Source organism: Comamonas koreensis, from assembly GCF_021026195.1.
In the GTDB taxonomy this organism is placed as follows: domain Bacteria; phylum Pseudomonadota; class Gammaproteobacteria; order Burkholderiales; family Burkholderiaceae_C; genus Comamonas; species Comamonas koreensis.
This window is the reverse complement of sequence record NZ_JAJNCT010000020.1, coordinates 202,985-399,228: the sequence shown is the minus strand read 5'-3', so window position 1 is coordinate 399,228 and position 196,244 is coordinate 202,985. Positions and strand designations below refer to the sequence as shown.

The 196,244-nt window shown below is 63.6% G+C and carries 183 protein-coding genes and 3 tRNA genes (1 of these 186 cut by a window edge); 82 read left to right on the top strand and 104 right to left on the bottom strand.

Annotation, left to right across the window (positions count from 1 at the left end):
• From LPW39_RS16040 to LPW39_RS16025, 4 genes are all read right to left on the bottom strand, one after another.
• Positions 1-347, bottom strand: a 347-nt coding sequence (locus LPW39_RS16040; protein WP_230777288.1) for a transposase, incomplete at its 3' end; no start/stop codon positions are given.
• 97 nt (positions 348-444) lie between these two features.
• Positions 445-1,182 carry an acetoacetyl-CoA reductase gene (gene phbB, locus LPW39_RS16035; protein ID WP_230777286.1) on the bottom strand — a complete coding sequence of 246 codons (738 nt, stop codon included), beginning with the start codon at positions 1,180-1,182 and terminating at the stop codon, positions 445-447.
• 361 nt (positions 1,183-1,543) lie between these two features.
• Positions 1,544-2,725 (bottom strand): acetyl-CoA C-acetyltransferase, encoded by a 1,182-nt coding sequence (locus LPW39_RS16030; RefSeq protein ID WP_230777284.1) that lies wholly within the window; start codon positions 2,723-2,725, stop codon positions 1,544-1,546.
• A gap of 133 nt (positions 2,726-2,858) precedes the next feature.
• Positions 2,859-4,625: a PHA/PHB synthase family protein gene (locus tag LPW39_RS16025; protein ID WP_230777282.1), complete on the bottom strand. Its 1,767-nt coding sequence runs from the start codon at positions 4,623-4,625 to the stop codon at positions 2,859-2,861.
• 62 nt (positions 4,626-4,687) lie between these two features.
• On the opposite strand from LPW39_RS16025, the gene LPW39_RS16020 reads away from it, so the two are divergent.
• A complete protein-coding gene (locus tag LPW39_RS16020; protein WP_230777273.1) occupies positions 4,688-4,969 on the top strand; it encodes a hypothetical protein in 282 nt (93 codons plus the stop codon).
• Between the two features lie 6 nt (positions 4,970-4,975).
• Here LPW39_RS16020 and LPW39_RS16015 read toward each other — a convergent pair whose 3' ends face one another.
• From LPW39_RS16015 to maiA, 7 genes are all read right to left on the bottom strand, one after another.
• On the bottom strand, positions 4,976-6,397 hold the full coding sequence (locus LPW39_RS16015; protein WP_230777272.1) for an MFS transporter: 1,422 nt from the start codon (positions 6,395-6,397) through the stop codon (positions 4,976-4,978).
• A 33-nt stretch (positions 6,398-6,430) separates the two neighbouring features.
• Positions 6,431-6,934: a GNAT family N-acetyltransferase gene (locus tag LPW39_RS16010; RefSeq protein ID WP_230777270.1), complete on the bottom strand. Its 504-nt coding sequence runs from the start codon at positions 6,932-6,934 to the stop codon at positions 6,431-6,433.
• 83 nt (positions 6,935-7,017) lie between these two features.
• Complete coding sequence (locus LPW39_RS16005) at positions 7,018-7,446, bottom strand: PaaI family thioesterase (RefSeq protein WP_230777262.1); 429 nt, start codon at positions 7,444-7,446, stop codon at positions 7,018-7,020.
• Positions 7,447-7,558: 112 nt separating this feature from the next.
• Complete coding sequence (locus LPW39_RS16000) at positions 7,559-8,872, bottom strand: type II toxin-antitoxin system HipA family toxin (RefSeq protein WP_230777259.1); 1,314 nt, start codon at positions 8,870-8,872, stop codon at positions 7,559-7,561.
• Between the two features lie 29 nt (positions 8,873-8,901).
• A complete protein-coding gene (locus tag LPW39_RS15995; protein ID WP_230777257.1) occupies positions 8,902-9,213 on the bottom strand; it encodes a helix-turn-helix transcriptional regulator in 312 nt (103 codons plus the stop codon).
• A 132-nt stretch (positions 9,214-9,345) separates the two neighbouring features.
• A complete protein-coding gene (locus tag LPW39_RS15990) occupies positions 9,346-10,227 on the bottom strand; it encodes a polyphenol oxidase family protein (protein ID WP_230777255.1) in 882 nt (293 codons plus the stop codon).
• The gene (gene maiA / locus LPW39_RS15985; protein WP_230777252.1) at positions 10,224-10,895 is read right to left on the bottom strand and encodes a maleylacetoacetate isomerase; all 672 of its coding nucleotides are present in this window, start codon (positions 10,893-10,895) and stop codon (positions 10,224-10,226) included. Before maiA ends, LPW39_RS15990 begins: the two co-directional genes overlap by 4 nt.
• 191 nt (positions 10,896-11,086) lie before the next feature.
• On the opposite strand from maiA, the gene LPW39_RS15980 reads away from it, so the two are divergent.
• From LPW39_RS15980 to LPW39_RS15970, 3 genes are all read left to right on the top strand, one after another.
• Positions 11,087-11,785, top strand: a complete 699-nt coding sequence (locus LPW39_RS15980; protein WP_230777250.1) for a fumarylacetoacetate hydrolase family protein — start codon at positions 11,087-11,089, stop codon at positions 11,783-11,785.
• Between the two features lie 86 nt (positions 11,786-11,871).
• The gene (locus tag LPW39_RS15975; protein ID WP_230777248.1) at positions 11,872-12,483 is read left to right on the top strand and encodes an NUDIX hydrolase; all 612 of its coding nucleotides are present in this window, start codon (positions 11,872-11,874) and stop codon (positions 12,481-12,483) included.
• Between the two features lie 14 nt (positions 12,484-12,497).
• Positions 12,498-13,043, top strand: coding sequence for a hypothetical protein (locus LPW39_RS15970; RefSeq protein ID WP_230777246.1), 546 nt, complete (start codon positions 12,498-12,500; stop codon positions 13,041-13,043).
• Positions 13,044-13,147: 104 nt separating this feature from the next.
• Here LPW39_RS15970 and LPW39_RS15965 read toward each other — a convergent pair whose 3' ends face one another.
• The 4 genes from LPW39_RS15965 to smc form a co-directional block, all read right to left on the bottom strand.
• A complete protein-coding gene (locus LPW39_RS15965) occupies positions 13,148-13,912 on the bottom strand; it encodes a hypothetical protein (RefSeq protein ID WP_230777244.1) in 765 nt (254 codons plus the stop codon).
• Positions 13,913-14,073: 161 nt separating this feature from the next.
• Positions 14,074-16,167 (bottom strand): NAD-dependent DNA ligase LigA, encoded by a 2,094-nt coding sequence (gene ligA / locus LPW39_RS15960; protein WP_230777242.1) that lies wholly within the window; start codon positions 16,165-16,167, stop codon positions 14,074-14,076.
• Between the two features lie 153 nt (positions 16,168-16,320).
• On the bottom strand, positions 16,321-17,454 hold the full coding sequence (locus LPW39_RS15955) for a cell division protein ZipA C-terminal FtsZ-binding domain-containing protein (RefSeq protein ID WP_230777239.1): 1,134 nt from the start codon (positions 17,452-17,454) through the stop codon (positions 16,321-16,323).
• Positions 17,455-17,476: 22 nt separating this feature from the next.
• Positions 17,477-21,004, bottom strand: coding sequence for a chromosome segregation protein SMC (smc, locus tag LPW39_RS15950; protein ID WP_230777237.1), 3,528 nt, complete (start codon positions 21,002-21,004; stop codon positions 17,477-17,479).
• Positions 21,005-21,344: 340 nt separating this feature from the next.
• Between smc and LPW39_RS15945 the strand changes: the two genes are divergently transcribed.
• The 6 genes from LPW39_RS15945 to gloA all read left to right on the top strand — a co-directional run bounded on the left by LPW39_RS15945 (position 21,345) and on the right by gloA (position 25,869).
• On the top strand, positions 21,345-22,883 hold the full coding sequence (locus LPW39_RS15945; protein WP_230777227.1) for a protein adenylyltransferase SelO: 1,539 nt from the start codon (positions 21,345-21,347) through the stop codon (positions 22,881-22,883).
• Positions 22,880-23,290: a peptide-methionine (R)-S-oxide reductase MsrB gene (msrB, locus tag LPW39_RS15940; RefSeq protein ID WP_133856128.1), complete on the top strand. Its 411-nt coding sequence runs from the start codon at positions 22,880-22,882 to the stop codon at positions 23,288-23,290. The genes LPW39_RS15945 and msrB overlap by 4 nt, the downstream gene beginning before the upstream one ends.
• Positions 23,291-23,546: 256 nt before the next feature.
• Entirely contained in the window at positions 23,547-24,092 is a 546-nt protein-coding gene (locus LPW39_RS15935) for a septation protein A (RefSeq protein ID WP_230777225.1), read from the top strand.
• A gap of 67 nt (positions 24,093-24,159) precedes the next feature.
• Complete coding sequence (locus tag LPW39_RS15930) at positions 24,160-24,444, top strand: BolA family protein (protein WP_230777223.1); 285 nt, start codon at positions 24,160-24,162, stop codon at positions 24,442-24,444.
• 47 nt (positions 24,445-24,491) lie between these two features.
• The gene (locus tag LPW39_RS15925) at positions 24,492-25,277 is read left to right on the top strand and encodes a peptidylprolyl isomerase (protein ID WP_116925724.1); all 786 of its coding nucleotides are present in this window, start codon (positions 24,492-24,494) and stop codon (positions 25,275-25,277) included.
• Between the two features lie 178 nt (positions 25,278-25,455).
• Positions 25,456-25,869, top strand: coding sequence for a lactoylglutathione lyase (gene gloA, locus LPW39_RS15920; RefSeq protein ID WP_133856124.1), 414 nt, complete (start codon positions 25,456-25,458; stop codon positions 25,867-25,869).
• Between the two features lie 91 nt (positions 25,870-25,960).
• On the opposite strand, the gene LPW39_RS15915 is transcribed toward gloA, so the two are convergent.
• Positions 25,961-27,685, bottom strand: a complete 1,725-nt coding sequence (locus LPW39_RS15915; protein WP_230777221.1) for a diguanylate cyclase domain-containing protein — start codon at positions 27,683-27,685, stop codon at positions 25,961-25,963.
• A gap of 567 nt (positions 27,686-28,252) precedes the next feature.
• On the opposite strand from LPW39_RS15915, the gene LPW39_RS15910 reads away from it, so the two are divergent.
• Entirely contained in the window at positions 28,253-28,522 is a 270-nt protein-coding gene (locus LPW39_RS15910) for a DNA-directed RNA polymerase subunit alpha C-terminal domain-containing protein (RefSeq protein WP_230777208.1), read from the top strand.
• A 264-nt stretch (positions 28,523-28,786) separates the two neighbouring features.
• On the opposite strand, the gene eda is transcribed toward LPW39_RS15910, so the two are convergent.
• The 3 genes from eda to LPW39_RS15895 all read right to left on the bottom strand — a co-directional run bounded on the left by eda (position 28,787) and on the right by LPW39_RS15895 (position 31,917).
• Positions 28,787-29,428 carry a bifunctional 4-hydroxy-2-oxoglutarate aldolase/2-dehydro-3-deoxy-phosphogluconate aldolase gene (gene eda, locus LPW39_RS15905; protein ID WP_230777206.1) on the bottom strand — a complete coding sequence of 214 codons (642 nt, stop codon included), beginning with the start codon at positions 29,426-29,428 and terminating at the stop codon, positions 28,787-28,789.
• Entirely contained in the window at positions 29,413-31,260 is a 1,848-nt protein-coding gene (gene edd / locus LPW39_RS15900; protein WP_230777333.1) for a phosphogluconate dehydratase, read from the bottom strand. The genes eda and edd overlap by 16 nt, the downstream gene beginning before the upstream one ends.
• 117 nt (positions 31,261-31,377) lie before the next feature.
• Positions 31,378-31,917, bottom strand: a complete 540-nt coding sequence (locus LPW39_RS15895) for a gluconokinase (protein WP_230777204.1) — start codon at positions 31,915-31,917, stop codon at positions 31,378-31,380.
• A 189-nt stretch (positions 31,918-32,106) separates the two neighbouring features.
• Between LPW39_RS15895 and gntR the strand changes: the two genes are divergently transcribed.
• On the top strand, positions 32,107-33,174 hold the full coding sequence (gene gntR, locus LPW39_RS15890) for an HTH-type transcriptional regulator GntR (protein ID WP_230777324.1): 1,068 nt from the start codon (positions 32,107-32,109) through the stop codon (positions 33,172-33,174).
• A gap of 25 nt (positions 33,175-33,199) precedes the next feature.
• On the opposite strand, the gene LPW39_RS15885 is transcribed toward gntR, so the two are convergent.
• From LPW39_RS15885 to scpA, 9 genes are all read right to left on the bottom strand, one after another.
• Positions 33,200-33,970, bottom strand: a complete 771-nt coding sequence (locus tag LPW39_RS15885; protein WP_230777202.1) for a YdcF family protein — start codon at positions 33,968-33,970, stop codon at positions 33,200-33,202.
• Between the two features lie 84 nt (positions 33,971-34,054).
• Entirely contained in the window at positions 34,055-36,103 is a 2,049-nt protein-coding gene (gene accC, locus LPW39_RS15880; RefSeq protein ID WP_230777200.1) for an acetyl-CoA carboxylase biotin carboxylase subunit, read from the bottom strand.
• Between the two features lie 50 nt (positions 36,104-36,153).
• Positions 36,154-37,359, bottom strand: coding sequence for a hypothetical protein (locus LPW39_RS15875; protein ID WP_230777198.1), 1,206 nt, complete (start codon positions 37,357-37,359; stop codon positions 36,154-36,156).
• A gap of 15 nt (positions 37,360-37,374) precedes the next feature.
• On the bottom strand, positions 37,375-38,907 hold the full coding sequence (locus LPW39_RS15870) for an acyl-CoA carboxylase subunit beta (protein ID WP_230777196.1): 1,533 nt from the start codon (positions 38,905-38,907) through the stop codon (positions 37,375-37,377).
• 60 nt (positions 38,908-38,967) lie between these two features.
• Positions 38,968-40,005, bottom strand: coding sequence for a methylmalonyl Co-A mutase-associated GTPase MeaB (gene meaB, locus LPW39_RS15865; RefSeq protein WP_230777194.1), 1,038 nt, complete (start codon positions 40,003-40,005; stop codon positions 38,968-38,970).
• A 91-nt stretch (positions 40,006-40,096) separates the two neighbouring features.
• The gene (locus LPW39_RS15860) at positions 40,097-40,555 is read right to left on the bottom strand and encodes a GNAT family N-acetyltransferase (protein ID WP_230777192.1); all 459 of its coding nucleotides are present in this window, start codon (positions 40,553-40,555) and stop codon (positions 40,097-40,099) included.
• Positions 40,552-40,968, bottom strand: coding sequence for a PIN domain-containing protein (locus LPW39_RS15855; protein ID WP_230777190.1), 417 nt, complete (start codon positions 40,966-40,968; stop codon positions 40,552-40,554). The genes LPW39_RS15860 and LPW39_RS15855 overlap by 4 nt, the downstream gene beginning before the upstream one ends.
• A 23-nt stretch (positions 40,969-40,991) precedes the next feature.
• Positions 40,992-41,249, bottom strand: coding sequence for an antitoxin (locus LPW39_RS15850; protein WP_230777181.1), 258 nt, complete (start codon positions 41,247-41,249; stop codon positions 40,992-40,994).
• Positions 41,250-41,295: 46 nt separating this feature from the next.
• A complete protein-coding gene (scpA, locus tag LPW39_RS15845; protein ID WP_230777172.1) occupies positions 41,296-43,470 on the bottom strand; it encodes a methylmalonyl-CoA mutase in 2,175 nt (724 codons plus the stop codon).
• A gap of 131 nt (positions 43,471-43,601) precedes the next feature.
• On the opposite strand from scpA, the gene LPW39_RS15840 reads away from it, so the two are divergent.
• Positions 43,602-44,237 carry a GntR family transcriptional regulator gene (locus LPW39_RS15840; protein ID WP_133856111.1) on the top strand — a complete coding sequence of 212 codons (636 nt, stop codon included), beginning with the start codon at positions 43,602-43,604 and terminating at the stop codon, positions 44,235-44,237.
• Between the two features lie 30 nt (positions 44,238-44,267).
• On the opposite strand, the gene LPW39_RS15835 is transcribed toward LPW39_RS15840, so the two are convergent.
• Positions 44,268-45,560, bottom strand: coding sequence for a TIGR03862 family flavoprotein (locus LPW39_RS15835; protein WP_230777164.1), 1,293 nt, complete (start codon positions 45,558-45,560; stop codon positions 44,268-44,270).
• Positions 45,561-45,765: 205 nt separating this feature from the next.
• Between LPW39_RS15835 and moaA the strand changes: the two genes are divergently transcribed.
• From moaA to LPW39_RS15820, 3 genes are all read left to right on the top strand, one after another.
• A complete protein-coding gene (gene moaA / locus LPW39_RS15830; protein ID WP_407928858.1) occupies positions 45,766-46,851 on the top strand; it encodes a GTP 3',8-cyclase MoaA in 1,086 nt (361 codons plus the stop codon).
• A 69-nt stretch (positions 46,852-46,920) separates the two neighbouring features.
• Entirely contained in the window at positions 46,921-47,574 is a 654-nt protein-coding gene (mobA, locus tag LPW39_RS15825; protein ID WP_230777160.1) for a molybdenum cofactor guanylyltransferase MobA, read from the top strand.
• Positions 47,575-47,647: 73 nt separating this feature from the next.
• Positions 47,648-47,977 (top strand): thioredoxin family protein, encoded by a 330-nt coding sequence (locus LPW39_RS15820; RefSeq protein WP_230777158.1) that lies wholly within the window; start codon positions 47,648-47,650, stop codon positions 47,975-47,977.
• A 55-nt stretch (positions 47,978-48,032) separates the two neighbouring features.
• Here LPW39_RS15820 and LPW39_RS15815 read toward each other — a convergent pair whose 3' ends face one another.
• From LPW39_RS15815 to LPW39_RS15805, 3 genes are all read right to left on the bottom strand, one after another.
• Entirely contained in the window at positions 48,033-48,938 is a 906-nt protein-coding gene (locus LPW39_RS15815) for an adenylate/guanylate cyclase domain-containing protein (protein ID WP_230777156.1), read from the bottom strand.
• Between the two features lie 243 nt (positions 48,939-49,181).
• Positions 49,182-50,195: an LD-carboxypeptidase gene (locus LPW39_RS15810; protein ID WP_230777147.1), complete on the bottom strand. Its 1,014-nt coding sequence runs from the start codon at positions 50,193-50,195 to the stop codon at positions 49,182-49,184.
• 183 nt (positions 50,196-50,378) lie between these two features.
• Complete coding sequence (locus LPW39_RS15805; RefSeq protein WP_230777137.1) at positions 50,379-50,822, bottom strand: BON domain-containing protein; 444 nt, start codon at positions 50,820-50,822, stop codon at positions 50,379-50,381.
• 246 nt (positions 50,823-51,068) lie between these two features.
• On the opposite strand from LPW39_RS15805, the gene LPW39_RS15800 reads away from it, so the two are divergent.
• Entirely contained in the window at positions 51,069-52,763 is a 1,695-nt protein-coding gene (locus LPW39_RS15800) for a SulP family inorganic anion transporter (protein WP_230777136.1), read from the top strand.
• Positions 52,764-52,887: 124 nt separating this feature from the next.
• Positions 52,888-53,637, top strand: a complete 750-nt coding sequence (locus tag LPW39_RS15795) for a sulfurtransferase (protein ID WP_230777133.1) — start codon at positions 52,888-52,890, stop codon at positions 53,635-53,637.
• 35 nt (positions 53,638-53,672) lie between these two features.
• Here LPW39_RS15795 and LPW39_RS15790 read toward each other — a convergent pair whose 3' ends face one another.
• Both LPW39_RS15790 and LPW39_RS15785 read right to left on the bottom strand, forming a co-directional pair.
• A complete protein-coding gene (locus LPW39_RS15790) occupies positions 53,673-54,083 on the bottom strand; it encodes a DoxX family protein (RefSeq protein WP_230777131.1) in 411 nt (136 codons plus the stop codon).
• A 91-nt stretch (positions 54,084-54,174) separates the two neighbouring features.
• Positions 54,175-54,876 carry a pirin family protein gene (locus LPW39_RS15785; RefSeq protein ID WP_230777129.1) on the bottom strand — a complete coding sequence of 234 codons (702 nt, stop codon included), beginning with the start codon at positions 54,874-54,876 and terminating at the stop codon, positions 54,175-54,177.
• A gap of 238 nt (positions 54,877-55,114) precedes the next feature.
• Here LPW39_RS15785 and LPW39_RS15780 point away from each other — a divergent pair, with 238 nt between their 5' ends.
• The 3 genes from LPW39_RS15780 (at position 55,115) to gluQRS (ending at position 58,516) form a co-directional block, all read left to right on the top strand.
• Entirely contained in the window at positions 55,115-56,047 is a 933-nt protein-coding gene (locus LPW39_RS15780; protein WP_230777322.1) for a LysR family transcriptional regulator, read from the top strand.
• A gap of 112 nt (positions 56,048-56,159) precedes the next feature.
• A complete protein-coding gene (locus tag LPW39_RS15775; protein ID WP_230777127.1) occupies positions 56,160-57,275 on the top strand; it encodes an NAD(P)/FAD-dependent oxidoreductase in 1,116 nt (371 codons plus the stop codon).
• 266 nt (positions 57,276-57,541) lie between these two features.
• Complete coding sequence (gluQRS, locus tag LPW39_RS15770) at positions 57,542-58,516, top strand: tRNA glutamyl-Q(34) synthetase GluQRS (protein WP_230777119.1); 975 nt, start codon at positions 57,542-57,544, stop codon at positions 58,514-58,516.
• On the opposite strand, the gene LPW39_RS15765 is transcribed toward gluQRS, so the two are convergent.
• From LPW39_RS15765 to LPW39_RS15755, 3 genes are read right to left on the bottom strand one after another with little or no spacing between them, the layout of a single operon-like run.
• On the bottom strand, positions 58,509-59,774 hold the full coding sequence (locus tag LPW39_RS15765) for a ferritin-like domain-containing protein (protein ID WP_230777118.1): 1,266 nt from the start codon (positions 59,772-59,774) through the stop codon (positions 58,509-58,511). The two genes, gluQRS and LPW39_RS15765, sit on opposite strands and share 8 nt — an antisense overlap.
• Before the next feature lie 5 nt (positions 59,775-59,779).
• Positions 59,780-60,646 (bottom strand): phosphate/phosphite/phosphonate ABC transporter substrate-binding protein, encoded by an 867-nt coding sequence (locus tag LPW39_RS15760; RefSeq protein WP_230777117.1) that lies wholly within the window; start codon positions 60,644-60,646, stop codon positions 59,780-59,782.
• A gap of 37 nt (positions 60,647-60,683) precedes the next feature.
• Positions 60,684-61,796, bottom strand: a complete 1,113-nt coding sequence (locus LPW39_RS15755; protein WP_230777115.1) for an acyl-CoA dehydrogenase family protein — start codon at positions 61,794-61,796, stop codon at positions 60,684-60,686.
• A 319-nt stretch (positions 61,797-62,115) separates the two neighbouring features.
• Here LPW39_RS15755 and trmB point away from each other — a divergent pair, with 319 nt between their 5' ends.
• Together trmB and LPW39_RS15745 are read left to right on the top strand one after the other, a co-directional pair.
• Positions 62,116-62,889 (top strand): tRNA (guanosine(46)-N7)-methyltransferase TrmB, encoded by a 774-nt coding sequence (gene trmB, locus LPW39_RS15750; RefSeq protein ID WP_373450271.1) that lies wholly within the window; start codon positions 62,116-62,118, stop codon positions 62,887-62,889.
• A 322-nt stretch (positions 62,890-63,211) separates the two neighbouring features.
• Positions 63,212-64,186, top strand: a complete 975-nt coding sequence (locus LPW39_RS15745; RefSeq protein WP_230777104.1) for a succinylglutamate desuccinylase/aspartoacylase family protein — start codon at positions 63,212-63,214, stop codon at positions 64,184-64,186.
• A gap of 63 nt (positions 64,187-64,249) precedes the next feature.
• Here LPW39_RS15745 and LPW39_RS15740 read toward each other — a convergent pair whose 3' ends face one another.
• Together LPW39_RS15740 and LPW39_RS15735 are read right to left on the bottom strand one after the other, a co-directional pair.
• Positions 64,250-65,041 carry an SDR family oxidoreductase gene (locus LPW39_RS15740; protein ID WP_230777095.1) on the bottom strand — a complete coding sequence of 264 codons (792 nt, stop codon included), beginning with the start codon at positions 65,039-65,041 and terminating at the stop codon, positions 64,250-64,252.
• Between the two features lie 47 nt (positions 65,042-65,088).
• On the bottom strand, positions 65,089-66,729 hold the full coding sequence (locus LPW39_RS15735) for a 3-(methylthio)propionyl-CoA ligase (RefSeq protein WP_230777093.1): 1,641 nt from the start codon (positions 66,727-66,729) through the stop codon (positions 65,089-65,091).
• Between the two features lie 267 nt (positions 66,730-66,996).
• On the opposite strand from LPW39_RS15735, the gene LPW39_RS15730 reads away from it, so the two are divergent.
• Entirely contained in the window at positions 66,997-67,698 is a 702-nt protein-coding gene (locus tag LPW39_RS15730; protein ID WP_230777091.1) for a pseudouridine synthase, read from the top strand.
• A 27-nt stretch (positions 67,699-67,725) separates the two neighbouring features.
• Here LPW39_RS15730 and LPW39_RS15725 read toward each other — a convergent pair whose 3' ends face one another.
• Positions 67,726-68,430, bottom strand: a complete 705-nt coding sequence (locus tag LPW39_RS15725; protein WP_230777083.1) for an SDR family oxidoreductase — start codon at positions 68,428-68,430, stop codon at positions 67,726-67,728.
• Positions 68,431-68,669: 239 nt separating this feature from the next.
• Here LPW39_RS15725 and LPW39_RS15720 point away from each other — a divergent pair, with 239 nt between their 5' ends.
• Together LPW39_RS15720 and bktB are read left to right on the top strand one after the other, a co-directional pair.
• Complete coding sequence (locus tag LPW39_RS15720; protein WP_230777081.1) at positions 68,670-69,428, top strand: SDR family NAD(P)-dependent oxidoreductase; 759 nt, start codon at positions 68,670-68,672, stop codon at positions 69,426-69,428.
• 152 nt (positions 69,429-69,580) lie between these two features.
• A complete protein-coding gene (gene bktB / locus LPW39_RS15715; protein WP_230777072.1) occupies positions 69,581-70,765 on the top strand; it encodes a beta-ketothiolase BktB in 1,185 nt (394 codons plus the stop codon).
• Between the two features lie 3 nt (positions 70,766-70,768).
• On the opposite strand, the gene pepE is transcribed toward bktB, so the two are convergent.
• From pepE to LPW39_RS15695, 4 genes are all read right to left on the bottom strand, one after another.
• Positions 70,769-71,470, bottom strand: a complete 702-nt coding sequence (gene pepE, locus LPW39_RS15710) for a dipeptidase PepE (protein ID WP_230777070.1) — start codon at positions 71,468-71,470, stop codon at positions 70,769-70,771.
• Between the two features lie 152 nt (positions 71,471-71,622).
• Entirely contained in the window at positions 71,623-72,387 is a 765-nt protein-coding gene (gene loiP / locus LPW39_RS15705) for a metalloprotease LoiP (protein ID WP_230777068.1), read from the bottom strand.
• A gap of 112 nt (positions 72,388-72,499) precedes the next feature.
• Positions 72,500-73,480 (bottom strand): CysB family HTH-type transcriptional regulator, encoded by a 981-nt coding sequence (locus tag LPW39_RS15700; RefSeq protein ID WP_133856088.1) that lies wholly within the window; start codon positions 73,478-73,480, stop codon positions 72,500-72,502.
• A 62-nt stretch (positions 73,481-73,542) separates the two neighbouring features.
• Complete coding sequence (locus LPW39_RS15695) at positions 73,543-74,589, bottom strand: sulfate ABC transporter substrate-binding protein (RefSeq protein WP_330166617.1); 1,047 nt, start codon at positions 74,587-74,589, stop codon at positions 73,543-73,545.
• 304 nt (positions 74,590-74,893) lie between these two features.
• On the opposite strand from LPW39_RS15695, the gene LPW39_RS15690 reads away from it, so the two are divergent.
• Entirely contained in the window at positions 74,894-75,169 is a 276-nt protein-coding gene (locus LPW39_RS15690; protein ID WP_133856086.1) for an oxidative damage protection protein, read from the top strand.
• Between the two features lie 144 nt (positions 75,170-75,313).
• Here LPW39_RS15690 and LPW39_RS15685 read toward each other — a convergent pair whose 3' ends face one another.
• Complete coding sequence (locus LPW39_RS15685; protein WP_230777062.1) at positions 75,314-75,736, bottom strand: cupin domain-containing protein; 423 nt, start codon at positions 75,734-75,736, stop codon at positions 75,314-75,316.
• Between the two features lie 167 nt (positions 75,737-75,903).
• Here LPW39_RS15685 and LPW39_RS15680 point away from each other — a divergent pair, with 167 nt between their 5' ends.
• The 3 genes from LPW39_RS15680 (at position 75,904) to LPW39_RS15670 (ending at position 79,063) form a co-directional block, all read left to right on the top strand.
• Positions 75,904-76,860: a GlxA family transcriptional regulator gene (locus tag LPW39_RS15680; protein ID WP_230777059.1), complete on the top strand. Its 957-nt coding sequence runs from the start codon at positions 75,904-75,906 to the stop codon at positions 76,858-76,860.
• A 123-nt stretch (positions 76,861-76,983) separates the two neighbouring features.
• Positions 76,984-77,598: a hypothetical protein gene (locus tag LPW39_RS15675; protein WP_230777049.1), complete on the top strand. Its 615-nt coding sequence runs from the start codon at positions 76,984-76,986 to the stop codon at positions 77,596-77,598.
• A 283-nt stretch (positions 77,599-77,881) separates the two neighbouring features.
• Positions 77,882-79,063 carry a glycoside hydrolase family 5 protein gene (locus tag LPW39_RS15670; RefSeq protein WP_230777047.1) on the top strand — a complete coding sequence of 394 codons (1,182 nt, stop codon included), beginning with the start codon at positions 77,882-77,884 and terminating at the stop codon, positions 79,061-79,063.
• Positions 79,064-79,073: 10 nt separating this feature from the next.
• On the opposite strand, the gene LPW39_RS15665 is transcribed toward LPW39_RS15670, so the two are convergent.
• The 10 genes from LPW39_RS15665 to ppa form a co-directional block, all read right to left on the bottom strand.
• A complete protein-coding gene (locus tag LPW39_RS15665; protein ID WP_230777046.1) occupies positions 79,074-80,351 on the bottom strand; it encodes an amidohydrolase family protein in 1,278 nt (425 codons plus the stop codon).
• 53 nt (positions 80,352-80,404) lie between these two features.
• A complete protein-coding gene (locus tag LPW39_RS15660; protein ID WP_230777044.1) occupies positions 80,405-81,328 on the bottom strand; it encodes an ABC transporter permease in 924 nt (307 codons plus the stop codon).
• Between the two features lie 49 nt (positions 81,329-81,377).
• Positions 81,378-82,439 carry an ABC transporter permease gene (locus tag LPW39_RS15655; protein WP_133856076.1) on the bottom strand — a complete coding sequence of 354 codons (1,062 nt, stop codon included), beginning with the start codon at positions 82,437-82,439 and terminating at the stop codon, positions 81,378-81,380.
• A gap of 9 nt (positions 82,440-82,448) precedes the next feature.
• Positions 82,449-84,023: an ABC transporter ATP-binding protein gene (locus tag LPW39_RS15650; protein ID WP_230777042.1), complete on the bottom strand. Its 1,575-nt coding sequence runs from the start codon at positions 84,021-84,023 to the stop codon at positions 82,449-82,451.
• A gap of 137 nt (positions 84,024-84,160) precedes the next feature.
• Positions 84,161-85,165, bottom strand: coding sequence for a BMP family protein (locus LPW39_RS15645; RefSeq protein ID WP_230777040.1), 1,005 nt, complete (start codon positions 85,163-85,165; stop codon positions 84,161-84,163).
• Between the two features lie 412 nt (positions 85,166-85,577).
• Positions 85,578-85,919, bottom strand: a complete 342-nt coding sequence (locus tag LPW39_RS15640) for a hypothetical protein (RefSeq protein WP_230777039.1) — start codon at positions 85,917-85,919, stop codon at positions 85,578-85,580.
• Positions 85,920-85,936: 17 nt separating this feature from the next.
• Positions 85,937-86,335, bottom strand: coding sequence for a phage holin family protein (locus LPW39_RS15635; protein ID WP_133856072.1), 399 nt, complete (start codon positions 86,333-86,335; stop codon positions 85,937-85,939).
• Between the two features lie 108 nt (positions 86,336-86,443).
• On the bottom strand, positions 86,444-86,761 hold the full coding sequence (locus LPW39_RS15630) for a DUF883 family protein (protein ID WP_133856071.1): 318 nt from the start codon (positions 86,759-86,761) through the stop codon (positions 86,444-86,446).
• Positions 86,762-86,995: 234 nt separating this feature from the next.
• Entirely contained in the window at positions 86,996-88,108 is a 1,113-nt protein-coding gene (locus LPW39_RS15625) for an NAD(P)/FAD-dependent oxidoreductase (RefSeq protein WP_230777036.1), read from the bottom strand.
• 137 nt (positions 88,109-88,245) lie between these two features.
• Positions 88,246-88,773 carry an inorganic diphosphatase gene (gene ppa / locus LPW39_RS15620; RefSeq protein WP_230777034.1) on the bottom strand — a complete coding sequence of 176 codons (528 nt, stop codon included), beginning with the start codon at positions 88,771-88,773 and terminating at the stop codon, positions 88,246-88,248.
• 262 nt (positions 88,774-89,035) lie between these two features.
• Here ppa and LPW39_RS15615 point away from each other — a divergent pair, with 262 nt between their 5' ends.
• The 5 genes from LPW39_RS15615 (at position 89,036) to LPW39_RS15595 (ending at position 94,664) form a co-directional block, all read left to right on the top strand.
• On the top strand, positions 89,036-90,469 hold the full coding sequence (locus LPW39_RS15615; protein WP_230777026.1) for an aldehyde dehydrogenase family protein: 1,434 nt from the start codon (positions 89,036-89,038) through the stop codon (positions 90,467-90,469).
• Between the two features lie 251 nt (positions 90,470-90,720).
• On the top strand, positions 90,721-91,350 hold the full coding sequence (locus tag LPW39_RS15610; RefSeq protein ID WP_230777024.1) for a DUF2889 domain-containing protein: 630 nt from the start codon (positions 90,721-90,723) through the stop codon (positions 91,348-91,350).
• A 444-nt stretch (positions 91,351-91,794) separates the two neighbouring features.
• Positions 91,795-92,778: a TRAP transporter substrate-binding protein gene (locus tag LPW39_RS15605; RefSeq protein WP_230777022.1), complete on the top strand. Its 984-nt coding sequence runs from the start codon at positions 91,795-91,797 to the stop codon at positions 92,776-92,778.
• 91 nt (positions 92,779-92,869) lie between these two features.
• A complete protein-coding gene (locus LPW39_RS15600; protein ID WP_230777020.1) occupies positions 92,870-93,376 on the top strand; it encodes a TRAP transporter small permease in 507 nt (168 codons plus the stop codon).
• A complete protein-coding gene (locus LPW39_RS15595) occupies positions 93,369-94,664 on the top strand; it encodes a TRAP transporter large permease (protein ID WP_230777011.1) in 1,296 nt (431 codons plus the stop codon). Before LPW39_RS15600 ends, LPW39_RS15595 begins: the two co-directional genes overlap by 8 nt.
• 64 nt (positions 94,665-94,728) lie before the next feature.
• On the opposite strand, the gene LPW39_RS15590 is transcribed toward LPW39_RS15595, so the two are convergent.
• From LPW39_RS15590 to LPW39_RS15580, 3 genes are all read right to left on the bottom strand, one after another.
• Entirely contained in the window at positions 94,729-95,619 is an 891-nt protein-coding gene (locus LPW39_RS15590) for a LysR family transcriptional regulator (RefSeq protein WP_021025105.1), read from the bottom strand.
• An 82-nt stretch (positions 95,620-95,701) separates the two neighbouring features.
• Positions 95,702-97,105 carry a D-serine/D-alanine/glycine transporter gene (gene cycA, locus LPW39_RS15585; RefSeq protein ID WP_230777010.1) on the bottom strand — a complete coding sequence of 468 codons (1,404 nt, stop codon included), beginning with the start codon at positions 97,103-97,105 and terminating at the stop codon, positions 95,702-95,704.
• Between the two features lie 132 nt (positions 97,106-97,237).
• Positions 97,238-97,849 (bottom strand): DUF6630 family protein, encoded by a 612-nt coding sequence (locus tag LPW39_RS15580; RefSeq protein ID WP_230777008.1) that lies wholly within the window; start codon positions 97,847-97,849, stop codon positions 97,238-97,240.
• Between the two features lie 196 nt (positions 97,850-98,045).
• Here LPW39_RS15580 and LPW39_RS15575 point away from each other — a divergent pair, with 196 nt between their 5' ends.
• The 6 genes from LPW39_RS15575 to mmsB all read left to right on the top strand — a co-directional run bounded on the left by LPW39_RS15575 (position 98,046) and on the right by mmsB (position 103,251).
• Positions 98,046-99,569, top strand: a complete 1,524-nt coding sequence (locus LPW39_RS15575; protein ID WP_133856063.1) for a CoA-acylating methylmalonate-semialdehyde dehydrogenase — start codon at positions 98,046-98,048, stop codon at positions 99,567-99,569.
• Positions 99,570-99,637: 68 nt separating this feature from the next.
• On the top strand, positions 99,638-100,063 hold the full coding sequence (locus tag LPW39_RS15570) for a lysozyme inhibitor LprI family protein (protein WP_230777006.1): 426 nt from the start codon (positions 99,638-99,640) through the stop codon (positions 100,061-100,063).
• Between the two features lie 79 nt (positions 100,064-100,142).
• Positions 100,143-101,309 (top strand): acyl-CoA dehydrogenase family protein, encoded by a 1,167-nt coding sequence (locus LPW39_RS15565; RefSeq protein ID WP_230777004.1) that lies wholly within the window; start codon positions 100,143-100,145, stop codon positions 101,307-101,309.
• Positions 101,310-101,351: 42 nt separating this feature from the next.
• A complete protein-coding gene (locus LPW39_RS15560; protein WP_230776997.1) occupies positions 101,352-101,843 on the top strand; it encodes a TfoX/Sxy family protein in 492 nt (163 codons plus the stop codon).
• A gap of 31 nt (positions 101,844-101,874) precedes the next feature.
• Positions 101,875-102,294: a DUF488 domain-containing protein gene (locus tag LPW39_RS15555; RefSeq protein WP_230776995.1), complete on the top strand. Its 420-nt coding sequence runs from the start codon at positions 101,875-101,877 to the stop codon at positions 102,292-102,294.
• Positions 102,295-103,251: a 3-hydroxyisobutyrate dehydrogenase gene (mmsB, locus tag LPW39_RS15550; RefSeq protein ID WP_330166618.1), complete on the top strand. Its 957-nt coding sequence runs from the start codon at positions 102,295-102,297 to the stop codon at positions 103,249-103,251.
• A gap of 21 nt (positions 103,252-103,272) precedes the next feature.
• On the opposite strand, the gene LPW39_RS15545 is transcribed toward mmsB, so the two are convergent.
• Positions 103,273-104,574, bottom strand: a complete 1,302-nt coding sequence (locus LPW39_RS15545; RefSeq protein ID WP_230776992.1) for a glutamate carboxypeptidase — start codon at positions 104,572-104,574, stop codon at positions 103,273-103,275.
• A gap of 126 nt (positions 104,575-104,700) precedes the next feature.
• On the opposite strand from LPW39_RS15545, the gene mnmC reads away from it, so the two are divergent.
• The 8 genes from mnmC (at position 104,701) to LPW39_RS15505 (ending at position 113,050) form a co-directional block, all read left to right on the top strand.
• Positions 104,701-106,719 carry an FAD-dependent 5-carboxymethylaminomethyl-2-thiouridine(34) oxidoreductase MnmC gene (gene mnmC / locus LPW39_RS15540; protein ID WP_230776982.1) on the top strand — a complete coding sequence of 673 codons (2,019 nt, stop codon included), beginning with the start codon at positions 104,701-104,703 and terminating at the stop codon, positions 106,717-106,719.
• A gap of 253 nt (positions 106,720-106,972) precedes the next feature.
• Positions 106,973-108,760, top strand: a complete 1,788-nt coding sequence (locus LPW39_RS15535) for a nitrite/sulfite reductase (RefSeq protein ID WP_230776973.1) — start codon at positions 106,973-106,975, stop codon at positions 108,758-108,760.
• An 18-nt stretch (positions 108,761-108,778) separates the two neighbouring features.
• Positions 108,779-109,180, top strand: a complete 402-nt coding sequence (locus LPW39_RS15530) for a DUF934 domain-containing protein (RefSeq protein WP_230776971.1) — start codon at positions 108,779-108,781, stop codon at positions 109,178-109,180.
• The gene (locus LPW39_RS15525) at positions 109,177-109,815 is read left to right on the top strand and encodes a phosphoadenosine phosphosulfate reductase domain-containing protein (protein ID WP_230776969.1); all 639 of its coding nucleotides are present in this window, start codon (positions 109,177-109,179) and stop codon (positions 109,813-109,815) included. The genes LPW39_RS15530 and LPW39_RS15525 overlap by 4 nt, the downstream gene beginning before the upstream one ends.
• A 37-nt stretch (positions 109,816-109,852) precedes the next feature.
• A complete protein-coding gene (gene cysD / locus LPW39_RS15520) occupies positions 109,853-110,785 on the top strand; it encodes a sulfate adenylyltransferase subunit CysD (RefSeq protein WP_133856053.1) in 933 nt (310 codons plus the stop codon).
• Positions 110,785-112,146 carry a sulfate adenylyltransferase subunit 1 gene (locus tag LPW39_RS15515; RefSeq protein ID WP_230776960.1) on the top strand — a complete coding sequence of 454 codons (1,362 nt, stop codon included), beginning with the start codon at positions 110,785-110,787 and terminating at the stop codon, positions 112,144-112,146. The genes cysD and LPW39_RS15515 overlap by 1 nt, the downstream gene beginning before the upstream one ends.
• Before the next feature lie 117 nt (positions 112,147-112,263).
• Complete coding sequence (gene fdxA, locus LPW39_RS15510; RefSeq protein WP_230776950.1) at positions 112,264-112,593, top strand: ferredoxin FdxA; 330 nt, start codon at positions 112,264-112,266, stop codon at positions 112,591-112,593.
• A gap of 157 nt (positions 112,594-112,750) precedes the next feature.
• Positions 112,751-113,050 (top strand): antibiotic biosynthesis monooxygenase family protein, encoded by a 300-nt coding sequence (locus LPW39_RS15505; protein WP_230777318.1) that lies wholly within the window; start codon positions 112,751-112,753, stop codon positions 113,048-113,050.
• A 66-nt stretch (positions 113,051-113,116) separates the two neighbouring features.
• On the opposite strand, the gene LPW39_RS15500 is transcribed toward LPW39_RS15505, so the two are convergent.
• Entirely contained in the window at positions 113,117-113,617 is a 501-nt protein-coding gene (locus tag LPW39_RS15500) for a pyridoxamine 5'-phosphate oxidase family protein (protein WP_230776948.1), read from the bottom strand.
• A 239-nt stretch (positions 113,618-113,856) separates the two neighbouring features.
• On the bottom strand, positions 113,857-115,761 hold the full coding sequence (locus tag LPW39_RS15495; protein WP_230776946.1) for a propionate--CoA ligase: 1,905 nt from the start codon (positions 115,759-115,761) through the stop codon (positions 113,857-113,859).
• Positions 115,762-116,015: 254 nt separating this feature from the next.
• On the opposite strand from LPW39_RS15495, the gene LPW39_RS15490 reads away from it, so the two are divergent.
• Positions 116,016-117,245, top strand: coding sequence for a nucleoside recognition domain-containing protein (locus LPW39_RS15490; RefSeq protein WP_230776934.1), 1,230 nt, complete (start codon positions 116,016-116,018; stop codon positions 117,243-117,245).
• A 60-nt stretch (positions 117,246-117,305) separates the two neighbouring features.
• Here LPW39_RS15490 and sbcB read toward each other — a convergent pair whose 3' ends face one another.
• The 5 genes from sbcB to dnaE all read right to left on the bottom strand — a co-directional run bounded on the left by sbcB (position 117,306) and on the right by dnaE (position 126,822).
• Positions 117,306-118,763 carry an exodeoxyribonuclease I gene (gene sbcB, locus LPW39_RS15485; RefSeq protein ID WP_230776932.1) on the bottom strand — a complete coding sequence of 486 codons (1,458 nt, stop codon included), beginning with the start codon at positions 118,761-118,763 and terminating at the stop codon, positions 117,306-117,308.
• A 53-nt stretch (positions 118,764-118,816) separates the two neighbouring features.
• The gene (gene cls, locus LPW39_RS15480; protein WP_230776930.1) at positions 118,817-120,271 is read right to left on the bottom strand and encodes a cardiolipin synthase; all 1,455 of its coding nucleotides are present in this window, start codon (positions 120,269-120,271) and stop codon (positions 118,817-118,819) included.
• Positions 120,272-120,382: 111 nt separating this feature from the next.
• Positions 120,383-122,725: an ATP-dependent Clp protease ATP-binding subunit ClpA gene (clpA, locus tag LPW39_RS15475; RefSeq protein ID WP_230776928.1), complete on the bottom strand. Its 2,343-nt coding sequence runs from the start codon at positions 122,723-122,725 to the stop codon at positions 120,383-120,385.
• A gap of 63 nt (positions 122,726-122,788) precedes the next feature.
• Positions 122,789-123,163, bottom strand: a complete 375-nt coding sequence (clpS, locus tag LPW39_RS15470; RefSeq protein ID WP_021025816.1) for an ATP-dependent Clp protease adapter ClpS — start codon at positions 123,161-123,163, stop codon at positions 122,789-122,791.
• A 113-nt stretch (positions 123,164-123,276) separates the two neighbouring features.
• Entirely contained in the window at positions 123,277-126,822 is a 3,546-nt protein-coding gene (gene dnaE / locus LPW39_RS15465; RefSeq protein WP_230776926.1) for a DNA polymerase III subunit alpha, read from the bottom strand.
• A 228-nt stretch (positions 126,823-127,050) separates the two neighbouring features.
• On the opposite strand from dnaE, the gene LPW39_RS15460 reads away from it, so the two are divergent.
• Positions 127,051-127,860 carry an outer membrane protein assembly factor BamD gene (locus LPW39_RS15460; RefSeq protein ID WP_230777316.1) on the top strand — a complete coding sequence of 270 codons (810 nt, stop codon included), beginning with the start codon at positions 127,051-127,053 and terminating at the stop codon, positions 127,858-127,860.
• 75 nt (positions 127,861-127,935) lie between these two features.
• Here LPW39_RS15460 and LPW39_RS15455 read toward each other — a convergent pair whose 3' ends face one another.
• Positions 127,936-129,984, bottom strand: coding sequence for an ATP-dependent DNA helicase (locus LPW39_RS15455; protein WP_230776917.1), 2,049 nt, complete (start codon positions 129,982-129,984; stop codon positions 127,936-127,938).
• 198 nt (positions 129,985-130,182) lie between these two features.
• On the opposite strand from LPW39_RS15455, the gene LPW39_RS15450 reads away from it, so the two are divergent.
• Positions 130,183-131,007: a PP2C family protein-serine/threonine phosphatase gene (locus LPW39_RS15450; protein ID WP_230776915.1), complete on the top strand. Its 825-nt coding sequence runs from the start codon at positions 130,183-130,185 to the stop codon at positions 131,005-131,007.
• Positions 131,008-131,089: 82 nt separating this feature from the next.
• Here LPW39_RS15450 and LPW39_RS15445 read toward each other — a convergent pair whose 3' ends face one another.
• From LPW39_RS15445 to LPW39_RS15415, 7 genes are all read right to left on the bottom strand, one after another.
• Positions 131,090-131,887 (bottom strand): MetQ/NlpA family ABC transporter substrate-binding protein, encoded by a 798-nt coding sequence (locus LPW39_RS15445; RefSeq protein ID WP_230776906.1) that lies wholly within the window; start codon positions 131,885-131,887, stop codon positions 131,090-131,092.
• Between the two features lie 111 nt (positions 131,888-131,998).
• On the bottom strand, positions 131,999-133,117 hold the full coding sequence (locus LPW39_RS15440; RefSeq protein WP_230776904.1) for a DUF6817 domain-containing protein: 1,119 nt from the start codon (positions 133,115-133,117) through the stop codon (positions 131,999-132,001).
• Between the two features lie 142 nt (positions 133,118-133,259).
• Positions 133,260-133,925: a methionine ABC transporter permease gene (locus tag LPW39_RS15435; protein ID WP_021025822.1), complete on the bottom strand. Its 666-nt coding sequence runs from the start codon at positions 133,923-133,925 to the stop codon at positions 133,260-133,262.
• A gap of 20 nt (positions 133,926-133,945) precedes the next feature.
• Positions 133,946-134,998, bottom strand: coding sequence for a methionine ABC transporter ATP-binding protein (locus LPW39_RS15430; protein WP_230776902.1), 1,053 nt, complete (start codon positions 134,996-134,998; stop codon positions 133,946-133,948).
• Positions 134,999-135,177: 179 nt separating this feature from the next.
• A complete protein-coding gene (locus LPW39_RS15425) occupies positions 135,178-135,897 on the bottom strand; it encodes a hypothetical protein (protein ID WP_230776893.1) in 720 nt (239 codons plus the stop codon).
• A gap of 3 nt (positions 135,898-135,900) precedes the next feature.
• Positions 135,901-136,353 carry a DNA polymerase III subunit chi gene (locus LPW39_RS15420; protein ID WP_230776891.1) on the bottom strand — a complete coding sequence of 151 codons (453 nt, stop codon included), beginning with the start codon at positions 136,351-136,353 and terminating at the stop codon, positions 135,901-135,903.
• 14 nt (positions 136,354-136,367) lie between these two features.
• Positions 136,368-137,942: a leucyl aminopeptidase gene (locus LPW39_RS15415; protein ID WP_230776889.1), complete on the bottom strand. Its 1,575-nt coding sequence runs from the start codon at positions 137,940-137,942 to the stop codon at positions 136,368-136,370.
• A gap of 23 nt (positions 137,943-137,965) precedes the next feature.
• Here LPW39_RS15415 and lptF point away from each other — a divergent pair, with 23 nt between their 5' ends.
• On the top strand, positions 137,966-139,066 hold the full coding sequence (lptF, locus tag LPW39_RS15410) for an LPS export ABC transporter permease LptF (protein WP_230776887.1): 1,101 nt from the start codon (positions 137,966-137,968) through the stop codon (positions 139,064-139,066).
• Positions 139,063-140,157, top strand: a complete 1,095-nt coding sequence (gene lptG / locus LPW39_RS15405; protein ID WP_230776885.1) for an LPS export ABC transporter permease LptG — start codon at positions 139,063-139,065, stop codon at positions 140,155-140,157. Before lptF ends, lptG begins: the two co-directional genes overlap by 4 nt.
• 156 nt (positions 140,158-140,313) lie before the next feature.
• On the opposite strand, the gene LPW39_RS15400 is transcribed toward lptG, so the two are convergent.
• Complete coding sequence (locus LPW39_RS15400; protein WP_230776883.1) at positions 140,314-141,510, bottom strand: HPP family protein; 1,197 nt, start codon at positions 141,508-141,510, stop codon at positions 140,314-140,316.
• A gap of 230 nt (positions 141,511-141,740) precedes the next feature.
• On the opposite strand from LPW39_RS15400, the gene asd reads away from it, so the two are divergent.
• Entirely contained in the window at positions 141,741-142,589 is an 849-nt protein-coding gene (gene asd, locus LPW39_RS15395) for an archaetidylserine decarboxylase (protein ID WP_230776881.1), read from the top strand.
• Between the two features lie 53 nt (positions 142,590-142,642).
• On the opposite strand, the gene LPW39_RS15390 is transcribed toward asd, so the two are convergent.
• On the bottom strand, positions 142,643-143,554 hold the full coding sequence (locus LPW39_RS15390; protein WP_230776872.1) for a pseudouridine synthase: 912 nt from the start codon (positions 143,552-143,554) through the stop codon (positions 142,643-142,645).
• Positions 143,555-143,674: 120 nt separating this feature from the next.
• Between LPW39_RS15390 and LPW39_RS15385 the strand changes: the two genes are divergently transcribed.
• Positions 143,675-144,943 carry a purine-cytosine permease family protein gene (locus tag LPW39_RS15385; RefSeq protein ID WP_230776862.1) on the top strand — a complete coding sequence of 423 codons (1,269 nt, stop codon included), beginning with the start codon at positions 143,675-143,677 and terminating at the stop codon, positions 144,941-144,943.
• Between the two features lie 7 nt (positions 144,944-144,950).
• Here LPW39_RS15385 and LPW39_RS15380 read toward each other — a convergent pair whose 3' ends face one another.
• Together LPW39_RS15380 and LPW39_RS15375 are read right to left on the bottom strand one after the other, a co-directional pair.
• The gene (locus tag LPW39_RS15380; protein ID WP_230776855.1) at positions 144,951-146,300 is read right to left on the bottom strand and encodes a 3-deoxy-D-manno-octulosonic acid transferase; all 1,350 of its coding nucleotides are present in this window, start codon (positions 146,298-146,300) and stop codon (positions 144,951-144,953) included.
• A 15-nt stretch (positions 146,301-146,315) separates the two neighbouring features.
• The gene (locus LPW39_RS15375) at positions 146,316-147,704 is read right to left on the bottom strand and encodes a phosphomannomutase/phosphoglucomutase (RefSeq protein WP_230776853.1); all 1,389 of its coding nucleotides are present in this window, start codon (positions 147,702-147,704) and stop codon (positions 146,316-146,318) included.
• A 298-nt stretch (positions 147,705-148,002) separates the two neighbouring features.
• Here LPW39_RS15375 and LPW39_RS15370 point away from each other — a divergent pair, with 298 nt between their 5' ends.
• Positions 148,003-148,953 (top strand): DMT family transporter, encoded by a 951-nt coding sequence (locus LPW39_RS15370; protein ID WP_230776851.1) that lies wholly within the window; start codon positions 148,003-148,005, stop codon positions 148,951-148,953.
• Positions 148,954-148,955: 2 nt separating this feature from the next.
• Here the strand turns inward: LPW39_RS15370 and LPW39_RS15365 are convergent, their stop codons facing one another.
• Positions 148,956-149,453, bottom strand: a complete 498-nt coding sequence (locus LPW39_RS15365) for a Fur family transcriptional regulator (protein ID WP_230776849.1) — start codon at positions 149,451-149,453, stop codon at positions 148,956-148,958.
• 76 nt (positions 149,454-149,529) lie between these two features.
• A complete protein-coding gene (gene msrA, locus LPW39_RS15360; RefSeq protein WP_230776847.1) occupies positions 149,530-150,081 on the bottom strand; it encodes a peptide-methionine (S)-S-oxide reductase MsrA in 552 nt (183 codons plus the stop codon).
• 201 nt (positions 150,082-150,282) lie between these two features.
• Between msrA and LPW39_RS15355 the strand changes: the two genes are divergently transcribed.
• The 6 genes from LPW39_RS15355 to LPW39_RS15330 all read left to right on the top strand — a co-directional run bounded on the left by LPW39_RS15355 (position 150,283) and on the right by LPW39_RS15330 (position 157,992).
• A complete protein-coding gene (locus LPW39_RS15355; RefSeq protein WP_230776837.1) occupies positions 150,283-150,957 on the top strand; it encodes a TetR/AcrR family transcriptional regulator in 675 nt (224 codons plus the stop codon).
• Positions 150,954-152,159, top strand: a complete 1,206-nt coding sequence (locus LPW39_RS15350; protein WP_230776835.1) for an efflux RND transporter periplasmic adaptor subunit — start codon at positions 150,954-150,956, stop codon at positions 152,157-152,159. Before LPW39_RS15355 ends, LPW39_RS15350 begins: the two co-directional genes overlap by 4 nt.
• A 3-nt stretch (positions 152,160-152,162) precedes the next feature.
• The gene (locus LPW39_RS15345) at positions 152,163-155,327 is read left to right on the top strand and encodes an efflux RND transporter permease subunit (RefSeq protein WP_230776833.1); all 3,165 of its coding nucleotides are present in this window, start codon (positions 152,163-152,165) and stop codon (positions 155,325-155,327) included.
• 59 nt (positions 155,328-155,386) lie between these two features.
• On the top strand, positions 155,387-156,100 hold the full coding sequence (locus LPW39_RS15340) for a protein-L-isoaspartate O-methyltransferase family protein (protein WP_230776831.1): 714 nt from the start codon (positions 155,387-155,389) through the stop codon (positions 156,098-156,100).
• Between the two features lie 54 nt (positions 156,101-156,154).
• Positions 156,155-156,490: a rhodanese-like domain-containing protein gene (locus tag LPW39_RS15335; protein WP_230776829.1), complete on the top strand. Its 336-nt coding sequence runs from the start codon at positions 156,155-156,157 to the stop codon at positions 156,488-156,490.
• An 80-nt stretch (positions 156,491-156,570) separates the two neighbouring features.
• On the top strand, positions 156,571-157,992 hold the full coding sequence (locus LPW39_RS15330; RefSeq protein ID WP_230776827.1) for a TolC family outer membrane protein: 1,422 nt from the start codon (positions 156,571-156,573) through the stop codon (positions 157,990-157,992).
• Positions 157,993-158,033: 41 nt separating this feature from the next.
• On the opposite strand, the gene LPW39_RS15325 is transcribed toward LPW39_RS15330, so the two are convergent.
• The 13 genes from LPW39_RS15325 to uvrB all read right to left on the bottom strand — a co-directional run bounded on the left by LPW39_RS15325 (position 158,034) and on the right by uvrB (position 168,490).
• Positions 158,034-159,176 (bottom strand): hypothetical protein, encoded by a 1,143-nt coding sequence (locus tag LPW39_RS15325; protein ID WP_230776824.1) that lies wholly within the window; start codon positions 159,174-159,176, stop codon positions 158,034-158,036.
• A 193-nt stretch (positions 159,177-159,369) separates the two neighbouring features.
• Positions 159,370-159,444 (bottom strand) — tRNA-Val (locus LPW39_RS15320).
• 37 nt (positions 159,445-159,481) lie between these two features.
• Positions 159,482-159,556 (bottom strand) — tRNA-Val (locus tag LPW39_RS15315).
• Between the two features lie 38 nt (positions 159,557-159,594).
• Positions 159,595-159,669: transfer RNA gene (locus LPW39_RS15310), tRNA-Val, on the bottom strand.
• A gap of 58 nt (positions 159,670-159,727) precedes the next feature.
• Entirely contained in the window at positions 159,728-160,444 is a 717-nt protein-coding gene (gene dnaQ / locus LPW39_RS15305) for a DNA polymerase III subunit epsilon (RefSeq protein ID WP_230776822.1), read from the bottom strand.
• Between the two features lie 72 nt (positions 160,445-160,516).
• Positions 160,517-160,855 carry an ISC system 2Fe-2S type ferredoxin gene (fdx, locus tag LPW39_RS15300; protein ID WP_021025845.1) on the bottom strand — a complete coding sequence of 113 codons (339 nt, stop codon included), beginning with the start codon at positions 160,853-160,855 and terminating at the stop codon, positions 160,517-160,519.
• 28 nt (positions 160,856-160,883) lie between these two features.
• Entirely contained in the window at positions 160,884-162,749 is a 1,866-nt protein-coding gene (hscA, locus tag LPW39_RS15295) for a Fe-S protein assembly chaperone HscA (RefSeq protein ID WP_230776820.1), read from the bottom strand.
• Positions 162,750-162,873: 124 nt separating this feature from the next.
• Positions 162,874-163,392: a Fe-S protein assembly co-chaperone HscB gene (gene hscB / locus LPW39_RS15290; protein ID WP_230777314.1), complete on the bottom strand. Its 519-nt coding sequence runs from the start codon at positions 163,390-163,392 to the stop codon at positions 162,874-162,876.
• 115 nt (positions 163,393-163,507) lie between these two features.
• Complete coding sequence (iscA, locus tag LPW39_RS15285; RefSeq protein ID WP_133856013.1) at positions 163,508-163,831, bottom strand: iron-sulfur cluster assembly protein IscA; 324 nt, start codon at positions 163,829-163,831, stop codon at positions 163,508-163,510.
• A 6-nt stretch (positions 163,832-163,837) separates the two neighbouring features.
• Positions 163,838-164,236: a Fe-S cluster assembly scaffold IscU gene (gene iscU, locus LPW39_RS15280; RefSeq protein WP_021025849.1), complete on the bottom strand. Its 399-nt coding sequence runs from the start codon at positions 164,234-164,236 to the stop codon at positions 163,838-163,840.
• Between the two features lie 36 nt (positions 164,237-164,272).
• On the bottom strand, positions 164,273-165,493 hold the full coding sequence (locus LPW39_RS15275) for an IscS subfamily cysteine desulfurase (protein WP_230776813.1): 1,221 nt from the start codon (positions 165,491-165,493) through the stop codon (positions 164,273-164,275).
• A gap of 147 nt (positions 165,494-165,640) precedes the next feature.
• On the bottom strand, positions 165,641-166,177 hold the full coding sequence (gene iscR / locus LPW39_RS15270) for a Fe-S cluster assembly transcriptional regulator IscR (RefSeq protein ID WP_021025851.1): 537 nt from the start codon (positions 166,175-166,177) through the stop codon (positions 165,641-165,643).
• Positions 166,178-166,396: 219 nt separating this feature from the next.
• Positions 166,397-168,490 carry an excinuclease ABC subunit UvrB gene (uvrB, locus tag LPW39_RS15265; protein WP_230776811.1) on the bottom strand — a complete coding sequence of 698 codons (2,094 nt, stop codon included), beginning with the start codon at positions 168,488-168,490 and terminating at the stop codon, positions 166,397-166,399.
• 144 nt (positions 168,491-168,634) lie between these two features.
• Here uvrB and LPW39_RS15260 point away from each other — a divergent pair, with 144 nt between their 5' ends.
• From LPW39_RS15260 to LPW39_RS15245, 4 genes are all read left to right on the top strand, one after another.
• Positions 168,635-169,834 carry an amino acid aminotransferase gene (locus LPW39_RS15260; protein ID WP_230776809.1) on the top strand — a complete coding sequence of 400 codons (1,200 nt, stop codon included), beginning with the start codon at positions 168,635-168,637 and terminating at the stop codon, positions 169,832-169,834.
• 247 nt (positions 169,835-170,081) lie between these two features.
• Positions 170,082-170,327, top strand: a complete 246-nt coding sequence (locus LPW39_RS15255) for a GlsB/YeaQ/YmgE family stress response membrane protein (RefSeq protein WP_230776807.1) — start codon at positions 170,082-170,084, stop codon at positions 170,325-170,327.
• Positions 170,328-170,405: 78 nt separating this feature from the next.
• Positions 170,406-170,957 (top strand): YcjF family protein, encoded by a 552-nt coding sequence (locus LPW39_RS15250; RefSeq protein ID WP_230776805.1) that lies wholly within the window; start codon positions 170,406-170,408, stop codon positions 170,955-170,957.
• Positions 170,958-171,074: 117 nt separating this feature from the next.
• Positions 171,075-171,677, top strand: coding sequence for an isochorismatase family protein (locus LPW39_RS15245; RefSeq protein WP_230776803.1), 603 nt, complete (start codon positions 171,075-171,077; stop codon positions 171,675-171,677).
• 220 nt (positions 171,678-171,897) lie between these two features.
• Here LPW39_RS15245 and LPW39_RS15240 read toward each other — a convergent pair whose 3' ends face one another.
• A complete protein-coding gene (locus LPW39_RS15240; RefSeq protein ID WP_230776801.1) occupies positions 171,898-172,536 on the bottom strand; it encodes a C40 family peptidase in 639 nt (212 codons plus the stop codon).
• Positions 172,537-172,909: 373 nt separating this feature from the next.
• Between LPW39_RS15240 and LPW39_RS15235 the strand changes: the two genes are divergently transcribed.
• Genes LPW39_RS15235 through LPW39_RS15220 form a run of 4 tightly spaced genes read left to right on the top strand, consistent with a single transcriptional unit; the run spans position 172,910 to position 174,939 of the window.
• Positions 172,910-173,341 (top strand): GFA family protein, encoded by a 432-nt coding sequence (locus tag LPW39_RS15235; RefSeq protein WP_230776799.1) that lies wholly within the window; start codon positions 172,910-172,912, stop codon positions 173,339-173,341.
• Positions 173,338-173,781: a hypothetical protein gene (locus LPW39_RS15230; protein ID WP_230776797.1), complete on the top strand. Its 444-nt coding sequence runs from the start codon at positions 173,338-173,340 to the stop codon at positions 173,779-173,781. Before LPW39_RS15235 ends, LPW39_RS15230 begins: the two co-directional genes overlap by 4 nt.
• Positions 173,775-174,281, top strand: a complete 507-nt coding sequence (locus LPW39_RS15225) for a DUF523 domain-containing protein (protein ID WP_230776794.1) — start codon at positions 173,775-173,777, stop codon at positions 174,279-174,281. The genes LPW39_RS15230 and LPW39_RS15225 overlap by 7 nt, the downstream gene beginning before the upstream one ends.
• Entirely contained in the window at positions 174,271-174,939 is a 669-nt protein-coding gene (locus LPW39_RS15220) for a DUF1294 domain-containing protein (RefSeq protein WP_230776792.1), read from the top strand. Before LPW39_RS15225 ends, LPW39_RS15220 begins: the two co-directional genes overlap by 11 nt.
• Before the next feature lie 19 nt (positions 174,940-174,958).
• Here LPW39_RS15220 and mnmH read toward each other — a convergent pair whose 3' ends face one another.
• The 5 genes from mnmH to LPW39_RS15195 form a co-directional block, all read right to left on the bottom strand.
• Positions 174,959-176,017 (bottom strand): tRNA 2-selenouridine(34) synthase MnmH, encoded by a 1,059-nt coding sequence (mnmH, locus tag LPW39_RS15215; RefSeq protein WP_230776790.1) that lies wholly within the window; start codon positions 176,015-176,017, stop codon positions 174,959-174,961.
• Positions 176,018-176,200: 183 nt separating this feature from the next.
• Positions 176,201-176,731, bottom strand: coding sequence for a GNAT family N-acetyltransferase (locus tag LPW39_RS15210; RefSeq protein ID WP_230776788.1), 531 nt, complete (start codon positions 176,729-176,731; stop codon positions 176,201-176,203).
• Positions 176,732-176,984: 253 nt separating this feature from the next.
• Positions 176,985-177,731 (bottom strand): aldolase, encoded by a 747-nt coding sequence (locus tag LPW39_RS15205; RefSeq protein ID WP_269075844.1) that lies wholly within the window; start codon positions 177,729-177,731, stop codon positions 176,985-176,987.
• Between the two features lie 163 nt (positions 177,732-177,894).
• Complete coding sequence (locus LPW39_RS15200) at positions 177,895-178,533, bottom strand: 3-oxoacid CoA-transferase subunit B (RefSeq protein WP_230776786.1); 639 nt, start codon at positions 178,531-178,533, stop codon at positions 177,895-177,897.
• 10 nt (positions 178,534-178,543) lie between these two features.
• Positions 178,544-179,245, bottom strand: a complete 702-nt coding sequence (locus tag LPW39_RS15195) for a CoA transferase subunit A (RefSeq protein ID WP_133855995.1) — start codon at positions 179,243-179,245, stop codon at positions 178,544-178,546.
• A 91-nt stretch (positions 179,246-179,336) separates the two neighbouring features.
• Here LPW39_RS15195 and LPW39_RS15190 point away from each other — a divergent pair, with 91 nt between their 5' ends.
• The gene (locus LPW39_RS15190; protein WP_230776784.1) at positions 179,337-179,927 is read left to right on the top strand and encodes a PAS and helix-turn-helix domain-containing protein; all 591 of its coding nucleotides are present in this window, start codon (positions 179,337-179,339) and stop codon (positions 179,925-179,927) included.
• 43 nt (positions 179,928-179,970) lie between these two features.
• Here LPW39_RS15190 and LPW39_RS15185 read toward each other — a convergent pair whose 3' ends face one another.
• Positions 179,971-181,251: an NAD(P)/FAD-dependent oxidoreductase gene (locus LPW39_RS15185; RefSeq protein WP_230776782.1), complete on the bottom strand. Its 1,281-nt coding sequence runs from the start codon at positions 181,249-181,251 to the stop codon at positions 179,971-179,973.
• A gap of 117 nt (positions 181,252-181,368) precedes the next feature.
• Between LPW39_RS15185 and LPW39_RS15180 the strand changes: the two genes are divergently transcribed.
• Positions 181,369-182,058 carry a DUF4336 domain-containing protein gene (locus LPW39_RS15180; protein ID WP_230776780.1) on the top strand — a complete coding sequence of 230 codons (690 nt, stop codon included), beginning with the start codon at positions 181,369-181,371 and terminating at the stop codon, positions 182,056-182,058.
• A gap of 9 nt (positions 182,059-182,067) precedes the next feature.
• On the opposite strand, the gene LPW39_RS15175 is transcribed toward LPW39_RS15180, so the two are convergent.
• Positions 182,068-182,493 (bottom strand): Lrp/AsnC family transcriptional regulator, encoded by a 426-nt coding sequence (locus LPW39_RS15175; protein ID WP_116924455.1) that lies wholly within the window; start codon positions 182,491-182,493, stop codon positions 182,068-182,070.
• Positions 182,494-182,659: 166 nt separating this feature from the next.
• Between LPW39_RS15175 and LPW39_RS15170 the strand changes: the two genes are divergently transcribed.
• The 3 genes from LPW39_RS15170 to katG all read left to right on the top strand — a co-directional run bounded on the left by LPW39_RS15170 (position 182,660) and on the right by katG (position 187,257).
• Positions 182,660-183,754, top strand: a complete 1,095-nt coding sequence (locus LPW39_RS15170; RefSeq protein WP_230776778.1) for an ornithine cyclodeaminase — start codon at positions 182,660-182,662, stop codon at positions 183,752-183,754.
• Positions 183,738-184,715 (top strand): arginase, encoded by a 978-nt coding sequence (gene rocF / locus LPW39_RS15165; protein WP_230776776.1) that lies wholly within the window; start codon positions 183,738-183,740, stop codon positions 184,713-184,715. The genes LPW39_RS15170 and rocF overlap by 17 nt, the downstream gene beginning before the upstream one ends.
• A gap of 334 nt (positions 184,716-185,049) precedes the next feature.
• Positions 185,050-187,257 carry a catalase/peroxidase HPI gene (katG, locus tag LPW39_RS15160; protein WP_230776767.1) on the top strand — a complete coding sequence of 736 codons (2,208 nt, stop codon included), beginning with the start codon at positions 185,050-185,052 and terminating at the stop codon, positions 187,255-187,257.
• Positions 187,258-187,319: 62 nt separating this feature from the next.
• On the opposite strand, the gene LPW39_RS15155 is transcribed toward katG, so the two are convergent.
• Positions 187,320-188,276, bottom strand: a complete 957-nt coding sequence (locus LPW39_RS15155) for a LysR family transcriptional regulator (protein WP_133855988.1) — start codon at positions 188,274-188,276, stop codon at positions 187,320-187,322.
• Between the two features lie 108 nt (positions 188,277-188,384).
• On the opposite strand from LPW39_RS15155, the gene LPW39_RS15150 reads away from it, so the two are divergent.
• The 6 genes from LPW39_RS15150 to LPW39_RS15125 all read left to right on the top strand — a co-directional run bounded on the left by LPW39_RS15150 (position 188,385) and on the right by LPW39_RS15125 (position 194,845).
• The gene (locus LPW39_RS15150; RefSeq protein WP_021025876.1) at positions 188,385-188,918 is read left to right on the top strand and encodes a thiamine pyrophosphate-binding protein; all 534 of its coding nucleotides are present in this window, start codon (positions 188,385-188,387) and stop codon (positions 188,916-188,918) included.
• On the top strand, positions 188,918-189,514 hold the full coding sequence (locus LPW39_RS15145; RefSeq protein ID WP_230776759.1) for a thiamine pyrophosphate-dependent enzyme: 597 nt from the start codon (positions 188,918-188,920) through the stop codon (positions 189,512-189,514). Before LPW39_RS15150 ends, LPW39_RS15145 begins: the two co-directional genes overlap by 1 nt.
• Before the next feature lie 98 nt (positions 189,515-189,612).
• Positions 189,613-191,091 (top strand): aldehyde dehydrogenase, encoded by a 1,479-nt coding sequence (locus LPW39_RS15140; RefSeq protein WP_230776749.1) that lies wholly within the window; start codon positions 189,613-189,615, stop codon positions 191,089-191,091.
• A gap of 68 nt (positions 191,092-191,159) precedes the next feature.
• Positions 191,160-192,371, top strand: a complete 1,212-nt coding sequence (locus LPW39_RS15135; protein ID WP_230776747.1) for an ABC transporter substrate-binding protein — start codon at positions 191,160-191,162, stop codon at positions 192,369-192,371.
• Positions 192,372-192,452: 81 nt separating this feature from the next.
• Positions 192,453-193,877 carry an aldehyde dehydrogenase family protein gene (locus LPW39_RS15130; RefSeq protein ID WP_230776745.1) on the top strand — a complete coding sequence of 475 codons (1,425 nt, stop codon included), beginning with the start codon at positions 192,453-192,455 and terminating at the stop codon, positions 193,875-193,877.
• A gap of 53 nt (positions 193,878-193,930) precedes the next feature.
• Positions 193,931-194,845 carry an NAD(P)-dependent oxidoreductase gene (locus LPW39_RS15125; RefSeq protein ID WP_230776743.1) on the top strand — a complete coding sequence of 305 codons (915 nt, stop codon included), beginning with the start codon at positions 193,931-193,933 and terminating at the stop codon, positions 194,843-194,845.
• Positions 194,846-194,915: 70 nt separating this feature from the next.
• Here the strand turns inward: LPW39_RS15125 and LPW39_RS15120 are convergent, their stop codons facing one another.
• Both LPW39_RS15120 and LPW39_RS15115 read right to left on the bottom strand, forming a co-directional pair.
• On the bottom strand, positions 194,916-195,815 hold the full coding sequence (locus LPW39_RS15120; protein ID WP_230776740.1) for an NAD(P)/FAD-dependent oxidoreductase: 900 nt from the start codon (positions 195,813-195,815) through the stop codon (positions 194,916-194,918).
• A protein-coding gene (locus tag LPW39_RS15115; RefSeq protein WP_230776738.1) for an Rrf2 family transcriptional regulator crosses the window boundary here: on the bottom strand, positions 195,799-196,244 show its 3' portion. 40 nt of this gene lie beyond the right edge of the window; only the last 446 of its 486 coding nucleotides appear in the window; the start codon falls outside the window, past its right edge; it ends in the stop codon at positions 195,799-195,801. The genes LPW39_RS15120 and LPW39_RS15115 overlap by 17 nt, the downstream gene beginning before the upstream one ends.

The following is a 196,244-nucleotide window of genomic DNA, read 5'->3' as shown; positions in this document are numbered from 1 at the left end:
GCGAAGCGGCGTCTGCGGTTCTGACTGATGGTGGAGGCGTCGGGCACTTTGTCCGTCAAGCGCAGTCCCAAGAACCAGCGGTAAGCCACATTGACTTGCACCTCGCGCATGAGCTGGCGTTCACTGCGAATGCCAAAGAGGTAACCGAGCAGCAGCAGCTTGAACAGCATCACTGGATCAATCGCGGGGCGGCCATTGTTGGCGCAGTACAGGTGCGCAACCCGCTCGCGGATGAACGACAGGTCAATGGCCTTGTCTATCTTGCGCACCAGGTGTTCGGCGGGTACCAGCGATTCAAGTGTCACCATCTCCAGCTCATGCTGGTAGGCGCTTGGTTCTTTAAGCATCGCCCATTATGAACAAACCCACCGTTTTATGGGTGGGTTTGTCAGCAGTCTGACGCGCCTCGAAAGGCGCGTTTTTCATGGGTAGCTGCTGCGGCGATCAGTGGGTGTGCAAACCACCATTGACCGAGAACTCAGCGCCGGTCGCATAACCGCCATCTTCCGATGCCAGCCAGGCAATGATCGCAGCGATCTCGGTTGGTTCACCCAGGCGCTTCATCGGGATGGTGCCGACGATCTTCTCCAGCACATCGGGGCGGATGGCCTTGACCATGTCGGTGCCGATATAGCCAGGGCTGACCGTGTTGACGGTGACACCCTTGCCTGCCAACTCCTGGGCCAAGGCCATCGAGAAGCCGTGCATGCCCGCCTTGGCGGCCGAGTAATTGGTCTGGCCCGCCTGGCCCTTGGCGCCGTTGACGGAGCTGATGTTGACAATGCGGCCCCAGCCTTTTTCCACCATGTCGGCAACGACCTGCTTGGTCACGTTGAACATGGAGTTCAGGTTGGTTTCGATCACCGCTTGCCAGTCCTCGGGCGTCATCTTGATGAACATGCGGTCGCGGGTGATGCCGGCGTTGTTCACCAGCACATCGATGCTGCCATGCTCAGCCTTGGTCTTGCTGAAGGCTTCTACCGTGGATTCCCAATTACCGACATTGCCAACAGAGGCGTGGAACTCATAGCCCAGCGCCTTTTGTTCGCCGAGCCATTTTTGGAAATCGCGTGTGGGTCCGCAGCCCGCAATCACCTTGAATCCATCTTTGTGCAAGCGCTGGCAAATGGCCGTCCCAATGCCTCCCATACCGCCGGTTACGTAGGCCACTTTTTGACTCATTCACATCTCCTTGGTTCTGCTTGACATGCTTGTGCACTAGCACTGTAACCAAGAAACTGTGCGCAGAAACGCTCGTTTACGCCAAGCGAACAAATTCTTGCAGTACCTATAAATTTCGGTGATTTCCAAAGAGGATTGCAACAGAAACGCGCCCAATCTCTGCGCGGTTTTGCGCGTTTGCGCGCCCCATCATCGGAAACCCTATCACGAAGTACACCGCCATAGTCAGGTATTCGGGAGCGTTGGCTTCATCGGCTCCGAACGCGCAGGGTGAGTATTGCGCCACGCGGATCGGCATCGCCTTAAGGCAAAGAAAAACCGCCTCGCGAGGCGGCTGCTCATGACGCGCAGGGGCTAAAGGTCAGGCGCGTTCGACTGCCAATGCCACGCCCATGCCGCCACCAATACACAAGCCAGCGATGCCGCGCTTGGAGCCACGGCGCTTCATCTCGTGCAGCAAGGTCACCAGGATGCGCGCACCGGATGCACCGATGGGGTGGCCGATGGCGATCGCGCCGCCGTTGACATTGACCTTCGTGGTATCGAGACCCAGCTCCTGGTTCACCGCGCAGGCCTGGGCTGCAAAGGCCTCATTGAGTTCGAACAGATCGACCTCTTCGGCCTTCCAGCCGGTCTTGGCCAGCACCTTGCGCACGGCATGCATGGGGCCCATGCCCATGATCTTGGGGTCCAGGCCCACGGTGGCAAAGCCAGCGATACGAGCCAGCGGCTCGGCACCCAGCTCTTTGGCCTTCTTGCCGCTGGCAATCACCAGCGCGGCAGCACCATCGTTGAGGCCAGAGGCATTACCGGCCGTGACCGAGCCGGCCTTGTCAAAAGCGGGCTTCAGACTGGCCAGGGCCTCGCCATTGGTCTTGCGGTTGATGTACTCATCGGCCTTGAAGGCCACCGGGTCGCCCTTGCGCTGCGGAATCTGCACGGTGACGATTTCTTCATCGAACTTGCCCGCGTCCTGCGCGGCCGCTGCCTTTTGCTGGCTGGCCAGTGCAAAGGCATCCTGCTTGTCGCGGTCGATATGGAATTCCTTGGCGACGTTCTCGGCGGTGATGCCCATGTGGTATTGGTTGTACACGTCCCAGAGGCCGTCGACAATCATCGTGTCGCTCATCTTCCAGTCGCCCATGCGCTGGCCGTCACGCGAGCCGTTGAGCACGTGAGGTGAGAGGCTCATGTTTTCCTGGCCACCGGCCACGACGACCTCGGCATCACCCTGGCCAATGGCCTGTGCCGCCAGCATCACCGACTTCAGGCCCGAGCCGCAGACCGCGTTGATGGTTAGCGCCGGGGTCTTTTTATCCACACCGGCCTTGATCATCGCCTGGCGTGCGGGGTTCTGGCCCACACCAGCGGCCAGCACCTGGCCCATGATGACTTCATCGACCTGGTCCGCTGCCACGTTGGCGCGTGCCAGTGCTTCCTGGATAACGGTGGCCCCCAAGTCCGTCGCCGGCACTTTGGCCAGCGAGCCACCAAACTTACCCACTGCCGTGCGCACGGCGGAAATGATGACGATGTCTTCCATGATTCTTCCTTTTCAAAATGGCACGGATGCCGTTGTCTCAGACGGCCCTGCGGTGCTGATTATTGCACTGCAGCATTTGAATGACCACCCCCGCAATGACAATCGGGCGGTGAGCGCCGGGAGCCCTGATTGCTCAGGCTTTGGCTTGCACATAGCTTCCGGGTGCAGGCTCCAGTTCGCGGTACTCGGTGCGCGCGCGGCCATAGCTTTTGGGCGCCGCCACTTTCTTGCCGCCGTGCTGGGCCAGCCACTGGCTCCAGTCCGTCCACCAGCTGCCGGGCAGTTCGTCAGCGCCATCGATCCAGGCGTCGATATCGGCAGGCAACTGGCCATCGTCGCGCAGCCAGTGGCTGCGCTTGTTCTTGGCCGGCGGGTTGATGACACCGGCGATATGGCCCGACGCGCCCATGACAAAGCGCTTGTCGCCCCCGAGCACCTGGGTGGATGCGTAGGCCGCGCCAATCGGCACGATATGGTCTTCGCGCGAACCATAGATGTAGATCGGCATGTCGATCTTGCCAACATCGAGCTTTTCGCCGCAGACACTGAGCGCGCCGGGCTGCACCAGCTTGTTTTCCAGGTAGAAATTGCGCAGATACCAGGCGTAGTACGGCCCAGGCAGGTTAGTGCAATCGCTGTTCCAGTACAGCAGATCAAAGGGCGGCGGCGTCTCGCCCTTGAGGTAGTTGCCCACCACGTAGTTCCAGACCAGGTCCACCGGGCGCAGAAAGCTGAAGGTCGAGGCCAGTTCCTGGCCGGGCATCAGGCCGTTCTGGCCCATGGTCAGCTCACGGAACTTGACGAAGTTCTCGTCGATGAACACATCGAGAATGCCGGTGTCCTTGAAATCCACCAAGGTGGTGAGCAAGGTGGCACTGGCCACCGAGTCATCGCCGCGCGCAGCCAGCACCGCCAGCGCGTTGACCAGCATGGTGCCGCCCACGCAAAAGCCCAGCGCGTTGATCTGGGGCTTGCCGGAGATGGCCTTGACCACCTCGATCGCTTCCAGCACGGCGCTGCCGATGTAGTCGTCCCAGCCCTTGTCGCCCAGGCTGGCATCCGGGTTGCGCCAACTGACCACAAACGTACGGTGGCCCTGGGCCACGCTGTAGCGGATCAGCGAGTTGTCGGGCTGCAGATCGAGGATGTAGTACTTGTTGATGCAGGGCGGCACAAACAGCATTGGCCGCTCATAGACCTGGGTGGTGAGCGGCTTGTATTCGATGAGCTGGAACAGCTCGTTCTGGAAGACCACCGCGCCTTCGCTGGTGGCCACATTGCGGCCCACCTCGAACAGCGACTCGTCGGTCATCGAGACATGGCCCTGGCGTATATCGGCCAGCATGTTCTGCAGGCCCTGGGCAATGCTCTGGCCCTGGGTATCCAGCGCCTTTTTCTGCGCTTCGGCGTTGAAGGCCAGGAAGTTGCTGGGCGCCGTGGCCGCCAGCCACTGCTCCACCCCAAAGCGGACTCGGGCCCGGGTTTTCTCGTCGCCTTGGACCGCATCGACCATGTCCATCATGGTTTTGGCATGCAGCGCATAGCTGGCGGCGGTGAAGCTGGAGACCGGATTTTGCTGCCAGGCCTCGCCAGCAAAGCGCCGGTCCTTGGGCAGGGCCACCTCGCCTTTGGCGCCTTCGGTCCACAGCGCCAAGGCCGCTTGTGCGTACTGTGCCTGGATGGACTGGAGCTTTTCCATGTCAAAGCTGATCGGTGGCGTGCCGCCTGGCAAGGCCCCCAGCCCCGGCAGCCCGGCACTGAGGCCCTTGGGTGCGCCTACGGCATTGAAGGGAGATGCCATGGTCTGCAAGGACTGCATGCGCTCCATCCATTGCTGGGTCATCTGGCTGAGTTGCTGGAGCTGGTCACTGCCCAGTCCCCAATACGGTTGCTGCGTCATCGTCGTCTCCCTAAACAGGCTCCATGCATGGCACGGGCTTGTGCGCATCTTAGGCGCAAAAAATGGCAGCCGTGTGCTGGTGGGCAGCAAGTTCGGGTAAATTCCAGGGCATGTACCTGATTGCGATAGCCTGGCTTTATGTGGTGGTGCTGATGGCGGTGGTCGAGGCGGCCAGCCCGCAGAGCAGCCTGCTGGGTGCTGTTTTCACCTTGCTGCTGTACGGCGCGCTGCCGCTGGGTTTGCTGCTGTTCATCGCCGGCACGCCCGCGCGGCGCCGCATGCGCCACCGGGCGGAAGCCGAGGCGCAACAGGCCCCTGCCCCACCGCCGCCCAATGCGCCCTGAAGCCCCTTAATGCGCTGAATGCCGCAGGCGCAAGCTGCTGAACACGCCCGACATCGCCGCAAAGCCGGCTGCCAGGTACAGCGCCACCGTCGTGCCATGGCCGCTGGCCACCGGCCACAAGGTGAAGATGATGGCCACCAGCACAGCACCCAGCGATTGCCCGGTCAGCCGCGCCGTGCCCAGCATGCCGCTGGCAGCGCCGGCACGGGCCAGCGGTGCGGAGGTCACGATGGTGTGGTTGTTGGGCGACTGGAACAGCCCAAAGCCCAGGCCACACAAGGCCATGCGCCAACCGATGTTCAGATCACTCGGGTCGACCGGCAGCAGCGCCAGGCTGAGCAGGCCCAGCGCCAAAATCGCCATGCCGATGCCACCCAGCAGACCGTCTTCCACCCGGCCAATCAGCCGGCCAGCCAGCGGAGCCACCATCACGATGGCGACCGACCAGGCCGTCATCAGCATGCCCGCCGCAAAGTGGCTGCGCTGCAGTGCGTCCAGCAGCAAGAAAGGTAGCGCGATAAAGGACAGCATCTGTGCAGCAAAGGCGCCGATGGATGCCCCCATCGACAGTGCAAAAACCGGAATACGCAGCAGATCCAGCGGCAGCAAAGGCAGGCTCAGCTTGCGCTGGCGCAGCACATACCAGGCCCCCAGCAGCAAGCCCAGGCCCAGCATGAACCAGCCCGATGCGGCAGAGCCACCCGCCTGCATGTCATGGCGCGCGCCAATGCGTTCGGCGCCCAGAAACACCAGCGAGAACATTGCAAAATTCAGCACCACATCGATGGGAGTCAGCTTGGCATGTGGGGCATCCAGCAACTGCTGCGGGTTGCGGGGCAAGGCCTTGCGGCCCAGCCACAAGGTCAGAATGCCCAGAGGCACATTGATGGCAAACAGCCAGGGCCAGCTGGCTACCGACAGAATCAGCGCCGCAACGCCTGGACCGGCCACCGATGAAATCGCGACCACCAGCGAGTTGAGCGCCATGCCCTTGCCCAGCTTGGCAGCTGGGTAGGTCAAGCGCACCAGTGCGGCATTGACGGCCATCACCCCCGCCGCACCCATGCCTTGCAGTCCCCGCGCCGCAATCAGCAGCCACAGCGATTGGGCCAGCATGGCAACGGCCGACGCCAGGGTAAAACAGACAAGGCCTACCAGGTAGACCTTGCGGTAGCCAATGCGCTCACCCAACGCAGCCAAGGGCAGAAGCAGGCCCAGGGTGCCCAGCTGGTAGGCATTGATGATCCAGATCGACTCGGCGGGCGATGCCTGCAGCTGTTTGGCGACCGTGGGCAGTGCCAGGTTCATGATGCTGCCATCGAGCACGGCCACAATCAGGCCCAGCACGATAACCAGCATTGCAAGACGGCGCTCGGGCATGGGCAGGCCCTGGTTCAGCGAGGCCGGTTGCATGCCGGCCTCAGCCATGGCGGACCACCCGCATTTTGGGGTGTTTGCTGGTCATACAGTCGCGCTTTCCACGGCCTGGGCTTTGCCCGGGTAGAGCATCGTCAGATGAGGAATGCCATCTTCCAGATAGGGCTCGGAGACGACGTTGAACCCGCAGCCTTCGTAGAACTTCTGCAAATAGGCCTGCGCGCCAATACGGATGGCCGAACCGGGCCAGAGCCGGTCCGTCTCCGCCATCGCGTGGCGCATCAACTCCCAGCCAGCACCAGTGCCGCGCATGGCCTGCATGACGGCTACACGGCCAATCGAGGGTTCTGCATAGGCCAGGCCCGGAGGCAGCACCCGCACGTAGGCCTGCAGCACGCCTTGCGCATCACGCCCCAGCAGGTGCCAGGCATCCTGGTCTTTGTAGTCCAGGTCCTGGAAGGCGACCTGCTCGGCGATAAAGACCTGGCAGCGCACATGCAGCAGGTCATACAGCTGCTGCAGATTGAGCGCCGTGAAGGGCAGGAAGGACCAGCTCAGCTGGTCTACCGTTGAAGAAGGCTTTGGCATGTTCTGTCCATCTATTCGAGGGCCTGGGGACAGTGGCCACAGGCCCAGCTGCGCGCTAGCGCAGCATTGCGCAAGCGCGAGAATCAGTCCGTCTTGATCTGCTTTTTGGCCGCCTGCAAAGACTGCACGACCTCAGGCATCACGTATTTGAAGGTACCCGTGGCATGGCTGCACAAGGCGCCCTGCTCGTCATACAGCCAGGCCTCACAAAAGGCCATACGGCTGCTGCGTGAGAGCAGCTTGCCCTTGGCCACCAACGCGCCTTTGGCCGGCGCCATGAAGCTGGTCTTCATCTCGATAGTGACTGCGCCACTCCCGGGGATGGCACTGCGGGCCGCATGGGCCATCGTCACATCGAGCAAAGTCATCGAGGCCCCGCCATGCGTCACCTCATAGCTGTTGAGGTGTTCGGGCCGGGCCCGGTAATGCAGTTCCGCCTCGCCGTCTTCCCAGCGGTGCAAGCTAAAGCCCAGGTGACTGACAAAGGGAATTTCAACTTCAAAAGGCAGCACAGCACAGGCTCCAGCAACAGGCAAGCGTGGAGCATACCGCTTTTGGCCGCTGCCCTGGGGCAAACCCTGACATACAAGCGACAGGCAGTCGGGCAATACGCCCGCTGCCGGATTACAGCGCGGCGATAGCGACCCCGCCGCGCAAACGCTGCTGCACCACGGTGGCCATGCCCGCAGGGGCCTGGGCCAGCAAGGCGGGCCAGCTGCTCTGCGCCTGCCGCACCATCTCCTTGAGCAGGCTGATATGGCGCGGCACACGCAGCAGGCCGGCGCTCTTCAGCAAGGCGGCCACATCATCCCAGCGCAGCGCGCGCATGGTACTGTCAATGGCTTTGTTGACGGCGTACTGCTGCGGGGCGGAGCCATCAAAAAAGGCGGCGACGCAGACACAGTCATAAACCGGCGCCAGACGCGGCTGCCGCCCATCGGGATAGACCAGCGCCCAGTTCTTCAGGTGGGCATCGGTATTGCCCATCAGGATGGCCGCTACCGTGCGGGCCAGGAACTCGCGGGTGTCGGCCACCGGCTGGGCACTCAGGCGATCGAGCACGCGCAGCATCGTCGGCCAGTCCTGCTGCAGGCCCTTGCCATATTTGTGGCGGGGTGCGTAACCCAGGGCCTGGTTGAACTCTTCCATGTGCACGCGGGTGCCGTCGGGCAGGTGGTCAAAGCGCTGCACGGCCAAGATCTCGTCAAACGGCAGGTGCTCGGGCAGATCGGCCTGGGCGCGGCTGATGATCTGCGCATCGGCCGTCGTCAACCCCAAGGCCTGGCACAGCTGGTAGCAGCTGTGTTCGTTGGCGACCAGATCGGGATGCTGGGTGCTGGGGAGTTTCAGGATCACGCTGCCGGCCGCGCCACGGCGGCGCACCGTGTAGCGCCGTCCGTCTTGCACCGCGCTGAACTTGGTGACGATGCCCGGCAGCGATGCGGCATCGGCAACCGGAAACTCGACAAATCCGGGCTCGAGCACATCCAGGCCTTGCGAGGTGTGCCAGTGGCGCACCACGTCGGGAATAGCCTCATCGCGCGGCACCGGCTCCACTTCCAGCGCGCCCATCAGGTCGTGGCCGGCAGCGGCCAGCAGTTCAAACTCATCATCGGGCGAGCAGCCCCGCTCAGCGGCCAGGCGCTGGCGGTTATGGCCCTCGGGCAGCAGGTTCTGAAAGTAGACCGGCCAGCGCCCATCGGTGCGCACTAGGCGGGCATCGCGCGCGGCATGCAGGATGCGCTGGGTGTCGGCTTCGCTGGCGCCCTGGTAGCTCAGCGACAGCAGCGGACGCTGGGGATCGTTGATATAGCTGTCTTCGAACGAAACCCGCAAGATATCGCCGTACTGCGACAGGTAGCCAATCGCCCGCCGCCCGCCGCCCATGCTGCCGGGCAGGTGCATATAGAGACGCAGGTAGCGGATGGAGGTGCTCATTCAGTGCCCCGCTTGCGATCCGCCATGCCTCAGGGCTTGCGGCCCGCCAGGCTGTCTACTACCGAAGGAGGTGCTTCCGCACCGGTAGGCTGGCCCAAGAACTTGCCGCCTGACTGGATAAAGGCCTGCAGCGCAGGCAGCAAATCAGCCGGTACTGCCACCAGCTGCATGCCCAGCACCCGGGCCATCTCAGCCACGGTCGAGTAGCGCGGGTCCACATCGCCCGTTTCGGTGCGCTGCACCGCCATGCGCGAAAGGCCTGCCTGCTCGGCCAGTTGGGCCTGGGTCAGTTGCTGGGCTTTGCGGGCTGCCACCAAGGTGGCCATCAAAGGGGTAGTCATGCTGCATATTCTACTCTTTATTGAATAAATGAGTAGATTGAATAGCATAAACATCTTCATTTAAGATGCATAAAGTACTCATATTTATAGAAATGAGTACTTTATGAATCAATATTCGCAAATGTTAGCGATCTAGGCTACCCAAATGCAAGCGGCAAAACGCCCGGTGCCTCCGGTGGGCGATCCATCGCGGCGGTGCGAGAAGAAACGCTCCGGATTGGCTACCGTGCACCAGTCCTGGCTGCCATCGTTGCCAAACAACTGGGCAAGCCCCAAGCGCTGCAGCCGATGACGGGCCAGTCCGCTCAGGTTTGCAAAAAACTTGCCTGGCTTGCCGGCTGCAAACAGCGGCGCGCAATCCGGGTCCGGCTCGACAAAGGCGGCCTGCACCTCGGCACCCACCTCAAACGCAGGCTGGCTGATGCAAGGGCCCAGCCAAGCCATGGTCTGAGCAGCAATATCCGCATCGCTCAGGCCCGCCTGACCCGCTTGCAACCGCACACGATCAGCGTATGCCGCAAAGCAGTTCTCCAGCACCCCTACGCCGCCCTGCCCCAATAAGCCGCGCCACCCGGCATGGGCGGCACCCACCACGGGCAGCTGTTGGTGGCAGAACAATACGGGTAGGCAATCGGCGGCCATCACGGTGCAGCCCAGGCCGGGCACATCGCTGACACTGGCATCGGCCGGTTGCTCAGCGCCGCCGCCCTCGCCCAGCACCTGCACATGGGTGCCATGCACCTGGCGCACAAACACCGGCTGGCGTGGGCTCGCCTGGTCTGCGCATGGGCTGGCTTGGGACTCCAGGGCCTGCATGGCCTGGGCCAATAGCTCCCGGTTGCTTTGCACATGGGCGGGTACATCGCCCACGTTAAAACTCAGATTGGTGGTGCCAAACAGGCCTTCGCTGGCACCGCCGCCACGGGTGGTACAAAACGCAAACACGCCCGGTGGTGCGGGCCACTGGGGCAGCAGCCATTCAGCGGGAAAGCGCGGTGGTGTGGCGGCACTCATGGCTGGGCATCCGGGCAGGCGGTGGGCTGGGCCTTTTGCACGGCATCGGTCGCAAAGGCTGCTTCATAGGCGGCCATCGTCAGCGGCAGGCCGTCAAGATCGACCTTGAAGCGCTGGGCATTGAAGATCTGCGGCACCAGCGCGCAGTCGGCCAGGGTCAGGCTGTCGCCCCAGCAAAAACGCGATGGGGCCAGGCCCTGCGCCTGGCGCTCGGCGGCCAGCAACACCAGTTGGCGCTCAAAGGCCTCCAGCCCGGTGCGGCACCAGTGCTGGTACCACTGGGTTTTTTCGGCATCGCTGTGGCCCAGCTCGCCGGTCAGGTAGGCCAGCACGCGCAGGTTGTTGATCGGATGGATCTCACAAGCCACCTGCAAGGCCAGCGCCCGGATGCGGGCACGCGCCAGCGCATCGCCTGGCAGCATGGACGGCGTCTGCGGGTAGGCCTCGTCCAGCCACTCGATCACGGCCAGCGACTGGTTCAGCCACAAGCCGTCATCGGTCTCCAGGGCCGGCACCAGGGCATCGCCCACATGGCTGGCAAAGGCGGGCTCGCGGTGCTCAGCCTTGACCAGGTGCACCGGCAGGTAGTCATAGGCCAGGCCCTTGGCCTGCATCGCAATGCGCACCCGGTAGGAGGCAGAGGAGCGGAAATAATTGTGCAGCTTCATGGCGACCGAGCATAACGCAGGGCGCTGCGGCCGCGAATGAGCCAGTCGCCGGCATGACAGCTGTCGCCGTCTCGCATGCCAAGACCAGCAACAGCCCGTGCGGAGAGCCTGCAGAGCAATGTGTTTTGCCGCATAATTTTTGGCACCGCTTCAACCGGGCGGTATTTCTCCGCCTCCAACCAAAGTCCAGCATGAGCCAATACGTCATTCCCCCAGCCGCGCCAACGAGCGTGCCTGTCCAAGGCAGCGACCAGCTGTTCCCCGTGCGCCGCGTCTACTGCGTGGGCCGCAACTATGAAGATCATGCCAAGGAAATGGGCTTTACCGGCCGTGAGGCGCCCTTCTTCTTCATGAAGCCCGCCGATGCGGTGGTGCCTGTCGCCACCGGCAGCACCGGCCAGATCGCCTACCCAACGCTCACCAGCAACCTGCACCACGAGATCGAGCTGGTGGTAGCCATCGGCAAGGGCGGCAAGAACATTGCTGCAGCCGATGCGGCTGCGCATATCTGGGGCTATGGCGTCGGACTGGACATGACCCGCCGCGACCTGCAAAACGAGATGAAGAAGCAAGGCCGTCCTTGGGAAATCGGCAAGGCCTTTGAAGGCAGCGCGCCCATCGCAGCCCTGGTGCCCGCCGCCCAGGCGGGCGATGTCAACCATGCCGAGATCTGGCTCAAGGTCAACGGCGTTGAACGCCAGCACAGCAATGTGCAAAAGCTGATCTGGAACATTGCCGAGACCATTGAAGTGATCTCGCAAGCCTGGGAGCTGCAAGCCGGCGACCTGATCTTCACCGGCACGCCAGAAGGCGTGGCTGCCGTCGTCAAGGGCGATGTGCTGGAAGGCGGCGTGACCGGCCTGCCCTCGCTGAAGATCGAACTGGTGTAATACCAGGACAACGCGCCACCCGCTGCGGTGGCGCTTTTTTTCGCCCCTTGCCGCGAGCAACGCAGGCTTGACGCACAATAGACCGCATGACCTCACGCGCCCCCGTTGATTTTTGCCGCCGCTGCGGCACCCAGGTTGAGCACCGCCTGCCCGATGACGGCGACACCAAGATCCGCGCGATCTGCCCGGCCTGCCATACCGTGCACTATGAGAACCCTCTGAACGTGGTGGGTACCGTCCCCTATATGGACGACAAGGTGCTGCTCTGTCTGCGCAATATCGAACCGCGCAAAGGCTACTGGACCTTGCCAGCCGGCTTTATGGAGCTGGACGAAACTACTGGCCAGGGCGCCGAGCGCGAGACGGATGAGGAAGCCGGCGCAGACATCACAATGGGCCCGCTGTTCTCGCTCGTCAATGTGCCATATGTCGGCCAGGTGCACCTGTTCTACCTGGCGCAGCTGCAAAGCACAGAATTCAACCCCGGCTGGGAGACCATCGAAGCCCGGCTCTTCAGCGAAGCCGAGATTCCCTGGGACCAGATCGCCTTCCGCACTGTCAAAGTCACCTTGCAGCGCTATTTTGAAGACCGCAAGCGCGGTGCATTCGGCATCCATGTAATTGATCTGGAGACGCCAGCTGGCCCTCTAGTGCCGCCCCAGCCTGCCGAAGCCTCCACGGCCTCGACTGCTTCCTGAATAGACTGCAAGCCATGACTTCTACCTTTACCCGCACCTCCTCAGTCCGCCGCCGTCTGCTCGGCGGCATGGCATTGCCCGCCGTAGCTGCTGCCAGTGCATGGCTACCTGGCCTCGCCCACGCCGCCAAGCTGCAAGACCTGGCGCTGGCCCTGGTCGAGAAATACAAGCTCGGCCACAGCCTGCCGCAAGTGGGCCTGCAGATTGCCGCCAAGTCGCCCGAGTACCAGGCCTTGATCGACAAGATGGGCCAGCAGCAAGCCGGCCAGGCAATGATTGCCGCCACGCGCTCGGTCGCGGCCGACTACCAAAAGCGCTGGGATACCCAGCTGGCTGCCGCCTATGCGCAGAGCTTCAATGAGGTGCAACTACAGTCGTTGCTGGACCAAGGCCCCCAATCGCCGCATGCGCAGCTGATGCAAAGCAAGCAGGCCGATATCAATCGTGTGATGCAGCAGTCGAGCTCCGGCCTGCTGCGCGAGATGATGAGCAAGGCCTACGCCAAGGCACAGCAGCCAGCGGCGGCCCCAAGCCCAGCCGCCAAGAAGCCGAAACCTTGAGCCCAAGGCGGAGGATGTCCATCCAGCAGCTGAATCACCGCTGAGATCGTCGACAAAAAGCCGTACCCGACGCGAGGTGGGTACGGCTTTTCTTTGCGCTCGGGTCAGCGGCTGTCGCGCTTGGCCTGCGCCGCTCGTGTTCTGGACTGGCTGCTGGCCTGGATCTTCTTGTTCACGGGCTTGGCCTTGATGGGATTGCCCCGGCTGGCTGCTGCTGGTTGTGTGGTGGGCACAGCCCCTTGTGCTGCAGCCGTTGCGTTGCCGGCCACTTTCGGGGTGTTCGCTGCGGTCTTTGACGCTTTGGCCGGAGCCGCAGACGACGAGGCGGTTTTCTTCACAGCGGCCTTGGAGGCAGCCTTGCGAGCGCCGCTGGCTTTCTTCACTGCAGCAGCTTTGACCGCCTTGGCAGGGGATGCCTTGGTGATGGACTTGGCCGCTTTCTTGCGTGGAGCAGCTGCTGCGGTTGTCTTGGCCGCAGCAGCGGGCTTTTTGGCCGCGCTCTTTGCGGGCGCGGGCTTGCTACTTTTCACGGCGGCGGTCTTGGCAGCCGCTTTCGTGGCATCGGCCTGTACCTTGGCAAGGCGCTCTTCGAAACGGCCCAGCACCTCTTGCATGACGTCGGCCTTCACTTCGGTGCGGTTGTTGTCATTGCCAGCGGGCCGACGCGCAGCCGCTGGCCCTTTCTGGGTTTTCACCGTCTGGCGCTGATAGAGGTCGCGGTACTTGGCGCGCAAGGTACGGGTGCGGGTGATTTTGCTGCTGAGCTGACGCTCGGTCAGCTCCTTGATTGCATTGGCACGGCTGGCTTGGAACAGCTCCAGTTCCGGCTTGGTCAGCAAGGTCTGAACTTGTCTCAGGGTATAGCTCACGGCATCTCCTCTGCATAAAAAAAAGCAGGGCCGCCGGATGGCAGCCACTGGCGTTTTTCATCGTATTGACATCTGCGGCCTGCCGATGTCAGAGAAAGCCCCTATCCCGAAGGCTGCAGCAACTGCTATGCAGCGCAGCCCATTGAACCATGCATGCCAGATCAAGGCGTACCGTTTTGCAGGAGCCGCAGCATCGCAGCCTCATCAAGCACCGCCACGCCAAGCTCCTGGGCCTTGGCCAACTTGCTGCCCGCATCAGCGCCGGCCACCAGGTAATGGGTCTTCTTGCTGACAGAGCCAGAGACCTTGGCGCCCGCAGCTTCGAGCAAGTCCTTGGCTTCATCACGGCCCATGGTGGGCAAGGTGCCGGTTAGCACCACCGTCATGCCGGCCAGAATCTGCGCGGGTTTTTCTGCAGGCGCCGCTTCGTCCCAGTGCACGCCCGCAGCGCGCAGCTGCTCGACCACTTCGCGGTTGTGTGGCTGCGCAAAAAAGGTGTGCAGGCTGTTGGCCACCACCGGGCCCACGTCATTCACCTGCAGCAAGTCTTCGACCGAGGCATCCATGATCGCGTCCAGCACACCAAAGTGCTTGGCCAGGTCCTTGGCCGTGGATTCGCCCACATGGCGAATGCCCAAGCCAAACACAAAGCGGGCCAGCGTGGTTTTCTTGGAAGACTCGAGCGCTGCCAGCACATTCTGTGCGGACTTCTCCGCCATGCGCTCCAGGCCGGACAAGGTCGCAATACCCAGCTTGTAGAGGTCCGGCAGGCTGCGAATCACACCGCTGTCGACCAACTGGTCCACCAGCTTGTCTCCCAGGCCTTCAATGTCCATCGCGCGGCGGTGCGCATAGTGCAGGATGGCTTCCTTGCGCTGGGCCACGCAGAAAAGCCCACCGGTGCAGCGGTGGTTGGCTTCGCCTTTTTCGCGCACCACATCGCTGCCGCAGACCGGGCATTGGCTGGGCATCGAGAAGTTGGGCACATACTTGGGCCGCACGCCAGGCACCCTGCCGGCAACCTCGGGGATCACATCGCCAGCCCGGCGCACGATGACATCGTCACCAACACGCACACCCTTTTTGCGAATGTCGAACACATTGGACAGGGTGGCATTGGTGACGGTGACACCACCGACAAACACCGGTGCCAAACGGGCCACTGGCGTGAGCTTGCCAGTGCGGCCCACTTGCACCTCAATGCCTTCAAGGCGGGTCACCATTTCCTGCGCCGGGTACTTGTGGGCCACGGCCCAGCGCGGCTCACGGCTGACAAAGCCCAGCTCCTGCTGCAGCGCGCGGCTGTTGACCTTGTAGACCACGCCATCGATCTCGTAGCCCAGGTTGGCACGCTCGGCGCCCATGCGCTGGTGAAAAGCCACCAGCTCATCGGCACCCTTGGCCACACAGACCTGCGGCGCGACCGGAAAGCCCCAGGCGCGCAGCTGCATCAGCATCGCGTAGTGGCTGTCCCACTGCATGCCGCCTTGAGCCACCGGGGTGACCTCGCCCAGCCCATAGGCAAAAAAGGACAGCGGGCGCTGGGCGGTGATGTTCGAATCGAGTTGGCGCACGGCCCCGGCTGCCGCATTGCGCGGGTTGACAAAGGTCTTGCCGCCAGCGGCCTCCTGCTTGCGGTTGAGGGCATCAAAATCATCGCGGCGCATATAGACTTCGCCGCGCACTTCCAGCACCGGTGGCACGGCGGCATCCTGGCGCAACTGCAGCGGTATCTGGCGGATGGTGCGGATATTGTGGGTGACGTCCTCGCCCACTTCACCATCACCGCGCGTGGTGGCCTGCACCAGGCGTCCCGCCTCGTAGCGCAGGTTCATCGCCAGGCCATCAAACTTGGGCTCGGCCACATACTCGACCGGCGGGTCACCGGGATCCAGGCCAAGCTCCTTGCGAATGCGCGCATCAAAGGCCTGCGCGCCACTGGCTTCGTTGTCGGTTTCGGTGCGGATGCTCAGCATCGGCACGGCATGGCGCACGGGGGTCAAGCCCTCCAGAATCGCGCCAATCACGCGCTGGGTGGGCGAGTCCGGGCTGAGCAGCTCGGGGTGGGCTTTTTCCAGCGCTTCAAGCCGCTGGTAGACGCGGTCGTACTCGCCATCGGGCACCGTGGGCGCATCCTGCACATAGTATTCATGCGCCCACTGCACCAGTTGCGCACGCAAGGCCTGTACCTCGGCGGCGGCATCCTGCGGGGCGTCACCAGCGGGCGACGCGAAAAGATCAATATTCTCAGCCATGCGGCTTGACTCCGAAAATCTGGCAAAGCACGGGGCTCTGCGTGGTCTGATGCCTGCGACTATACGGCCAAAGCCGCAGCTGCACTGCCTAATCAGCGGCAGCCAGAACGCAAAAAAGGCTGCACAGGCAGCCTTTTGCGAAACGCTGGCGGTTTAGCTGAACAGGCGCCGTGCAGCCAGCGAGCCCGCTGCCAGATCGCGCTGCTCGAGCTGGTCGTAGAGGTTTTCCAGATCCTGGGCGATGGGGTCCACCACCATGATCGGCAAGGGCGTGCCGTTCTGGTCGCAGATGACACCGTCCATCTCGGCGCAAAGCGCTTCGGCAGCCGTGCGCATCTTGTCGAAAGGCTTTTCGCTGCGGGCCACATGTGGCACATCCAGGCTCAGCAACACATCGCGCAAGGCGCTGGCTTCCGGGTCGTCGGCCAGTGCCGCCTGCGCATCATAGGTCAGCGCCAGAATGGGAGGCATCTGCTCGATGCCCGAGGGCATCACCATGCGGCCAGGGCCTGCCGGCACAAAGCCATGCTTGGCCGCCACCTGGGCCACATAGCCGGGGCTCCAGGAGGCGCGCTTGGCGCGCAGCATGAAGGCCAGCTGCGCATCATGCTCGCTGGCAAAAGCGTCGAGCTCGCGGGCCCGAGCCACTTCCTGCAGCATGTCGGGCGTGTCCTGCGCGGCACCAATGGTGTCGGCAAACTGCTGGACCTTGGTGACGAACTCGGAAAACTCGATCTCGTTCATCGGGCCATGGCGGTTGGCCAGTTGCACGCCGGCCTGGAAGCCGGTGTAGCGGGCACCTGCGCGTGGCAGCTCCCAGGTCTGGCTGGTTTCGTTCAGGCCTTCGATGTTGAAGGCCTTGTTGCCAGCGCGAAAGCTGCTGGGCATGGCCGCAATGGCGGCATTGCCGGAGACGATGCCATCGGTGTGGATGGTGGCGATCGCATCGGTGAGTGGGTCGAGGATTTGCTGGCGGTCGCCCAGGTAGGTGCCGGGGTTGCCGCTGCGCGCCACGGCGCCTGCGCCAAAAGCCTCAGCGCTGTGGCCGCTCAGGCGGGGGCCTTGGCCGCCCAGCTGCGCATCCAGCACCGGGTCGCCGGTGGCCGACGACGCTGCGCGGCCATCAAAGCCGGGCTCGTAGCGCAGCTCGGAATCGCCGCTCTGGCCGGGCTCCTCGGGCCGGGGTTTCTTGGGCTCATTGCGGCGTGCCGACCAGGTGTTGTAGGCGATGTACAAAACCAGAATGACCCCAAAGGTGATCACCAACGCCAGTTGAAAATTACTCATACGTTTTCGTTCTAAAAATCTATCACGCCGAATCCGCCATCGACAAGGCAGATTCCATATCCACGGCCACAATGCGCGAGACGCCCTGCTCCTGCATTGTCACACCAATCAGCTGCTGGGCGATCTCCATCGCGATCTTGTTGTGGCTGATGAAGAGGAACTGCGTGCTGCGGCTCATCGAGGCCACCAGCTTGGCATAGCGCTCGGTGTTGGCATCGTCGAGCGGCGCGTCCACCTCATCGAGCAGACAGAAAGGCGCCGGGTTCAGCTGGAAGATCGCAAACACCAGCGCAATCGCGGTCAGTGCTTTCTCACCGCCCGACAGCAAATGGATGGTCTGGTTCTTCTTGCCAGGCGGCTGGGCCATCACCTGCACGCCCGAGTCCAGAATCTCGTCACCAGTGATGATCAGCTTGGCCTGGCCGCCGCCAAACAGCTCGGGGAACATGCGGCCAAAATGGCTGTTGACGGTGTCGAAGGTGCCCGAGAGCAGCTGCCGGGTTTCGGCATCGATCTTCTTGATGGCGTCTTCCAGGGTCGTCATGGCCTGGGTCAGGTCTTCCATCTGCGAGTCGAGAAAGGTCTTGCGCTCACGGGCATGGTTCAACTCATCCAGGGCCGCCAGATTGACGGCGCCCAGCGCTTCAATCTCGCGGTGCAGGCGGTCGATTTCGCCTTGCAGACCAGTCAGGCGCACCTGGCCATCCTTGACCGACGCGGCAATGACCTCCAGATCCGCCTGAGCTTCCTGCAGCAAGGTCGTGTACTGCTCCAGGCCCAGTTGCGCGGCCTGCTCCTTGAGCTTGAACTCGGTGATGCGGTCGCGCAGCGGCTGCAGCTCGCGCTCAAACTGCTGACGGCGCTCATCGCTGCTGCGCAGCCGGGCCGTCAGGTCGTCGTACTCGCTGCGGCGTGCGGCCAGGTCCTTCTCGCGCTCCATCTTCAGGTTCAGCGCATCTTGCAGGCCACCCTGGGCTGCCGCGTCGTTGAGTCGCTTTTGCTCCTCTTGCGCACGCAATTGCTCTTCGCCCAGAGCCTTGGCCTGCTGCATCGCCGTTTCCATCGTGCGGTTGAGCTCGGCGCGGCGCGCCTCCATGCTGCGCTGGCCAAACACCGCTTCCTGTGACTGGCGCTCCAGCGCGCGCAACTGCTCACGGGCGCTGGCCAGCTTGCGCTCGGACTCGTAGACGGTTTCGTCGAGCTGAGCGTGGCGCTCCTGGCTGTCGGCCAGCTGCATGTCCAGCTCTTCAAACCGGGCCTCGGCCGCAATCCGGCGCTCCTGGATCTCTTCGAGCTGCTGCACCACCTCGCCCAGGTCGGTGTCGATCTGGGCCGCACGGGCACGGGCCTGCTCGGCCAGCTGGGTCAGGCGCAAGGTCTCCACCTGCAGCTCATGGGCGCGGTTGCGGGTTTGTGCGGCCTCGGCGCGCACGGCCACCAGGCGCTGAGAGGCATCGGCATAGGCGCTCTCGGCACGCACCAGCGCATTGCGCGCCTCTTCGCCGATCAGCGATTGGGCGCGCAGTTCTTTTTCCAGATGTTCAATTTCCTGGGCCCGGGCGAGCATGCCGGACTGCTCGGAGTCCTGCGCATAAAAGCTCACGCTGTGCAGGCTGACGGAATGGCCGGTCGGCACAAAAATGGTGTCGCCGGCCTGCAGCCGGCTGCGCTGGGCCAGCGCCTCGTCCAGGCTCGGGCAGGTGTAGCAGCCGCAGAGCCAGTCCACCAGCACGGCGCGTAAGCCGGCATCATGCACGCGCAGCAAGTCGGACAGCTGCGCGAGTTTGCCCGCAGGAGCCACGGCCGGTGCTTGGGGGACGCTGTAAAAAGCCAGGCGGGCCGGTGGTGCATCCTGGGCACCGGCGCCCAAAAAGCCGCGCACCATGTCCAGGCGGCTGACTTCCAAGGCGGCCAGACGCTCGCGCAGTGCGGCTTCGAGCGCGTTTTCCCAACCGGGTTCGACCTGGATGCGGCTCCACAGGCCCTGCAGGCCGTCGAGCCCGTGCTTGGCCAGCCAGGGCTGCAGCTTGCCATCGGTCTTGACCTTTTCTTGCAACGCCTTGAGGGCTTCCAGGCGCGCCGACAGATCGGCCTGCTTGGCGCCTTCCTGGTTCACTTGCTGCTGCTTGCTGCGCCGCGCTTCATCGAGCTGGGGGACGCTGTCCTGCAGTTCCAGCAGCCGCCCTTCGGCAATCTCGGCGGCCTCGGCCGCTTTCTCGTTTTGCTGCTGCAGGTTGAGCAGGCGGGTCTCGTCCGGCGCAGCCATCGCGTTGCGGTCGCTGCGCAAACGCTCGCTGCGCACCTCCAGCCCACGGCTTTGTTCGTTCAGGCTGCGCTGCTCTGCTGCCAGCACCTGGATCTGCTGCTGCACCTGGGTGACGGAGCTGCGCTGCTCGTTGGCGCGCTGCTGGGCCAGGCGCAGCGCTTCTTCCATATCGGGCAGCTGCAGGTTTTGCTCTTCGAGCTGGGCGGCCAGCATCTCGGCGCGCTCCTCGGCATCCATGCCCTGGCCGGCCAGGTTTTCCAGCTCGGCCTCGGATTCGTCCTTGCGAATGGTCCATTGCGCAATCTGTTCGGCCAGCTGCACCAGGCGGTTCTCCACGCGCTGGCGGCCTTCGACGACATAGCGGATTTCGGCTTCGAGCCGGCCGACTTCGGCGGTGGCTTCATAGAGCTTGCCCTGCGCCTGGTTCACGGTGTCGCCGGCAGCATAGTGCGACTGGCGGATGGTTTCCAGGTCGGCCTCGACATGGCGCAGATCGGCCATGCGCGATTCCAGGTCATTGACCGCCTTGAGGCCTTCGATGCGTACCTTCTCCTGCTCTTGCTCGGCATCGCTGCGCTTCAGGAACCACAGCTGGTGCTGCTTCAGGGTGGCGCTGGCGTTGAGCGCGTTGTACTTGGCGGCTACCTCGGCCTGCTTTTCCAGCTTGTCGAGGTTGGCATTGAGCTCACGCAGAATGTCTTCGACGCGGGTCAGGTTTTCGCGCGTGTCGTTGAGGCGGTTTTCGGTCTCGCGGCGGCGCTCCTTGTACTTGGAGACGCCTGCGGCCTCTTCCAGGAACAGGCGCAGCTCCTCAGGGCGCGACTCGATGATGCGGCTGATGGTGCCCTGGCCGATGATGGCGTAGGCACGCGGGCCCAGGCCGGTGCCCAGGAACACGTCCTGCACATCGCGCCGGCGCACCGGCATGTTGTTGATGAAATAGCTGCTGCTGCCGTCGCGCGTGAGCACCCGCTTGACGGCGATCTCGGTGTACTGGCTCCATTGGCCGCCGGCGCGGTGGTCGCTGTTGTCAAACACCAGCTCCACGCTGGAGCGGCTGGCCGGCTTGCGGTGCGTGGTGCCGTTGAAGATCACATCCTGCATGGACTCGCCTCGCAGCTCACTCGCCTTGGACTCGCCCAGCACCCAGCGCACCGCATCCATGATGTTGGACTTGCCGCAGCCATTGGGGCCGACCACGCCCACCAGTTGCCCTGGCAGCATGAAATTGGTGGGCTCCGCAAACGATTTGAAGCCAGCAAGCTTGATGGAATTGAGGCGCACAGTGCTCGTTTTCTCTTGGATGGGCGGCGATCACCTGCCTTGCGCTGTCACAAACCGGTCGGCCCGCGCAAAACGGGGCCAACCCGGCTTGCCGGGCAGGTGCCAATTGGCCCAGGGATCTTTTCTGATGAACAAAGCGGTAGAACTCAGGCCGACATAATACCGTGCCCTCCTGGCCCACCAGAGACAAAAGCGCCTGCGGCTGCGGTTTTGCGCCCGGGGCAGGGTCAAATAGTGTTGCGCACCCGCACTGGTGCGGCACGCGCAGCCCAGACTGGCTATATACACAGGCCCATGCGGGAAAAGCCGCAAGGCAGACAATGGCTGCATGGATTCAAGCATGTCTACACGCCCGGCTGCTGCTGCCACCGCATCCACCCCCAGCGCTGCAGTGCCGGCACTGCAGCCTGGTGCCCAATGGCACAACGGCTTTGCCAGTCTGCCGCCAGTCTTCTACACCCGCCTGCAACCGACGCCGATGCCGGAGCTGGCCATGCATGCCCGCAATGAGGCACTGGCCCAGGACATGGGTCTGCGCCCCGAATGGCTTGCCAGCAGCGAGGCCACCCAGGTGCTGGGCGGCAATGCGCTGCTGCCGGGCATGGATGCGCTGGCCAGCGTTTACAGCGGCCACCAGTTTGGCCACTGGGCCGGGCAACTGGGTGACGGACGGGCAATTCTGCTGGGCGAGATCCGCTCGGCGACCGCCCCCCAAGGCCTGGAGCTGCAGCTCAAAGGCGCAGGCAAGACGCCCTATTCCCGCATGGGCGACGGGCGCGCGGTGCTGCGCTCCTCCATCCGTGAATACCTCTGCAGTGAAGCGATGCACGGGCTGGGCGTGCCGACCACACGTGCGCTGTCGCTGGTCACCTCCCCACAGCCGATTTACCGCGAAACGGTGGAGACCGCTGCCGTAGTGGCCCGCGTGGCGCCCAGCTTCGTACGCTTTGGCCATTTTGAGCATTTTGCGGCCCGCGATGACCAGGACAGCCTGCGCAAGCTGGCGGACTATGTCGTGGAGCGCTACCTGCCGGAGGTCGCCCAACACGCCAGTGGCAGCAGCGAGCGCTATGCCGCGTTTTTGGCTGAGGTGGCCGAGCGCACCGCACGCATGATTGCGCTGTGGCAGGCCCATGGCTTTTGCCATGGCGTGATGAACACCGACAACATGAGCATCCTGGGCCTGACGATCGACTACGGCCCGTTCCAGTTTCTGGACCACTACGACGCCAACCATATCTGCAACCACAGCGATACTGGTGGCCGCTATGCCTTTGCCCGCCAGCCGCAGGTGGCCTACTGGAACCTGTTCTGCCTGGGCCAGGCGCTGCTGCCCTTGATCGACGACGAGGCCACCACCCTGGCCGCTTTGGAGCGCTACAAAACCGCACTGGAGCCGGCGATGCAGCGGGCGCTGGGCGCCAAGCTGGGCCTCGATCCCGCCCGCAGCACCGCGCCCGAAGCCGTGGCCAGCGTGGTCAACCCCTTGCTGGCCTTGATGCAGCAGCACCGCACGGATTACAGCCTGTTCTGGCGTGCGCTGTCGCAAGCGGTGGCCGATGACCGCCTACCGGCGCTCGCACATTGGTTCAATGGTGATGCGGCCTTTGAGACCTGGTGCGAGCAGTACCAGGCACTGCTGCAACCCGGCGATGCAGCCGCCACCGCTGCGCGCATGTTTGCCGCCAACCCGCGCTATGTGCTGCGCAACCACCTGGGCCAGGAGGCCATCACTGCTGCGCAGCAAGGCAATTGGACACCGTTCCAGCGCTTGCAAACTGTGCTGGCGACACCATATGCAGAGCATCCCGGCTGCGAAGACCTGGCCGCCCTCCCGCCCGACTGGGCGCAACACATAGAAATCAGCTGTTCATCATGAGCTTTCCCGTCCAAAAATCGGATGCCCAATGGCAGGCCGAACTCGCATCCAAACAAGCCGAATCGGTGGCCTTCCAGGTCACCCGGCATGCCGCCACAGAACGCCCTTTTACCGGCAAGTACGAGGCCCACTGGGCCGATGGCAGCTACCACTGCATTTGCTGCGGTGCCAAGCTGTTTGACAGCGACACCAAGTTTGACGCTGGCTGCGGCTGGCCCAGCTTCTCCGAAGCCATCCCTGGTGCGATCCAGGAAAACGTGGACCGCAGCCATGGCATGGTGCGGGTGGAGACCGTCTGCGCCCAGTGCGGTGCCCACCTGGGCCATGTGTTCCCGGACGGCCCCCAGCCCACCGGCCTGCGCTACTGCATGAACTCGGCGGCGCTGGACTTTGAAAAGCAGGATTAAGCCCGTGCCGGGACTGGAGCCGGCGGCTCCAGCTCACGCTGTGTGGAACTTTGGCAGCGTCCCTTGCTCTGACAACGCTGCCAACCGTAGCTTTGGCTTCAGCCCAGCTTAAGTTAGAGGCAAAACAGCTCGCGTATCATTGACGGCTAGCCTGCAGACGCCTTATTCAACCAAACACAAGCACCCAAAGCCCTGCTCTCCTGTCCGCACCGTGCTCCGCATTGAGCGGCGCCGTGCACAGCCCGCATCGCCTGTTATGAAATTTTTGATTGATTTTTTCCCCATCCTGCTGTTTTTCGCAGCGTTCAAGGTCTGGGGCGTGTTTGTGGCCACCGGGGTGGCCATCGTGGCGACCATTGCGCAAATCGCCTACCTGCGCTTCAAGGTTGGCAAGGTGGAGCCCATGCAATGGATCAGCCTGGGCGTGATCGTGGTGTTTGGCGGTGCAACACTGCTGTTCCACGACGAATCTTTCATCAAGTGGAAGCCCACTGTGCTGTACTGGGTGATGGCGGCCGTGCTGCTGGGCGGCCAGTGGTTTTTCAACAAGAACCTGATGCAAAAGCTGATGTCGGCGCAAGTGCAGCTGCCGCAGCGGGTCTGGAACACGGTCAATTACAGCTGGGCCATCTTTTTTACCATCATGGGCATCGTCAACATCTGGGTGGCCTACCAGTTTGACCTGGACACCTGGGTCACCTTCAAGATGTTTGGCGGTCTGGGCCTGATGCTGGTCTTTGTGCTGGGCCAGGCCATGTACCTGAGCCGCCACATCCAGCAAAACCCGGAAGACCAACCCTGATCTGCGGCCTGAGCCTGCTGCATCTCAGCAGGTCTCTCCGCCAGCCCGCGCTACTCCCCTTTTTTCTATGCAAGCCCAGGACATTACCGCCACCGCCATTGAAGCGGTGCTGCGCGACAAGCTCTCCCCCACCCAGTTGGAAGTGATCGATGAAAGCGGCCTGCACGCCGGCCATGCCGGTGCCAATGGCAGTGGTTTTGGCACCCATTTTCGGCTGCGCATCGCTTCACCCTTATTTACTGGCACATCACGCATCGCCCAGCATCGGCTTGTGTATGATGCGCTCCAAGCATTCATTGACGCGGGTTTACATGCCCTTGCCATTGAAGTCCTGAATACACCAAAACAATGAAATCACTGGTGTATATTTCCTTCACAGATAAACAATTTGGATTTCGCATGAAAAAACAGCTCTTGTCCGGTCTGGTTGCAGCTGCCCTGCTTGGTTCAGCCGCGCTGCCCGCAGTGGCCCAAAACATTGGCATCGTCAATGGCAAGCCAGTGCCTTCGTCCTTGCTGCAGACCTTCAAGGAACAAATGGAGCGCAGCGGCCGCCCTGTGAGCGCCGAGCAAGAAGGCCAGATCAAGGAAGCCATCATCGAGCGCGAAATCTATGCCCAGGCTGCCAAGGCCCAAGGCCTGGATGCGACCGAGTCCTTCAAGGGACAGGTCGAGCTGGCTCGCCAAGGCATCCTGACCCAGGAGTTGTTCGCCGCTTACGAAAAGGCGCACCCCATTTCTGACGCTGCCGCCAAGGCCGAGTACGACAAGTTTGTCGCCACCAACCAAGGCAAGGAATACCATGCCTTCCACATCCTGGTGGACAGCGAAGACAAGGCCAAGGCGCTGATCGCCCAAATCAAGAAGGGTGCCAAGTTCGAAGACCTGGCCAAGAAGGAATCCAAGGATCCTGGATCGGGCCAGCGCGGTGGCGATCTGGACTGGGGCAATGCAGCCAACTACGTGCCTGAGTTCTCCGAAGCCATGACCAAGCTGAAGAAGGGCCAGATGACGGACACCCCCGTCAAGACCCAGTTCGGCTACCACATCATCCGCGTGGACGATGTACGTGAAGCACAGCTGCCCAAGTTCGAGGAAGTCAAGCCCCAGATCGAGCAGCAACTGCGCCAGCAACAAATCCAGAAGTACCAGCAAGAGCTGCGTGAAAAGGCCAAGGTCGAGTAATTCTCGCCACCTCACTTTTGCTTCCAACCCCTGCCCCGTGCAGGGGTTGTGCTTTATGGGCTGCAGCTCGCTGCATTGCAGCGCTACACTCAGATGGTTCTGGCCAGACCTAGCTAGGTCGATCCTCGTCCTTGCGGCGGCCAAGCGCTGCCGCTGCCTTTACAAGAAAGAAAACCCCATGCGTCTTTTGCACACCATGCTGCGCGTTGGCAATCTCCAGCGCTCCATCGATTTCTACACCCAGGTGCTGGGCATGCGCCTGCTGCGCACCTCGGAAAACCCCGAATACAAATACTCGCTGGCCTTTGTGGGCTACGAAGACGGCAACCCCGGCCAGGCCGAGATTGAGCTGACCTACAACTGGGGCACAGAGAGCTATGACCTGGGCACGGCCTATGGCCACATTGCCCTCGGCGTGCCAGATGCTTACGCCGCTTGCGAAAAGATCAAGGCCAATGGCGGCAATGTCACCCGTGAAGCCGGCCCTGTGAAAGGCGGCACTACAGTGATCGCGTTTGTGACCGATCCTGATGGCTATAAGATTGAACTCATCCAGCGCGATGAAGGTGGCGCAGGTGGTGGTCTGCGCTAAGGCCAGCCCGGGCGTTTGTCAGTAAGGCCCGCTACAACCCACGGGCCAGGCACTTGCCTGGCTTTTTGCATCCCAGACGCAATCAGGCCGATCAGCGGCCATCACCGTTGTGCTGCTTGTTCCTGTACATGTCCAGGTCAGCATGCTTGAGCAGGCTTTGCGGATCCGCACCGTCCTTCGGGAAGATGGCCTGGCCGATAGCGGCACCAAGGTGCACCAGCTCCCCCTCAGGCAACCCTTTGAGCGTCTGCAACGCAGGGGCGAGCACCTCCAGAACCTTGGCTTTCACCACCTTGAGTTGGTCATCGCTGTGGATACCCTGCAACACTGCAACAAACTCATCCCCACCCAGGCGGATCAGCACGTCGTTGCTACGCAGCACCTCCTTGAGCCGCTGCACCACCTCGATCAAGGCCAAGTCACCATTCTCATGGCCCCAGCGGTCATTGAGCGGCTTGAACTGGTTGAGGTCGATAAAGAGAATCGCAAACACCGCAGGCTTGCCACTGCCCGGCCGGGTCAGGGTTTCCAGGATATGGTTCAGCGCGCTCCGGTTGGCAGCGCCAGTGAGGGCATCGGTGAACAGGCGGTGCCGCATATGGTGCACATTGTTGGCCAACTCGCCAATCTCGTCATTGCGCTCCACGCCGATGGGCACATCGATCTCTCCCTGCCCCACCCGGCGCACCGCATAGGTGAGCGAGCGCATGTCCTTGGCCAAGCCTCCAAAGATGCGCAAACCCAACGCCAGTGCGATGCCCAAGGCAAGCAAGCCCAGGGCCACCACCAGCACCACATGGGCACGGATGCCAGCCAGCATCTGCTGGTGCGGCACAGCAACCACGGCCAACCAGTTCAGACCCGCTTCATCTGTCACGCGGCGGTAGGCCACTTCAATCGCATGGTCCTCGGCATCAAAGATAAGCGCTGTCCGCGCGACCTCGTTGGACTGCGAAAACTCATTGAGCAGCTGCCGGTACACCACTTTCAGCATGGGGTTGCCGGCACGGGCGGCATTGACCCGGCTGGGAGGCTGCTCGCCGTTCTCACGGATATTGTCCATACCGGTACCAGCGATCAGGTCGCCATTAGGCTCCAGGATGAATGCCTGAGCCCCTTCGGACAAATGCAGACCATCGACAAACAGCCGCAGCTCCTTGAGCGAGACATCGGTAGCCACCACACCACTGGGCTGCCCGTCCCGGCCAAAAACCTGGCGTGCCCGCGTCATCACCAGGTCCTTGGCATTGAAATCGATGTAGACCGGCGTCCAGATATGGCCGGCCACGCCCTGCGCTAGGCGGTACCAGGGGCGGCTGCGTGGGTCGAACAGATTTGACTCTTTGGACAGAAAGATCGGCTCTGCCTGGATGCCTGTCAGCAGGTAGATGCTGCGCACATCCTGCGCATGCAGCTTGATACGCAGTTCGGCCTGGGTTTCCTTGCTACGCAGCAAACCAATCCCCTGCCCATGGCGGTTACCGTAGAAGACATAGTCGCCCTGGTGCTGTGTCAGCGAGGTGGCCGCCCACAGGCGGGTGCGTAGCGCCACCATGTCGTCCTCGATCCGATCCGGGGCCTGCAGCCCGGCCGGAAAGCTCGCTTCAATGATTGAGCCGGAGCTGAAGATGTGCCGGTCCACCGCCTGGCTGATGCGCTCGGCCATCTCCACCATCAGCTGTTTCGACAGCATCGAAACCGTCTTGCTGCCGGTCCAGTACCACAGCACGCCCAGCACCCCAGTCAACAATGCAATCAGCATCACAAAGGGCAAAATCAGGGTGATCGTCAGCGAAGAGGCTTTACGGACGGGCATAACCAGGCAATGAGAAGGCTTTGACGGCGCGGCGGGAAGGTATTGGCAGTGATACGGACAGTTAATTCTTACTTTAACCGTTTTTATGAATTACATAGGCCGATAGACCTTCGTAATAACTCCACTTGCATGCTCCATGCTTGCCACCGCAAGCCCGGGCTGGGCTCTGGTTTTGAACGGAGGACCCACAACGGGTGCTGCCATTACCCCTAGCCAAGTCAAAAGATAGTTGCTCTGGAGATTCTTTTTTTAGGAGGAGAATAGCCGAGCGGAAAAAGCAGCCCACACCTTAGTGGAAGCGCACCAGTATAACCAGCCAACTACATTTGATTACATTAATTCAGAATAAATCAAGCCCCATCCGCGGAAATAGCTCATCACTGAGTTACATATTAGCTATAAGCTGATAGAATTGATGAATAACAAAATGCGATTCAGCATGATTTGTATCCGCCCCTGCCCTCGCTAGGCGCAGCTTTGGCATGGCAATTCCCGCGGAATGGGGGCTAGCCTCAGCCTTCACGTCAGCGACGGACATTGCCGCTTTGTTTATAGATTGATGAACCCATGGCTACTGAACTGCTTCTGAACAAAAGGCTCTCCCGCAGAACCCTTAACAGCTTGGGGCGACATGCCATCACTACCGTGGATCAGGTGGTTGAAGCGTATCCCGAGCGGTTGCTCAAGCTCAATGGTGTGGGGATGACGGTGCTGCGCGATATCGAGCGGACGCTGTTCCCGGGACAGCAGTTCCAGCCCCATTCCGGCCGCTACAAGGCCTGGACAGAAGACGCTGCCAACCAGACGCATGGAGAGCAGGCCCAGGCCAAGGAGTAGAGGCGCTTTATCGGGGAGGCCAAGCTCAGCTGCAACGGCCCGTTTTCAGCCATGGCAACGCAAACGTGCGATCCCCGTCCTGCCACTGCGCCAGACTAATTTGTCTAGGCGCGGGGCAGTTACAGAAGGATGGAACACTGTGATTGCCTGGGTCTTGTCAGTGGCCGCAGCCCTCTGAAAAAATGCAGCAGGCCTGCTGGCCATGCTGCGGGGATGAACCCTATTCCTGATACCAGGCGGGTCGAAGCGCCTGTATACAACTTATCAGGCCTTGCGTGGCAGGGCTGCGGCCTCGCGCGCCAGCAAGGTGATGTGTTCCCAGTCGCCGCGCTCCAAGGTGTCGGTCGGCACCAACCAGGAGCCACCTACGCAGACCACATTCTTCAGTGCCAGAAACTCGGGCGCATTGGCAGGCGTGATGCCGCCGGTGGGGCAAAAACGCACTTCGGCGAAGGGACCCTGCCAGGCCTTGAGCATGTTGATGCCACCGGCTTGCAGCGCGGGGAAGAACTTCAGCTCGTTGAAGCCATCTTGCTGTGCCTGCATGATCTCGCTGCTGGTGGACACGCCGGGCAGCAGCGGTAAACGCGCTTCGCGGCAGGCTTCGCCAACGCTGGAGGTGTAGCCCGGGCTGACCGCAAAGCGGGCCCCTGCTGCCGCAGCCGCACGTGCATCGGCGGCATTGCGCACAGTACCTGCGCCGACTATCGCCTCAGGCACGGACTTGGCAATCGCCTCGATCGCGCCCAAGCCCTGGGGCGTGCGCAAGGTCACTTCCAGCACGCGGATACCGCCAGCGACCAGGGCCTTGGCCATGGACACGGCGTGGTTGACATCGCGCAGCACGATCACCGGGATCACCGGTGCGTCTTGCATGATCGATAAGGCGGTCAGTTGCTCAGCCATGTGCAGGCTCCTTCTTCTGCGCTCAGCGCATTGCGCCGGAATCCGGCAAACAGTTCTCGGCCCAGACCACGGCCATTGGCGCGCAGCTGCTCGGCCGGTATCGTGGCAAGCGGGCGTGCCTCCCAGACGGCGGCATCCACTTCGGCCTGCATGATACCGGTTTCAGCATCCAGCAGCACCATATCACCGCTCTCAATTTTCGCCAGGGGGCCGCCGGCCAGTGCTTCAGGCGACACATGGATGGCAGCAGGCACCTTGCCCGAGGCACCGCTCATGCGGCCATCGGTCACCAAGGCCACCTGGTAGCCCTTGCCTTGCAGCACGGCCAAGGGCGGCGTGAGCTTGTGCAGCTCGGGCATGCCATTGGCCTGCGGGCCCTGCCAGCGCACCACGCAGACCACGCCGTTGTGGCCATTGGTCTGGCAGGCCTCTTCCAGCGCCCCCGATTTGAAGGCGGCCTGCAGCGCATCCTGCGAATCAAACACCCAGGCCGGTGCGCGCAGCACATGGCGATCGAGCGGCACGGCGCTCACCTTGATCACGCTGCGGCCCAGGTTGCCAGTCAGCAGCTTGAGGCCACCAGTGGGACTGAAAGGCGCACTGACGGGGCGCAGCACGCTGTCGTCACCCGATTCGGTGGCCGCTTGCCAGACCAGCTGACCCGCTTCCACGCGCGGCACCGTGGCGTAGGCCGCCAGGCCCTCGGGGCGCACCGTCAGCACATCGCCATGCATCAGGCCTGCAGCCAGCAGCTGGCCAATCACATAGCCTGGGCCGCCTGCCGCCTGGAACTGGTTCACATCGGCCGCCCCATTGGGGTAGACGCGTGCCAGCAAGGGCACGACCGACGACAGCTGCTCAAAATCATTCCAGTCGATGACGATGCCCGCAGCGCGCGCCACCGCCACCCAGTGGATCAGGTGGTTGGTCGAGCCACCCGTGGCCAGCAAGGCCACCATCGCGTTGACAATGCAGCGCTCGTCAACCACGCGGCCAATCGGCGCAAAGCGCTTGCCGGCGGTGATGTTCAGCACGGTGCGCATGGCCTCTCGGGTCAATAGTTCACGCGCACCATCTTCGGGGTTGATAAAGGCATTGCCGGGCACATGCAGGCCCATGGCCTCCAGCAGCATCTGGTTGCTGTTGGCGGTGCCGTAGAAGGTGCAGGTGCCCGCATCATGGTAGGCGGCCATTTCGGCTTCGAGCAGCTTTTCGCGGCCCACCAGGCCCTGGGCGGCCAGCTCGCGCACCTTGGCCTTGTCGTTGTTGGACAGGCCCGAGGTCATCGGCCCCGCCGGCACAAACACCATTGGCAGATGGCCAAAATGCAGCGCGCCGATCAGCAAACCAGGAACAATCTTGTCGCAGACACCGAGCATCAGCGCCGCATCAAAGGTGTCATGGGTCAGCGCCACCGCCGTGCCCATCGCAATCGCATCGCGGCTGAACAGGCTCAGTTCCATACCCGGCATTCCCTGGGTCACGCCATCACACATGGCAGGCACGCCACCTGCCACCTGGGCAGTGGCGCCGTGCTTGCGCGCCTCGTCCTTCAGGATATCGGGGTAGCGCTGCAGCGGCGCATGGGCTGACAGCACATCGTTGTAGGCCGTGACAATGCCCACATTCGGGCCCTTGACCTCGACAATGCGCAGCTTGTCATTGACTGGCACACCGGCTACCGCATGCGCCACATTGGCGCAGCCCATGGAGCGCATCTGCGGCGGCCGCTGGGCCATGGCATCCAGCTGCGCCAGATAGTCGCTGCGCGTGGCAGCGCTCTTGGCGCGGATGCGGTCGGTGACCGCCTGAAGAACGGGGTGGATCTGCATCATGGGGAATCCTTTGCATGAGAGGGACGCACAACCTGAGCCGCAGCATCCCCTTATTTATGTAATTTTTATAGCACAGCAGCCGCATGCGGCGCTGGCACTAGGCTTTGTCAGCGCCTAAGGCTGCTGCGCATCCAGCCACTGCTGCACTTGCTGGGCAATGCGGTCCAGCGGCGTGTCGGCATCCACGGTCAACACCTGCACCTCGTCACGCGGGTCTTCCAAGGTGGCAAATTGGTTGGCCACCAGTTCGGGCGAGAAAAAATGCCCCGCACGCTGCTGCACCCGCGCCAGGGCCGTGTCGTAGCTGAGATCCAGAAACACAAAGCCCAGCCGCGCCTGGGACGCACGCAACAACGCGCGGTACTGGCGTTTGAGCGCCGAGCAGGTCAGCACCACACCTTGGCCATCATCCGCCTCGGCCAGCAACTGCGCCAGGCGCTGCAGCCAGCCAGCGCGGTCGGCATCGGTCAATGCAATGCCCGCCTGCATCTTGGCCACACTTTCGGGCGCATGGTAGCTGTCGCCTTCCACCAGACGCCAACCCAGCTGCGTGGCAATAGCCTCACCGGCGCTAGATTTGCCGCATCCCGACACCCCCATCACCACCAGAGCTACAGGACGCCGACGCGAAGAATCACTAGAGGAGATGGTCATTGGGTTAGCGCTATCCAATACAGGTAAAAAACAAACACTGCCTTTGGATGACGCCATTGAACAAGCCGATTCAAGCCATCAGCCCGGTTCTTGCGACGCCCGCAGGCACTGCTTTCCTTCCCAATTACGCTGGGATAGCGCTATCATACCGGATATTGCTTGCTGAACCGACCGGAGAATTGCTTGCCCCTGCCCCCATCCACCCCATTGCCCGAGCCAGTTGCCGAGCCCCCTGGCCGCCGCTCGCGTGCCAGCGGGCGGGTGACCTTGCAGGATGTGGCGGATGCCGCAGGGGTCAGCCCGATGACGGTGTCGCGCGCGCTGCGCGGCGAACGCCGGGTGGCAGCGGCGCTGGCTGACAAGGTGCGTGAGGTGGCTTTGCGCTTGGGTTATGTGCCCGACCCGGCCGCGCGCGCGCTGGCATCGCAGAAAAGCAAGCAGGTGCTGGTCATCGTGCCCCTGCTCAGCAATACCTTGTTTGTGGATTTGATCGAGGCGGCGCACAAGGTGCTGTTTGCCGCCGGCTACCACCTGCTGATTGGGGTATCGCACTACAGCGCCGCTGAAGAAGAGCAGCTGCTGCGCGCCTACCTGCCGATGCGCCCTGCCGGCCTGATGCTGACCGGTTATGAGCGCAGCGCCGGCAGTGCCCAGCTGCTGGCCGCCAGCGGCACGGCCTGTGTGCATTTGATGGAGCTGCACCCGGCCAGCGCTGCCGCTGGCATGCACAGCGTGGGTTTCTCACAGGTGGATGCCGGGGTGACGATGACCGAGCACCTGCTGGCCCAGGGTTACCGCCGTATCGCCTTTTGCGGCGCCCAGCTGGACGCCCGCGTGATGCAGCGCCTGCAGGGCTATCGCCAGGCCTTGCAGCAGACGGGTCTGGCCGACCCGGGTCTGGAGATTCTGAGCCCAGAGCGCTCCTCGCTGGCCCTGGGTGCGCAGCTGCTGGAGCAGGTACTGCAACTTGGTGGTGGCGTGGATGCCGTATTTTTCTGCAACGATGACCTGGCCCAGGGCGCGCTGCTGGCGGCCAACCGTCTGGGGCTGGCCGTGCCCACGCAAATCGCGATTGCCGGTTTCAACGACCTGCCTGGCAGCGCGCAGATGGTGCCGCCGCTGACCACCATCCACACACCCCGTGGCGCCATTGGCGCCGAGGCCGCCACCATGCTGCTGCAGCTGCTGCAAGGCCAGCCGGCGGCACAACACCGGCTGGATCTGGGCTACCACTTGGTGCGGCGCGCCAGCACCTAAGAACCTGTTCAAAGGGCTTATACCTCTACCACTCACCCAAGGCCCAGCTGCTGGCCACCGCAAAATACTCGCGCAGCCAGACGTTGAACCGGGTCAGCAACGGTGTGGGGGCCGCCACGCCAATCGGATGGCTAAAGCCCTGGCTGCGGGCAATCTGCAGCGCGCGCCAGAGGTGGAAATCGCTGCTGACAATCGCAATCGGCTGCGCCAGATCCACGCCGCGCTGCTGCAGTATCGGGCCGGTCCACTCCAGGTTGAGCACGGTGCTGGTGCTGCGCTCTTCCACCACCATCGTGGCCGGGTCCAGTCCATGGGTCTGGGCCAGGTAGCGCGCCATGATGGCGCCCTCGCTCTCTTCCTGCCCAAAATCCACCCCACCGGTCACCGCCAGCACCGCCTTCGGCTGCAAGGCCGCCAGCTGCGCAGCGGTATCGAGCCGCATGGCCAACGCCGGGCGCGGCTTGCCGTCTTGCGTGCCACTGCCCAGCACCACGATCGCCGCCACCGGCGCTGTGGTCGCCGGCGTCTGCCCCAAGCCGGCAATATGCTGCCAGAGCCAGCCCACGCTGAGCACCCACAAGGCCAAGCCCAACCAGGCTGCACGCCATAGTGCGCGGCGCCAAGGCGCTGCGGCGCACCAGGCCAGCACCACCGACCAGCGCCAGACCAGATAAGCACCGGCCAGGCCCAGCCCTACCGGCACCAGCACCCCCAGGTGAAAGTGCCCGGCAGCCAGAGGCACGATACCCAGCCCCAGCAGCACCAGCGCAGCCAAAGCCAACAAAGCTCGTTGCATTCCCATCCTCTCGTACACGCTTCGCTCCTGCACAAAAAAACCCGCTGCGGGGCAGCGGGTCTGCATCATCGCGAAGCCGTCAGATCATTCAAATTCCAGAATGATATCGTCCACAGCCAAGGAATTGCCCTTGGCAGCGCTCACCTTGCTGACCACGCCGTCCTGCGTCGCAAACAGGATGTTCTCCATCTTCATCGCCTCGATGACCGCCAGCTTCTCGCCGGCCTGCACCTTCTGGCCCGGCTGCACTGCCACATCGACCAGCAGGCCGGGCATGGGCGAGAGCAGGAACTTGGACAGATCCGGTGGCGCCTTGTAGGGCATCAGCTGGTACAGTTCGGCGCCGCGCTCGGACAGCACCAGAATGTCGCGCTGCGTGCCATTGTGGATCACGCGCAGCGCGAGCGGGTTCTTGGCCGTGCCGCGCTCGATCTGGGCGGTAAAGGGCTGGCCGTTGCAGGTGCCGTGGGTGACGACATCGCGCAGCACCGCTTCGCTGCTGAACTGGTAGGTCTTGTCGCCAATGCTGACCTTGCAGACGCGGGCTTCGTCGTCAAAATCGGTCACCTCGGCCGAGACAAAGCGGTGCTGGCCTTCGGCACCCAGCACCACCGCCGTGTAGCTGTGGCCCACCCGCACCTGGTGGCCCAGCATCTGGCCGCTGATGGTGGATGCGCGCGCGCGGTAGCGGCGGTTGCGGAACATCGCCAACGCCACCAGAAAATCGGTGTCCTCATGGGGCACGTCCTCGGCATGGAAGCCATGGCCGTAGTGCTCGGCGATAAAGCCAGTGTTGAACTGGCCCGAGACAAACTTGGGGTGCGCCAGCAGCGCTGCCTGGAAAGGAATGTTCGAGCTGATGCCCCGGATCGCAAAGCCGTTGAGCGCCTCGCGCATCTTGGCAATCGCCTCGTTGCGGTCCTTGCCATGCACGATCAGCTTGGCAATCATCGAGTCGTAGTACATCGGGATCTCGCCGCCCTCGTACACACCGGTATCCACGCGCACACCTTGCAAATGGGCGGTATCGGCCTGCCACATGGTCTGCTTGGGCGGCTCAAAGCGCACCAGGCGGCCGGTGGATGGCAGGAAGTTGCGGAACGGGTCTTCCGCATTGATACGGCATTCGATGGCCCAGCCATCGCGCTTCACATCGGCCTGGCTGAAGGACAGCTTCTCGCCCGCCGCCACGCGGATCATCTGCTCGACCAGATCGAGACCAGTGATGCACTCGGTCACCGGGTGCTCCACCTGCAGGCGGGTGTTCATTTCCAGAAAGTAGAAGTCCTGGTCCTTGCCGACGACAAACTCCACCGTGCCGGCGCTCTGGTACTGCACGGCCTTGGCCAGCGCCACCGCCTGCTCGCCCATGGCCTTGCGGGTGGCATCGCTGATGAAGGGCGATGGCGCCTCTTCAATCACCTTCTGGTGGCGGCGCTGGATCGAGCATTCGCGCTCGTTCAGGTAGACCACATTGCCATGGCTGTCGCCCAGGATCTGGATCTCGATATGGCGCGGCTCCTGCACGAACTTCTCGATAAAGATCCGGTCATCGCCAAAGCTGTTGCGGGCCTCGTTCTGGCAGGCGGTAAAACCTTCCAGCGCTTCCTTGTCGTTGTAGGCCACGCGCAAGCCCTTGCCGCCGCCGCCTGCCGATGCCTTGATCATCACCGGGTAGCCAATGCCCTGCGCAATGCCCACCGCCTTCTCTGCGTTCTCAATGGCATCGTTGTAGCCGGGGATGGTGTTCACCTGGGCTTCGTTGGCCAGCTTCTTGGAGGCGATCTTGTCGCCCATCGCCGCAATCGAATGCGCCTTGGGGCCGATAAAGGCAATGCCTTCGTCTTCGCAGCGCTTGGCAAAGGCCTCGTTCTCCGACAGGAAACCATAGCCCGGGTGGATGGCCTGTGCGCCGGTCTTGCGGGCCGCATCGATGATGCGGTCGGCCAGCAGGTAGGACTCGCGGCTGGGCGCTGCGCCAATATGCACCGCCTCGTCGGCCAGCTTCACATGGCGTGCGTCCTTGTCCGCATCGGAGTAGACCGCAACGGTCTGGATGCCCATGGTTCGGGCCGTGGCGATCACGCGGCATGCAATCTCGCCGCGATTGGCAATCAGGATTTTGCTGAACATGGTTGTCGTCTCTTTGTTGAATCTCTCGGTTGGCCACCATGCTGCCGTGCTTACGGCAGCGCCTTGTCATGCGCCCATTGCCCGCCGGGCATGAGCAAATAGTCTTCGCAATCGATCTCGCTGCAGCGTACGCTTCCCAGCAGTTGCAGCATCACCTGGTCCTGCGTGCGCACATCGGTGGAGCGCCCCTGCACCTTGACGGCCAGCAGGCGGCTGTCCTTGCCCCAGCGGGCAATCTCCTGGCCTTCGACCACCGCTGCCGTGCTGTCCCAGCCATCGCGGTGGGCCGTGCGCACCGTCGCCAACCTGCGCGACAGGATGCGTTCGGGCCGCACGCCCACCAGCACTACCTGGCCGCGCAAGCTGGCCAGGTTCTTGTCCAAGGTGGGCAAGTCCACCACGCGGCGGGCCTGGTACTGGCGCACCATCGCCTGCAGCCGCTGGGCATTGGCGCTGTACTCGCGCTGCTGCTCGGGCTTGCCGGCGTTGTGCTGCTGCTGCGCCGCTGCGTTGTTGCTGTACTGCTGGAACAGCAGCTCGCGCCCCTGCAGCGAGGCCGTGGCCCGCACCACCGGCGCGGGCAGATGGCCATCGGCATCGGCCGCCAGCTCAAAGCCTTGGTACAGCATCAGCCGCACCAGGTTCTGCGCTGCACCCGGGCAGGCACGCTGCCAGTGCTGCAACGCCGCCTGCAGCCATTGCCGCGCCACCTGCTCGGAGCCCAGTGGTGAATGGATGTCCACCAGCACATGCAGCGCCATCGGTGCGCAGGCATCGGCCGGCGTATTGCCATCCAATGCCGCCTGCACCCACAGGCGCCCGCCCTTGCCTTCGCTGTCCGCCAACGGCCCCAGGTCGAGCAGCACCTGGCTGTCGGCCAGGGGCCGGGCAGCGCGCGCTGCCGGGCGGCCGAGGAAAATCCCCCGGTCAAAGCGGCCCTGCCAGACAATCGGCGCCGCGCCGGCATCGCTGCGCGGCAGCCACTGCGCCCGGCCCTCGCCCTGGGCCAGGCCGTTTTCACAGCCGCCCTCGTACGAGAACACGTATTGCCAGGACTGGGCCAGCGGCGCGCCACTGCGGGCCACGCAGCTGCTGCTTGGTGGTGCCGGCATGCCGGGCTGGGTTTGCGCCCCCGCCGCCACACCCATGCCGACCATGGCTGCGCACAGCAGGCGCTGCGCCAGTAAGCACTGCGCCCGCAAGCGCTGCGCCCGCCGTCTTGCGGCCGTGCGAGCTGGGGCAAAGGTGGAGCGCATTCGGGCCTGCAGCGTTTAGAGCGGGATGTTGCCGTGCTTGCGCCAGGGGTTCTCAAGCTGCTTGTTCTTGAGCATCTCCAGGCTGCGGCAGATGCGCTTGCGCGTCTCGTGCGGCAGGATCACATCGTCGATAAAGCCCCGGGCGCCAGCGACAAAGGGATTGGCAAAGCGGCTCTTGTACTCGGCCTCGCGCTTGGAGAGCTTGTCCGGGTCGTTCTTGTCTTCGCGGAAGATGATCTCGACGGCGCCCTTGGCACCCATCACCGCAATCTCCGCCTGCGGCCAGGCCAGGTTCACATCACCGCGCAGGTGCTTGGAGGCCATCACGTCATAGGCACCGCCGTAGGCCTTGCGGGTGATGACGGTGATTTTCGGCACCGTGCATTCGGCGTACGCATACAGCAGCTTGGCACCGTGCTTGATGATGCCGCCGTATTCCTGGCTGGTGCCGGGCATGAAGCCGGGCACATCGACAAAGGTGACCACCGGGATGTTGAAGGCATCGCAAAAGCGCACAAAGCGGGCGGCCTTGATGGAGCTCTTGATATCCAGGCAGCCGGCCAGCACCAGCGGCTGGTTGGCCACAATGCCGACGGTCTGGCCGGCCATGCGGGCAAAGCCGATCAGGATGTTCTTCGCGTACTCGGGCTGCAGCTCAAAGAAATCGCCATCATCAACGGTCTTGGCGATCAGCTCCTTCATGTCATAGGGCTTGTTGGGGTTCTCGGGCACCAGGGTGTCGAGCGACATGTCGGCACGGCTGACCGGATCGGTGGTTGCGCGCACCGGTGCCTTTTCGCGGTTGTTCAGCGGCAGGTAGTTGTAGAGGCGGCGCAGCATCATCAGCGCTTCGACATCGTTGTCAAAGGCCATGTCGGCCACACCGCTCTTGCTGGTGTGGGTCAGCGCGCCCCCCAGCTCCTCAGCAGTCACCTGCTCATGCGTCACGGTCTTGACCACTTCGGGGCCGGTGACAAACATGTAGCTGGAGTCCTTGACCATGAAGATGAAGTCGGTCATCGCGGGCGAATAGACCGCGCCACCGGCGCATGGGCCCATGATCATCGAGATCTGTGGCACCACGCCCGAGGCCAGCACATTCTTCTGGAACACGTCGGCATAGCCGCCCAGCGACGCCACGCCTTCCTGGATACGGGCGCCGCCCGAATCGTTGAGGCCAATGACCGGTGCGCCGACCTTCATCGCCTGGTCCATCACCTTGCAGATCTTCTCGGCATGGGTCTCGGACAGCGCGCCGCCAAACACGGTGAAATCCTGGCTGAAGACAAAGACCAAGCGGCCATTGATCATGCCGTAGCCGGTGACCACGCCATCGCCCGGGATCTTGGTCTCTTCCATGCCAAAGTCGGTGCAGCGGTGCTCGACAAACATGTCCCACTCTTCGAAGGTACCGTCATCAAGCAGCAGCTCGATGCGTTCGCGCGCGGTGAGCTTGCCCTTCTTGTGCTGTGCGTCGATGCGCTTTTGCCCGCCGCCGAGGCGGGCGAGTTCACGCTTTTTCTCCAGTTGTTCCAAGATATCTTGCATGTTCCATCCTTGAAGCTTGCTAGGTTGTCTCTCTGTCTTGATCTGGGGTCGCCGCCCGGGTCAATCCGCTTTGTGAATCATCGCTGCACTGCTTTGCGCCTGCAGCAGGTTTCTGGCCGCCGTCGATGCCGCCAACTGGCCCGATGCGACTTGCTGCTGCACAGCAGGCAGCATATCGCGCACGCCAGGGTGGCTGCGAAACGCCAGCTTCAGCCCATGGTCAATGCGCTCCCACATCCAGGCCAGCGATTGCTTTTCGCGCCGCATCGCCAGGCAGCCATTGCTGGTCTGCATCTGGCGGTAGCTGCTGACGGCCTCCCAGAAGGCCTCCACACCATGGCCGAGCAGCGCGCTGATCTGTATCACCCGGGGCTGCCACAGTGCACCACGCGCCGCCTGGTCATGGCTGCCATGCATGCCCAGCAAACGCAGGCTGGAGGTGATCTGCGCCTGGGCACGGGTGGCGGCGTTCGGATCGATGTCGGCCTTGTTGATGACCACCAGGTCCGCCAGCTCCATCACGCCTTTTTTGATGGCCTGCAGGTCATCGCCGGCATTGGGCAACTGCAGCACGCAGAACATGTCGGTCATGCCATGCACCGCAATCTCGCTTTGGCCGACGCCGACGGTCTCGACCATCACCACGTCATAGCCCGCCGCTTCGCAGACCAGCACGGCCTCGCGCGTCTTCTCTGCTACGCCACCCAAGGTGCCGCTCGATGGACTGGGGCGGATATAGGCTTCGGTACGCATGGAGAGCTGCTCCATACGCGTCTTGTCGCCCAGGATGGAGCCGCCCGACACGGTGGACGATGGGTCAATCGCCAGCACCGCAACACGCAGACCCTTGCCAATCAGATAGAGGCCCAGGGTTTCAATAAAAGTGGATTTGCCGACACCAGGCACACCGCTGATGCCCAGGCGAAAGGATTGGCCGGTATGCGGCAACAGCGCCGTCAGAAGCGCATCACCCAAGGCACGGTGGTCTGCACGGGTGGATTCCAGCAAGGTGATGGCCTTGGCCATCGCGCGCCGCTGCAGCGCCGGGTTGTCCCCTTGCGTAATGGCGGCAACGCGCTCGGCGACCTCGGTACTCATGCCGCCGCCCGATCACCACGTTGCTGCCACATCCCTGCGCCAGAAGCGCATGCAGCCATCATTTGTTTCGCCAACACCATATCCACTACCTCTACGCCGGGGTCCACTGGTACAACAGGTCAATCGGATCGCCGCCCGTCTGCACAAAGCCATGGCGCTCATAAAACCGGATCGCATCGCTCTGGTTGAGCACCTCCAACCACACCGCGCGGCCTTGCAGGCGCGCTTGGGTTTGCACATGCTGCAGGGCCCAGTCGCCAATGCGGCGGTTATGCCAGGCCGGCAACAGGTACAGGTGCTGCAGTTTCAGGCGGCCATCGTCATAGGGCACCAGGGTCAGCAGCCCTGCGCGCTGCGGGCCCTCACCTGCCCCCTCATCCACGCAGATGTGCTGCATGTACTGCGGCTCAAACTGGCCCAGAAAACGCTTGCGGGCATGGTTCATGTTGAAGATGCCCAGCCGCTCCAGGCTGGGGCGCATGGCGGCTACACGCAAGGCAAACAGCGCTTCGAAATCGCTGGCATCCACTGGGGCAAAAGAAAGCTTCATAGCGCTGCCTCCATCCAGTCTTCCATCCGCAAACCTTCGATCCGCTTAAATTCGCGGACGTTATGCGTGACCAAAACGCCATCGGGGTCCGCAAGTGCCTGGCAGCCAATCATCAAGTCAATGGCCCCAATGGGGGTGCCGGCCTTGCGCAAGCGGGCAGATTGCTCACCGTAATGCCAGATGGCATCACCACCCCAGGGCTCAATGCAAAACAGCGACAAGGCTTCTTCCATCAGCGCACGGTTGCGCTCCGGGTGTGCACTGCGCATGGCGCCACTGGCCAACTCAGCCGCCACCAGTGCTGGTATCACCATGCGGGTATGGTCCACCGTCCGCATACGGGCCAGCACCGCCGCATGCTGGCGATGCCAGGCATAAATGCAGATGTTGGTGTCGAGGTAATAGCGAGGCATAGGTCAGCAGGTCGCAGTCCGGGTCAGTCAAAGCCGATGTCACGCGGAGGCGTCTTGTCGCGCTCGATCTCATCAGGCATGCCCTCAAAGCGCCCCACCAGACGGTCGAGCCGCGCCAGCCATGCGGCATGCGCATCCACAGGCACAGGGCGCAAGACCACCGAACCATCGGCCAGCCGCTCTACCGTCACCTCGTCGGTGTCGAAGCGGAACTCCTTGGGGAGGCGAACGGCCTGGCTGCGGCCGTTCATGAAGATTTTGGCGATGGCAAGGTCAGACATGCGGCGCTTTCAGGATGCGGTATATATCAATGGTATATACCTCGTTTCAAGCCGTCAAGCTGGCCCTGATCTGCTCCAGCACATCCTTGGCGCTGGCCGGAATCGGCGTGCCGGGGCCGTACACGCCTTTGACGCCGGCGTTGTAGAGGTAGTCGTAATCCTGCGCAGGAATGACGCCGCCGACAAAGACGATGATGTCGTCGGCGCCCTGTTTTTTAAGCTCTTCGATGATGGCGGGCACCAGAGTCTTGTGGCCGGCGGCCAGGGTGGAGACGCCGACGGCATGCACGTCGTTCTCGATGGCCTGGCGGGCGCATTCCTCGGGGGTCTGGAACAGCGGGCCCATGTCCACGTCATAGCCCAGGTCGGCAAAGGCGGTGGCAACCACCTTGGCACCCCGGTCGTGGCCGTCCTGGCCCAGTTTGGCGATCATCACGCGGGGGCGGCGGCCTTGCTCTTCGGCAAAGGCAGCGATTTCGCCCTTGAGGTTTTCCCAGCCTTCGGCCGAGTCATAGGCGGCGGCGTAAACGCCGGTCACCTTTTGCGTATCGGCGCGGTGGCGGCCAAAGGATTTTTCCAGCGCGTCGGAGACTTCGCCCACGGTGGCGCGCAGCCGCACGGCCTGGATGCACAGATCAAGCAGGTTGCCCTCGCCCGACTCGGCAGCATCGCTCAGCGCCTGCAAGGCCTTGTCAACGGCAGCAGCATCGCGTGTGGCCTTGATCTGGTTCAGGCGTGCAATCTGGCTGTCGCGCACCTTGACGTTGTCCACTTCAAGAATATCGACCGGATCTTCCTTGGCCAGCTTGTACTTGTTGACGCCGACAATCACTTCCTTGCCCGAGTCGATGCGCGCCTGCTTCTCGGCCGCAGCAGCCTCGATCTTGAGCTTGGCCCAGCCGCTGTCCACGGCCTGGGTCATGCCCCCCATGGCATCGACCTCTTCAATGATCTTCCAGGCGGCATCGGCCATGTCCTGGGTCAGCTTTTCCATCATGTAGCTGCCGGCCCAGGGGTCGATCACGTTGGTGATGTGGGTTTCTTCCTGGATGATGAGCTGGGTGTTGCGTGCAATGCGGGCGCTGAACTCGGTGGGCAGCGCGATCGCTTCGTCGAGCGCATTGGTGTGCAGCGATTGCGTGCCGCCAAACACGGCAGCCATGGCCTCGATGGTGGTGCGCACCACATTGTTGTAGGGGTCCTGCTCGGTCAGGCTCCAGCCGCTGGTCTGGCTATGGGTGCGCAGCATCAGGCTCTTGGGGTTCTTGGCCTCGAAACCGGTCATGATGCGGCACCACAGCAGGCGGGCGGCACGCATCTTGGCGATTTCCAGGTAGAAGTTCATGCCCACCGCCCAGAAGAAGGACAGGCGCCCGGCAAAGGCATCCACATCCATGCCCTTGGCGATGGCGGTTTTCACATATTCCTTGCCGTCCGCCAGGGTGAAGGCCAGCTCCAGCGCCTGGTTGGCACCGGCTTCCTGCATGTGGTAGCCGCTGATCGAGATCGAGTTGAACTTGGGCATGTTCTGGCTCGTGTACTCGATGATGTCGCCGATGATGCGCATGCTCGGCTTGGGCGGGTAGATGTAGGTGTTGCGCACCATGAACTCTTTGAGAATGTCGTTCTGAATGGTGCCCGAGAGCTGATCCTGCGCAACGCCCTGCTCTTCTGCCGCCACCACATAGCCGGCCAGCACCGGCAACACCGCGCCATTCATCGTCATCGACACCGAGACTTTGTCCAGCGGAATGCTGTTGAAAAGGATCTTCATGTCCTCGACCGAGTCGATCGCGACACCGGCCTTGCCAACGTCACCGGTCACACGCGGGTGGTCGCTGTCATAACCACGGTGGGTGGCCAGGTCAAAAGCAACCGACACGCCTTGGCCGCCAGCGGCCAGCGCCTTGCGGTAGAAGGCATTGGATTCTTCGGCGGTGGAAAAGCCGGCGTACTGGCGGATGGTCCAGGGCCGCACCGCATACATGGTGGCCTGAGGACCCCGCAGATAGGGGGCGAAACCCGGCAAGGTATCGGCGAAAGGCAAGTCGGCGGTATCGGCAGCGGTATAGAGCGGCTTGACGGTGATTCCATCGGGCGTCAGCCAGTCCAGGCTTCCGACATCGCCACCGGGGGCGGATTTGCTGGCGGCCTTGTCCCAGGCGGCGCGGTCGGCCTTGGGAAACTCGGATGCAGTGTTGTGCTTCGCGGAATCAGTCATGTCTCAAGCTCGGAATACGTTATAGACAATGCATATTGGCCTACCCACGGCCGCCAGGCAAGTGTACATTATTCATAATTATGAATGCAGAATTTTGAATTTCAGTCGCCTTCTGTACAATGGCGCCACCGATGAGCCTCCCCAATTTTGCGCCGCGCGCGCTGTACCAGGACGTTGCCGAGCTACTGCGGCAACGTATTTTTGCGCACCAACTGCCGCCTGGCAGCTGGATCGATGAGTTGAAGATTGCCGAAGAAATAGGCATCAGCCGCACGCCATTGCGTGAGGCTTTGAAGGTTTTGGCGACCGAAGGCCTGGTCACTATGAAGCTGCGCCGTGGCGCCTATGTGACTGAGGTGTCGCAAAAAGACCTGCTCCAGGTCTACCACCTGCTGGCTTTGCTGGAGAGCGATGCCTCCGCCGAGCTAGCCCGCTGCGCCAGCGCTGAACAGATTGCCGAGCTACAAGGCCTGCATGACGTGCTGGAAGCCGCCGTCCATGAGCGCGATGCCTTTTTCATCGCCAATGAGCAGTTTCACATGCGCGTGCTGGAGATGCTGGACAACAAATGGCTCAGCCAGATGGTGGCCGACCTGCGTAAGGTGATGAAGCTCAACCGCCACAACTCGCTGTTCAAGTCCGGCCGCATCGAGGAATCGCTGCAGGAGCACCGCGCCTTGATGCGGGCGCTGGCTGCGCAGGACAGCAGCGCAGCACGCGCCTGCGTGATGCTGCACTTTAAAAACGGCTTGGCAGCCGCGTCCTAGTCTTGATGACGCTTGGCTGCCCGGCCTTCATCAGCCCTTGAGAAAATGCGCAGCGCCCTGCGCTGCCCGCACGCCGCTCGACAAGGCCGCTGTCAGCAGATAGCCGCCGGTCGGCGCTTCCCAGTCCAGCATCTCACCGGCGCAGAACAGGCCGGGACGGGCATTGCACATCAGATCATGCGAGAGCGCAGTAAAGGCCACGCCACCGGCGGTGCTGATGGCCTCGTCGATGGGGCGCGTGGCGACCACGGTGATGGGAGCCGCCTTGATGGTGCGCGCCAGCAGCTCGGCATTCTGCATGCCCTCCTTGCCCAACACTTCAAACAGCAAGGCGGCCTTGATGCCATCCAGGCCCAACCGGCTCTTCAGGTGGCTGGCCAGGCTGCGCGAACCGCGCGGGTGGCGCACTTCGGCCAGCACGCGCTCAGCGCTGTGGTCGGGCAGCAGATCAACAAAGAAGGTGGCACTGCCCTGGGCCTTGATGGCATCCCGCAGCGGGGCAGACACCGCATAGACCAAGCTGCCTTCCACGCCAGCGTCGGTCGCAACAAACTCGCCTCGGCGTGCAAAGCCCGCCTCGCTGCCGTCGTCAAACCGGATCGCCACGGATTTGAAAGGCTGGCCGGCAAACTTGCTGGCAAAAAACGGCGACCAGCCGGGAACTGTCTCGCCATCGGCGGCCGGCAGCATGCGCACATCAAAGCCACAGTTTGCAGGCTCCAGCGGCACGGTACCCACACCCGCCTGCGCCAGCAGCGGCATCCAGGCGCCGTCCGAGCCCAGGCGCGCCCAGCTGCCACCGCCCAGCGCCAGCACCGTGGCGCGGGCTTGCACGCTGCTCTCGCCATCGGGCGCCGCAAAGCGCAGTGCGCCTGCTTCGTTCCAGCCCAGCCAACGGTGGCGCATCGCAAAACGCACACCCGCTGCCCGCATGGCCACCAGCCAGGCACGCAGCAACGGCGCGGCCTTCATGTCCTTGGGAAACACCCGGCCCGAGGTGCCCACAAAGGTCTCGATGCCCAGATCCTGCGCCCAGGCCTGCACCTCGGCAGCGCCAAAATACTGCAGCCAGGATGCGACCACTGCCTGCTGGCGGCCATAGCGCCCGACAAACGGCGCCATTGGCTCGGAATGGGTGAGGTTGAGCCCGCCACGCCCGGCGAGCAGGAACTTGCGGCCTACCGATGGCATGGCGTCATACACCGTCACCTGCAAACCGGCCTGCGCCAGGCGGTGTGCTGCCATCAGGCCAGCCGGGCCGCCGCCAATGACTGCAACATCCACGGTGGCAGGCGAAGAAGAGGATTGGCTGGGCAAGGTCATGGCAAAAGCAAAGCAAAAGAGAACAAGGGGGCGAACCATACACCAAGTCCGGCCCCTGGCAGACAAGGATTGCTACTTTTCGCAAACTGCTGATGCAGCGCATACCCGCAACAGCACATCGGAAGGCGGCCTCTAGTACCATTCCGCTATGGATCGTCCCGTCATTTCCCTGGTTGACCTGCGTCGTTATGACGCCCGTCTGGCCATGCCCACGCCTGCTGGTGCCACGCTGTCGCATGGCAGTGCGGTGCGTGACCAGCGCCAACGGCCGCTGCGGGATCTGCGCATCAGTGTGACGGACCGCTGCAACTTCCGCTGTAGCTACTGCATGCCCAAGGATGTGTTCGACAAGGACCACCAATACCTGCCGCACCGTGATTTGCTCAGCTTTGAGGAAATCACCCGCACTGCCCGGCTGTTTGCGCAGCTCGGCGTCGGCAAGCTGCGCATCACCGGTGGCGAGCCGCTGCTGCGCAAGAACCTGGAAGCGCTGATCGCCCAGCTGGCCCAGATTGACACCCTGGACGGCAGCCCCATGGATCTGACCCTGACGACCAATGGCTCCATTCTGGCACGCAAGGCCCAGGCCCTCAAAGACGCCGGGCTCAAACGCCTGACGGTCAGCCTTGACAGCCTGAGCGATCCGCTGTTCCGCCAGATGAACGACATGGATTTCCCGGTCGCCACGGTGCTGGAGGGCATCGAGACCGCGCAAGCCGTGGGCTTTGCCAATATCAAGGTGAACATGGTCGTCAAGCGCGGCGTCAATGACCATGAGGTGATCGCGATGGCGCGCCACTTCCGTGGCAGCGGCGTGACCTTGCGCTTTATTGAATTCATGGACGTGGGAGCCACCAATGGCTGGCGGCTGGAAGAAGTGCTGCCCTCGGATGCCGTGCTGGAGCGCCTGCAGTCGGCCTTTGCGCTCACCCCCTTGTCGGCCACCGCGCCCGGAGAGACGGCGGTGCGCTGGGGCTATGTCGGCGCCAACGGCCAGCATGACCCGAGCCTGGGTGAGATTGGCCTGATCAGCAGCGTCACGCACGCCTTCTGCCAGGACTGCAACCGCGCACGCCTGTCGACCGAAGGCAAGCTGTTTTTGTGCCTGTTTGCCAGCGAAGGCTGGGACCTGCGCGCCATGCTGCGCAATGGCGCCAGCGACAGCGACCTGCGCCAGGCCATTGCCCAGGTCTGGGGCCAGCGCAGCGACAACTACAGCGAGCAGCGCAGCCAGCACCCCGAGATCGCGCTGCAGCGCCAGCGGGTCGAGATGAGCTATATCGGCGGCTGATAGCGGCTTTGCCCTCTGCTGATGGCTGCCACAATCAGAGGGTCTGAAACCCTGCTGCCTTTGCCGACCATGCCCTCTTCCGCACCCGCCATTCCCCCTGAACACATCACCGGCCTGGTACTGGCGGGCGGCCAGGGCACGCGCATGGGCGGGGTTGACAAAGGCCTGCAGCTACTCAGCGGCCAGCCGCTGGCATGGCACTGCGCCCAACGGCTGCAGCCCCAGGTGGGGCCCGTGCTCATCAATGCCAACCGCCATCTGGATACCTACCGCGCGCTGGGCTACCCGGTGGTGGCAGACCTGAACCTGCCGGACACCGAAGCATACGCAGGCCCGCTGGCAGGCTTTGCCGCCGGCTTGGCGGCCTGCCAAACGCCCTGGCTGTTGACGGTGGCCTGCGACACGCCGCAGTTCCCGCAGGACCTGGCCCAGCGCCTGGCGCAGGCAGCGGCTGCCCAGGATTGCCCCATCGCAATGGCCTGCACCCCGCCTGAGGGGCCCGGCAGTGAGCGCCCGGTGTTGCAACCCACCTTCTGCCTGATCCATGCCAGCCTGGCAGATAGCGTGCGCCAATTTGTGGCCGGCGGCGGGCGCAAACTGCGGCAGTGGGCGGCACAGCATGGCCATTGCCTGGTGCAGTTTGACGATGGCCAGGCCTTTTACAACGCCAATACGCCCGACGAGCTGGCCCGGCTGCAGGACATGCCACCGCCACACAAGTGACTGGCGCTGACGGACGCGGGCTGTGCCGGTGCTATAACGAATCAGATCTGCATTACCACCTTGGAGCCGCCTTTTGACCTACTCGGCACAGCACCTCAGCCAGGAGCCCCAGCGCTCCGACATCGATACCCAGCCCGGTTTGACCGTGCTGGAATTTGGCACGCCCTGGTGCCCGCATTGCCTGGGCGCACAAAGCCTCATCGAGCAAGCGCTGGGCCCGCGCGCCGATATCCGGCATCTGAAAGTGGAAGATGGCCCTGGCAAGCCACTGGGCCGCAGCTACCGCATCAAGCTATGGCCGACTCTGGTGATGCTGCGCGATGGCCAGGAAGTGGCCCGTGTGGTGCGCCCGACCGATGCGGCCAGCATCAACACCGCACTGGCAGCGCTGCAAACGCCATAAGTTGAAGAATATTGAAGCTGGCTCGGCGCATTCAAGCCGCGCCTGCCATGTGTGCCTAGACCGGGGTCACCGAAAACGCTGTGCTTGGCGCGGTCGGGTCTTCAGGTGATACACCAAAGTACATCACGCCCACGCCATGCAACTGCACCGATTCACGGCGCACGGCGGTCGCGGGGTTGGCGCCAAAGCTCACCCAGGTGCCATAGCGGCTCAGGTCGGTGTAGATCACATTGCCGCTGCGCCAGTCGATGCGGCCATGCTGGCGGGAGACGCGCCGGTCCAGCACAACCCATTCCGAATCGGAGGATCGGCCCACAAACAGCGGCATCTCCTGCGTGCTGAAAAACCGCTCCACCCCACCAGATGCCAGCCGCAGGCGCATCTGCACCACTGCCTCAGGCCTCATCGGCAAGACGGAGTCGTAGGCGGTGACGATCTCCTGGGCCTCAGGCTCAATCCACTGCACCTGGTAGAGCATTTGCTGCTCGGCCTTGCCGCGCACATCCATCCAGCCCATCGGAACAAACACCGTGTCTGCGCGGGCGCCGGACTCCATCGTCGACGAGGCAGCCCAGATCTCGCGGTGACCGGCTTTTTCGCACAGGCGGGCGGCCAGGTTGACCGAGTCGCCATAGCAGTCACCCTCCATCAGCACTACTTCACCGGTGCTCATGCCTACACGTACATGGAATTTTTGCGAAGCTGGCAGGGATTCCCACTGCCCATAGTGGCGGCGCATCAGCATGGTCATGGCGCTCACGGCCAGCGCACTGCTGTTGAAAATGGCGAGCACCCCATCGCCCAGGGTCTTGACCACCCGCCCCCCCGCTTGCACGACGACTTGCTTGAAAGCATCCGTCATGCCCGCGACCGCTCGTGCAGCACGTTCATTGCCCAAGGTTTCGAACAATGCGGTACTGCCCGAGATATCGATAAATACCACGGTGGCGACAGTTGTCATGGATTTTCTAGTTACTGCTGGTGCTACCTCCTCCCCAGGAGCAACGCCAGCTTATGCATCAATTGCGACCATGCATATTACACTGCAAACCAGGGTCTGCGGCCAGCCCGAGCCCGCTGTCGAACTTACGAATTGTTTAGATTCCAACAACCAGGGTAAGCCAGGGTTTTGACAAAACCCGATTCAAGTCCGCTTGCCACATGGCAAAGCGGTTATCGGTTAGTTACCGCTTGGCGCATTTATTTATTGATGGCCCCAATAAATCAGCGCGTCCCGGCCTTCAACACTCAGCGACACCTGGGCGCCCACCGGCAGCAGCACCTTGGTTGGCACATGGCCGAAAGGCAGGTTGGTGAACACTGGCGCCTCGATCTGCGTGCGCAGCCACTGCACCACGCTGGCCAGCTTGAATCCCTTGTCATGCGCGTTCAGCTGGTAATCACTGAACTGGCCAAACACCACGGCCTTTTGCTGGGCCAGCACGCCGGCATGCAGCAAGGTGGTCAGCATGCGCTCCACCTTGTAGGGCGTCTCGCCCACATCTTCGATAAACAGCACCCCGCCTTTGACCTTGGGCAGGTAAGGCGTGCCCACCAGTGAGGCAATCATCGCCAGGTTGCCGCCCCAGAGTGTGGCCTTGGGGATGTAGATATCGTCCGAGGCCGAAGCGCCTGTCACCGTGCCGGCCTTCTCAGGTGCCAGGCGCCAGCCCGCGCCTTCGCCCGCGCCGCTCAGCAGGTCTTCAAAGCAGTCCTGCATGATGTCATCCACGCCGTCTTCAGCGCCAAAATCGCCCACCAGTGCCGGGCCAGCCCAGGTCACGGCACGGGTCCTGGCATACAGGGCCAATTGGAACGCGGTGAAATCGCTCAGGCCGACAAAGCGCGTGCCCGAGGCCACGGCCTTGGCGATCTGTTCATAGTCCAGGCGGTGCAAGAGGCGCGAGAGCCCGTAGCCACCCCGGCTGATCATCGCAACATCGGCGCCGCTTTGGCAGGCGCGGTCAATGGCTGCCAGACGGGTCTCGTCATCACCGGCAAAACGGGTGCTGGAGGCCAGCGCGTCCTGGTCCACCTCCACCTGGTGCCCCATGACCTCCAGGCGCTTTACCGCCCGCTTGAACGCTTTTTTGTCACGCACCGCGCCCGAGGGCGAGTACACATAAATATGCTTGGGGCCGTGGGCATGGTGGTGCTGGCAGTGCTCGTGGTCGCAGTGACCATGGTCATGGTCATGGGAGTGGTCGTGCTGGTGCATGGCGGCGAACGCAGGTAGAGAAAGGCAGGCCCGAGGCCGCCCAATAAGAAGAGCAGTGCCCGGCTCTGCATGCAAAACCGGCACCTTCGGTGTTGGGCGGCATTATGCGGCCAAGCGCCTAGCTGCGGCGCAAACGGGGACTAATGCCATGGACGGGACAGGGACTGCCTTGAATGAATTTGCTCAACTCGGCGCATCCGCACGCCCCTGGATCTGGATCAGGCTGAAAACGCCATGCACTCCGGGCGTGCTGTTCGCAAGCGCCACCGCACGGTCCAGCAGCGGTCTGGACGAGACCGTACCGCGCACGGTGACCATTGCATGCGAGGTCTCCACCTGCAGGGCCACCAGCTCCTGGCTTTGCGAGGCGGCCAGCGCATCCATCACCTGCGACGAGATGGCGTCATCTTCGGCACGGCGGCGATTGGCCTGAGCGGCGCGCTCCACCGCCTGGCTGGCTCGTTGGCCCGAGGCATCCAGCGTCTGCCCCACACCCTGGCTCCAATGCCAGGCCTGCTGCAGCGCCCCGCCCTGCCACAGGGCCGCCAGGCCAGCGCCCATCAGGGCAAGCGCCAGCGCAGCGATGGCTAAGGTTTTGACAACGGAGGAGCGACGGATCAAGTGCATGGGAAGCGGGAGCCAAGGCAGGCACAGGAAAGGGGCTGGACCTCGCCAGCACGGCGCTGTCGGTGCTCCTCATTGTGGCGGCGACCTGGCCAGCTGCCTAGGCCTTGCGACAAGAAACTGCAAGCTATACCCGCAAGATACCTGGCCGTGGCAATTCTTCACAGTCCGGGCTTCACACCGCCGCCGCAGTCACCCTTGCGCAAGCGCCACGCTGCATGTCTAGGCCGATGCGGCGACAATGCTGGCATGCAGTCCTCGCTGATCTACCGAATTTTCCCCTTCCTGCGCTGGCCCAAACCAAGCAAAGCACTATTGCAGGGCGAATTCATGGCGGGGATGACGGTGGGCCTGATGCTGGTTCCGCAGGGCGTGGCCTATGCGCATCTGGCCGGCATGCCGCTGATCACCGGTATCTATGCCTCGATCATTCCAGCGGCCGTGGCCATTCTCTTCAGCCCCTCGCCACGGCTGGGAGTCGGGCCCACCGCCCTCAGTGCTTTGCTGATTGGCGCATCGCTGACCGGCATGGCCGAGCCCGGCTCGGCCCAGTGGGTGGTGCTGGCGGCCTGGATGGCCATCATGGCCGGCCTGGTGCAGCTGAGCCTGGGCCTGGTGCGTGCCGGCTGGCTGCTGAACCTGGTGACCTCGCCGGTACTGGCTGGTTTCACCCAGGCTGCCGCACTGCTGATTCTGGCCTCACAGCTGCCCAGCCTGCTGGGCATGCGCAGCGACTGGGCCACCGTCTGGGACAACCCCTCTTTGGGGCTGTTTGACTGGCGCTCCATCGTGCTGGGTCTGGTCAGCATCGCCATCCTGGTTCTGTGCAAGAAGTGGCGCCCGGCTTTCCCGTCGGCGGTTTTTGTGATCGCCGGCACTGGGCTGGTCAGTTGGCTGACTGACTTTGCCGACAAGGGCGGCGCCGTGGTCGGCCACCTGCCGACCGGCCTGCCACACCTGGTCTGGCCCGGCATGCTGGACTGGTCGCAGTTTGGCCTGCTGGTCATGCCGGTGCTGGTGATCTCGCTGGTCAGTGCATTGGAGACGGCTTCCAGCGCCCAGGTCGAGCACCAACAGGCAGGCACGCGCTGGGACAGCAGCCAGGAGCTGGTGGCCCAGGGCCTGTCCAAGATGAGCGCCGGCCTGTTCGGCAGCTTTGCCACCAGCGCCTCGTTCTCGCGCTCTGCCGTCAATCTGCTGGCAGGTGCCAAGACCGGATACGCCAATGTGTTCTCGATTTTGCTGGTCGTCAGCGTGGTGCTGTGGTTCATCCCCGCGCTCTACCATGTGCCGCAGGCGGCACTGGCCGCGATTGTGATGACGGCCGTCGCCAACCTGGTCAAGCCGCGCGCCCTGCTCTATCTGTTCAAGATCTCGCGCGTTGAAGGATGTATTGCGGTCGCCACTTTCGGGATCACCTTGCTGACGGCGCCGCGCATCTACTGGGGCGTGCTCTCGGGCATCCTGCTCAGCTCCTGCTACTTTCTCTACAACCGCCTGCACCCGCGCATTGTTGAAGTGGGCCTGCACCCGGATGGCAGCCTGCGCGACCGCCATCTCTGGCAGCTGCCACCGCTGGCCCCGGATTTGCTGGCTTTGCGCATGGATTCGGAGCTGGACTTTGCCTCAGCAGCTGCACTGGAAGAGCGCGCTGCCAATGTCTGGGCCCAGCATGGGCACTACCGCCAGCTGGCGCTGCTGGCCCAGCCGATGAACCAGATCGACATCACCGGCGTCGAAGCCTTTGTGCGGCTGGAGCGCATGGCCGCCAAGCGCGGCGGCATGCTGCATATCGTCGGCATGAAGCTGCCCGTCGAAGCCCGCCTCAAACGCGCCGGCCTGCTGCAGGACAACCCGCATCTGCGCATGTACCGCACCGATGCCGAGTTTCTGCAGGCGATGAACCGCGCGCACAGCGATGACGGCATCGAGTATTCGATCTAGCGATTCGGGCCCTGCCGCATGGGCCTGAGCGGCGGCCCGTGCTTCCCTGGCTAAAATAGCCGCCCGCCCTGCGCTCCGGCACCGGCGGCTATTTCCATCCCCCGAAGCTTTGCCAGATACCACCGTGTCCTCGATTCTCAACATCTCCTGCTACAAGTTCGTCAGCCTGCCTGACTGTGAGGCGCTGCGCGAGCTGCTGGCCCAGCGCGCGGCCGATCTGGCGCTCAAGGGCACGGTATTGTTGGCCGAGGAAGGCATCAATTTCTTTCTGGCTGGCCCCGCCGAGGCGGTACATGCCTGGGTGGATGCGCTGCGCCAGGACCCACGTTTTGCGGATGTAGAGCCCAAGGAGAGCTGGTCGCAGACCGTGCCGTTTCGCAAGATGCTGGTCAAGGTCAAGCCGGAGATCATCCGCATGGACCACCCTGCGATCCGCCCCGCCAATGGCCGCGCACCTTCGGTCAGCCCCCGTGATCTGCAGCGCTGGCTGCAGCAAGGCCATGATGACCAGGGCCGCCCGGTGGTCACCCTGGACACCCGCAATGACTACGAGGTGGACGAAGGCGCCTTTGTTGGCGCGATTGATTGGCGGCTGTGCAAGTTCACCGAGTTCCCTGCACAGCTGCGGGCGCACAGAGAGGACCTGGCCGGCAAGACCGTGGTGAGCTACTGCACCGGTGGCATCCGCTGCGAAAAGGCCGCCATCCTGATGCAGGAAGAAGGCCTGACGCATGTCTACCAGCTGGAAGGCGGCATCCTCAAGTACTTTGAGGAAACCGATGGCAGCGGCTACCAGGGCAGCTGCTTTGTGTTTGACGAGCGCCGCGCCGTCGATGACGACTTGCGCAAGACGGCGCTCAAGACCGAGCCTTGACAGTTAAGCTGCCCGGCTCGGCATGCTGCGAGCGATCAAGCAGCGTGGCGCTTGGCGTCCAGGCTCCAGGCACCGGCGCCAAAGGCGGCAAAGGCCAGCAGACCGCCAACGATGGCGATGTTCTTGTTGAACAGCAGCTTGGTCACCATCACGGCCTCGGCGGGAACCGACCAGTAGGCATGGAAGATCACCGTCGCGGCCAAGGTAAAGATCGCCAGAATGGCGGCGGCATAGCGCGTGCCAAAGCCCAGCAGCAAGGCCAGACCACCCAGAATCTCAATTGCCAGGCCCACGGCCACGCCCACCTCGGGCATCGGCATGCCTGCCGATTGGGCATAGCCTACGGCGCCGGCAAAGCCGGTCAACTTGCCCCAGCCTGGAATGATAAAGAACCAGGCAATCAGGATACGGCCCAGCAGGGCCAAAGGATTTTGCAAAGCATTCATATTTTTCTCCTTGAAATAACACCACCACTACTACCAACACCCACACCTGCGCCACACGGGGGCGGCCCTCCATGGCAGCGCCCCCTGTGCATCAGGCAGCCAGATCAAATACCAGCACTTCGGCATCGCGGGCCTGCGCCAGGCGCAGCGATGTCTCCTGGTCCAGATAGGCCGCATCCCCGGTGTGCAGCGCCGTGTCGTTCACCGACACATCGCCCCGCACCACATAGACATAGGACTTGCGTCCGGGCTCCAGGCGCAGGCTGGCCTCTTCATCGCCGTCAAGCAATCCGGCATACATGCGCGCATCGGCGTTCATCGTCAGCGAGCCGTCGGCCCCATCGGGCGACACCACCAGGCGCAGCTGGCCGCGCTTGTCCGCATCCGCAAACGTCTTTTGTGCATAGCTGGGCGCAATGCCCTTGCGATCGGGCTCGATCCAGATCTGCAGAAAATGCGTTTCCTGGCCGCTGGCATGGTTGAACTCGCTGTGCTGCACGCCGGTGCCGGCGCTCATGCGCTGCACATCGCCCGGTGGCAGGCCTTCGATGTGGCCCATGCTGTCCTTGTGGGCCAGGTTGCCTTCCAGCACATAGCTGATGATTTCCATGTCGCGGTGGCCATGGGTGCCAAAGCCCTTGCCCGGTGCCACCCGGTCTTCATTGATCACGCGCAGATTGCCCCAGCCCATGAAGCGGGGGTCGTAGTAGCCGGCAAACGAGAAACTGTGGTTGGAGCGCAGCCAGCCATGGTCAGCATGGCCACGATCGGCAGATTTACGAACCATCAACATTTTTGATCTCCTGTCTGGCTAACGGCGCACATTGCGCTGTTCATCACCATGTCCAAGACTGTAAAACCGCAGCATCCGCCTGCCGGGCAGCGGTTTTGATGGCATCATTCAAAAAATCTGATGGGCTTTTTCCAGAACGTATCCACGATCTCGTCAAGCCTGAATCAAGCCGGCCTCAGCAGCGAAGATTTACCGATCTGCCCAGGGCTGCATGTAGGAAAGAACCGTCAAAATGGCCTTGTTGCGTGACCGCGATGTCCTCACCCCCGATACCCTGGCCTTGCTCCAGCTGGTGGCGGACTCCGGCAGCTTTGCCGCTGCAGCACGCCAGCTGGGTCTGGTGCCCAGCGCGCTCACCTACCGTATCCGCCAGGTCGAGGATGCCCTGGATGTGCTGCTGTTTGACCGCAGCGCGCGCCAGGCCAGGCCCACCGAGGCTGGCCAGGAGCTGCTGCGCGAAGGCGCGCGCCTGCTGTCGGAAGTGGATGCCGTTGCCAACCGCGTACGCCGCGTCGCTACCGGCTGGGAGCCCGAGCTGCGCATTGCCGTCGACGGGGTGATATCGCGCACCACCCTGCTGGAGTTGATCGAGGCCTTCTACACGATCGCGCCGCCCACCAGGCTCAAGATCACTGACTCCATACTGGCCGGTACCTTGGAAGCCCTCAGCTCGGGCCGCGCCGATCTGGCCATCGGCATTGCCGTCGATGCATCGCACGTGGCGGGCCTGCAGCAGCTGGACCTGGGCGAGATTACCTTCCGCTATGTCGTCGCCCCCCACCACCGCCTCGCTGACGAGTTGCAACCCATCAGCGACGAGGTGCTGCGCCAGCACCGCATCATTGCGGTCGCCGATTCCTCGCGCAGCGGAAATGGCCAGACCATCGGCGTGATCAACGGCCAGGATGTGCTGACGGTGGACACTATGCAGGCCAAGCTCCAGGCGCAGCTGCGCGGGATTGGTGGCGGCTTTCTGCCCGACAACATGACCATGCCCTATCTGCGCAGCGGCCAGTTGGTGGAGCGCGAGTTGATGCGGCCACCGCGCAAGATCAAGCTGCGCTACGCCTGGCGCGGCACCAATCCGGGCAAGGCTTTGCAGTGGTGGCTGGACCAGTTGCAGTCCGAGGCCACACGCACTTCTTTGCTGAGCAATCACTATGTGGGATAAATCCTGAGCAAAATGGGCATGCACACCGTGTAGAGTGGTTCTCCAGATGCTGCTGCACCTGCAGCCATCTGTGATGCCTTATCGTTTGTCGAAACAGTACAGAAAGTCTTTCATGTCTTCTCGCATTCCCCCCAAACCCAAACGATCAGCCTCCTCTTCCCATATTGTTCTGGCCACCCGCAAGCACTATGTGGTGGTAGGCGCCGGCATGGCGGGCGTCGTCTGCGCCCGCACCTTGCAGCAAGCGGGCCACCAGGTCACCGTGATCGAAGCACAACCCCAGGTGGGTGGCCGCATGGCCAGCCGCCACAGCGCGCACGGCAGCTTCGATGTCGGCGCCCAGTTCTTCACGGTGCGCGACCCGCGCTTCCAGTTGGCGCTGGACACCACGCCCAACGTCACCCGCCATTGGAGCGTCAACGCCATCCGCACCCTGGATGCCACCGGCAAGGTCGCCGTGACCACGCAGCGCGGCATGGAAGCCCATCTGGTGGGCGTCCCCACGATGGACAGCCTGCTCGCCTCCTGGGCCGCGCCGCTGACCGTTCGCCTTAACGAATACGCGCTGGCTTTTGAGCGCGATGCACTCAACCCCCAGCAGTGGCAGTTGCGTACCGAAGACGTCGACGGCGGCGTGCATGTCTACGCCGGCCTCGATGGCATCGTGCTGGCCATCCCTTCGCCCGAAGCCCAGGAGCTGCTGGCCGACAGCGAAACCCATGTGCCCGCCGACTGGCAGCTGTCCGATGTCTATATCGCTCCAAGCTGGACCCTGCTTCTGACCTTTGCCCACGCGGTCGACCCCAGCATCACCAATATGGGCCCGCAGTGGAATGCCGCCCGCACCGAACACCCCCGCATCACCTGGCTCTCGCGCGAGTCGTCCAAGCCCGGCCGTGGCAAGGTCGAGCGCTGGACCGTGCAGGCCAGCCCCGACTGGGCGCGCAAGCATGAGAACGACGAGCCCCAGCGCGTCGCCGCCAAGATGCTGCAGGCCTTCTCCGAGCTGACCCGCATCCGCGCCACCCCCAGCGACATCCGCGTTGTGCAATGGGGCTATGCCAAGACCATCAACCCCCTGCCCAAGGATGCCAAGGGCCAAGCCCGTAGCCATCTGTGGAACGCCAAGAGCGCCATTGGCCTGTGCGGCGACTGGTGCCTGGGCTACCGGGTTGAAGACGCCTTTGTATCTGGCCTGGAACTCGCGCTGGCCGTGCTCGGCGAATAAGAGGCGCTAACACAACCCTTGATACGTCGTTACCTGGCCGGCCGCACCAAGCCTTGTCGTACGTCTGTACTGCCTGCGGCTTGGCGCCTAGTCGGGGGCGCCCAGCCTCAACCGCAAACCTTCGGTTTGCTGGCTCGTGTTAGCGACTCTAAGCGCAGCGCGCCCGGCAGCCTGCCGGGCGCTTTTCCGTTCTCTCCATCCTCAGCCGTTGCCGATACTGGGCAACGGCTTTTCGCGCTGGCCAGCGGCATTACACTTGCTGTCCCATGAGCTCTCGCGTTTATACCGGCCGTTTTGCCCCCTCGCCCACCGGGCCGCTGCATGCGGGCTCGCTGGTGTCGGCCCTGGCGTCCTGGCTGGATGCCCGCGCCCATGGCGGCACCTGGTTGCTGCGTATCGAAGACATCGACCCGCCCCGCTGCCCGCCCGGCATGGACCAGGAGATCCTGCGCCAGCTCCATGCGCTGCAACTGATCCCTGATGCGCCACCACAGTGGCAATCCGCCCGTCATGGCCTTTATGCCCAGGCCCTGGCGCAGCTGCAGGCAGCCGGCTGGGCCTACCCTTGCGCCTGTACGCGCCGCGACATGGATGCCGCGCTCGCCGCCCAAGGCCATGTGCACGAGCGCCACGGCGAGCGCCCCTACCCGGGCACCTGCCGCGATGGCCTGCATGGCAAGACCGGCCGCAGTTGGCGCTTTCATACCCTGCGCTACCAGCAGCATGCCAGCGCAATCGCGGCCGAAGATGACTTGTTGCCCACGCCCGAGCACCCGGTGCTGCACAGCGACCAGCAGCTGCTGTGGCAAGACCGCTGGCTGGGCCCGCTGCAGCAGGATGTGGCCGCCAGCGTCGGCGATTTTCTGGTGCAGCGCGCCGATGGCCTCTGGGCCTACCAGCTGGCCGTGGTGGTCGATGACGCCGCGCAAGGCATCAGCGATGTGGTGCGTGGCGCCGACCTGGCCGACAACACGCCGCGCCAGTTGCTGCTGCAGCGCGCGCTGGGCCTGCCAGCGCCGCGCTATATGCACACGCCCTTGGTACTGCAGGCCGATGGCGAAAAGCTCTCTAAACAATATGGCGCGCCGGCCGTCGTGGTGGACAGTGCCGAGCAGCGCATCGCCGTGCTGCGCCAGTCGGCCCAGCATCTGGGGCTGGAGGCCGGCCAGGCCAGCAGCATCCCCGATGCGCTGGCCGGCTGGACGGCGCAATGGGCGCGCCGCCACCTGGCCACTACATGAAATTGCGCGTGTGCAAGGAGGCCAGTTCCTGCGCATGGCCACGTTCAAAACCCAGCCGCACCAGCTTGGTATAGCGGCCATCGGCCATGTCCTGCATCAGCTGCTGCACGCGCTGGCTGCCCAGCGCCAGCGCATCGGCGGACAAGGCCCCGGCGCCCACCAGGATGAGCGCATCGAACACCTCTTCATTCAAGCCTGATGTGCCAGCCAAGGCATCGTGGCGCGCCTCCACCGCCTGGGCCAGCCGGTGGCGAAAGTCCGGCTCTAGCTTCAGGCGGTGCAGCAGGTGCGACATGCCCAGCGCCACATGGCGTGCCTCATCGCGGGCTGCCAGGCGGCAGATCTGCCGGGTCAGCGGATCGGGCGCATAGGTCTGCAAAAACTGCAGCAGGTTGACAAAGCTGCCCTCACCCAGCACCGACAGCAAAAAGCCCGCCACTGAAAAATCCTTTTCCGCCAGCAAGCTTTGCAGCGATGCCTGGCCGCCTGCGGTGGAGAGCGCCGGTTCACGCCCATGGCGGCGAATGCGGCGGGTGAACACATCGATATGGCGGGCCTCGTCGGCCACCTGGATCGCCAGCGCCGCCTGCAGCTCGCGGTAATGCGGGTGCAGCTCGCCCAAGAACCGCGCCGGCACAATCAGCGCCGCATTCTCGTTCTCGACCATATAGGTCATCACCTGGACGATGGCGTCCTCGATCACCGCTGCTGGCTCAGGTGCTTGTGCCCAGTCGATGTCCGTGTCGGCATTCCACTGCGCAGCCACGGCCTGGGCATACAGGTCCCCAGCCTGGTCGGTCCAGAACTCGGCCTTTTCCTGCAGGCGAAAGGCAAAGGCCGGTGCCCCGGCCTCCACTGCGGCACCACGCGCTGCCAAGCCCCAGGCCGGGTCGGCCTGTGCCGCCACGGCACCGGGCTGGCTGGCATCGCTATGGCCTGCCACCGCCGCATGGCGCCAGCGGCCGGCTTGCGCACTGCCACGCCGCACCAGCAAGGCCGGCTGCCGCAGCCAGCCGGTCGGTGTTTGCAGCGCATGGCCCTGGGCCTGGCACCAGGCGGCCAACTGCGCCTGCCAGCCCGGCGCCTGGCCGCTGACCCGGATGGACTCGCCCACAGCCACGGCCGCCAGGCCATGCTTGACCAGCAGGTGCGCTCCAGCATCAAAGCCCAGCCGGCCCAGATCCACCAGTGGCAGGCGGGCGGGCTCGGCCTGGCCTGGGCTGCCAGAGCTGCTGGGGGCTGCGGGCGGTTTTTCCATGGGTGTCAATACCGGTAGTCGGCCGCCAGGATGCGGCCCGCGTCATCGTAGAAGCGCTCATCGCGCACCGCACGGGCCAAGGGCACATAGCCCGAAGCCCGGCCAGGGTGCCAGACCTTGAGGCCTTCCAACTCCAGCAAGGGGCGGATCAGCGGGTCGTCCCAGGACATGGCCAGCAGGATCTCGGTAAAGCGCGCCGCATCGGCAGCGCTGATGCTGGGCCCGGCGGTCATATTGCAGTGGTCAAAAGGCTGCGAGGTGTCGAGCACGCGTGTGGCGCCTGCGGGCAAGGTGCCTTCGGCGGCAAAGGCCAGGTAGTTCTTGGCAACCATCCAGGATGCCGCAATGTCTCCCGCCACCATGGCCTTGGCCGCCAGGCGCTCGCCACCGATATGGTCGCCATGCTTGCCGCCCAGCACATCAAAGCGGCGCGCCTGAAAATCCCGGCCGGCCAGCATGCCCTGTTGGCGCAGGTGGTCCAGCGGGATCAGCGTGGCCTGGGGCGAATCTATTGCGCCAAAGCCCAGGGTCTGGCCACGCAGGTCGGCCAGGGTCTGGGCCGGGCTGTCTGCGCGCACCACCAGCAGCGACTGCACATCCATGTCGGTGTCGCGCATTGCGATGGACCGCACCTGCTGGCCGGCGGCTCGCGCCATCAACTCGGCGCGCACAAAGGCCAGCGGCGAGTTCCAGGCCAGTTGCACCGTGCCATCCATCAGCGCCTCGGTCAGCGACTCGTAGTTGGAATACAGCACATAGTCAAAGTACAGGCCTTGCTCGATGAAGTGGGCCTTGAAGCCCTCCCAGATGGTGATGACCTTGGGCGCATAGGCCACGGCGCCCATCTTGAGGGTGGTGTAGGAAGCGGTCATGGGTGCATGTCTCTCCGGTTGGGTTGGTTACGGTGGCTCAGGCTGCAGCGTCGCACAGCGCCTTGCCCAGCAGGTCATAGATCACATCGGTGGTGGGGGCCATCACCGAGGCCGCGCGGGCATCGCGGAACAGCCGCTCAATGCCCAGGTCCTTGCGGAAGGCGGCGCCACCGCAGACACGCATGGCCGTATCGCTCACCTCCAGCGCCGCCTCGGCCGCAGCGGCCTTGCATTGCAGCAGCCGGGTCTTGGCATCGGGGCGCCCGGCCAGCACCGCCTGCACGGCGTCATCGCGCAGCAGGCGGGCCTGGTCGGCCTTGAGCTGGGCCTTGGCCAGGTAGGCGCGGATGGTGGGCAGGTCGGCCAGGCCGCTGCCGTTTTCGGCAAAGCGGGTGTGGGCCACATGCTGCAGCGCGCGGCGCAGCACGCCTTGCATCAGGCCAACCGACGTGGTGGCGATCAAGGTCGGAAAATACGGCATCAGGTAGCGGGCTTTGACGTCTTCGCCCTGGCCATCCTCGCCCAAACGGCAGGACAGCGGCACAGCCACATCCTGGGCGATGATCGGAGACGAGGCATTGCCGCGCAGCCCCATGCCATCAAAGCGCGCGGGAATCTGCAGCCCGGGCAGGCAGCTGTCCACCAGCCACAGCGTATTGCCCTCACCGGTGCTCGCCCGCGAGATCCAGACATAGGAATCGGCCTCCCCGGCCGAGGTAATCATGCTTTTGTGGGCATTGAGCAGCACCGCGCTCGGGCCCTGCGCTGCGGCAGTACCCGTTGGCGCCCAGATATGGCTGCGCGAGCCGGTCTCCGACACCGCCAGGGTGGTGATGTGACGGCCCTGTGCAATGGCGCGGCGGGTGTCTTCGGCAGCAAAAGGCTCGATCAGGGCCACACCGCAGTAGTGCATGGTCAGCACCATGGCCGTGCAGGGGCAGTCCTGGGCAATGCGCTCCACAACCTGTACCGCTTCGGGCAGGCCTGCGCCCATGCCGCCCACATCAGCGGCGCTGATCAGGCCCAGCAGCCCCTGGCTGCCCAAGGCCTGCAGCGCCTGGCGCGGATAGACCGCCTGGCTATCGGTATGCGCGGCAGCCGGCGCGATGAGGTCGCGCACGATCGGCTCCAACGACGAAAGAATGTCCATGCTGCTCCGGATGCTGGCGCAACTGGCAGGCCCATACCGGAACCCATGGGGCGAGCATGGCCGCATAGTGCAAGCCACGAGCCGCCACCAGAGTTTCCTGTCGCATACAGACCTGCAATCACGACAGACTTGAGATTGAAAAGGGCATTATAGGCAGCGACTTTGCCGCTAGCGGGCAGCCAGCACGCACAGCGATTGCCCAATGTTTTGCAACTGCGAACCGGAAAAATCTACAATAGCCCCTTTTTTGACGCGGCCGAGCGCCCCTTGCCGGGCAAGCGCCACCCTGCCGCTTGTGCTGAGCGGCACCTCCATGACCATGCAATCTTCTTCGACGCCTGCTGCCGGCCCCGTGCCCGAGCCCATCATCACCAACGCACGCGATGCCAGCAGTGCCCCCGGCCATGCGCCTGCGGATGTCGCCCATCCCAAGACCATCCGCTCCTATGTGCGCCGTGCGGGCCGCACCACCACCGGCCAGGCCAAGGCCTTTGAAACGCTGGGCACCCGCTATGTGCTGCCCTACACCGGTGAGGCTTTCAATGCCGAAGCGGCGTTTGGCCGCCAGGCCAAGGTGATTCTGGAAATCGGCTTTGGCATGGGCGAGGCCACGGCGCACATCGCCCGCGTTCGCCCGGAAGACAATTTCCTGTGCTGCGAAGTGCATGAGCCGGGCGTGGGCGCACTGCTCAAGCGTATTGGCGAGCAGGACATCACCAATATCCGCATCTTCCAGCACGATGCCGTGGAAGTGCTGGAGAACATGCTGCAGCCAGGCTCGCTGGACGGCATCCATGTGTTCTTCCCCGATCCCTGGCACAAGAAAAAGCACAACAAGCGCCGCCTGATCCAGTCGCCCTTTGTGGCCCAGCTGGTGGCCCACTTGAAGCCCGGTGGCTATATCCACTGCGCGACCGACTGGCAGCCCTATGCCGAGCAGATGCTCGAAGTGCTGTCGGCCAACCCCGACCTGAAGAACACCGCCGACGGCTACGCGCCGCAGCCCGAGTACCGTCCACTGACCAAGTTCGAAAACCGGGGACTGCGTCTGGGCCATGGTGTCTGGGATCTGGTGTTCACCCGCGCCGCATAAGCGTGCTGGGCTAAATGGCCCACATTCCCGCAAAGGCTGCCTCGGCAGCCTTTCTCGTTTTTGGCTGCCCCGGGCACAGAGCCGGCCAGGTAACAGTTGCTTAGCGTATCAAAATTGATAGCAGAATCGGCTGCCTGCAGCGCCCGATGCGGTAGTATGGCTGCTGGCACCTGCTAGCAGGTGCCAATGGCACACGCCGCCCCCTGCCCCACAGTTGTGGGTATAAACCTTGCGCCCTGCTCTGGTGCGACAGTCCCCGGCGGGATGCAAGGCTTGTGATGCAGTGGCCCGGGCTGGCATGCCATCACACCGGAAAACTGCAATGACTGTCTCTCGCTTCCACATCCCCCAACTGGACCACAGCCCCTCTGCCGATCAGCCTGCCGCGTTGCGCAGCTACGGCTGGGCATCGGCTGTGCCGGGCCCGTCCCTGTTGATCTTTGGCGCCGTGCATGGCAATGAGCAAAGCGGCACGCATGCGATCCACCGCTGGATCGAGCGCTTTGAATCGGGTCAGGTGCGCCTCAAGCGCGGGCGCCTGACGATGGTGCCCGTGGCCAACCCCAAGGCCTTTATCAAGAACGAGCGCGAAGGCGACCGCAACCTGAACCGCAACTTTGTGCCCCAGGCCCAGCCGCAGAACTTTGAAGACCACATGGTCAATGCGCTGGCTCCGTTGCTGGAGAGCCATGATGCGCTGCTCGATCTGCACTCCTACAGCGGCGAAGGCCGGGCCTTTGCGATGACCGGCCCGCTCAACAACACCGGCACGCTGGAGCCTTTTGCGCGCCAGCAAGAGGAAGAGGCCTTTGCCAAGGCTGTGGGCCTGCCCGTCATCGTGCAAGGCTGGCTGGAGGTCTATGAGCAAGCCGTGAAGGCGAGCGGCGGCGCGCTTCGCCCCGAGCATGGCATCGGCACCAATGAGTTCATGCGCAGCCGGGGCGGCTATGCGATCACCGTGGAATCGGGCTCGCACGAAGAGCCGCAGGCCATCGAGGTCGCCGACCGCTGCATCGCCGGCGTGCTGAACCTGCTGGAGATGGCCGATGTGACCGTCGAGCCGGTTGCCCAGTACACCACGCACCATATGCGGCAGGTGTTCATGCGCGAAAGCGCCGACGACCGCATGCAACAGGACTGGCAGAACTTTGACCCATTCCGCAAGGGCGACCTGCTGGCCACGCGCGCCGATGGCAGCCAGATTCTGGCGCCGTTCGATGGCTGCGTGATCTTCCCGCAGGCCGATGCCGCCGTGAACCGCGAGTGGTTCTACCTGGCGCAGACGGACCACAGCTGATCGAGCGAAGGCGGGCTGCCTTGTGCAGGCAGCCCGTCAATCTACCCGCTCTGCCAACCTGAATCAGCCAGCGGTGACGATGCTGACCCCGCCATCGACGGCCAGGCACTGGCCGGTGATGTGCTTGCCGGCGTCGCTGGCCAGCAGCACCGCAGCACCCTTCAAATCATCATCCCCGCCCAGGCGCCCCAGCGGCACGCCGGCGGTCATCGCATCCTCGCCGATCTGGTCGATCAGGCCATTGGCCATCTTGGTGCGGAAAAAACCCGGCGCCAGCGCATTGACCCGGATGCCGTAATGCCCCCATTCGGCCGCCAGCGCCCGGGTGAAGTTGATGACGGCGCCCTTGCTGGTGTTGTAGGCAATGGTCTTCATCGCTGCCGGGTTGCCGCCCAGCCCGGCAATCGAGGCCAGGTTGATGATGGCGCCCTGGCGGCGCGGGATCATGCTGCGCTTGGCCAGCTGCTGCGAGAGCAGAAAATAGCCGCGCACATTCAGGTTCATCACCTTGTCCCAGGCGGCAGCCGGGTGGTCTTCGGCGGGCGCGCCCCAGCTGGCACCAGCATTGTTGACCAAGATGTCGACATCGCCCTCACGCGACAGCACCTCTTGCGCCAGGCGCTCGATTTCGCTGTCCACCGCGCAGTCGGCGGCGATCCAGCGCGCATCAATGGCTGCGCCCGCCAGCTCTGCCACCGCTGCTTCCAGCTCGCTGGCCTTGCGGCTGGTCACGACCACCTTGGCACCGGCCTCGCCCAGCGCATGGGCCAGTTGCAGCCCCAGGCCGCGCGAGCCACCGGTGATCAGTGCCGTCTTGCCGGTCAAATCAAATAATTGCCCAATCTTGCGCGTCATGCAAAGGCCTCCTGGTATGCCTGAAGAAATGGATCAAATGGAGGCCATCAGGCCGGCAGCGCATAGTCCTTGAACTGCTCGCGCAGCCGGGTCTTGAGCATCTTGCCGGTCGCGCCCAGCGGGATCGCATCGACAAACAGCACCGCATCGGGAATCTGCCACTTGGCCATTTTTCCCTGGTAGAAGGCCAGCAACTCTGCTTCGCTGACGGTGGCATCCTTCTTGAGCGCAACAAACACCACTGGCCGCTCGTCCCACTTGGGGTGGGGCATGCCCACGCAGGCGGCCATGGCGACTGCCGGGTGGGCCATCGCAATGTTCTCGATATCGATGGAGCTGATCCATTCACCGCCGGACTTGATCACGTCCTTGCTGCGGTCGGTGATCTGCATGAAGCCATCGGCATCGATGGTGGCCACATCACCGGTAGGGAACCAGTCGCGGCCATGCGCATCGGTCACCAGCGGCGACGCGCCCTCGCTGCGGTAGTAGTCGGCCACCACCCAGGGGCCTCGCACCAGCAGGTCGCCATAGGTCTTGCCGTCCCAGGGCTGGTCCAGGCCATCGTCGCCGACGATCTTCATGTCCACGCCAAAGATGACCCGGCCCTGCTTGGCCAGCAGCTGCGCCTGGGTGTCAGCCGGCAGCGCCAGGTGCTTGTGCTTCAAGGTGCACACGGTTCCCAGCGGGCTGAGCTCGGTCATCCCCCAGGCATGCAGCACGGTGACGCCATAGTCGTCCTGGAAGGTCTTGATCATCGCCGGCGGGCAGGCCGAACCGCCAATGATGGTGCGCTGCAGGCTGCCAAAGCGCAGGCCCTGGCTTTGCACATGGCTCAACAGCATCTGCCAGACAGTGGGCACGCCGGCGGCAAACGTCACCTTCTCCGCCTCCATCAGCGCATAGACCGAGGGGCCATCCAGCGCCGGGCCGGGAAACACCAGCTTGGCACCGTTGAGCGGCCCGGAAAAAGGCAGGCCCCAGGCGTTGACGTGGAACATCGGCACGACGGGCAGCACCACATCGCGCGAGGATATATCCATCACATCAGGCAGCGAAGCGCCATAGGCGTGCAATACGGTGCTGCGGTGCGAGTACAGCACGGCCTTGGGGTTGCCCGTGGTGCCGCTGGTGTAGCACATGCCGCAGGCGGTGTTTTCGTCAAACTCGGGCCACTGGTAGGCGCCATCGGCGCCGCCAATCCAGGCCTCGTAGGCGACCAGGCCCGGGATGCCGGCATCGGCGGGTAACTTGTCGGCATCGCACAGCGCCACCCATTGGCGCACCGTCGGGCAGCGCGCGTGGATGGCCTGCACGATCGGCAGAAAGCAGCTGTCAAAGCACAGCACCTCGTCCTCGGCATGGTTGACGATCCAAACCACCTGGTCCGGGTGCAAGCGGGGGTTCAAAGTATGGATGACCCGGCCCGAGCCGCCCACGCCGTAGTACAGCTCCATATGGCGGTAGCCATTCCAGGCCAGGCTCGCCACGCGCGTGCCTGCGGCCAGGCCCATGCCATCCAGGGTCTGGGCCAGTTGCCGCGAGCGCTGCGCAAAGTCGGCATAGGTGTAGCGGTGGATGTCACCTTCGACACGGCGGGAGACGATTTCGGTATCGCGGTGGTAACGCTCCGCAAACTCCAGCAGGTTGGAAGTCAGCAGTTGCTGCTTTTGCATCAGGCCTAGCATTGGGTCTCCTTGTGATATGGCCAGTGGCCGCACGCAGGCGATGCTGCGCATGGCACCACCGGCATGCATCCGTTTTTATAGCGCTTGTGCGCGGCAAAGGGCATCGTAGCAACCCGCACTGCGCGCGGGCTGCATGAGCAAATGCCTGCAGCTTATGACGAGGCATACAGTACAGGCTGCGGCGCGCAACGCGCACTGCGCGCTGTCACCTAGGCTGCAGCCCTTAAAATCTGGCGCATTTCCCTGCTGCCTTTTTGCGCTGTTGCCATGCTGATCCCCGACTACATCGACGAGCACCTGCTGGTGCTGAACAAGCCATCGGGCCTGTTGTGCGTGCCCGGCCGGGGAGACGACAAACAGGACTGCCTGAGCGCCCGGGCCCAGCTGCAATGGCCGGATGCGCTGGTGGTGCACCGGCTGGACCAGCCCACCTCGGGCCTGGTGGTGATGGCGCGCAGCCTGGCCGTGCAGCGCGCGCTGGGCGATGCCTTTGCAGCCCGCACGGTACGCAAGCGCTATACCGCCGTGGTCTGCGGCACTCCAGCTGCCCAGCCTCTGGCGCCCGGCCATGCGCTGCACGCCGCGATGCCGCAGGATGGCCACGCCTGGAGCCTGGTGGACCTGCCACTGATCACTGACTGGGAGCGCCGCCCCTTGCAACGTGTCGATTGGGAGATCGGCAAGCCCAGCCAGACCTGGTGGCGGGCGATGAGCGCAGACGAGGCAGCCGCGCTGCCAACCATGCCCGCCGGCTGCACCCGCCTGTGGCTGGAGCCACTGACCGGCCGCACCCACCAGCTGCGCCTGCATATGCAGGCCATCGGCCATGCAATACTGGGCGACGGCCTGTATGCCAGCGCCGCAGTGCAGGCCATGGCACCGCGCCTGCTGCTGCAGGCGCAGCAGCTGGGCTTTGCCCACCCGGTGACCGGCCAATGGCTGGACTGCCGGCTGGCGGCAGATTTCTGAAGGCCGGGCTGGAACGGCCTGGCCGTCTTAGACGTGGCGCATCAGGCCGCCATCCACGCGGATGTTCTGGCCGGTGATATAGGCCGCACCGTCGGAGGCCAGAAAGGCCACGGTGGCGCCAATCTCATCAGCCTTGCCGTAGCGCTGCAGTGGCACGGCCGCCTGGCGCTCGTCCTTCTTGGGCAGGCTGTCGATCCAGCCGGGCAGCACATTGTTCATGCGGATGTTGTGCTGGCCGTATTCGTCGCAGAAGATCTTCGTGAAGGCCGCCAGCCCGGAGCGCGCCATGGCCGAGGTCGGGAACAGCGCTGCCGGCTCGAACGCCCAGGCCGACGAGATATTGATGATCGCGCCACCGCCCTGCTTTTGCATGATGGGTGCGACCAGGCGCGTGGCGCGCACCACGTTCAGAAAGTACACCTCCAGACCCTTGATCCAGTCCTCATCGCTGATCGACAGCAGATCGCCCTTGGGGCCGTGGCCAGCGCCGTTGACCAGCACATCGATGCGGCCGTAGCGCGCCATCACGGCGTCCACTAGTTTTTGCATGTCGGCCACATTCTGGTTGGACCCCGTCACCCCTACACCGCCCAGCTCCTGGGCCAGCGCCTCACCCTTGCCCGAGGACGACATAATCCCCAGCGCATAGCCGGCCTGGTGCAACTGGCGTGCCGCCGCTGCGCCCATCCCGGATCCACCGGCGATCACGATGGCTACTTTGGATTGGTTCATGCTGTGCTTCCTTTGTCTTTGTCGTTCCAAAGCTGTCGATCCTAACCAAGCCGCCGCGCCTGTGCAGGCATCCGGGAAAAACGCAGCTGTTGGAAGCTGTTTGCCATCTTGGCGCAGCCGCGTTGGAGTGCAATCGGGATGAGTTCGAAGGGTTGGTTCGCAGCTTGCACTAAGGTGCAAGCAAGAGCCAGCGCGAAGAAATCGCCCGATTTCACTCCAACCCGTTACGATAGCTGGTTATGACCACCAAACACCTCTCCATTTTGACCGGCGGCTCCCGCGGCATGGGCCTGGCCATGGGCCAGCAACTTCTGGCCAAGGGCCATACCGTGCTCAGCATCGCGCGCCGCAGCTCCAGCGCGCTGGCCGCTGCCGCTCCAACGCCTGACCAGCTCATCCAGTGGGAGCAGGACCTGGGCGATACCGATGCCGCCGCCCAGCGCCTGGGCGACTGGCTGCGCAGCCTCCAGCCCGCCGACTGGGCCAGCATCACGCTGATCAACAACGCTGGCGTGATTCCGCAGATCGCCCCGCTGTCTGACCTGGCCACGCCCGACCTGCGCAATGCACTGCGCGTGGGCCTGGAGGCGCCGATGGCGCTGACGGGCGTGTTCCTGGGTGCGACCGACAGCTGGACCGTGCCCAAGAAGGTGCTGAATGTGTCCTCCGGCCTGGGCCGCCGCCCTATGGCATCGCAGGCCGCCTACTGCACCGCCAAGGCCGGCATGGATGCCTATGCCCGCTGCGTGGCACTGGAAGAGGCCCACAAGCCCCATGGCGCCAAGATCGTCTCGCTCGCGCCCGGCGTGATCGATACCGACATGCAGGTGCAGCTGCGCAGTGCCGATGCGGGCGCCTTCCCTGATGTAGGCAACTTCAAGGGCCTGCATGAAGGCGGCAAACTCAGCAGTCCTGAACAAGCCGCTGCCAAGGTGCTGGGCTGGCTGGACCGCGCCGATTTTGGCCAGAATGTGATCGCCGACGTCCGCGAGCCTTGAACGACGAAGCGCACTGAACGCTCCCAGCCCGTCGTGACTGTCACCAAGGTGCGTGCTCGCCCTCTGTGGTTGACACAGCGGCGGTCTGGCTGGCAATAATGCTGCAAGGCAACATTTGCATGCCCATTCCAACTTAAACAGGAGACCGTTCCATGTCCCGTGAAGTACTTGTCTGCAGCGCCGTGCGCACTGCCATCGGCACCTTTGGCGGCAGCCTCAAGGATGTTCCACCGACCGAGCTGGGTGCGCTGGTCGTCAAGGAGTCGCTGGCCCGCGCCGGCATTGAAGGCAAGGATGTGGGCCATGTGGTCTTCGGCCACGTGGTCAACACGGAACCCAAGGACATGTACCTGAGCCGCGTGGCCGCCATCCAGGGCGGCTGCCCGCAGGAAACGCCGGCCATGAACGTCAACCGCCTCTGCGGCTCGGGCCTGCAGGCGATTGTGACGGCCAGCCAGGGCATTCTGCTGGGCGACTACGACGTGGCCATTGGTGCCGGCGCCGAAAACATGAGCCGCGCACCCTATGCCAGCACCACCAGCCGCTGGGGCGCACGCATGGGCGATTTCAAGATGATCGACATGATGACCGGCGCGCTGCACGACCCCTTCCACAACATCCACATGGGTGTGACCGCTGAGAACGTGGCCAAGGAATTTGGTGTCAGCCGCGACGACCAGGACCAACTGGCCCTGAGCAGCCACCAGCGCGCCGAGCAGGCCTGGGCAGAGAACCGCTTTGCCGGCCAGATCGTGCCGGTCATCCTCAAAAGCAAGAAGGGTGACATCCGCTTTGACAAGGACGAGCACTTCCGCGCCGGCGCCAAGATTGAAGACTTTCAGAAGATGAAGCCCGTCTTCATCAAGGAAGACGGCACCGTCACCGCCGCCAATGCCTCCGGCATCAATGACGCCGCAGCCGCCGTGGTGCTGATGGAAGCAGCCGCCGCCCAAACGCGTGGCGCCAAGCCGCTGGCCCGTCTGGTGGGCTATGCCCATGCCGGTGTCGACCCCAAGATCATGGGCATTGGCCCGGTGCCAGCGTCCAAGGCCGTGCTGGCCAAGACCGGCCTCAAGCTCGACCAGATGGATGTGATCGAAGCCAATGAAGCCTTTGCCGCGCAAGCCTGCGCAGTGACCAAGGGCCTGAGCGCCGACCCGGCCAAGGTCAACCCCAATGGTTCGGGCATTTCGCTGGGCCACCCGATTGGAGCGACGGGCGCAATCATCACCGTCAAGGCTATCCATGAGCTGCACCGCACCGGTGGCCGCTATGCGCTGGTCACCATGTGCATTGGTGGCGGCCAGGGCATTGCCGCCATCTTTGAGCGCGTCTAAGTACTAGACGTACAGCGCAGTTCCTACGGGCAGGTCCTCGACCGGTTTGCCCGCTGCAAAGCGCTTGGCTGCGAACTGCCCCGCCACCTGGGCCTGGCCGCCCTGCACGCGCAGCCAGCTGCCTTCGGGCAACGCAATCACCTGCTTGTCCGGGTTGGCGATCAGGAACTCCGCCAGACGCTGGTCGCGCGTTTCGCCCTGGTGGCCGGGCGGCAGGCTGTTGTTGTAGTGCGGGTTGATGCAGAACGGCACCAGGCCCAGCGCGCCAAAACCTTGGGGGTCGACGATGGGCATGTCATTGGTGGTGTTGATCGTCAGCCCCGCCAGATTGGCGCCCGCGCTCCAGCCGGTGTACGACATGCGGCCCGAGCGCACCGCATCGTCGATGCGTACCAGCCAGCCCCGTTTGCGGCATTCCGCCAGCAGCTGGAAGGTATTGCCGCCGCCGACGATCACCGCTTGAATATCCCCAGCCAGAAACTGGCCCAGGGCGTCATCCCGGTGCGCGCCCACCAGCTGAACGCCGGTAGGTGCAATGGCGTCCTGCACCTGCGCAGCGTAATCATCCCAGCTGAGGCTGACCCCGGCAAAGGGCACGAACAATGCTTTTTGCACGCCCTGCATCTGGGCTGCCAGCGCATCGCGGCAAAAGGTCAGGTAGCCGCCATCCGGGGCACGGGAGTTGCTCAACAACAGTAACTGCATAACATCTCTTGGAGTTGGGCTGCCAGCATAGCAGCCCGCGCTGTACCGTGCGATCGCGAAGGCACCGGCTGCAGGCCCCTCTGCGATGCGGAGACGCAAAAAAGGACTGGTCAGCTGCCTTGCAGCCTGCCAGTCCTTTGCGTTACGGAGATTTACTTGCCGCTGTCCAGTCGTGCCTGCATCGCCTTGGCGCGGGCTTCCGATGGGGGGTGCGAATCCATCAGAGAGCCGCCGCCACCGCCGCTCAGCTTGGCCAGTTTCTGGAAGGCCGTGACAAGGCCTTTGCGTTCCATCTTTTGCTTGGTGAGCAGGTCAAAGGAGTAGTTATCGGCGGCAGACTCGTTGGACTGCGAGAACTGCGCATGGATGAACTTTTCACCCAGCTCGCCCGCTTGCGAGCTCGACAGCGATGCCAAGGTGGCATTGCCGCTGTTGGCGGCAATCTGGCGTGCGGCCGATGTGGCATACGCCGTCTGCATGCGGCGCTTGCTGTGTCCCAGCGCCACATGGCCGATTTCATGGCCGATCACGCCACGCAGTTCGTCGTCGTTCATCAGGTCCATCAGACCGCTGTAGACGCGGATGCAGCCATTGGCCATCGCCCAGGCATTCACATCGCTGGTCAGGTAGACCTTGTAGTCGGCCTTCTTGCCTTCCACCTCTTGGGGCATGTTGGCCACGACCTTGGCCAGGCGCTGGCTGTATTTGTTGTTCGCGGGTGCGACCTTGTTTTGCTGGTCCAGCGCGGCGCAGGATTCATTGGACAAAGCCACGACATCGCCATCGGTCAATGTCATGGCCTTCATCGCGGTGGAGCCGGAATCCATCAGACCACTCAGGTTGCCCGCGTCCATGGTTTTGCAGCCGGCCAGGGCCATGGCTGCGACCAGACCCGTGAGCATCAAAGTTTTGCGCATTCGCTATCTCCTCATCTACACGTTAAAAACGTGCATCATAGCCTGCGCTTATTGAAAACTTTGTTTCTATTCTTGTCAGCCTGGATCCAGTCGCAGTGTCAGTGCCAGCCGCTCAAGCGGCTTTCTGCGCTGTAGCAGCGGCTGCCGGCTCGTCGGGCGCCGTGGCAGAGACGGCCTGCAACACCACCTCGCGCTTCAAGGTTGGCACAAAGCTTTCGATGAACTGCAGCGCATAGGCGCGCAGCCACACCCCCTTGCGCAGTGCAATGCGGGTGGTGTTGACCTTGAACAAATGCCCCGCATCGATGGCGCGCAGGTTGCGGTCGCGCTCCTCGTCAAAGGCGATCGAGGCCACGATGCCAATGCCCATGCCCAGCTCGACATAGGTCTTGATCACGTCGGCGTCCATCGCAGTCAGCACCACATTGGGCGTCACCTCGGCCGCAGCAAAGGATTCATCGATGTGCGAACGGCCGGTGTAGCCCTGTTCGTAGGTGATGATCGGAAAACGCACCAGCGACTGCAGGGTCAGCGGGCGGCCGGATTCCTGCTGGGCCAGCAAGGGGTGGCCAGGCGGCACGACGACCGAGTGGGTCCAGCGGTAGCCCGGCAAGGTGGCCAGGCTCGCATAGCCGGTCAAGGCCTCGGTGGCCACGCCGATATCGGCCGCGCCGCTCAGCAGCATCTCGGCCACCTGGCGCGGTGAGCCCTGGTGCAGGTGCAGGGCCACGTCGGGAAACTGCTCGCGAAAATCGCGCACCACCAGCGGCAGTGCATAGCGCGCCTGCGAGTGGGTGGCGGCAATGCTCAGCTGGCCGCTGCGGCTGGCATGGAAATCGGCACCGGCACGGCGCAGGTTTTCAGACTCCAGCAGCAAGCGGTCCACGATCGGCAAAATGGCTTCGCCCGGCGGGGTCAGCCCGGTCAGGCGCTTGCCGGCGCGGATGAAGATGTCCACGCCCAGCTCGTCTTCCAGTTCGCGGATCTGGCGGCTCACGCCTGGCTGCGAGGTGTAGAGCACATGTGCCACCTCGGTCAGGTTGTAGCCATTGCGGGCGGCCTCACGCACGGCCCGCAGTTGCTGAAAATTCATAACATTCACCTTTTTGGACCAAGCCACCAGGGGGTACCCGGCGGCTTGTTCAGCGTCCTTGCTTATTTCTTGGTGTAGATCTGGTCAAAGCTGCCGCCGTCGGCAAAGTGCGCAGCATCTGCCTTGGTCCAGCCGCCGAAAGCGTCATCGATGGTGAAAAGCTTCAGGTTGGCGAACTGGCTGGCGTATTTGGCCTTGGCCGCTTCGGCCGTGGGGCGGTAGAAGTTGCGGCCGGCAATGTCCTGGCCTTCATCCGAGTACAGGTACTGCAGGTAGGCATCGGCGATCTTGCGGGTGCCGCGCTTGTCCACGACCTTGTCCACCACGGTCACCGTGGGCTCTGCGAGGATCGACAGCGAAGGCGTCACGATCTCGAACTTCTCGGGACCAAACTCCTTCAATGCCAGGTAGGCTTCGTTTTCCCAGGCCAGCAACACGTCGCCCTGGCCGCGTTGCACAAAGGTCACCGTCGAGCCGCGCGCGCCGGTGTCGAGAATCGGCACATTCTTGAACAGCTTGGTGATGTAGTCCTTGGCACCGGCCTCGCCGCCATAGTTGCGCTTGCCAAACTCCCAGGCAGCCAGGTAGTTCCAGCGCGCGCCGCCACTGGTCTTGGGGTTGGGGGTGATCACCTTCACATCGGGCTTGATCAGATCGCCCCAGTCCTTGATGCCCTTGGGGTTGCCCTTCTTGACCAGGAACACAATGGTCGAGGTGTAAGGCGCGCTGTTCAGCGGCAAGCGCTTTTGCCAATCGGCGGGCACCAGCTGGCCATATTTGTGCAGTGCGTCGATGTCGCCAGCCAACGCCAGCGTTGCCACGTCGGCCTCGATGCCGTCAATGATCGCGCGCCCTTGCTTGCCGGAGCCGCCATGCGACTGCTTGATGGTCACGGTCTGGCCGGTCGTCTCCTTCCAGTGCTTGGCAAAAGCCTGGTTGAACTGGTTGTACAGCTCACGGGTCGGATCGTAAGAGACATTGAGCAAGGTCACCGGTGCAGGTGCCTGGGCATGGGCTGCGCCGCTAAAAACGGCCGGTGCTAGCGCCATCAGAGACGCGACTGCGGCTGCGGCTATCGGAAACTTGATAAAGTGGCGGCGTTGTTGCATGGAACACTTTCAGAATGGCAAAAGTCGTAGGGCTTGAGGCCTGAACGCATTCTGAAATGCCTCCATAAAAACTCAAACTACTATTAATTCAGTTTTTTATGACTGAAACTTATTAACAAGACGCGGAAGCGCATCTGCCGGGAACGGTTTCGGTTCTGGCAAGGCAGGAGGCACGCCAGCACTCCAACCCTGGGCGGGTGCGGGCAAAGCAGGCATAGCTTGGCAATCGCCAGCAGATTGCGGCAGCACCGGGCGAGCACCCTGCCAGTGCAACAGCGTCAACCCAACGAAGGAAGCATCTCCCATGGCACGTATGGTCAACTGCGTCAAACTGCACAAAGAAGCCGAGGGCCTCGACTTTCCCCCCTACCCTGGTGAGCTGGGCAAGCGCCTCTGGGAAAACGTCAGCAAGGAAGCCTGGGCTGGCTGGCTCAAGCACCAGACCATGCTGGTCAATGAAAACCGCCTGAACCTGGCCGACCAGCGCGCCCGCCAGTACCTGGCGCGTCAGATGGAAAACCATTTCTTCGGCGAAGGCGCCGATGCCGCCGCCGGCTACGTGCCGCCTACGGCGGATTGATTCCAGACCTATAAAAGTACAAGCCCGGGACAAGCCCTAGGCACAAAAAAATGGCAGCCTAGGCTGCCATTTTTTATGGATGGATGGTTGGGAACTAAAACCTCAAACGCTCCATACATCCAACCATTAATCTAAGCAATCAGATTATTTGGTCACAAAATCAAAACCGCTGCTCTGGTATTGGAACAGCAAGCAATCCATGCCCGCCACACAACCACTCTCATGGGTCTTGCCGGCAGGAAGATCATAGAAAGAACCTGCAGGGTATTCGGTGCGCTTGCCGTCGATAACAGCATAAAACGTTCCCTGGATGACAACCGTGGGCAGCGACTTGCTGTGGTGGTGGGTGGGGTTGTCGCGGCCAGCGGGGAACAGCACAAAGGCTTCATAAGGGTTCTGGCCCGTCAGATCGCCCCGCACATTGGCGTACTTGATGCCACCCGAGCCGGCCAACTCGGTCCACTTGAGCTGGGACACAGGAACAGAGACCAGACCATCCGCAGCGCCAGCGGCGCATGCAATCAGCGAAGAGGTGGCCAGAACGGCGGCAGCAACGGATAACTTCATCATTAACTCCTAGTATCAAACGATTGAATAAGCTTTTCGATTCCGACTAGTAATGGCTTTCTGTTTGCCTGAATCGATGGCTCTATTCTGTTGATCTGCAGAAAATGCAAAAGTAGCCAAATAGACAAGATGCGATAAGATCCGGCCAAATCCACCTTTTGAATGCCATGCACACGATTGCTGTGATTGCCTACGACGGGATCAGCCCCTTCCATTTGTCCGTCCCCTGCATCGTGTTCGGGGACGATTTGCTGCGTCTGGGCGCACCGCGCTATGCGCTCCAGGTCTGCGCTGAGCGCCCTGGCGCTGTGTCCACCCTGTCCGGATTCGCGATTCAAGTTGAGCACGACCTGGCAGCGTTGGAGCAGGCTGATACGGTCATCATTCCGTCCTGGAGTTCACCGGATGCGCAGCCCTCCGCCGCTATGCTGGCCGCGCTGCAGCAAGCCCATGCGCGTGGCGCGCGGGTCGTAGGTCTGTGTCTGGGCACCTTTGTGCTGGCCCAAGCCGGGCTGCTGCAAGGCCGCTCGGCCTCCACACACTGGGCCTGGGCCGATGATTTCGCCAAGGACCACCCCGACGTCAAGCTCGACCGCCATGCGCTCTACACCGACGACGGCAATATCACCACCTCGGCCGGCACGGCTGCCGCCATTGACTGCTGCCTGCACCTGATCCGGCTGGACCATGGCGCAGAAATCGCCAACCGTGTGGCGCGCCGCCTGGTCGTTGCGCCCCACCGCCACGGCAACCAGTCGCAGTACATCGAGATGCCGTTGTCCGAAACCGAGCGCCCGGATGCCGTCTCTGCCGCGCTGGACTGGGCCATGGCCCATCTGAACGAGCCCATCAATGTCGAGCAATTGGCCCAGAAAGCCCATATGAGCCCGCGCAACTTCAGCCGCCATTTCAAACGCAAGACCGGCGCCACCATCGTGCAATGGCTGCTGCACCAACGCCTGGCCGTCGCCCAGCGCCTGCTGGAGCGCGGCGATGGCTCCATCGACCAGGTGGCAGAGACGGCAGGCTTTGGCTCCACCGTGTCATTTCGCCTGCAGTTCACACGGATGTTTTCGATTTCGCCGGCCAGCTATAGAAAGCAGTTTTTGCACCGGGAGGGGTAGGCTTTAGACCCCAGACTTCTTGGACAGGGAATGCGCATAGACCAAGAAGTCGGAAGTTGGCTGTCCAGATATGGCGACTAAACAGCATTCCTACATCAAAGCCAGAATACGGATTTTTTACCTATGCCCGAAAATTTGCTGCCACCGATTGCTGATCTCCAACGCACCGCGCAGTCGCTCGCTATGCTGGATGCAATCCTCAGCCCTGATTGGGAATATCGGAACTTCAGCTTCAACAGCGGCTGGGCTAGCGGCCAAAAGATGGCGTCCATGCGCGATGGCAGCGGCGACGAGTGGTTTATCTTGTTCGATGACGCGGGTGCTGCCATGAAAGGGTTCGCGCATGAACTGGCGGGCGATTCGTCGTTTCTCTCAGAAATTCAGCGACAGGTCCCGAGAGATTTCTCCGAATTTTTGAATGAACCTGCGTTCTCCATGCAGCACGCGACATTTTGTCTGTGGCGCACGCACCATGACAAAACCTGGAACAAGGTGGCAGGCTTTTCCGGTGACGACGGCGCGACCCAGATGGTGTTGCAGCTTACCCATGGAGCGCCAGGGTACAAGGAATGGGCGGAGGGCTACTACGATATTCCCGTGAACCTGGAGGCAGTGTCAGCGATCTTTGCCCATCAGACTTTGTCACCGCAGCTTGTATTTTTGCTCGACCAACAGGCTGATCTCCATGCAGTTCGCGCAGATGCCGATGAAATCGGATATCCGCACACGCTGACCTAGCTAGGCGCTTACATCAGGTTCAGCTGCGAGTTAAACCCATTGCAAGGCCTCAACGCTGGTCCATGCCAGCGACTAAAGCTGGCAAGCTTTGCTCCCGCTTTTTCACCACCAACGAGATTGCTAACCATTTGTGTGAGCAAGCGCAAGGTAATGGCTGGTGCCGGATGTCTCGGAAAGCGGGTAAAAGCGGTGCCATATCCAGTTGCAAACAGAAATCAATCACGCCGAAACCAGTGATAGTATCGCCGCACCTCAAGTTGACTGTCTTGACCGCCCTATCTCAATGTTGAAGCTCTCTGTCATCAGCCTCGCTCTGGCCCTGTCTGCACCCGTGCAAGCGGCCGACCTGGCAACCTTTTGGACCCACACCCAACGGGGTGGCAACAGCTTCAACCGCCTGCCGCCGGATGCCAGCTACTACGAAGCGCTGCGCAGCTATGGCGCCAGCTGGGTGCGGCTGTCGTATGACAAATGGAAGCCCGAGCAGCGTGACTTCCTGATGGGCAATGCCGATGATTACCAGCGCCTGTCCGCCGTGGATCTGGCCACCTTGAAAGCCTCGGTGGCCAAGGCCGATGCGGCTGGTTTGAAGGTGGTGATTGCGCCGCTGTCGCTGCCGCTGTCGCGCTGGTCGCAAAACAACCAGGGGAAGTTTGACGACCGCATCTGGCAGGACAAGGCGCACTGGAAGGCGGCAGGCCAGTTTTGGCAAGACCTCGCCCGCGCCTTGAAAGACACGCCCGGCATAGCGGCCTATAACCTGATCAACGAACCCGCACCCGAGAAACAAGGCGGCCTGCCCGAGCACGCCAGCCAAGCGGAAATGCAGGCCTGGTATGCCAAGGCCAAGGGCGGTCCGCGCGACCTGCCGGCTTTCTACCGCTACCTGGTGGCCCAGATCCGTGCGGTCGACCCGGATATGCCCATCATGGTGGATGCCGGCTGGTATGGCGCGGCCGATGCCTTTGCCTACTGGCCTGAAGCGCTAGAAGACAAACGGGTGCTGTACAGCTTTCACATGTACGAGCCTTACCAGGCCACCAGCGGCCCCAACCTGAAGCGCAAGCAGCCCTACCGCTACCCGGGCGAGGTGCCTTTTGCCGGCAATACCCAGACCTGGAACAATGAGCGCGTGGCCCAGTACCTGGATGCCGTCAACAGCTGGGCGCGCGCCTTGTCGATCCCGCCGGAGCAGATCGTCATGGGCGAGTTTGGCTGCGTGCGCATGCTCGACAGCTGCAGCCAGTACCTGGACGATGTACTGTCCTACGCCGAGGACAAGCGCTACCACTGGGCCTTCTACAGCTTTCGCGAAGATGCCTGGGATGCGATGGATTACGAACTGGGCCAGGCCAAGGTGCATTGGCGCTACTGGGATGCGATGGAAAAAGGCCAGCCCGACCCGGTGAAGCGCAGCGCGACACCGGAGTTCGAACCCATCCGCAAGCGCTTGCAACAGCGCTGAAAGGCGGTGCTTAACGGGCGCTCAACAGCGTGGTGCTGCCCGGGCGCCCTGGCACATTCAACGTGGCCACCGGTGCCGGCGTGCTGGCAATGCGCTGGCCACGGCGCCATACGCCCAGGCGCGTGGCCTTCAGGCGCAAGGCCTCCACCGGGTCCTTGGCATGCAGCAACACAAAGTCGGCATGGGCGCCCTTTTCAATGCCATAGCCTTGCAGGCCCAGCAAGCGCGCGGGGTTCAGGGTGATGGCATCAAAGCATTGCTGCATGCCGGCGCGGCTGGTCATCTGCGCCACATGCAGCCCCATGTTCGCCACCTCCAGCGCATCGCCCGATCCCAGGCTGTACCAGGGGTCCATCACGCAGTCATGGCCAAAGGCAACGGTCAGGCCAGCGGCCATCAGCTCGGGCACGCGCGTCATGCCACGGCGCTTGGGGTAGCTGTCATGGCGGCCCTGGATCGTGATGTTGATCAAGGGGTTGCTGACAACGCCCAGCTGCGCCTCGGCCATCAAGGCCATCAGCTTGCTGACGTAGTAGTTGTCCATGCTGTGCATAGAGGTCAGGTGCGAGCCGGTCACGCGGCCATGCAGGCCCAGGCGCTGCGTGTGGTAGGCCAGCGTCTCGACATGGCGCGACATCGGGTCATCCGACTCGTCGCAGTGCATGTCCACCAACTTGCCGCGCTCGGCCGCCAGCTCGCAGAGAATGCGCACGCTCTCGGCGCCATCGGCCATGGTGCGCTCAAAGTGCGGAATGCCGCCGACGACATCGACGCCCAGGTCCAGCGCGCGCTTGAGGTTGTCAAGCCCGCCCGGCGTCCGCAGCACGCCATCTTGCGGAAAGGCCACCAGCTGCAGATCGATATACGGTGCCACGCGCTTTTGCACATCGAGCATGGCTTCGACCGGCAGCAGGCTGGGGTCGCTGGTATCCACATGGCTGCGGATGGCCAGCAGGCCGCGCGCCACCGCCCAGTCACAGTAGGCCAAGGCACGCTCGACCAGCGCCTCATGCGTCAGCTGGGGTTTGAGTTCGCCCCAGAGCGCAATGCCTTCGAGCAAGGTGCCGCTTTCGTTAACACGCGGCATGCCGTAGCTCAGGGTGGCATCCATGTGGAAATGCGGGTCCACAAAGGGCGGGCTCAGCAGCAGGCCCTCGGCATCCACCACCTCGGCAGCGGGCGCCTGCAGGCCCTCGCTCACCTCGGCGATCTTGCCGTCCTGCACAGCCACCGACATGTTCTTGCGGCCATCGGGCAGGCTGGCATTGTGAATCAATAAATCAAGCATTTTTTATCCTTGTAGGCAGACCAGGGTCTGCATCGTGGGGCGCGAAGCGCGGCTCAGCGCTCGCCTTTGCGGTAGGGTTTCATCAAGGCCTGCGGATAGGCGGCTTTGCGGGCCACCAGCACCAGCGCCAGAATCGACAGCAGGTACGGCAGCATCAGATAGAACTGGTAAGGCACGAGGCCATCGCCCGACTGCTGCAGCCGCAGCTGCAGCGCATCGAAGAACGCAAACAGCAGCGCGCCCAGAAGGGCCTTGCCCGGCCGCCAGGAGGCAAACACCACCAGCGCCACGCAGATCCAGCCCCGGCCGTTGACCATGTTGAAGAAAAAGGCGTTGAAGGCCGACAAGGTCAAGAAGGCACCAGCCACGCCCATCAGCGCCGAGCCCGCAATGATGGCACCACTGCGCACCGCCATCACGGCCACGCCCTGCCCTTCTGCGGCCTGCGGATTCTCGCCGACCATGCGCACGGCCAGACCGAGGGGCGTGCGAAACAGCACCCAGGCGAGCAAAGGCACCAGCAGCAGCGCCAGCAAGGTCAAGGCGGTCTGGTCGCCCAGAATCGGGATCGGCAGCCAGTCCATGGCCTCAAACGGGGTGATCGTGGGCGGCGTGTTCACCTTGGGAAAGCTCACCCGGTAGCCGTAGTACGACAAGGCGGTCGCCAGCATGGTGATGCCCAGGCCCGATACGTGCTGCGACAGCGCCAGCCCCACCGTCAGCCAGGCATGCAGGCTGCCCAGCACCGCGCCGGTGAGCGCGGCCACCAGCACACCCGTCCACAGGCCGTGGCCGGTGTACACGGTCAGCCAGCCGGTAAAGGCACCGGCCACCATGATGCCTTCGATGCCCAGATTCAGCACCCCGGCGCGCTCGCACAGCAGCACCCCCAGCGTGCCCAGCAGCAGCGGCGTGGCCGTACGCAGCACGGCCACCCAGAAAGAGGCATTGGCCAAAATATCCATCACGTCGCTCATAGGGTACCTCGCGCTGCGCTTTGTTCTTGGGGTTTCAACATCGCAGCTCTCACTTTCTGCGCAAGCGGTATTGGGTCATCAGGCTGGCCACCAGCACCGACAGCAGCGAGGCCGCCACGATCACATCGGCAATCGCATTGGGCACACCCACAGCGCGGCTCATGCTGTCGGCCCCCACCAGCATGCCGGCCACAAAAACGGCCGAGGCCACCACACCCAGCGGGTGCAGGCCCGCCAGCATCGCAATCACGATGCCGCTGTAGCCATAGCCGGGCGACATGTCCAGGGTCAGGTAGCTGGTGCGGCCTGCCACCTCGATGGCGCCGGCCAGCCCTGCGAGCCCGCCCGACAGCAGCGCCACCAGCACCACGGTGCGGGTCACCGGCACACCGGCAAAGGCCGCCGCGCGGGGGTTGGCACCTGCCGCGCGGATGTCAAAACCCGGCACGGCCCGCTGCAGCAGCAGCCACAGCGCCACGGCCAGGCCCACGGCGATCAGCAGGCCATTGTGCAAGCGGGTCTGCGCAATCAGCTTGCCCAGCTCCAGGTCGCCCTGCAGCGCCACGCTCTGCGGCCAGCCCATCGCCATCGGGTCTTTCATCGGGCCATCGAGCAGATAGGACACTGCCAGCAGCATGACAAAGTTCAGCAGCAAGGTGGTCACCACCTCGTCCACGCCCAGCTTGGTCTTCATCAACGCAGGGCCCAGCAGCAAGGCCGCGCCGGCCAGGGCGGCGGCCAGCAGCATCAGCGGAAACAGCAGATAAATGGGCAACTCAAAACCCGTGCCCCCATGCATGCCGCCCACGGCCACAGCCGCTACCGCGCCCGCATACAGCTGGCCTTCGGCACCAATGTTGAACAGCCGCGCCCGGAAAGCCACTGCTGCGGCCAGACCGGTCAGGATCAGCGGCACAGCGCGCGTCAAGGTCTCGGACAGGGCAAACAGCGAGCCAAAAGCCCCTTTGAACAGCGCCACATAGGTAGCACCAACGGGCGCACCCGCCCATAGCACCAGCAAGCCGCTGATGGCCAAGGTAAATACCACGGCACCCAAGGGCGCAGCCACCATGGCCAGCTTCGAGGGGGTTGCTCTTTTTTCTATACGCATGGCAGTCTCTCAGCCCTGGCCCACAGGCGCTGTCATAGGGGATCCGGCCATGGCCAGACCGATGGTCTCGCGGCTCCAGTCCGCAAAAGGCAGCACGGGCGACAGATGCCCCTCATGCATCACACCGATGCGGTCACCCAGCGCCAGCACCTCATCGAGGTCGTCCGAGATCAGCAGCACCGCAGCGCCCGCATCGCGGGCCGCCAGCAGCTGCTGGTGCACAAAGCGCACCGCGCCAATGTCCAGGCCCCAGGTGGGTTGGTGCGCCACAATCAAGCGCGGCGCCATGCCCTCGGCGCCCTGGGGTGCCAACAGCGCCCGGCCCAGGATCAGCTTTTGCATATTGCCGCCCGACAGCGAACGGGCCGGCGCATCCAGCCCGCCACCGCGCACATCGAACTGCTGGGACACATGCTGTGCCTGGCTGCGTGCCTGCGCACGGCGCACCCAGCCCCAGCGCGAAAACCAGGGGCTGCGCAGCCGCTCGGACACCGCGTTTTCCCAGACCGGCAAATCACCGACCACGCCGGTGCCATGGCGGTCTTCCGGAATGCGCGCCACACCCTGGGCGACCAGGGCCACGGCCGACGCCGGCATGGGCGCGCCCAGGTACTGCACTGTGCCCTGGCCCGGGCGGCGCATGCCGCAGAGCATATCGGCCAAAGCCACCTGGCCATTGCCCGAGACACCGGCAATCGCCACCATCTCACCGGCCCTGAGCACCAGCGATACATCGACCAGGCGATCGCGCGCGGTGGATTTGGCCGAGGCCGTGGTATGCACATTGCGCAGGCTGCAGACCTCGCCGCCCACCTTGGCGGCAGGTTGGCGCTCGGGCAGGCTCACCGCCTCGCCCACCATCCACTGCGCCAGCTGTGCCTGGGTGCTGCCAGCAGTGGGCGCCTCAGCCACCAGCTTGCCGTGCCGCAGCACAGCCACGCGGTCGGCCACACGCAGCACTTCACCCAGCTTGTGGCTGATGAAGATGATCGACAGGCCTTGCGCCACCATCTGGGACAGGGTCGCAAACAGCGCCTCGCTCTCCTGCGGGGTCAGCACGGCGGTCGGCTCATCCAGAATCAAGATCTTGGCGCCCCGGTACAGCGCCTTGAGGATTTCCACCCGTTGGCGCTCGCCCACCGACAGGCTGCCCACGCGTGCATCCGGATCGACCACCAGGCCAAACTGGTGCGCGACCTCGACCAGCTTGGCACGGGCCTGACGCTTGGCCGACTGCAGGCGCAGCAGCGATTCGCTGCCCACCATGATGTTGTCCAGCACGCTCAGGTTGTCGGCCAGCGCAAAGTGCTGGTGCACCATGCCGATGCCGGCGGCCAGCGAGGCACGCGGCTGGCCCGGCGGCAGCGGCTGGCCCATCACCATGATCTCCCCCTCGTCGGCCACATAGTGGCCAAACAGGATCGACATCAACGTGGACTTGCCCGCACCGTTCTCGCCCAGAAGGGCCACGATCTCACCCCGGTGCAGTGTCAGCGAAATGGAATCATTGGCCACCAGGGGACCAAAGCGTTTGGTGATGCCATGCAGCTGGAGCACGACAGGAGAGGAGCTTGGAGGAGACATGGGCAAAGGGGCCGCTGGGTTCGCTGGGCAGGCGGAGCGGCCTGACAGCTGGCACAAAAACAGCCCCGGCAAGTGCCGGAGCTAGAAGTGGAGGCGCCATGCCAGTGGGCACAGCGCCTCTGCAATCCAAGCCCGGCTTACTTGGCCGTGGACTTGGGTTGCGAGTCGTCGACCTTCACGGTGAACTTGCCCGACAGGATGTCGGCCTGCTTGGCCTGCACCTTGGCGATCAAGTCTGCGGGCAGCTTCTTCTCGAAGGTGCCAAACGGTGCCAGCGACGAGCCCTTGTACTTCATCATCGAGTACGGGCCGTAGTCCTCAGCCTTGTAGCTGCCGTCCTTCACCGCCTTGATCGCGCGCTCCACGCTGGGCTCCATGTGCCACAGCGCCGAAGCCACCACGGTATCGGGGTATTGTGCCTGGGTGTTGATCACGTTGCCGATCGCCAGCTTGCCCTTCTCCTTGGCCGCATCGCTCACACCAAAACGCTCGGCATAGAGCACGTCCGCACCCTTGTCGATCATCGCAAAGGTCGCTTCCTTGGCCTTGGGCGGGTCAAACCAGCTGTTGATGAAGCTGACGGTGAACTCCACCTTGGGGTTTACTTCCTTGGCGCCCGCCATGAAGGCGTGCATCAGGCGGTTGACTTCGGGGATGGGGAAACCGCCGACCATGCCGATCTTGCTGGTCTTGGTCATGCCACCGGCAACCATGCCCGACAGGTAGGCAGGCTCCTGGATGTAGTTGTCGAACACGCTGAAGTTGGGCGCCTGGATCTTGCCGGACGAGCCCATCACAAAGGCAGTCTTGGGGAAGTCCTTGGCGACCTTGCGCGCCGCCGCTTCCACACCAAACACCTCACCAAACATCAGCTGCGCGCCGCCGGTGGCGTACTCGCGCATCACGCGCTCGTAGTCGGCATTGGCCACATTCTCGCTGGACTTGTACTCGATCTCGCCACGTGCCTCGGCAGCCTTTAGCGCCTCGTGAATGCGGCTGACCCATTGCTGTTCATACGGCACGGTGTAGACCGCCGCGACCTTCACCTTGGTCTGCGCCCAGGCCGGTGCAGCCGACAGGCCGGCCAGCGCAAGGGGAAGCGCAGCCAGGCAGGTTTGAACAATACGACGCCGTGTAGTCATCAAGAAACTCCTTAGGGGTGAGATCCACTTGCGATCAAGTGGGCGGGCGAGAGAAGCAAGTTCTGTACCGTGTCTTGCACCCACATGCTGCATCTGCTTGCCATCGCTCCGTTTTTGAGAGCAACCGTGTTTGGCTGGCCCATGCACAACGCAGGTTGGCACAACCAACAACACGCACAAAGCAGGTGAAACACGCAATGCGTATATACACAGCGCGCCGCGCATTCTAACCAGATAAGCGGGGCTTGAAACCGTATTTTCACTATGCGTCAACCAGCGACAAGCGGGCTGTCCCTATGGCCGGGACTGCGCAGCTGGCGATAGCGCATGAAAAAACCGCCATGCGTTGCGGCATGGCGGTCGGTAGATCCGGGTGTCAATCGCGGCGCATGGGCACCGTGGGCACCGCGGCTCAGTGGTTGCGGCGCAGCTTCATCACAATCGGCATCGCAATCGTGGCCATGCGGATCAGCTTGCGCGGCCCGAGCAGCAGGCCGGCGCCGACGAGCCCGGCGCAGACGACGGGATGCTCACGGCCAAAGTTGATCAGGCGCTCGACCAAGGTGCCATAGGCCATCGGGTTGTGCTGCGGGGCGCCGCCGGCATCACGGCGCAAGGCCAGCGCCTGCTGGCGCGCCAAGCGGCGGCCATCGAGGCGCTCGCGCTGGTTCTGGATGCGCAGCAGCACTTCGCGCGCCTCAGGATCCGTGACCTGCAGCAGTTGCAGATCAGCGTCTTTGCTCGGGTTGATCATTGCTTGGGTCCCCCGCATTACTTGAGACGGCCCTTGACCGCTTGCCAGTCCTGGCGCAGCACGGTCTTGGTCAGCTGGAAAGGGTTGGCCGCCTTCTTCGTGGTCAGGTAGATGAAGGCCAGCACACCCAGCCACAACACCAGCCAAACACCTGCCACCAGCCAGGTAGCCAGCATGCGGTTGGGCGTATCCCAGAAGGAAATGATGATGGCGCCCGAGAGCACCGTCAGGGCCACAATGGTCAGACCTGCGACCACCAAACCCATCAGGACCAGCCAGATCAGGTTCTTTTTCTGCTCCTGCCATTCAATGGCCAGCAGATCCATTCGGTCTTCAGCCGCTATGGCGCTTTCAGACAGCAAGGCGCGAAAACGTGCCAGCATGTCATCGACGCCCAGCACAGACAACCAGTTCATGGACTCTCCTCGTGCTTATGGGGCACTTGGTACCCCTTGTTCTAGGTCTTGGCCCGGCGGGCCAGGCCAGTGCCGCAATCGTGCAGGCAACTGGCCATCGGGCTCAGCTTAGCGGCGCGAGAAGATAAAACCGATCAGTGCGCCCACGGCCAGTGCTGCGCCCGCAACGCGCCATGGTTCGTCGTGGGCATAGCGGTCTGCGGCCAGTGCGGCCTCCTTGGCCTGGCGGGCAGCTTCCTGGGCCGCACGCACTGCGCCTTCACGGGCATCACCAGCGGTATCTTCCAGGCGCTGGCGCAGTTGCTTGATGTCCGGCACGCCGTCCAGGTCCTTGCTCGACAGCACGCCGCGCAGATCGCTCACCAGCTTTTCCAGATCAGCCTGGGCATTCTCAACGGTATCGCTCAGCAAATTGGATTTACGCATGTTCATCATCCTTTTCTTGGTCAGGCTACAGGAAAGTTCCGGCTAAGCATGGGCAGCACAAGGAAGGCTGCTACAACGCGTTAGCTCCGTTACATGTTAACGGAGAAACATACAGTTCCGGGTTCCGATATGCACCCTCGCCTGTCAGAAGATTCCGACTATCGCCGTCAAACAGCGGCTTTTGTCGCATTTATGAGCGTATCGCGGAGCCGGCGCACATCGCCGCACCTTGCATCAGCCCGCATCCTGAGCCACGGCTTGGTTCACCGCCTTGGCAATCGCCAAGCAGCTGGTGAGGCCCGGCGACTCGATGCCCAGCAGGTGGAACAGTCCCGGCGCACCATGCACCTCTGGGCCTTGCAGCACGAAGTCGGCATCAGGGTCACCAGGGCCGCTGATCTTGGGCCGGATCCCGGCATAGCCTGCGGCCAACGCTCCATCCTGCAGATCGGGCCAGTAGCGGCGCACCGCGGCATAAAAGGCATCGCCGCGCGCGGGATCCACCACCAGATCGTCAGCACTGGCCACCCACTGCACATCCGGGCCAAACTTGGCCTGGCCGCCCAGGTCAAGAGTCAGATGCACACCCAGGCCGCCCTCCTCGGGGACCGGGTAGATGAGCTGCTTGAACGGCGCGCGGCCGCTCAAGGTGAAGTAGTTGCCCTTGGCATAGTGAGCCGTGGGCAACTGCGACCGATCAGCGCCTTCAAAATTGCGCGCCAGATCGGGCGCCCACAGACCTGCGGCATTGACCACGGTCCTGGCCTGCAGCTCGGTGCCATCTTCGGTGCGCAGCAGGATGTGATCACCCTCGCAGCGCGCGGCAGCCAGCGGGCTGTTGAACACCACCATGCCACCGGCGTTTTCCAGGTCGCCCTGCAGACTCAGCATCAGGCCATGGCTGTCCACAATGCCAGTGCTGGGCGAATGCAAGGCGGCCACGCATTCCAGCGCGGGCTCCATCGCCCTCGCCTCGTCGCGGCTCAGCGGCACCAGGTCATCGACGCCATTGGCGGCCGCATGGCGGGCAATGTCCTGCAGCCTGGCGCGTTGCGCCTCCGAGGTCGCCACGATCAGCTTGCCGCAGCGCTGGTGGTCAATACCGCGCTCCTGGCAGTAGGCATACAGCAAGGCTTTGCCCTCCACACACCAGCGCGCCTTGCGTGAGCCTTGGGCGTAGTAGATGCCGGCATGGATCACCTCGCTGTTGCGCGAGCTCGTGCCCGTGCCAATGGCATCCTGCGCCTCCAGCACCAGCACCTCACGGCCCGCCAAGGCCAGCTCACGGGCAACCGCCAGCCCCACCACCCCTGCACCAATCACCACGCAATCGACGACATCAGCCACTTGCTCGCTCCTTCGCTTTTTTGTATGCCTGCCAGCTTAGCGCCTGGCGCATCGCCCAAAAGCAAAAAGCCGGTAAAAACCGGCTTTTGTCAGCATGGCCTGGCGAGGGCCGCAAGGCCCCAGCAGGCGACGCCTGCTTACTTCTTGCAGTTGGCGATGCCGTCGAGGATTTCCTTGTGCGCTTCGTCCACGCCCTTCCAGCCCAGCACCTTCACCCACTTGCCCTTTTCCAGGTCCTTGTAGTGCTCGAAGAAGTGCGAGATCTGTTGCAGCACCAGGTCATGGATGTCGCTCAGGTGGTTGATCTTGTCATAGGAAGGCAGCAGCTTCTGGGTGGGCACGGCCAGCACCTTGCCGTCCACGCCGGACTCGTCTTCCATGTGCAGGATGCCGATCGCGCGGCAAGGCACCACCACGCCGGTAGGCAGTGGGAAAGGCGTCATCACCAGCACGTCCACCGGGTCGCCGTCACCCGACAGGGTTTGGGGCACATAGCCGTAGTTCACGGGGTAGTGCATGGCGGTGCCCAGGAAGCGGTCCACGAACACGCAACCCGAATCCTTGTCCACTTCGTACTTCACAGGAGCGGAGTTGGCCGAGATTTCGATCACAACGTTGAAGACATCAGGGGCCTTGGAGCCAGGGGACAGTTTTTCGAAGGACATGCGATTCCTATGAGGTCAATTGAATGGAGGGCCGGCAGCGCGCGAGCGGCCCGCCAGCGGCAAAACCCCGTGATTTTAGGTGCATTGGCCAGACATTGCCCAAAAAATGCCTGCAGCCGGGGCAAATCGGCTGGTCAAACCCGTGACAACTGCGGGCTCATCCCGGTAGGCGCTGGCCCAATCCTGCGCTATCGTGGTGGCCGTTTCGGGCCTGCCATCTGGCAGACTCCGCCGCCTATTGCACCCAGAACGGATCAACGCCATGCAATTGCATTACATCGCCAACGCCTCTGTGCCCTCGCTGTCGGGCAAGACCATCTCCGTCATCGACCCATCCGACGGCCAACCCTTTGATGAAATCCAGCGCGGCAATGCGGAAGACGTGGACCACGCGGTGCAAGCCGCGCGCCTGTGCTACGACAACGTATGGCGCAAGACCAGCCCAGCTGAGCGCAGCCGCCTGATGATGCGCCTGTCGGCCAAGGTGCTGGAGCATGCCGATGAGCTCGCCGCCATCGAGCAGCGTGATTGCGGCAAGCCCACCAAGCAGGCCAAGGCCGACGCTTTGGCGTTGGGCCGCTATTTCGAGTTCTACGCCGGTGCGGCTGACAAGCTCCATGGCGAAACGATTCCCTACCCCAGTGATTTCAGCGTGCTGACCTGGCGCGAACCCCATGGCGTAACCGGCCATATCGTGCCCTGGAACTACCCGATGCAGATCTTTGGCCGCTGCGTGGGCGCCGCGCTGGCAGCAGGCAATGTTTGCGTCGTCAAGCCCTCTGAAGATGCCTGCCTGAGCCTCATCCGCGTGGCGCAGCTGGCGGCCGATGTGGGCTTTCCTGCCGGCGCGATCAATATCGTCACCGGTTTTGGCCATGAAGTGGGCGACGCGCTGGCCCGCCACCCCGATGTGGACCATATCAGCTTTACCGGCAGCCCCCGCATCGGCACCTTGATCGAGCAGGCAGCTGCCGAACGCCACTGCCCTTGCACGTTGGAGCTCGGTGGCAAGAGCCCACAGATCGTGTTTGCCGATGCAGATCTGGATGCCGCCATCCCGACCATCATCAACGCCATCATCCAGAACTCCGGCCAGACCTGCTCGGCAGGCTCGCGTCTGCTGGTCGAACGCAGCATCTATGAAACCCTGCTGGCACGCCTGGGCAGCGCCTTCGAAGCACTGCGCGTTGGCCCCGCCAGCCTGGACCTGGACCTGGGCCCGCTGATCCGCCAGACCCAGCAGCAACGCGTCTGGGATTTTCTGAGCGATGCGCACAACGACGGCATCTCCGTCGTCGCCCAAGGCCAGATCATCGACGAGGCGCCAGAAGGCGGCTATTACCAGGCCCCCACCCTGCTGCGTGATGTGCCGGTGGACCACCGCCTGGCCCAGGAAGAGATCTTTGGCCCGGTCCTCAGCGCCATGGCCTTCGACAGCGAAGAAGAGGCCATCAAGATGGCCAATGCCACCCAGTTCGGCCTGGTGGCGGGTGTCTGGACGCGTGATGGCGGCCGCCAGTTCCGCGTGGCCAAGCGCCTGCGCAGCGGCCAGGTTTTCATCAACAACTACGGAGCCGGCGGCGGCGTGGAGCTGCCCTTTGGCGGCACCAAGGCCAGCGGCCATGGCCGCGAAAAGGGCTTTGAAGCGCTGTACGGCTTTACCACGCTGAAGACCGTCGCCATCCGCCACGGTTGATACCGGGTTTGCGGGCACTTCAGGTGCCCTACCCGCCCAGCGCCGCCCCTGCTCTGCAGTGGCGGCGCGTTTGTTTTTACAATAGAGGGCTCTGCGCAGCGGGCAGTCCGCCTGTCGCCTGCTGCACAGACAGCCCGCAGCAACAGCCGCATAGTGATCAACACTGTTGGCATGGCAGCGCAGCGATACCGCGCCGTCTGCACCAAACCGGGTCATTCATAAAAAACAATCCCACCGCGACACCCTCTCCCATGCCTTTGTCCCCCGTCCCCAACCGCGTCCCCAAACATTTGCGCGATGTGCGCTACCGCAGCTTCGAGCGCGCCGATGGGCTCTGGGATGTCGAGGGGGAGCTGGTGGATACCAAAGCCTATGACCTGGTGCTCTCCGGCGAACGCAAACGCAAGGCCGGAGAACCCATTCACCATATGTGGATTCGCTGTACCATTGATACAACACTTACAGTGGTTGCGATCGAGGTGGCGATGGACGCCCACCCGTTGGGCGAGTGCCCGCTGGCCCTGCCTGCGATGCAAAAGATGGTGGGCTGCTGCATGGCCCGGGGTTGGCGCAAGGCCATCGAGGCCAACCTTGGCAGCATTGAAGGCTGCACCCACATGCGTGAGCTGCTGTTCAACATGGCGACTGCCGCCTTCCAGAGCGTGAACCAGGCCTTTGCGCGCCCCCAATCGGACCAGCCACCCCGCCATCTGGGGCAGTGCAAAGGCTGGGATTTCAATGGCAAAGGGGTCGCCACCATGTACCCCCAATTCATCGGCTGGCAAGCGCCCAAGCCAGGCAGCACCGGCACTACAGCGGTGGCAACCACTAGCGCCAACCCCGCCGACAAGCCTGCCGACGACAGCGCCAACAAGGTCTGAACCGCCGCCCTGCTGCACTGCTGCCTCACCCCAGCCACCACCGCGCTCCAGCCGCCGTGGTGGCTTTTTTGCGCCTGCATTTCCAGGCTTTAGAGGGCTCTTAAGACTGCCTTAAGGTCATGCGTTGGCGTCCCATGGGCTTTCTGATTTCTCAGCAAACCTAGTATTAACCCTATGACACTATGACGGCAAAAATAATGGACGTGTTCCATAGAAATCAAAAATCGTTGAACAATTTTTAATACCACATCCCACAAAAGAAATTTTGAAACCTACAAGAACCGACGATTGTTGAAACCCCGTATAGCGTTATTTTGCAATAACTGTTAATTTTGGCAAACAATTCACCAGCATAGCAGTTGTTTCTGGCGCTGCCGTGGCTGGTGATCGTATTCATCCCGGGCAGCATCTGCTGCGCCCTATTTATCTCTATAAGGATCCGTCATGAAGCGTCGCGTTTTTTGTGCCACCGCCACTTTGGTTGCCAGCGTCGGGTTTGCCACCGCAGCCGTTGCCCAAACCAAATGGGATTTCGCCACGGCGTATGCGCCCTTTAACTTCCACTCCAAGAACAACGAACAGTTCGTCAAGGACGTGGACGCAGCGACCAGCGGCAAAGTCAAAATCACTCCCCATTTTGGTGCATCGCTTTTCAAAATGCCCGAAATCAAGCGCGCCGTGCAAACCGGTAATGCGCAGATGGGAGAGTTCTTTCTGGTGAGCTTCCAGAATGAATCGCAGATCTTCGGCGTTGACGGCCTGCCTTTCCTGGTGAACAGCTACGACGAAGCCTTCAAGCTCTACCAGGCCCAGAAGCCAGCGCTGCAAAAGCTGCTGGACAAGCAAGGCCAGGTGCTGCTGTATTCGGTGGCCTGGCCACCCCAGGGCATCTACACCAAGAAGCCGATCAACTCCGCTGCGGACCTCAAGGGCATGAAGTGGCGCGTCTACTCGCCCACCACCGCCCGCATTGGCGAGCTGATTGGCGCGCAACCGGCCACCGTGCAAGAGGCCGAACTGTCCCAGGCGCTGGCCACCGGCGTGGTCGATGGCCTGATCACCTCGTCGGCCACCGGCGCTGACAACAAGCTGTTTGAAAACCTGAAGTACTACTACAACGTGCAGGCCTGGATCCCCAAGAACGCCGTGACCGTCAGCAAGAAGGCCTTCAACGCGCTGGGCAAGGCCGAGCAGGAAGCGGTGCTCAAGGCCGCTGCCGCGGCCGAAGAGCGCGGCTGGAAGGAATCCAAGGAAGTGGATGCCAAGTCGCTGGCCACCCTGAAGCAAGGCGGCATGAGCATCGAGCTGCCATCGGCCCAGCTCAAGGCTGACCTGGCCAAGGTCGGTGACACCGTCATCAAGGAATGGACCGACAAGGCCGGCGCCGAAGGCAAGGCCATTCTGGACGCCTACCAGGCCTCCAAGTAAGCAACGGCCTCCTCTGTACAACCCATGCGGGGCCATCGCGGCCCCCGCCGGGCTGTGCAGTCAGCAACCTTTACTGCTTTGAATGACAAGCATGCGCAAGCTATTAAATGGACTGTATGACGCCTCTGCCTGGCTGGCAGGGCTGTCGATGATCGGCATCCTCGTGATGGTGCTGCTCACCGTGGTCAGCCGCCTGATCGGCTTCAGTGCCCCCGGCACCGATGCCTATGCCGGCTACGCGATGGCGGGAGCGGGTTTCATGGCCCTGGCCAGCACCCTCAAGAAGGGCGAACACATCCGCGTGACCCTGCTGCTGGGCGCGCTCAAAGGTGGCGCCTTGAAGACCATGGAAGTAATCGCCCTGGGCATCGCAACCATCCTCTCGGGCTTTCTGGCGTTCTACGCCGCGCGCCTGGTCTGGCAATCCTGGGAGATCGATGACATCTCCGTGGGCATGGACGCCACGCCGCTGTGGATTCCACAACTGTTCATGGCACTGGGCACCCTGGTGTTTTTTATCGCCTTTTGCGACGAGCTGGTGCTCGAGCTGACGGGCCAACGCAAACCCGTGCTGCAAGAGGACGCCCACCATGAATGAAATTACCGCCAGCATTGCGCTGATTGTGGTGCTGCTGATCCTGCTGGGCGGCAGCGTCTGGGTGGGTCTGACCCTGGCCGGTGTGGCTTGGTTCGGCATGGAGTTCTTCACCGCCCGCGCGGCTGGAGACGCGATGGCGATGACCATTTGGGGATCGGCCAGCAGCTGGACCTTGACGGCGCTGCCGCTCTTTGTCTGGATGGGCGAGATCCTCTACCGCACGAATTTATCGGAGAGCATGTTCCGGGGCCTCGCACCCTGGGTCAACCTGCTGCCCGGCCGCTTGCTGCACACCAATGTGATCGGCTGCACGATTTTTGCGGCGGTGTCTGGCTCCTCGGCCGCCACCTGCGCAACCGTCGGCAAGATGAATGTGCCCGAGCTGATGAAGCGCGGCTACCCCGAGAACATGGTCATCGGTTCGCTGGGCGGCCCGGCCACCCTGGGTCTGCTGATTCCGCCATCGATCATTCTGATCGTCTACGGCGTTGCTGCTGAGATGTCGATCTCCAAGCTCTTCATGGCCGGCGTGCTGCCAGGCATCATGCTGGCGCTGATGTTCAGCGGCTGGATCATTGTCTGGGCCCTGCTCAACCCGAGCAAGATCCCCAAGGCTGACAGCACGATGGGCTTCAAGCAAAAGCTCTATGAGTCGCGCCACCTGATTCCGGTAGTTCTGCTGATCGCCTCGGTGATTGCCAGCATCTACTCGGGCATTGCAACGGCCACTGAAGCCGCTGCCATTGGCGTGGTGGGCTCCCTGGTGCTGTCTGCCGCCCAGGGCGCACTGACCTGGAAGAACTTCAAGGATTCGCTGTTCGGCGCCACGCGCCTGTACTGCATGATCGCGCTGATCCTGGCCGGTGCCTCGTTCATGACCTTGTCGATGGGCTATATCGGCCTGCCCCGCCAGCTGGCCGAGTATGTCGGCAGCCTGAACCTGTCGCCCGCAATGCTGATCATCGTGCTCGGCATCTTCTACATCCTGATCGGCTGCTTCCTGGACGGTATCTCCACCATCGTGCTGACCATGGGTGTGGTGCTGCCCATCATCCAAGCCGCTGGCATTGATCCGCTGTGGTTCGGCATCTTCCTGGTGATCACGGTGGAGACTGCGCAAATCACGCCGCCGGTGGGCTTCAACCTGTTTGTGCTGCAGGGCATGACGGGCAAGCAGATCACCTACCTGGCCCGCGTCTGCGCACCGTACTTTGCGCTGATGGTGCTGGCCCTGGTGATTCTCTGGTTCTTCCCGGAGATCGTCACCGTGCTGCCCAACAACATGTAAAGCGCGCGTTGATCCGCTACGAACCGGCTGCCCAGGCAGCCGGTTTTTTTTTATGCGCCAGCGCTCAGCACAGCAGCAAGTCCTGCTGCTCCTGCACGGTGGCCTGCAAAAAGCGCCAGACCACCTGGATGCCGGGCACCGAGCGCAGCTCGGGCGGCATCGACATCCAGAAAGTGCGGGTGAACTGGGCCTGCTCGGGCAGTACGCGCTGCAGCAAGGGGTCCTTGTCGGCCAGAAAGCCGGGCAGCACCCCCAGGCCCGCTCCGGTGCGCACGGCGGTGTACTGCGCCAGGATGCTGGTGCTGCGAAAGCTGAAGCGCTGCGGCGCGCTCAGGCTGTCGAGAAACTGCAGCTCCTTGGTGAAGAGCTGGTCGTCGACATAGTGCACAAAGCGGTGGCTGGCCAGGCCCTCGGTCGAGGTGATCAGCGGGTGGCGCGCCAGGTATTCGCGCTGGCCATACAGATAGAGGCGGTACTCGGTCAGGCGGCTGGTGACGACGGTATCGCGCACCGGGCGCTCCAGCGAGATGACGATATCGGCCTCGCGGCGCGAGAGCTGCAGCATGCGCGGTACAGCGAGCAAGTCGATGGTCAGCAAGGGGTAGCGCTGGGCCAGCAAGGCTAGGTGCTTGGCCAGCACCTGGGTGCCAAAGCCCTCGGTCACGCCGATGCGCACCACGCCGCTGGGCGTCTCGGCACTTTGGCTGGCGGCAATCGGGGCAATGCCGCGCGCAATCTGGTCCATGGCCTCGGCCCGTGGCTGCAGCTGGCGGCCCGCATCGGTGAGCTTGTAGCCGCTGCCCTCGCGGGTGAACAAGGTGGCGCCGAGCTGCTTTTCCAGCGCCTGGATGCGGCGCGACACGGTCGTGTGCTCCACGCCCAGCGCCTTGGCCGCCCCCACCAGGGTGCCCGCCTGCACCAAGGCCCAGAAAAAGCGCAAATGATCCCAATCCATGCCAGCCCCTTGTCGATGTTGCACAGCATTATTGTGCAAATTTGCAACAGGGGCAGCAGTGAGGCAGCGTGCCAGGCTCCGATCAGCCCTGTTTGGCGCGCTTGCGTTGCCAGGCGTAGGCCAGGCCCAGCAGCACAAACCAGGCGGGCGTGGCGATCAGCGCCTGGCGCGTGTCCAGCTCCAGGCTGAGCAGCACCAGCACGGCGGCAAAGAAGGCCAGGCACACCCAGCACATGAACACGCCGCCGGGCATGCGGTAGTGGGAGGCCTTGTGCAGCGCCGGACGCTGCTTGCGGTAGCTGATGTAGGACAGCAGGATCAGCGACCAGACAAACATGAACAGGATGGCCGAGACGGTGGTCACCAGGGTGAAGGCCTCCACCAGGTTGGGCACCACCCACATCAAAAAGGCACCGCCCAGCAGGCAGACGCAGGAGAACAGCAGGCCGCGCGACGGCACGCTGCTGGCCGAAAGCTTGCCAAACGAGCGCGGTGCATCACCCTTGAGCGCCAGACCAAAGAGCATGCGGCTGGTGGAGAACACGCCGCTGTTGGCCGACGAGGCGGCCGAGGTCAGCACGACAAAATTGATCACGCTGGCCGCTGCGGGCAGGCCGGCCAGTACAAACAGCTCGACAAAGGGGCTCTTGCTGGGCACCACATCGCGCCAAGGGGTGACGGCCATGATGGCGATCAGCGCGCAGACGTAGAAGATGATGATGCGGATCGGGATGGAGTTGATTGCGCGCGGCAGGGTGCGGTGCGGGTCCTTGGCCTCGGCGGCCGTGGTGCCGACCAGCTCGATACCGACAAAGGCAAACACCGCAATCTGGAAGCCGGCAAAAAAGCCCATCGCCCCATGGGGGAAGAGCCCGCCATCGTTCCAGAGGTTGGCGATACTCGCCTGACGCCCGGCCGGCGAGCTGAAGCCGGTGCTGACCATGTACAGGCCCGTGCCCACCAGCGCAACGATGGCCACGATCTTGATCATCGCAAACCAGAACTCGATCTCGCCAAAGAGCTTGACGGTCAGCAGGTTGAGCGACAGCAGCAAGGCCACACAGGCAATTGCTGGTGCCCACTGCGGCAGATCAGGCCACCAGAACTGGGCGTAGGCCGAGATCGCAATCACATCGGCGATGCCGGTGATGATCCAGCAGAACCAGTAGGTCCAACCGGTGAAGAAACCAGCCCAGGGACCCAGCAGGTCATCCGAGAAATCGATGAAGGACTTGTACTGCAGGTTGGACAGCAGCAGCTCCCCCATCGCCCGCATCACAAAGAACAGCATGATGCCGATGATGGCGTAGACCAGCACGATAGAGGGCCCCGCCAGGCTGATGGTTTTGCCCGAGCCCATGAAGAGGCCCGTGCCGATGGCGCCGCCGATGGCGATCAGCTGGATATGGCGGTTGCTGAGATTGCGTTGGAGATCGTCGGTGCCATGCTCGGCCCTCGATTGCTCCGCTGGGGCCTGTTTGTTCATGGAATAAAGCGCCGGGCGTTAGCGAAAAAGATAGTGCGCTCAGCCCAGCTGAAGCTGGCACGCACCGCGAAGGTGCGCAAGGATAAAACAGCGTTACACCGCGCAGGGCCAAAAGGTTATTTTGTTGCGCAACTAATTGTGCAAAGCCAGCAATTTACCGCACACCCGCTCCGCCAAGGCCTGCAAAGGCGCAACAGCGCTGCTTCCCAAAACAGACAGCGGATAACTATCGCTATCGATGTCGAAGCTGACCAGACCCAGGCCCTGGCTGCGCAGGTAGTCGCCGGCTTCCTGCAAGGCCTCATGGTTCAGCGCTTTGCTGCCGGCCAGTGCCTGCAGGTCCAGCCCCCGCTGCTCGACGGTTTGCAGCTGCTGCAGCGCCCAGATGGCATCGTTCATGTTCAGCTTCCAGTCCAGCTCAAAGTTCTGCTTGCGGCGCTGCAGCCCATCCACCAGCGCCAACCAGGGGCTGACCTGCTCGGGCTCGTCCATGCCACGGTTGACCAAGTCATCGGCAAAGCGGTCGAGGTACTGCGCCGGTTGCTCGATCGCCTGCCGCACCTCGCCCCAGAGTTCATCGCTATCGTCCAAGGCCAGCGCCTGGCCGACGGCCATGCACAAGGCCTGCCAATCGTCCATCGTGGGCTCCGCTGGGGTTTCAGGCGCAAGCGCATGCGCGGCACCCTCGTCTTGCACAGGCGGCTTGGCGCCCAACAGCTGACCGATTTTGTCCAACCAACCCATGGCAGTCTCCTTGTTACAAGCGATCAAAACAGTATGCACCAGGCCGCCAACAAGCTGGCGCCTGTGCAGCACCGCACAGCCCTGTGCAGCCAACCTCTTGTTTGGGCGAATGCGCACATCTACGATGTGCAGTAACGGTAGCTTGCCCGCTGGCAGCCTGCCGCCGCTTGTGACCCAGATACCCAGGAGACAAAACATGAACGCACCGCAATCCACCAGCACCTTGGCGCCGACCGTCAAGCTGTTGATCAACGGCCAATTGGTCGAATCCAAGACCACGCAGTGGCGCGACGTCGTCAACCCTGCGACCCAGCAGGTGCTGGCCCGCGTGCCTTTTGCAACGCCCGAAGAGATCAACGCGGCGGTGGCCAATGCCAAGGAGGCGTTCAAGACCTGGAAGAAGACGCCGATTGGCGTGCGCGCCCGCATCTTCCTCAAGCTCCAGCAGCTGATCCGCGAGAACATGAAGGAGCTGGCCGCCATCCTCACGGCCGAGCAAGGCAAGACCCTGCCCGATGCCGAAGGCGATGTCTTCCGTGGCCTGGAGGTGGTCGAGCATGCGGCCAACATCGGCTCGCTGCAGCTGGGTGAGCTGGCCAACAATGTGGCCAATGGTGTCGACACCTACACCCTGAACCAGCCACTGGGCGTGTGCGCCGGCATCACCCCCTTCAATTTCCCGGCGATGATCCCGCTGTGGATGTTCCCGATGGCCATTGCCACTGGCAACACATTTGTGCTCAAGCCCTCCGAGCAAGACCCGATGGTGACCATGCGCCTGTGCGAGCTGGCCCTGGAAGCCGGCGTGCCCCCGGGCGTGCTCAATGTGATCCACGGCGGCGAAGACGCCGTCAACGCCATCTGCGACCACCCCGATATCAAGGCGATCAGCTTTGTCGGCTCGACCAAGGTGGGCACCCATGTGTACAACCGCGCATCGCTCAACGGCAAGCGCGTGCAATGCATGATGGGCGCGAAGAACCACGCCATCGTGCTGCCCGACTGCAACAAGGAGCAGTCGCTCAACGCGCTCGCTGGTGCGGCATTTGGTGCCGCTGGCCAGCGCTGCATGGCGCTGTCGGTGGTGGTGCTGGTGGGCGAGGCCCAGAAGTGGATCCCCGAATTGGTCGAAAAGGCCAAGACCTTGAAGGTGTCTGCCGGAACCGAAGCGGGCACCGATGTGGGCCCGGTCGTCTCCTGCCAGGCGCTGTCGCGGGTGGAAAGCCTGATCGAACGCGGCATTGCCGATGGCGCCAAGCTGGAGCTCGATGGCCGCAAGCCCGCCGTCGCGGGTTTTGAAAAGGGCAACTTTGTCGGCCCAACCGTCTTCTCCGGCGTCAAACCCGGCATGGCCATTTATGACCAGGAAATCTTCGGCCCCGTGCTCTGCATTGCCGAAGCCGCCGATATCGATGAGGCCATTGCCTTCATCAACGCCAACCCCAATGGCAACGGCACGGCGATCTTCACGCAAAGCGGTGCCGCTGCGCGCAAGTTCCAGGAAGAGATCGATGTCGGCCAGATCGGCATCAATGTGCCTATCCCTGTGCCCGTGCCGCTGTTCTCGTTCACCGGCAGCCGCGCCTCCAAGCTCGGCGACCTGGGCCCCTACGGCAAGCAGGTTGTGATGTTCTACACGCAGACCAAGACGGTGACGGCCCGCTGGTTTGACGACAGCACCATTGCCCATGGTGTGAACACCACGATCAGCCTGAAATAAGCGGACTTGGCGAACACTGCAGCGGGCCTTTGCCGGACCGCTGCTGTTTTGCGGCGATGATCTGGGCTATGCCCCATTCCTTCGCATCCCGCCCAGCGCTGCTGGCTCTGTTTTTTGCAGCCTCGGCTGCCCTTGCGCCGCAGACCGTGCTTGCCCAGGCAGGCGCGGCCTGTGTGAGCGGCGGCAGCACCGAGCAAACCAATGCCTGCGCAGTACAGGCCTTTCAGCAAGCCGATACCGACAACAACATCCTGTATGCCGACGTCATGCGCATTCTGTCGGCGCACGAACGCCCTGCCTTGCGCCGTGACCAGAACGAGTGGATACGCCAGCGCGCCGCCACCTGCAAGAAGCAGCAGGCCGCGCACGAGGCCCAGCCCGACTGGCCGCGCCGCTACCACGAATGCCTGGTGGCCGAAATCGGCAAGCGCAAGAAGGAGTTGATGGTCTGGCTGCACGAAGGCCCGCCGCCCGAGCTGCTGCAAAAACCATAGCCAGCCGCGTTCACCACAAACGGTGCCGCCCGGGCCTCGCATGCCCGGCGCAGCACGATAAGAGACAGGAGACAAGCCCATGGATTTCGAGCTATCAGAAGACCAACGCGCATTTGCCGACACCGCGCGCGCCTTTGCCCAGACCGAGCTGGCCCCGCATGCCGCGCACTGGGATGCCGAGGCCGTCTTTCCCCGTGAGGCGATTGCCAAGGCGGGCGAGCTGGGCTTTTGCGGCCTGTATGCCCCCGAAAACGCAGGCGGCCTGGCGCTGCCCCGGCTCGACGCCACCCTGGTGTTTGAGGAGCTGGCTGCCGTAGACCCATCCACCACCGCCTTCATCACCATCCACAACATGGCGACCTGGATGCTGGGCACCTGGGCCAGCGATGCGGTGCGCGAGGAATGGGGGCCCCTGCTCGCCAGCGGCCAGAAGCTGACCAGCTACTGCCTGACCGAGCCCGGTGCCGGGTCCGACGCCGCCTCGCTCAAGACCCGGGCCGAGCTGGTGGGCCATGACTACATCATCAATGGCAGCAAGGCCTTCATCAGCGGGGCCGGCGCCACCGACATGCTGGTGCTGATGGCCCGCACGGGCGACGCACAATCGGGCGCCTCGGGCATCAGCGCCTTTGCCGTGCCCGCGCACCTGGAAGGCATCAGCTACGGCAAGAAGGAAGAAAAAATGGGCTGGAACAGCCAGCCCACGCGCGTGATCAGCTTTGACAATGTGCGCATCCCCGCCAACCACCTGCTGGGCCGCGAGGGCGAAGGCTTCAAGATTGCGATGAAGGGGCTCGACGGCGGCCGCATCAATATCGCCACCTGCTCGGTAGGCGCAGCCCAGGGCGCGCTGACCCAGGCGCAGAGCTATATGCAGGAGCGCAAGCAGTTCGGCAAGCCGATTGCCAGTTTTCAGGCGCTGCAGTTCAAGCTGGCCGACATGGCAACCGAGCTGGTCGCCGCACGCCAGATGGTGCGCCTGGCCGCCAGCAAGCTCGACGCCGGGGCGCGCGATGCCTCCACCTACTGCGCAATGGCCAAGCGCTTTGCGACGGATGCGGGCTTCAATGTCTGCAACGATGCGCTGCAACTGCATGGCGGCTACGGCTATATTCGTGAGTACCCGCTGGAGCGCCTGATGCGCGACGCCCGGGTGCACCAGATTCTGGAAGGCACCAACGAGATCATGCGGGTCATCATCGCCCGGCGCATGCTCGATGGGGATGCGCCTGAGGCCATCCGCTGAGCAGGCGCCTCCCCACCCCTCCTGCCCAAGCACCCTCCGACCATGCCACGCCGCCCTTTAGACCCTGAAACCCTGCGCCTTATCGATGCCGTGCGCCTGGCACTGGCCGAGCAAGCCGTGGGCGTCTCGGTGGAAGAGAAAACCATGTTCGGCTGCCATGTGTTCATGGTCGACGGCAAGATGTGTCTGGGCGTGGAGAACGACGAGCTGCTGGTGCGCCTGGCGCCCGAAACCCATGCCCAGGTGGCAGAAGTGCCTGGCCTGCGCCCGCTGTCGTCCAAAGGTTTGATGGACGGCTATTTTCTGGTGGGCCCTGCCGCCTACGCCACGCGCGAGGCCTGGCAGCACTGGATCGATGCGGCGCTGGCCTTTAACCCCCGCGCCAAGGCGACCCCAAAGAAAAAACCCAAGGCTGCTACTTCCGATCCCTCCGCCAAGCCGCTAAAAAAAGCAAAAACCGCCAAGGCGGCTGGCGATGCGGGCCCGGCCCCCGCCGCCCGCAAACGCCACAGCGTGTTTGACAGCGATCTGTAAACCCACTGCAAACCAGGAGCACACAACCACCATGCCGATCCGTATCGTTCAACTCGGCAGCCCCCGCGCCCCTGATGAAGGCCTGCGTATCGGCACGGTACGCCGCCCACCACGCGGTGTGCCAAAGGCTGAATTTGCCAGCCGCAATTACTACGACCAGTGGTATCCCGAGCTCTCACCCGAGCCCGAGACCATGCAGATGGCTCTGCAATCGCACCAGCTGGACAAACAAGGCCACAACGCGGAAGCGACCAAGCTGTGGCGGGCATTTGACAAAGTCTTTCGCAAACAGCTGGCCGAGGCGCCTGCCGCACGTACGCTCGAATTGCTGGCTGCGCTATCGCATCAAGCACATTTCTCGGTAGGCTGCTACTGCGATGACGAAGCACGCTGTCATCGGAGCATCCTGCGCGATATTTTGCAGACACACGGGGCAGCCATCGCCAATTGAATCAACACCCAATTCCAGCCAAGCTATTCCAATCAGCACTATTTCAAGGAGACAACCATGGCAAATATCGCATTCATCGGCCTGGGCAATATGGGCGCGCCCATGGCCATCAACCTGGCCAAGGCGGGCCACCAGGTCCGCGCTTTTGACCTGAGCCGCGAGGCGGTAGCCAAGGTGGTGGCCGAAGGCGGCAGCGCCGCGACCAGCGCCCAGGAGGCCGTCGAAGGCGCAGAGGTGGTCGTCAGCATGCTGCCCGCCAGCCAGCATGTCGAAGGCCTGTTTCTGGGCAACGGCAGCCAGGCGGGCCTGCTGCAAGGCATTGCCAAGGGCGCGCTGATCATCGACAGCTCCACCATTGCAGCAGCAACCAGCCAGAAAGTGGCCAAGGCCGCGCAGGCGCTGGGGATCGGCTTTATCGATGCGCCCGTCTCCGGCGGCACCGGTGGCGCGATTGCCGGCAGCCTGACCTTCATGGTCGGCGGCAGCGCAGCCGACCTGGAGCGCGCCCGCCCGCTGCTCGAGAAAATGGGCAAGAACATCTTCCACGCCGGCGATGTGGGCGCGGGCCAGACCGCCAAGATCTGCAACAACATGCTGCTGGGCATTTTGATGATCGGCACCAGCGAGGCGATTGCACTGGGTGTTGCCAATGGCCTGGATCCCAAGGTGCTCAGCGAAATCATGCGCCGCAGCTCGGGTGGCAACTGGGCGCTGGAGGTCTACAACCCCTTCCCCGGCGTGCAGGACGCCAGCGCTGCCACGCGCGGCTACACCGGCGGCTTTGGCACTGACCTGATGCTCAAGGACCTGGGCCTGGCACAGGAAAGCGCAATGACGGTGAAGGCCAGCACCCCGCTGGGTGGCATGGCGCGCCAGCTGTATGCGGCGCACAGCATTGCCGGCCATGGAGGTGAGGACTTCTCCAGCGTCATCAAGATGCTGCAGAAAAAGGGCTGAGCCTCAGCCCTGCTCCGGCGATCAGCGCGCGGTCGCCGGCTCCGACAGCGCCATCACCATGCGTGCCACCAGGTACAGGCGCGGCGCAATGCAGTCCAGCAGGATGTACTCGCCATACATGTCATGCGCGCCGTAGCCGCACACGCCCATGCCCTCCACCACCCCACCCCGGGTGTTGAGGGCGGCAAAAGCGGCATCGGTGCCGCCGCCCAGCGCCACATCGTTCACATGCAGCGGTATGCCTAGCTCATCCTGGTAGATGGCCTTGGCCTGCGCGGCAATGCGGCGTGCCGCATCGCTGGCCTGCATCGGCGGGCGGCGCAGCTCAAAGCGGGCCGTCACCTTGCTGTCAGGCAGCAGGCGGTTCTTGATTTTTTCTTGCACCGCATCCTGCAGCGCCTGAAAATCCTGGGCCCGCAGCGCCCGGGCATCGGCCTGCGCCCGGGCATGGGGCGGTATCACATTGCGGGTGGTGCCCGCTTGCGCGATGGTCCAGTTCAGCTTCAGACCATTTTCTGGCTGCGACAGATCGCGCATCTGCAGCAGCTGGTGCGACAGTTCATACAGCGCGTTCACCCCTGCCTCGGGCTTGGCCCCGGCATGCGAGGATTTGCCCTGCACCTCCAGGAACATCGCGCCAATGCCGCTGGTAGCCAGGTGCAGGGTGCCCTGCAGGCCACCGCTCTCAAACGAGAAGATGGCATCCTGGTCGCGCGCCAGCGCGCTGATCAACCGGCGTGAGCCCGGCGAGCTGATCTCTTCATCGCTGTTGAACAGCACGGTGATCTCGCCAAAGCTGTCATACCCCAGCTTTTGCAGCATGGCGATGCTGTGCAGCACCAGCGCCACGCCCTGCTTTTCGTCTTCCACACCCAGGCCGTAAACCCGGTCACCCTCGATGCGGAACGGCTGCTTGTCGACATCGCCGCGCTGGTAGACGGTGTCCATGTGCGCCATCATCAGGATGCGCGACTGGCCCCGGCCCTTGAAAACGGCCTGCACCATGGGGCCGACCTGCTCCGGCGTATCCTCCAGCCGCACCACATCCGTGGCCGGGATGACCTGCACCTCGCCACCCAGCGCTTTGAGCCGCTCGGCAGCCACCTGGGCGATATAGCTGACGCCGCCATAATCGCGGCTGCCCGATTCGATATGCACCAGATTCTTCAAGGTGGCCAGCATGGGTGTTTGCTCTGCCTGCGCAGCGGCATAGACGGCGGGCTGGGCTTGGGCAGGTGCCTGGGCATGGCCAGGCAGGGTCCAGGCCAGCGCCAGCAACAGGCAGTGAGAGGCAAGAGAACGGGCAGACGGTCGATCAGGCATGCGGCCATGATAGTACGGCTTTGACAACAAATTGTCACAAATATGCCATGAAGGGCTGGCGTCACCACTCACTGGGACTGAACTCCCTACAATCCCCCATTCTTTGAGAAATGATTTTTGCAAGCCATGACTGAGACCGTGCAATGGATGGCCGACGGCACGCCCTACAGCCCCCGCTTTGGTGACCGTTACCACAGCGAAGCCGCCCATGCACTGGCCCAGGCCGAGCAGGTATTCCTGGCCGGCTGTGGCCTGCCCCAGGCCTGGGCAGGCCAGCCGCAGTGGCGCATTCTGGAGACCGGTTTTGGCTTTGGGCTGAACTTTCTGGTCACCTGGCATGCCTGGCAGCAAGACCCGGCCCGTCCTGCGCTGCTGCACTTTGTCTCGACCGAGGCCTTTCCCATTGCAGCGGCTGACCTGTTGGAGCAGGCGCGCAAGTTTCCCCATCTGCTGCCGCTGGCCGAAGAGCTTGCCGCCCAATGGTGGGGCCTGCTGCCGGGTGTGCACCGCCTGCGCCTGGCCGGTGGCCGGGTGCTGCTCAGCCTGCTGATTGGCGACAGCCAGACCATGCTGCGCCAGCAGGAGCTGGTCGCCGACAGCATCTACCTGGACGGCTTCAGCCCCGCCCGCAACCCCGATATGTGGAGCCTGCACAGCCTGAAGGCCGTGGCCCGCTGCGCCCGGCGCGGCACCCAGCTTGCCACCTGGACCATCGCCGCCCAGTTGCGGCGCGATCTGGCCCAGTGCGGCTTTGAGGTACACAAGGTGCCCGGCGTGCCGCCCAAGCGCGACAACCTGCAGGCACACTTTGCCCCGCACTGGGAGCCCCGCAAGGCGCCGCTATGGCCTCTGGGAGCGCAGGCCCTGCCGGCGCGGCTGGCGGGCGGCGGCGGGCGCGCGGCCATCATTGGCGCCGGCATTGCCGGTGCTGCTTGCGCGCGCCAGTTGGCCCTGCGCGGCTGGCAGGTCACCGTGCTCGATGCCGCCAGCCATCCGGCCGCCGGTGCCTCCGCACTGCCCGCCGGCATTTTTGCGCCCCATACCAGCAGTGACGACAGCCCGCTCTCGCGCATCACCCGCGCCGGCCAGCGCTGCAGTCTGCAATGCTTGCAGCTGCTGCTGCAAGCGGGGCTGGATTGGGAGATGACCGGGGTGCTGGAGCGCCGACAACTGGGCACGCCGCCCGATGAGACGGCAGCGCATGGCGACGGCCCGGCAATGTCGGCACGCCGCAGCGCCCATGAACGGCCACCCGCCTGGAGAGACACGCTGGCCGCGCCTGCCGCTGACTGGAGTGACGAGGCCAGCGCCGCCTGCCTGGAGGCGCTGGGCTTGCCCGCCGGCACCCCCGCGCTTTGGCACCCGCGAGGCGGCTGGCTGCGGCCGGCCGCCCTCGTCCAGGCCTTGCTGGACCATCCAGCGATCCGCTTTGTCGGCAACGCGCCGGTGCAGGCGCTCGACGCGCTGGAGAGCGCCGAGGGCCCGCCGCAATGGTCGCTGCGCGACGGCCAAGGCCAGCCCTGGGCGCAGGCTGATCTGGTCGTGCTCTGCGCCGGGCCGCAATCGGCCAGCATCCGCATCAACGGACAAAGCCTGGCTGCGGCCCCGGCGCTGCAAACCATTCGTGGCCAGGTCAGCTGGGGCAGCTACCCGGCCGGCCAAGCGCCCGCCGCCCACCAGCCGGTCAATGGGCATGGCAGCTGGGTGCCCTATTTCCGCACTCGGCAGACGGGAGACGCGGCCTGGGTCATGGGATCGAGCTTTGAGCGCGGCCAATCCACACTGCCGCCGTCGGCCGACGATGCCGCCGCTGCGCATGCCGGCAACTGGGCCAAGCTGCAAACCCTGCTGCCGGCCGGCCACCGGCCCGATGCACAGGCCTTTGCCCAGGCCCGGCACTGGGCCCAGCTGCGCTGCGCATCGACCGACCGGCTCCCACTGGTGGGCCCGCTGTTGCCAGCGCAGGCCCTGCAAGCGCTGCCCGACGGCCTGGCCAGCCCTTGGGTCGCCACGGCGATGGGATCGCGCGGCCTGACCTGGGCCCTGCTCTGCGCCGAGCTGCTGGCGGCCCGCCTGCATGCCGAGCCGCTGCCCCTTGCCAACCCGCTGGCCCTGGCGCTGGCCAGCGACCGTTACTGTAAATAAGCGAGCGCTTTAGCTGGGCAGATGCGATCCGCCGTTTCCGCCTAGCCCGGTCTACGGGGCACCTTGTGGCGCCCATATGCCATTTGCTCACTAGCATTTGCCATTTTCATATAACTCAATGTCATACAGGACTGAGAAAAATGTAGTTTGAGTTTATATAAAACTTTTCTACAGTACATCGCAACAGCCCAGCTTTGCCGCCATTGGGGCAGCAAGCAAAACAGGGCTTGGTAGCTGCAACTCCCGCACCACGATGTACCAATACACCTCTTTTGACCGCCAGTTTGTCCAGGCCCGAGCAGACCAGTTCCGTGACCAGCTCCAACGCTGGGAAACGGGCCGGCTGAGTGAAGAAGAATTCCGCCCGCTGCGTCTGCAAAACGGCTGGTATGTGCAACGCTATGCACCGATGCTGCGGGTGGCAGTGCCTTATGGCGAAATCAACTCTGCCCAGATCCGCGTGCTGGCCCGCATTGCCCGCGAATACGATGAACCGGACGCCCAGCTCTACCAGGATGCGCTCAAGACCCAGGGCGCGATGGGCACCACCTACCTGCCCACCCACTACGCGCATTTCACCACCCGCACCAATGTGCAGTTCAACTGGATTCCGCTGTCCAAGTCCGCCGATGTGATGGACCTGCTGGCCAGCGTCAACCTGCACGGCATCCAGACCAGCGGCAACTGCATCCGCAACACGACCACCGATGCGCTGGCCGGCGTGGCCGTGGACGAACTGGTGGACCCCCGCCCCTATGCCGAGGTGCTGCGCCAATGGACCACCTTGCACCCCGAGTTCGCGTTCCTGCCGCGCAAGTTCAAGATTGCGATCAGCGGCTCGGCAGAAGACCGCGCCGCCACCGGCTGGCACGATGTGGGTCTGCATCTGGTCAAGAACGAGGCTGGTGAAATCGGCTTCAAGGTGTTTGTCGGCGGCGGCATGGGCCGCACACCGGTGATCGGCACGCCCATCCGCGAGTTTCTGCCCTGGAACCAGGTGCTCAACTACATCGAGGCGATCGTGCGCGTCTACAACGAGCGCGGCCGCCGGGACAACAAGTACAAGGCCCGCATCAAGATCCTGGTCAAGGCTGAAGGCCAGACCTACATTGATTCGGTGGAAGAGGAATTCCGCCAGATTGTCGAAGTCGACGGCGGCCCGCACACCATCCCCCAGGCCGAGTTTGACCGCGTGGCCGCCTGCTTTGTGGCACCCGACCTGTCGGGCTACCCGCAAGTCAATGCCACCGAAGCCAAGCACCAGCTGACCGAGCAAGGTGCCCGTGAACCGGCCTTTGGCCGCTGGGTGAGCCGCAATGTGCGTGCCCACCAAAACCCGCAGCTGCGCGCCGTGGTGCTGTCGTTCAAGCGTGTCGGCCAGGCGCCCGGTGATGCCTCGGGCGAGCAGCTCGATGCGCTGGCCCAGCTGGTGGACCAGTTCTCCGCCGGCGAAGCCCGTGTGACCCACGACCAGAACGTGGTGCTGCCCTGGGTGCACGTGAGCCAGCTGCATGATCTGTGGCTGCAGGCCAAGGCCCTGGGCCTGGCCAGCACCAATGTGGACCTGCTGACCGACATGATCGCCTGCCCCGGCGGTGACCTCTGCGCCCTGGCCAATGCCCGCAGCCTGCCGATTGCCGCCGCCATCACCGAGCGCTACCAGGATCTGGACGAGCTCGACGACATCGGCGACATCGACCTGCACATCAGCGGCTGCATCAACAGCTGCGGCCACCACCACAGCGGCCATATCGGCATCCTCGGCGTCGACAAGGACGGCAAGGAGTGGTACCAGATCACCGTGGGTGGCTCCGATGGCGCTACCTTGTCGGGCGCGCCCCAGGCCGGCAAGGCCATTGGCCCCTCGTTCAGCGCTGCCGAAGTGCCCGGTGTGATCGAAGCCGTGCTGACCGCCTACCGCGACCTGCGTGACAACGGCGAGCTGTTTATCGACACCGTGCGCCGCGTGGGCCTGGACCCCTTCAAGGAAGCTGGCAAGTCCGCCCGCCTGCCCGAAGCGGCAGAAACCACCGAAGCCTGAGCATTGAGAAGAACAACGATGAGCATTCCCAACGATTTCCAGATCCTGGCCGCCGGTGACCACCAGCCCGCTGCCGAAGGCGACCGCAGCGTGCTGCGGCTGGCCAATGATGCCGATGCACTGCAAGTCTCGCTCGATGGCGTGGAGCGCATCGACCTCGACTTTCCCGCCTTCACCGATGGCCGCGCGTTCAGCCAGGCCTACCTGCTGCGCCGCCGCCGGGGCTTCAAGGGCGATATCCGCGCCCATGGCGATGTGCTGATCGACCAGCTGGTGCAGATGCACCGCACCGGTTTCAGCAGTGCGGTGCTGAAAGCAGGCGTGGACGTGGCCGATGCCGCGCGCCAGTTTGAGCGTTTTGCCGGTTTTTACCAAGGCGACGTCGAAGCCAAGCCCCATTTTGACCAGGCCGCCGCATGAGCAAGACCACCCTCACTCCCCAAGAGCTGGCCCGTGTGAATGCCGAGCTGGGCAACGACGCCGCCGGCCTGGTGCGCTGGGCGCTGTCGCTGGGCCAGACCAGCATCGTGACCACCAATTTCCGCCCGTTTGAAGCGGTAATCCTGCACCTGGTCACGCAAGTGCAGCCCGATGTGCCGGTGGTCTGGATGGACAACGGCTACAACACCGAGGCCACCTACCGCTTTGCCGACGAGGTGACGCGCCAGCTCCAGCTCAACCTGCAGATCTACCTGCCCCGCCGCTCGCGTGCGCACCGCGAAGCCGTTGAAGGCGCGACGCCCGCGCTCGATGACCCGCGCCACGCCGCCTTTACCGAAGAGGTCAAGCTCGAGCCCTTTGCCCGTGCGCTGCGCGAGACCCGGCCCCAGGTCTGGTTCACCGCACTGCGCGCGACCGACACCGCCGTGCGTGCGCAGATGGAGGCCGTGAGTCTCAACCCCGATGGCCTCATCAAAGTAGCACCATTGCTGCACTGGTCGTCCAAGGACCTCTACGAATACTGCGAAAAACACGGTCTGCCCAACAACTTCGACTATGTGGATCCCACCAAGGGCGAAGACAACCGCGAATGCGGCCTGCACATTGCCCACTGACCATATGCAGCCCGCCCGACAAGAAAGTCCCTCAGATATGAACGCCCGTGTCGAAACCGATGTGCTCAACCACCTGAGCAACCAGCACCTGGATGCGCTGGAAGAAGAAACCATCTTTATCCTGCGCGAAGTGGCGGCCGCCTTCGAGCGCCCTGCGCTGCTGTTTTCCGGCGGCAAAGATTCCCTGGTGATGCTCAAATGCGCCGAAAAAGCCTTTGGCGCTGGCCGCATCCCCTACCCGTTGCTGATGATCGACACCGGCCACAATTTCCCCGAGGTGACCGATTTCCGCGATCTGCGCGCCAAGGAACTGGGCGCCGATCTGATCGTGCGCAGCGTCGAAGATTCGATGGCGCGCGGCACTGTGCGCCTGGCCCACCCCGGCGAATCGCGCAATGTGCACCAGTCGGTGACCTTGCTCGAAGCGATCGAGGAGTTCCGCTTTGACGCGCTGATTGGCGGCGCCCGCCGTGACGAAGAAAAGGCCCGCGCCAAGGAACGCATCTTCAGCCACCGTGACAGCTTTGGCCAGTGGCAGCCCAAGGCCCAGCGCCCCGAGCTCTGGACCCTGTTCAACACCCGCCTGGCCCCCGGCGAGCATTTCCGCGTGTTCCCGATCAGCAACTGGACCGAGCTCGATGTCTGGCAATACATTGCGCGCGAGAACATTGCGCTGCCCAGCCTTTACTACGCCCACCAGCGCGATGTGGTCGAGCGCAAGGGCCTGCTGGTGCCCGTGACGCCGCTGACCCCCGCCCGCGAAGGCGAAACCGTTGAAAACCGCACCGTGCGCTTCCGTACCGTTGGCGACATCACCTGCACCTGCCCGGTGAGCAGCGATGCCGCCTCGGCTGACGACATTGTGCTGGAAACCCTGGCCGCCGATGTGAGCGAGCGTGGCGCCACCCGCATGGACGACAAGACCAGCGACGCCTCGATGGAAAAGCGCAAGAAAGACGGATACTTCTGATGACTACCGATACCCTGAGCGCCGTGCGCACCCCCGCCAACGACAACCAGCGCACCGCATCGGCGCTGCGCTTCATCACCTGCGGCTCGGTCGATGATGGCAAATCCACGTTGATCGGCCGCCTGCTGGTGGACAGCAAGTCGGTGCTGCAGGACCAACTGGCCGGCGTGCAGCGCAGTGGCGAGACCGACCTGGCCCTGCTCACCGATGGCCTGTCTGCCGAGCGCGAGCAAGGCATCACGATTGATGTGGCCTACCGCTATTTCGCCACCGAGACGCGCAAGTTCATCATTGGCGATGCACCTGGCCATGAGCAGTACACCCGCAATATGGTGACCGCCGCATCGAGCGCCGACGCGGCCGTGGTGCTGGTGGATGCCACCAAGCTGGACTGGCAGAACCCGCAGCTCGCGCTGCTGCCCCAGACGCGCCGCCACAGCCTGCTGGCACATCTGCTGCGCGTGCACTCGTTGGTGTTTGCGATCAACAAGCTCGACGCGGTGGCCGACCCGGCGCTGGCCTTTGCCAATATCCGCAACGCCCTGGCAACTTTTGCCCAGGCAGCGGGCATCACCGTGGCTGCCACCATCCCCGTCTCGGCCTTGAAGGGCTGGAACGTGGTGATTTCGCACCCCGACTGGGCCGGCTACCAAGGCCCCAGCCTGCTGGAGCTGCTGGAGAAGCTGCCGACCACGCCCGCCGACGCCGGCCAGCCTCTGGCGTTTTCCGTGCAATGGGTCGAGAAGTTCTCTGCGTCGGCCGACACCCACCAGGGCCGCCGCATTTTCTGGGGCCGTGTTGGCACAGGCGATGTGGCAGTGGGCACCGCCGTGCAGATCCTGCCCAGCGGCCAGCGCGCTACCGTCGCCCAGGTGCTGGACCATGTCCGCCAGCCCGTAGCGCGCGGCGCCGGGCAGAGCGCCGGCATTGTGCTCGACCGCGAGGTGGATGTCTCGCGCGGTGACTGGATCATTGCAGCCCCCGCGCCTGCGGTGACCCACGCTGCCGACGATGACTTTGACACCCCCAGCGAACGGCCCGCCTGGCCCGCAACGCGCGAGATCACCGCCACCATCGCGTGGATGGACAACGAGCCCCTGCTGCCCGGCCGCGTGTACTGGGCGCTGCATGGCCGCCGCTGGATCAAGGCCAAGGTGCGCAAGGTGCTCAACCGCCTGGATATCAACTCGCTGGAGCGCCAGGCCGCCGAGCAGCTCGAACCCAATGCCATTGGCCGCGTGGAGATCAGCCTGCAAGAAGCGATTCCGGCAGCCGCCTTTGTGCGCTCGCGTGAATTGGGCTCACTGATCCTGGTGGACACGGCCTCCAACAGCACGGCTGCTGCGGTACTGGTGGAATAAAGCAAGCAGTCCCGCAGCTAAAAACCACGTTATTCGGAGGTAGGCTAGGTGCTTGTTCACAAAAACCGTAAAATCCTCCGCTGTTTGTTTGTCTGAATCACTGGCGAAAACCATTCCATGACCCACGTCGTCACCGAAAACTGCATCAAGTGCAAATACACCGATTGTGTGGACGTCTGCCCTGTTGACTGCTTCCGCGAAGGCCCGAACTTCCTGACCATCGATCCGGACGAATGCATCGACTGCGCCGTCTGCATCCCCGAGTGCCCTGCCAACGCCATCTACGCCGAAGAAGATGTGCCCGCAGACCAGCTGGCCTTCATCAAGCTCAATGCCGAACTGGCCTTGGCCGACGGCTGGAAGAGCATCACCAAGCGCAAGGCACCGCTCGAAGGCGCCGACGAGGCCAACGGCCAGCCGGGCAAGCTCAAGGACCTGATCCGCTGAGCCCAGTCCCTATGCAGGAATACCGCGCTTTGACGCCCAGTCCCTGAATCCGCCAAGCCAGCCTCCGCGCTGGCTTTTTTATGCTTCGCGCCCACCCAGCTACCGCCATGCACGTGCCGCCTTTGCCAACACCCCCCAGCCGCCGTACTACGCCGTCATCTTCACCTCGCAGCGTACCGACAGCGAGCACCAGCCCTATGCCGAGATGGCCGACGCCATGGTCGCACTGGCCGAGCAGCAGTCTGGCTTTCTCGGCGCTGAAAGCACGCGGGGCAGTGACGGCCTGGGCATCACCGTGTCGTACTGGCAAAGTGAAGAAGACATCCGCCGCTGGAAGGCCCACAGCGACCACCTGATTGCCCAACGCATCGGTGCCGAGCGCTGGTATGCGCATTACCAGGTGCGGGTGGCAAAGGTGGAGCGGGCGTATGGCATACAGCATGGCAGCGCCGGCTGAACGTGACAGGCCCTGCGCCATGAACCATGGCGCAGGGCATGAAGTTGGGATCTCAGGGCCGGTGATTTAGAGCCGGATCTCGCGGTGCTCGCCCATGCCCTCAGGTCGCTCACCCGTCACTGCTGATTTCGCCATCTTGAACAGCTGCACCAGCTTGTTCTCCTTGACATCCCAGTATTCGGCAAAGTCAACCCGGGCGATCAGGATCTGCAAATTCGGATCGTTGGGGCCGTCCGGAAACCAGGCCTTGGCCATTGGGCCGTAGAACTTCTCCTTGATCGCCAGATCATTGCTGACTGACGCTTTGGCCGAAATCGACACATAGCTGTCCTTATCGGGGTCTGCGTAAGAGATATTGATATCGCTGGAATGCTGCAGACAGCGAGAGAGATCCGAATCCTTGCCGAGCAGGAAATACAGATGCTTGTCCTCGTTCATGCCTTCACGGTTGGCAGTGGTCATCGGGCAGGCATGCAGACTGCCGTCTTCGTGACGGTGGGTGATCATCGCAAAGCGAATGTCCTTGATCAGCTCCCACAATTTTTCACGCGGATTTTCTTGGGCCATGGCGAGACTCCTGTCGATTTGGAAAATTTCACTGTATCGATGGGTTTTGGCCGCCGTTGTAAGGCAAACGCCTCCCCGGGGATCGGCGCTTCCATGATCCGTCTGTGAAGGATTCGCACCCCTCCCCGGCTACCGATGGGGGTGATCGCAGTTACGGCAACACGTGCTGAGCCGCTGCGCCAACGCTTCGGTGCCTCTGCGCCACGCGCCTGGTGGCCTCCACGCAGGCCCGGCTGACTTCAGCGCTGCGCCGCTGTCATGGCCGCCACCACCTGCTGCAGTGCCGCCGGGTCTTCCATCGTCGACAGATCGCCGGTGTCCCGTTTCTCGGCCACGGCCTGCAGCGCGCGGCGCAGCAGCTTGCCGCTGCGGGTCTTGGGCAGGCTGCCCACAAAGTACACCCGCGCCGGCCTGGCCACGGCACCCAGCTGCGTGTCGACATGGTTGCAGACGGATTTCTCCAGCGCGTTGCAGGCGGCAAGGTCACCAGCCACCGCATTGCTGCGCGCAACGGCAAAGGCCAGCGCGACCTGGCCTTTGAGTGCATCGGCCACACCCACCACGGCGACCTCGGCAATATCCGGGTGGCCGGAGATGCTTTCCTCGATCTCGCGCGTGCCCAGGCGGTGGCCGGCAACGTTGATCACGTCATCGGTGCGGCCCAGGATGAAGTAGTAGCCGTCCTTGTCGCGCACGCCCCAGTCAAAGGTGCTGTAGACCAGGCGGCCGGGGATGCTCTTCCAGTAGGTGTTGACGAAGCGCTGGTCGTCGCGCCAGATGGTCATCAGGCAGCCAGGGGGCAAGGGGCCTTCGATGGCGATCACACCCTTTTGCATCGGCTCCTGCAGCTCGGCGCCGGTGTCGCCGTCGATCAGCTTGACGTGGTAGCCAAACACCGCCTTGCCCGGGCTGCCAAAGCGCGATGGCTGGGGCTCCACGCCATTGCACAGGGTAAGAATCGGCCAGCCGGTTTCCGTCTGCCAGTAGTTGTCGATGATAGGGCGCTGGATGGCGCCGCTGATCCAGCTGGCGGTGGGCTCATCCAGCGGCTCACCGGCCAGCCACAGCGCCTGCAGGCTGCTCAGGTCGTACTTGCGCAGGTAGTCCGGGTCCTGTTTTTTGAGCACCCGGATGGCGGTGGGCGCCGAGAACATGTGCGTGACCTTGTATTTCTCAACCAGGCTCCACCAGATGCCCGGGTCCGGCCGCACGGGCACGCCCTCGTACATGAGGGTGGCCATGCCGCCGATCAGCGGCGCATAAATGATGTAGCTGTGGCCGACCACCCAGCCGATATCGCTGGTGCAAAAAAAAGTCTGGCCGGGCTTGGCATCGAAGATCGCCGGCAGGCTGGCGGCCAGCGCCACCGTGTAGCCGCCGGTGTCGCGCTGCACGCCCTTGGGCTTGCCGGTGGTGCCGCTGGTGTAGAGCGTGTAGCTGGGGTGCGTGGACTCCACCCATTCGCAGGGCACCTGCGCATCGAGGTGCTGGGCACGCAGATCGGCCCAAAGGTGGTCCCGGCCTGGCACCAGTTGCATGGGGGCCAGGCCCCGGTCCACCATCAGCACGGCCTGGGGCTGGTGGCTGGCCAGCGCAATGGCCTCGTCCAGCAAGGGTTTGTAGGGCACGACCTTGCCGGCGCGCGATCCTGCATCGGCGCTGATGATGACGGTGGGCTGAGCGTCATCAATGCGCGTGGCAAGCGAGCCCGAGGCAAAGCCGCCAAACACCACCGAATGGATGGCGCCGATGCGCACGCTGGCCAGCATCGCGATGGCAGCCTCGGCAATCATCGGCATGTAGATCTGCACCCGGTCGCCCTTTTTGACGCCCAGGGCCTGCAATGCGGCGGCCATGCGCTGCACCTCGCGGTGCAATTCGGCATAGCTGTAGCTGCGCTCGGTGCTGGTCTCGGTCGATACCGCGATCAGCGCGGCCTGGTCGCCGCGCTCGGCCACATGGCGGTCGATGGCGTTGTGGCAGAGGTTGGTCTGCCCGCCGACAAACCAGCGCGCAAACGGCGGGTTGCTGTAGTCACAGATCTGCTGGGGCGGCACATGCCAGTCGATGCGCTGCGCCTGCTCGGCCCAGAAAGCATCGCGGTCGTTGATCGAGCGGTCGTAGAAGTCGGCAAAACGGCTCATCGAAGTCTGTCTCCATCTTTTGTTGTGGAGCCATTATTTCCCTTTGTCTTGCATACCGCTGACAAATGCGCGCAGGGCTGCGGCTGCCAGCTTGTGGTTTTCCCGCATACACGCAGGCCATCCAGAGGGGCTTTTGCGCTCCCGGGGCGCAGTTTCGGCGCCGGCCGGCCCGGGCGGGCTGCGGCATCGCGCACAATCAGCGGCATGGCGCACCGCCCCGGTGCTGTGGCGCGCCGGATGACGAAGGATGTCCCATGCTCAACGGTTTGTGGCTGGGTTTTTTTGTGGTGGCGGCCTTTGCCGCATTCGCGCAGTGGCTGGTGGGCGGCCATGCCCAGATATTTGGCGACATGGTGCAGGCGCTGTTCGCGATGGCCAAGCTCTCGGTCGAGGTGATGGTGCTGCTGTTTGGCACGCTCACGCTCTGGCTGGGCTTTTTGAAGATTGCCGAAAAGGCCGGCCTGGTCGATATGCTCGCCCGCTGGCTGGCCCCCCTATTTGCCCGCTTGATGCCCGACGTACCGCGCGGCCACCCTGCCCTGGGCCTGATGACCCTGAACTTTGCCGCCAATGCGCTGGGGCTGGACAACGCTGCCACCCCCATCGGGCTCAAGGCCATGCGCGCGCTGCAGGACATCAACCCCTCGCCCACCTCGGCCAGCAATGCACAGATTCTGTTTCTGGTGCTCAATGCCTCGTCGCTGACCTTGCTGCCGGTGACCATCTTCATGTACCGCATGCAGCAAGGCGCGCCCGATCCAACCCTGGTCTTTTTACCGATCTTGCTGGCCACTTCGGTCTCCACGCTGGTCGGCCTGATCTCAGTGGCCATCGTGCAGCGTCTGCCGCTGTGGCACCCGGTGGTGCTGGCCTATCTGCTGCCGGTAGGCCTGGTGCTGGCTGGCTTCATGGCTTTTTTGGCGACACTGACGTCGACGGCGATGGCGCAGGTCTCATCGCTACTGGGCAACCTGACCCTGTTTGGCCTGGTGGTGCTGTTTGTCGTGGTGGGCGCACTGCGCAAGGTCGCCGTGTATGAGAGCTTTATCGAAGGCGCCAAGGAAGGCTTTGACGTGGCCAAGGGGCTGCTGCCCTACCTGGTGGCCATGCTCTGCGCCGTTGGTCTGTTCCGCGCCTCGGGCGCTTTAGGCTATGCGCTCGACGGCATCCGCTGGCTGGTGGACCTGAGCGGCATGGACACACGCTTTGTCGATGCCCTGCCTACCGCGCTGGTCAAGCCCTTCTCCGGCAGCGCGGCACGCGCGATGCTGATCGAGACCATGCAAAGCCATGGCGTGGACAGCTTCCCTGCGCTGGCGGCCGCTATCATCCAGGGCAGCACCGAGACCACCTTCTATGTGCTGGCGGTGTACTTTGGCGCCGTCGGCATACAGCGCGCACGCCATGCGGTGCCCTGCGCGCTGCTGGCCGAGTTCTCGGGTGTGGTGGCCGCGATTGTGGTCTGCTACCAGTTCTTTAGTTGATGCCCGCAGCTGCGGCCTGCACGGGCTGCAGGCGTTTGCTGCTGAGGCTTGTATCTGCCGTCAGGCATCCGGCATGATCGCGTCGGCCCAGTCATAAAGGGTGCCCAGAATTTCTTCGGCCCGCTCATCAGCAGTTTCCTGCAGCTGGTCGATCTCGGCAAACATCTGCTCAGCCGTGCGCGCGCCGCCCCGCCCTTCCTGCAAGAAGGCGATGCGCAGTTCCAGCCAGCGCTGCTGCTCTTCAGGGTTCAGCGAATCGGGGAAATTGCGCGCGCGGTAGCGGAACAGCAGCTCATGCAGGCGCACGTCATCAAACCCAGGCTTGGCAACGGCCAGCTCCTGCGGGTGCATGCCGGTCAGTTGGGTCAGGCGGCGGCGGTCGGCCTGCCCGATAAAGCCGCCGTACAGATCCTGGTCCACATCCACATCCTGCAGCGGTGGGCGCTCGAACACGGCAGCCCAGGTGGCGCTCATATCGGGCAGATCGCGGGCAATCGCGGCATGGCGCAGCGCCTGGTCCATGTCGATTTGCCAGCGCTGGGCCTGCTCGGCGCTCAAGGTACGCAGGCTGCTGACGACCATCGGCGACTTGTTCAGGTGCACGGTCTTGATGGGCAGGCGCGTTGTGCCTTCGGGCAGATCCGCCGCTGCGCTGAACATGCGCAGGCGCATCTCGTCAACCGACAGCTCCGCCAGGTGGCTCGGGTCCTGCGACAGGTCCCAGGCGATGATCTCGTTCTTGTTCGTCGGGTGCTGGGCCAGCGGCCAGGCCACGGCAATACAGCCGCGCTCGACCCCGTACATGCCCGATACATGCAGAAAAGGCCGGGCATTGGCGGGAGTGGCCGGCAGGGCCAGCTCCTGCATCACGCGGTCTTTCTTGTGCAGGCCCAGCGCAAAATCGAACAGGCGCGGCTGCAGCCGCTTGATGAGACGCGCCAGGCCAATGGTGGCGCGCACATCGCTCAGCGCATCGTGGGCCGATTCATGCAGGATGCCGTTGGCGCGGGCCAGGTCTTCGAGCTTGAAGCTGACCGAGCCATCATCCTTCCTGGGCCACTGGATGCCTTCGGGGCGCAGCGCATGGACCATGCGCACGACATCGAGCAGATCCCAGCGGCCGCAGCCGTTCTGCCATTCGCGGGCATAGGGATCGCGCAGGTTGCGCCACAGCAGGTAGCGCGTCACCTCGTCATCAAAGCGGATGGTGTTGTAGCCCACGCCAATGGTGCCGGGGTGGCCCAGCTCGCCCTCCACCACCGCTGCAAACGCGTGCTCGGGCACGCCCTGCTCCAGGCAGTGCTGGGGCGTCAACCCGGTGATCAGGCTGGCTTGGGGGCTGGGCAGGTAGTCGAGCGCCGGCTGGCAGTACAGCATGACCGGCTCGCCGATCTCGTTGAGATCCATGTCCGTGCGGATGCCGGCAAACTGCGCGGGGCGGTCACGGCGCGGCACGGCGCCAAAGGTTTCATAGTCGTGCCAGAAAAAGCTGGCGGAGGCGGACGGGGAATTCTGCATGCCCGCTAGTATGCCTTCTCCAGTGGGTACAGCAGAGCAACGTGGGCCCGCAACTACAACAGCGGTGAGAACAAGCGCGCGATCGAATCGCCCAGCCGCAGCAAAAAGCGCTGCTTGCGGCGCGTAGCCACCTGCTTGGAACGCATCAGATCGGTGTTGAACTGGTCCTGCAGCCGGGCATTGAGCTCCGGCCCGTAGCCAATCGCGCAGACCTCGTAGTTCAGGCGAAAGCTGCGGTTGTCGAAGTTGGCGGTACCGATGATGGTGAGATCGTCATCAACCACCAAGGTCTTGGAGTGCAGCATGCGGGCGCTGTATTCGTAGACCTTGGCGCCAGCGCTGATCAGCTCTTCGTAGTACGAGCGGGCCGCAGCAGTCACAAAGATGGAATCGGATTTCTCCGGCACCAGCAGCCGCACATCGACGCCGCGCAGCGCGGCGCTGGTCAGCGCATACATGGCGGGCTCGGTCGGCACAAAGTATGGCGTGGTCAACCAGACCCGCACGGTGGCGGACTGGATGGCGGCCACATGGGCGCGGTGGATGGGCTCGGTGGGGTTGTCCGGGCCAGAGCTGACCAGCTGCATCGCATGGCTGCCATCGGGCATGTCGGGCAGCAGCAAGTCCAGGTTGGCCGGCATGTCCTGGGCAGACTTCTCCAGCGCATAGGCCCAGTCCTCCAAAAACGTCGTCTGCAGCCAGGTGACGATGGGGCCGGCCATGCGCAGGTGCACATCATGGTAGGCATGGGTATTGACGCGGCGGTCCTCTTCGTCGGTGATGTTGACGCCACCGGTAAAGCCGATCTGGCCATCGACCACCAGGATCTTGCGATGGCTGCGGAAGTTGATCACCGGCCGCAGGCGCCTGCCGATGCGTGTGGGGTGGAACACCGCAAACTCGCCGCCAGCGGCCAGCAAGGGCGCGACGAACTTGCGGTTGACCCGCTTGGAGCCCAGCGCATCGACCAGCATGCGCACCTTGACCCCCGCCTTGGCGCGCTCGACCAGCGCATCGCGCAGGCGTGTGCCGGTCTGGTCAGGCTCGAAAATATAGTATTCCAGGTGCACATGGTGGCGGGCCTGGGCGACATCCTCCAGAATGCGGTCAAAGGTGGCTGCGCCGCCGCTGAGCAGCTCCACGCTCTCGGCCGAGGTGATCGGGAAACCGCAGGTGGCTTCGACCAGCTTGACCATCTCGCGCAACTTGGTCGGCGCCTCGGGCTGGCCATCGCGGATGCGGCGCGTGGTCTCGCGCACATGGTTCTTGTTGCGGGCGCGCAGGCGTTTGATGCGCTGGCGCTTCATGCGCTGCGGACCGATGAAGTAGTAAACGATCAGCCCCACCACCGGCAGCGAACCCATGGACAGCAACCAGCCCAAGGTAGCCACGGGCGCGCGGCGCTGCATCAGAATCCAGATACCCACCACGCCGAGATAGATCGGCCAGATCACGGACAGCAACGCGACAATGTTTTCTTTGGTCAGATACTGAGATAACGACGCCACAGCACCGCGCTCCTGTTGATGGGACCGCTCAGTGTAGCCTGCCCCCGTGACGAACAGACGCAATAAAAAACAGCCGCAAGCGGCTGTTCTCGTTCTTTGGGTGGTGCGGCCTCAATCGGCAGCGAACTCTTCCTCTGGCTCGGCAGGCTCCTGTTTGGCACGCTCCTTCTTGGGCAGCGGCTGGATGTCCAGCAGCACCTCGGGCTTGTCGGCGTTGCTGTCGTCCCAATCGACGCTCAGGCGTCCGCCTTCGGTCAGGCGTCCAAACAGCAGCTCGTCGGCCAACGATCGGCGGATCGTGTCCTGGATCAGGCGCTGCATCGGGCGTGCACCCATCAGCGGATCGAAACCGGTCTTGGCCAGGTGCTTGCGCAGCTTGTCGCTGAACGTGACCTCGACCTTCTTCTCGGCCAGTTGCTGCTCCAGCTGGAGCAGGAACTTGTCGACCACGCGCAGGATGACCTGCTCGTCCAGCGGCTTGAAGCTGACGATGGCATCCAGCCGGTTGCGGAACTCGGGCGTGAACAGGCGCTTGATGTCGCCCATCTCGTCGCCCGCCGCGCGCGGGTTGGTAAAGCCGATGACGGCCTTGTTCATCGTCTCGGCGCCCGCATTCGTGGTCATGATGATGATCACGTTGCGGAAGTCCGCCTTGCGTCCGTTGTTATCGGTCAAGGTGCCGTGGTCCATGACCTGCAGCAGCACATTGAAGATATCCGGATGCGCCTTCTCGATTTCGTCGAGCAGCAGCACCGCATGGGGCTTCTTGGTCACCGCCTCCGTCAGCAGGCCACCCTGGTCGAAACCGACATAGCCGGGAGGCGCACCAATCAGGCGCGACACCGCATGGCGCTCCATGTACTCGGACATGTCAAAGCGGATCAGGTCGATGCCCAGGATATACGCCAACTGCTTGGCCGCTTCGGTCTTGCCCACGCCGGTCGGGCCGGAGAACAGGAAGGAGCCGATCGGTTTGTCCACCTTGCCCAGGCCGGAGCGGGACATCTTGACCGCCGACGCCAGCACTTCGAGTGCCTTGTCCTGGCCAAACACCACACTCTTGAGGTCGCGCTCCAGGGTCTGCAGCTTGCCGCGGTCGTCATTGCTGACGTTGGCCGGCGGAATGCGGGCAATCTTGGCGACGATCTCTTCGATCTCGGTCTTGCCGATGGTTTTCTTGCGCTTCGAAGGCGCCAGAATGCGCTGCGCGGCACCGGCCTCATCGATCACGTCAATCGCCTTGTCGGGCAGATGGCGGTCATTGATGAACTTGGCCGACAGCTCAGCAGCTGCCTGCAAAGCGGCCACCGCGTACTTGACGTTGTGGTGCTCTTCAAAGCGCGACTTCAGGCCCTTCAGGATATCGATGGTTTCGGGCACGGTAGGCTCGACCACATCGACCTTCTGGAAGCGGCGCGACAGCGCTGCATCTTTTTCGAAGATGCCACGGTACTCGGTGAACGTGGTCGCACCAATGCACTTGAGCTGGCCGCTCGACAGCGCTGGCTTGAGCAGGTTCGACGCATCCAGCGTACCGCCCGAGGCAGCTCCGGCACCGATCAAGGTGTGGATCTCGTCGATGAACAGGATCGCATGCGGCTTGTCCTTCAGTGCCTTGAGCACGCCCTTGAGGCGCTGCTCAAAATCACCACGGTACTTGGTGCCTGCCAGCAGCGCGCCCATGTCCAGCGAGTAGACGGTGGCCTCGGCCAGCACCTCGGGCACATCTTCTTGCGTGATGCGCCATGCCAGGCCCTCGGCAATCGCCGTCTTGCCCACACCCGCCTCACCCACCAGCAGCGGGTTGTTCTTGCGGCGGCGGCACAGGATCTGGATCGTGCGCTCGACCTCGTACTGGCGGCCGATCAGCGGATCGATCTTGCCGTCCTTGGCCTGCTGGTTCAGGTTGACGGTGAACTGCTCCAGCGGCGAGGCCTTTTCAGCGCGCTCGGCGTTGTTGCTGCCGACCTCTTCCGCATCCGAGCTGGACTCGGACTTGGGCAGCTCGGGCGTGTCGTTCTTCTTGATGCCATGGGCGATGTAGTTGACCACGTCGAGGCGCGTGACACCCTGCTGGTGCAGGTAGTACACGGCATGCGAGTCCTTTTCGCCAAAAATGGCCACCAGCACATTGGCGCCGGTCACTTCCTTCTTGCCATTGCCGGTGCTCTGCACATGCATGATGGCGCGCTGGATCACGCGCTGGAAACCGAGGGTGGGCTGGGTGTCCACCTCGTCTTCGCCGGCCACCTGCGGGGCATTGTCCTTGATGAAATTGGTCAACGACGCGCGCAGGTCGTCAATATTGGCAGAGCATGCGCGCAACACCTCGGAAGCACTCGGGTTATCCAGCAAGGCCAGTAGCAAGTGCTCCACGGTGATGAATTCGTGGCGCTGCTGCCTGGCTTCTACAAAAGCCATGTGCAAGCTGACTTCCAGTTCCTGAGCAATCATTTGAAACTCCTTTATTGCTTGCCAAATACACTCAACTTGCTTCTAGATGAGGACCATATTCCGTTATTCAACAGGCTCCGATACGGCTTGAAGCGGATGGCCTGCTCCATTGGCGGCATCCATCACCTGTGCCACCTTGGTTTCAGCGATTTCATGCGAGTACACCCCGCAGACGCCTTTCCCATCCAGGTGGATCTTCAGCATGATCTGCGTGGCCGCCTCGCGGCTTTTGCCAAAAAAATGCTGCAGCACCTCAATCACAAACTCCATCGGCGTGAAATCATCATTGAGCATGACCACCTGGTACATCTTCGGTGGCTCCACACGCTGCGCGATGCGCTCCACAACCAGCGCACCCCCACCGTCCTCCGGTGGCTGGGGCGTTGCAGGCAGGTTCGGCGAGGGAGGAACAACAGGTTTCGTGGCCATTGAGATCATTCTATAAGGCTAAATTTCCACATGCACAAAGATGGTGATGCTTTTATGAACTTCAATACGGCTGCGCCAGCAACCACTGGCGCAGCCGTATTCTCAGCCCCGGCAAAATCTTCCTAGACCATGCTTTCGTAAACGATTTTGATGGCTTCGTGGCCTGCTTCCTGGGACCAGGCAGCCATCGCCTGGTCGCTGGGGAAGAAGCGCGCCGCATCGCCCAGATTGAGCTCCACGCCGGCCCGGGTCTCGCCCTGGCCGCAGACCACGCCCAGGCGGATCTTGAGGCCGTGGCGCAGCACACCTTCGTCGGTATGCTCCTCGACTGCGGGAAACTCCTGAATCAGCCGCGCAACATCGGGCTGGTGGCGGTCGGTGTTGACCAGCAGGTAGCGGCCAAAGCGGGCCCGCGCATCGGCCAGACCCCAGACATGCTGGGCCTTGGCGCGCAACCCGCCGCTGAAATGGTCCTGGCCGATGCGGGCGCTCAGAATGACGAATTCATCGTCCTTGAGCTGCTCCTTGTGGCGGTTCCAGGTGGCCTCATCCAGCGATCCTTCGATCACCCCCGACTTGTCGTCGATCTTGAACAGCACCAGCTTGCCGCGCTGGCCGTTGATGACGCGCATGTCGCTGATGATGCCCGCCACCGTCTGGGGCTCGCGGCTGTCCTTGAGCTGGGAGATCGGCGTGCGCACAAACTGGCGCACCTCCAGCTCGACCTCGTCGAACAAATGGCCCGACAGGTAAAAGCCGATGGCGGTCTTCTCCTGCACCAGCCGCTCCTTGATGCCCCAGGGCAGCACATCAGCCAGCGGTGGCTCCTGCGTGCTCGATCCCACGGCGTCATCGCCCATCATGTCAAACAGGCCGCCCTGGTTGGCATTGGCATGGGTGGTGGCGGCAAATTCGAAGGCCACATCGACCGATTCGATCAGCGCGCGGCGGTTGAGCTGGATGCTGTCAAAGGCGCCGCCCTTGATCAGCGCTTCGACCGTGCGCTTGTTCAGCTTGCTGCGGTCCACGCGCAGGCAGAAGTCGAACAGGCTCTTGAACGGCCCCTTGGTATCGCCCTGGGGGCCCGTGCCCTTGCCTTCGCGCGCCGCAACAATGGCCTCGATGGCGGCCTGGCCGGTGCCCTTGATGGCGCCCAGGCCATAGCGGATCACCTTGTCAGTCACCGGCTCGAAGCGGTGGTGGCCCCGGTTCACATCGGGCATCTCGAAGGTCATGCCCATCTTCAGCGCGTCTTCGTACAGCACCTTGAGCTTGTCGGTGTTGTCCATTTCCACGGTCATATTGCCGCAGTAGAACTCTGCCGTGTAGTGCACCTTGAGCCAACCGGTGTGGTAGGCCAGCAGCGAGTAGGCCGCGGCGTGCGACTTGTTGAAGCCGTAGCCCGCAAACTTCTCCATCAGGTCGAACACTTCGTCGGCCTTGGCCTCGTCGATGCCGATCTTGGAGGCCCCTTCGCGGAAGGTGGCGCGATGCTGCACCATCTCCTCGACCTTTTTCTTGCCCATCGCGCGGCGCAGCAAGTCGGCGCCGCCCAGGCTGTAGCCGCCCAGCACCTGGGCCGTCTGCATCACCTGCTCCTGGTAGACCATGATGCCGTAGGTCTCGGACAGCACCTTCTCGACCAGCGGATGCGGGTACTCCACCACTTCCTTGCCGTGCTTGCGCGCCACAAAGCTGGGGATCAGGTCCATCGGGCCCGGACGGTAGAGCGCATTCAGCGCAATGAGGTCTTCCAGGCGGCTGGGCTTGGCTTCCTTCAGCATCTGCTGCATGCCGCGCGATTCGAACTGGAACACCGCTTCGGTCTTGCCGGCCGAGAACAGCTGGTAGGTGCGGGCGTCGTCGAGCGGAATCTCTTCGAACTTGAAGTTCTCCTGCCCCTTGTGGCGCTTGATGATGAACTCGCGTGCGATCTCCAGAATCGTCAACGTCGCCAGACCCAGGAAGTCGAACTTGACCAGGCCCACGGCCTCGACGTCGTCCTTGTCATACATGGCCACCGCCGAGGTGCTGCCCGGCTGCTGGTAGAGCGGGCAAAAATCGGTCAGCTTGCCCGGGGCGATCACCACACCACCGGCGTGCATGCCGATGTTGCGGGTCATGCCTTCGAGCTTCTGGGCCATCTCGATCAGGGTCTTGACGTCCTCTTCCTTCTCGATGCGCTCGGCCAGGATCGGCTCTTCCTTGATCGCATAGGTGTACTTGTCGCCTTCCTTCGGAGGATTGGGCGGGTACTTCAAGGTCACATGCAGGCCCGGCTTGTTCGGGATCAGCTTGGAGATGCCATCGCAAAAGCCATAGCTCATGTCCAGCGCCCGGCCCACGTCGCGGATCGCCGCGCGCGCTGCCATCGTGCCGAAGGTCGCAATCTGGCTCACCGCATTGCGGCCGTAGAGGTCCTTCACATAGTCGATCACCCGGTCCCGGTTGGCCTGGCAGAAGTCCACGTCAAAGTCGGGCATCGATACGCGCTCTGGGTTCAGGAAGCGCTCGAACAGCAGGTTGTAGTGAATCGGGTCCAGATCGGTGATCTTCAGCACATAGGCCACCAGCGAACCGGCTCCCGATCCCCGGCCCGGGCCCACCGGGCAGCCATTCTTCTTGGCCCAGTTGATGAAGTCCGCCACGATCAGGAAGTAGCCGGGGAAACCCATCTTCAAGATGATGCCCAGCTCGAACTCCAGCCGCTCGACATACTTGGGCCGCTCGGCTTCGCGCTTGGCCTCGTTCGGGAACAGCAGCTGCAGGCGGTCCTCCAGCCCCTCGAAAGAAGCCTGGCGGAAATACGCGTCGATCGGCATGCCATTGGGCGTAGGGAAATCCGGCAGAAAGTACTTGCCCAGCTGCAAGGTGACGCTGCAGCGGCGGGCGATCTCGGCCGTATTGGCGATGGCGCTGGGCAGGTCGGCAAACAAGGCCTCCATCTCGGCAGCGGTCTTCAGGTACTGGTCGCGGGTAAAGCGCTTGACCCGCTTCTTATTGCCCAGGGTCTCGCCCTCGGCGATACAGACACGGGCCTCGTGCGATTCAAAATCGGCAGGCTTGGTGAACTGCACCGGGTGTGTGGCCACGACTGGCAGCTTGAGATTGGCAGCCAGCGCGACCGCAGCGGCCACATGGCTTTCGTCATCGGCGCGGCCAGCGCGCTGCAGCTCGATATAGAAACGGTGCGGGAACAGCCCCGCCAGGCGCAGTGCCACGCTGCGTGCGGTCTTTTCATCCCCACGCATCAGCGCCTGTCCGACGGGGCCGGCCTGGGCGCCCGACAGCAGGATCAGGCCGTCTGACAGCTCCTCCAGCCAGGCCCAGGTGCACTGCGGCTGCGCTTTGATGGTGTCGGCCATCCAGATCCGCGCCAGCAGTTCCGACAGGTTCAGGTAGCCCTGCTGGCTCTGGATCAGCACGATGATGCGCGACAGCGGCCCGCCTGCCACCTCGGGCTCCAAGGTCAGTTCGGCACCCAGAAGAGGTTTGACACCTGCGCCACGGCCCGCCTTGTAGAACTTGATGGCGCCGAACAGGCTGTTCAAATCGGTGAGCGCCATCGCCGGCTGGTTATCACCCGCAGCGAACTTGATCAAATCGCCTACGCGATTGGTGCTGTCGATGATGGAGAACTCGGAGTGGATGCGAAGGTGTACGAACATATCCCTGCATTGTAGGAAAGCCGCAGCACCGTCTGTGCAAACCATGGCATATCTGGCGTGGAATGTTACACAGCCCTACTCGCTACAAGTCCGGCTCTGCGAGACCGGGCTGCGCGCCGATTACAATGGCCCAGATCAGAGGGCGCGGCACGGGCTGCGCCGCTGCGTGGCTGGCCTTGCCGCCCCACGCAGTTTTTCAGCTTTCCGTCCATGGATTTCAAGCCAAAAATGCTGTTTGCGTACCCCAAATCGAAGGTTCCCGCTATCGCTTCCGTAGCACTTGCCGCTTTGCTGGCAGGCTGTTCATCGACCGATGTGGATCCCACCGCCGGCTGGAGCCCGAACAAGATTTATTCGGAAGCCCGCGACGAAGCCTCCTCGGGCTCGTTCGACAAGGCTATTCCGCTGTATGAAAAGCTGGAAGGCCGCGCTGCCGGCACCGCGATGGCGCAGCAAGCGCAGCTGGAAAAGGCCTATTCCCAGTACAAGAGCGGTGAAAAGGCCCAGGCCATCGCCACCCTGGACCGCTTCGTCAAGCTCCACCCCGCCAGCGAAGGCGTGGACTATGCGCTCTACCTCAAGGGCCTGGTCAACTTCAACGAAAACCTGGGTCTTTTCTCCTGGGTGTCCAAGCAGGATCTGTCCGAGCGCGACCAGAAGGCCGCCAAGGATTCGTTTGAATCCTTCCGCGAGCTGACCACGCGCTTCCCCGAGTCCAAGTACGCTCCCGACGCTGAAAAGCGCATGCGCTACATCGTCAACTCGCTGGCCCAGTATGAAGTGCACGTCGCCCGCTACTACTACGAGCGCGGCGCCTATGTGGCTGCCATCAACCGCGCCCAAAGCGCCATCTCCGACTACAAGGAAGTGCCCGCCCAAGAGGACGCGCTCTACATCCTGATGCTGTCCTACGAGCGCCTGAACATGGCCGATATGGCTGCCGACACCAAGCGCGTGCTGGAAGCCAGCTACCCCAACACCCGCCTGCTGGCCAATGGCTTCCGCAAGGAAGATCGCCCCTGGTGGAAGATGTGGTGATGCAAGGCGCTTAAAGCCCCTAAGCTGAGATAGCCAAGCGGCTGCTGCAAGTTACAAACTGCAGCAGCCGTTTTCTTATGTGCCGATCTCTTTGTCCGCCAGGGCCTGCAAAAACGCAGGCAAGGCTTCGTCATCCAGGCTGGGCAGCGGTGGCAGTGCTGCCAGCAAGGCAGCGCCATAGCTGCGGCTGTGCAGGCGCTCGTCGGCAATCACCACCACGCCCTGGTCGCTGGCCGACCGGATCAGCCGCCCGACACCCTGGCGCAGCTGCATGGCGGTCTGGGGCAACACATAGCGCTCAAACGCATCGCGGCCCGCCGCACGCAACGCCTGCACCCGCGCCGCATGCAGCACATCATGGCGCGGCGGAAACGGCAGTTTGTCGATCACCAGCAGCTGCAAGGCTTCGCCGGGCAGATCTACCCCTTCCCAGAGGCCCAGGGTACCGACCAGCACCCGGCCAGTCTTGCCGCCGGGCGCGGTTCGCATCGCCTGCAGCAAGTGGCGCTTGGGCTGCTCGCCCTGCTGCAGCACGCGGATGGCCTGGCCCTGCAGCCCCAGGCGCAAGGCCTGGGCCAAGGCCTCCATCGCGGCCGTTGATGTGCAAAGCACCATGCAGCGCCCGCCCAGCGTCTTCAAGTGCGGCAGCAGCCATTGCGCCAGCGCCTGTGCGCGCTCGGCTGCCGGCGCATCGGTGCCGGGCAGGCCCTGCGGCACCACCAGGCGGGCCTGCTGCGCCCAGTCAAAATGGCTGCGCAAGCGCAGGCTGGCGAGCAAGGGCGCATCGCCTGCCTCGCTGTTGTCACTGCTGTCGCTGCGCAATCCCAGGCCCTGGGCAAACCATGTAAGCGCCTCGTCATCACCCAAAGTGGCCGAGGTAAACAGCCAGCGCTGCACCCCCTGGCCCAGCCAGCTGCTGGCCTGCACCTGGGGGCTCAAGGTCTGCAGCGCCTGCCAAAGCCACAGCGGAGATTCGCGAAAGCCCTGGCGCCAGGCATAGCGGCCATAGGCCTGCAGGTCGCCAGCCTGGCCTGCGCGCACAACGCCGGGCGAATCCCACCAGCGCACGAGGTCCTTGCCGACGCCCTGGGCCCACTGGCGCAAGGCCTGCAGCATCACATTACCCTGGCCTGCCAACTGGGCCACCACGGCGGCGCTGCCGGCCACTCCTTGCAAGGCGGCAACCAGGGCCGACAGCGCATTGTGCAAATGGATCAGCGCCTGGCGGCTGGTGGCGCGGGCCGCTGCATCGGCGGGCGCATCGGCCGGCCCCAGCGCCTGTTGCTCGGCCTCCATCCACTGCGCCATGGCCTGCTGCACCTTCTGCTGCAGTGCCTGCCAGGGCGCAAAGCCGCGCGCATGCAGGCTGGTTTTGCGCTCCACCGTCTGCAGGTAGTCGCGCATATCACCCACATTCAGGCCCTTGGCCAGCACTTTCAGGCCAATGGCCTGCAGCTGGTGGGCCTCGTCCATCACCATGGTCTGCGCCAGCGGCACAAAGCCATGGCCCACGCCCAGCATCTGGCGGTGGCGCAGCTCGCTGAAAAACAAATGGTGGTTGATCACCAAAATATCTGCCTGCGCGGCGCGGGAGCGGGCCTGGTTGGAGAAGCAGCGCTCGAAGTGGTTGCAGCGCTGGCCCAGGCATTCGTCATGGCTGGCAGTGATATGCGGCACCAGGCTGGGCAGGTGGCTGATGTCATCCAACTCGGACAGGTCACCGCCTTGGGTGCTTTGCGCCCAGCGCTCCACCTGGGCCAGCGCGCCTGCATGCTGGCCTTGCAGCTTGCTGCGCGCCTGCTCCAGGCCATGCAGGCAGACATAGTTCTCCCGCCCCTTGAGCACGGCCACCTTGCGCTGCAGGCCCTGGTGGGCCAGCAGTGCCGGAATGTCGCGGTCCACCAGCTGGTCCTGCAGTGCCCGCGTAGCGGTGCTGACCACAAAGCGCTCCTGGCGCGCCAAGGCCGCTATCAGATACGCATAGGTCTTGCCGGTACCGGTGGGCGCCTCGATCGCCACCCGCTGGCCCTGGCCCCAGGCTGCCTCAATGGCCGCAATCATCTGCTCCTGCTGCGGGCGCAGGCGCAGCGGGGCATCACGGGAAGTGGCGGCGGACAAGGGCATCGATGGATCGGTTTCGGGGGCATGGCAGTCTAGCGCGTTCGGCGCCCTGGCCTGGGCTGTCGGCCCGCAACACCCCAGGCGTTGGTATACAAACATCGGTTGACAGCGTAATCCCGCATGGTTTGGCGGTCCGCCAGGCAATCTGCTCTATGATTCCCCTTCCATTCACCCCGCTTGCATACGACACCCCCTTCGCGCATGAGCACCAGCTACCGTCTCTCTGCCGCTACCGGCCTGCACAAAGGCGACCGGCCCTACCAGCAGGACCAGGTCATCATGCTCGCCCACCCGCGCGCCAAGGGCTGTGTGCTGGCCGTGGTGGCCGATGGCATGGGTGGCCGCAGCGGCGGGCGTGCCGCGTCCGACCAGGTGATGCTGACGGCCAAGCAGGTGTTCGAGCGCTACTCGCCAGAGACCGACAACGCCGAAGAAATGCTGGGCAACCTGGTGCGCGAAGCCCATTTGCTGATCCGCCTGGTGGCCATTGCCGCCGAGCAGGAGCCCCACAGCACCATTGCCGCCTTTCTGATTCTGCCCAACAGCGCCTGCGCCTGGGTGCATTCGGGCGATTCGCGCATCTACCATTTTCGCGATGGGCAGCTGCTCTACCAAACCAGCGACCACTCCTATGTGCAGACCCTGGTCGACCAGGGCCAGATCACCCTCGAAGAAGCGCGCTACCACCCGCAATCCAATATCTTGCTGCACTGCCTGGGCACCGCCGATGACCCGCCCCTGATCCACCACCGCATTCCGATGCTCAAGCAAGGCGATGTGCTGCTGGCCTGCAGCGATGGCATCTGGCACTACTTCTCGCCCGACGAGCTCTCCTCCATCACGCGCCTGCTCTCTGCCCGCGAGGCCAGCCAGTTCCTGATCGAGCGCGCCCGCATGCGCGCCTCGGGCTCGGGCGACAATATGTCGCTGGCCATCGTCAAGGTTGAGCCCCTGCCCGCAGAAGTGACCCAGGCCGTCGTACCGGGCAGCAAACGCGCCAAGGCCAAACCACCGGTACGCAGTTGAAGCGCTGAGCCTGATACACCCCTCAAAAGCAAAAGCCTCGCAGCGATGAACTGCGAGGCTTTTTTCGCTGGTGGTGCTGGGCTTAGAAGCCGGGCATCACTGCACCCTTGAACTGGGTGTCGACAAACTTGCGGATCTCTTCGCTGTGGTAGGCCTTGACCAGCTTGGCCACCCATGGCTGGTTCTTGTCCGCTTCACGGATCACCAGAATGTTGACATAGGGGTTCTTGGCGTTTTCAACCACGATGGCGTCGGACTTGGGGTTCAGGCCAGCCGAGATCGCGAAGTTGGTGTTGATCGCCGCAGCGTCCAGGTCATCCAGCGAGCGCGGCAGTTGGGCCGCGTCCAGCTCGACAAAGCGCAGCTTCTTCGGGTTCTCGACCACATCCAGCGGCGTGGCCTTCAGGCCGGCGCTTTCCTTGAGCTTGATCAGGCCATTGGCCTGCAGCAGCAGCAGTACGCGGCCGCCATTGGTGGGGTCATTGGGCAGACCGAAGCGGGCGCCGTCTTTCAGCTCATCGATCTTCTTGATCTTCTTGGAGTAGATGCCGATCGGGAAATTGACCGTATCGGCCGCCGCGACGAACTTGTAACCACGGTCCTTGATCTGGGCATCCAGATAGGGCTTGTGCTGGTAGCTGTTGGCATCGAGCTCACCGGACTGCAGCGCGGCATTGGGCTGGATGTAGTCGCTGAACTCGATGACTTTGATCTTCAGGCCGTCTTTTTCGGCGATCTTCTTGACCTGCTCCATGATCTGGCCGTGGGGGCCGGCGGTCACGCCGATCTTGATTTCCTTGTCTTGTGCGACTGCAGCGCCAGAGACACCGGCGGCCAAAGCCAGGGCCAGCACGGATTGCAGCAATGTACGTTTTTGCACGGGAGCGATACCTTTCAAATGCGATACCGAAATGTACGCCCGATTTTGCAACGCAACAAAGAACTTTTTGCCATTTGCTTACAACCCGCTGGCCATTGACAGGGACGTGTTTTATTCCGGCCGCAGCGCGACGTTGTTCAGCTTGTCCAGGCGCTCAGGCCAGTTGCCGTTCCTGGCGTGTTGCTGCAGGATGCGGGTCCAGGCCACCCAGGCATCCCATTGCACGCGCTTGTCCCAGGCATTGCCCCATTGGCTGAAGCACTGCAGCGCGCTGTCGGCAGCGGCCAGCGCATCGGCTTCGCGCCCGGCGCTCAGGTAAAGCTGGGCCAGCACCATCTGCGGCTCGCCCACCCAGGGGTTGAGCTGCACGGCCTGCTCCAGCACGCCGGTGGCCACATCCAGATCGGTCAGCGGCTGGTCCTGCTGGATCACCGACCAGTACAGCGACGCGGCCGCCGCATCGGCCGATGGGCTCAGGCCCTGTGTGCAGTTGGCAAACACCGGCGGCGTGGGCAGCAGGCCCTGTAAGGCCGGGTGCTGCAAGGCCAGGCCCAGGCTGGCAATCTGCGACAGCATGCGCCCGCTAGGCCGCATCGGGCCGGGCCAGAGCGAGGCCATCCAGTGCGCCTTTTGCGGGCGCTGGGGCACCTGCGGAAAGCTGGAGAAAATATCGTCCTGCCAGCTGAACCACTGCTCTATGGTGTCGGCCATGCTGACGATGATGAAGGCCGCCACGGTATAGGGTTCGACCCGGCGTGGCGCACCCTTGTGGTCCAGCAGCACGGCACCGTCGGCCTCAATAGCACCGGCCAGCACCTTCTGCACAAACTGGGCGCGCGACAGAATGCAGAACTCGTAGACCAGCTGCTCGGCCGGCTCGCCCACCAGGGCGGCAAGCTGGCTGCGTTCGCTGCTGGCATCGAACTTGACCAGGTCCACAAAGGCATTGCCATAGACGCTGTGCAGCAGGCCCAGCAGCTTCACATCCTCCGGCTGCTGCCACAGCTGCAAGGTGCGTGTCACCCCCAGCAGATGGTGGCGAAAGGTGCCGGCCTTGTGCCAGTCCTGGCCCACATCGCGGGCCAGCACCACCGGCAAGGCGCGCGCCAGCGCCGGGTGGGCGTGGATCCAGTTCTCATCGAGCAGGGGCTTGGCCCGCAGCCATTGCGCCGGGTCCAGCGCCTGCAGTGGCAAGGCATGTGCGGTGGCAGTGGGCAAGGCGGCATTCATGGCGGTCTCCAAGGCGTGGGCAATGCTGCATTGTAGGCAGAGCCCACCGCCCGCAACGCCCTTGGGCGACAGCCGCCGCCAGCCCATGAAAAAAGCCCATGCGCAGTGCACATGGGCTTTGGCGGCTGCTTGGGGCAGCGGATTACTTGTGGCTCAGGCGGCGCACGGCCCAGTCGCCCAGGCTTTGTACCAGCTGCACAAAGATGATCAGGATGACGACCACAGCCAGCATGATGTCCGGCAAAAAGCGCTGGTAGCCATAGCGGATACCCAGATCGCCCAGACCGCCGCCGCCAATGGCGCCGGCCATAGCCGAGTAGCCGGTCAGCGAGACAAAGCTGATGGTCAGGCCGGCAACGATGCCGGGCAGCGCCTCGGGCAGCAGCACTTTCCAGACGATTTGCCAGGAGGTCGCCCCCATGGCTTGCGCGGCTTCCACCAGGCCGTGGTCCACTTCGCGCAGCGAGGTTTCCACCAGGCGGGCAATGAAGGGCGCAGCGGCCAGGGTCAGCGGCACAATGGCCGCAGCCGTGCCGATGGAAGAGCCGGTGATGAAGCGGGTGAACGGGATGATCGCCACCAGCAAGATGATGAAGGGCGTGGAGCGCACGGCATTCACCAGCCATCCAACGATCTTGTTGGCAGCGCCGTTTTGCAGGATACCGCCATGGTCCGTCAGGCGCAGAAACACGCCCAGCGGAATGCCGATCAGCGCGCCGGCCACGCCGGAGATGCCGACCATGATCAGCGTTTCCCACAACGAGGTGGCAAACAGCTGCAGCATCATTTCAGAAAAATTCTCAAACATCGATGACCTCTTTGCGGGTGTTAGGCGGCCGAGGCCTCGGTATTGACTTCCTGCACCATCACGCCCGAGGCGCGCAGCGCTTCCACAGCCGCATTGAGCTGGGCCAGATCACCGCTGGCGTAGACCGCCAGAAAGCCGAAGGTCTGGTCCTGGATCTCATCGACCTGGCCGTTGAGGATGCTGACATCCAGGCCAAAGTCACGGATCAGGCGCGAGAGGATGGGCTGGTAGGCCAGGTTGCCGGCATAGGACAGGCGCAGCAGCTTGCCCTGGCCGCTGGACAGCGCGCAATTAAGGCTGCGCACCCGGTCGATGACGCTGGCGGGCAGCTCCTGGGGCACGATCTCGTCGATCAAGCTCTTGGTGATGGGTTGCTGTGGGCGGGTGAAGACGTCGATGACCGAGCCCATCTCCACCACCTTGCCCGCCTCCATCACCGCCACCCGGTCGGCAATCTGCTTGACCACCTGCATCTGGTGGGTGATCAGCACCACGGTCAGGCCCATGTCCTTGTTGATCTGCTTGAGCAGCGCCAGCACCGAGCGGGTGGTTTCCGGGTCGAGCGCCGAGGTGGCCTCGTCGCTCAGCAGCACCTTGGGCTCGCTGGTCAGTGCGCGGGCAATGCCCACGCGCTGCTTCTGGCCGCCAGACAACTGCGCGGGGTAGCGGTCGCTCAGCGCCGCCAGGCCCACCAGGTCCAGCAAGGGATCCACGCGCTTTTTGATCGCGGCCTTGCCCATGCCGGCCAGCTCCAGTGGCAGCGCGGCGTTGTCAAACACCGTGCGGGACGACAGCAGGTTGAAGTGCTGGAACACCATGCCGATCTCACGGCGCGCGCTGCGCAGCTGCGCATCGTCCATCGCCGTCAGTTCCTTGCCATTGACCACCACTTGGCCTGTGGTCGGACGGTTGAGCAGGTTGATATTGCGCACCAGCGAGCTCTTGCCCGCTCCGCTGCGTCCGATGATGCCAAACACTTCACCAGCGGCAATGCTCAGATCGACACCGCGCAGTGCCTGGACCGGGCCGTTTTTGCCCGGGTAGGTTTGGGTGATACCCCGTAGTTCAATCATTGGAATAAAGAAAGCGCCCTGCAGCGTGCAGCGGGCGCCTGAAAAAAACCTGGAATAAGCGTACTGTAAGCGATGCGACAGCCAGCACCAAAGAACGAAATTTTAGTTCTTTACAACCGCCGGTTATTTCACTAGGTCTTTTTTGTCATCAAAAAGCTGATGAGCCCATGCGCAGATGGCTAGCGTGGCGGGTTCTGGGTCTCGCGCAGAATGCGGGCCACCGCGTCGGCCACCGCCTCGCGGATGGTGCTGTCAATCTCCAGCTGCAGCGAGGATTGCAGCAAGGCCGTCTGCTGCTCCACCACCTTCAGCACGGCTGCCGAAAGGCGCGTGTCCAAGGTCTCCTGCACGCGGCGGGTGACGCGGCGGGTGATCGCGTCCTCCAGTGCCTGCGCGGTCTCAGCGGCGGATTCAACCAGGTGGCTGGTCGCATCTGACACGGCCATGCCCTCGCCGCCCATCGCGTTTTGCACCAGGCCGGGTGTGTCCTGGCCATCGCTGTCATCCACCACCGCGCCAGCGCCAGCCGTTGGCAAGCCGGCCGGTTGGCCCGCGCCTTGCACCAGGCTGGGCAGGCTGTTGCTCTCCGGCACCGGTGGGGTGGGCGCGGCAAAGGCTTGCGCGCCGCTGCCCAGGGGCAGTGCTGCATCGGCCTGCTGCGCCCAGCCGCTGTAGGTGGGCAGGTCGGCAATATCGGCGACCGGTTGGGCCCAGGCACTGGAGGCAGGCACATCCACATCGCGGCGCCGGCGCAGCACATCCACGCCAGGCGGTGTGCTGTCAGGCGCTACAGGGGCTGCACCGCCAGGCACCACATGGGGCAGAGCGTCGGCGGCCTCCTGTGCGGCTTCTTCCGTCAGGGTGGGCACAAACTTCGGGGGAATTCTGGACTCGGTCATGGCTCAGTCCTCCGACTTCATCACCAGATCGCGGCGCTCGATGTCATAGCCCATGGCAGCGTAGGCGCGCCAGCGCGCCCTGGCCTGCTGCCGGTCCTGCTCGTCATCGGCGCTGACCACTTCAATCACCCGCCCGAAGCGGGTGACATCGGCGGGCATCTCCGCGCCCAGGTTCAGCAGCACCTGCGTATGCGGCAGGCTGTCGGCCAGCTCGCTGACCAGTACCGTGGGCGAGCGCTGCAACACCTCTGGCGCTGCGTCCCCCCGGCAATGGGCCAGAAACTGGCTGGCACCGCCAAAGGACCACAGCGCTTCGTCGAGTTGGGCCACCATGGCTGGCTCGCCGAGCACCACCAGCGGAATATCCATGCGCTGGAGCTTGCGCGCCAGCTTGCAGGCATAGGCCAGCTTGCTGGGCGCGTTGAAGTGAAAGGCTACCGTCGTGGGGGTCGTCATAAGGCAGGCTGTGTTTACTGGGCGTCCGCCTTGTCAGCGCCGTCCACATTGACCGCCGCCTTGCCTGGCTTGGCCACTGCTGCAGGCTTGTCTGCCTTGCTGGCCTTGGCGGGCTTGACCGTCTTGGCCTGTTCGGCAGGCGCTGCGCCCTGGGCGCTGCTCAGCAGGTACTGCAGCAGCAGGCCCACGGGACGGCCGGTGGCGCCCTTCTTGGCGCCGCTGCGCCAGGCGGTGCCGGCGATGTCCAGGTGCGCCCAGGCCATGCTGCCCACAAAGCGCTGCAGGAACTTGGCCGCCGTGATGGCGCCTGCCGGGCGACCGCCTACATTGGCCACATCGGCAAAGTTGGTCTTCAGGCCTTCGGCGTATTCGTCGTCCAGCGGCATGCGCCAGCAGTGGTCCTGCGCCTGATCGCCCGCGGCCTGCAAGGCCTGTGCCAGTGCGTCGTTGTTCGAGAACAGGCCGCTGCGCTGCGCGCCCAGTGCAATCACGCAAGCACCGGTCAGGGTGGCGATATCGACCACGGCGCTGGGCGAGAAGCGCTCGGCATAGGTCAGCGCATCGCAGAGCACCAGGCGGCCTTCGGCATCGGTGTTCAGGATCTCGATGGTCTGGCCGCTCATGCTGGTGACCACGTCACCAGGCTTGACTGCAGCGCCATCGGGCATGTTCTCGCAGGCGGGGATCAGGCCGACCACATTGATCTCGGGCTTCAGCTCCGCCAGTGCACGGAAGGTGCCCAGCACGCTGGCGGCGCCGCCCATGTCGTATTTCATCTCGTCCATGTCGCCCGCAGGCTTGATCGAGATGCCGCCGGTATCAAAGGTGATGCCCTTGCCCACCAGCACCACCGGCTGGCTGTCCTTGTCGGCGCCGTGGTAGTGCAGCTCGATAAAGCGCAGGGGCTCCTTGGAGCCCTGGGCCACGGCCATGAATGAACCCATACCCAGCTTGGCCACGTCCTCGGGCTTGTGGATCTTGCACTTGATGCGTTTGTGATCAGCAGCCAGGGATTCAGCGGCCTCGGCCAGCAGCTTGGGGGTCGCGTAGTTGGCGGGGCGGTTCGCCCATTCGCGGGCAAAGGCCACGCCTTGCGCGGTGGCCTTGGCCACTTCAAAGGCGCGCTCCAGCGCCGGTGCATTGGGCGCACCCAGCACCACGGACTTGAGCGCCACAGCCTTGGCTGATGGCTTGGTGGTGCGGTACAGGTAGGCGCTGTCGGCCAGGCATTGCAGCAGCGCATGCAGTGCGCCATCGGCCAGTGGCTGGGCGCTGACCACGGTCACGCGCTCGGTTCCATCGCGCGTCAGCGGACCAGCCACGCCTGCCAGCGCCTGGCGCACGGCCTGGGGCGAACCATCACCAATGCCCAGCAGCAACAAATGACGGGCTTGGATGGCGGGCACCGCATACATTGCCAGCAACTTGCCGGTTTTTGCCTCAAAATCACCATTTTTCTGCGCGTGTGCAATCAGGGTGGACAATGCATCACTGGTTTTGGGCTGCTTGTCAGCCACCAACACAATCAGCAGGTCGCCGGACTGCAATGCGGCCGAAGCCAAATCCAGAGTTTTGAGTTCAAAGTTCATAATCGGTGCTTTCCTTCTCGCCAATGTTATTCGATTCCTCGATCCGTAAAGAGCTATCCCGCAGCTTTGGTGCCACCTTGGTGGTGCTGGTGACTGTGGTGATGACGATGATGCTCATCAAAGTGCTGGGCCAGGCCTCGCGTGGCAGCGTCAACCCTTCCGATGTGTTGCTGGTGATGGGCTACACCGTGCTGGGCCAATTGCCGACCATTTTGAGCCTTTGCCTTTTCATCGCCGTGGTGGCGACCTTGTCGCGCATGTACCGCGACAGCGAAATGGCCGTGTGGTTCAGCAGCGGTCAAAGCCTGGTCAGCTTTCTGCGTCCGCTGATGCGATTTTCCTGGCCCATCATGGTGGTCATTGCCGTGCTCGCCCTGCTGGTATGGCCCTGGGCCAACCAACAGATTGTGCAGCTTCGTGCCCAATATGAACAGCGTGGCGACGTCGACCGCATCGCGCCTGGGGAATTCCAGGAATCGTCGGACGGCTCACGCGTGTTCTTCATCGACCGTGACCGCAGCTCGGACCTGGAGGCGAGCAATGTCTTCATCGTTACCAATGAAGACAAGAAAGACACCGTGACAACCGCCAAGAGCGCGCACCTGGAAGTGCAGGAGAATGCCCGCATTGCCGTGCTCAACGATGGCCAACGCGTCGAAAAAAACAAGGATACGCCGGGCCTCAAGGTCAGCGACTTCAAGGAGTACGGCACCCGCATCGGCAGCGCCGCCACGATTGACCCCAATGACATGGGTGCTGTGAAGAACATCCCCACCCGCCAGCTGATGGCCAGTGAGGAGCCACGCCTGCTGGGCGAGTTGGGCTACCGTCTGGGCCTGGCGATTGCAGCTATCAACTTTGTGGTGCTGGGCCTGGCCATGGCCAGCGTCAACCCGCGTGCGGGCCGCAGCAGCAGCCTGGTGTTTGCGCTGTTTGCTTTCATCGTCTATTACAACCTCATGACCTTTGCCCAGAACTGGGTGTCTTCGGGCAAAGCCTCGCTGCCGCTCTCCTTTGTTCTCATCCATGGCCTGACAGCCCTGCTCGCCTGGACCTTGCTGCTCAGCCGCAACCAGCAGTTCTCGCTGCTGCAATGGGTACGCCGCATCGGGAGCCGCGCATGAAGACCTTCCGCAAAATGATCTACCGTGACATCGCCGTGACCGTCGGCTTTGTCACCCTCGCCTTCCTGGCGCTGTTCTTCTTCTTCGACCTGGTGGACGAGTTCCGCTGGATCGGTACCGGCACCTATGAGCTCAAGGATGCGCTGTTGAGCGTGGCGCTCAACATTCCCAACCATATCTACGAGCTGCTGCCGATCACGGTGCTGATCGGCACGATCTTTGTGATGGCCCGCATGGCGCAGACTTCCGAGTTCACCATCCTGCGTACCAGCGGCCTGGGCCCCTGGCAGGCGCTGGGCAGCCTGCTGAGCATTGGCCTAGCCTTTGTGGTGCTGACCTTTGCGATTGGCGACTATGTGGCGCCCGCCGGCGAGCAGGCCAGCCAGCTGGTGCGTGCCCAGCGCTTTGGCCAGCTGAGCACCGGCCGCACCGGCGCCTGGCTGCGCGAGAAGCGCGAGGACGGCATGGCCGCCATCAATGTGCGCGCCATCTCGCCCGAAGGCGATCTGCAGCGTGTGCGTGTCTACAGCTTCGATGACCAGGGCCGCATCCAGATGCAGCTGACCGCTGCCGGTGGCACGTTTGGCAATGGCGTCTGGCAGTTGCACCACATCCAGGAGCAGCGTTACTACCTGGGCGACCAGCGCCAGGCGCGTGTCGAAGTCAAGAACCTGGAGACGATGGACTGGCCGACGTCGGTGACCAGCAGCATGGTGGCCGCCGCCGTGCTCAAGCCCGACCAGATGAGCACCTACGATCTCTTCCTCTATGTGAGCCACCTGCAGGCCAACGGCCAGAGTGCGCAGCGCTATGAGATCGAGCTGTGGCGCAAGGTGTTCTACCCCATCAGCTGCCTGGTGATGGTCGTGCTCGCCCTGCCCTTTGCCTACCTGCACTTCCGCTCGGGCGGCATCACCGGCTATGTGTTTGGCGGCGTGATGGCGGGTATCAGCTTCTTCCTGCTGAACAACGTGTTTGGCTTTGCCGGCAACCTGCAGAACTGGCACCCGATGCTGACCGCTGCCGCGCCGGGGCTGATCTACTCGCTGCTGTCGCTGGGCGCCTTCAGCTGGCTGGTGCTGCGAAGGTAGCGGGGCTTGGGAACCCTCTGCCCCCCAGCCTTGGGCGAGGGTTCTGCAGAGGGTTCCTGGCCCCAGAACAAGTTCAGGCGTCGTGAAGAACAAAGCCCTGCAGTATCGCTACTGCTGGGCTTTTTAAATTCAAACCGAGATCACTAGAACTTCCGCTCAGGCATCCTCACGCGGCAGCGACAGCGCCGCTGCCATCTCGCGCATCAGATCGGTCTGGGAGATGATGCCGACCAGCTTGCCCTGCCGGTTGACAACAGGCACATGGTGCAGCTTGGCGCGCGAGAAGATGGCGATCAGGTCGACCATGCGGTCATAGCTGCCCACCTTGGAGACCTCGGTGGTCATCAGGTCGCCCACCAACTGGCCGGGGTCCTTCTTGCGCAGCACCCAGTGCTTGAGCTTGCTGCTGAGGGCAGTCGGGGTGGCGGCCAACGCATGGTTGAGCAGATCGGTGGCGGTGATGATGCCCACCACCCGCTGCACAGCATCGACCACCGGTAAGGCCTTGATGCGGTACTGCTGCATCAGCGACCAGGCATCCTTGATGCTGCTCTCCGGCCGCGTCGCATGCACCGGGTGGGACATCACATCTTCGCAGCGCACATTGCCCAGGGTGCGCTTGAAGGCCGCCTGGCTTGCGCCGTGCAGCAGCGCTTCCAGGTCTGCACGGCTCACATCCAGCACGCCATTGAAATGCTCCAGCGCGTCGTCCAAATCGCTGCCTTCGATGCTTGCGCTGGATGCCCGCGAGGCTTGGGCCGACTGCGCCTTCTGGCTGTGCTGGGGCGCGGGGTAGCGCTTGCCGGTCATGCGGTTGTAGGCGGTGGCCAGCAGCACCAGAACAACCAGATTCAGCGCCACCGGATTGAGCAGGATCGACACATCGTGCCAGCCCTGGATGGCCATCCACATCGCCAGCGCAGCCCCCGGCGGGTGCAGGCAGCGCAGCACTACCATCACCATGATGGCCAGGCCTACCGCCACGGCAGCGGCCAGCAGCGGATCGGGAAACACCAGCACGGCCACCCAGCCTGCCAGCGCCGACAGCAGGGAGCCGCCAATCACCGGCCAGGGTTGCGCCATCGGGCTGGAGGGCGTGCCGATCAGCAGCATGGCGCTGGCCCCCATCGCGGCAAACAGCCAGGGGCTATGGTCATGCTGGCCCCAGGTCTGGCTGGCCATGCCGGTGAGCCAGAGCACCACGATCGCACCCACGACCATGCGCGCCAGCTCCAGCCCATTGACATGCGCAGCCGATGGCAGAAAGTTGCGCAACCACAGCTGCAGCCGCGCGCGGCGGCGAGCCGCTCCCGGTGCAGGGCTGGGTTGGGAAGGGGGACGGGCAGAAGACATGGCGAGACAGAAGGCGAGATGCTGGCTGGAGGTCCGTCATCATAATCAGGCCTTGGACTACAAGCCCAGCCGCTGCTGTCACCCCTGCTGACAGCAGCGGCATCGCCGACCAGGCATTTGGCGACAAATTGTCAGCACATGACCGACAAAAGCTGCATTTCACAACGTAATTTGTCATGGGCACGACACAGTGTCGATAGAATCGGCGGTTTACTGTGACGGCCCTGACCATGCGCGATCGAATTGCTGTTTTGCCCCAATACTTGCTGCCCAAGAAATGGATGACCGCGCTGGCCGGCACATTGGCGTCGGCGGAACTGGGCGGCGCAACCACCAGCTTCATCCGCTGGTTTGTCGGCAAGTACCAGGTCAACATGGATGAAGCAGCGCAGCCCGATATTGCGCAGTACAAGAGCTTCAACGACTTCTTCACCCGCGAGCTGCGTGCAGGCGTGCGCCCCATGGCCCAGGCCGACTTGGTCTGCCCGGTCGACGGCGCCATCAGCCAGTGCGGCGCCATCGCACAGGACCAGATTTTCCAGGCCAAGGGCCACAGCTACAGCACCACGGCCTTGCTGGGCGGCGATGCGCAGCTGGCCGCGCAGTTCCACAACGGGCAGTTTGCCACCATCTACCTGAGCCCCCGCGACTACCACCGCATCCACATGCCCTTGCGCGCCAAGCTGCAAAAGATGCTCTATGTGCCCGGTGATCTGTTCTCCGTCAACCCACTGACCGCGCGCGGCGTGCCCGGCCTGTTTGCCCGCAATGAGCGCGTGGTCTGCGTGTTTGAATCGCGCATTGGACCGGTTGTGATGGTGCTGGTGGGCGCGACCATTGTCGGCAGCATGTCCACCACCTGGCACGGCCAGGTCAACCCACCGCGCACGCGCAAGATTCGGACCTGGGATTACCAGACCCAGCCGATCGTGCTAGAGCAAGGCGATGAGATGGGCCGCTTTCTGCTGGGCTCGACCATTGTGCTGCTGCTGCCCGAAGGCAAGAGCGCCTTCCATGCCGACTGGGCTGCGGCCAAGCCGGTGCAGCTGGGTGAAGCCATGGGCACGCTCAGCCGCTGACGCGCAACGATCCTGTCCATAACCACAAGCCGCCGTTCAGGCGGCATTGTTTATTAGCCCATCAAGGGCAGCAACTGGCGCCGGCTGCGAAACACATGCGCCTGCCCCGTTACCGGGTCGGTGAAGCGCAGCTCACGCGCCAGCAGCTGCAAGGGCCGCGAGAAGTCACCCTCGGGCGGGTCATTGACCTCGGGGTAGAAGGCATCGTTGCGGATGGGCAGCCCCAAGGCGGCCATGTGCACGCGCAGCTGGTGGCGCTTGCCGCTGACGGGTTTGAGCCCATAGCGCGCCCAGGCGCCCTGCTGCTCCAGCAGCTCCATATGGCTGTGGCTGTTGGGTTCGCCTGGCACCTCGTGCATCAGAAAAAAGCGCTGGCTCTCTTCCATGCGGCTGCGGTGCTCCCGCGGAAACACCAGGTCCGCCCGCCAGGGCGCTACCGCCTCATAGCTCTTGTCCATGGCCCGGTCGCGGAACAAGGCCTGGTACTGGCCGCGCGTGGCTGCATCCTTGGACAGCAGCAGCAGCCCGGCGGTGTCGCGGTCGATGCGGTGCAGTGGGGAGAGATGGGCATTGCCGGTCGCATTCTTCAGCCGCACCAGCAAGGAATTCTGTACATACTTTCCCGTTGGCAGCACGGGCAGAAAATGCGGTTTGTCCACCAGCAGCAGGCGCTCGTCTTCGTACAGCACATCGGCGTCAAAAGGAATGGGCAGCTCCTGCTCCACCTTGCGCCAGTAGTACACCCGCATGCCGGGCACAAAGGTCTGCGCCGGCCCCAAGGTCTGGCGTCGGCCATCGACCACATCGCCCGCCTGCAGGCGCTCCCGCCACTGCACAGCACTGACCAGAGGCAGGCGCTGGGCCAGAAAATCCAGCAGCAGCCCCTCGCCGCGCGAAGGCAGCACCACGCAGCTGGGGCTGACGCCATCGCGCATCCAGGTGGAAGGGTCCGTGTGTATCGTCATCTCGTTGGCGATTGTAGTCATCTCATTAGGGACATGTAGGCTGGGCACAATAGCCGCACTTCTCGGCGCCAAGGCCCTGCGCAGCCGTTCACTTCCCAGCACTCCAAAAAATAACAGGCCATGACCGCCAACGCTTCTTCCGCCTCCAACTTCGCCCTCCATCCCGTCGCTCAACAGGAGCGTGTTTTCAACGGCTGGCATCTGGCCTCGCTGTGGTTCAGTCTGGGGGTGGGCCTGCTGGTGATGCAGGTGGGGGCCTATTTGATGCCCGCGCTGTCCACGCCACAGGCGCTGATGGCGATTGTCGGTGGCTCGGTGGTGGGGGCTGGACTGCTGGCCTGGGTGGGCAAGATCGGCTGCGACACGGGGCTGTCCAGCGCCGGGCTGATCCACCATGTCTATGGCCGCCACTTTGCCAAGCTGCCGGTGCTGCTCAATATCGTGCAGCTGCTGGGCTGGGGCGCATTTGAGCTGGTGGTGATGCGCGAATCCACGGTGGCCATTGGCCGCCAGGCTGGCGGCATGCAGGCGGCGTACTGGCCCTGGCTGGCGACCCTGCTCTGGGGCGGGCTGCTGGTGGCGCTGATGACCGGCTCCATGGTGCGGCTGGTGCGCCAGCTGATCTCGCGCGTCGCGCTGCCGCTGGTGATGCTGTCGCTGCTGTGGCTGAGCTGGCAGTTTGTCGGCATGGCAGTGCAGCAAGGCCTGCCTGCGCTGTGGAGCCGCCCCGGTGCCGGCGGCATGGGCGTGATGCCGGCGCTTGATCTGGTGGTGGCCATGCCCATTTCCTGGCTGCCGCTGGTGGCCGACTATGCCCGCTACGGGCGCAATGGCCGCAGCGCGATGGCCGGCACCTGGATTGGTTTTGGCATTGCCAATATTTGGTGCTATGCACTGGGCGTGCTGGTGGCCCTGGTGCTGCCCAGCACCGACCTGGTTGCCGCCTTGCTGCTGGCCCAGGGCGGTTTGATTGCACTGTCCCTGGTGCTGCTGGACGAGGTGGACAATGCCTATGGCGATGCCTACTCGGGCGCTGTATCTGCCCACAGCCTGCTGCCGCGCTGGGGCGTGCGCGGCTGGGGCATTGCGATGGCGGTGTGCAGCACCGCGCTGGCCATGGTGCTGCCCATGCACAGCCTGGAGCCGTTCTTGCTGATCCTCAGCTCCGTCTTTGTGCCGCTGTTTGGCGTGATCCTGGGCCGCCTGTCCTGGGGTGGCTACCAGCCTGGCAATGTGCAGGCTGCCGTGCACCTGCTGCCGCTCGCACTGTGGCTGGGCGGTATTGCGCTCTACCACGGCCTGGCCGCCTGGGCGCCGCAAGCGGGATCGGCCTTGCCCACCCTGGCGCTGACCTTTGTGCTGGCCTTTGCCACCCGCACCAAAGGCTAAATAGGACTTAGGCAGGATCCTCGTCGAACAGCGAGGCTTCGAAGCTGGAATTGACAAAGCCTTCGGTGGATTCCAACACCGTGGCGATCAACTGCGCGCTGGCTTGTGCGGCGCCCCGGTGGGTTTGGGCAAACTGCAATGCCGCGCGGCGCATGCGGCTGTGGCTGGCCATATCGGTGGCAATGGCCACCGCCTGCTGCAGGCCCTCGTCCATGCCTTGCACACGCAGCCCGGCACCGGCTTGTACGCTGCGGTCGGCCGCCTGCGCAAAGTTGAAGGTGTGCGGGCCCATCACCACCGGGCAGCCGCAAGCCGCTGCCTCGATCAGGTTCTGGCCGCCCAGCGGCGCAAAGCTGCCACCCAGCAAGGCCACATCGGCCAGGCCGTAGTACAGCTGCATCTCGCCCATGCTGTCGCCCAGCCATACATCGGCGGACTGGGGCCCAGCCTGCCACTGGCTGCGGCGTGATACCTGCAAACCAGCGCCCTGCAGCAGTTGCACAATCTCGCCAAAACGCTGCGGGTGGCGCGGCACCAGCAGCCATTGCACCTTAGATGCGGCGTCTGGGTTGCTGCTGCGCAGCTGTGCCAGCGCCTGCAGCCACAGAGCCTCTTCGCCCTCGCGGCTGCTGGCCAGCATCACCACCGGCTTGCCCGCCGCCTGGTGCCAGGCCTGGCCCTGGGCCAGCTGTGCCGCATCGGGATCTACATCAAATTTGAGATTGCCCAGCACCGCCGTCACCTCAGCACCGGCCGCACGCAAGCGGCTGGCATCGCCCTCCGTCTGGGCGATCACCGAGCGCAGGCTTTGGTAGGCCGGGCGCGCCAGCCAGGCCATGCGCTGCGCGCCGCGCAGGGATTTCTCATTGAGCCGGGCATTGGCCAGCACCAGCGGCACGCGCTCGCGCTGGCAGCCAGCGGCCAGGCCGGGCCACATCTCCGTCTCCATCAAGATGCCGATGGAGGGCCGGAAATGGCGCAGAAAGGCGTTGACACTGGCGCGGTCATCCCAGGGCTGCCAAACCTGGATATCGCCAGGCAACAGCAGCTTTTGCCCCTCTTCACGGCCGGTGGCCGTGCCATTGGTCAGCAGCAGGCGCAGGGCCGGAATCTGCAGCCGCAGCTCACGCAGCAAGATGGCGGCAGCCCGCGTCTCACCCAGCGATACCGCATGGATCCAGACCAGGGGCATCTCGGGCAGCGCTTGGTAGCGGGGCAGATCGCCGTAATCGCCAAAGCGCTGCTCCACCATCTGGGCGTAGCCGGGCTCCTGCACCGCGCGTCGCGCCAGCTTGCGCCGCACCAGTGGGCGGGCAAGCCGCGCCACCCAGCCATAGAGCATCAGGCTCAGACCCATGGACTTGGCCGCGCCTTAGTGCGAGGCGCTGCCGACCACGGCATCGGGCTTGACCTTGAGCAGCAGCGCTTTCATCTCATTCTGAATGCGGTGCAGCGCTGCCTGGGTGTGGCCTTCAAAGCGCAGCACCAGCACGGGCGTGGTGTTGCTGGCACGGATCAGGCCAAAACCATCGGGCCAGTCCACGCGCAGGCCGTCAATGGTGTTGATCTGGGCGGGTTCGCTGAACACATCGGCCGCCATCTCCTGCAGCTGGGCGCTGAGCTTGTGCGGCTCGCCTTCCTGGCATTCCACATTGAGCTCGGGCGTGCTGTAGCTGCTGGGCAGCGCATGCAGCAGCGCGCAAGGATTTTGGGCCTTGCTGAGGATCTCCAGCAGGCGGCAGCCGGCGTAGGTGCCGTCGTCAAAGCCGTACCAGCGCTCCTTGAAGAAGATATGGCCGCTCATCTCGCCGCCCAAAGGCGCATTGGTCTCGCGCATGCGCGCCTTGATCAGCGAATGCCCGGTCTTGTACATCACCGGTTTGCCACCTGCGGCCTCGATCGCCGGCGCCAGGCGCTGCGAGCACTTGACGTCATAGACGATTTCGCCACCGGGCACGCGCGAGAGCACGTCCTGGGCAAACAGCATCATCTGGCGGTCGGGGTAGATGTTCTGGCCGTCCTTGGTCACGATGCCCAGGCGGTCGCCGTCGCCGTCAAAGGCCAGGCCGAGCTCGGCATCGCCGGTCTGCAGTGCCTCGATCAGGTCACGCAGGTTCTCGGGCTTGCTGGGGTCCGGATGGTGGTTGGGGAAATTGCCATCCACCTCGGAGAACAGCTCGGTCACCTCGCAGCCCAGCGCGCGGAAGATGCCCGGCGCGGTGGCACCGGCAATGCCGTTGCCGCTGTCCACGACGATCTTCATCGGGCGGGCCAGCTTGATGTCGGAGACGATGCGCTCGACGTAGGCTGCCGTCACATCCTCCTCGCGCAGCTTGCCGCCGCCCTGGAAGCGCCAGCATTCCTTTTCCATGATCTGGCGCAGCTTCTGGATCTCTTCGCCATAGATGGCGCGGCCGGCCAGCACCATCTTGAAGCCGTTGTAGTCCTTGGGGTTGTGGCTGCCCGTCACCTGGATGCCGCTGTGGCACAAGGTGCTGGCGGCAAAATACAGCATGGGCGTGGTCACGCGGCCCACGTCGATGACCTCGATACCAGCTTCCACCAGGCCCTGCATCAGAGCACGGCTCAGCGCATCGCCGGACAGGCGTCCATCACGCCCCACGGCTACCACCAGCTCGCCGGCGGCAATTGCCTGCTGGCCAAAGGCCCGGCCCAGCTTCAGTGCCACGCTCTCGTTGAGCGTGCTCGGCACGACGCCGCGGATGTCATAGGCTTTGAAGATTGTCGAAGAAATCGGCACAGAACTCACCTTGTTGTTGGCGCAGAACAGGCATGAAAAACGGCCTCCATCAGAAGCCGTGCCCTTGCTGCGAGACAGCTATTGTAGGCACGCTCCAGGCTATGGCCGGCCAGTTGTCCATATGGCGACCAGGGCAGCGCGCCGCCAAACGCACAATCGGAACCGGCCAGCGGCTGTTGGGCCGCGCCGGCGCTGCGCTTTCACCGCACTTTGCACGGCGCGCATCAATGCACCGCAAGAATGTCACCAATGGCAAGCGCGGCGCCCGCTAGCATGCTGTCTGCCCTTGCGAGAACCTATGCGCCCCACCCCCTCTACCGCCGCTGCCTCCGTCCCCAGCCCCTCCCTCCCCTCGGCTGCGCCTAGCGCCAGCCGCTGGCTGCCCCCTTTTGTGCTGCTGGCGGTGCTGTGGGGCGCGTCCTTTTTGTTCATGCGCCTGGGCGCCTCGCAGTTTGGCGCCGTGCCCACGGCCGGCTTGCGTGTGATTTTGGCGGCGCTGTTCCTGTTGCCGGTGATGCTGATGCGCGGCGAATGGCCTGCGCTGCGTCAGCACTGGAAGCCAGTGTTGTTCTCCGGCATCATCAATTCGGCCATCCCGTTTTCACTGTTTGCCTACGCGGTGGTCTACATGCCCACCGGCATGGCCTCGGTGCTCAATGCCTGTGCTCCGCTGTTTGGGGCCTTGGTGGCCTGGCTCTGGCTGGGTGACCGCATCACCGGCCTGCGCGTCACGGGGCTGTTGATCGGTTTCACCGGCGTGGCCCTGCTCGCGCTGCATGACAAGCCGGCCACCGCAGGCGCTGCCAGCTGGAGCGCCTATGCCGCCATCGCCGCCTGCCTGTGTGCGTCACTGAGCTATGGCGTGGCGGCCAGCTTTGCCAAGCGCTACCTGGTGGGGGTGCCGCCGCTGGCAACGGCCACCGGCAGCATGGTCGGTGCCAGCCTGTGCCTGCTGATCCCCACGATTGCGATGTGGCCCAGCCAGACGCCGTCCTGGACCTCCTGGCTGGCCGTCGCCGCATTGGCGCTGCTGTGCACCAGCGTGGCCTACATCCTGTATTTCCAGATCATCCAGACCGCCGGGCCCAGCCGCGCAATTGCCGTCACCTTTCTGGCGCCGGTGTTTGCGCTGGTCTATGGCAACTGGTTTTTGGCAGAACCCATCACCGCCTGGATGCTGGGCTGCGGAGCCGTCGTGATTGGCGGCACCATGCTGTCTACGGGGCTGATTGGCGGCAAAAAACGCTGAGGTCAGGATTTCTTGTGGTCGTGCTTGCAATCGGCGCATAGACCCTGCAAGCGCAGCTCGGTCTGCTCCGGCGCCAGCCCCTGCTCCTGCAGCACCTGCAGGTACTGCGCCATGGCCTGGTTGACCAGTGCGGTGGCAGCGTCGCCGGCATGCTCATCCAGGCTTTGTACCGAATGGCAGTCGGTGCATTCATAGCGCACCTGCATGGGCTCCTGCGCATCGGCCCGCAGCGCATAGCGCGTCAGGCGCTCGGCATCCACGCTTTTGACCAGCTTGCCAGCAGCGGCCAGGCGATCGAGCAAGCGGTAGCTGGTGACCCGGTTGACCTCGACGCCCATCTTCTGCAGCCGCGCCTGCACCTCGGCCACGGACCATTGCACGCCCGGCTGACCGCCGACCAGGGCCAGCAAGGCCTTGGTGGCTCGCGTGGCACGCATGCCGGGCGGCAGGGACTGTACGCTCAAGGCGGCAGTGGCGGGGGATGGGGTGCGGGGGGACATCGGTGGCTGGGCGGAATGGCTTAGATGCAATTGTGTTGCATTATGCCCATCGCCCACGCCCGCCACCCAGGCGGCCCTACTTCAACCAGTCTGCGAAGCGGGTTTCCAGCTTGTCGACCTTGGGCGCCACCACATAGGTGCAGTAGGGTTGGCGCGGGTTGTTGTCGAAATAGTCCTGGTGGTAGGCCTCAGCATTCCAGAAATGCTGCAGCGGCTCCACCTCGGTGACCACCGGCGCGCCCATCTGGCCAGAGGCATTGAGCTTGTCGACAAAGGCCTGGGCCTGGGCCAGTTGCTCGGGCGTGGTGGTGTAGATGCCGCTGCGGTACTGCGGGCCCACATCATTGCCCTGGCGGTTCAATGTGGTCGGGTCATGGGTTGCAAAAAAGATGTGCAGCACCTTGTCCAGCGGCAGCACCTGCGGCTCGAAAGTCAGTTCCACACATTCGGCATGGCCCGTCGTGCCCGTGCAGACCTGTTCGTAGCTGGGGTTGGCGATCTGGCCATTGGCATAGCCGCTGACGACCTTGACGACGCCCCGCACCCGCCCGAACACCGCCTCGGTGCACCAAAAACAACCTCCGGCAAGATAGATTTTTTCCACGGGGGACTGGCTTTCACTGGACATGATGACTCCGGCAACAATAAGGCAAACATCGGCTCAGGCTCTGAGAATCAAGCCGTGAGACAGCACATTTTTAACAGAGAAAAAGACAGCCTGATGCCAACGATGGCTCTATATGTTTCAGGTCGTTCGCTTGACTTGTCGCGGGCACCCGCCTACATTACTAACCCATTGGTCATTAACTGTTAGATTGCGCTGTCCACCGTGTCCACCCCGCCCTATCCACCTGCTTTGGCCACGCCTGCGCCCCGCCGCAGCCGCCGCAAGGAGGCCCGGCCTGGCGAGCTGCTGGATGCGGCGCTGGATCTGTTTGTCAGCAAAGGCTATGCGGCCACCAAGGTGGAAGAAGTGGCCCGCCAGGCCGGCGTCTCCAAGGGCACCTTGTTTCTCTACTTCCCCAGCAAACAAGAGCTGTTCCAGGCTGTGGTGCGCCATGTGCTCAGCAGCCGCTTTGCCGAATGGGATCTGGAGCTGGACACCTACCAGCACGACACTGCCACCTTGATCCATTACTGCTACGAGGTCTGGTGGCAGCGCATCGGCTCGACCAAGGCCTGCGGCCTGCCGCACCTGGTGATGGCCGAGGCGCATAACTTTCCGGAGATCGCAGCCTTCTACCGCCAGGAAGTGGTGCTGCCCGGCAACCGCCTGATCGAGCGCGTGCTGTGCCGGGGCATGGAGCGCGGGGAGCTGGCCCCCATCGATCTGGACTACGGCGTGACCCTGGTGCTGGCCCCGCTGATCTTCTGTGCCAGCGTCAAAAGCACCGGCGGCTTTTGCCTGCCCAATCCGGATTTTGATGTGCCACGCTTTTTGCAGATGCAGGCCGATGCCTTGATGCATGGCCTGGGCTGCCGGTCCAAGGGCAGCACCAAATGAAGCGCGCCCTGCCCTGGCTGGCCGCCGCCGTCGTCATTGCCCTGCTCGCCAGCGGGCTGTGGCGTGGCGTCAAAACCCAGCAGCAGCGCCAGCAAGCACTTGCCCAGGCCGAACAGGCCAAGGCGCAGGCCGTCTACCAACTGGCCGCGAGCGACGCCATCACCGTGGCACCGCAGACCCTGGTGCTGAGCCTGCCCCTCAGCGGCACGGTGCAAGCAGTACACACCGCCACCATCAAGGCCCGCATCGCCGGCGAGCTGCAGCAGCTGCAACTGCGCGAGGGCGACCCGGTGCAGGCCGGCCAGGTCGTCGCGCGCGTGGACAGCACCGAGAGCCAGGCCCGCCTCGCCCAGGCGCAGCAGCAGGCCGATGCCGCCCGTGCACAGCAAGATATCCAGCAGCGCCAGTACGACAACAACCGGGCGTTGGCCAACCAGGGCTTTATCTCGGCCACGGCGCTGGAATCGTCGCAGTCGCAGCTGCAGGCCGCGCAGGCCAACTACCAGGCAGCGCGCTCGGCGGCCGATGTGCTGCGTAAAAACCTGAGCGACACCGTGCTGCGCAGCCCCATCCAGGGCCAGGTGGCCCGCAAATGGGTCAGCAATGGCGAGAAGGTGGGTCCCGACGCCAGTGTGCTGGAGATCGTCGACCTGCGCGAGCTGGAGCTGCAGGCCCAGATACCCGCCGCCGATTCGCTGCAGTTGCGCCTGGGCCAGACGGCGCAGCTGCAGGTTGATGGCAGCGGCCAGACCATCAGCGCCCAGGTGGTGCGCATCAACCCCCAGGCCGATGCCAACAGCCGCAGCGTGACGGTCTACCTGCGCATTGCGCCGCCTGCCGCGCCCGCAGGCACTGCCGCACCGGCACTGCGCCAGGGCCTGTACCTGCAGGGCCAACTCGCCACCAGCCAGGTGCAGACCCTTGCCGTGCCGCTGGCCGCCGTGCGCACCGACAAGCCCGAGCCCTATGTGCAGCTGCTTAGCCCCCAAGGCGAATCGGGCGAAACGCTGCGGGTGCAGCACCAGCCCGTGGTACTGGGCCCGCGCAGCCAACTCCAGGGCAAGACCTGGGTAGCGATCCGCCAGGGCTTGCAGGCGGGCCAGCGCATTCTGGGCGGCCAGGTGGGCCAGCTGCGCGAGGCCACGCCCGTCCGCTTGGCGCCCGAGGCCGCACCTACCAGCCCCGCGTCGCCTGCGTCCTGATCCATGTGGTTCACCCGCCTCAGCCTGAACAACCCGGTGCTGGCCACGATGATGATGGCCGCGCTGGTGGTGCTGGGCCTGTTCTCGCTGCAGCGCCTCAAGGTCGACCAGTTCCCCAACATCGATTTCCCTGTGGTCGTCATCACGGTGGACTACCCCGGCGCCGCGCCCGAGATCGTCGAGAGCGAGGTCACCAAGAAGATCGAGGAAGCCGTCAACGCGGTGGCCGGCATCAGCGCGCTCACCTCGCGCAGCTACGAAGGCACGGCCGTCATCATCATGGAGTTCCAGATCTATGTGGACGGACGCCGGGCGGCCGAGGATGTGCGCGAGAAGATCGCCGCCGTGCGCCCCTTGCTGCGCGACGAGGTCAAGGACCCGCGCGTGATCCGCTTTGACCCGGCCGATGCTGCCGTCTGGTCCCTGGCCCTGCTGCCCGACCCCAGCCGGGGCACACCGCCCAGCGCGATTGCGATGACCTCCTGGGCCGACCAGGTGCTCAAGAAGCGGCTGGAGAATGTGCGCGGCGTGGGTGCCGTGAGCCTGGTGGGCGGCACGCCCCGTGAGATCAATGTCTACCTGAACCCGCAGCAGATGGAGGCGCTGTCCATCTCGGCCAGCGAAGTGGCCGACGCGGTGCGCCGCGAGAACCAGGATCTGCCGCTGGGCTCGGTGCGCTCGCGCGAGCAGGACCGGCTGGTGCAGATCGATTCGCGCATGAAGCGGCCCGAGGACTTCAACCAGATCATCGTGGCCCGCCGCAATGGCGCACCCATCTACCTGCACCAGGTCGCCCGGGTGCAGGATGGCGCGCAGGAGCTGAAAAACCTGGCCTTGTACAACGGCACACGCACCTTGCTGCTGTCGATCCAGAAATCGCAGGAGGAAAACACCATCGAGGTGGTGGACGGCCTGCGCCGCGCCGTGGCCGAGATTACGCCCGAGCTGCCACCGGGCCTGCGGCTGGAGCCGATCGCCGATGCATCGCGGCCGATTCGGGTGGCCGTCGACAATGTGCGCGAGACCCTGGTCGAAGGCGCCGTGCTCACCGTGCTGATCGTGTTTCTGTTCCTGCACTCCTGGCGCTCGACGGTCATCACCGGGCTGACCTTGCCGATTTCCATCATCGGCACCTTCTTCTTCATGTATGCCTTTGGCTTCACCATCAATATGGTGACCCTGATGGCCCTGTCGCTGTGCGTGGGCCTGCTGATCGATGACGCCATCGTCGTGCGGGAAAACATCGTGCGCCACCTGCAGATGGGCAAATCCGCCTACCGCGCGGCACTGGAAGGCACGCAGGAGATTGGCCTGGCCGTTCTGGCCACCACCTTGTCGATCGTCGCGGTGTTTCTGCCGATTGGCTTTATGGGCGGCATCATCGGCAAGTTCTTCCATGAGTTCGGCCTGACCATCGTGGTGGCCGTGCTGCTGTCGATGTTTGTCAGCTTCACCCTGGACCCGATGCTCTCCAGCGTCTGGCATGACCCCAGCGTGCACAAAGACAGCAAGCCCGCGCGCAACCGATTCGCACGCGCACTGGGCCGGGCACTGGCCGGCTTTGAGGCCGCCACCGAGCAGCTGAGCGCTGGTTACCAGCGCCTGCTGGCCTGGGCGCTGCGCCACCGCTTGACCAGCCTGCTGGTAGCGCTGGCCATCTTTATCCTCAGCCTGCTGCTGCTGCCGCTGCTGGGCACCGAGTTTGTGCCGCGCGCCGATTTCTCGGAGACCCAGATCCGCTTCAATGTACCGGTGGGCGCCTCAGTAGAGGCGACCGAGGCCCGCGCCCGCCAGGTCGAGGACGTGGTGCGCCGCAACCCCGCCGTGCGCTACACCCTGACGACGATCAACACCGGCAATGCCAACGGCAAGAACTACGCCAGCATGTATGTGCGCCTGGTGGACCGCAGCCAGCGCAGCCAGGATGTGCAGCAGATATCGGCCCATCTGCGCGCCGAGCTGAACCAGATTGCAGGCATCCAGGTCACGCATGTGGGCCTGCTGGAGGCCGTGGGCGGCCAAAAGCAGGTGGAGTTCTCGCTGCAGGGCCCGGATCTGCAGGAGCTGGAGCGCCTGGCGCGCCAGGTGAGCGAGCGCCTGCAGCACATTCCCGGCCTGGTAGACCTGGACAGCAGTGTGCTCGAGCGCGAGCCCATCGTGCAGCTGCAGTTCAACCGCGATGCCGCATCCGACCTGGGCCTGCCGATGGGCCAGGTAGCCACGGCGCTGCGCACCTTGGTGGAAGGCGACACCGTGGGCAACTGGCGCGCCGGCGACAACCAGACCTATGACGTGCGGGTGCGCCTGGCGCCCGAGGCGCGCGAGAACCCGCAGATGCTGGCCCAGCTGCCGCTGACGGCCATGGGCGCCAATGGCCAGCCCCATACCGTGCGCCTGAGCCAGCTGGCGACCTTGACCGAAACCACCGGCCCCAGCCGCATCAACCGCCGGGCGATGAACCGCGAAGTCGCCTTCAATGCCAATGCCAACCAGCGCAGCGCTGGCGAGGTGGCAGCCGATATCCGCGCGGTGCTGGAGCAAACCACCTTCCCGCCCGGCTACCGCTACGAGTTTGCCGGCAGCACCAAGAACATGCAGGAATCCTTCGGCTATGCGCTGTCGGCGCTGGCCTTGGCGGTGATCTTTATCTACATGATCCTGGCCAGCCAGTTCCGCAGCTTCCTGCAGCCCCTGGCGCTGATGACCTCGCTGCCATTGACCTTGATTGGCGTCGTGCTCACGTTGATGATGTTTGGCACCACCTTGTCGATGTTCTCGATCATCGGCGTCATCTTGCTGATGGGCCTGGTCACCAAGAATGCGATCTTGCTGGTGGACTTTGCGATACGGGCCCGCCAGCCGCAGTTGGCAGAGGACGGCCAGACCGTGCCGGGCCTGCCACGCGAGCAGGCGCTGCTGCTGGCCGCCCAGGTGCGGCTGCGCCCTATTTTGATGACCACCCTGGCCATGGTGTTTGGCATGGTGCCGCTGGCCTTTGCGATGAGCGAAGGCGCCGAGCAGCGCGCGCCGCTGGGCCAGGCGGTCATCGGCGGGGTGATCACCTCATCGCTGCTGACCCTGGTGGTGGTGCCGGTGGTCTACTGCTACCTCGATGATTTTGCGAAATGGGCCGCCCAAAAGTGGCGGCACCCCGCTATGGAACGCTAAGCGGCCTAAAATAGGGGGTTTTTTCTTGCCCCACCCCAACAAGCCAACCGGAGTCTGCAATGAGTTTGCCACTGAACATGTCCCCCAGCACGGATGATAAGTACCGCGCAGCACGCTACAACATGGTCGAGCAGCAGGTGCGCCCCTGGAGCCTGGGCGACGAACAGGTGCTGGAGCTGATCGGCACCTTGCGCCGCGAAGAGTTTGTGCCCGATGGCCTGCAGGACATGGCGTTCATGGACATCCAGCTGCCCTTGCTGGGTGATGATGGTGAAGAAGCCATCGCCAACGGCCACTGCATGCTGCCTCCCCGCGTCGAAGCGCGCGTGCTGCAGGACCTGAAGCTGCAAGCCCATGAAAACGTGCTGGAAATCGGCACCGGCTCGGGCTACATGGCAGCGCTGATGTCGCGCCTGGCCAAGCAGGTCACTTCGCTGGAGATCGAGCCTGCGCTGGTCGAGCTGGCCCGCGCCAACCTGCACCGCGCCCAGATCAAGAACGTCGATGTGGTGCTGGAAGACGGCTCCAACGCCCAGGCCATCGGCGGCAGCTATGACGTGATCGTGCTGAGCGGCTCGGTCTACGAAGTGCCGGCAGCGCTGCTCGACAAGCTCAAGGAAGGCGGCCGCCTGATCGCTTTTGTCGGCACCGAGCCCATGATGCGCACCACCGTCTACACCCGCACGCAAGGCAGGCTGACGATCAGCCAGCCTTGGGACACCGTGGTGGCCCGCCTCAAGGGCTTTGCCGAGGCACCCCGCTTCAAGTTCTGATGACCCCCGCAGCGCGGCGGCCTTGGGGGCCGGCTGCGCTGCAGAAAGTGATGTATGGAGCAAATCCGCCCCGCGCAACTCGATGAATGGCTGGCCCAGCATGCAGACCAGAACCCTCTGGTGCTCGATGTGCGCGAGCCCTGGGAGCTGCAGACTGCCTCGGTCAAGCCCGAAGGTTTTGAGCTGCTGAACATCCCGATGCAGCAGATTCCGGCGTCGCTGAACCTGCTCGACGAAGACCGCGCCATCGCCTGTCTGTGCCACCACGGCATGCGCAGCATGCAGGTTGCCGTGTTCCTGGAACGCCAGGGCTACACCCAGGTCAGCAACCTGACCGGCGGCATCGACCTCTGGACGGCCGAGCGCGACCCTTCGGTGCCCCGCTACTGACCACCGGTCATCGTCGTTTGCGGCACGGGGTGGGCAACCGCCCTTCACGTGCCAACCTTCTTACCACCACCTTCTGCACCATGCGCCAAGCCCCCGCCCTGCCCCGTCCGAGATCAATCTGCGCCGCAGCCGCTGCGCTGCTGCTGGGCCTGGCCCAGCTTCCGGCCCAGGCCCAGAGCCTGATGCAGATGGTCGAACAGGCCAGTGGCTACGACGCGCAGTGGCAATCGGCCCGTGCCAACCTGGATGCGGCCATCTCCCGGGGCGAGCAGGCACGCGCCGGCTTGCTGCCCCAAGTGGGGTTGCAGGCCCAGTCGCAGTACAGCCACACCGCCATCAACAACCCCGAGCTGCGCCTGAACGGCCCCGACCACCAGATCGGCATCACCGCCAGCCAGCCGCTCTACCGCCCGGCCAACCGCATTGCGCTGGAGCAAGGCCGGCTGGGCGGCGATATTGCCCGGCTGCAGCTAGATGCCGCGAGCCAGGACCTGCTGGTTCGGGTAGCCCAGGCCTATTTTGATGTGCTGGCCGCCCAGGACAGCATGGTGTTTGTGCAGGCGCAAAAGGCCGCCGTCAAGGAGCAGTTGGCGGCCGCCAAGCGCAACTTTGATGTGGGCACCGCCACCATCACCGATTCGCGCGAAGCGGAGGCCCGCTATGATCTGGTGCGCGCCCAGGAAATCGCCGCTGAGAACGACCTCACCGTAAAACGCCTGGCGCTGGACAATGCCGTGGGCACGCCCGGCAACCAGCCCTGGCCGCTGAAGCAGCCGGTCCTGCTGCCAGCGACCACGCCAGACAATGTGTTGATGTGGGTGGACCAGGCCCAAAGCGAGCAACCCCAGATCCGCATCGCCCAGCTGGCGACCGACAACGCCCGCTTGGACACCAAGAAAGCCGAAACCGGCCACTTGCCCACCGTGGACCTGCAGGCCACCGTCGGCCGCCAGCTCTACCCCAAGGGCAGCATCACCATGCCCACCCATGGCTACAACGCCAACCAGGCGACCGTGGGCGTGGTGCTCAATGTGCCGCTGTTTGCCGGTTTTTCCGTGCAAAACCGGGTCAAGGAAACCCTGGCGCTGGAGACCAAGGCCGAGGCCGATCTGGACAACGCCCGCCGCACCGTGGCCCAGAACGTGCGCAGCGCCTTCTTTGGCCTGCAGTCCAACGCCAGCCAGGTCAAGGCGCTGGAAGCAGCCGAGGCATCGAGCCAGCTGGCACTCGATGCCAACCTGACCGGCTACCAGGTGGGTGTGCGCATCAATATCGATGTGCTCAACGCCCAAAGCCAGCTCTACCAGACCAAGCGCGACCTGGCACTGGCCCGCTACAACACCTTGCTAGGGCAGCTCAAGCTCAAGCAGGCCGCCGGCACGCTGACGCTGAACGACATCGAGGTGCTGGACCGCAGCATGCTGACCAGCACGGCGCCCACTGCAGTGGTTACACCGGCCCTACCGGCGCTGCCAACACCCCAGCCCGCAAGCCCACGCTAAAGCGCCACCCGCCTTCGTCACCGGCCTGCAAGCTGCTTCCGTCAAGGCGCAGTGCCAAACAAGGCCGACCGCGCTGCATCCGAGGGCAGCACACAGGCCACATCATGGGCGCAGCCCGGCACGGTGTAGAGAGGCTGCGGGCGCGGCGGCTGCAGCACCTGGCTGACATAGGCGGCATAGCCGTCACCCCGCTGGCGGCGAAACGGCCCTTGCAGCATGGCGGCACAGGATTTATCGAGTGCACCGTAGCTGGTGCCCTTGCCAGCGTGGTTGTCGAGCGCGCCTTCCAGGTAGTGGATATCTGCCTGGCGGTAGCGCTCCCGGGCTTGGGCGGCGTTCGAGCCCAGGTAGGACGGCAGCGCCTGGGTGCCGTACTTCCAGTGGTCGTAACCTGGGCAGGATTGCGCTTCAGGCAACTGCATGCGGTAGCTGCAAGCCGCATCGCTGCAAGCGGCCCAGTCCACATCGCTGCCCGCGCGCTGGGGCTGCGGGCGCAGCGGATCAAAATACAGCCAGGTGCCAGGGTCGGCCACCACATAGCGCAGCGATACCCCAACGGGCGGCTGCTGGGCAAAGCCAATACTGCGCTGGAGCATTTGCCCACCGGCAGAAAAGCCCGCCAAGGTGATCTGGCGCACGCTGGGCCAGCGCTGGTGGATATGGGCGATCAAGGCGTCCAGCGCGGCAATCGCATTGATCGGCGCCCTGCCAGCACCGGCCTGGGAGTTTTTCCCGGCCAGCCAGCTGCTGCAGGTCCACAGCGCATCATCCGGCTCCGGTGCAGGGGTGCCCTTGGTGCGGCAGCGCTCGGCCTTGTCGCTGGCCACCTGGAAAAGCGGCGCGATGACCAAGGTCGTGTCCAGGCGCCCTGCCCTGCGTGCGGCATCCAGCGCGGCATTGAAACTGCGGTTGGCATCCCGAGGGTGCCCATGCATGATCAGCAGCGCCGCTTGTGGCCCGGCTGACCCGTCGGCCTTTTCCGCTTGCGGCGCCAGCGAGGCATAGAAATGCATGCGCCCGGCCTGGCCCGGCAGGTCAAAGCCCTGGTAACAGGCATCCGATGCCTGTTCGGTACAGGTCTGCGAGGCGGATGCCGGGCTGGATGGCGTCGCCGAGGCCGCCCAGCCACTGCTGGCCAGCAAGGCGGCCAGGCCAACACCAGAAGCGAGCGTGCGAGCAGTCATGTCGGTACCCTTGAATCCAAAGACATGCCATCGTAGGCCTTTGCGGCCCAGCGGTGCAGCATTGGGGCGGGTTTTACCTGGCAGCGACAGGCCGGATACCTGCACGACATGGTGGACGGCGGTGCAGCGCATCCGACACAGCGCACAGAAAACAAAAAGCCTCTTGAACATTGCATTCAAGAGGCTTGTTGATTGGTGGGTGATACATGGATCGAACATGTGACCCCTGCCGTGTGAAGGCAGTGCTCTACCGCTGAGCTAATCACCCTGAGTACGCCCCAAAGAGGCCTACCGAAACTAAATTGTGGTGGGTGATACATGGATCGAACATGTGACCCCTGCCGTGTGAAGGCAGTGCTCTACCGCTGAGCTAATCACCCCAAGCATGTCCCAACAGACATACCGTAACGACGATGGATGGTGGGTGATACATGGATCGAACATGTGACCCCTGCCGTGTGAAGGCAGTGCTCTACCGCTGAGCTAATCACCCAAAATCTCTCGCCGTCAAGCCCTCTATTATGACAGCAAATAATTGCCGGCCGTAAAAATTAGGCCAATTTTCTCCAAATAGTTTTACCGCCACTGGATTTGTCCAACTGCGCGAGCACGTCCTCATGGGCAGCCAGCTCCACATCGGATGGCAGGATCACCGGCAGATCGAACTGCGCAAAGTCCACCTTCTTGATGACCACCGCCGAGCCGGATTTGTTGTTGGACGCCATGCTGTCAGATGACAGCAGTTGCTCCTGGCCGCGCGTCATGTTGATGTAAACGTCGGCCAGCAGCTCGGCATCGAGCAAAGCGCCATGCAGGTCGCGGCCGGAATTGTCCACTTCGAGGCGGTCGCACAAGGCATCAAGCGAATTGCGCTTGCCCGGGAACAGGTCACGCGCCATCAGCAGTGAATCGAGCACCCCGCTGACCATGCTGGACAGCGGAGGCATGCCCACCCGCTCGAACTCCTTGTTCAGGAAGCCCATGTCGAAGGGTGCATTGTGGATGATCAGCTCGGCGCCTTCTAGGTAGGCGCGGATCTCTTCGGCCTTCTCGTGAAAACGGGGCTTGTCGGCCAGAAACTCGGTGGTGATGCCGTGCACGCGCAGCGCGTCTTCATGGCTGTCCCGGTCGGCATTGAAGTACAGGTGCAAGTTGTTGCCAGTGAGCTTGCGGTTGAGCAGCTCGACGCAACCGAGCTCAATGACACGGTCACCATCGACGACTGACAGACCCGTGGTTTCCGTATCCAGAACAATTTGGCGCGACATCTACAACTTCCTCGACTCAAAACACCGATTGTAAAAGCCGGTCGCACCGCTGCGCCCGGCTCCCGCCCATGCTCAGTGGTTTTCCTTGGCGTGGTTGATCGAGTACTTGGGGATCTCCACGGTCACATCCTCGCGCGCCAGAATGGCCTGGCAGGACAGGCGGGACTGTGGCTCTAGGCCCCAGGCGCGGTCGAGCAGATCGTCCTCTTCCTCTTCGGAGGGGTCCATGGAGTCGAAACCCTGGCGCACGATCACGTGGCAGGTGGTGCAGGCCCGGCTCATGTCGCAGGCGTGTTCGATGTTGATGCCATTGTCCAGCAGCGCCTCGCAGATCGACGTGCCCGTAGGTGCCTTGATTTCGGCGCCTTGGGGACAGTATTCGGCATGGGGCAGGATTTTGATGATAGGCATGGGTTGTGGTTCTTCTTGCTGTAGTCGGTTAAATGGATTGCACGTTCTTGCCGGCCAGGGCCTGGCGGATGCCACGGTTCATGCGCTCGGCGGCAAAGGCCTCGGTGCCCTTGGCCAGCGCATCCGTGCTGGCCTCGATCTCGGCCGCGCTTTCGCTGTTGGCCAGCGCATGGCGCAACTGGTCCATCAGTGCATCGACCTGGCTGCGCTCGGCGTCGGCCAGCAGGTCGCCATCGGCATCCAGCGCACTTTGGGTGGCAATCAGCAGGCGGTCGCCATCGACCCGCGCTTCAACGAGTGCACGGGCCTGCATATCGGCCTGGGCGGTGCTGAAGCTGTCGCGCAGCATGTTCGCGATCTGGTCGTCCGAGAGACCGTATGAGGGCTTCACATCGATATGTGCTTCGACACCGCTCACCAGTTCTTGCGCACCCACGCTCAGCAGGCCGTCGGCATCGATGGTGAAGGACACGCGGATGCGTGCAGCACCCGCGGCCATTGGTGGAATGCCGCGCAGCTCAAAGCGCGCCAGGCTGCGGCAATCAGCCACCAGATCGCGCTCGCCCTGCACCACATGGATGGCCAAGGCCGTCTGGCCGTCCTTGTAGGTCGTGAAGTCCTGGCCGCGTGCGGTCGGAATGGTTTCGTTGCGGCTGACAATGCGCTCGACCAGGCCACCCATGGTCTCGATGCCCAGCGACAGCGGGATCACATCGAGCAGCAGCAAGTCGCCATTGGTGTCGTTGCCGGCCAGCTGGTTGGCCTGGATGGCCGCGCCCAGCGCCACCACCTCGTCGGGGTTCAGGTTGGTCAGCGGGGGCTTGCCAAAGAAGTTGCCGACTGCCGCCTGCACCTGGGGCATGCGCGTGGAGCCGCCCACCATCACCACACCTTGCACCTCGTCCTTGGCCAGCTGGGCATCGGCCAGCGCACGGCGCACGGCCGTCAGGGTGCGGGCGGTCAAGGCCTGGGTGGCCGCATCAAAATCGGCACGGCTCAATGGCAGTGCAATGTCCTTGCCCGAGAGCTGCGCCGAGAAGGTCACCGTGTCGGCGTCGGTCAGCGCCTCTTTGGCGGCCTTGGCGGCCAGGCGCAATACCGCCTTGTCCTGCGCGCCCTGCACCGTGCCGCCGGTTTTCTCCAGCACCCATTGGCCCAGTGCCGCGTCATAGTCGTCCCCGCCGAGCGCCGAGTCACCGCCGGTGGCAATGACCTCGAACACGCCGCGCGTCAGGCGCAGCACAGAGATGTCAAACGTGCCGCCGCCCAGGTCATAGACGGCGTAGATGCCTTCAGAGGCATTGTCCAGGCCATAAGCAATGGCCGCAGCGGTGGGCTCGTTGATCAGGCGCAGCAGCTTGATGCCGGCAAGCTGCGCCGCATCCTTGGTGGCCTGGCGCTGTGCATCGTCAAAATAGGCCGGCACGGTGATCACCGCGCCATACAGGTCATTGTCAAAAGTGTCTTCTGCGCGGTAGCGCAAGGTGGCCAGGATCTCGGCGCTGATCTCCACCGGGGTCTTGCGGCCGGCCACGGTCTCGATGGCCACCATGCCGCTGCCCTCGGGCTGCACCAGCGCATAGGCCAGTTGCTCGGGCGCATGGATATCGGCCAGGTTGCGGCCCATCAGGCGCTTGGCCGAGGCAATGGTATTGGCAGCATCCACACCAGGATGGGCGAGCGCCGCATAGCCAATATCGCGCTTGCCATTGGTGTGGTAATGCACCACCGATGGCAGCAGCACCCGGCCTTCATCATCCGGCAGGCATTCGGCCACGCCGTTGCGCACGGCAGCCACCAGGGAATGCGTGGTGCCCAGATCAATGCCCACCGCGATGCGTCGCTGGTGGGGATCGGGAGATTGGCCAGGTTCTGAAATTTGGAGCAATGCCATGGATGCGATCTATCTTGTGTTCTCTTGCCTGCGGCCCGCAGGGGGTGCGGGGCAGCGGTCTCAACGGGGGTGTTGCCAAAGCATGCTGTGCGGCCTGGTGGGCCGCCCTGCCTTGGTCAAAAGCCTATTGTCCCAGTTGCTCGCGGCGGCGGTCGATGTCGCCGCTAAATCGCGCAACAAACATGAGGGCTCTCACCTGCTGGGCCGCCTGTGCGTAGTCACGCTCCACATCCAGCAGTTGCTGGCAGCGCTCCAGCATCGCGCGGCGGGCGCTGGCCACCTGGTCGTCCAGCGCGTCCACGTCGGCTTGCGACTGCGCCTCTTCCAGCGCCTCGCGCCACTCCATCTGCTCCATCAGAAAAGCGGTGGGCATGGCGGTGTTGTCTTCGGCGCGGATGGGCGCGTCGTGCATCTCGCACAGGTAGGCGGCGCGCTTGAGCGGGTCCTTGAGGCGCTGGTAGGCCTCATTGATGCGCACCGACCACTGCATGGCCACACGCTGGGCAGCAGCACCTTGCGATGCAAAGCGGTCCGGATGGGCTTGCTTTTGCAAGGCCTTCCAGCGCTCGGCCAATTGCTGGGCATCTTGGGCAAACTGCACAGGCACAGCGAACAGTTCAAAATCGTTGGATTGCAGATTCATCATGAAAAAACCGCCTGGCCAAAGCACAGGCGGTTTGCAGTTTTGGCATCAGCGATGCCGACAAACAAGGCCGGGTCAGCCCATGAAGGCCAACCGGGCGCCTGAACCTGAGGCCTCAGATTCTGAAGCTCTCGCCACAACCGCAGCGATCACGCTCATTGGGGTTGTGGAACTTGAAGCCCTCATTGAGGCCTTCGCGCACAAAGTCCAGCTCGGTGCCGTCGATGTAGGCCATGCTTTTGGGATCGACCAGCACCTTGACGCCATGCTCTTCGAACACGACGTCCTCAGGCGCTGCCTCGTCCACGTACTCGAGCTTGTAGGCCAGGCCCGAGCAGCCGGTGGTCTTCACGCCCAGGCGCACACCCACGCCGTGCCCACGGCGGGACAGGTAGCGGTTAATGTGGCGCGCAGCCGACTCAGAAAGCGTGACAGCCATGGCGCTTTAAGCCTCCGCCTTGGCGGTGTGCTTGGCCTTGTAGTCGTTGACTGCAGCCTTGATCGCGTCTTCAGCCAGGATCGAGCAGTGGATCTTCACCGGTGGCAATGCCAGCTCTTCAGCGATCTGTGCATTCTTCAGCGCAGCGGCTTCGTCCAGGGTCTTGCCCTTGACCCATTCGGTCACCAGCGACGACGATGCAATCGCCGAGCCGCAGCCGTAGGTCTTGAAGCGTGCGTCTTCGATCACGCCAGTGTCGGCGTTGACCTTGATCTGCAGCTTCATCACGTCGCCGCAAGCGGGAGCGCCGACCATGCCGGTGCCCACCGATTCATCACCCTTGTCGAAAGAGCCCACGTTGCGGGGGTTCTCGTAATGATCAATCACTTTGTCGGAATATGCCATCTTGGTACCTCTTAACAGTTATCGGCTGCGCCGGCTTTAGTGGGCAGCCCACTGGATGGTGCTCAGATCAACACCGTCTTTGTACATTTCCCACAGGGGGCTCAATTCGCGCAGCTTGGTCACGTTTTCACGGATCGATGCCACGGCGTAGTCGATGTCTTCATTCGTCGTGAAGCGGCCAAACGTCATGCGCAGACTGCTGTGGGCGAGCTCATCGCTGCGACCCAGGGCGCGCAGCACATAGCTGGGCTCCAGGCTGGCGGAGGTGCAAGCCGAACCCGAGGACACGGCCAGACCCTTGATGCCCATGATCAGCGATTCGCCTTCGACGAAGTTGAAGCTGATGTTCAGGTTGTGGGGCACGCGGTGGTTCAGGTCACCGTTGACGAACACTTGTTCAATGTCCATCAGACCGTCCAGCATGCGCTGCTGCAGCGCCTTGGCATGGGCGTAGTCCTTGGCCATGTCTTCCTTGGCGATGCGGAAAGCCTCGCCCATACCGACGATCTGGTGCGTAGCCAGGGTGCCCGAACGCATGCCGCGCTCATGGCCACCGCCGTGCATCTGCGCTTCGATGCGCACACGTGGCTTGCGGCGCACGTACAGCGCGCCAATGCCCTTGGGACCGTAGGTCTTGTGCGAAGCCAGACTCATCAGGTCCACCTTCAGCGCGGTGACATCGATCTCGACCTTGCCGGTGGCCTGCGCCGCATCCACGTGGAAAATGATGCCCTTTTCGCGGCAGATGTTCCCGATGGTGTCGATGTCCTGGATCACGCCGGTTTCGTTGTTCACGAACATGACGCTGACCAGAATGGTGTCGGGGCGGATGGCCGCCTTGAACACATCCAGGTCCAGCAGACCATCTTCCTTGACGTCCAGATAGGTGACCTCGAAGCCTTCACGCTCCAGCGCACGCATCGTGTCCAGCACGGCCTTGTGCTCGGTCTTGACGGTGATCAGGTGCTTGCCCTTGCCCTTGTAGAACTGGGCAGCGCCCTTGAGCGCCAGGTTGTCCGACTCGGTGGCACCGCTGGTCCAGACGATTTCACGCGGATCGGCGTTGATCAGCGCGGCGACTTGCGCACGGGCCTTTTCAACCGCCTCTTCCGCCGTCCAGCCCCATGCGTGGCTGCGCGATGCAGGGTTGCCGTAGTTCTCGGACAACCAGGGAATCATCGCTTCAATCACGCGTGGGTCCACGGGCGTGGTGGCGCCGTAATCAAGGTAAATAGGGAAGTGTGGGGTCGTGTCCATATCTGGCTCTACTGGCGCGTGCTGGAGGGCACCCGCAAAAACTCAAAACGCAATCATCGAATGACTTGCACACCTTCTGGAAGGCGCAACAAGACCTCCCGGCACCCGAAGGCACCGGGGATGCGGCGACCAGCGCCGCATCAAGAATCAGGATTTGGCAAACACATTGCCCAGTGCAAACACCGAGTTTGGTGCGGTGACACGGATGGGTTTGACCACCGGCGTGGTCGAGATGGCACGGCGCACGATCGGCTTGTCTTCGATCTGGATGCCCTTGGCCAGTTGGTCATCAACCAGCTTTTGCAGGGTGACGGAATCGAGAAACTCGACCATGCGCTGGTTCAGCGATGCCCAGAGTTCGTGCGTCATGCAGCGACCGGCCTCGCCCATGCAGTTTTCCTTGCCGCCGCACTGCGTGGCGTCAATAGGTTCATCTACCGACACAATGATGTCGGCAACTGTGATCTCAGCGGCTTTGCGGGCCAACGTGTAGCCGCCACCAGGGCCACGGGTGGACTCCACCAGTTCATGGCGGCGCAGCTTGCCGAACAGCTGCTCCAGATACGACAGCGAGATCTGCTGACGCTGGCTGATGGCAGCCAAAGTTACCGGGCCATTGTTCTGGCGCAAAGCCAGATCAATCATTGCAGTCACTGCAAATCGGCCTTTGGTGGTGAGACGCATAATCGTTCCTTAGAGGTCAGGCTTGATAACCATGGACGCCCAATGCAGGCAAGCCACCCGCAATGACATCGTCGTAGCCTGTCGCTCCACCCTGCATGCAGGGTAGGTCCCATTCATCGATAGGCTTTTTTCTTGTTGTTGAGTAATTTGTGTCAGTATAGCACAATGCCCCCTAAATTCGCTCGGGTAAGCAAAGATTACTTACAGAAACTGACACCACTAGAGGCTGCGGGTATTCCCTGCCTCTGAAGAGGCCCCGCCAAAAGCCCTTTGTTTCAAGATGGTTAATTGATCGCGGGCCTGGGCTGCAGCCTCGAATTCGAGGTTGCGCGCCGCCTCCAGCATCTGCTTTTCCAGGCGCTTGATTTCCTTGGCAATCTCTTTCTCGGACATGTCCTCGACCTGGGCCCGGCTCATCGCCACCTGCTGGGCGCGGTCCATGTCGTCGCTGGCCTTGGTGCTGTAGACGCCATCGATCAAATCACGCACTTGCTTGACAATGCTGCGCGGCACGATGCCATGCTCCGTATTGAAAGCCATCTGCTTCTCACGGCGGCGGCTGGTTTCATCCATGGCCTTGCGCATCGAGTCGGTGATGCGGTCGGCATAGAGAATGGCCTTTCCGTTCATGTTCCGCGCCGCACGGCCAATGGTCTGGATCAGACTGCGCTCGGCACGCAGAAAGCCTTCCTTGTCGGCATCCAGGATCGCCACCAGCGAGACCTCGGGAATGTCCAGGCCTTCGCGCAGCAGGTTGATGCCCACCAGCACATCAAAGGTGCCCAGGCGCAGATCGCGGATGATCTCGACACGCTCCACGGTCTCCACATCGGAGTGCAGGTAGCGCACCTTCACGCCGTTGTCGGTCAGGTACTCGGTCAGCTGTTCGGCCATACGCTTGGTCAGGGTGGTGATCAACACCCGCTCCTGGACCTTTACCCGCGCATGGATTTCCTGCAATACATCGTCCACCTGGTGGGTGGCAGGGCGCACCTCCACCTCGGGGTCGACCAGGCCGGTGGGTCGCACCACCTGCTCCACGATCTTGCCCGCATGGGTCTTCTCGTACTCGGCCGGCGTGGCCGACACAAACACCACCTGGCGCATGCGCTGCTCGAACTCGCCAAACTTCAGCGGGCGGTTGTCCAGTGCGCTGGGCAGGCGAAAGCCATATTCCACCAAGGTCGTCTTGCGCGCCTTGTCGCCGTTGTACATGGCATTGAGCTGGCCGATCATCTGGTGGCTCTCGTCGAGAAACATCAGCGCGTCCTTGGGCATGTAGTCCGTCATCGTCGGCGGCGGATCGCCGGGCGCTGCGCCCGAGAGGTGGCGGCTGTAGTTCTCAATGCCCTTGCAGTGCCCCACTTCGGTCAGCATCTCCAGGTCAAACCGGGTGCGCTGCTCCAGGCGCTGGGCTTCCACCAGCTTGCCCTCGCCCACCAGCTGCTTCAGGCGCAGCGCCAGCTCTTCCTTGATGGTCTCCACAGCCACCAGCACCTGGTCGCGCGGGGTCACATAGTGGCTGCTGGGGTAGATGGTGAAACGCGGCACTTTCTGGCGCACGCGGCCCGTCAGCGGGTCAAACAGCTGCAGGCTCTCGACCTCGTCGTCAAACAGCTCGATGCGCACCGCCATCTCGCTGTGCTCGGACGGAAACACGTCGATGGTGTCGCCCCGCACGCGGAAGGTACCGCGCGAAAAATCCGCATCGTTGCGCTTGTATTGCATGCGCACCAGCTGGCCGATGGCATCGCGCTGGCTCAGCTCATCGCCCACGCGCAGGATGAAACGCATCTTGGTATAGGACTCGGGCGAGCCGATACCGTAGATGGCCGACACGGTGGCCACCACGATGGTGTCGCGGCGCTCCAGCACACTCTTGGTGGCCGACAAGCGCATCTGCTCGATGTGCTCGTTGATGGCGCTGTCCTTTTCGATGAACAAGTCGCGCTGGGGCACATAGGCCTCGGGCTGGTAGTAGTCGTAGTAGCTGACGAAGTACTCCACAGCGTTCTTCGGAAAGAATTCGCGGAACTCGCTGTACAGCTGCGCGGCCAGGGTTTTGTTGGGCGCAAACACGATGGCCGGGCGCCCGGTGCGCGCGATCACATTGGCCATCGTGAAGGTCTTGCCCGAGCCCGTCACGCCCAGCAAGGTCTGAAAGGCCTCACCGTCATCAATGCCTTCCACGAGCCCATCAATGGCGGCCGGCTGGTCGCCCGCAGGCGGATACGGCTGGAACAACGTGAATGGAGAGCCGGGATATTGGATGAATTCCCCCTCGCGGGGTGCCTCTGGAGTGACTTCGTGCATAGGTCGGGTATGCCACGCGCGAGCGGGCGTCGCTAGAATACGGGGTTAACCCCAAAGCGTACTGCAAAATTGCGGTGGAGGCGATGGCCTCTTGTTTGGCATTTGGGGGTGCAAAGCCAGATTTCTACCTACCAAGGACTACACATGTCTCTTTTCTCTTCCGTCGAAATGGCCCCACGCGACCCGATCCTGGGTCTCAATGAGCAATACGCAGCCGACACCAACCCGCAAAAAGTGAACCTGGGCGTGGGCGTGTATTTCGACGACAACGGCAAGCTGCCGCTGCTGCAGTGCGTGCAAGCCGCCGAGAAAGCCATGATGGACAAGCCCACGCCCCGTGGCTACCTGCCTATCGACGGTATCGCAGCCTATGACAGCGCTGTCAAGGGCTTGGTATTCGGCGCAGATTCCGAAGTCGTGGCCTCCGGCCGCGTGGCTACCGTGCAAGCCGTGGGCGGCACCGGCGGCCTGAAGATTGGTGCCGACTTCCTGAAGCGCCTGAACCCCCAAGCCAAGGTGCTGATCTCCGACCCGAGCTGGGAAAACCACCGCGCGATCTTCCAGAACGCCGGTTTTGAAGTCGCGAGCTACCGCTACTACGACGCAGCCAAGCGCGCCATCGATTTCGACGGCATGATCGCCGACCTCAACGCAGCCGCCCCTGGCACCGTCGTGGTGCTGCACGCCTGCTGCCACAACCCCACCGGCTACGACATCACCGCCGCCCAGTGGGACAAGGTCATCGACGTGGTCAAGGCCAAGAACCTGGTCGCTTTCCTGGACATGGCCTACCAAGGTTTTGGCCACGGCATTGCCGAAGACGGCGCCGTGATCGGCAAGTTCATCGCCGCTGGCCTGAACATTTTTGTGTCGACCTCGTTCTCCAAGAGCTTCTCGCTCTACGGTGAGCGCGTGGGCGCGCTGTCCGTGGTCGCCACCGACAAGGAAGAAGCCAGCCGCGTGCTGAGCCAGCTCAAGGTCGTCATCCGCACCAACTACTCCAACCCACCAACCCACGGTGGTGCCGTGGTGGCCGCGGTGCTGAACAACCCCGAGCTGCGCGCACTGTGGGAAAAGGAACTGGGCGAAATGCGCGTGCGCATCAAGGACATGCGCCAGAAGCTGGTGGACGGCCTCAAGGCTGCCGGCGTGAAGCAGGACATGAGCTTCATCACTACCCAGATCGGCATGTTCTCGTACTCGGGCCTGAGCAAGGACCAGATGGTGCGCCTGCGCTCCGAGTTCGGCGTGTACGGCACGGACACCGGCCGCATGTGCGTGGCTGCGCTGAACAGCAAGAACATCGAGCACGTCTGCGCATCGATCGCCAAGGTCGTCGCCTGATCGGCTGACACCCTCCGGCCTGGCCCGGCCAGGTTCGGCCAAAAGCAGCCCGCGCCGGCAACGGCACTGGCTGCTTTTTTCATGCGCATGACAGTGCCAGTTCACCGTTGTTTATGGCGTAAAGCCGCTGCATTAGAAGCCTTCTCCTACAAACAGCCTTAAAGTGCCTTGGTACGCTTCAGGGCGTATTGGCCAGGGCCGCCTCAACCCGAGGCACTGGCGTTAACCGCTCAACGGAGAAAGACGAATGTCCATCATTGGAACCATTTTTGTAGGCCTGATCGTGGGCCTCATTGCCCGGGCCATCAAGCCCGGAGACGACAAGATGGGCTGGATTATGACCATCCTGCTGGGCATTGCCGGCTCGCTGCTGGCGGGCTACGCGGGCGTAGCGATGGGCTGGTACCAGCAGGGCGAGGCAGCAGGCTGGATTGCCTCCATCATCGGCGCCATCATCTTGCTGGTGCTCTACGGCCTGATCCGCAAGCGCTAAGCGCACAACAGCCTGCGCCAGCCGGGGTGACCCGCTGACGCAGGTTTTTTTAACGCTGTTTACCTCAAGACACCAGCCATGAAACTTGGACGCAAGCCCCGCCCCCTTTCCGCACTGCAACTGGCTGCCCAGACGGGTAATCCTGCGCTGCTGGAGGCGGTAGAGCAGTCCCAAAAGCTGCTGCACCGCAAAGCCCTGATGGCCGCGCTGGCCAGCGCCACGCCGGTGCCGGGGCTCGACATGGCGGTGGACGCCGCCTTGCTGTCGCGGCTGATTCCGCAAATCAGCAACTACTTTGGCTTGAGCGATGAGCAGATCGCGCGCCTGACTCCCGCCAAGCGCGCCAAGGTGCAGAACACCGTCAACATGCTCGGTGGCGTGCTGGTGGGCAAGCTGATCACCAAGGATGTGATCATGCGCGGCGCTAAGGCACTGGGCATGCGCCTGACTGTGCAGCAGGCCAGCAAATATGTGCCGATTGCCGGCCAGGCGGTATCGGCCGCACTGGGTTACGCCACCTTGCGCTACCTGGGTGAGCAGCATTTGCGCGACTGCGTGCGGGTAGCGCACGAAGCGGGCATTGTGCTGCCGGTCGTCTATGCGCCTGCACTGGACCAGGATCCGCGCTGAACCTGGCACATGCCTGTGGCCAGCCAATGGGCCGCTACCGGATTAATTTCGCAGTCTCCGTCGCCTATCGCGCCCAGCCGCAACAGCGACCGGCCGCTGCCACAGGTAAAATGCCGCATGCTTATAGATTTTGAAGAATCCCAGCTGGTGCTGGTCGACTACCAGGAAAAACTGATGCCCGCCATTTTTGATGGTGCGCAGGTGTTGAAAAACGCCACCCTGCTGGCAAAGGTGGCCCAGCAATTGCAGGTACCCGTGTTTGGCACCGAGCAAAACCCCAGCAAGCTTGGTCCCAACGCTGCGGAGCTGCGCGGTCTGTGCAACAAGACCTTGGCCAAGATGTTCTTCAGCGCCGTACCAGAAGGCCTGAACGAGTGGCTGCGCCCTCCTGCCAAGCCGCAGGGCGGCAATGCCCGCAGCCTGCCCAAGCACCTGCAAAAACCGCAACAAGCGGCCCCAGAGCGCAACAGCATCATCATTGCCGGCTGCGAAGCCCATGTCTGCCTGCTGCAGACCGCGCTGGAGTTGCTGGAGGACGAGTTCGATGTCTGCGTGGTCACCGACGCCTGCAGCAGCCGCACCGAGCGCAACCGCGACGCCGCCTTTGACCGTCTGGCGGGCGCTGGCGCCGAGCTGGTCACCACCGAGATGGTCATCTTCGAATGGCTGCGCAGTTGCGAGCACGAAGACTTCCGCGACATCCTGCAGATGATCAAGTAAAGCCTTGCTGAGGCCTCTCCAGCATGTTGCCGACCCAGGCTGCCCCAGAGGCAGCCTTTTTTACGCCTGTACCTTCTATATAGAGGGGGAGCAGGACTGAGACCCCTACCCCCTGGCGCCGACCAGCTGAGCAGCCAAGCAGCACCGCGCAGGCAACAAAAAAGCTCCCCGAAGGAAGCTTGTTTCGCTTGTGCAGCACCCGCTGCAAAGGGCAAGGCGCTCAGTTCACACGCATGTTGGCCTTGGACATCACCCGACCAATCAGGTCCTGCGCTTCGGCACCATCGAGGTTGACCTGCTGCATCAGCTTGGTGCGTGCCTCCTCGCTCAGCTCCACGCGGCGGGCGCCGTCAAAGCGCTTTTCCCAGTAGGCGATGTCCATGCTCTCGACCCGAACGGTCTTGCCAGTGCGGGGCGAATGGATGAACTTGCCGTCCCCCATGTAGATCCCCACATGGCTGAAAGCCCGGCGCATGGTATTGAAGAACACCAGATCACCGGGCTTGAGCTCCGCTTTTTCAATCTTGTCGGTCGCGGCGGCCTGCTCTTCTGCGCGGCGCGGCAGGATCTTGCCCCAGCTCTCCGCATACACAGCGCGTACCAGACCACTGCAGTCAAAACCCGTCTCTGCGCTGTTGCCGCCACGGCGGTAGGGCACACCAATCAGGCTCAGCGCATTGCTGATCAGCACATTGGCCTGGTCCTTGACCTGGTGATGCACCGAATCGAGCTTGGAAAGACTGCTTTGGCCAATGCCCAGCAGCAAATCGAGGTCAGATGGCTTTTGCTCGCTCTCGGGGGCGGCATGTGCGCTGACAGACGCGGCGACGATGAGGGTGCAAATCCATTTCGGTGACATAGCGGGCGACTTTAGCACGGTTTATTTTGAAGACAATTCATAAATGTGTAACAAAATCCAAACCAGTTATACCCGAGACTACCCGGGTTTTCCCTGTGGATTTTTCGCAATTATGCATAAAACCGAACAATTTCAATTTATAAATATTTGTTTTCATTGATTTTTTGCAATTCATGAAGATTTCACACACAAGCCTTGTTTGTTTCTATATGCAACCATAGTTACTACACCAAAGACTGTAAAGATATTCCTACATGCATCCTAAAACCGAGCGTATGAACGCTTGTTGACAGTTGTGCAAGAGTCGTGCCACCGAATGCTTTTGAATGCTGACCACTTGCTCGGCAGACGGCACTTTGCGCAAGCAAACGAGGTGCAGTACAAAGGAGGCCCCCACTCCCAGCGCTTGCCCATGCTCATCCACGGCACTTGCCACTGCCAAGCGGTTCGCTTTACCGCCTTGATCGACCCCAGCCAGGTCAGCGTATGCCATTGCAGCGACTGCCAGGTGCTGTCAGGCGCACCGATGCGCGCGATCGTCAAAGCCGCGATGGCCGATTTTTCGCTGCAGGGCCCGGTACAGACCTATACCAAGACCGCGCAAAGCGGCCAGCGCCGCAACCAGGTCTTTTGCCCCGTCTGCGGCACGCCGCTCTACGGCTGCGCCGCCCAGAACCCGGAGTTTGTGGTGATCCGCCTGGGCTGCGTGGAGGAACGCGCACAGCTGCCGCCCAAGCGGCAAATCTGGACCACATCAGCGATGCCCTGGCTGGCTGAGTGCGTGGCGCAATCCGGCGCGGCATGAGCCCTTCAGAACTGCGGCAGGCGCTCGCCTCGGTCTGCGACAATCGCGGAATGCCTCGCCAGTTTGAATTTGCCGACTCCGAAATCAGCCGTATCCACCCCACCGCGGAAGGCTGCAGCATCGAATTTTCAGCCGCGCTGGTTATTGAGCACCAGGAAAACAACATCCTGCGCCGCTACAGCAATGGCCTGCGCCTGCTGCTGACGCCCTGCCCGCCCGCAGCCGCAGACCAGGCGCAAGCCTTTGGCTTGCTGGCCAGCGGCTGGCTGCAGCTGGGCCAGCAACGGCTCAGCATCTTGCCTGCGCCCAGCGATTACCAGGCAGAGGCGCTCAACCTGCATCTGCAATTCGCCCATGAGCTGCAACTGCAGCTCAGCGGCAGCAGCCTGCGCTGCGAGTCCAGCGAACTGGCCCGGCAGGTGGAGGTGCTGGCATGCTGAAGCCCGCGCTCCCCAAGGTGCTGGTCAGCGGCTGCCTGCTCGGCCAGCCCGTGCGCTATGACGGCAGCCACAAAGGGGCGCAGCACGCGGTGCTGGATCGCTGGCTGGCACGGCAACAGGTGGTGAGCCTCTGCCCCGAGATGGCTGCAGGCCTGCCCACCCCCCGTTTACCCGCCGAAATTGTCGGTGGCACCAGCATCGCGGTGCTGCGCCATGCCGCCCAGGTGCGCGACAGCGCGGGCAACGACCTGACTGCCGCCTTTGTACATGGCGCGCAACTGGCACTGCAATTGGTGCAGCGCCATGGCATCCGGGTGGCGGTGCTCAAGGAGTTCAGCCCGACCTGCGGCTCCAGCCAGGTCTATGACGGGCAGTTTGCCGGCCACACCGTGCCGGGCGAAGGACTGGCCTGCAGCCTGCTGCGCCAGGCCGGTGTAGCGGTTTTCAGCGAGAACCAATGGGAAGCGGCTGCGGCGCAGTTGGAGGCCTATGCTGTTTGAGGGCACCCTGCAATCCTGGAACGATGAGCGCGGCTTTGGCTTCATCGCCCCCGATGGCGGCGGACCGCCCGTTTTTGTGCACATCTCCGCCTTCCAGAACACCGCCGCCCGGCCCCAAGCCCGCCAGCGCCTGAGCTATGTGCTGGGCAAGCCTGCTGGCGACAGACCCCGGGCCAGCCGCGCCCGCGTGCTGGGCGCAGCGGTAACGCCATCGACGCATCCTGCACGCCCACGGGCCGCAACCCCGCGCCCGCAGCGCCAAGCCACCAGCGCAGCCCGATCGGGCGCAGCCGGCGGCGCGGCCCTGTTGTTCATCCCCGCGTTGGCGGCTCTGTTGCTGGTGCTGGGCCTGAGTTTTGGCTCCACCTGGCGCGCTGCAGGCTGGTATCTGCTGGCCTCGCTGGTCACTTTTGCCTGGTATGCCTGGGACAAGGCTGCCGCGCAGCAAGGACACTGGCGCACGCCGGAGAAGCACTTGTGGCTGCTGGGTTTGCTGGGTGGCTGGCCCGGCGCCTTGCTGGCCCAGCGCTGGCTGCGCCACAAATCCAGCAAGCAGGAATTTTTGCAGGTGTTCTGGCTGACGGTGGTGCTCAACCTGGTGGGGCTGTGCCTGCTGTTCTCGCCACTGGGGCAGCGATTCGGTCTGCCGACGCTCTAAAAACCTTTTCAAAGGGCCATCAGGCTTCAATAGCCTGCCGCCTGATCTGCGCCGCCAACTCGCCAATGCGCAGGTCCGAAAGATCATCGGTCTCCAGGCTCTGGCGTGCCGTCCAATGGGCAAAATTGCGCGCCTGGCTGCGCTCGTAATGCGGGTCGTAATGCAAGGCCATCAGCTCGGCAAACAGTGGTGCGAGCTCGCCCTGCACAGCCCAGCCTTGCCAGCGGCCAACGACCTCCTTGCCTTGCAGCTCCTTCAGATAGCCCAGCCTGGTGGCCAGCAAACCCGCGTCGGCGCCCAGGTAAGCATAGTCGCGCAGCAAATAGGCCAGGCGGGCTTGTGCGGAGGCCTTGATCTCGATGACCGGCGCCTGCCGCATATGCTCGACCAGCGCCATTGGCACCGAGATGCGCCCGATCTTGGCGCTTTCACCTTCGATAAACACCGGGCGCTCCAGATCGAACTGGCCGATCTGCGTCGCGAGCAAGGTCTCGAAGTGCTTCTGGCTGGGCTGCTCCACGCCAGGCAGCTGGCCCAGCAGCGAGCCCTTGTGGCTGGCATAGCCCTCCAGGTCAATCACCTGTGCGCCCTGCGCTGCCAGCGCATGCAGGACCCGCGTTTTGGCACTGCCGGTGGCGCCGCAAAGTACCTGCAGGCGCAGGCGCGGCACCAGCGATTCCAGCCGCTCGATCACATGGCCGCGAAAGCCCTTGTAGCCACCGGCCAGCTGCTGCGCATCCCAGCCCACCAGGCGCAGCCAGGTCACCATCGAGCCACTGCGCAGGCCGCCGCGCCAGCAGTAGACCAGCGGTTTCCAGTTGGCAGGCCGGTCGTGGAAGGTGTCGTGCAGGTGGCGCGCCAGATTGGCGCTGACATAGGCCGCGCCCAGGCGCTTGGCCTCAAACGGGCTGACCTGCTTGTAGATGGTGCCGATCTGGGCCCGTTCCTCGTTGCTCAGCACCGGGCAGTTGATGGCCCCGGGGATATGGTCTAGCGCAAACTCGGCGGGCGAACGGGCGTCGACGATGGTGTCAAACTTGGGGATGTCGCTGATGCGAACAGGCTGTCGATGGGACATAAGGCACACGCTGGCAACATAGGCCAGTCTCAAGATCAGGGGCAAGCGCCGGTGCCAGCGATAAACGCCGGCACGGCAACTGCGCAGAGTGATCGAGCCTCGATACAGCCATCGCAGGCCATCTGGGCCCGCGCTGCGCGAAAGCGCGGATTATCCCATGCATGCACGACATGGCAGCCAGACTCAACCGTCCACCGGATGGGCCGGCGTCTGCAGCAGCAATTGGTACAAGGCCAGGTCCAGCCAACGCCCAAATTTAAAGCCTACCTGGGGCATCAAGCCGACGGACTTGAAACCCAGGCGTTCATGCAAGGCGATCGAGCCGGCATTGGCCGCATCGATGGCGCCGACCAGCGCGTGCACATCGTTCAAACGCGCCTCTTCGATGATGGCCTCCATCAGTTGCAGGCCCAGTCCCTGGCCGCGCTGGTCAGCACGCACATAGACCGAGTGCTCCACGGTGTACTTGTAGGCCGGATAGGCGCGAAAGGCGCCATAGCTGGCAAAGCCCAGCAGCTCGCCGGCCGCGTCCTCGATGCCGATGACCGGGTAGCCGCCCTTGAGCTTGGCATCAAACCAGGTCCGCATATTGTCGGCATTGCGCGGCTGGTAGTCATACAGCGCCGTGCTGTTGACGATGGCGTCGTTCAGAATCGCCAAAATGGCCGGCGCATGCCGGTCGTGGGTGCAGCGCACCCAGTGTCTCTCAGTCATCCATCTCTCCAGGAAAAACCACAGGCAACGCCGGCAGGCTGCCACCAATCGCGGCCGGGTTTGCTAACTACCGGGGTTTGGCCGCACCATCGGCAGACAGTCGCCCGCCTGTAAATGCCAGCTCAGCTTTGCCGTGGGTCTGCGGCGGCACAGCTTGCAGCAGCCGCTACTGCTGGTGCAAGGGCTGAATGCGCAGGCCATTGTAAGAAGCTGCGCGCCGGCTGGGCGGGACCACCACCGTGCCCCGGTCAAATCAACGAATCTGGCGGCGCAGCGCTTCAAAGAACAGCGTCGACTGCAGACGCTCGCCATTGGCCTGCTCAGCCACGCGCGCGGCCAGCGCCGGATCGCAGGGTGCCAGCGGCACACCGGTCGACTGCGCCAGCACCTGCGACTGGCAGGCACGCTCCAGGTAGTACAGGTCGTCAAAGGCATAGTCCATGCGTTCACCGCAGACGATGATGCCGTGGTTGCCCAAAAAGCTGATGTCCGCGCCCTGCATGGCCTGAGCGATGCGCGCGCCTTCGCTGTCGTCCAGCGCAAAGCCGTTGTACTGCGCGTCGATGGACAGGCGGCCGTGGAAGCGCATGGCGTTCTGGCTCAAGGTGGTGTCCAGTGCGCGCTGCGTGGTCAGGGTCAAGGCGGTGGCATAGGGCATATGGGTGTGCAGCACGCAGGTCTTGCGCGCAATGCGGTGCACTGCGGCATGGATGAACATCGCCGTCGGCTCGACCACATGGCCGCCAGCCACCACCGTGCCTTGGGCATCCACCATCACCACATCGTCCGCCTGGATCTCGCTCCACATCAGGCCGCGCGGGTTCAGCAGAAAATGCTGGCCATCGGGCAGCGCCATGCTGAAATGGTTGCAAACGCCCTCCCCCAGGCCAAAGTGCGCAGCGGCCCGCAAGGCCAGCGCCATGTCCTCGCGCATGCGCAGCACATCGGGGCGGACAAACAAGGGGTGGGAAAGGTCGGCAGGCGCGAAGGGAGCGTTCATGGGGCTAACGGTCTGAGAAGGGATCTGCGCAGTATGTCGCCTGCGCTGTGGCCCGGCAATGGGGAAAGCGACAGCAGCTGCCTGCCCATGAAAAAAGCCCGCCATCGATCGATGGGCGGGCTCGTTTGCACAGCGCCAGCCGGCAAGGGCTGGGCAGCTGCGCTTATTGGATCAGGCTGACGCCGGTCTTGGACTGCACCTCGTCAAAGCTCACCTCAGGGGCCAGCTCGACCACCTTCAGGCCTTCAGGCACCACATCGAACACACCCAGGTCGGTGATGATGCGGTCCACCACGCCCACGCCGGTCAACGGCAAGGTGCAGTCTTTCAAGATCTTCAGGTCGGTGGTGCCGTCCTTCTTCCTGGCCACATGTTCCATCAGCACGATCACGCGCTTGACGCCGGCCACCAGGTCCATCGCGCCGCCCATGCCCTTGACCATCTTGCCTGGAATCATCCAGTTGGCCAGGTCACCCTTTTCGGACACCTGCATGGCACCCAGGATGGACAGGTTGATCTTGCCGCCACGGATCATCGCAAAGGACTGGTCCGAGCTGAAGATGGACGAACCGGCAATCGTGGTCACCGTCTGCTTGCCGGCATTGATCAGGTCGGCGTCAATGGCATCCTCGGTCGGGAAGGGGCCGATGCCCAGCATGCCGTTTTCCGATTGCAGCCACACTTCCTTGTCACCGGTGTGGTTGGCCACCAAGGTAGGAATGCCGATACCGAGGTTCACATAGAAGCCGTCTTCCAGCTCTTGCGCCGCACGTGCGGCCATTTGGTCTTGGGTCCAAGGCATGACTGGCTCCTTACTGCTTCTCGGTGATGGTGCGCTTTTCGATACGCTTCTCGGGGGTGGCATTGAGCACCAGGCGGTGCACATAAATGCCCGGCAGATGGATCTCGTCGGGCTTGAGCGCACCGACTTCAACAATTTCCTCGACCTCGACGATGCAGACCTTGCCGCAGGTGGCCGCTGCCGGGTTGAAGTTGCGTGCCGTCAGGCGGAACTGCAGGTTGCCGCTCTTGTCCGCGCGCCAAGCCTTGACCAGCGACACGTCCGCCACGATGGAGCGCTCCATCACATAGGTCTCGCCATCGAACTCGCGCAGCTCCTTGCCCTCGGCCACTTGCGTGCCCACACCGGTCTTGGTGAAGAAGGCGGGGATGCCAGCACCGCCAGCGCGCATCTTCTCGGCCAGGGTGCCCTGGGGGGTGAACTCCAGCTCCAGCTCGCCGGCCAGGTACTGGCGCTCGAACTCCTTGTTCTCGCCCACATAGGACGCAATCATCTTCTTGATCTGGCGCGTCTCCAGCAGCTTGCCCAGGCCAAAACCGTCCACACCGGCATTGTTCGATGCCACCGTCAGATCCTTGACACCGCTGTCGCGCAGCGCTTCGATCAAGGCCTCGGGAATCCCGCAAAGGCCAAAGCCGCCCACGGCCATTAACTGCTTGTCTGCCACCACGCCTTTGAGCGCGTCCGCAGCACTGGGGTAGATCTTATTCACACTTGTCTCCTGATAAGAAGGGCTTGTTTCGCCAATCAAGCATACTACGTATTAGGATACGTAGTATTTCGTAAAGGGGACAATTTTTGCCATGGCAGTGACACCACTCGACTACCGACAAGCCTTCGAAATGGCGCCTGTGGGCCTGGTGGTGTCCCACCGGCGGGTCATGATCGACTGCAACGAGCAGGTCTGCGACATGTTCCGCACCTCGCGCGAGCTGATGATGGGCCAGTCCTTCCAGATCCTCTACCCCAGTGCCGACGAGTTCGAGCGCCTGGGCCGCCGCATCGCCCCGATCATGGGCGCGCAGGGCCTGTATTCGGACAACCGCATCATGAAGCGCGCCAATGGCGAGATGTTCTGGTGCCATGTGATGGGCCGCGCGTTCAACCGCGACGACCCGCATGAGGGCGGTGTCTGGAGCTTTGAGGACCTGAGCGCGCTGCGCCCGGTGCGCGCCGAGCTCACCGCCCGCGAGCGCGAGGTCGCTGCCCATCTGCTCGAAGGCATGACCAGCAAGGAGATTGGCCGGGGCCTGGGCATCAGCCACCGCACGGTCGAGATCTACCGCACCCGGCTGATGCGCAAATACGGCGCGGACTCCTCTGCAGAGCTGGTGCAAAAGCTGCTCGCTGGCGGCAGCTCGCTCGATATCGTCCTGGGGCCGGACGACATCTGAACCCAGGGCTTGACGCTGCCTGGGCCTGCCAGGCAGTGCCGCGTCAATGCAGCTTCATCCGGCCCGACACGCGTTGCTGCAGCAAACGGGCCAGTGCCAGCACCGCTGTCTTGCCGGTGCCCAGAATGGCACGGTGGTGCATCAGGTGCAGGGACATATACATCCACTTGGCTATGAGGCCCTGCACAAAGAAGTTCTTGCCCGACAGACCGCCCATCAGATTGCCCACACCCTTGTTGTCACCCAGCGAGACCAGCGAACCAAAGTCCTGGTAGACAAACACCTCGTTGAACGAGCGCTCCTTGAGCGCCGCAAACAGCAGCTTGCACAAATAGCTGCCCTGCTGGTGCGCGGCCTGCGCGCGCGCGGGCACCGTCTTGCCTTCGGTCCAGGTAGCGGCGGCGCAATCGCCCATTGCATAGATGCGGCTGGCACTGGTGCGCAGGTGGTCGTCCACGACAAACTGGTTGATGCGGTTGACCTCCAGCCCCAGACGGGCATTGCTGTCCGCTGCCTTGATGCCGGCGGCCCAGACGATCAGATCGGCCGGCACCTCGCCATTGGACGTGATCACCTGGCCCTGCGCCAGCGACTGCACACGTGTGCCGGTCATCACCCGCACGCCCTTGCGCTCCAGTGCGACGCGGGCCTGCTCCGAGATGCGCGGCGGCAGTCCACCCAGAATGCGCTCACCGCCTTCGATCAGGCTGATATCGAGCCGGAAGCGCTGGCTGTCCGACAGACTCTCCAGCAGCATCTGGTGCGCCTCGATCAGCTCGGCCGACAGCTCCACGCCCGTGGCTCCGGCACCGACGATGGCCACCGCCAGCGAACGCGGCTCGGCATAAGACGCATGGGCACAGGCACCGAGCCAGTCGGCGTGAAAGCGCTGCGCATCACGCACGCTCTCCAGCAAATACGCATGCTCAATACCTGGGGTGCCAAAAGAATTGGAGCCGCTGCCCATGGCCAGCACCAGGTGCTGGTAGCTGATGACGCGCTCGGGCACCACCTGCTTGCCGGCATCGTTGATCACCGGCGCCAGCACAATGCTTTGCTTGGCGGCATCCAGCCCCATGCATTCGCCCATTGCAAAACTGAAATGGTTGCGGCGCGCCAGCACGGTGTAAGACAGGCCTTCCTGGTGTGCATCCAGCGTGCCAGCGGCCACTTCGTGCAAGGTGGGCTTCCAGATATGGAAGGGCATTTTGTCCACCAGCAAGACCCGCTCGCGCCCTTCGCGCGCGCCCAGTTTGCGCCCCAGTTGTGCGGCCAGTTCCAGTCCACCTGCACCGCCGCCCACAATCACCACGTCATAGTGCATGTACGATTCCTCAAAAGATGGCTGCCATTGTTGACCATTGGCAGATTTTCTGCACCTGCGCGCCTGGATTCACAATGAAAATCCAAGGCATTCCCCGCCACCACCACCAGGCGCCGCATGCTTGAACCTATCGCCAACGACCTCTGGAGCGCCACCCAACAGATCAGCGTGCACGGCCTGCCGGTACGCACGCGCATGACTGTTGTGCGCCTGCCCGGCGGCGCGCTGTGGCTGCACTCGCCCATTGCACCTGCGGCTGCGCTGCGTGCCGCGCTGGATGCCCTGGGCGATGTGCGCTGGATCGTGGCGCCCAACCGCATGCACCATTTGTTTGCCGGTGCATGGGAGGCACATTACCCGCAGGCAGCACTGTGGGGCGCACCAGGCCTGGCCGCCAAGCGCCCTGACCTGCCCCAGCTGCACAGCCTGGACCAGGCACTGCCGGCAGCCTGGCAGCACAGCCTGCAGATGCAGCCCTTTGAAGGCTTGCCAATATTGAATGAGTGCGTCTGGCTGCACCAGCCCAGCGCCAGCCTGGTCCTGACCGATGTGCTGCAGTACTACCCGCAGGATTTGTCGCTGTCAGCGCGGCTGTTCAACAGCCTCAACGGCACACGCAGCCGCCTGGCCATGCCGCGCGCGCTGCGCTTTGCGATCCGCGACCGGGCCGCTGCCAGCGCGGCCGCTACCCGCATCTGCGCCTGGCCGGTGCAGCGCCTGGTACTGGCCCATGATGCAGTCATTGCCGAGCAGGCCCAGCAGCAACTGCAGCAGGCGTTGGCGTTTTTGCTGGATAGCAAGGCCTGAACGCGGCGCTCAGGACACCCGAAAACTCTCCAGGTGGATGCTGGTCTCGCTGTTGCTGATGCCCTTGATCAGCCGAATCCGCTCCAGCACCTGGGACAGCGCCTCCAGGCTGGCCACCTGCAGCTCGGCCAGCAGATCCCAGCGGCCATTGGTGCTGTGCAGCGCCGCCACGCCGGGCTCCCCGAGCAGCGACGCCATCACGCGCCGCGTGTCATTGCCGGTGATCTCGATGCTCATCCAGGCGCGTAGCACATCGGGCTGCACATCGGGGCGCAGGCGCACGCTGTAGCCGACGATCAGGCCTTCGCGCTCCAAACGGTCCATGCGGTTGGTGACAGTGCCGCGCGACACGCCCAACTTGCCCGCCAGGGTGGCCACGCTCTCGCGCGCATTCTGGCGCAGCAGGCTGATCAAGGCTTGGTCAATATTATCGATATGCACAATGCAGCCTGATTAATTGCTCTGAATCCTGTCATTTTCTACCATTTTTTGCACTTTGCTTTATGGCAGCGTGGGTGGACACTGGTTGCAGCCGCTGCAGCTGCGCCTTTGATTGGCGCGCGCAGCGGGCAGCCATAACGAAAAACCAGGAGCCATCACCATGACAAACCACCCCGGCCACGTTGACTTTCTCAGCACCGATGCCGCCGCCACGCTGGTGCAGCGAGTAGGCCTGACCGAGCTGCTGCGCGGCCTGGTCAGCGCGCTGGAGCAGGACTTTTCCCGCTGGCAGGACTTTGACAAGACCGCGCGCCTGGCCCAGCACACGCCCGATGGCGTGATGGAGCTGATGCCCGTGGCCGATGCCAGCCACTTTGCGTTCAAGTACGTCAACGGCCACCCCAAGAACCCGCAACTGGGCATTCCGTCCATCATGGCCTTTGGCGCCCTGATGCGGGCCGACACCGGTGCACCCATCCTGCTAAGCGAACTGACCTTGACCACCGCGCTGCGCACCGCCGCCACCTCGGTGATGGCCGCCAAGCTGCTGGCCCGGCGCAGCAGCCGTACCATGGCGCTGATTGGCAATGGCTCGCAAAGCGAGTTCCAGGCGCTGGCCTTTGTAGGCCTGCTGGGCATCCAATCGCTGCGCCTCTACGACATCGACCCCGCTGCCACCGACAAGCTCATCCACAACCTGCACACCCAGATACCAGGCCTGCAAATACAGCGCTGCCGCAGTGCCGCCGAGGCTGTGCAAGGCGCAGACATCGTCACCACCGTCACGGCCGACAAGACCAATGCCACCATCCTGCGCCGCGACATGGTCGCGCCCGGCATGCACCTGAACGCGGTCGGCGGCGACTGCCCCGGCAAGACCGAGCTCGATGCCGCGATCCTGCCGGATGCCAGGGTATTCGTTGAATTTGCGCCGCAAAGCCGCATCGAAGGCGAGATCCAGCACATGCCCGAAGACTTTGCCGTGACCGAGCTCTGGCAGGTGCTGCGCGGCGAGCAGGCAGGCCGCCAGCGTGATGACGAGATAACGGTGTTCGACTCCGTCGGCTTTGCGCTGGAAGACTACACCGCCTTGCGCTATATGCATGCGCTGGCCCGGCAGCACCAGCTGTTGCAACCGCTGGCCCTGCTGCCACAATTGAGCAATCCCAAAAACCTGTTCGAGCTGCTGTTGCCGCCCGCTACCCACCACGAACCAGCCCCCACTGAAGCCGACCGCCATGCCATCCCAGCCTGATCTGACCGCCGCCTCCCTGCACACTCCCATCAGCCTGATAGGCGTACCCACCGATATCGGTGCCGGGCGCCTGGGTGCCGCAATGGGGCCGGATGCCCTGCGCGTGGCCCAGTTGGGCCCGGCGCTCAGCGAGCTGGGATGCGAAGTGCGCGACCTGGGCAACTTGGCCGGGCCCGCGAACCAGCGCAAGCCGCGTGACGCCGAGCATGGCAATCTGCGCAACTTTGGCGAAGCCGTTGCTTGGAACCAGGCCGTGCACGATGCCGTGCATGGTCAGCTGGCGGCAGGCCGCATGCCCTTGATGCTCGGCGGTGACCACAGCCTGGCGGTAGGCTCGATCAGCGCCGTGGCGCGCCATTGCCGCGACACCGGCAAGCGCCTCTATGTGCTCTGGCTCGATGCCCATGCCGACTTCAACACGCCCGACACATCTCCCTCGGGCAATATCCACGGCATTCCGGTGGCCTGCCTCTCCGGCCTCGGCCCGCGCGAGCTCACGCACCTGGCCGGCTTTGCGCCCGCGCTGGGGCCGCAGTCGCTGTGCCAGATCGGCTTGCGCAGCGTGGATGCGCAGGAAAAGCATTTAATCAAGACCCACAACATCGATGTGTTCGACATGCGTGCCATCGATGAGCTGGGCATGCGCGAAACCATGCTGCGCGCACTGGCGCCACTGGCCGGCTGCGACCCAAGCCAGACCCATCTGCACCTGAGCTTTGATGTGGACTTTCTCGACCCCGAGATTGCGCCGGGCACCGGCACCACCGTGCGCGGCGGCCCCAATTACCGCGAAGCGCAGCTGTGCATGGAGATGATTGCCGACACTGGCCTGCTCGGCTCCATCGACATCGTCGAGCTCAACCCGGCGCTCGATCTGCGCAACCAGACCGCCGAGCTAGTGGTGGATCTGGTGCAAAGCCTGTTTGGCAAAAGCACCCTGGTCAAAGACCTGCGCCGCTGACCGTTGCACGGGCCGTTGCGCCCCTGCACCCTGCCCTTTAAAACGCCACGCTTGTAGTCATTGTCTGACAGCACCGGTTTGCTAACCGGTGCTGTAATGGCCCGTGCCTGTTCTTGCCTTGGCTTCTTCGATAAGCGTGCCAGCAACAGCAAAGCCAGCGCTTTGGTATTTATTAATCATCGTGTTGCGGATATTCAATCGGAATAGGCGGCAGGGATCAGGCACTGGCATTCATAATTAAAAAACATGGAAACCGGTGAATTCATCGGCGTTTCCTTTTTTCGGATACCCCCCGTGGTATCTGGCGTCCTGTCAGCTTGAACCGGAGAACCCCATGACCACAGAAGCCAAATGCCCCTTTCACGCCGCAGCCACACGCAACAGTGAGACGGCCGCCCAAGGCAACGGTACGACCAGCCAAAGCTGGTGGCCCAACCAGCTGCGCGTGGACCTGCTCAGCCAGCACCATCCAGACAACAACCCGCTGGGCGCAGACTTCAACTACGCTGACGAATTCAAGAAGCTCGATTACGAAGCCGTCAAGCGCGACCTGCGCACGCTGATGACCGACTCGCAAGACTGGTGGCCGGCCGACTTTGGCCACTATGGCCCCCAGTTCATCCGCATGGCCTGGCATGCCGCAGGCACCTACCGCGTGCAGGATGGCCGTGGCGGCGCAGCCCGCGCGCAGCAGCGCTTCGCGCCCCTCAACAGCTGGCCCGACAACGTCAATATCGACAAGTCGCGCCGCCTGCTCTGGCCCATCAAGCAAAAGTACGGCAACCAACTCTCCTGGGGCGATCTGATGATCCTCTGCGGCAACGTCGCGCTGGAAACCATGGGCTTTCGCACCTTTGGTTTTGCCGGTGGCCGGGTCGATACCTGGATGCCCGACCAGGATGTGTACTGGGGGGCAGAGAAGGAATGGCTGGCCACCAGCGACAAGGCCAACAGCCGCTACAGCGGCGACCGCGACCTGGAGAACCCACTGGCCGCTGTGCAGATGGGCCTGATCTATGTGAACCCCGAAGGCCCGGACGGCAATGGCGACCCGATCTCGGCCGCACGCGACATCCGCGAAACCTTTGCCCGCATGGCGATGGACGACGAAGAGACCGTGGCGCTGATCGCCGGCGGCCACACCTTTGGCAAGACCCATGGCGCCGGTGAAGCCAGCCATGTGGGCGCCGAGCCCGAGGCCGATGGCATCGAAGCCCAGGGCCTGGGCTGGACCAGCAGCTTTGGCTCCGGTTCCGGGCGCGACGCGATCACCTCCGGCCTGGAAGTGACCTGGACGCAGACCCCCGCGCAGTGGAGCAATTTCTTCTTCGAGAACCTGTTCAAGTACGAATGGGTGCAAGAGAAAAGCCCTGCCGGTGCCACCCAGTGGGTGGCCAAGGACGCGCCCGATGTCATCCCCGATGCACATGGCGGCCCCAACAAGAAGCCCACCATGCTGACCACCGATCTGTCGCTGCGCCAAGACCCGGCCTACGAAAAGATCTCGCGCCGCTTTCTGGAAAATCCGCAGGCCTTTGCCGAAGCCTTTGCCCGCGCCTGGTTCAAGCTGACCCACCGTGACATGGGCCCCCGCAGCCGCTACATGGGCCCGGAAGTGCCGAAGGAAGAACTGGTCTGGCAAGACCCCATCCCTGCCGTGGCGCACCCCCTGGTCGATGCCGATGACGTGGCCAGCCTCAAGGCCCAGGTGCTGGCATCGGGCCTGACGGTGCAGGAGCTGGTGGGCACGGCCTGGGCTTCGGCCTCGACCTACCGGGGTTCGGACATGCGCGGCGGCGCCAATGGTGCCCGCATCCGCCTGGCCCCGCAAAAGGACTGGGAAGTGAACCAGCCCGCGCAACTGGCCAAGGTGCTGGGCGTGCTCGAAGGCATTCAGCGCGCCTTCAACAAGGCCGCCGATGGTGACAAGCGCATCTCGCTGGCCGACCTGATCGTGCTGGCAGGCAATGCCGGGGTCGAAAAGGCCGCCACCGATGCCGGCGTGCCGACCACGGTGCCCTTCCACCCTGGCCGCGCAGATGCCACGGCTGAGCAGACCGATGCCGCATCCTTCCAGTACCTGGAGCCCAAGGCAGACGGTTTCCGCAACCACCTGCAAGGCCGCTTTGCCGCACCGGCCGAGGCCCTGTTGATCGACAAGGCCCAGCTGATGACCTTGACCGCGCCTGAGCTGACCGTGCTGGTCGGCGGCCTGCGCGCCATCAACATCAACACTGCGGGCAACCAGCAGGGTGTGCTGACAGCCGCGCCCGGCAAGCTGAGCAATGACTTCTTCGTCAACCTGCTGGACATGGGCACGCAATGGAAGGCCCAGGAAGACGGCAGCTTTGTCGGCCTGGACCGCAAGAGCGGCGCCCAGCGCTGGACGGCCAGCCGCGTCGACCTGGTCTTTGGCTCCAACGCCATCCTGCGCGCGGTCGCCGAGGTCTATGCCCAGGCCGGCGCCAAGGAGAAGATGGTCAAGGACTTTGTCGCCGCCTGGACCAAGGTGATGGAGCTGGACCGCTTTGACCTGAAGTAAGTCCCTTCCTCTTCCCGCCAAGCTGCCCGCCCGTCCCTGCTCCAGGGACAGGCGGGCATTTTTTATGCTTGCGGAGCACTGGCCGATGCCGCAGCCAGCCATTGGCCGCTGGGCCAGCCGCCCGATGCCACGGCCGCCTCCAGAATCTGGCGCAGCACCGCCAAGGTGGCACGCACCGGCTTGGTCATGCTGCGGTTGGCGGCATAGGCCAGCGCAATCACCCGCTTGAGCTCGGGCTCGGTCAACGGCGCGCCCTCCAGCCTGCCGGCGGCCAGATCGCTCACCACCGCGATGGGCGGCAAGATGGTGTAGCCCAGGCCATCGATCACCACGCTGCGCTGCACCGGCAGCGCATCGGTTTCCACGCAGATATTGAGCTGCAGGTTCTCCAGCGCGCAGGCATGCTCCACCAGCAGGCGGATGCCATGCGGGTTGCTGGGCAGCACCAGCGCGCGGCGCGCCATATCGGCCATGGGCACGGCCTTGGCACCGGCCATGCCGCAGCCCTTGGGCCCCAGGCCCCACAGCTCCTCTTCGATCAACGGCTCCAGCACCAGGTCGGGATGCTTCTCGGCCGCATACAGCAAGGCCACATCGACCTGGCCGCTGGCCAGCCAGGGCCGCAGCGTGCCCGCATAGGCCACGGTCAAGCGCAGCTTGATGCCCGGGTAGCGGCTGGCCATCGCCGCCACCAGCGCGCTGGATACGACATCACAGGTGCTGGGCAAAAGGCCGATGGTGACCAGGCCAGTCACCTCGGCTTGCGTGCCAGCCAGCTGCAGCCGTGCTTTCTCCAGCTCGCCAAAGGCGCGGCGCGCATAGCTGGCCAGCTCCTGGCCCTGCTCGGTCAGCACCATGCCATGGCGCTCGCGCTCAAACAGCGCGCAGCCCAGGTCTTCTTCCAGCAGCTTCAACTGGCGCGACACCGCCGGCTGCACCACATGCAGCAGCTCCGATGCGCGGGTCACGCTGCCGGTGTCGGCCACGGTCAAGAAGGCCTTGAGTTGCTTGAAATCCATGCTGCAGCCTCGATCAGATTGCGTGATAGTGGTATCAAAAATGGTGATTGTTCAAATCACATCATCACATTTTATGATGCCTTCACTGGTTCACAAAACGGAAAGCAGATGAACGCAAACCCCAACCCACCCCCCTGGCAAAAAGACATTTTTCAGGCCATCAAGGATGCCGGCGTGCAGCAAGTGGCCTATGTGCCCGATGCCGGCCACTCCTATGTCATCAAGAGCGCCATCGCCGATCCCGAGATCACCGACGTGGCGCTGACCACCGAAGAAGAAGGCGTGGCCGTGGCGGCCGGCGCCTGGCTGGGCGGCCAGCGCGCGGTGCTGCTGATGCAAAGCAGCGGTGTCGGCAACTGCATCAACATGTTCTCGCTGTTGAGCGCCGCTGACATCCCCTTTGTCACCATCGTCACGATGCGCGGCGAGTACGCCGAGTTCAACCCCTGGCAGGCGCCGATGGGCCGGGCCACCCAGGCGGCCATGGAGCTGATGGGCATCCATGTGATGCGCGTGCGCCGCCCCGAAGATGCGCAAGAAGTCGTCAGCGCGGCGCTGGACGGCGCCTTCATGGCCGGCGCCCGCATCGCCGTGCTGATTGGCCAGGACGTGATCGGCCGCAAGAAATGGGAGAGAAAGTAATGCAGACCCGCGAGAATTCCGCTGCGATGGACCGCCGCCTGTTTGTGGCGCGCCTGCTGGCCAAAACCCCCGATGCGCTGGTCGTCACCGGCCTGGGCTCCGCCTCCTACGATGTGTTTGCCGCCGGCGACCGCGACCACAACTACTACCTCTGGGGCGCGATGGGCGGTGCCTCGTCGGTGGCCCTGGGCATTGCGCTGGCCCAGCCCACACGCCCGGTGGTAGTCATCACCGGGGATGGCGAGCAGATGATGGGCATTGGCAGCCTGGCCACGATTGCCGCCAAGTCACCTGCCAACCTCAGCATCGTGGTGCTGGACAACGGCCACTACGGCGAGACCGGCATGCAAAAAAGCCATAGCAGCCTGGGCACCGACCTGGTGGCCGTGGCGCGCGGCTTTGGCATTGCCGAGGTGCAGCAACTGCAGACCGTGGACCAGGCCGATGCACTGGCCGAGCACATCAATGCCCGCAAGGCCACTACCTTTGTGCAGGCCCTCGTGCATGCCGATGAACCACCGCGCGCACTGCCGCCGCGCGATGGCCCCTTCATCAAGAACCGCTTCCGCAGCGCGCTGGGCCTACAGCCGTTCTAGGCTTTGACAGGGGATGCCGGCCGGCATCCCTACTCAGCGCTATCTAGCCTTCTCCAGCACCACCCCGAGATGCCCGCAGCCTCCGAACGCCCTTTGCCATGAAACGCTACTCCCTTCAGATTGCCGGCCAGGCGCAGCCACCTGCGAACGGCCAATGGATTGCCAGCCTCAACCCCTACACGGGCGAGGCTTGGGCCGAAATACCCGATGGCAGCGCCGCCGATGTGGACGCAGCCGTGCAAGCTGCGCACACGGCGTTCAGCAGCGGTGCCTGGCCACAGCTGAGTGCCACCGAGCGCGGCGCCTTGCTGCGCAAGCTGGCCAGCTTGATCGAGCGCGATGCCGAGAAGCTGGCCCGCACCGAAGTGATGGACAACGGCAAGCTGTTCGCCGAGATGCGCGGCCAGCTGCAGTACATCCCGCAGTGGTTCCACTACTACGGCGGGCTGGCGGACAAGGTGCAAGGGGCGACCTTGCCGCTGGACAAGAAAGGCTATTTCGCCTTTACCCGGCATGAGCCGCTGGGGGTGGTGGCTGCGATCACGCCCTGGAACTCCCCGCTGTTCCTGCTGGCCTGGAAGATTGCGCCTGCGCTGGCAGCGGGTTGCACTGTGGTGGTCAAGCCCTCGGAGTTCACCTCGGCCTCGACCCTGGAATTTGCCGAGCTGTTCAACGAGGCCGGCTTCCCCCCCGGCGTGTTCAATGTGGTCACCGGCTATGGCGCGCAAGTCGGCAGCGCGCTGGTGGCGCACCCGCTAGTCGCCAAGGTCAGCTTCACCGGCTCCGATGTGACGGGCCGCGCCATTAACCAGGCGGCTGCGGCCCAGCTCAAGCACAGCTCCATGGAACTGGGCGGCAAGTCCCCGAACATCGTGTTTGCCGATGCCGACCTGGAGCAGGCCATGTATGGCGCGATCTCGGGCATCTTTGCTGCAACGGGCCAGACCTGCATCGCCGGATCACGCCTGCTGGTACAGCGCAGCATCCACGATGCCTTTGTCGAGCGCCTGGTGGCCTTTGCCTCCACCGCCCGCATGGGCGATCCGATGAGCCTGGAAACCCAGGTGGGCCCGGTCACCACCCTGCCCCAGTACGAGAAAGTACTGTCGTACATCGAGATCGCCAAGGCCGAAGGGGCCCAGGTGGTGCTGGGCGGCGCCAAGGCCACGCGCGCCGAATGCGGCAAGGGCTGGTTCATCGAGCCCACCATCCTTACCCAGGTGCACAACGGCATGCGCATTGCACAGGAAGAGGTGTTTGGCCCGGTGCTCTCGGTCATCCCCTTTGACGACGAGGCCGATGCGCTGCGCATTGCCAACGATGTGCGCTTTGGCCTGGCCGCCGCCGTCTGGACCAGCGACATCGGCCGCGCGCTGCGCATGTCCGAGCGCCTGCAGGCGGGTACGGTCTGGGTCAACACCTACCGGGCCGTCAGCTTTATGGCGCCCTTTGGCGGCTACAAGGATTCCGGCCTGGGCCGTGAAAACGGCCAGAGCGCGATCTACGAATACCTGCAGACCAAGTCGGTCTGGATCAACAGCGGAGTGACCACCAGCAACCCCTTTGTACTGCGTTAGTTCCCGCGCCTAGCAGGTGACACAGAGCACCGCAGGCCCTTCGTCCAACAGCTCTAGGAGACAAAACCATGAGAAAAGCACAAGGACCCCTGACCGCCGCCGCCCTGGCGGTGGCCGCCCTGCTCGCCAGCGGCGCCCATGCCGCACCCGACAAGGTCAAGATCGCCTTCATCACCGACATGTCGGGCCTGTACTCGGACTTTGACGGGCCCGGCGGCCTGGACGCCATCCGCATGGCCGTGGCCGATTTTGGCGGAGAAGTGCTGGGGCGCAAGATCGAGATCATCTCGGCCGACCACCAGAACAAGGCCGACATCGCCGCGTCCAAGGCGCGCCAATGGTGGGACAACGACAATGTGGATCTGATCATCGGCGGCTCAAACTCGGCCGTGTCGCTGGCGATCAGCAATCTATCGAAGGACAAGAAGAAGGTCTTCATCAGCGCCGGGGCCGGTGCTGATTCGCTGACCGAAGAGGCCTGCCAGCCCTATATGGTGCGCTACACCTACTCCACCTCGGCCCAGGCACGCGGCACCGCTGCGGCACTGGTGGGCCAGGGCTACAAGGACTGGTACTTCCTCACCTCGGACTATGCCTTCGGCCATTCGATGGAGCAGGCCGCGATGAATGTGGTCAAGCAAACCGGCGGCAATGTCGTGGGCGCCATCCGCCACCCGCTCAGCACCTCCGATTTCTCGTCCTATGTGATGAAGGCGCAGAGCTCGGGCGCCAAGGTGATGGGCCTGGCCAATGGCGGCGGCGACACCATCAATGCCATCAAGACCGCCAAGGAGTTTGGCATCGACAAGAAGATGAACGTGGCCGCGCTGATGGCCTTCATCACCGACATCCACAGCCTGGGCCTGGGCACCACCGGCGGCATGTACCTGACCGAGGGCTGGTACTGGGACATGAGCGATGCCTCACGGGCCTTCTCGCAGCGCTTCTACGACAAGAACAAGAAGATGCCCACCACCTTCCAGGCGGGCGACTATTCGGCCACCACCACCTACCTGAAGGCAGTGCAAAAGGCCGGCAGCACCGATCCCGACCAGGTGATGGCCGCGCTCAAGTCGCTGCCCATCGACGACATGTTCGCCAAGGGCTACATCCGTGCCGACGGCGCCATGGTGCATGACATGTACCTGATGCAGGTGAAAAAGCCGGCCGAATCCACCAAGCCCTGGGACTACTACAAGGTGGTCAGCACCATCCCCGGTGACAAGGCCTATGCACCGTCCAAGGAAGGTGCCTGCCCGCTGCTCAAGCCTGCGGCCTGAAGCCCGGGCTCCCGCTTGCCGACTGCCTGCGCTGCGCGCCCACCAGCTGCGCAGCGCCACCTATCCCCTTGAGAGTGAGACATGAACGAGAACCTGATCAATGGCCAGTGGCTGGCGGGCGCCAGCACCATCCAGAGCTGGAACCCCTCCGACACCCGTGAACTGGTGGGCGAGTATGCGGCGGCCGACGCCGCGCAGATGCAGCAGGCCGTGGCCGCTGCGCGCGCCGCCTTTGGGCGCTGGCAGCACACCACCACGCAGATGCGCTCGGACTTTCTGCAGCGCGTGGCCAACCAGATGATGGCGCAGAAGGACAGCCTGGGCCTGCTGGTCTCGCGCGAAGCGGGCAAGACCCTGGCCGAAGGCTTGGGCGAGGTGGTGCGCGCGGCGCAGATCTTCCAGTTCTTTGCCGGCGAATGCCTGCGCTATGGCGGCGAGAGCCTGCCGTCGGTGCGGCCGGACATCGGCGTGCAGATCAGCCGCCATGCGCTGGGCGTCGTGAGCCTGATCACGCCCTGGAACTTTCCGATCGCCATCCCCGCCTGGAAGATTGCCCCGGCGCTGGCCTTTGGCAACACCGTGGTGCTCAAGCCCTCGGAATACACGCCCGGCGTGGCCCATGCGCTGTTCCGCATTCTGGATGAGCAAGGCCTGCTGCCTGGCGTGGCCAACCTGGTCAATGGCAGCGGCAAGCATGCGGCGCAGGGGCTGCTGAGCGGCGTCGATGCCGTGTCCTTCACCGGCAGCGTGCATGTGGGCCAGAGCATTGCGCAGACCGCCATGGGCGAGATGATCCGCCTGCAGCTGGAGATGGGCGGCAAGAACCCGCTGGTGGTGCTGGACGATGCCGACCTGGATGTAGCGGTGGAATGCGCGCTCAACGGCGCCTTTTTCTCGGCCGGCCAGCGCTGCACCGCGTCCAGCCGGCTCATCGTCACCGAGCGGATCCATGACCGTTTTGTCGACGCGCTGACCGCGCGCATGCGTGCCATGGTCGTCGGCAACAGCCTGGACAAGGCCACGCAGATCGGCCCGGTCATCAACCAGTCGCAGTTCGACAAGATCCAGCACTACCTGGACCTGGGCAAGCGCGAAGGCGCCGAGCTGGTCGAAGGCGGCACGCCGGTGGAGGCGGACACGCCCGGCTACTTTGTGCGGCCGGCGCTGTTCACCGGCAGCCACAACGCGATGCGCATCAACCAGGAAGAGATCTTTGGCCCGGTCGCCAGCGTCGTCAAAGTGGCCGATTACAACGAGGCACTGGCGACCGCCAATGACACGCGCTTTGGCCTCTCGGCCGGCATCTGCACGACGTCGCTGCGCGCAGCCAACCACTTCCGCCTGCATGTGCGCAGCGGGCTGGCCATGGTCAACCTGCCCACCGCCGGGCTGGACTACCACGTGCCCTTTGGCGGCACGCGCGCCTCCAGCTACGGGCCGCGCGAGCAAGGGCGCTATGCGGTCGATTTCTACACCAGCACCAAGACGGCCTACATCGCGTACTGAGTCCTCTTTCTATTCCCCGTCCAACTTAAAACTTTTCGCAGGAGACCCACACCATGACAGACAGCATCGGTTTTATCGGCCTGGGACGCATGGGCCGCTCCATGGCCGCCAATCTGCAGAAAAAAGGCTTCAGCCTGTTGGTGGCTGACCTCAACCCCGAGGCCGTGAAGGCGCTGGAGGCGCTGGGCGCAGAGGCCGCCACGGTGCCAGAGATTGCACGCCGCTGCTCGGTGGTCATCACCATGCTGCCATCCTCGGTCGAGGTTGAGCAAATCGCCCAGGGCGCTGACGGCATCTTTGCCAATGCCCTGCCCGGCACCATCCTGCTGGACATGAGCACCATCGACCCACTCGCCACCGACCGGCTCAGCAAAGCAGCCGCTGGCCGCCAGATGACCGTGGTAGACGCACCCGTAGGTCGCCTGGCCGAGCATGCCGACCGGGGCGAGAGCCTGTTCATGGTGGGCGCGAGCGACGCCGATTTCGCCAAGGTCAAACCCCTGCTCGATGCCATGGGCACCACCACCTACCACTGCGGCCCGGTTGGCTCCGGCGGCCGCACCAAGCTGGTCAACAACTATGTGGCCATCACCCTGTGCCAGGTCAATGCCGAGGCACTGGCCCTGTCGCAGCGCTTTGGGCTCGACATCAGCAAAACCCTGCAGGTGCTGCTGGGCACCTCGGCCAACAATGGCCAGCTGCGCATGAACTTCCCCAACAAGGTGCTGGCCGGCGATACCTCGCCGGGCTTTACCATTGATCTCGCGCACAAGGATTTGTCGCTGGTCGTTGGCGCCGCGCATGCCGCCCGCGTGCCGATGCCGGTGGCTGCCGCCGTGCATGAATCCTTCAGCCTGGCGCGCGCCAGCCAGTTTGGCGGCATTGATTTCTCGGGCATCGCCGATGTGGTCTGCGAGCTGGCCAAGATCGACCGGCCGCGCGTGCCCGAGGGTTGGAAGCCCAGCTGATCAACGCGCTGCTGCAATCTACCCAAGAAAAACGCCCCCCCAGGGGCGTTTCCTGCATCTGGCTGCTGGCTCAGAACATCGAGGCGCGGTGCGCTGCCACCCCGGCCATCGCCCCATCCGCCACCGACAGCGCAATGCTGCCCGCTGCTCGCGCGGCATCGCCGCAGGCAAACACATTGGCTACGCTGGTCTGCTGCATCGCATCCACCTGCACATAGGGGCCCATCGGGCCATCGGCCAGCACGCAACCGAGCTGCTGCGCCACCGGGCTGGCAGGCGAGGTGCGTGGCTGGGTGAACAGGCCTTGCATGCGGATGCTGCGGCCATCGACCAGCACCACATCCGCAAAACCATCGATGCGCAGCACCGGCGTGGCCTCGATCTGGGTGCCGCGCCGCGCGAAATCAGCCAGATCCGCCTCCGACGGCTTGTAGGCGCCATTGAGAAACAAGGTGGTCGGGCCCCAATCGGGCAGCATCATCGCATGGTGGTGGGCCATGGGCGATGCGGCAATCACCCCGATGGCACCGCCACCCACCTCGTAGCCATGGCAATACGGGCAGTGGAACACGCTGTGGCCCCAGCGCTCGGCCAGGCCGGGCACGGCGGGCAGTTCATCGCGCACCCCAGTGGCCAGCACCAGCCGCCGCGCCACCAGCAACTGGCCGCCTACCTGCAGCGCCAGCTCGCCGCTGGGCAGCACCTGGGCCTCCTCGGCCTGGCCGTCGATCCAGCGCACGCTGGGGTATTGCAGCAATTGCGTGCGCGCCTGCGTCCACAGCTCGGCAGGCGCCACACCGTCGCGCGACAAAAAGCCGTGCGAGGTGCTGCCCGCCTCGTCCACAAAGCGGTTGCGGCGCAGGCCCGCATCAATGACGGTGACCTGGCGGCGCGCCCGTGCCAGCTGCAAGGCGGCCGACATGCCGGCGTAGCTGCCGCCGACGATGGCGAAATCAGTGTGAATGTCCATGGTAGTCCTCTATACGGTGGGAAGCGGATGTTTTGGCCAGCCGGTGCGCGCGCAGCGAAGCGCCGATCTGGGCAGACAGCTGGGCCAAGGTGATGCCGCCCAGCTTGGCCAGCAGCGAGGCCTCGGCCTCCTGCATGGCGCTGCGCAGCGAGCTGTTGACTACCTGCGCAACCAGGCACTCAGGGTGGTCCTCGCGAAAGCCCAGCGACACCAGCGCCGGCGCGCCCAGCGCCTGGTGGATGTCGCGCAATGTCGTCTCGCCCCAACCCGGCGCAATCAGCCAGCCGCCCCCATGGCCCTTGCCGGACGAGACCATGCCCGCATCGCGCAAGCCGGCCATCAGGCGCCGCAGCACCACCGGGTTGGTGTCCATGGTCTGCGCCAGCACCTCGGAGGTCAGCGGCGTCTGCGCCTCGGCCAAGTGCAGCA

Excerpts from the sequence above, each read along its gene's own strand:
- phbB (WP_230777286.1), bottom strand. The coding sequence starts at position 1,182 with ATGAGTCAAAAAGTGGCCTACGTAACCGGCGGTATGGGAGGCATTGGG.
- LPW39_RS16030 (WP_230777284.1), bottom strand. The coding sequence starts at position 2,725 with ATGGAAGACATCGTCATCATTTCCGCCGTGCGCACGGCAGTGGGTAAG.
- LPW39_RS16025 (WP_230777282.1), bottom strand. The coding sequence starts at position 4,625 with ATGACGCAGCAACCGTATTGGGGACTGGGCAGTGACCAGCTCCAGCAA.
- LPW39_RS16020 (WP_230777273.1), top strand. The coding sequence starts at position 4,688 with ATGGCAGCCGTGTGCTGGTGGGCAGCAAGTTCGGGTAAATTCCAGGGC.
- LPW39_RS16015 (WP_230777272.1), bottom strand. The coding sequence starts at position 6,397 with ATGGCTGAGGCCGGCATGCAACCGGCCTCGCTGAACCAGGGCCTGCCC.
- LPW39_RS16010 (WP_230777270.1), bottom strand. The coding sequence starts at position 6,934 with ATGCCAAAGCCTTCTTCAACGGTAGACCAGCTGAGCTGGTCCTTCCTG.
- LPW39_RS16000 (WP_230777259.1), bottom strand. The coding sequence starts at position 8,872 with ATGAGCACCTCCATCCGCTACCTGCGTCTCTATATGCACCTGCCCGGC.
- LPW39_RS15995 (WP_230777257.1), bottom strand. The coding sequence starts at position 9,213 with ATGACTACCCCTTTGATGGCCACCTTGGTGGCAGCCCGCAAAGCCCAG.
- LPW39_RS15990 (WP_230777255.1), bottom strand. The coding sequence starts at position 10,227 with ATGAGTGCCGCCACACCACCGCGCTTTCCCGCTGAATGGCTGCTGCCC.
- maiA (WP_230777252.1), bottom strand. The coding sequence starts at position 10,895 with ATGAAGCTGCACAATTATTTCCGCTCCTCTGCCTCCTACCGGGTGCGC.
- LPW39_RS15980 (WP_230777250.1), top strand. The coding sequence starts at position 11,087 with ATGAGCCAATACGTCATTCCCCCAGCCGCGCCAACGAGCGTGCCTGTC.
- LPW39_RS15975 (WP_230777248.1), top strand. The coding sequence starts at position 11,872 with ATGACCTCACGCGCCCCCGTTGATTTTTGCCGCCGCTGCGGCACCCAG.
- LPW39_RS15970 (WP_230777246.1), top strand. The coding sequence starts at position 12,498 with ATGACTTCTACCTTTACCCGCACCTCCTCAGTCCGCCGCCGTCTGCTC.
- ligA (WP_230777242.1), bottom strand. The coding sequence starts at position 16,167 with ATGGCTGAGAATATTGATCTTTTCGCGTCGCCCGCTGGTGACGCCCCG.
- LPW39_RS15955 (WP_230777239.1), bottom strand. The coding sequence starts at position 17,454 with ATGAGTAATTTTCAACTGGCGTTGGTGATCACCTTTGGGGTCATTCTG.
- LPW39_RS15945 (WP_230777227.1), top strand. The coding sequence starts at position 21,345 with ATGTCTACACGCCCGGCTGCTGCTGCCACCGCATCCACCCCCAGCGCT.
- msrB (WP_133856128.1), top strand. The coding sequence starts at position 22,880 with ATGAGCTTTCCCGTCCAAAAATCGGATGCCCAATGGCAGGCCGAACTC.
- LPW39_RS15935 (WP_230777225.1), top strand. The coding sequence starts at position 23,547 with ATGAAATTTTTGATTGATTTTTTCCCCATCCTGCTGTTTTTCGCAGCG.
- LPW39_RS15930 (WP_230777223.1), top strand. The coding sequence starts at position 24,160 with ATGCAAGCCCAGGACATTACCGCCACCGCCATTGAAGCGGTGCTGCGC.
- LPW39_RS15925 (WP_116925724.1), top strand. The coding sequence starts at position 24,492 with ATGAAAAAACAGCTCTTGTCCGGTCTGGTTGCAGCTGCCCTGCTTGGT.
- gloA (WP_133856124.1), top strand. The coding sequence starts at position 25,456 with ATGCGTCTTTTGCACACCATGCTGCGCGTTGGCAATCTCCAGCGCTCC.
- LPW39_RS15915 (WP_230777221.1), bottom strand. The coding sequence starts at position 27,685 with ATGCCCGTCCGTAAAGCCTCTTCGCTGACGATCACCCTGATTTTGCCC.
- LPW39_RS15910 (WP_230777208.1), top strand. The coding sequence starts at position 28,253 with ATGGCTACTGAACTGCTTCTGAACAAAAGGCTCTCCCGCAGAACCCTT.
- eda (WP_230777206.1), bottom strand. The coding sequence starts at position 29,428 with ATGGCTGAGCAACTGACCGCCTTATCGATCATGCAAGACGCACCGGTG.
- edd (WP_230777333.1), bottom strand. The coding sequence starts at position 31,260 with ATGCAGATCCACCCCGTTCTTCAGGCGGTCACCGACCGCATCCGCGCC.
- LPW39_RS15895 (WP_230777204.1), bottom strand. The coding sequence starts at position 31,917 with ATGACCATCTCCTCTAGTGATTCTTCGCGTCGGCGTCCTGTAGCTCTG.
- LPW39_RS15885 (WP_230777202.1), bottom strand. The coding sequence starts at position 33,970 with ATGCAACGAGCTTTGTTGGCTTTGGCTGCGCTGGTGCTGCTGGGGCTG.
- accC (WP_230777200.1), bottom strand. The coding sequence starts at position 36,103 with ATGTTCAGCAAAATCCTGATTGCCAATCGCGGCGAGATTGCATGCCGC.
- LPW39_RS15875 (WP_230777198.1), bottom strand. The coding sequence starts at position 37,359 with ATGCGCTCCACCTTTGCCCCAGCTCGCACGGCCGCAAGACGGCGGGCG.
- LPW39_RS15870 (WP_230777196.1), bottom strand. The coding sequence starts at position 38,907 with ATGCAAGATATCTTGGAACAACTGGAGAAAAAGCGTGAACTCGCCCGC.
- meaB (WP_230777194.1), bottom strand. The coding sequence starts at position 40,005 with ATGAGTACCGAGGTCGCCGAGCGCGTTGCCGCCATTACGCAAGGGGAC.
- LPW39_RS15860 (WP_230777192.1), bottom strand. The coding sequence starts at position 40,555 with ATGAAGCTTTCTTTTGCCCCAGTGGATGCCAGCGATTTCGAAGCGCTG.
- LPW39_RS15855 (WP_230777190.1), bottom strand. The coding sequence starts at position 40,968 with ATGCCTCGCTATTACCTCGACACCAACATCTGCATTTATGCCTGGCAT.
- LPW39_RS15850 (WP_230777181.1), bottom strand. The coding sequence starts at position 41,249 with ATGTCTGACCTTGCCATCGCCAAAATCTTCATGAACGGCCGCAGCCAG.
- scpA (WP_230777172.1), bottom strand. The coding sequence starts at position 43,470 with ATGACTGATTCCGCGAAGCACAACACTGCATCCGAGTTTCCCAAGGCC.
- LPW39_RS15840 (WP_133856111.1), top strand. The coding sequence starts at position 43,602 with ATGAGCCTCCCCAATTTTGCGCCGCGCGCGCTGTACCAGGACGTTGCC.
- LPW39_RS15835 (WP_230777164.1), bottom strand. The coding sequence starts at position 45,560 with ATGACCTTGCCCAGCCAATCCTCTTCTTCGCCTGCCACCGTGGATGTT.
- moaA (WP_407928858.1), top strand. The coding sequence starts at position 45,766 with ATGCCCACGCCTGCTGGTGCCACGCTGTCGCATGGCAGTGCGGTGCGT.
- mobA (WP_230777160.1), top strand. The coding sequence starts at position 46,921 with ATGCCCTCTTCCGCACCCGCCATTCCCCCTGAACACATCACCGGCCTG.
- LPW39_RS15815 (WP_230777156.1), bottom strand. The coding sequence starts at position 48,938 with ATGACAACTGTCGCCACCGTGGTATTTATCGATATCTCGGGCAGTACC.
- LPW39_RS15810 (WP_230777147.1), bottom strand. The coding sequence starts at position 50,195 with ATGCACCAGCACGACCACTCCCATGACCATGACCATGGTCACTGCGAC.
- LPW39_RS15805 (WP_230777137.1), bottom strand. The coding sequence starts at position 50,822 with ATGCACTTGATCCGTCGCTCCTCCGTTGTCAAAACCTTAGCCATCGCT.
- LPW39_RS15800 (WP_230777136.1), top strand. The coding sequence starts at position 51,069 with ATGCAGTCCTCGCTGATCTACCGAATTTTCCCCTTCCTGCGCTGGCCC.
- LPW39_RS15790 (WP_230777131.1), bottom strand. The coding sequence starts at position 54,083 with ATGAATGCTTTGCAAAATCCTTTGGCCCTGCTGGGCCGTATCCTGATT.
- LPW39_RS15785 (WP_230777129.1), bottom strand. The coding sequence starts at position 54,876 with ATGTTGATGGTTCGTAAATCTGCCGATCGTGGCCATGCTGACCATGGC.
- LPW39_RS15775 (WP_230777127.1), top strand. The coding sequence starts at position 56,160 with ATGTCTTCTCGCATTCCCCCCAAACCCAAACGATCAGCCTCCTCTTCC.
- gluQRS (WP_230777119.1), top strand. The coding sequence starts at position 57,542 with ATGAGCTCTCGCGTTTATACCGGCCGTTTTGCCCCCTCGCCCACCGGG.
- LPW39_RS15765 (WP_230777118.1), bottom strand. The coding sequence starts at position 59,774 with ATGGAAAAACCGCCCGCAGCCCCCAGCAGCTCTGGCAGCCCAGGCCAG.
- LPW39_RS15760 (WP_230777117.1), bottom strand. The coding sequence starts at position 60,646 with ATGACCGCTTCCTACACCACCCTCAAGATGGGCGCCGTGGCCTATGCG.
- LPW39_RS15755 (WP_230777115.1), bottom strand. The coding sequence starts at position 61,796 with ATGGACATTCTTTCGTCGTTGGAGCCGATCGTGCGCGACCTCATCGCG.
- trmB (WP_373450271.1), top strand. The coding sequence starts at position 62,116 with ATGCAATCTTCTTCGACGCCTGCTGCCGGCCCCGTGCCCGAGCCCATC.
- LPW39_RS15745 (WP_230777104.1), top strand. The coding sequence starts at position 63,212 with ATGACTGTCTCTCGCTTCCACATCCCCCAACTGGACCACAGCCCCTCT.
- LPW39_RS15740 (WP_230777095.1), bottom strand. The coding sequence starts at position 65,041 with ATGACGCGCAAGATTGGGCAATTATTTGATTTGACCGGCAAGACGGCA.
- LPW39_RS15735 (WP_230777093.1), bottom strand. The coding sequence starts at position 66,729 with ATGCTAGGCCTGATGCAAAAGCAGCAACTGCTGACTTCCAACCTGCTG.
- LPW39_RS15730 (WP_230777091.1), top strand. The coding sequence starts at position 66,997 with ATGCTGATCCCCGACTACATCGACGAGCACCTGCTGGTGCTGAACAAG.
- LPW39_RS15725 (WP_230777083.1), bottom strand. The coding sequence starts at position 68,430 with ATGAACCAATCCAAAGTAGCCATCGTGATCGCCGGTGGATCCGGGATG.
- LPW39_RS15720 (WP_230777081.1), top strand. The coding sequence starts at position 68,670 with ATGACCACCAAACACCTCTCCATTTTGACCGGCGGCTCCCGCGGCATG.
- bktB (WP_230777072.1), top strand. The coding sequence starts at position 69,581 with ATGTCCCGTGAAGTACTTGTCTGCAGCGCCGTGCGCACTGCCATCGGC.
- pepE (WP_230777070.1), bottom strand. The coding sequence starts at position 71,470 with ATGCAGTTACTGTTGTTGAGCAACTCCCGTGCCCCGGATGGCGGCTAC.
- loiP (WP_230777068.1), bottom strand. The coding sequence starts at position 72,387 with ATGCGCAAAACTTTGATGCTCACGGGTCTGGTCGCAGCCATGGCCCTG.
- LPW39_RS15700 (WP_133856088.1), bottom strand. The coding sequence starts at position 73,480 with ATGAATTTTCAGCAACTGCGGGCCGTGCGTGAGGCCGCCCGCAATGGC.
- LPW39_RS15695 (WP_330166617.1), bottom strand. The coding sequence starts at position 74,589 with ATGCAACAACGCCGCCACTTTATCAAGTTTCCGATAGCCGCAGCCGCA.
- LPW39_RS15690 (WP_133856086.1), top strand. The coding sequence starts at position 74,894 with ATGGCACGTATGGTCAACTGCGTCAAACTGCACAAAGAAGCCGAGGGC.
- LPW39_RS15685 (WP_230777062.1), bottom strand. The coding sequence starts at position 75,736 with ATGAAGTTATCCGTTGCTGCCGCCGTTCTGGCCACCTCTTCGCTGATT.
- LPW39_RS15680 (WP_230777059.1), top strand. The coding sequence starts at position 75,904 with ATGCACACGATTGCTGTGATTGCCTACGACGGGATCAGCCCCTTCCAT.
- LPW39_RS15675 (WP_230777049.1), top strand. The coding sequence starts at position 76,984 with ATGCCCGAAAATTTGCTGCCACCGATTGCTGATCTCCAACGCACCGCG.
- LPW39_RS15670 (WP_230777047.1), top strand. The coding sequence starts at position 77,882 with ATGTTGAAGCTCTCTGTCATCAGCCTCGCTCTGGCCCTGTCTGCACCC.
- LPW39_RS15665 (WP_230777046.1), bottom strand. The coding sequence starts at position 80,351 with ATGCTTGATTTATTGATTCACAATGCCAGCCTGCCCGATGGCCGCAAG.
- LPW39_RS15660 (WP_230777044.1), bottom strand. The coding sequence starts at position 81,328 with ATGAGCGACGTGATGGATATTTTGGCCAATGCCTCTTTCTGGGTGGCC.
- LPW39_RS15655 (WP_133856076.1), bottom strand. The coding sequence starts at position 82,439 with ATGCGTATAGAAAAAAGAGCAACCCCCTCGAAGCTGGCCATGGTGGCT.
- LPW39_RS15650 (WP_230777042.1), bottom strand. The coding sequence starts at position 84,023 with ATGTCTCCTCCAAGCTCCTCTCCTGTCGTGCTCCAGCTGCATGGCATC.
- LPW39_RS15645 (WP_230777040.1), bottom strand. The coding sequence starts at position 85,165 with ATGACTACACGGCGTCGTATTGTTCAAACCTGCCTGGCTGCGCTTCCC.
- LPW39_RS15640 (WP_230777039.1), bottom strand. The coding sequence starts at position 85,919 with ATGATCAACCCGAGCAAAGACGCTGATCTGCAACTGCTGCAGGTCACG.
- LPW39_RS15635 (WP_133856072.1), bottom strand. The coding sequence starts at position 86,335 with ATGAACTGGTTGTCTGTGCTGGGCGTCGATGACATGCTGGCACGTTTT.
- LPW39_RS15630 (WP_133856071.1), bottom strand. The coding sequence starts at position 86,761 with ATGCGTAAATCCAATTTGCTGAGCGATACCGTTGAGAATGCCCAGGCT.
- ppa (WP_230777034.1), bottom strand. The coding sequence starts at position 88,773 with ATGTCCTTCGAAAAACTGTCCCCTGGCTCCAAGGCCCCTGATGTCTTC.
- LPW39_RS15615 (WP_230777026.1), top strand. The coding sequence starts at position 89,036 with ATGCAATTGCATTACATCGCCAACGCCTCTGTGCCCTCGCTGTCGGGC.
- LPW39_RS15610 (WP_230777024.1), top strand. The coding sequence starts at position 90,721 with ATGCCTTTGTCCCCCGTCCCCAACCGCGTCCCCAAACATTTGCGCGAT.
- LPW39_RS15605 (WP_230777022.1), top strand. The coding sequence starts at position 91,795 with ATGAAGCGTCGCGTTTTTTGTGCCACCGCCACTTTGGTTGCCAGCGTC.
- LPW39_RS15600 (WP_230777020.1), top strand. The coding sequence starts at position 92,870 with ATGCGCAAGCTATTAAATGGACTGTATGACGCCTCTGCCTGGCTGGCA.
- LPW39_RS15595 (WP_230777011.1), top strand. The coding sequence starts at position 93,369 with ATGAATGAAATTACCGCCAGCATTGCGCTGATTGTGGTGCTGCTGATC.
- LPW39_RS15590 (WP_021025105.1), bottom strand. The coding sequence starts at position 95,619 with ATGGATTGGGATCATTTGCGCTTTTTCTGGGCCTTGGTGCAGGCGGGC.
- cycA (WP_230777010.1), bottom strand. The coding sequence starts at position 97,105 with ATGAACAAACAGGCCCCAGCGGAGCAATCGAGGGCCGAGCATGGCACC.
- LPW39_RS15580 (WP_230777008.1), bottom strand. The coding sequence starts at position 97,849 with ATGGGTTGGTTGGACAAAATCGGTCAGCTGTTGGGCGCCAAGCCGCCT.
- LPW39_RS15575 (WP_133856063.1), top strand. The coding sequence starts at position 98,046 with ATGAACGCACCGCAATCCACCAGCACCTTGGCGCCGACCGTCAAGCTG.
- LPW39_RS15570 (WP_230777006.1), top strand. The coding sequence starts at position 99,638 with ATGCCCCATTCCTTCGCATCCCGCCCAGCGCTGCTGGCTCTGTTTTTT.
- LPW39_RS15565 (WP_230777004.1), top strand. The coding sequence starts at position 100,143 with ATGGATTTCGAGCTATCAGAAGACCAACGCGCATTTGCCGACACCGCG.
- LPW39_RS15560 (WP_230776997.1), top strand. The coding sequence starts at position 101,352 with ATGCCACGCCGCCCTTTAGACCCTGAAACCCTGCGCCTTATCGATGCC.
- LPW39_RS15555 (WP_230776995.1), top strand. The coding sequence starts at position 101,875 with ATGCCGATCCGTATCGTTCAACTCGGCAGCCCCCGCGCCCCTGATGAA.
- LPW39_RS15545 (WP_230776992.1), bottom strand. The coding sequence starts at position 104,574 with ATGCCTGATCGACCGTCTGCCCGTTCTCTTGCCTCTCACTGCCTGTTG.
- mnmC (WP_230776982.1), top strand. The coding sequence starts at position 104,701 with ATGACTGAGACCGTGCAATGGATGGCCGACGGCACGCCCTACAGCCCC.
- LPW39_RS15535 (WP_230776973.1), top strand. The coding sequence starts at position 106,973 with ATGTACCAATACACCTCTTTTGACCGCCAGTTTGTCCAGGCCCGAGCA.
- LPW39_RS15530 (WP_230776971.1), top strand. The coding sequence starts at position 108,779 with ATGAGCATTCCCAACGATTTCCAGATCCTGGCCGCCGGTGACCACCAG.
- LPW39_RS15525 (WP_230776969.1), top strand. The coding sequence starts at position 109,177 with ATGAGCAAGACCACCCTCACTCCCCAAGAGCTGGCCCGTGTGAATGCC.
- cysD (WP_133856053.1), top strand. The coding sequence starts at position 109,853 with ATGAACGCCCGTGTCGAAACCGATGTGCTCAACCACCTGAGCAACCAG.
- LPW39_RS15515 (WP_230776960.1), top strand. The coding sequence starts at position 110,785 with ATGACTACCGATACCCTGAGCGCCGTGCGCACCCCCGCCAACGACAAC.
- fdxA (WP_230776950.1), top strand. The coding sequence starts at position 112,264 with ATGACCCACGTCGTCACCGAAAACTGCATCAAGTGCAAATACACCGAT.
- LPW39_RS15500 (WP_230776948.1), bottom strand. The coding sequence starts at position 113,617 with ATGGCCCAAGAAAATCCGCGTGAAAAATTGTGGGAGCTGATCAAGGAC.
- LPW39_RS15495 (WP_230776946.1), bottom strand. The coding sequence starts at position 115,761 with ATGAGCCGTTTTGCCGACTTCTACGACCGCTCGATCAACGACCGCGAT.
- LPW39_RS15490 (WP_230776934.1), top strand. The coding sequence starts at position 116,016 with ATGCTCAACGGTTTGTGGCTGGGTTTTTTTGTGGTGGCGGCCTTTGCC.
- sbcB (WP_230776932.1), bottom strand. The coding sequence starts at position 118,763 with ATGCAGAATTCCCCGTCCGCCTCCGCCAGCTTTTTCTGGCACGACTAT.
- clpA (WP_230776928.1), bottom strand. The coding sequence starts at position 122,725 with ATGATTGCTCAGGAACTGGAAGTCAGCTTGCACATGGCTTTTGTAGAA.
- clpS (WP_021025816.1), bottom strand. The coding sequence starts at position 123,163 with ATGATCTCAATGGCCACGAAACCTGTTGTTCCTCCCTCGCCGAACCTG.
- dnaE (WP_230776926.1), bottom strand. The coding sequence starts at position 126,822 with ATGTTCGTACACCTTCGCATCCACTCCGAGTTCTCCATCATCGACAGC.
- LPW39_RS15460 (WP_230777316.1), top strand. The coding sequence starts at position 127,051 with ATGCTGTTTGCGTACCCCAAATCGAAGGTTCCCGCTATCGCTTCCGTA.
- LPW39_RS15455 (WP_230776917.1), bottom strand. The coding sequence starts at position 129,984 with ATGCCCTTGTCCGCCGCCACTTCCCGTGATGCCCCGCTGCGCCTGCGC.
- LPW39_RS15450 (WP_230776915.1), top strand. The coding sequence starts at position 130,183 with ATGAGCACCAGCTACCGTCTCTCTGCCGCTACCGGCCTGCACAAAGGC.
- LPW39_RS15440 (WP_230776904.1), bottom strand. The coding sequence starts at position 133,117 with ATGAATGCCGCCTTGCCCACTGCCACCGCACATGCCTTGCCACTGCAG.
- LPW39_RS15435 (WP_021025822.1), bottom strand. The coding sequence starts at position 133,925 with ATGTTTGAGAATTTTTCTGAAATGATGCTGCAGCTGTTTGCCACCTCG.
- LPW39_RS15430 (WP_230776902.1), bottom strand. The coding sequence starts at position 134,998 with ATGATTGAACTACGGGGTATCACCCAAACCTACCCGGGCAAAAACGGC.
- LPW39_RS15425 (WP_230776893.1), bottom strand. The coding sequence starts at position 135,897 with ATGACCGAGTCCAGAATTCCCCCGAAGTTTGTGCCCACCCTGACGGAA.
- LPW39_RS15420 (WP_230776891.1), bottom strand. The coding sequence starts at position 136,353 with ATGACGACCCCCACGACGGTAGCCTTTCACTTCAACGCGCCCAGCAAG.
- LPW39_RS15415 (WP_230776889.1), bottom strand. The coding sequence starts at position 137,942 with ATGAACTTTGAACTCAAAACTCTGGATTTGGCTTCGGCCGCATTGCAG.
- lptF (WP_230776887.1), top strand. The coding sequence starts at position 137,966 with ATGTTATTCGATTCCTCGATCCGTAAAGAGCTATCCCGCAGCTTTGGT.
- lptG (WP_230776885.1), top strand. The coding sequence starts at position 139,063 with ATGAAGACCTTCCGCAAAATGATCTACCGTGACATCGCCGTGACCGTC.
- LPW39_RS15400 (WP_230776883.1), bottom strand. The coding sequence starts at position 141,510 with ATGTCTTCTGCCCGTCCCCCTTCCCAACCCAGCCCTGCACCGGGAGCG.
- asd (WP_230776881.1), top strand. The coding sequence starts at position 141,741 with ATGCGCGATCGAATTGCTGTTTTGCCCCAATACTTGCTGCCCAAGAAA.
- LPW39_RS15390 (WP_230776872.1), bottom strand. The coding sequence starts at position 143,554 with ATGACGATACACACGGACCCTTCCACCTGGATGCGCGATGGCGTCAGC.
- LPW39_RS15385 (WP_230776862.1), top strand. The coding sequence starts at position 143,675 with ATGACCGCCAACGCTTCTTCCGCCTCCAACTTCGCCCTCCATCCCGTC.
- LPW39_RS15380 (WP_230776855.1), bottom strand. The coding sequence starts at position 146,300 with ATGGGTCTGAGCCTGATGCTCTATGGCTGGGTGGCGCGGCTTGCCCGC.
- LPW39_RS15370 (WP_230776851.1), top strand. The coding sequence starts at position 148,003 with ATGCGCCCCACCCCCTCTACCGCCGCTGCCTCCGTCCCCAGCCCCTCC.
- LPW39_RS15365 (WP_230776849.1), bottom strand. The coding sequence starts at position 149,453 with ATGTCCCCCCGCACCCCATCCCCCGCCACTGCCGCCTTGAGCGTACAG.
- msrA (WP_230776847.1), bottom strand. The coding sequence starts at position 150,081 with ATGTCCAGTGAAAGCCAGTCCCCCGTGGAAAAAATCTATCTTGCCGGA.
- LPW39_RS15350 (WP_230776835.1), top strand. The coding sequence starts at position 150,954 with ATGAAGCGCGCCCTGCCCTGGCTGGCCGCCGCCGTCGTCATTGCCCTG.
- LPW39_RS15345 (WP_230776833.1), top strand. The coding sequence starts at position 152,163 with ATGTGGTTCACCCGCCTCAGCCTGAACAACCCGGTGCTGGCCACGATG.
- LPW39_RS15340 (WP_230776831.1), top strand. The coding sequence starts at position 155,387 with ATGAGTTTGCCACTGAACATGTCCCCCAGCACGGATGATAAGTACCGC.
- LPW39_RS15335 (WP_230776829.1), top strand. The coding sequence starts at position 156,155 with ATGGAGCAAATCCGCCCCGCGCAACTCGATGAATGGCTGGCCCAGCAT.
- LPW39_RS15330 (WP_230776827.1), top strand. The coding sequence starts at position 156,571 with ATGCGCCAAGCCCCCGCCCTGCCCCGTCCGAGATCAATCTGCGCCGCA.
- LPW39_RS15325 (WP_230776824.1), bottom strand. The coding sequence starts at position 159,176 with ATGACTGCTCGCACGCTCGCTTCTGGTGTTGGCCTGGCCGCCTTGCTG.
- dnaQ (WP_230776822.1), bottom strand. The coding sequence starts at position 160,444 with ATGTCGCGCCAAATTGTTCTGGATACGGAAACCACGGGTCTGTCAGTC.
- fdx (WP_021025845.1), bottom strand. The coding sequence starts at position 160,855 with ATGCCTATCATCAAAATCCTGCCCCATGCCGAATACTGTCCCCAAGGC.
- hscA (WP_230776820.1), bottom strand. The coding sequence starts at position 162,749 with ATGGCATTGCTCCAAATTTCAGAACCTGGCCAATCTCCCGATCCCCAC.
- hscB (WP_230777314.1), bottom strand. The coding sequence starts at position 163,392 with ATGAATCTGCAATCCAACGATTTTGAACTGTTCGCTGTGCCTGTGCAG.
- iscA (WP_133856013.1), bottom strand. The coding sequence starts at position 163,831 with ATGGCTGTCACGCTTTCTGAGTCGGCTGCGCGCCACATTAACCGCTAC.
- iscU (WP_021025849.1), bottom strand. The coding sequence starts at position 164,236 with ATGGCATATTCCGACAAAGTGATTGATCATTACGAGAACCCCCGCAAC.
- LPW39_RS15275 (WP_230776813.1), bottom strand. The coding sequence starts at position 165,493 with ATGGACACGACCCCACACTTCCCTATTTACCTTGATTACGGCGCCACC.
- iscR (WP_021025851.1), bottom strand. The coding sequence starts at position 166,177 with ATGCGTCTCACCACCAAAGGCCGATTTGCAGTGACTGCAATGATTGAT.
- uvrB (WP_230776811.1), bottom strand. The coding sequence starts at position 168,490 with ATGCACGAAGTCACTCCAGAGGCACCCCGCGAGGGGGAATTCATCCAA.
- LPW39_RS15260 (WP_230776809.1), top strand. The coding sequence starts at position 168,635 with ATGTCTCTTTTCTCTTCCGTCGAAATGGCCCCACGCGACCCGATCCTG.
- LPW39_RS15255 (WP_230776807.1), top strand. The coding sequence starts at position 170,082 with ATGTCCATCATTGGAACCATTTTTGTAGGCCTGATCGTGGGCCTCATT.
- LPW39_RS15250 (WP_230776805.1), top strand. The coding sequence starts at position 170,406 with ATGAAACTTGGACGCAAGCCCCGCCCCCTTTCCGCACTGCAACTGGCT.
- LPW39_RS15245 (WP_230776803.1), top strand. The coding sequence starts at position 171,075 with ATGCTTATAGATTTTGAAGAATCCCAGCTGGTGCTGGTCGACTACCAG.
- LPW39_RS15240 (WP_230776801.1), bottom strand. The coding sequence starts at position 172,536 with ATGTCACCGAAATGGATTTGCACCCTCATCGTCGCCGCGTCTGTCAGC.
- LPW39_RS15230 (WP_230776797.1), top strand. The coding sequence starts at position 173,338 with ATGAGCCCTTCAGAACTGCGGCAGGCGCTCGCCTCGGTCTGCGACAAT.
- LPW39_RS15225 (WP_230776794.1), top strand. The coding sequence starts at position 173,775 with ATGCTGAAGCCCGCGCTCCCCAAGGTGCTGGTCAGCGGCTGCCTGCTC.
- LPW39_RS15220 (WP_230776792.1), top strand. The coding sequence starts at position 174,271 with ATGCTGTTTGAGGGCACCCTGCAATCCTGGAACGATGAGCGCGGCTTT.
- mnmH (WP_230776790.1), bottom strand. The coding sequence starts at position 176,017 with ATGTCCCATCGACAGCCTGTTCGCATCAGCGACATCCCCAAGTTTGAC.
- LPW39_RS15210 (WP_230776788.1), bottom strand. The coding sequence starts at position 176,731 with ATGACTGAGAGACACTGGGTGCGCTGCACCCACGACCGGCATGCGCCG.
- LPW39_RS15205 (WP_269075844.1), bottom strand. The coding sequence starts at position 177,731 with ATGAACGCTCCCTTCGCGCCTGCCGACCTTTCCCACCCCTTGTTTGTC.
- LPW39_RS15200 (WP_230776786.1), bottom strand. The coding sequence starts at position 178,533 with ATGCCTTGGACCCAAGACCAAATGGCCGCACGTGCGGCGCAAGAGCTG.
- LPW39_RS15190 (WP_230776784.1), top strand. The coding sequence starts at position 179,337 with ATGGCAGTGACACCACTCGACTACCGACAAGCCTTCGAAATGGCGCCT.
- LPW39_RS15185 (WP_230776782.1), bottom strand. The coding sequence starts at position 181,251 with ATGCACTATGACGTGGTGATTGTGGGCGGCGGTGCAGGTGGACTGGAA.
- LPW39_RS15180 (WP_230776780.1), top strand. The coding sequence starts at position 181,369 with ATGCTTGAACCTATCGCCAACGACCTCTGGAGCGCCACCCAACAGATC.
- LPW39_RS15170 (WP_230776778.1), top strand. The coding sequence starts at position 182,660 with ATGACAAACCACCCCGGCCACGTTGACTTTCTCAGCACCGATGCCGCC.
- rocF (WP_230776776.1), top strand. The coding sequence starts at position 183,738 with ATGCCATCCCAGCCTGATCTGACCGCCGCCTCCCTGCACACTCCCATC.
- katG (WP_230776767.1), top strand. The coding sequence starts at position 185,050 with ATGACCACAGAAGCCAAATGCCCCTTTCACGCCGCAGCCACACGCAAC.
- LPW39_RS15155 (WP_133855988.1), bottom strand. The coding sequence starts at position 188,276 with ATGGATTTCAAGCAACTCAAGGCCTTCTTGACCGTGGCCGACACCGGC.
- LPW39_RS15150 (WP_021025876.1), top strand. The coding sequence starts at position 188,385 with ATGAACGCAAACCCCAACCCACCCCCCTGGCAAAAAGACATTTTTCAG.
- LPW39_RS15145 (WP_230776759.1), top strand. The coding sequence starts at position 188,918 with ATGCAGACCCGCGAGAATTCCGCTGCGATGGACCGCCGCCTGTTTGTG.
- LPW39_RS15140 (WP_230776749.1), top strand. The coding sequence starts at position 189,613 with ATGAAACGCTACTCCCTTCAGATTGCCGGCCAGGCGCAGCCACCTGCG.
- LPW39_RS15135 (WP_230776747.1), top strand. The coding sequence starts at position 191,160 with ATGAGAAAAGCACAAGGACCCCTGACCGCCGCCGCCCTGGCGGTGGCC.
- LPW39_RS15130 (WP_230776745.1), top strand. The coding sequence starts at position 192,453 with ATGAACGAGAACCTGATCAATGGCCAGTGGCTGGCGGGCGCCAGCACC.
- LPW39_RS15125 (WP_230776743.1), top strand. The coding sequence starts at position 193,931 with ATGACAGACAGCATCGGTTTTATCGGCCTGGGACGCATGGGCCGCTCC.
- LPW39_RS15120 (WP_230776740.1), bottom strand. The coding sequence starts at position 195,815 with ATGGACATTCACACTGATTTCGCCATCGTCGGCGGCAGCTACGCCGGC.